The organism is Saccharopolyspora sp. ASAGF58, from assembly GCF_012277335.1.
GTDB lineage: Bacteria > Actinomycetota > Actinomycetes > Mycobacteriales > Pseudonocardiaceae > Saccharopolyspora > Saccharopolyspora hattusasensis.
The window spans coordinates 973,924-1,200,809 of record NZ_CP040605.1 but is presented as its reverse complement, the minus strand read 5'-3'; the positions used below and the strand labels follow the sequence as shown (position 1 = coordinate 1,200,809).

Annotated in this window: 219 protein-coding genes, 6 pseudogenes and 3 riboswitches (2 of these 228 only partly in view); of the genes and pseudogenes, 159 read left to right on the top strand and 66 right to left on the bottom strand. The window is 69.4% G+C overall.

The genetic code is table 11. From position 1 onward, the window contains the following. From kdpA to FDZ84_RS05385, 5 genes are all read left to right on the top strand, one after another. Positions 1-1,540, top strand: the 3' portion of a protein-coding gene (kdpA, locus tag FDZ84_RS05405; RefSeq protein WP_168584982.1) for a potassium-transporting ATPase subunit KdpA. 122 nt of this gene lie to the left of the window's left edge; the window shows 1,540 of its 1,662 coding nt (coding positions 123-1,662); the start codon falls outside the window, past its left edge; the stop codon is at positions 1,538-1,540. Further along, complete coding sequence (gene kdpB / locus FDZ84_RS05400; protein ID WP_168584981.1) at positions 1,537-3,606, top strand: potassium-transporting ATPase subunit KdpB; 2,070 nt, start codon at positions 1,537-1,539, stop codon at positions 3,604-3,606. Before kdpA ends, kdpB begins: the two co-directional genes overlap by 4 nt. A 181-nt stretch (positions 3,607-3,787) precedes the next feature. Then, entirely contained in the window at positions 3,788-4,474 is a 687-nt protein-coding gene (locus FDZ84_RS05395; RefSeq protein WP_246868819.1) for a potassium-transporting ATPase subunit C, read from the top strand. 137 nt (positions 4,475-4,611) lie between these two features. Then, the gene (locus FDZ84_RS05390; RefSeq protein WP_168584980.1) at positions 4,612-7,161 is read left to right on the top strand and encodes a sensor histidine kinase KdpD; all 2,550 of its coding nucleotides are present in this window, start codon (positions 4,612-4,614) and stop codon (positions 7,159-7,161) included. Then, the gene (locus tag FDZ84_RS05385; protein WP_168584979.1) at positions 7,158-7,838 is read left to right on the top strand and encodes a response regulator; all 681 of its coding nucleotides are present in this window, start codon (positions 7,158-7,160) and stop codon (positions 7,836-7,838) included. Before FDZ84_RS05390 ends, FDZ84_RS05385 begins: the two co-directional genes overlap by 4 nt. 44 nt (positions 7,839-7,882) lie before the next feature. Here FDZ84_RS05385 and FDZ84_RS05380 read toward each other — a convergent pair whose 3' ends face one another. Continuing rightward, on the bottom strand, positions 7,883-9,571 hold the full coding sequence (locus tag FDZ84_RS05380) for a PstS family phosphate ABC transporter substrate-binding protein (protein ID WP_246868818.1): 1,689 nt from the start codon (positions 9,569-9,571) through the stop codon (positions 7,883-7,885). 165 nt (positions 9,572-9,736) lie between these two features. Between FDZ84_RS05380 and FDZ84_RS05375 the strand changes: the two are divergent. The 7 genes and pseudogenes from FDZ84_RS05375 to FDZ84_RS05345 all read left to right on the top strand — a co-directional run. Further along, positions 9,737-9,922 (top strand): annotated as a pseudogene (locus FDZ84_RS05375) (Scr1 family TA system antitoxin-like transcriptional regulator); the annotation flags it as partial. A gap of 23 nt (positions 9,923-9,945) precedes the next feature. Next, on the top strand, positions 9,946-10,209 hold the full coding sequence (locus FDZ84_RS05370; RefSeq protein ID WP_168584976.1) for a DUF397 domain-containing protein: 264 nt from the start codon (positions 9,946-9,948) through the stop codon (positions 10,207-10,209). Between the two features lie 112 nt (positions 10,210-10,321). Continuing rightward, complete coding sequence (locus FDZ84_RS05365; protein WP_246868817.1) at positions 10,322-10,693, top strand: hypothetical protein; 372 nt, start codon at positions 10,322-10,324, stop codon at positions 10,691-10,693. A gap of 10 nt (positions 10,694-10,703) precedes the next feature. Continuing rightward, positions 10,704-11,309, top strand: coding sequence for a DUF3558 domain-containing protein (locus tag FDZ84_RS05360; RefSeq protein ID WP_168584975.1), 606 nt, complete (start codon positions 10,704-10,706; stop codon positions 11,307-11,309). 9 nt (positions 11,310-11,318) lie between these two features. Then, positions 11,319-12,566 carry a PPE domain-containing protein gene (locus FDZ84_RS05355; RefSeq protein ID WP_168584974.1) on the top strand — a complete coding sequence of 416 codons (1,248 nt, stop codon included), beginning with the start codon at positions 11,319-11,321 and terminating at the stop codon, positions 12,564-12,566. Positions 12,567-12,568: 2 nt separating this feature from the next. Next, positions 12,569-13,372 (top strand): ESX secretion-associated protein EspG, encoded by an 804-nt coding sequence (locus FDZ84_RS05350; protein ID WP_168584973.1) that lies wholly within the window; start codon positions 12,569-12,571, stop codon positions 13,370-13,372. A gap of 81 nt (positions 13,373-13,453) precedes the next feature. Continuing rightward, on the top strand, positions 13,454-14,077 hold the full coding sequence (locus FDZ84_RS05345; protein ID WP_168584972.1) for a nucleoside/nucleotide kinase family protein: 624 nt from the start codon (positions 13,454-13,456) through the stop codon (positions 14,075-14,077). A gap of 22 nt (positions 14,078-14,099) precedes the next feature. Here FDZ84_RS05345 and FDZ84_RS05340 read toward each other — a convergent pair whose 3' ends face one another. Next, a complete protein-coding gene (locus tag FDZ84_RS05340) occupies positions 14,100-14,288 on the bottom strand; it encodes a hypothetical protein (protein ID WP_168584971.1) in 189 nt (62 codons plus the stop codon). Beyond that, the gene (locus FDZ84_RS05335; RefSeq protein WP_168584970.1) at positions 14,288-14,773 is read right to left on the bottom strand and encodes a hypothetical protein; all 486 of its coding nucleotides are present in this window, start codon (positions 14,771-14,773) and stop codon (positions 14,288-14,290) included. Before FDZ84_RS05335 ends, FDZ84_RS05340 begins: the two co-directional genes overlap by 1 nt. Before the next feature lie 150 nt (positions 14,774-14,923). On the opposite strand from FDZ84_RS05335, the gene FDZ84_RS05330 reads away from it, so the two are divergent. Together FDZ84_RS05330 and smc are read left to right on the top strand one after the other, a co-directional pair. Next, a complete protein-coding gene (locus FDZ84_RS05330; RefSeq protein WP_168589828.1) occupies positions 14,924-15,217 on the top strand; it encodes an acylphosphatase in 294 nt (97 codons plus the stop codon). A gap of 117 nt (positions 15,218-15,334) precedes the next feature. Further along, a complete protein-coding gene (smc, locus tag FDZ84_RS05325; protein ID WP_246868816.1) occupies positions 15,335-19,069 on the top strand; it encodes a chromosome segregation protein SMC in 3,735 nt (1,244 codons plus the stop codon). Between the two features lie 21 nt (positions 19,070-19,090). Here the strand turns inward: smc and FDZ84_RS05320 are convergent, their stop codons facing one another. Continuing rightward, positions 19,091-19,390, bottom strand: coding sequence for a hypothetical protein (locus FDZ84_RS05320; protein ID WP_168584969.1), 300 nt, complete (start codon positions 19,388-19,390; stop codon positions 19,091-19,093). Positions 19,391-19,636: 246 nt separating this feature from the next. On the opposite strand from FDZ84_RS05320, the gene FDZ84_RS05315 reads away from it, so the two are divergent. Next, entirely contained in the window at positions 19,637-20,305 is a 669-nt protein-coding gene (locus FDZ84_RS05315; RefSeq protein WP_168584968.1) for a hypothetical protein, read from the top strand. 54 nt (positions 20,306-20,359) lie between these two features. Here the strand turns inward: FDZ84_RS05315 and FDZ84_RS05310 are convergent, their stop codons facing one another. Together FDZ84_RS05310 and FDZ84_RS05305 are read right to left on the bottom strand one after the other, a co-directional pair. Further along, a complete protein-coding gene (locus FDZ84_RS05310) occupies positions 20,360-21,871 on the bottom strand; it encodes a sodium:solute symporter (protein WP_168584967.1) in 1,512 nt (503 codons plus the stop codon). 9 nt (positions 21,872-21,880) lie between these two features. Then, complete coding sequence (locus FDZ84_RS05305; protein ID WP_246869125.1) at positions 21,881-23,020, bottom strand: anhydro-N-acetylmuramic acid kinase; 1,140 nt, start codon at positions 23,018-23,020, stop codon at positions 21,881-21,883. A gap of 232 nt (positions 23,021-23,252) precedes the next feature. Here FDZ84_RS05305 and ftsY point away from each other — a divergent pair, with 232 nt between their 5' ends. The 23 genes from ftsY to FDZ84_RS05190 all read left to right on the top strand — a co-directional run bounded on the left by ftsY (position 23,253) and on the right by FDZ84_RS05190 (position 45,659). Next, positions 23,253-24,668: a signal recognition particle-docking protein FtsY gene (gene ftsY / locus FDZ84_RS05300; RefSeq protein WP_371812787.1), complete on the top strand. Its 1,416-nt coding sequence runs from the start codon at positions 23,253-23,255 to the stop codon at positions 24,666-24,668. Positions 24,669-24,857: 189 nt separating this feature from the next. Then, entirely contained in the window at positions 24,858-25,547 is a 690-nt protein-coding gene (locus FDZ84_RS05295; protein ID WP_168584965.1) for a FadR/GntR family transcriptional regulator, read from the top strand. Continuing rightward, on the top strand, positions 25,544-26,764 hold the full coding sequence (locus tag FDZ84_RS05290) for an MFS transporter (RefSeq protein WP_168584964.1): 1,221 nt from the start codon (positions 25,544-25,546) through the stop codon (positions 26,762-26,764). Before FDZ84_RS05295 ends, FDZ84_RS05290 begins: the two co-directional genes overlap by 4 nt. A 122-nt stretch (positions 26,765-26,886) precedes the next feature. Next, on the top strand, positions 26,887-28,224 hold the full coding sequence (locus FDZ84_RS05285; protein WP_168584963.1) for an ammonium transporter: 1,338 nt from the start codon (positions 26,887-26,889) through the stop codon (positions 28,222-28,224). Further along, a complete protein-coding gene (locus FDZ84_RS05280) occupies positions 28,221-28,559 on the top strand; it encodes a P-II family nitrogen regulator (RefSeq protein WP_168584962.1) in 339 nt (112 codons plus the stop codon). Before FDZ84_RS05285 ends, FDZ84_RS05280 begins: the two co-directional genes overlap by 4 nt. A 593-nt stretch (positions 28,560-29,152) precedes the next feature. Beyond that, positions 29,153-29,737: an AAA family ATPase gene (locus FDZ84_RS05275; protein WP_246868815.1), complete on the top strand. Its 585-nt coding sequence runs from the start codon at positions 29,153-29,155 to the stop codon at positions 29,735-29,737. A 302-nt stretch (positions 29,738-30,039) separates the two neighbouring features. After that, positions 30,040-31,788, top strand: a complete 1,749-nt coding sequence (locus FDZ84_RS05270; protein WP_168584961.1) for a DEAD/DEAH box helicase — start codon at positions 30,040-30,042, stop codon at positions 31,786-31,788. 177 nt (positions 31,789-31,965) lie between these two features. Continuing rightward, positions 31,966-33,510, top strand: coding sequence for a signal recognition particle protein (gene ffh, locus FDZ84_RS05265; RefSeq protein ID WP_168584960.1), 1,545 nt, complete (start codon positions 31,966-31,968; stop codon positions 33,508-33,510). Continuing rightward, positions 33,507-34,583 carry an amidohydrolase family protein gene (locus FDZ84_RS05260; RefSeq protein WP_168584959.1) on the top strand — a complete coding sequence of 359 codons (1,077 nt, stop codon included), beginning with the start codon at positions 33,507-33,509 and terminating at the stop codon, positions 34,581-34,583. Before ffh ends, FDZ84_RS05260 begins: the two co-directional genes overlap by 4 nt. Positions 34,584-34,770: 187 nt before the next feature. Beyond that, the gene (locus FDZ84_RS05255; RefSeq protein WP_246868814.1) at positions 34,771-35,625 is read left to right on the top strand and encodes a CPBP family intramembrane glutamic endopeptidase; all 855 of its coding nucleotides are present in this window, start codon (positions 34,771-34,773) and stop codon (positions 35,623-35,625) included. Positions 35,626-35,734: 109 nt separating this feature from the next. Beyond that, on the top strand, positions 35,735-36,490 hold the full coding sequence (locus FDZ84_RS05250; RefSeq protein ID WP_168584958.1) for a CPBP family intramembrane glutamic endopeptidase: 756 nt from the start codon (positions 35,735-35,737) through the stop codon (positions 36,488-36,490). Positions 36,491-36,680: 190 nt separating this feature from the next. After that, complete coding sequence (rpsP, locus tag FDZ84_RS05245) at positions 36,681-37,133, top strand: 30S ribosomal protein S16 (RefSeq protein WP_168584957.1); 453 nt, start codon at positions 36,681-36,683, stop codon at positions 37,131-37,133. After that, positions 37,130-37,369 (top strand): RNA-binding protein, encoded by a 240-nt coding sequence (locus FDZ84_RS05240; protein ID WP_168584956.1) that lies wholly within the window; start codon positions 37,130-37,132, stop codon positions 37,367-37,369. The genes rpsP and FDZ84_RS05240 overlap by 4 nt, the downstream gene beginning before the upstream one ends. A gap of 8 nt (positions 37,370-37,377) precedes the next feature. Continuing rightward, a complete protein-coding gene (gene rimM / locus FDZ84_RS05235) occupies positions 37,378-37,917 on the top strand; it encodes a ribosome maturation factor RimM (RefSeq protein WP_210435437.1) in 540 nt (179 codons plus the stop codon). 325 nt (positions 37,918-38,242) lie between these two features. Then, the gene (gene trmD, locus FDZ84_RS05230) at positions 38,243-39,049 is read left to right on the top strand and encodes a tRNA (guanosine(37)-N1)-methyltransferase TrmD (protein ID WP_168584955.1); all 807 of its coding nucleotides are present in this window, start codon (positions 38,243-38,245) and stop codon (positions 39,047-39,049) included. Between the two features lie 193 nt (positions 39,050-39,242). Continuing rightward, positions 39,243-39,602, top strand: a complete 360-nt coding sequence (rplS, locus tag FDZ84_RS05225) for a 50S ribosomal protein L19 (RefSeq protein WP_168584954.1) — start codon at positions 39,243-39,245, stop codon at positions 39,600-39,602. A gap of 281 nt (positions 39,603-39,883) precedes the next feature. Next, complete coding sequence (lepB, locus tag FDZ84_RS05220) at positions 39,884-40,798, top strand: signal peptidase I (protein WP_210435436.1); 915 nt, start codon at positions 39,884-39,886, stop codon at positions 40,796-40,798. 7 nt (positions 40,799-40,805) lie between these two features. Next, positions 40,806-41,558 (top strand): ribonuclease HII, encoded by a 753-nt coding sequence (locus FDZ84_RS05215; RefSeq protein WP_210435435.1) that lies wholly within the window; start codon positions 40,806-40,808, stop codon positions 41,556-41,558. A 33-nt stretch (positions 41,559-41,591) separates the two neighbouring features. Next, on the top strand, positions 41,592-41,915 hold the full coding sequence (locus FDZ84_RS05210) for a DUF2469 domain-containing protein (RefSeq protein ID WP_010305976.1): 324 nt from the start codon (positions 41,592-41,594) through the stop codon (positions 41,913-41,915). 358 nt (positions 41,916-42,273) lie between these two features. Then, on the top strand, positions 42,274-42,675 hold the full coding sequence (locus tag FDZ84_RS05205) for a YraN family protein (protein ID WP_168584953.1): 402 nt from the start codon (positions 42,274-42,276) through the stop codon (positions 42,673-42,675). After that, on the top strand, positions 42,676-44,193 hold the full coding sequence (locus tag FDZ84_RS05200; RefSeq protein ID WP_168584952.1) for a YifB family Mg chelatase-like AAA ATPase: 1,518 nt from the start codon (positions 42,676-42,678) through the stop codon (positions 44,191-44,193). Then, on the top strand, positions 44,193-45,350 hold the full coding sequence (gene dprA, locus FDZ84_RS05195) for a DNA-processing protein DprA (protein ID WP_168584951.1): 1,158 nt from the start codon (positions 44,193-44,195) through the stop codon (positions 45,348-45,350). Before FDZ84_RS05200 ends, dprA begins: the two co-directional genes overlap by 1 nt. 12 nt (positions 45,351-45,362) lie before the next feature. Next, positions 45,363-45,659, top strand: coding sequence for a hypothetical protein (locus FDZ84_RS05190; protein WP_168584950.1), 297 nt, complete (start codon positions 45,363-45,365; stop codon positions 45,657-45,659). Between the two features lie 272 nt (positions 45,660-45,931). Here FDZ84_RS05190 and FDZ84_RS05185 read toward each other — a convergent pair whose 3' ends face one another. The 4 genes from FDZ84_RS05185 to FDZ84_RS05170 all read right to left on the bottom strand — a co-directional run bounded on the left by FDZ84_RS05185 (position 45,932) and on the right by FDZ84_RS05170 (position 48,201). Next, positions 45,932-46,393: an Imm1 family immunity protein gene (locus FDZ84_RS05185; RefSeq protein WP_168584949.1), complete on the bottom strand. Its 462-nt coding sequence runs from the start codon at positions 46,391-46,393 to the stop codon at positions 45,932-45,934. Then, positions 46,390-47,130 (bottom strand): DddA-like double-stranded DNA deaminase toxin, encoded by a 741-nt coding sequence (locus tag FDZ84_RS05180; RefSeq protein ID WP_210435434.1) that lies wholly within the window; start codon positions 47,128-47,130, stop codon positions 46,390-46,392. The genes FDZ84_RS05185 and FDZ84_RS05180 overlap by 4 nt, the downstream gene beginning before the upstream one ends. A 279-nt stretch (positions 47,131-47,409) precedes the next feature. After that, entirely contained in the window at positions 47,410-47,787 is a 378-nt protein-coding gene (locus FDZ84_RS05175) for a hypothetical protein (RefSeq protein ID WP_246868813.1), read from the bottom strand. A gap of 177 nt (positions 47,788-47,964) precedes the next feature. Then, positions 47,965-48,201, bottom strand: coding sequence for a zinc finger protein (locus FDZ84_RS05170; protein ID WP_210435433.1), 237 nt, complete (start codon positions 48,199-48,201; stop codon positions 47,965-47,967). Positions 48,202-48,389: 188 nt separating this feature from the next. On the opposite strand from FDZ84_RS05170, the gene FDZ84_RS05165 reads away from it, so the two are divergent. The 4 genes and pseudogenes from FDZ84_RS05165 to FDZ84_RS05150 all read left to right on the top strand — a co-directional run bounded on the left by FDZ84_RS05165 (position 48,390) and on the right by FDZ84_RS05150 (position 50,263). Further along, positions 48,390-49,256 (top strand): helix-turn-helix transcriptional regulator, encoded by an 867-nt coding sequence (locus tag FDZ84_RS05165; protein ID WP_210435432.1) that lies wholly within the window; start codon positions 48,390-48,392, stop codon positions 49,254-49,256. 12 nt (positions 49,257-49,268) lie between these two features. Continuing rightward, positions 49,269-49,469, top strand: a complete 201-nt coding sequence (locus tag FDZ84_RS05160; protein WP_168584947.1) for a DUF397 domain-containing protein — start codon at positions 49,269-49,271, stop codon at positions 49,467-49,469. Between the two features lie 60 nt (positions 49,470-49,529). Further along, positions 49,530-49,772: pseudogene (locus tag FDZ84_RS05155) on the top strand (ATP-binding protein); the annotation flags it as partial. Positions 49,773-49,810: 38 nt separating this feature from the next. Then, positions 49,811-50,263 (top strand): hypothetical protein, encoded by a 453-nt coding sequence (locus FDZ84_RS05150; RefSeq protein WP_246868812.1) that lies wholly within the window; start codon positions 49,811-49,813, stop codon positions 50,261-50,263. A 1,237-nt stretch (positions 50,264-51,500) separates the two neighbouring features. Here FDZ84_RS05150 and FDZ84_RS05145 read toward each other — a convergent pair. Next, positions 51,501-51,773 (bottom strand): hypothetical protein, encoded by a 273-nt coding sequence (locus FDZ84_RS05145; protein ID WP_168584946.1) that lies wholly within the window; start codon positions 51,771-51,773, stop codon positions 51,501-51,503. A 362-nt stretch (positions 51,774-52,135) separates the two neighbouring features. Between FDZ84_RS05145 and FDZ84_RS05140 the strand changes: the two genes are divergently transcribed. From FDZ84_RS05140 to FDZ84_RS05120, 5 genes are all read left to right on the top strand, one after another. Then, positions 52,136-52,762, top strand: coding sequence for a DUF5753 domain-containing protein (locus FDZ84_RS05140; protein ID WP_256413741.1), 627 nt, complete (start codon positions 52,136-52,138; stop codon positions 52,760-52,762). Continuing rightward, on the top strand, positions 52,759-52,962 hold the full coding sequence (locus FDZ84_RS05135; RefSeq protein ID WP_168584944.1) for a DUF397 domain-containing protein: 204 nt from the start codon (positions 52,759-52,761) through the stop codon (positions 52,960-52,962). The genes FDZ84_RS05140 and FDZ84_RS05135 overlap by 4 nt, the downstream gene beginning before the upstream one ends. 198 nt (positions 52,963-53,160) lie before the next feature. Beyond that, positions 53,161-53,457, top strand: a complete 297-nt coding sequence (locus FDZ84_RS05130) for a hypothetical protein (protein ID WP_246868811.1) — start codon at positions 53,161-53,163, stop codon at positions 53,455-53,457. A 123-nt stretch (positions 53,458-53,580) separates the two neighbouring features. After that, complete coding sequence (locus tag FDZ84_RS05125) at positions 53,581-54,555, top strand: tyrosine recombinase XerC (protein ID WP_168584943.1); 975 nt, start codon at positions 53,581-53,583, stop codon at positions 54,553-54,555. Then, entirely contained in the window at positions 54,530-55,582 is a 1,053-nt protein-coding gene (locus tag FDZ84_RS05120; protein WP_168584942.1) for a FliA/WhiG family RNA polymerase sigma factor, read from the top strand. Before FDZ84_RS05125 ends, FDZ84_RS05120 begins: the two co-directional genes overlap by 26 nt. 148 nt (positions 55,583-55,730) lie before the next feature. On the opposite strand, the gene FDZ84_RS40340 is transcribed toward FDZ84_RS05120, so the two are convergent. Then, on the bottom strand, positions 55,731-56,285 hold the full coding sequence (locus FDZ84_RS40340; protein ID WP_168584941.1) for a M23 family metallopeptidase: 555 nt from the start codon (positions 56,283-56,285) through the stop codon (positions 55,731-55,733). A gap of 407 nt (positions 56,286-56,692) precedes the next feature. Here FDZ84_RS40340 and rpsB point away from each other — a divergent pair, with 407 nt between their 5' ends. The 6 genes from rpsB to FDZ84_RS05085 all read left to right on the top strand — a co-directional run bounded on the left by rpsB (position 56,693) and on the right by FDZ84_RS05085 (position 61,929). Then, positions 56,693-57,538: a 30S ribosomal protein S2 gene (gene rpsB, locus FDZ84_RS05110; protein WP_168584940.1), complete on the top strand. Its 846-nt coding sequence runs from the start codon at positions 56,693-56,695 to the stop codon at positions 57,536-57,538. 189 nt (positions 57,539-57,727) lie between these two features. After that, positions 57,728-58,543, top strand: coding sequence for a translation elongation factor Ts (tsf, locus tag FDZ84_RS05105; protein WP_168584939.1), 816 nt, complete (start codon positions 57,728-57,730; stop codon positions 58,541-58,543). 212 nt (positions 58,544-58,755) lie between these two features. Beyond that, the gene (gene pyrH / locus FDZ84_RS05100; protein ID WP_168584938.1) at positions 58,756-59,502 is read left to right on the top strand and encodes a UMP kinase; all 747 of its coding nucleotides are present in this window, start codon (positions 58,756-58,758) and stop codon (positions 59,500-59,502) included. Positions 59,503-59,602: 100 nt separating this feature from the next. Further along, positions 59,603-60,160, top strand: coding sequence for a ribosome recycling factor (frr, locus tag FDZ84_RS05095; protein WP_010306009.1), 558 nt, complete (start codon positions 59,603-59,605; stop codon positions 60,158-60,160). A gap of 36 nt (positions 60,161-60,196) precedes the next feature. Beyond that, positions 60,197-61,042: a phosphatidate cytidylyltransferase gene (locus FDZ84_RS05090; RefSeq protein WP_168584937.1), complete on the top strand. Its 846-nt coding sequence runs from the start codon at positions 60,197-60,199 to the stop codon at positions 61,040-61,042. A gap of 155 nt (positions 61,043-61,197) precedes the next feature. Beyond that, complete coding sequence (locus FDZ84_RS05085; RefSeq protein WP_210435431.1) at positions 61,198-61,929, top strand: class I SAM-dependent methyltransferase; 732 nt, start codon at positions 61,198-61,200, stop codon at positions 61,927-61,929. Between the two features lie 258 nt (positions 61,930-62,187). On the opposite strand, the gene FDZ84_RS05080 is transcribed toward FDZ84_RS05085, so the two are convergent. Then, the gene (locus FDZ84_RS05080) at positions 62,188-62,952 is read right to left on the bottom strand and encodes a VOC family protein (RefSeq protein ID WP_168584936.1); all 765 of its coding nucleotides are present in this window, start codon (positions 62,950-62,952) and stop codon (positions 62,188-62,190) included. 274 nt (positions 62,953-63,226) lie between these two features. Between FDZ84_RS05080 and FDZ84_RS05075 the strand changes: the two genes are divergently transcribed. Then, entirely contained in the window at positions 63,227-63,691 is a 465-nt protein-coding gene (locus FDZ84_RS05075) for a hypothetical protein (protein WP_168584935.1), read from the top strand. 91 nt (positions 63,692-63,782) lie between these two features. Continuing rightward, on the top strand, positions 63,783-65,168 hold the full coding sequence (tnpB, locus tag FDZ84_RS05070; RefSeq protein ID WP_168584934.1) for an IS607 family element RNA-guided endonuclease TnpB: 1,386 nt from the start codon (positions 63,783-63,785) through the stop codon (positions 65,166-65,168). Positions 65,169-65,172: 4 nt separating this feature from the next. On the opposite strand, the gene FDZ84_RS05065 is transcribed toward tnpB, so the two are convergent. Beyond that, the gene (locus FDZ84_RS05065) at positions 65,173-65,850 is read right to left on the bottom strand and encodes a metal-dependent transcriptional regulator (RefSeq protein WP_371812785.1); all 678 of its coding nucleotides are present in this window, start codon (positions 65,848-65,850) and stop codon (positions 65,173-65,175) included. A gap of 123 nt (positions 65,851-65,973) precedes the next feature. Here FDZ84_RS05065 and rlmN point away from each other — a divergent pair, with 123 nt between their 5' ends. From rlmN to FDZ84_RS38565, 6 genes are all read left to right on the top strand, one after another. Continuing rightward, a complete protein-coding gene (gene rlmN, locus FDZ84_RS05060) occupies positions 65,974-67,086 on the top strand; it encodes a 23S rRNA (adenine(2503)-C(2))-methyltransferase RlmN (protein WP_168584932.1) in 1,113 nt (370 codons plus the stop codon). A gap of 101 nt (positions 67,087-67,187) precedes the next feature. Next, the gene (locus FDZ84_RS38570; RefSeq protein WP_246868809.1) at positions 67,188-67,394 is read left to right on the top strand and encodes a hypothetical protein; all 207 of its coding nucleotides are present in this window, start codon (positions 67,188-67,190) and stop codon (positions 67,392-67,394) included. Further along, positions 67,385-67,975: an NAD(P)-dependent oxidoreductase gene (locus FDZ84_RS05055; protein WP_371812784.1), complete on the top strand. Its 591-nt coding sequence runs from the start codon at positions 67,385-67,387 to the stop codon at positions 67,973-67,975. The genes FDZ84_RS38570 and FDZ84_RS05055 overlap by 10 nt, the downstream gene beginning before the upstream one ends. Further along, the gene (locus FDZ84_RS05050) at positions 67,972-68,766 is read left to right on the top strand and encodes a methyltransferase domain-containing protein (RefSeq protein ID WP_168584931.1); all 795 of its coding nucleotides are present in this window, start codon (positions 67,972-67,974) and stop codon (positions 68,764-68,766) included. Before FDZ84_RS05055 ends, FDZ84_RS05050 begins: the two co-directional genes overlap by 4 nt. Positions 68,767-68,780: 14 nt before the next feature. Continuing rightward, positions 68,781-69,494, top strand: a complete 714-nt coding sequence (locus FDZ84_RS05045) for a class I SAM-dependent methyltransferase (RefSeq protein ID WP_246868807.1) — start codon at positions 68,781-68,783, stop codon at positions 69,492-69,494. Further along, the gene (locus FDZ84_RS38565; RefSeq protein WP_246868806.1) at positions 69,449-70,171 is read left to right on the top strand and encodes a hypothetical protein; all 723 of its coding nucleotides are present in this window, start codon (positions 69,449-69,451) and stop codon (positions 70,169-70,171) included. The genes FDZ84_RS05045 and FDZ84_RS38565 overlap by 46 nt, the downstream gene beginning before the upstream one ends. A 59-nt stretch (positions 70,172-70,230) precedes the next feature. Here the strand turns inward: FDZ84_RS38565 and FDZ84_RS05035 are convergent, their stop codons facing one another. Next, a complete protein-coding gene (locus tag FDZ84_RS05035) occupies positions 70,231-71,412 on the bottom strand; it encodes a helix-turn-helix domain-containing protein (RefSeq protein WP_168584929.1) in 1,182 nt (393 codons plus the stop codon). 322 nt (positions 71,413-71,734) lie between these two features. Between FDZ84_RS05035 and FDZ84_RS05030 the strand changes: the two genes are divergently transcribed. From FDZ84_RS05030 to FDZ84_RS04985, 10 genes and pseudogenes are all read left to right on the top strand, one after another. After that, positions 71,735-71,950, top strand: coding sequence for a hypothetical protein (locus FDZ84_RS05030; RefSeq protein ID WP_168584928.1), 216 nt, complete (start codon positions 71,735-71,737; stop codon positions 71,948-71,950). After that, positions 71,937-72,284 (top strand): hypothetical protein, encoded by a 348-nt coding sequence (locus FDZ84_RS05025; protein WP_168584927.1) that lies wholly within the window; start codon positions 71,937-71,939, stop codon positions 72,282-72,284. Before FDZ84_RS05030 ends, FDZ84_RS05025 begins: the two co-directional genes overlap by 14 nt. A gap of 197 nt (positions 72,285-72,481) precedes the next feature. Next, complete coding sequence (locus FDZ84_RS05020; RefSeq protein WP_168584926.1) at positions 72,482-72,823, top strand: hypothetical protein; 342 nt, start codon at positions 72,482-72,484, stop codon at positions 72,821-72,823. A 459-nt stretch (positions 72,824-73,282) separates the two neighbouring features. Continuing rightward, positions 73,283-73,432, top strand: a complete 150-nt coding sequence (locus tag FDZ84_RS05015; protein WP_168584925.1) for a hypothetical protein — start codon at positions 73,283-73,285, stop codon at positions 73,430-73,432. Between the two features lie 12 nt (positions 73,433-73,444). Further along, positions 73,445-73,696, top strand: coding sequence for a hypothetical protein (locus FDZ84_RS05010; protein ID WP_168584924.1), 252 nt, complete (start codon positions 73,445-73,447; stop codon positions 73,694-73,696). Positions 73,697-73,950: 254 nt separating this feature from the next. After that, positions 73,951-74,238: an RNase adapter RapZ gene (locus FDZ84_RS05005; RefSeq protein WP_168584923.1), complete on the top strand. Its 288-nt coding sequence runs from the start codon at positions 73,951-73,953 to the stop codon at positions 74,236-74,238. A gap of 242 nt (positions 74,239-74,480) precedes the next feature. Further along, entirely contained in the window at positions 74,481-74,651 is a 171-nt protein-coding gene (locus FDZ84_RS05000) for an FxLD family lanthipeptide (protein ID WP_168584922.1), read from the top strand. A gap of 59 nt (positions 74,652-74,710) precedes the next feature. Continuing rightward, a complete protein-coding gene (locus FDZ84_RS04995) occupies positions 74,711-75,904 on the top strand; it encodes a lantibiotic dehydratase (protein WP_246868805.1) in 1,194 nt (397 codons plus the stop codon). Continuing rightward, positions 75,838-76,973, top strand: a pseudogene (fxlM, locus tag FDZ84_RS40510) (methyltransferase, FxLD system). The gene FDZ84_RS04995 and the pseudogene fxlM overlap by 67 nt, the downstream one beginning before the upstream one ends. A 589-nt stretch (positions 76,974-77,562) precedes the next feature. Further along, complete coding sequence (locus FDZ84_RS04985; protein ID WP_371812783.1) at positions 77,563-78,543, top strand: PHB depolymerase family esterase; 981 nt, start codon at positions 77,563-77,565, stop codon at positions 78,541-78,543. 213 nt (positions 78,544-78,756) lie between these two features. Here FDZ84_RS04985 and gabT read toward each other — a convergent pair whose 3' ends face one another. Beyond that, entirely contained in the window at positions 78,757-80,130 is a 1,374-nt protein-coding gene (gene gabT / locus FDZ84_RS04980) for a 4-aminobutyrate--2-oxoglutarate transaminase (RefSeq protein WP_168584920.1), read from the bottom strand. 198 nt (positions 80,131-80,328) lie between these two features. Here gabT and FDZ84_RS04975 point away from each other — a divergent pair, with 198 nt between their 5' ends. Together FDZ84_RS04975 and FDZ84_RS04970 are read left to right on the top strand one after the other, a co-directional pair. Further along, complete coding sequence (locus FDZ84_RS04975; RefSeq protein ID WP_168584919.1) at positions 80,329-81,789, top strand: PucR family transcriptional regulator; 1,461 nt, start codon at positions 80,329-80,331, stop codon at positions 81,787-81,789. Positions 81,790-82,076: 287 nt separating this feature from the next. After that, positions 82,077-83,510, top strand: a complete 1,434-nt coding sequence (locus FDZ84_RS04970; RefSeq protein WP_168584918.1) for an aldehyde dehydrogenase family protein — start codon at positions 82,077-82,079, stop codon at positions 83,508-83,510. A 283-nt stretch (positions 83,511-83,793) separates the two neighbouring features. Here FDZ84_RS04970 and FDZ84_RS04965 read toward each other — a convergent pair whose 3' ends face one another. Continuing rightward, on the bottom strand, positions 83,794-84,078 hold the full coding sequence (locus FDZ84_RS04965; RefSeq protein ID WP_168584917.1) for a DUF2631 domain-containing protein: 285 nt from the start codon (positions 84,076-84,078) through the stop codon (positions 83,794-83,796). A gap of 250 nt (positions 84,079-84,328) precedes the next feature. On the opposite strand from FDZ84_RS04965, the gene dxr reads away from it, so the two are divergent. From dxr to FDZ84_RS04915, 10 genes are all read left to right on the top strand, one after another. After that, positions 84,329-85,573, top strand: coding sequence for a 1-deoxy-D-xylulose-5-phosphate reductoisomerase (gene dxr, locus FDZ84_RS04960; RefSeq protein ID WP_210435429.1), 1,245 nt, complete (start codon positions 84,329-84,331; stop codon positions 85,571-85,573). A gap of 3 nt (positions 85,574-85,576) precedes the next feature. After that, positions 85,577-86,860: an RIP metalloprotease gene (locus tag FDZ84_RS04955; RefSeq protein WP_168584916.1), complete on the top strand. Its 1,284-nt coding sequence runs from the start codon at positions 85,577-85,579 to the stop codon at positions 86,858-86,860. A gap of 302 nt (positions 86,861-87,162) precedes the next feature. Then, positions 87,163-88,317, top strand: coding sequence for a flavodoxin-dependent (E)-4-hydroxy-3-methylbut-2-enyl-diphosphate synthase (gene ispG, locus FDZ84_RS04950; RefSeq protein ID WP_168584915.1), 1,155 nt, complete (start codon positions 87,163-87,165; stop codon positions 88,315-88,317). Between the two features lie 196 nt (positions 88,318-88,513). Further along, positions 88,514-89,350, top strand: a complete 837-nt coding sequence (locus FDZ84_RS04945; RefSeq protein WP_168589815.1) for a GNAT family N-acetyltransferase — start codon at positions 88,514-88,516, stop codon at positions 89,348-89,350. Between the two features lie 129 nt (positions 89,351-89,479). Further along, positions 89,480-91,267 (top strand): penicillin-binding transpeptidase domain-containing protein, encoded by a 1,788-nt coding sequence (locus FDZ84_RS04940; protein ID WP_371812873.1) that lies wholly within the window; start codon positions 89,480-89,482, stop codon positions 91,265-91,267. Between the two features lie 48 nt (positions 91,268-91,315). After that, positions 91,316-91,597: a type II toxin-antitoxin system Phd/YefM family antitoxin gene (locus tag FDZ84_RS04935; protein WP_246868803.1), complete on the top strand. Its 282-nt coding sequence runs from the start codon at positions 91,316-91,318 to the stop codon at positions 91,595-91,597. Next, entirely contained in the window at positions 91,594-91,989 is a 396-nt protein-coding gene (locus tag FDZ84_RS04930; protein WP_168584913.1) for a type II toxin-antitoxin system VapC family toxin, read from the top strand. Before FDZ84_RS04935 ends, FDZ84_RS04930 begins: the two co-directional genes overlap by 4 nt. 139 nt (positions 91,990-92,128) lie before the next feature. Beyond that, a complete protein-coding gene (map, locus tag FDZ84_RS04925) occupies positions 92,129-92,986 on the top strand; it encodes a type I methionyl aminopeptidase (RefSeq protein ID WP_168584912.1) in 858 nt (285 codons plus the stop codon). Positions 92,987-93,208: 222 nt separating this feature from the next. Then, positions 93,209-94,729: a cobyric acid synthase gene (locus FDZ84_RS04920; protein ID WP_168584911.1), complete on the top strand. Its 1,521-nt coding sequence runs from the start codon at positions 93,209-93,211 to the stop codon at positions 94,727-94,729. 98 nt (positions 94,730-94,827) lie between these two features. Then, positions 94,828-95,076 (top strand): type II toxin-antitoxin system Phd/YefM family antitoxin, encoded by a 249-nt coding sequence (locus FDZ84_RS04915; protein ID WP_168584910.1) that lies wholly within the window; start codon positions 94,828-94,830, stop codon positions 95,074-95,076. 24 nt (positions 95,077-95,100) lie between these two features. Here FDZ84_RS04915 and FDZ84_RS04910 read toward each other — a convergent pair whose 3' ends face one another. Continuing rightward, positions 95,101-95,796, bottom strand: coding sequence for a FadR/GntR family transcriptional regulator (locus FDZ84_RS04910; protein WP_246868802.1), 696 nt, complete (start codon positions 95,794-95,796; stop codon positions 95,101-95,103). Positions 95,797-95,845: 49 nt separating this feature from the next. Here FDZ84_RS04910 and FDZ84_RS04905 point away from each other — a divergent pair, with 49 nt between their 5' ends. After that, positions 95,846-97,150 (top strand): MFS transporter, encoded by a 1,305-nt coding sequence (locus FDZ84_RS04905; protein ID WP_246868801.1) that lies wholly within the window; start codon positions 95,846-95,848, stop codon positions 97,148-97,150. 146 nt (positions 97,151-97,296) lie between these two features. On the opposite strand, the gene gdhA is transcribed toward FDZ84_RS04905, so the two are convergent. From gdhA to FDZ84_RS04885, 4 genes are all read right to left on the bottom strand, one after another. Then, positions 97,297-98,637: an NADP-specific glutamate dehydrogenase gene (gdhA, locus tag FDZ84_RS04900; RefSeq protein ID WP_168584908.1), complete on the bottom strand. Its 1,341-nt coding sequence runs from the start codon at positions 98,635-98,637 to the stop codon at positions 97,297-97,299. Positions 98,638-98,810: 173 nt separating this feature from the next. After that, the gene (locus tag FDZ84_RS04895) at positions 98,811-100,208 is read right to left on the bottom strand and encodes a mycothione reductase (protein WP_168584907.1); all 1,398 of its coding nucleotides are present in this window, start codon (positions 100,206-100,208) and stop codon (positions 98,811-98,813) included. A 14-nt stretch (positions 100,209-100,222) separates the two neighbouring features. Further along, positions 100,223-101,248 (bottom strand): VanZ family protein, encoded by a 1,026-nt coding sequence (locus FDZ84_RS04890; protein ID WP_168584906.1) that lies wholly within the window; start codon positions 101,246-101,248, stop codon positions 100,223-100,225. Positions 101,249-101,416: 168 nt separating this feature from the next. Beyond that, complete coding sequence (locus FDZ84_RS04885; protein WP_168584905.1) at positions 101,417-101,962, bottom strand: YbhB/YbcL family Raf kinase inhibitor-like protein; 546 nt, start codon at positions 101,960-101,962, stop codon at positions 101,417-101,419. Between the two features lie 186 nt (positions 101,963-102,148). Between FDZ84_RS04885 and FDZ84_RS04880 the strand changes: the two genes are divergently transcribed. The 5 genes from FDZ84_RS04880 (at position 102,149) to FDZ84_RS04860 (ending at position 109,857) form a co-directional block, all read left to right on the top strand. Then, positions 102,149-103,138: a sugar kinase gene (locus FDZ84_RS04880; RefSeq protein WP_168584904.1), complete on the top strand. Its 990-nt coding sequence runs from the start codon at positions 102,149-102,151 to the stop codon at positions 103,136-103,138. 2 nt (positions 103,139-103,140) lie between these two features. Beyond that, a complete protein-coding gene (locus tag FDZ84_RS04875; protein ID WP_246868800.1) occupies positions 103,141-103,737 on the top strand; it encodes a bifunctional 4-hydroxy-2-oxoglutarate aldolase/2-dehydro-3-deoxy-phosphogluconate aldolase in 597 nt (198 codons plus the stop codon). A gap of 65 nt (positions 103,738-103,802) precedes the next feature. Then, a complete protein-coding gene (locus FDZ84_RS04870; RefSeq protein WP_168584903.1) occupies positions 103,803-104,714 on the top strand; it encodes a D-isomer specific 2-hydroxyacid dehydrogenase family protein in 912 nt (303 codons plus the stop codon). 237 nt (positions 104,715-104,951) lie between these two features. Beyond that, positions 104,952-105,070, top strand: a riboswitch (cobalamin riboswitch). Between the two features lie 47 nt (positions 105,071-105,117). After that, complete coding sequence (cobN, locus tag FDZ84_RS04865; RefSeq protein ID WP_210435428.1) at positions 105,118-108,795, top strand: cobaltochelatase subunit CobN; 3,678 nt, start codon at positions 105,118-105,120, stop codon at positions 108,793-108,795. A gap of 255 nt (positions 108,796-109,050) precedes the next feature. Beyond that, positions 109,051-109,857, top strand: coding sequence for a trypsin-like serine protease (locus tag FDZ84_RS04860; protein ID WP_168584902.1), 807 nt, complete (start codon positions 109,051-109,053; stop codon positions 109,855-109,857). Positions 109,858-110,317: 460 nt separating this feature from the next. Here FDZ84_RS04860 and FDZ84_RS04855 read toward each other — a convergent pair whose 3' ends face one another. Continuing rightward, complete coding sequence (locus tag FDZ84_RS04855; protein WP_246868799.1) at positions 110,318-110,467, bottom strand: hypothetical protein; 150 nt, start codon at positions 110,465-110,467, stop codon at positions 110,318-110,320. A gap of 286 nt (positions 110,468-110,753) precedes the next feature. Here FDZ84_RS04855 and FDZ84_RS04850 point away from each other — a divergent pair, with 286 nt between their 5' ends. Continuing rightward, positions 110,754-111,581 (top strand): trypsin-like serine protease, encoded by an 828-nt coding sequence (locus tag FDZ84_RS04850; protein WP_168584901.1) that lies wholly within the window; start codon positions 110,754-110,756, stop codon positions 111,579-111,581. Between the two features lie 158 nt (positions 111,582-111,739). On the opposite strand, the gene FDZ84_RS04845 is transcribed toward FDZ84_RS04850, so the two are convergent. Together FDZ84_RS04845 and FDZ84_RS04840 are read right to left on the bottom strand one after the other, a co-directional pair. After that, a complete protein-coding gene (locus tag FDZ84_RS04845) occupies positions 111,740-112,219 on the bottom strand; it encodes a hypothetical protein (protein WP_168584900.1) in 480 nt (159 codons plus the stop codon). Between the two features lie 12 nt (positions 112,220-112,231). Then, positions 112,232-114,946 carry an RHS repeat protein gene (locus tag FDZ84_RS04840; RefSeq protein WP_168584899.1) on the bottom strand — a complete coding sequence of 905 codons (2,715 nt, stop codon included), beginning with the start codon at positions 114,944-114,946 and terminating at the stop codon, positions 112,232-112,234. 266 nt (positions 114,947-115,212) lie between these two features. On the opposite strand from FDZ84_RS04840, the gene FDZ84_RS04835 reads away from it, so the two are divergent. Beyond that, the gene (locus FDZ84_RS04835; protein ID WP_168584898.1) at positions 115,213-115,560 is read left to right on the top strand and encodes a hypothetical protein; all 348 of its coding nucleotides are present in this window, start codon (positions 115,213-115,215) and stop codon (positions 115,558-115,560) included. Between the two features lie 493 nt (positions 115,561-116,053). On the opposite strand, the gene FDZ84_RS04830 is transcribed toward FDZ84_RS04835, so the two are convergent. Both FDZ84_RS04830 and FDZ84_RS04825 read right to left on the bottom strand, forming a co-directional pair. After that, entirely contained in the window at positions 116,054-116,260 is a 207-nt protein-coding gene (locus tag FDZ84_RS04830) for a type VII secretion target (RefSeq protein ID WP_168584897.1), read from the bottom strand. Between the two features lie 24 nt (positions 116,261-116,284). After that, positions 116,285-116,734 carry a YbaB/EbfC family nucleoid-associated protein gene (locus FDZ84_RS04825; RefSeq protein WP_168584896.1) on the bottom strand — a complete coding sequence of 150 codons (450 nt, stop codon included), beginning with the start codon at positions 116,732-116,734 and terminating at the stop codon, positions 116,285-116,287. A 222-nt stretch (positions 116,735-116,956) separates the two neighbouring features. Here FDZ84_RS04825 and FDZ84_RS04820 point away from each other — a divergent pair, with 222 nt between their 5' ends. Both FDZ84_RS04820 and FDZ84_RS04815 read left to right on the top strand, forming a co-directional pair. Next, entirely contained in the window at positions 116,957-117,424 is a 468-nt protein-coding gene (locus FDZ84_RS04820) for a GNAT family N-acetyltransferase (protein ID WP_168584895.1), read from the top strand. 694 nt (positions 117,425-118,118) lie between these two features. Beyond that, positions 118,119-118,245, top strand: a riboswitch (cobalamin riboswitch). Positions 118,246-118,300: 55 nt separating this feature from the next. Further along, positions 118,301-120,316 carry a putative cobaltochelatase gene (locus FDZ84_RS04815; protein ID WP_168584894.1) on the top strand — a complete coding sequence of 672 codons (2,016 nt, stop codon included), beginning with the start codon at positions 118,301-118,303 and terminating at the stop codon, positions 120,314-120,316. A gap of 188 nt (positions 120,317-120,504) precedes the next feature. On the opposite strand, the gene FDZ84_RS04810 is transcribed toward FDZ84_RS04815, so the two are convergent. Continuing rightward, on the bottom strand, positions 120,505-121,677 hold the full coding sequence (locus FDZ84_RS04810; protein ID WP_168584893.1) for an MFS transporter: 1,173 nt from the start codon (positions 121,675-121,677) through the stop codon (positions 120,505-120,507). Positions 121,678-121,893: 216 nt separating this feature from the next. On the opposite strand from FDZ84_RS04810, the gene FDZ84_RS04805 reads away from it, so the two are divergent. The 4 genes from FDZ84_RS04805 (at position 121,894) to FDZ84_RS04790 (ending at position 125,195) form a co-directional block, all read left to right on the top strand. Beyond that, a complete protein-coding gene (locus FDZ84_RS04805) occupies positions 121,894-122,295 on the top strand; it encodes a hypothetical protein (protein WP_168584892.1) in 402 nt (133 codons plus the stop codon). A 16-nt stretch (positions 122,296-122,311) separates the two neighbouring features. Next, positions 122,312-122,851, top strand: coding sequence for a DUF3558 family protein (locus tag FDZ84_RS04800; RefSeq protein WP_371812781.1), 540 nt, complete (start codon positions 122,312-122,314; stop codon positions 122,849-122,851). Between the two features lie 42 nt (positions 122,852-122,893). After that, a complete protein-coding gene (locus FDZ84_RS04795; protein WP_168584890.1) occupies positions 122,894-124,324 on the top strand; it encodes a PPE domain-containing protein in 1,431 nt (476 codons plus the stop codon). An 82-nt stretch (positions 124,325-124,406) separates the two neighbouring features. After that, complete coding sequence (locus tag FDZ84_RS04790; RefSeq protein ID WP_168584889.1) at positions 124,407-125,195, top strand: ESX secretion-associated protein EspG; 789 nt, start codon at positions 124,407-124,409, stop codon at positions 125,193-125,195. Positions 125,196-125,254: 59 nt separating this feature from the next. Here the strand turns inward: FDZ84_RS04790 and FDZ84_RS04785 are convergent, their stop codons facing one another. Then, positions 125,255-125,509 carry a hypothetical protein gene (locus FDZ84_RS04785; RefSeq protein ID WP_168584888.1) on the bottom strand — a complete coding sequence of 85 codons (255 nt, stop codon included), beginning with the start codon at positions 125,507-125,509 and terminating at the stop codon, positions 125,255-125,257. A gap of 168 nt (positions 125,510-125,677) precedes the next feature. Between FDZ84_RS04785 and FDZ84_RS04780 the strand changes: the two genes are divergently transcribed. The 12 genes from FDZ84_RS04780 (at position 125,678) to FDZ84_RS04730 (ending at position 137,183) form a co-directional block, all read left to right on the top strand. Further along, on the top strand, positions 125,678-126,544 hold the full coding sequence (locus FDZ84_RS04780) for a helix-turn-helix transcriptional regulator (RefSeq protein ID WP_168584887.1): 867 nt from the start codon (positions 125,678-125,680) through the stop codon (positions 126,542-126,544). Further along, entirely contained in the window at positions 126,541-126,753 is a 213-nt protein-coding gene (locus FDZ84_RS04775; protein ID WP_168584886.1) for a DUF397 domain-containing protein, read from the top strand. Before FDZ84_RS04780 ends, FDZ84_RS04775 begins: the two co-directional genes overlap by 4 nt. 71 nt (positions 126,754-126,824) lie before the next feature. Then, complete coding sequence (gene cobO / locus FDZ84_RS04770; protein WP_168584885.1) at positions 126,825-127,439, top strand: cob(I)yrinic acid a,c-diamide adenosyltransferase; 615 nt, start codon at positions 126,825-126,827, stop codon at positions 127,437-127,439. Further along, positions 127,433-128,809, top strand: coding sequence for a cobyrinate a,c-diamide synthase (locus FDZ84_RS04765; RefSeq protein ID WP_168584884.1), 1,377 nt, complete (start codon positions 127,433-127,435; stop codon positions 128,807-128,809). Before cobO ends, FDZ84_RS04765 begins: the two co-directional genes overlap by 7 nt. Next, positions 128,809-129,546: a precorrin-2 C(20)-methyltransferase gene (gene cobI / locus FDZ84_RS04760; protein ID WP_168584883.1), complete on the top strand. Its 738-nt coding sequence runs from the start codon at positions 128,809-128,811 to the stop codon at positions 129,544-129,546. The genes FDZ84_RS04765 and cobI overlap by 1 nt, the downstream gene beginning before the upstream one ends. Further along, positions 129,540-130,919, top strand: coding sequence for a precorrin-4 C(11)-methyltransferase (gene cobM, locus FDZ84_RS04755; RefSeq protein ID WP_168584882.1), 1,380 nt, complete (start codon positions 129,540-129,542; stop codon positions 130,917-130,919). The genes cobI and cobM overlap by 7 nt, the downstream gene beginning before the upstream one ends. Then, the gene (locus FDZ84_RS04750) at positions 130,903-132,069 is read left to right on the top strand and encodes a cobalt-precorrin-5B (C(1))-methyltransferase (protein ID WP_168584881.1); all 1,167 of its coding nucleotides are present in this window, start codon (positions 130,903-130,905) and stop codon (positions 132,067-132,069) included. The genes cobM and FDZ84_RS04750 overlap by 17 nt, the downstream gene beginning before the upstream one ends. Then, positions 132,054-133,268 carry a precorrin-6y C5,15-methyltransferase (decarboxylating) subunit CbiE gene (gene cbiE / locus FDZ84_RS04745; protein ID WP_168584880.1) on the top strand — a complete coding sequence of 405 codons (1,215 nt, stop codon included), beginning with the start codon at positions 132,054-132,056 and terminating at the stop codon, positions 133,266-133,268. Before FDZ84_RS04750 ends, cbiE begins: the two co-directional genes overlap by 16 nt. Positions 133,269-133,494: 226 nt before the next feature. Beyond that, positions 133,495-135,249 (top strand): precorrin-3B C(17)-methyltransferase, encoded by a 1,755-nt coding sequence (gene cobJ / locus FDZ84_RS04740; protein WP_168584879.1) that lies wholly within the window; start codon positions 133,495-133,497, stop codon positions 135,247-135,249. Further along, a complete protein-coding gene (locus FDZ84_RS04735) occupies positions 135,239-135,421 on the top strand; it encodes a DUF362 domain-containing protein (protein ID WP_168584878.1) in 183 nt (60 codons plus the stop codon). The genes cobJ and FDZ84_RS04735 overlap by 11 nt, the downstream gene beginning before the upstream one ends. Before the next feature lie 111 nt (positions 135,422-135,532). Next, a complete protein-coding gene (locus FDZ84_RS39925; RefSeq protein ID WP_256413658.1) occupies positions 135,533-135,658 on the top strand; it encodes a hypothetical protein in 126 nt (41 codons plus the stop codon). 94 nt (positions 135,659-135,752) lie between these two features. Continuing rightward, positions 135,753-137,183 carry a pyridoxal-dependent decarboxylase gene (locus FDZ84_RS04730; protein WP_168589810.1) on the top strand — a complete coding sequence of 477 codons (1,431 nt, stop codon included), beginning with the start codon at positions 135,753-135,755 and terminating at the stop codon, positions 137,181-137,183. A 144-nt stretch (positions 137,184-137,327) separates the two neighbouring features. Here the strand turns inward: FDZ84_RS04730 and FDZ84_RS04725 are convergent, their stop codons facing one another. Further along, complete coding sequence (locus tag FDZ84_RS04725; RefSeq protein WP_168584877.1) at positions 137,328-137,597, bottom strand: DUF1876 domain-containing protein; 270 nt, start codon at positions 137,595-137,597, stop codon at positions 137,328-137,330. Between the two features lie 459 nt (positions 137,598-138,056). Beyond that, a riboswitch (cobalamin riboswitch) is annotated at positions 138,057-138,181 on the top strand. A gap of 77 nt (positions 138,182-138,258) precedes the next feature. On the opposite strand from FDZ84_RS04725, the gene FDZ84_RS04720 reads away from it, so the two are divergent. From FDZ84_RS04720 to cobA, 4 genes are read left to right on the top strand one after another with little or no spacing between them, the layout of a single operon-like run. Continuing rightward, the gene (locus FDZ84_RS04720) at positions 138,259-139,311 is read left to right on the top strand and encodes a HoxN/HupN/NixA family nickel/cobalt transporter (protein WP_168584876.1); all 1,053 of its coding nucleotides are present in this window, start codon (positions 138,259-138,261) and stop codon (positions 139,309-139,311) included. After that, positions 139,308-139,988: a precorrin-8X methylmutase gene (locus tag FDZ84_RS04715; RefSeq protein ID WP_168584875.1), complete on the top strand. Its 681-nt coding sequence runs from the start codon at positions 139,308-139,310 to the stop codon at positions 139,986-139,988. The genes FDZ84_RS04720 and FDZ84_RS04715 overlap by 4 nt, the downstream gene beginning before the upstream one ends. Further along, positions 139,985-140,890, top strand: a complete 906-nt coding sequence (locus FDZ84_RS04710; RefSeq protein ID WP_168584874.1) for a sirohydrochlorin chelatase — start codon at positions 139,985-139,987, stop codon at positions 140,888-140,890. Before FDZ84_RS04715 ends, FDZ84_RS04710 begins: the two co-directional genes overlap by 4 nt. Further along, positions 140,871-142,079: a uroporphyrinogen-III C-methyltransferase gene (gene cobA, locus FDZ84_RS04705; protein ID WP_168584873.1), complete on the top strand. Its 1,209-nt coding sequence runs from the start codon at positions 140,871-140,873 to the stop codon at positions 142,077-142,079. The genes FDZ84_RS04710 and cobA overlap by 20 nt, the downstream gene beginning before the upstream one ends. A gap of 494 nt (positions 142,080-142,573) precedes the next feature. Here cobA and FDZ84_RS04700 read toward each other — a convergent pair whose 3' ends face one another. The 5 genes from FDZ84_RS04700 to FDZ84_RS04680 form a co-directional block, all read right to left on the bottom strand. Next, positions 142,574-144,262, bottom strand: a complete 1,689-nt coding sequence (locus tag FDZ84_RS04700) for a DEAD/DEAH box helicase (RefSeq protein WP_371812780.1) — start codon at positions 144,260-144,262, stop codon at positions 142,574-142,576. Positions 144,263-144,530: 268 nt separating this feature from the next. Further along, positions 144,531-144,752: an RIO1 family regulatory kinase/ATPase gene (locus FDZ84_RS04695; RefSeq protein WP_371812779.1), complete on the bottom strand. Its 222-nt coding sequence runs from the start codon at positions 144,750-144,752 to the stop codon at positions 144,531-144,533. A gap of 121 nt (positions 144,753-144,873) precedes the next feature. Beyond that, a complete protein-coding gene (gene yaaA / locus FDZ84_RS04690) occupies positions 144,874-145,617 on the bottom strand; it encodes a peroxide stress protein YaaA (RefSeq protein ID WP_168584872.1) in 744 nt (247 codons plus the stop codon). 65 nt (positions 145,618-145,682) lie between these two features. Beyond that, positions 145,683-146,612, bottom strand: a complete 930-nt coding sequence (locus FDZ84_RS04685) for an endonuclease domain-containing protein (RefSeq protein WP_168584871.1) — start codon at positions 146,610-146,612, stop codon at positions 145,683-145,685. Positions 146,613-146,877: 265 nt separating this feature from the next. Continuing rightward, positions 146,878-147,231, bottom strand: coding sequence for a VOC family protein (locus tag FDZ84_RS04680; protein ID WP_168584870.1), 354 nt, complete (start codon positions 147,229-147,231; stop codon positions 146,878-146,880). A 124-nt stretch (positions 147,232-147,355) separates the two neighbouring features. Between FDZ84_RS04680 and FDZ84_RS04675 the strand changes: the two genes are divergently transcribed. Beyond that, positions 147,356-149,101: a proline--tRNA ligase gene (locus FDZ84_RS04675; RefSeq protein ID WP_168584869.1), complete on the top strand. Its 1,746-nt coding sequence runs from the start codon at positions 147,356-147,358 to the stop codon at positions 149,099-149,101. A 183-nt stretch (positions 149,102-149,284) separates the two neighbouring features. On the opposite strand, the gene FDZ84_RS04670 is transcribed toward FDZ84_RS04675, so the two are convergent. From FDZ84_RS04670 to FDZ84_RS04660, 3 genes are all read right to left on the bottom strand, one after another. Continuing rightward, the gene (locus FDZ84_RS04670) at positions 149,285-149,971 is read right to left on the bottom strand and encodes an HAD hydrolase-like protein (RefSeq protein WP_168584868.1); all 687 of its coding nucleotides are present in this window, start codon (positions 149,969-149,971) and stop codon (positions 149,285-149,287) included. 46 nt (positions 149,972-150,017) lie between these two features. Next, positions 150,018-150,713 carry a hypothetical protein gene (locus FDZ84_RS04665; protein WP_246868798.1) on the bottom strand — a complete coding sequence of 232 codons (696 nt, stop codon included), beginning with the start codon at positions 150,711-150,713 and terminating at the stop codon, positions 150,018-150,020. 68 nt (positions 150,714-150,781) lie between these two features. Next, positions 150,782-151,192, bottom strand: coding sequence for a YjbQ family protein (locus FDZ84_RS04660; RefSeq protein ID WP_168584867.1), 411 nt, complete (start codon positions 151,190-151,192; stop codon positions 150,782-150,784). A 56-nt stretch (positions 151,193-151,248) separates the two neighbouring features. Between FDZ84_RS04660 and FDZ84_RS04655 the strand changes: the two genes are divergently transcribed. Beyond that, positions 151,249-152,274, top strand: a complete 1,026-nt coding sequence (locus FDZ84_RS04655; RefSeq protein WP_168584866.1) for an aminotransferase class V-fold PLP-dependent enzyme — start codon at positions 151,249-151,251, stop codon at positions 152,272-152,274. Between the two features lie 79 nt (positions 152,275-152,353). Beyond that, positions 152,354-153,220 (top strand): hypothetical protein, encoded by an 867-nt coding sequence (locus FDZ84_RS04650; protein WP_246868797.1) that lies wholly within the window; start codon positions 152,354-152,356, stop codon positions 153,218-153,220. 134 nt (positions 153,221-153,354) lie between these two features. On the opposite strand, the gene FDZ84_RS04645 is transcribed toward FDZ84_RS04650, so the two are convergent. Together FDZ84_RS04645 and FDZ84_RS04640 are read right to left on the bottom strand one after the other, a co-directional pair. Further along, a complete protein-coding gene (locus FDZ84_RS04645; RefSeq protein WP_168584865.1) occupies positions 153,355-153,801 on the bottom strand; it encodes a ferritin-like domain-containing protein in 447 nt (148 codons plus the stop codon). Next, positions 153,798-154,289: a hypothetical protein gene (locus FDZ84_RS04640; RefSeq protein WP_168584864.1), complete on the bottom strand. Its 492-nt coding sequence runs from the start codon at positions 154,287-154,289 to the stop codon at positions 153,798-153,800. The genes FDZ84_RS04645 and FDZ84_RS04640 overlap by 4 nt, the downstream gene beginning before the upstream one ends. 259 nt (positions 154,290-154,548) lie before the next feature. Here FDZ84_RS04640 and rimP point away from each other — a divergent pair, with 259 nt between their 5' ends. From rimP to FDZ84_RS04605, 7 genes are all read left to right on the top strand, one after another. After that, on the top strand, positions 154,549-155,106 hold the full coding sequence (gene rimP, locus FDZ84_RS04635) for a ribosome maturation factor RimP (RefSeq protein WP_168584863.1): 558 nt from the start codon (positions 154,549-154,551) through the stop codon (positions 155,104-155,106). Beyond that, complete coding sequence (nusA, locus tag FDZ84_RS04630; RefSeq protein WP_168584862.1) at positions 155,103-156,173, top strand: transcription termination factor NusA; 1,071 nt, start codon at positions 155,103-155,105, stop codon at positions 156,171-156,173. The genes rimP and nusA overlap by 4 nt, the downstream gene beginning before the upstream one ends. Continuing rightward, positions 156,079-156,600: a YlxR family protein gene (locus FDZ84_RS40505; RefSeq protein WP_371812777.1), complete on the top strand. Its 522-nt coding sequence runs from the start codon at positions 156,079-156,081 to the stop codon at positions 156,598-156,600. The genes nusA and FDZ84_RS40505 overlap by 95 nt, the downstream gene beginning before the upstream one ends. A 92-nt stretch (positions 156,601-156,692) precedes the next feature. After that, a complete protein-coding gene (gene infB / locus FDZ84_RS04620; protein WP_168584861.1) occupies positions 156,693-159,692 on the top strand; it encodes a translation initiation factor IF-2 in 3,000 nt (999 codons plus the stop codon). 73 nt (positions 159,693-159,765) lie between these two features. Then, positions 159,766-160,059 (top strand): DUF503 domain-containing protein, encoded by a 294-nt coding sequence (locus FDZ84_RS04615; protein WP_010306306.1) that lies wholly within the window; start codon positions 159,766-159,768, stop codon positions 160,057-160,059. Positions 160,060-160,210: 151 nt separating this feature from the next. Then, positions 160,211-160,711, top strand: a complete 501-nt coding sequence (gene rbfA, locus FDZ84_RS04610) for a 30S ribosome-binding factor RbfA (RefSeq protein WP_168584860.1) — start codon at positions 160,211-160,213, stop codon at positions 160,709-160,711. Between the two features lie 71 nt (positions 160,712-160,782). Further along, positions 160,783-161,832, top strand: coding sequence for a bifunctional oligoribonuclease/PAP phosphatase NrnA (locus FDZ84_RS04605; protein WP_246868795.1), 1,050 nt, complete (start codon positions 160,783-160,785; stop codon positions 161,830-161,832). A 155-nt stretch (positions 161,833-161,987) separates the two neighbouring features. Here the strand turns inward: FDZ84_RS04605 and FDZ84_RS04600 are convergent, their stop codons facing one another. After that, the gene (locus FDZ84_RS04600) at positions 161,988-162,515 is read right to left on the bottom strand and encodes a CGNR zinc finger domain-containing protein (protein ID WP_168584859.1); all 528 of its coding nucleotides are present in this window, start codon (positions 162,513-162,515) and stop codon (positions 161,988-161,990) included. 68 nt (positions 162,516-162,583) lie between these two features. On the opposite strand from FDZ84_RS04600, the gene FDZ84_RS04595 reads away from it, so the two are divergent. Beyond that, positions 162,584-163,909 carry an MATE family efflux transporter gene (locus FDZ84_RS04595; protein WP_168584858.1) on the top strand — a complete coding sequence of 442 codons (1,326 nt, stop codon included), beginning with the start codon at positions 162,584-162,586 and terminating at the stop codon, positions 163,907-163,909. A 43-nt stretch (positions 163,910-163,952) separates the two neighbouring features. Here the strand turns inward: FDZ84_RS04595 and FDZ84_RS04590 are convergent. Beyond that, positions 163,953-164,445: pseudogene (locus FDZ84_RS04590) on the bottom strand (peptide deformylase). 73 nt (positions 164,446-164,518) lie between these two features. Between FDZ84_RS04590 and truB the strand changes: the two are divergent. From truB to FDZ84_RS04545, 9 genes are all read left to right on the top strand, one after another. Beyond that, a complete protein-coding gene (gene truB, locus FDZ84_RS04585) occupies positions 164,519-165,427 on the top strand; it encodes a tRNA pseudouridine(55) synthase TruB (RefSeq protein ID WP_168584857.1) in 909 nt (302 codons plus the stop codon). Between the two features lie 425 nt (positions 165,428-165,852). Further along, positions 165,853-166,839 carry a bifunctional riboflavin kinase/FAD synthetase gene (locus FDZ84_RS04580; RefSeq protein WP_210435641.1) on the top strand — a complete coding sequence of 329 codons (987 nt, stop codon included), beginning with the start codon at positions 165,853-165,855 and terminating at the stop codon, positions 166,837-166,839. A gap of 170 nt (positions 166,840-167,009) precedes the next feature. Continuing rightward, on the top strand, positions 167,010-167,492 hold the full coding sequence (locus FDZ84_RS04575) for a helix-turn-helix domain-containing protein (protein WP_168584856.1): 483 nt from the start codon (positions 167,010-167,012) through the stop codon (positions 167,490-167,492). Positions 167,493-167,747: 255 nt separating this feature from the next. Further along, positions 167,748-168,317 (top strand): RNA 2',3'-cyclic phosphodiesterase, encoded by a 570-nt coding sequence (thpR, locus tag FDZ84_RS04570; protein WP_168584855.1) that lies wholly within the window; start codon positions 167,748-167,750, stop codon positions 168,315-168,317. 157 nt (positions 168,318-168,474) lie between these two features. Further along, a complete protein-coding gene (rpsO, locus tag FDZ84_RS04565; protein ID WP_168584854.1) occupies positions 168,475-168,744 on the top strand; it encodes a 30S ribosomal protein S15 in 270 nt (89 codons plus the stop codon). A gap of 249 nt (positions 168,745-168,993) precedes the next feature. After that, the gene (locus tag FDZ84_RS04560; protein WP_168584853.1) at positions 168,994-171,231 is read left to right on the top strand and encodes a polyribonucleotide nucleotidyltransferase; all 2,238 of its coding nucleotides are present in this window, start codon (positions 168,994-168,996) and stop codon (positions 171,229-171,231) included. 347 nt (positions 171,232-171,578) lie between these two features. Beyond that, positions 171,579-172,919 (top strand): pitrilysin family protein, encoded by a 1,341-nt coding sequence (locus FDZ84_RS04555; RefSeq protein WP_168584852.1) that lies wholly within the window; start codon positions 171,579-171,581, stop codon positions 172,917-172,919. A 152-nt stretch (positions 172,920-173,071) separates the two neighbouring features. Further along, positions 173,072-173,824, top strand: coding sequence for a 4-hydroxy-tetrahydrodipicolinate reductase (gene dapB / locus FDZ84_RS04550; protein WP_168584851.1), 753 nt, complete (start codon positions 173,072-173,074; stop codon positions 173,822-173,824). A 21-nt stretch (positions 173,825-173,845) separates the two neighbouring features. After that, positions 173,846-174,298 carry a hypothetical protein gene (locus FDZ84_RS04545; RefSeq protein WP_168589804.1) on the top strand — a complete coding sequence of 151 codons (453 nt, stop codon included), beginning with the start codon at positions 173,846-173,848 and terminating at the stop codon, positions 174,296-174,298. Positions 174,299-174,942: 644 nt separating this feature from the next. Here the strand turns inward: FDZ84_RS04545 and FDZ84_RS04540 are convergent. Both FDZ84_RS04540 and FDZ84_RS04535 read right to left on the bottom strand, forming a co-directional pair. Continuing rightward, entirely contained in the window at positions 174,943-175,434 is a 492-nt protein-coding gene (locus tag FDZ84_RS04540; RefSeq protein WP_210435426.1) for a VTT domain-containing protein, read from the bottom strand. An 84-nt stretch (positions 175,435-175,518) separates the two neighbouring features. Beyond that, positions 175,519-176,082, bottom strand: coding sequence for a GNAT family N-acetyltransferase (locus FDZ84_RS04535; protein ID WP_168584850.1), 564 nt, complete (start codon positions 176,080-176,082; stop codon positions 175,519-175,521). A 231-nt stretch (positions 176,083-176,313) separates the two neighbouring features. Here FDZ84_RS04535 and FDZ84_RS04530 point away from each other — a divergent pair, with 231 nt between their 5' ends. Both FDZ84_RS04530 and FDZ84_RS38555 read left to right on the top strand, forming a co-directional pair. Beyond that, positions 176,314-177,531: a winged helix-turn-helix domain-containing protein gene (locus tag FDZ84_RS04530; protein ID WP_168589802.1), complete on the top strand. Its 1,218-nt coding sequence runs from the start codon at positions 176,314-176,316 to the stop codon at positions 177,529-177,531. Between the two features lie 99 nt (positions 177,532-177,630). After that, a pseudogene (locus FDZ84_RS38555) lies at positions 177,631-177,774 on the top strand (NAD(P)-binding domain-containing protein); the annotation flags it as partial. Between the two features lie 519 nt (positions 177,775-178,293). On the opposite strand, the gene FDZ84_RS04520 reads toward FDZ84_RS38555, so the two are convergent. Continuing rightward, on the bottom strand, positions 178,294-179,295 hold the full coding sequence (locus FDZ84_RS04520; RefSeq protein WP_210435425.1) for a DUF4097 family beta strand repeat-containing protein: 1,002 nt from the start codon (positions 179,293-179,295) through the stop codon (positions 178,294-178,296). 14 nt (positions 179,296-179,309) lie between these two features. Then, entirely contained in the window at positions 179,310-179,873 is a 564-nt protein-coding gene (locus tag FDZ84_RS04515; RefSeq protein WP_168584849.1) for a toxin-antitoxin system HicB family antitoxin, read from the bottom strand. Positions 179,874-180,037: 164 nt separating this feature from the next. On the opposite strand from FDZ84_RS04515, the gene thyX reads away from it, so the two are divergent. From thyX to FDZ84_RS04485, 6 genes are all read left to right on the top strand, one after another. Further along, a complete protein-coding gene (gene thyX, locus FDZ84_RS04510; RefSeq protein WP_168584848.1) occupies positions 180,038-180,790 on the top strand; it encodes an FAD-dependent thymidylate synthase in 753 nt (250 codons plus the stop codon). 253 nt (positions 180,791-181,043) lie between these two features. Continuing rightward, positions 181,044-182,489, top strand: coding sequence for a serine/threonine-protein kinase (locus tag FDZ84_RS04505; protein WP_168584847.1), 1,446 nt, complete (start codon positions 181,044-181,046; stop codon positions 182,487-182,489). 44 nt (positions 182,490-182,533) lie between these two features. After that, complete coding sequence (locus FDZ84_RS04500) at positions 182,534-183,160, top strand: TIGR03085 family metal-binding protein (RefSeq protein WP_168584846.1); 627 nt, start codon at positions 182,534-182,536, stop codon at positions 183,158-183,160. Between the two features lie 157 nt (positions 183,161-183,317). Continuing rightward, positions 183,318-184,250 (top strand): 4-hydroxy-tetrahydrodipicolinate synthase, encoded by a 933-nt coding sequence (gene dapA / locus FDZ84_RS04495; RefSeq protein WP_168584845.1) that lies wholly within the window; start codon positions 183,318-183,320, stop codon positions 184,248-184,250. 7 nt (positions 184,251-184,257) lie between these two features. Beyond that, entirely contained in the window at positions 184,258-185,982 is a 1,725-nt protein-coding gene (locus FDZ84_RS04490; RefSeq protein WP_168584844.1) for a ribonuclease J, read from the top strand. A 226-nt stretch (positions 185,983-186,208) separates the two neighbouring features. Further along, positions 186,209-186,448, top strand: coding sequence for a hypothetical protein (locus FDZ84_RS04485; RefSeq protein ID WP_210435424.1), 240 nt, complete (start codon positions 186,209-186,211; stop codon positions 186,446-186,448). Positions 186,449-186,655: 207 nt separating this feature from the next. On the opposite strand, the gene FDZ84_RS04480 is transcribed toward FDZ84_RS04485, so the two are convergent. From FDZ84_RS04480 to FDZ84_RS04455, 6 genes and pseudogenes are all read right to left on the bottom strand, one after another. Then, complete coding sequence (locus tag FDZ84_RS04480; protein ID WP_168584843.1) at positions 186,656-186,859, bottom strand: DUF397 domain-containing protein; 204 nt, start codon at positions 186,857-186,859, stop codon at positions 186,656-186,658. Positions 186,860-186,874: 15 nt separating this feature from the next. Continuing rightward, on the bottom strand, positions 186,875-187,735 hold the full coding sequence (locus FDZ84_RS04475; RefSeq protein WP_168584842.1) for a helix-turn-helix transcriptional regulator: 861 nt from the start codon (positions 187,733-187,735) through the stop codon (positions 186,875-186,877). 373 nt (positions 187,736-188,108) lie between these two features. Continuing rightward, on the bottom strand, positions 188,109-188,900 hold the full coding sequence (locus tag FDZ84_RS04470; protein WP_246868794.1) for an ESX secretion-associated protein EspG: 792 nt from the start codon (positions 188,898-188,900) through the stop codon (positions 188,109-188,111). Further along, complete coding sequence (locus FDZ84_RS40335; RefSeq protein ID WP_210435423.1) at positions 188,897-190,171, bottom strand: hypothetical protein; 1,275 nt, start codon at positions 190,169-190,171, stop codon at positions 188,897-188,899. The genes FDZ84_RS04470 and FDZ84_RS40335 overlap by 4 nt, the downstream gene beginning before the upstream one ends. Positions 190,172-190,193: 22 nt before the next feature. Then, positions 190,194-190,664, bottom strand: a pseudogene (locus FDZ84_RS04460) (DUF3558 domain-containing protein); the annotation flags it as partial. A 135-nt stretch (positions 190,665-190,799) separates the two neighbouring features. Continuing rightward, positions 190,800-191,117, bottom strand: coding sequence for a hypothetical protein (locus tag FDZ84_RS04455; protein WP_168584841.1), 318 nt, complete (start codon positions 191,115-191,117; stop codon positions 190,800-190,802). A 49-nt stretch (positions 191,118-191,166) separates the two neighbouring features. Here FDZ84_RS04455 and FDZ84_RS04450 point away from each other — a divergent pair, with 49 nt between their 5' ends. Continuing rightward, entirely contained in the window at positions 191,167-192,642 is a 1,476-nt protein-coding gene (locus FDZ84_RS04450) for a class I SAM-dependent DNA methyltransferase (protein WP_246868793.1), read from the top strand. A 98-nt stretch (positions 192,643-192,740) separates the two neighbouring features. Here FDZ84_RS04450 and FDZ84_RS04445 read toward each other — a convergent pair whose 3' ends face one another. Together FDZ84_RS04445 and FDZ84_RS04440 are read right to left on the bottom strand one after the other, a co-directional pair. Beyond that, positions 192,741-194,321, bottom strand: a complete 1,581-nt coding sequence (locus FDZ84_RS04445; protein WP_246868792.1) for an alpha/beta hydrolase — start codon at positions 194,319-194,321, stop codon at positions 192,741-192,743. A gap of 401 nt (positions 194,322-194,722) precedes the next feature. Then, positions 194,723-195,559, bottom strand: a complete 837-nt coding sequence (locus tag FDZ84_RS04440; RefSeq protein ID WP_371812776.1) for a lysophospholipid acyltransferase family protein — start codon at positions 195,557-195,559, stop codon at positions 194,723-194,725. A 119-nt stretch (positions 195,560-195,678) separates the two neighbouring features. On the opposite strand from FDZ84_RS04440, the gene FDZ84_RS04435 reads away from it, so the two are divergent. Continuing rightward, entirely contained in the window at positions 195,679-198,171 is a 2,493-nt protein-coding gene (locus tag FDZ84_RS04435) for a DNA translocase FtsK (RefSeq protein ID WP_210435422.1), read from the top strand. A 367-nt stretch (positions 198,172-198,538) separates the two neighbouring features. Here the strand turns inward: FDZ84_RS04435 and FDZ84_RS04430 are convergent, their stop codons facing one another. The 3 genes from FDZ84_RS04430 to FDZ84_RS04420 form a co-directional block, all read right to left on the bottom strand. Beyond that, positions 198,539-199,753, bottom strand: coding sequence for an alpha-hydroxy acid oxidase (locus FDZ84_RS04430; RefSeq protein ID WP_168584839.1), 1,215 nt, complete (start codon positions 199,751-199,753; stop codon positions 198,539-198,541). Positions 199,754-199,886: 133 nt separating this feature from the next. Continuing rightward, positions 199,887-200,456, bottom strand: coding sequence for a phospholipase (locus FDZ84_RS04425; RefSeq protein WP_168584838.1), 570 nt, complete (start codon positions 200,454-200,456; stop codon positions 199,887-199,889). Between the two features lie 121 nt (positions 200,457-200,577). Then, positions 200,578-201,111 carry an amino-acid N-acetyltransferase gene (locus tag FDZ84_RS04420; RefSeq protein WP_168584837.1) on the bottom strand — a complete coding sequence of 178 codons (534 nt, stop codon included), beginning with the start codon at positions 201,109-201,111 and terminating at the stop codon, positions 200,578-200,580. 518 nt (positions 201,112-201,629) lie between these two features. On the opposite strand from FDZ84_RS04420, the gene rimO reads away from it, so the two are divergent. The 7 genes from rimO (at position 201,630) to FDZ84_RS04385 (ending at position 208,346) form a co-directional block, all read left to right on the top strand. Continuing rightward, a complete protein-coding gene (rimO, locus tag FDZ84_RS04415) occupies positions 201,630-203,066 on the top strand; it encodes a 30S ribosomal protein S12 methylthiotransferase RimO (RefSeq protein ID WP_168584836.1) in 1,437 nt (478 codons plus the stop codon). After that, a complete protein-coding gene (gene pgsA, locus FDZ84_RS04410; RefSeq protein ID WP_168584835.1) occupies positions 203,063-203,686 on the top strand; it encodes a CDP-diacylglycerol--glycerol-3-phosphate 3-phosphatidyltransferase in 624 nt (207 codons plus the stop codon). Before rimO ends, pgsA begins: the two co-directional genes overlap by 4 nt. After that, on the top strand, positions 203,683-204,174 hold the full coding sequence (locus FDZ84_RS04405; RefSeq protein WP_168584834.1) for a CinA family protein: 492 nt from the start codon (positions 203,683-203,685) through the stop codon (positions 204,172-204,174). The genes pgsA and FDZ84_RS04405 overlap by 4 nt, the downstream gene beginning before the upstream one ends. Positions 204,175-204,355: 181 nt before the next feature. Beyond that, entirely contained in the window at positions 204,356-204,829 is a 474-nt protein-coding gene (locus tag FDZ84_RS04400; RefSeq protein WP_168584833.1) for a helix-turn-helix domain-containing protein, read from the top strand. A 389-nt stretch (positions 204,830-205,218) separates the two neighbouring features. Next, positions 205,219-206,055 (top strand): PspA/IM30 family protein, encoded by an 837-nt coding sequence (locus FDZ84_RS04395; RefSeq protein WP_168584832.1) that lies wholly within the window; start codon positions 205,219-205,221, stop codon positions 206,053-206,055. A gap of 11 nt (positions 206,056-206,066) precedes the next feature. Beyond that, a complete protein-coding gene (locus tag FDZ84_RS04390) occupies positions 206,067-206,912 on the top strand; it encodes a hypothetical protein (protein ID WP_168584831.1) in 846 nt (281 codons plus the stop codon). A 108-nt stretch (positions 206,913-207,020) separates the two neighbouring features. Then, the gene (locus tag FDZ84_RS04385) at positions 207,021-208,346 is read left to right on the top strand and encodes a uracil-xanthine permease family protein (protein ID WP_371812775.1); all 1,326 of its coding nucleotides are present in this window, start codon (positions 207,021-207,023) and stop codon (positions 208,344-208,346) included. A gap of 191 nt (positions 208,347-208,537) precedes the next feature. On the opposite strand, the gene FDZ84_RS04380 is transcribed toward FDZ84_RS04385, so the two are convergent. From FDZ84_RS04380 to FDZ84_RS04370, 3 genes are read right to left on the bottom strand one after another with little or no spacing between them, the layout of a single operon-like run. Beyond that, complete coding sequence (locus FDZ84_RS04380; RefSeq protein WP_168589794.1) at positions 208,538-209,317, bottom strand: DNA-formamidopyrimidine glycosylase family protein; 780 nt, start codon at positions 209,315-209,317, stop codon at positions 208,538-208,540. Between the two features lie 7 nt (positions 209,318-209,324). After that, positions 209,325-209,963, bottom strand: a complete 639-nt coding sequence (locus FDZ84_RS04375; RefSeq protein ID WP_168584830.1) for a LysE family translocator — start codon at positions 209,961-209,963, stop codon at positions 209,325-209,327. Then, entirely contained in the window at positions 209,960-210,796 is an 837-nt protein-coding gene (locus tag FDZ84_RS04370) for a ParA family protein (protein ID WP_168584829.1), read from the bottom strand. Before FDZ84_RS04370 ends, FDZ84_RS04375 begins: the two co-directional genes overlap by 4 nt. Positions 210,797-210,998: 202 nt before the next feature. Between FDZ84_RS04370 and FDZ84_RS04365 the strand changes: the two genes are divergently transcribed. Next, on the top strand, positions 210,999-211,730 hold the full coding sequence (locus FDZ84_RS04365) for a bifunctional 2-polyprenyl-6-hydroxyphenol methylase/3-demethylubiquinol 3-O-methyltransferase UbiG (RefSeq protein ID WP_168584828.1): 732 nt from the start codon (positions 210,999-211,001) through the stop codon (positions 211,728-211,730). 310 nt (positions 211,731-212,040) lie between these two features. After that, positions 212,041-212,457 (top strand): DUF3040 domain-containing protein, encoded by a 417-nt coding sequence (locus FDZ84_RS04360; protein WP_168584827.1) that lies wholly within the window; start codon positions 212,041-212,043, stop codon positions 212,455-212,457. Between the two features lie 211 nt (positions 212,458-212,668). Here the strand turns inward: FDZ84_RS04360 and FDZ84_RS04355 are convergent, their stop codons facing one another. The 3 genes from FDZ84_RS04355 to FDZ84_RS04345 are packed head-to-tail and all read right to left on the bottom strand — an operon-like array spanning position 212,669 to position 217,184. Beyond that, a complete protein-coding gene (locus FDZ84_RS04355) occupies positions 212,669-214,918 on the bottom strand; it encodes a DUF3488 and transglutaminase-like domain-containing protein (RefSeq protein ID WP_168584826.1) in 2,250 nt (749 codons plus the stop codon). Continuing rightward, a complete protein-coding gene (locus tag FDZ84_RS04350) occupies positions 214,915-216,168 on the bottom strand; it encodes a DUF58 domain-containing protein (RefSeq protein ID WP_168584825.1) in 1,254 nt (417 codons plus the stop codon). The genes FDZ84_RS04355 and FDZ84_RS04350 overlap by 4 nt, the downstream gene beginning before the upstream one ends. 2 nt (positions 216,169-216,170) lie before the next feature. Beyond that, positions 216,171-217,184, bottom strand: coding sequence for a MoxR family ATPase (locus FDZ84_RS04345; protein WP_168584824.1), 1,014 nt, complete (start codon positions 217,182-217,184; stop codon positions 216,171-216,173). A 608-nt stretch (positions 217,185-217,792) separates the two neighbouring features. Here FDZ84_RS04345 and mraZ point away from each other — a divergent pair. The 4 genes from mraZ (at position 217,793) to FDZ84_RS04325 (ending at position 222,117) form a co-directional block, all read left to right on the top strand. Further along, positions 217,793-218,224 carry a division/cell wall cluster transcriptional repressor MraZ gene (mraZ, locus tag FDZ84_RS04340; RefSeq protein ID WP_168584823.1) on the top strand — a complete coding sequence of 144 codons (432 nt, stop codon included), beginning with the start codon at positions 217,793-217,795 and terminating at the stop codon, positions 218,222-218,224. Between the two features lie 218 nt (positions 218,225-218,442). Next, complete coding sequence (gene rsmH, locus FDZ84_RS04335) at positions 218,443-219,462, top strand: 16S rRNA (cytosine(1402)-N(4))-methyltransferase RsmH (RefSeq protein WP_371812774.1); 1,020 nt, start codon at positions 218,443-218,445, stop codon at positions 219,460-219,462. 22 nt (positions 219,463-219,484) lie between these two features. Beyond that, positions 219,485-220,264 (top strand): hypothetical protein, encoded by a 780-nt coding sequence (locus FDZ84_RS04330; RefSeq protein ID WP_168584821.1) that lies wholly within the window; start codon positions 219,485-219,487, stop codon positions 220,262-220,264. Then, positions 220,264-222,117: a penicillin-binding protein 2 gene (locus FDZ84_RS04325; RefSeq protein ID WP_168584820.1), complete on the top strand. Its 1,854-nt coding sequence runs from the start codon at positions 220,264-220,266 to the stop codon at positions 222,115-222,117. Before FDZ84_RS04330 ends, FDZ84_RS04325 begins: the two co-directional genes overlap by 1 nt. Before the next feature lie 266 nt (positions 222,118-222,383). Here the strand turns inward: FDZ84_RS04325 and FDZ84_RS04320 are convergent, their stop codons facing one another. Together FDZ84_RS04320 and FDZ84_RS04315 are read right to left on the bottom strand one after the other, a co-directional pair. After that, the gene (locus FDZ84_RS04320) at positions 222,384-222,572 is read right to left on the bottom strand and encodes a DUF397 domain-containing protein (RefSeq protein WP_371812773.1); all 189 of its coding nucleotides are present in this window, start codon (positions 222,570-222,572) and stop codon (positions 222,384-222,386) included. Beyond that, positions 222,529-223,410 carry a helix-turn-helix transcriptional regulator gene (locus FDZ84_RS04315; protein ID WP_168584818.1) on the bottom strand — a complete coding sequence of 294 codons (882 nt, stop codon included), beginning with the start codon at positions 223,408-223,410 and terminating at the stop codon, positions 222,529-222,531. Before FDZ84_RS04315 ends, FDZ84_RS04320 begins: the two co-directional genes overlap by 44 nt. 644 nt (positions 223,411-224,054) lie before the next feature. Between FDZ84_RS04315 and FDZ84_RS04310 the strand changes: the two genes are divergently transcribed. Next, entirely contained in the window at positions 224,055-224,312 is a 258-nt protein-coding gene (locus FDZ84_RS04310; RefSeq protein WP_168584817.1) for a hypothetical protein, read from the top strand. Between the two features lie 220 nt (positions 224,313-224,532). Here FDZ84_RS04310 and FDZ84_RS04305 read toward each other — a convergent pair whose 3' ends face one another. After that, the gene (locus FDZ84_RS04305; protein ID WP_168584816.1) at positions 224,533-224,715 is read right to left on the bottom strand and encodes a hypothetical protein; all 183 of its coding nucleotides are present in this window, start codon (positions 224,713-224,715) and stop codon (positions 224,533-224,535) included. A 91-nt stretch (positions 224,716-224,806) separates the two neighbouring features. On the opposite strand from FDZ84_RS04305, the gene FDZ84_RS04300 reads away from it, so the two are divergent. Beyond that, the gene (locus FDZ84_RS04300) at positions 224,807-226,375 is read left to right on the top strand and encodes a UDP-N-acetylmuramoyl-L-alanyl-D-glutamate--2,6-diaminopimelate ligase (RefSeq protein ID WP_168584815.1); all 1,569 of its coding nucleotides are present in this window, start codon (positions 224,807-224,809) and stop codon (positions 226,373-226,375) included. Then, positions 226,372-226,886: the 5' end (the start) of a UDP-N-acetylmuramoyl-tripeptide--D-alanyl-D-alanine ligase gene (gene murF, locus FDZ84_RS04295; protein WP_168584814.1), read on the top strand. 955 nt of this gene lie beyond the right edge of the window; only the first 515 of its 1,470 coding nucleotides appear in the window; the start codon lies at positions 226,372-226,374; the stop codon falls past the right edge of the window. The genes FDZ84_RS04300 and murF overlap by 4 nt, the downstream gene beginning before the upstream one ends.

Below are 226,886 nucleotides of genomic sequence, written 5' to 3'. Positions count from 1 at the left end.
CGAGAAGGCCGTGTACCGGCTGGTGCGCATCGATGGCGACGCCCAGCAGCGCTGGACCACCTACGCCGCCGGCGTCCTCGGCTTCTCGGCCATGTCCATCGCGCTGCTCTACCTGATGCAGCGGTTGCAGCCGCTGCTGCCGCTGAGCTTCGGCCGCGGCGCGGTCGAACCCGCGATGGCGTTCAACACCGCGGTCAGCTTCGTGACCAACACGAACTGGCAGTCCTACGTGCCGGAGCAGGTCCTCGGACACACCGTGCAGATGGCCGGGCTGACCGTGCAGAACTTCGTCTCGGCGGCCGTCGGCATGGCTGTCGCGATCGCCCTGGTCCGCGGGTTCGCCGCTGCGGGCACCGGCCGCATCGGCAACATCTGGGTGGACATCACCCGCGGGTGCACCCGTGTGCTGCTGCCGATCGCGGTCGTCGCGGCGGTGCTGCTGATCGCGCTCGGCGGGGCGATGAGCCTCGCCTCCGGCATCCACGTCGTCGGCCTGGACGGGCAGGCGCACACGATCGCCACGGCGCCGATCGCTAGCCAGGAGGTCATCAAGGAGCTCGGCACCAACGGCGGCGGGGTGCTCAACGCCAACTCGGCGCACCCGTTCTCCAACCCCGGCGGCATCAGCAACCTGCTCCAGATCTTCCTGATTCTGGTGATCCCGCTGGCCCTCACCCGCACCTTCGGCACGATGGTCGGCGACCGCCGCCAGGGCCGGGTGCTGCTGTCGGTGATGGTCGCCATCATGACCGTGATGACCGCGGCCGTCTGGTGGGCCGAGAGCCACCCGAACGGCCCGGCCACGCTGGCCGCCGGCGGTGCGCTGGAAGGCAAGGAGGCCCGCTTCGGCCTGTTCCTGTCCGGGCTGTTCGCGGTTGCCACGACTGGAACATCCACCGGTGCCGTCAACGCGATGCACGACAGCTTCACCGGGCTCGGGGGCCTGGTGCCGCTGCTGAACATGCTGCTCGGCGAGGTCGCGCCCGGCGGTGTCGGCGCGGGCCTGTACGGGATCCTCGTGCTGGCCGTGATCGCGGTGTTCCTGGCCGGTCTGATGGTCGGGCGGACGCCGGAGTACCTGGGCAAGAAGCTCGGGCGTCGGGAGGTCACCGCGGCGGCGATCTCGATCCTCGTGATGCCCACGATGGTTCTGCTCGGTGCCGGTACCGCGCTCGCGTTGCCGTCCACTGGGGACGCCCTGAACAACATCGGCGCGCACGGGCTGTCGGAGGTCCTCTACGCCTTCGCCTCGGCGGGCAACAACAACGGCAGCGCCTTCGCCGGGCTCACCGTGACCAGCGACTTCTTCCAGATCACGCTCGGTCTCGCGATGCTCTTCGGCCGGTTCGTGCCGATCCTCGCGGTGCTGATGCTCGCCGGCGCGGTGGCCCAGCAGCAGCGGGTGCCCGCCACCGCAGGCACGCTGCCCACCACCGGCCCGCTGTTCGCCGGGTTGCTCGGCGGCACCGTCGTCCTCGTCGCGGCGCTGACCTTCCTTCCGGCGCTCGCCCTCGGTCCGATCGCGGAGGCCCTCGCATGACCACCATCCTCGAGAAACCCCAGCAGGCCCAAGCGGAAACCGGCCCGCGGAAGATGTCCGCGGGCGCGTTCAGCCCGCGCCAGCTGTGGACGTCGCTGCCGGAAGCGCTGCGCAAGCTCAACCCGAAGCACCAGCTGGCCAACCCGGTCATGTTCGTGGTGTGGGCGGGCTCGGTGCTGACCACCGTCCTGGCCGTGACCGAACCGGACGTGTTCAGCATCGCGGTGGCCGGCTGGCTGTGGTTCACCGTGCTGTTCGCCAACCTCGCCGAAGCGGTCGCCGAAGGCCGCGGGCGGGCGCAGGCGGAATCGTTGCGCCGCACCAAGACCGAAGCCGTCGCGCGGCGGCTGGTCGACGGCGCCGAGGAGCGGGTGCCGGGCACGGCGCTGCGCATCGGCGACCGCGTCGTGGTCGAGGCCGGCGAGGTCATCCCCGGCGACGGCGACGTGGTGGAAGGCATCGCGACCGTCGACGAGTCGGCGATCACCGGCGAATCCGCCCCGGTGATCCGGGAGTCCGGCGGCGACCGCTCGGCGGTCACGGCGGGCACCACGGTGCTGTCCGACCGGATCGTCGTGCAGATCAGCACAAAACCCGGCGAAACCTTCGTCGACCGGATGATCGCGCTGGTCGAGGGCGCGCAGCGGCAGAAGACGCCGAACGAGATTGCGCTGACGATCCTGCTGTCCACGCTGACGATCATCTTCCTGCTCGCGGTGGTCGCGCTGCAGCCGATGGCCGGCTACTCCGGCTCGCTGCTGTCGGTGATTACGTTGACCGCGCTGCTGGTCTGCCTGATCCCGACCACGATCGGGGCGTTGCTGTCGGCGATCGGTATCGCGGGCATGGACCGGTTGGTGCAGCGCAACGTGCTCGCCAAGTCCGGTCGCGCCGTAGAAGCCGCCGGGGACGTGGACACGCTGCTGCTGGACAAGACCGGCACCATCACCTTCGGGAACCGGCGCTGCACCGAGCTGCTGCCCGTCGGCGGCGTGACGCTCGGCGAGCTGGCCGAGGTGGCCCGGCTTTCCAGCCTCGCCGACCAGACCCCCGAAGGCACCAGCATCGTGGCCTACTGCGCCGAGCAGTACGGGCTTCCGACGAAGCCGCAGGGCCCGGAACTGCACGCCGAAGAGGTCGCCTTCACCGCGCAGACCCGGATGAGCGGCATCGACATCGACGGCCGCGAGATCCGCAAGGGTGCCACCAGCGCGGTGCGCGGGTGGGCCGGCGGCATCTCATCCGAAGTGGAGGAACTGACCGGCAACATCGCCTCGCAGGGCGGCACGCCGCTGGTGGTGGCCGAGCGCAGCGGGGGGATCACCCGTGTGGTCGGCGTGATCCGACTGTCCGATGTGGTCAAACCGGGCATGAAGGAGCGGTTCGCCGAGCTGCGCGCGATGGGCATCCGCACCGTGATGGTCACCGGCGACAACGAGCTCACCGCCAAGGCCATCGCCGCCGAGGCTGGCGTCGACGACTACCTCGCCGAGGCCAAGCCGGAAGACAAGATGGCGCTCATCAAGGCCGAGCAGGAAGGCGGCCGACTGGTCGCGATGACTGGTGACGGCACCAACGACGCGCCCGCGCTCGCGCAGGCCGACGTCGGCGTCGCGATGAACACCGGCACCGCGGCGGCCAAAGAGGCCGGCAACATGGTCGACCTCGACTCCGACCCGACGAAGCTGATCGAGATCGTCGAGATCGGCAAGCAGCTGCTGATCACCCGCGGCGCGCTGACCACCTTCAGCATCGCCAACGACCTGGCCAAGTACTTCGCGATCCTGCCCGCGATGTTCGTGGCGATCTACCCGCAGCTGGACGCGCTGAACATCATGCGGCTGGCCACCCCGACCTCGGCGATCCTGTCCGCGGTGGTCTTCAACGCGCTGATCATCATTGCGCTGATCCCGCTGGCGCTGCGCGGGGTCCGCTACCGGCCGACCTCGGCGAGCGCGCTGCTGCGCCGGAACCTGCTGGTCTACGGCCTCGGCGGCATCGTCACGCCGTTCCTCGGCATCTGGCTGACCGACCTGGTCATCCGCTTCATCCCGGGCATCGGCTGAGGAGGTCCCAGACGTGCCGAGATCCCGTTGGTCCGCAATTTCAATGGAAGTTGCGGATCTCCGGCGTGTCAGGCCACGACACGCCGAAGGCTGTGGACAACTTCCGCAATTTCAATGGAAATCGGACCTTCGATTTCCATTGAAATTGCGGCCCCCGACCGACTGAACCCGAGAGGCACTGATGAAGAACACACTGCTGCGCCAGGCCCTGGCGGGGCTGCGGCTGCTGCTGGTGGCGACGGTCGTGCTGGGCGTGGCTTATCCGCTGGCGATCTGGGGCATCAGCCGGATCCCGGGGCTGCAGGCCAACGCCGAGGGCTCGCAGATCGTGGTGGACGGCCGGGTCGTCGGCTCATCGCTGATCGGCATCGACCCGGTCCCGGCCGACCCGGCCAACGACCCGTACTTCCACACCCGCCCGGCGGCTTCCGCCGAAGGCAACCTCGGCCCCGGCGACCCGGCCAGCACCGGCGGCTCCAACTACGGCGGAGCCAGCGCGGACCTGCTGGCGGCCGTGCAGGAGCGGCGCGGCGCGATCGCCGCCCGCGAGGGCGTCCGGCCCGAGCAGGTGCCGACCGACGCGGTCACGGCGTCGGCCAGCGGCGTCGACCCGGATATCAGCCCGGCCTACGCGGAGCTGCAGGTGCCTCGGGTGGCGCGCGTCACCGGCCTCCCGCTGGACGAGGTGCGGCGCCTGGTCGCCGAGCACACCAGCGGTGGGGTGATCGCCGAGCGCGTGGTGAACGTGACGACCCTCAACGTCGCCATCAACCGGGCCCGTCACCCGGTGGGTGCACAATTTCGCGAGAATTGTGCGGTCACCCGGGTGAACGTCAATTTCTCGCGAAATTGCGCCCCACCCGGGTGACGACGGAGCATTCGTGCAGCTCGTTGCGGAGTTGGCGGTTCGAACATGGTGGAGGTCTATTGATCACGGTGCGTGCCTTGCGGCAGCAGCGGATGGGACTGTCCGCTAATAACAGCGGGTCGTAGGAGGCTGAGAGCGTGGCGGAGAAGGGACCACGGCGCGGCGAGCTGCGGATCTACCTCGGTGCGGCACCAGGGGTCGGCAAGACCTACGCGATGCTCAACGAGGCGCACCGACGCCTGGAGCGCGGCACGGACGTGGTGGTCGGCTTCGTCGAGGACCACGGCCGTGCCAAGACCGCGGCGCTGCTCGACGGCTTGGAGGTCGTGCCGCGCCGGCGCGTCAGCCACCGCGGGGTCGAACTGACCGAGATGGACCTCGACGCGCTACTGGCCCGGAAACCGGAGGTAGCCGTCGTCGATGAGCTCGCGCACACCAACGTCCCCGGTTCCCGCAACGAGAAGCGCTGGCAGGACATCGACGAGCTGCTCGACGCCGGGATCAACGTGCTGTCCACCGTGAACGTGCAGCACCTGGAGAGCCTCAACGACGTGGTGGAGACGATCACCGGTGTGCGGCAGCAGGAAACCGTGCCGGACGAGGTGGTGCGCCGCGCCGGACAGATCGAACTCGCCGACATCACCCCCGAAGCACTGCGCCGCCGCCTGGCGCACGGCAACGTCTACGCGGCGGACAAGGTCGACGCCGCGCTGGGCAACTACTTCCGCACCGGCAACCTGACGGCGCTGCGCGAGCTCGCGCTCCTGTGGTTGGCAGACCAGGTCGATGTGGCGCTGCGCCGCTACCGCGCGGAGAAGAAGATCACAGCCACCTGGGAAGCCCGTGAACGGGTCGTGGTCGCCGTCACCGGAGGCAGCGAGAGCGAGACGCTGATCCGCCGGGCCCGCCGGATCGCGGCCCGCGCGGGCGCGGAACTGCAGGTCGTGCACGTGTTGCGCGGCGATGGGCTCGCGGGGGCGTCGCCGAGCGGCATCGCCCGCGCCCGGAAGCTGGCCGACGCCGTCGGCGCCAGCTTCCACACCGTAGTCGGCGACGACGTGCCCGAGGCGCTGCTGGAGTTCGCCCGCGCTGCGGACGCCACGCAGCTGGTGATCGGCACCTCGCGGCGCTCCCGCTGGGCCCGGCTGTTCGACGAGGGCATCGGGGCCGTCACGGTGCAGAAATCCGGCGCGATCGACGTGCACATGGTCACCCACCCCGAGGCCGGTGGGCGGCGTTTCCTCAAGAAGATCACCCGGAATCCGCTGTCGTCGGCCCGCCAGCTGTGGGGCTGGGTGCTGTCGGTGCTGCTGCCGAGCGCGGTCACGGCGGTGGCCTACTACTTCGGCGACGTCGCGCTGTCCACGGATGTCGTCGGCTACTTTTTGGTCACCGTTATAGTCGCGCTGGTCGGCGGGATGGCGCCGGCGATCGTCGCGGCGCTGCTCTCCGGCGGGCTGCTGAACTTCTTCCTTACCCCGCCGCTTTACACGTTGACCGTGGCCGAGCCGCAGAACCTCGTGACGGTGATCGCGATGATGATCGTCGGCATGCTGGTCGCGTTCATGGTCGACCGGGCGGCGAGGTTGGCAGAGCAGGCCACCAGCGCGCGCACCGAAGCGGCGCTGCTGACCTCCTATGCCCGCACCGTGCTAACCCACCCAGATCCGCTGGCGCGGCTGCTGGAGAAGGTGGTGGAGAACTTCGGCCTGACCTCGGCGGCGCTGCTGGAGCGAACCAAGGACGGCTGGCAGGTGGCGGCCTCCACGGGCAAGCAACCCTGCACGAAGCCCGAACAGTCCGATGTGGACATCGAGGTCAACCCGGACGTGCACCTGGTGTTCAAACGACCCGGCCGCAGGCCGCTGCCGGCGGCCGACCGCACGGTCCTGGAAGGCGCGGCCGGGCAGGCTCTGGTCGCGCTGCGCCAGCAACGGATGGCCGCGGACACGCAGGAAGCCCAGCGTCGCGCGGACGCGACCCAGCTGCGCACGGCGCTGCTTTCGGCGGTCGGCCACGACCTGCGCACCCCACTGGCGTCCATCAAGGCCTCGGTGAGCAGCCTGCGGGCACCCGACCTGCAGCTGTCCGAAGAGGACACCGCCGAGCTGCTCGGCGGGGTGGAGGAGTCCGCGGACCGGCTGACCGAACTGGTGGACAACCTGCTGGACTCCTCCCGGCTGGCGACCGGTGCGATCGCGCCGAGGCTGCGCCCGGTGAGCTACTACGAAGTGGTGGCGCGCGCGCTGGCCGGGCTGGACGGGCGGCAGCACATCGACGTCGACATCGACGAGAGCCTGCCGGCGGTGCTTGCCGACACCGGGCTGCTGGAGCGCGTGGTGGCCAACGTGGTGCAGAACGCCCTGAAGTACGGGCGGCCCGACGGGGCCCGGATCAGCGTGCGGGCCAGCGAGCATGCGGCGCGGGTCGAGCTGCGGGTCGTCGACCACGGGCCGGGGCTGCCGGAGGACGCGGCCGAATCCGTGTTCGCGCCGTTCGAGCGGCTCGGCGAGCACGGCGAGCGCGGCGACACCGGGGTCGCCGGCGTCGGGCTCGGGTTGAGCGTGGCACAAGGTTTCATGACGGCGATGCACGGCACGATCCGCGCCGAGGACACTCCCGGCGGCGGGTTGACGATCGTGCTCTCACTTTCGGCGGTCACCGCTGACGGGCAGGGGAAACGATGACGAGGGTGCTGGTTGTCGACGACGAGCCGCAGCTGCTGCGCGCATTGCGGATCAACCTGACGGCGCGCGGTTACGGGGTGCTGACGGCCGTGGACGGCTCGTCCGCCCTGCGCGCGGCCATCGATGGCAAACCCGACGTGGTGGTGCTCGACCTCGGGCTGCCGGACATGGACGGCAGCGAGGTGATCGCGGGCCTGCGCGGCTGGACGACGGTGCCGATTATCGTGCTGTCGGCGCGCACTGACTCCGCCGACAAGGTGCAGGCCCTCGACACGGGTGCGGACGACTACGTCACGAAGCCGTTCGGCATGGACGAGCTGCTGGCCCGCCTGCGCGCGGCGGTCCGGCGGGCGAACACCAGCGAAGCCGTCGACCAACCGGTGGTGGAGACGGCGACGTTCACGGTGGACCTGTCGGCGAAGAAGGTCCTGCGCGAGGGGATGGAGGTCCACCTGACGCCGACTGAGTGGGGAATGCTGGAGGTCCTGGCCCGCAACCAGGGCCGCCTGGTGGCGCAGAAGCAGCTCCTCAAGGAGGTCTGGGGCCCCCAGTACGCGAACGAAACCCACTACCTGCGCGTCTACCTGGCCCAACTCCGCCGCAAGCTGGAACTGGATCCCAGCCACCCCCGCCACCTGATCACGGAAGCAGGCATGGGCTACCGGTTCGAACCGTGAGCGTCGCGCTTCCCCTGACCGGCGTGCGGACGTCCATTGTGCACTCACGAGCCCCGGCAGAGGGGGTGGGGGAGGCCGGTGCGTTCGATGCACGGGGTGTAGCCCGCGTCGCGGAGCTCCGCTCGGGCCGTGTCGCTGCGCAGGTAGTCGATGAAGTGCTTGAGCACCGAGTCGTTCGCCGGGAAGCCCTTCGTGTAGAGGTATTCGACCGTCCAGAACCGGTAGCCCTGGTGGGCGCTGCTAACGTCCGGGTAGCGCCCGTCCAGCTGCGCGATCTTGACCGGTTTGCCTTGCGCCACGGCGATGTTCGCGGCCGGCGTGTCGGTGTAGCCGATCGCACCCGGCGTGGTGGCGATCTCGTCGACGACCTGCGCCGTCGAACTGCGTTCGCACCGCGTGGTCTGCGCCTGCGGTATTCGTTCGGGCGCTTCGCAGCTGTCCGAGGTGAGCAGCCCCTCGGAACCGTGCAGCACCCGCGTCTCGAAGACTTGCCTCGTGCCGGATTCCTGCCCGCGCCCCACGATGCGGATGGGCAGCGAGGCGCCGTCGCGGAGCTGGCTCCAGTCCCGGTACCGGCCCGCGAAGATGCCCTGGAGCTGCTCGGTGGTGAGCCGGTCGATGCCCGTCGAATCGTTGACGACCACGCCGTAGACGACCAGTGCCAGTGGCTGCGCGACGAGGTCCGGCGAGGGTTCCAGGGCCGGGCCGTCGGACAGCACCGCGAGGTCGTTCTGTGGCCCTGGCGCGGAAAGCGCCCGCACGCCGTCGAGGCTGCCGGTGGGTTGTGCGATGACGTTCGCGCCGCCGCAGGCCTGCGAGTACGCGGTGGCGACGTTGCTCATGATCGGGGCGAAGGCGCTGGAGCCCTCGATGCGCAGCGAGCCGCTGGCGCACGCGACGTCGCTGTCCTGCCGGAAGATCCCGGTGATCAACGTGGTGACCAGCGCTACGGTCAGCAGCGCCCCGATCCCGGTGACGGCCAGCGGCCAAGTGATCCGCCGCTGCTGCTTCTCGTCCTTGATGCGCCCGTTGGAGATCCGGCCCGCGAAGCCGATTTCCTTGCTGGTGGAGTCGTCGCCGGTCGCCGGTTCGTCGTCCGGTTCCCGCAGCACCACGACGAGCTTGAACTTCTGGCCGCGCTGCAGGCTGAGCTCCGAGAGCCGGACCCCGTGCCATTGCGGCCCGATCTCGACGGCCGCCGCGGGCTGCGCGGCGACCCAGTTGGCCAGCCGCTGGCCGAGCCGTTCCCGGAGGGTGCCGAGGCTCGGCGGATTCGGGGCGGAACCGGCATCCTGCTTGTCGGTGAAAAAGACCAGGTTGTTGCGGATCCGCTGCCGGATGGTCTTGGTCGGTGCCTCGGAGATCCGCGCGTCCCAGACGATCCGCTTGCCGAAGGTGAACGAGATGTCCTCGGCGAAGTCGTCGGCTTCGATGTCGAAGCTGCCGGTGTTGCGGACGCGGATGATCACGATGCTCATCCGGTCCACCAGCCGCGCGATCCTGATCAGCTGCGGATCGGCGGGCGGAACCTCGCCGTCGTGCAGCTCGATGGGGCTCAACCCGATCTTGGAGTTGTAGAGCACGCGGTAATGGATCCGTTTGCGCCGGATGACGAACCGGTCGACCACGGGAGCGGCGATGGTCGCGGCGGCCAGCACGCCGAGCACCCAACTGCTGACGTGCTCGCCGAACAAGGCGGCTAACGCCTGAACGGTCTCTCCCCAGCTGACCACCTGCAACGCCTCCCCGCGCCCACCGATGATCAAGGAGCGTAAGCGCGGAATCGAGCCCCGAAGGGCTCGATCACCCGCTGTTCACCACAGGTTCAACCTCGTCGTGAGTGCTGAAGCCGGTAAGAACCGGCTTCAGCACTCACGACCGAAGTTCACGACGCGCCTGGTCGCGTCGTGATCTTGGAGTACGGCTCCGAAGCGAGCTTGGTGCTGCTTGAGCACAAGACGGTCAACTTGTTCATGGACGAGGATGACCAGCTGGAGGTGTACTCCTCAGCGTGGGATGAGCTTGCCAGCAAGGCGAAAGAGCCGGATGACTCGATCAAGTTCATTCAAGCCCTCATCGCTTGATCGCCACGTGTCATCATGCAGATATGAGTCCCAGTGGCCTATCTGCTGCCGTCTGGCGAAAGTCGAGCCGTAGCACCGCGAGTTCCAACTGCGTGGAAGTCGCCTTTGTCGGGGACGCCTGGCGGAAGTCCGGTCGCAGTGTCTCCGGTTCCAACTGTGTCGAGGTCGCCAGGCGGGATGCTGTCGTCGGGGTTCGGGACTCGAAGGATCCCGGCGGGGGTGTGCTGGTGTTTTCCGCTGCGCGGTGGGCCGACTTCGTCGGTGGTCTCATGCGGGTTCGCGCATAGGCGCGTTGGGTTGGTGTGAAGTTTCCGCGAGTTGGTGCGTGGCGGGAAGGCGCGCTGCTAGGGTCGGCTTTCGACCGGGTGATCAGACGCCGCGACCTGGGGGTTTCCCGCGATGACGACGCCAGCACCACCTCCGGCTCCGGTTCCCGGCGGCGCCGGTCAAACCATCACCGTCAACAAGGACAACGTCCTTGAGGTGCGCAAAATCGTGCTCTCGGCGGCTGAGGACGCGCAGTTCAAGCTGTTCAGCCTCGCGCACAACCTGGCTGTAGGCGCTCCCGCCGACGATGAGATCAGCGCGACCGCTGCGGCGGTTTGGACGGCGAACCTGCTGGGCAACCCCGACTCTCATTACGCGCGTCTCATACAGTACGTGGACAACGTCTTTGAACTGGGAAGACAACTCGAAGAAGCCGCCAAGCAGTACGGCTTCGCAGACGATGAGATCGCTGCGTCGTTTCAGCTGCAGCAGAACCAGGTGTGAGGGGAGTCCCGTGCGGTTGCGCTTCGGGCATGGCTTGATCGGATTGGCTGCGGTCTTCACCCTTGCTGGTTGCACGGTGAACGGCCCGGACCCGGAGCCGACGAGTTCAGCTCCCGCTTCGGAGGCGGCGCCCTCTTCTTCGCTGGACCTTCCGCAGCGCCCGAAAGACCTAGCGATTGCGGGTAAGCAGGACGCGGAGATCTGCACTTGGTTGTCTCCTGAGCAGAAGGCGCCGCTCCAGGTGGGTGGCGGCCGCCCGGTGGTCAAAAACGGGAACAACTACAACGGGTGTTCTTTCGCTGGTGCCGCAGGAAAGGCCCAGTTCGGGATCTCGCTTCGGGTGGTGCCCGAGGGCCTGGACAGTTTCGCGCAGAAAATTTCGGCCGTGAAGGCGAAGACCGCGACGACGTATGAGGTCAACGGCTTCGGTGCCGTGCAAGGGCAGGTTCCGGGTGCCGAGAGCCTCGGTTGTGCGGTATTCGTCGACGCCGCCGAAGGGCAGACGCTCTACGTGGACCTGAGCCTTACCACCCCCGGCGGCATGAACAACGAGCAGCTGTGCGAGCGGGCGAAGCAGGCCGCCGAGGCGGCCGTGACGACCTTGCAGGGGAGCTAGGGGGAACTCGTGACCAGCATCGATCCGATCCGCGATATCCGGTTCGAGGGGATGGACATCCCCCAGCTACAGGAATGGATCACGCAGATCAAGCAGGGGCGCGGCGCGGAGTCGATGCAGGGCGCGGTGCGGGCGCTGGACGAGTGCGTGCAGGTGGTCGTCGACCTCGACGAGACGCTGCGCCGCGAGCTCGGGAAGCTGCAGATCGCCTGGGAGGGCAACGCCGGGAGCCTCGCGGCGGCCGCGGTGCAGCAGCAATCCGCCTTCATGGCCGACGCCCCGGATCCCCTGAAGACTTCGGCGGACAGCGTCGACGCGCAGGGGCGGGGCTACGAGTCGGCCCGCAACGGGCTGCCGAACAACGACGAGCTCAAGCACAAGCAGTCGGAGAACGTGCTCGAATGGGCCGGCGGAGCCTTCGGCTACGAGAGCGACTACGACAAAGAAGCCAGGCAGATCGAGGCGCAAAAGCAGGCCGCGCAGGCCGCTCTCGTCTCGTACCGCAACACTTCCGTCAACCAGGCGGATTCCTACCAGCCGTTGCCCGAGATGCCGCCGGCCACGGTGTCGGCGCAGTCGGCGTCAGGGACGGGCATGCCGGGAATCGGCGCGGGCGTGGGTTCGGTCGGCGGCTACTACGGCGGCGGCGCGAGCGATGCCGGTGTGCTGGGCGGGGTCGTCGGCGGGGGCAACGCCGTCGGCGGGACCCCGCGCGGTGACCGCACGGCGCCGCCGGTGCCTGGCGACCGGAGCGGCAGCGACCGGCACCCGGACGAGCGCGACACCGGCGGCGAGGCGGACCAGACGCCGGAGGCCGCCGGGACGAGCGGCGGCATCAACACCGGCACGGTGCTCGGCATCGCGGCCGGTGGCGCGGCGGTTGCCGGTGTCGGCGCCTACGCGGCGAGCCGAATGCTCGGCGGCCGCACCCCGGCCGGCGCGGGCGCCGGTGGCGGAACCACCGGGCTGGGCCGGGGCGGTTCGTCCGGCATCGGCGGCGGACCTGGCGACACGGTGGCCGGGCGGGCCGCAGGCAGCACCCCGGGCAGCCGTCCGGGCACCGGTTCGCTGATGGGTCCGGCGGCGACTCGCGGCGAGAAGCGCAGCGAGGATGCGGAGCACGAGAACAAGTACGTAGCCGAGGAAACCCCGTTCGACGACGAGCGGCTGGTCGCCCCGCCGGTGCTGGGGCACTTCGAGCCCGACACCGAATCCGACGAGGAATCCGACGACGACGAGCCGAAGAAGCGGGACTGACGTTGCGCCCTGGAGCAGAAGCCGACCCGATCGTGCTGTCCGCGCTGGAATTCGACGTGGTGTGCGAGGCGGAGAAACTCACGGAGCGCCGGCACATCATCCTCAACGTGCCGAGCCCGGGAACGACCTTCACCGAGCGCGCCCAGCTCGTCGCGGACGTGTGGGCCGGGCTTCGCCGGCGCCGCCTCGCCGAGACCAACCGCGACCGCGTCGACGTCGACGTCGCCGACCTGCTCGGCCTGCTGGACCGGCCGCAGCGCAGCATCGACGTGCGGATCTGGGCCGACCGGCCGATCCGCGCCCTGGCCTCGGCGAACGGCGCCGCCGGCCTGTTGACCATTGTGGACGGTGACATCGTCGAGCTCACCCCGGTCCGGGGGAGTTCGCTGGCGGCGGCGGCGGTGTCGGTGGCGGGCGAGGTCCCGCCCGGCCCGGGCCGCGCGGTGAGCCTGCCCAACGACATCCTCCGGGAAGCCAGCGACCACGCGGGCCCGAACAGGCCGCTGCTGTTCACCGACGAACTCCGAGCCCTGGGCATCGCCCCGGACGACGCCGCCGACGTCGCGAACATGGCCGACGGCATGGGAATCCGTGGCCAGTTCGGCGTGGAAGCCTGCCCGAACCGAGGCGGCAAACCGGAACGGGCCAACAGGGTCGTGGCGTTCCACGATACGGACCGGGGCCGCTACAGCCACGTGGTCCGGCCCAGCGGAGACGGCCGCCGCTGGAGCACGATAGCCCCGGCGGACAACGCGAGAATAGCGGAATACACCAGAGAGCTACTCGCGGAACTCTGGCAAGACTGAAGGCCGTGAGTACTTTTGGGTGCCAGAGCGCCCAGAAGTACTCACGGGCGGTTCGCCAGGCCCGTTGCGCGGAGGTGTGGGTTGGTCGGGTACGTGGAGCTGGTCAAGCGGGCTCGGCAGTTGGCCGCGAGTGGGCAGCGGAAGATCTTGGGGATCGCCGGGGCTCCCGGGGCCGGGAAGGGGACCGTGGCCGAGCGGGTTCTACGGGAGCTCGGCGGCTCCGCCGTTCTCGTGCCGATGGACGGGTTCCACCTGGCCAATGCCCAGTTGCGGCGGCTTGGGCGGGCGGACCGGAAGGGTGCTCCCGACACCTTCGACGCCGCCGGGTACGTCGCGCTGCTGCGGCGGATTCGGGAATGCGGCCCGGACAGCGTTTACGCCCCCGAATTCCGCCGGGAGATCGAGGAATCGTATGCGGGGGCGATTCCTATCGAGCCCGGTGTCCCGCTGGTGATCACCGAAGGCAACTACCTGCTGCTGGACATGCCGCCCTGGTCGGCGGTTCGGGATTTGCTCGACGAAGCCTGGTTCCTCGCGCCTGATGACGATGTCCGGGTGCAGCGGCTTATCGCGCGGCACATCAGTTATGGGCGGACGCCGGACGAGGCCGAGGAGTGGGTTTACCGGAGCGACGAGCGGAATGCCGCGGTCGTCGCGGCGAGTCGGGAGCGGGCCGATCTCGTTGTTGTCGGCGATCCGCAGTGATCGCCCGGTGAGGGTCTGCGCGTCAGCGTTCGGCGAGTTCCGCCCGCACGTCGTCGGGGATGCGGCCGGTGTGGTCGATGGGCGTCCACGGCTCGCTGCGGATCCACTGCGACCCGCAGCCGCGGCAGGCCAGCAACGGAAACCCGTTGAGCTGCTTGGGAGTCCGGTGCCACGAGCACAGCGACCGGCAGGAGTGCACGGCCAGCGTCATCAGTCGTCACCATCGAACGTCTGCGAGTCGGTGGGATCAGACGTAGTGGGCGGCTCAGTCGTCGGCGTGGGCGGTTTGGTCGGGGTCGTGGGCTCGATGATCGTCGGCGTCGGCCGCGGCGTAGGAGACGGCGTGGGGTGCGGCTCCGGCGGCATCGGCGCCGGGACATCCGTGGGGGTTTCGCTGCTGGGCACGGGAAACGTGGACGACGACGCGGACTTGCTCCTGCTCGTGGACGTCTCCGAAGCTTCGATGCTGCTCATCTCCGGCGGGGGCAGCAGCGGCGGCGTGGCGAACGTCTCCGCCGGCCGGGACGTGGCGGTCGGCTTCAGCGTGAAGTCCGGCGTCGCCGCGTCGTGCTGCTGCGCGCCGACGACCGCCGCGGCGGTCGTCGCGAAGACGGTGGCCACCGCAATGCCCGACACGGCCAGCATCACCAGGCGCTTCGGCCGGGCGTCCGGGTCTTCCAGCAACATCGGGTCCATGGGTCCCCACTCGTCTCGCCGGGCGGCCTGCCCCGAAACACCCGGCCGCCACCAGAATCGGGCGGATCATACCGGCGTCCCGGGCGGCCGTGGCGGTAGGCGCAAGCCGCCGGAGGTGGGCGGACGCGCGGTCGGTGGCCGTGCGGCATGATGCCAGGCGTGACGGATTCGCAGCAGGCGCGCCTGACCGCATGGGTGCACGGGCGGGTGCAGGGCGTCGGCTTCCGCTGGTGGACGCGTGCCCGGGCGCTGGAGCTGGGCCTGGTCGGCAGCGCCACGAACCGGCCCGGCAGCCGGGTCGAGGTGGTTGCCGAAGGTCCCCGGGAAGCCTGCGAGAAGCTGCTGGCCGCGCTGCGCTCTGGCGAGACCCCGGGCCACGTCGACCACGTCGCGGAGCAGTGGTCCGACCCCAAGGGCGGCCTGACCGGTTTCATGGAGCGCTGAACGCTTTCGTTTCCGCTCACCAGCGGTTCTGCGCGGTTGCGGACGGCCGCAGCGGTAGGCTCTGCCGGATGTGACCGCCGGTCAACCAGACGAACCACGGGAAGGTCGATCGTAGCCGTGCACCTGAAGAGCCTGACGCTGAAGGGGTTCAAGTCCTTCGCCTCGGCCACCACGCTGCGCTTCGAACCCGGCATCACCTGCGTCGTCGGCCCGAACGGCTCGGGCAAGTCCAACGTGCTCGACGCGCTGACCTGGGTGATGGGCGAGCAGGGTGCGAAGGCGCTGCGCGGCGGCAAGATGGAGGACGTGATCTTCGCGGGCACCGCGGGCCGCGCCCCGCTGGGCCGCGCCGAGGTCACGCTGACCATCGACAACTCCGACGGCGCGCTGCCGATCGAGTACACCGAGGTGTCCATCACCCGCCGGATGTTCCGCGACGGCGCCAGCGAGTACGAGATCAACGGCAACTCGTGCCGGCTGATGGACGTGCAGGAACTGCTGTCGGACTCCGGGATCGGCCGCGAGATGCACGTCATCGTCGGGCAGGGCCAGCTTGCCACGATCCTGCAGGCCAAGCCCGACGAGCACCGCAGGCTCATCGAAGAGGCCGCGGGCGTGCTGAAACACCGCAAGCGCAAAGAGAAAGCGCTGCGCAAGCTCGACGCGATGCAGGCCAACCTGACCCGGTTGACCGACCTGACCAGCGAGCTGCGCCGCCAGCTCAAGCCGCTCGGCAAGCAGGCCGAGATCGCGCGCAAGGCGCAGACCGTGCAGGCCGACCTGCGGGACGCCCGGCTGCGCCTCATCGCCGATGACCTGGTCACCGCCCGCGCCGACCTGGCCCGCGACGAGGCAGACCAGGAAGCCGCGCGGGCCAAGCGCACCGAGGTCGAGCGCGCGCTGCAATTCGCGCAGTCCGAGGAGAAAACCCTCGAAGAGCAGGTCGCTGCCGACGCGCCGCGGCTGTCCCGCGCGCAGGAGACCTGGTACCGGCTGTCCGCGCTGGAAGAACGCTTGCACGGCACGCTGCGGCTGGCCGCGGAACGCCACCGGCACCTCACCGCCCAGACCGAGGAGCACCGCCCGGGCCGCGACCCGGACCAGCTCGACGCCGAGGCCGAAGAGGCCGCCGAGCAGGAGATCGAGCTCCGCGAGCAGGTCGAAGAGGCCCGCGAGGCGCTCCACGAGGTGGTGCAGCGCCGGTCGGAGCTGGAATCCGCGCTGAAGCAGGCCGAGCACGCGCACCTGGCCGCGGTGCGGGCGATCGCCGACCGCCGCGAAGGTGCCGCCCGGTTGTCGGGGCAGGTCGAGTCGTTGCGCGGCAAGGTCAGCGACACCGCGGAGGAGATCGAGCGGCTGTCGGACTCGCTGGACGAAGCCACCGGGCGGGCCGAAGAAGCCGAGCGCGCGCTGGCCGACGCCGAAGAGGAGAGCGGCGGCTACGACTCCGACGACGCGGGGCTGCAGGAACGCCGCGAAGGCGCGGCCGAAGCGCGCGACGCCGCGCGGGCCCGCGTCGAGGAGTTGGTGAAGGCCGAGCGGACCGCGGAGCGCGAGATCGCGTCCTGGAAGGCGCGCGTCGAGGCGCTGTCGATGGGCTTGCAGCGCAAGGACGGCGCGGGCGCGCTCATGTCGGCCGGGGACCGGGTGCCGGGCCTGCTCGGCTCGGTGGCGGCGCTGCTCACCGTCGAACCCGGCGCAGAGGCCGCGCTCGCCGCGGCGCTGGGCGCCGTCGCCGACGCCGTCGCGGTTCGCGGCGTCACCGACGCTGTGACGGCCCTTGAACTGCTGAGGGCGGACGAAGCGGGCCGCGCGGGGCTGCTCATCGAATCCGCTGTGGATATGGATCGGTCGGGTTGGCCGCCGCTCGCTGGCTCGGCGCGCTGGGCTGCCGACCTGGTCAGCGCCCCGGGCGGGTTGCGCGGCGCCGTGGCGAAGGCGCTCGACAAGGTCGCGGTCGTGGACACGCTGGCCGACGCCCAGGAACTCGTGCGGCGGCACCCCGAAATCCGCGCCGTCACCACCAGCGGCGATGTCCTCGGCGCGCACTGGGCCGCCGGCGGCTCCGACGACCGGCAGAGCACCATCGAGGTGCAAGCCGCCGTCGACGAAGCCGAACGCGAGCTCGCCGCCGCCGGGCGACGCCTGGAACAGCACTCCGCGGCGCTGGAAGGCGCGCGAGCCGAAGAAGAAGCGCGGCGCGCCGAAGTCCGCGCCGTGCAGGAGCAGATCAACGACGCCAAGGTGCGGCGGGCCCGCAGCACCGAACGGCTGTCCAGCCTGCAACGCGCGGCCCGCGCCGCCACCGCCGAGGTCGACCGGATCCGGCAGCAGCGGGTGAAGATCGAGCAGTCCCGCGAACAATCCCTCGTCAAGCTCGCGGAACTCGAAGAACGCCTGAGCATCGTCAAAACCGAACAAGACGAAGCGGCGGAACCCGACACCGGCGAACGCGACCGGCTCAGCACCGAGCTGAACGCGGCGCGGCAACAGGAAATGGAAGCCCGCCTCACCCAGCGCACCGCCGAAGAGCGGGCGCGCGCGGTGCAGGGACGCGCCGATCAACTGCGCCGCGCGGCCCGCCACGAGCGCGAAGCGCGTTCCCGCGCGGAAGCGGCGCGCAAGGCGCGGGAACGCGCAGCGCGCGTGACGCAGGCCGTTGTCACCGGCTGCGAGACAGCGCTGGAGCGCATCGCGCTGTCGCTGAGCGCCGCGACGGAGGAGCGGGACGTCGCGCAGGCGAAGCAGAGCGAGCACGAGCAGGCGCTCGGCGCCGTGCGAGCGCGAGTGCGCGAGCTCAGCGGGGTGCTGGAGAAGCTGACCGATGCGGTGCACCGCGACGAAGTCGTGCGTGCGGAGCAGCGGTTGCGGATCGAGCAGCTGGAAACCAAGATCATCGAGGACTTCGGGATCGGGCTGGACGACCTGGTCGACGAATACGGCCCCACCGTGCCGATTCCGCCGGGACCCGCCGAGATCGCCGAGTACGAGGCCGCCAAGGAACGCGGCGAGGAGGTCAGCGCGCCGCCGCCGGTGCCGTTCGACCGGGCCACCCAGGAGCGCCGGGCCAAGCGCGCCGAGAGGGACCTCTCCCTGCTGGGCAAGGTGAACCCGCTGGCGCTGGAGGAGTTCGCCGCGCTGGAGGAGCGCTACAAGTTCCTGTCCACCCAGCTCGAAGACCTCAAGGACAGCCGCCGCGACCTGCTCAGCGTCGTCAAGGAGGTCGACGACAAGATCCTCGAGGTCTTCACCTCGGCCTTCCACGACGTGGCGAGGGAATTCGAGATGGTCTTCAAGGTCCTGTTCCCCGGCGGCGACGGGCGGCTGCTGCTCACCGACGAGAACGACCTGCTGACCACCGGCGTCGAGGTCGAGGCCCGGCCGCCGGGCAAGAAGGTCAAGCGCCTGTCGCTGCTGTCCGGTGGCGAGAAGTCGCTGACCGCGGTGGCCATGCTGGTGTCGATCTTCCGCGCCCGCCCGTCGCCGTTCTACGTGATGGACGAGGTCGAGGCGGCGCTCGACGACACCAACCTGCGGCGCCTGATCACGCTCCTCGACCAGCTGCGCACGACCTCCCAGCTGATCATCATCACGCACCAGAAGCCGACGATGGAGATCGCCGACGCCCTGTACGGCGTGACAATGCGCGGCGACGGCATTACGCAGGTGATTTCCCAACGCCTGCGCGGCAATTCCGGCAAGAAGCGCAAGGACGGCGCCCCAGACGAGCCCGCCGAAGGCGACGTCGCAGCGGTGCTGGACGCGCCGGATGCGACATCAGGTGGCACCGACGGCGGCGCTGTTGCGGCGCCGGAAAGTGCTGCGGGAGAACCGGATCCCGGCACGGAGTAGTCGTGCGCCGCCAGGAACCGGTCAGCCGGTGGTGCCGAGGGCGTAGCCGACGCCGAAGGCGACGAGCGCCGCGACCAGTGCGAGGCCGAACGCCACCGACCAGCCCGGCTGCGCCTGCGGCCGACGGTCCCGCGACGGCTTTGACGGTGAAATCCGCTGCGGCGCAGCGCGATTCCACAACTCCGGCCGCCCCAGCTCGGCCTGGCAGGGCGCGCACTCCCACAGATGGGTGCGCACCATGAGCCACTCGACGTCGCCTAACGCGTCCGCCGAATACGCGCCGAGCTTTGCCCGGAGATCCGCATGATCGATGTTCTGCACCGCAGCCCCCATCCGCAGCCACGCTGATCGTTTGGGTAGATCATCGACCTGGCGGGACTCCCGCTGAAGGCCAGGGCCGGGTATTAGTGTGGTCGGCCACCTCGGTTTCAACGCCCGGATCCGGATGCGGGACGATGTTTCCGCGGTCCGGCATCGATCCTCGGGGGCAGATGTCGGCCGGACACCGGGCGCGGATGTTCCCGCATCACCCCGAGTGCGGGGTCCCACCAGGTACAGGAGGCTTCCATGACCAACCCGTACGGCCCCCCGCCGGGGCAGCAGCCATATCCGCCGCAGGGCCAGCCGATGCCACAGCCCGGTGGCTACGGCCCGCCGTCCGGTCCGATGCCGCAGCCCGGTGGTTATGGCCCGCCGTCCGGTCCGATGCCGCAGCTGGGCGGCTACCCGCAGCCCCAGATGCAGCCGGGAATGCAGCAGCCCATGCCGCAGCAGGGCGGGTACCCGCCGCAGCCGTCGGCTCCGGCCGCGCCGCAGGGCCAACCGATGGCGCCGCCCCCGCCCGGCATGGGGCGCATCGTGATCGACTGCTCGTACTTCTGGCTCGCGTTCATGCTGATGTTCTTCAAGCCGCAGGTCACCATCAACGGGCAGCCAGGGCCGATCTTGACCTGGGGCAAGACGCCGGTCGACCTGCCGCCCGGCCAGTACCAGATCGGGATCCACGTCAACTACCTGTGGCGGGTCGGCGAGGCGACCGCGGTCATCCCGGTCAACGCCGGCCAGCAGGTCGACGTCCACTATGCGGCGCCGGTGATCGTCTTCATGAACGGTGCCATCGGCCCGACCCCGCAGAAGGCGCCGGGCGTGGGCCTGGCCCTGGGGGTCATGGGCGGCAGCCTGGCGCTGTGCTTCCTGATCACCCTGCTGTCGATCATCTCGATCGCGGCCAGCTGAGCCGAGCGGCTGACTGCCGTGAGTGTTTTTGGGTCCTATGACACCCAAAAACACTCACGGGCGTTCTTCGACCCGCTGCATGGCGGCTTCGGGCGCCGGCCGGGGGTGGCGCAGCGACAGGAGTCCGCCCACCACGAGCGTCACGATGACGCCGAGCGGCGTGTACCAGGGGAAGGCCAGCGCCTTCTCGCCGCCCTCGCCGTCGGGGAAGGTCACCCCGAGCACGAAGAACAGCACCACCACGATCGTCGCCACGAACGCGATCACCGCATCCGACTGCCGGGCCCGCTTCACCAGCAGCCCCAGCAGGAAAGCGCCCAGCAGCGCGCCGTAGGTGTAGCTGGCGATGCTCAGGCCGACCTCGACCACCGGGTTCTCGGTGCTGCTGAACATCGACGCGAACACCACGAACACCACGGCCCAGACGAGCGTCCAGCCCTTGCCCATCCGCAGGATCGTCGAGTCGTCGAGCTTGCGCTTCGAAATCCGCTGGTAGAGGTCGCTGACCGTGGAGGTGGACAGCGAGTTCAACGAGGATGCCAGGGTGCTCATCGCGGCGGCCAGGATGCCGGCGATCATCAGCCCGGAAAGCCCGGGCGGGAGATCGTTGACGATGAACTGCGGGAACAGCTCGTCCTTGCTGGCCATTCCGAGCTCGGCGGGCTTGGCACCGTTGAAGAACGACCACAGCATCGTGCCGATGAACAGGAACAGGGCGAACTGCAGGAACACCACGACGCCACTGGCGATCAGCGCTCGCTGGCTGTCCCGGAGGTTCCGGCAGGCGAGCAGCCGCTGCACCATCAGCTGGTCGGCGCCGTGCGAGGCCATCGCGAACACGGCCCCGCCGATCACGGCGGTGAAGAACGCGTACTGGTCCGTGATGATCGACGAGCCGAAGTCCAGGAGCTCGAACTTGCCCGAGGCGAACGCGGTCGACATCCAGTCCCCGGGCAACCGGCCGGCGAGCACCACTGCGGCGAGGACCGAGCCGCCGATGTAGACCGCCATCTGGATGGCGTCGACCCACACCACGGCCTTGATGCCGCCGAGGTAGGTGTAGATCACCGTCATCACCGACAGGATCAGCACGATCTGCCAGTACGCCATGTGCATGCCGAACGCGGCCAGCATCACCTTCACCGGGATCGCGGTGGCGAACAGCCGCAGCCCGTCGGCCAGCAGCCGGGTCACTAGGAACGTCACCGAGGCGGTGCCCTGCAAACCGGAACCGAACCGCCGACCGAGGAACTCGTAGGCGCTGACCAGGTTTCCGGCGTAGTACTTGGGCAGCAGCACGAACGCCACCACGATCCGGCCGATCAGGTACCCGATCGCGAGCTGCAGGTAGGTGAAGCTGCCGAGGTACGCCACCGTCGGAACGCTGATCACCGTCAGCGTCGAGGTCTCGGTGGCGACCACCGAGAAGCACACCGCCCACCAGGGCAGCTGGCGGCTGCCGATGAAGTAGTCCCGCGAGCTGCGCTGCCGCCCGCTGAGCAGCAACCCGAGTACCGGCATCGCGACCAGGTACAACCCGATCACGATGAGGTCGACAGATCGCATTGGAGCCTCCTAGGCGGTGTGGCCGGGCTGCAGTCGCAGCCGCCTCGGCTGCTGGATGGCGGGTTCGGGCAACCGCAGGGGACCGGAGCCCGGGGTGATGCTCCCCAGCAGCCGCGGTCCGGCGGCGCCGGTGGTGCCCGGCGTGTTGCCGGTGATGCCGTGCCAGGTCAGGAATCCGAGCAGCGCCGTCAGGTGCGCTTCCTTGCTGTCGGCGGGCAGCCCGAGGTCGTCGCTGACGACGAGCGGAGCGTCCAGCCGACGGCGCAAGGCGGCCAGCAGGACGGGATTGCGCACCCCGCCGCCGGACGCGACGACCTTCGCCGCGTGCTCGGTGCGGCAGGCGTCGGCGATGGTGCGCGCGGTGAGCTCGGTCAGCGTCGCCACCAGGTCGCCATCGCCGACCTCGGCGGGCAGCTTGTCCAGCGTCCGGGCCAGGTAATCGGCGTTGAAGTGCTCCTTGCCGGTGGACTTCGGTGCCGACCGCCGGTAGTAGCCGTCGGAGAGCAGCAGTTCGAGCAGTTCGGGGTGCACGGTGCCGGTGGCCGCGATGCGCCCGTCGGTGTCCTGCGGGGTACCGGTGATCTGCCCGGCCGCGAGGTCGATCAGCGCGTTGCCCGGGCCGGTGTCGTAGGCCAGCGGGCGCCGGCCGCCGACGACGGTGATGTTGGCGATGCCGCCGATGTTCAGGGCGATGGTCGTGCCGGGCTCGTCGGCCAGCCACAGCGCGTCGAACACGCCCGCCAGCGGGGCGCCCTGGCCGCCGGCGGCGACGTCCCGGGCGCGCAGGTCGGACACCACGGGCAACCCGGTGGCCTCGGAGATCCACGCTGGCTGCCCGATCTGCAAGGTGCCGTGGACCCGTCCGCTGCCTTGGACCCAGTGGTAGATCGTCTGGCCCAGCGACCCGACGAGGTCCGCGCGGCCTCCCGCGAGCTCCACCCCGAGGCGGGCCGCCGCCGCCAGCTGCTGGCCCACGTAGGTGTCGAGCCGACACAGGTCTTCGGCGCTGCAAGCGGCGGGCGGAAGCACGGCGAGCAACTTCTCGCGCAGGGCTTCCGGGTAGGGAACAACGGTGGCTCCCAGCGGGCGGAGCTCCACGGTGTCGCCGTCCAGCCGCAGTTCGGCAGCTGCCACGTCGACGCCGTCCATCGACGTGCCGGAGAGCAGTCCGATTACCCGCCACCAAGCCACGTATGTGGTGTATTCCACACCGGCCGGTAAACGCAAGCGTATCGCGGGCATTGTTGGTGAATTGCTCACTTAGTGTGCCGGAATTTTCCGGTGCCCGATTCCGCGCCCGGCGCGGTGGGCGGTGGCTGCGACGCGCCTCGTGCGCTGGGCGCGTTCAGGGGCCGGTATGACCAGGTGGGAGGATGGGTCCGTGACCACCTCAACCCTGATTCTGATCATCGTCGCCGTCGTGGTGGTGCTGGCGATCGCCGTGGTCGCCGGTGTCGTGCTCAACCGTCGGCGGCGGATCAGCCTGAGCGAACGGGACGAAAACGCCGGCCCGACCGAGGCCGTCAAGGGCGGCGGATATCGCGCCGACGGCGGAATCAGCCTGTCCAGCGGCGGCACCACCACGGCGGCTCCGCCGGAGCATCCTGCAGGCGAGCGCACCGAGATGGAGGGCCAGCCCGGCGTAGGCGACGACGCGGCGGTGCCCCGCGACAGCGAGCGCCGCGGCATCGTGGATGTGCAGCTGCCGGACGGCTCGACGGCGACCGAAGAGGCACCGGTCGAGGAGCCTCCGGCGAAGGAACCGCCGGTCGAGGTCCCGCCGGTCGAGGTCCCGGAGCAGGAACGCGTCGAGCCGGTGCCGGAGCCGGCGCCCGCGGTGCCCGAGGAGATCGAGGAGATCGAGCCGACCTCGGGGCGGCTGGAGCGGCTGCGCGGCCGGCTCTCCCGCTCCCGGTCGACCTTCGGCCAGGGCCTGCTGGGCCTGCTCGGCGCGGGCGACCTCGACGAGGACTCCTGGGAGGAGATCGAGGACACCCTCCTGCTGGCCGACCTGGGCGCGGCGACCACCACGGAGATCACCGAGCGGCTGCGCACCGAGATCGCCACGCGCGGCATCCGGACCCCGGACGAGGCGCGCGCACTGCTGCGCGAGGTCCTGGTGGACGCCCTCGGCCCGGACATGGAGCGCGCGGTCCAGGCGCTGCCGCACGGCAACCCGGCCGACGGCGGGAAACCGGCCGTGGTGCTGGTCGTCGGGGTCAACGGCACCGGCAAGACCACCACCACCGGCAAGCTGGCGCGGGTGCTGGTCGCGGACGGGCGGACGGTGCTGCTCGGCGCGGCCGACACGTTCCGCGCCGCGGCCGTCGAGCAGCTCGCCACCTGGGGGCACCGGGTGGGTGCCGAGGTGGTGCGCGGAAAGGAAGGCGCCGACCCGGCGAGCGTGGCGTTCGAGGCGGTCAGCCGCGGCAGCGACACCGCGGTGGACGCGGTCCTGGTCGACACCGCGGGCCGGCTGCACACGAAGACGGGCCTGATGGACGAGCTGGGCAAGGTCAAGCGCGTCGTGGAGAAGAAGGCCCAGGTCGACGAGGTGCTTCTGGTGCTGGACGCGACGACGGGCCAGAACGGCCTGACGCAGGCGCGGGTGTTCTCCGACGTCGTCGCCGTGACGGGCATCGTGCTGACCAAGCTGGACGGCACGGCCAAGGGCGGCATCGTCTTCCAGGTCCAGCGGGAGCTTGGTGTCCCGGTGAAGCTGGTGGGCCTCGGAGAAGGCCCGGACGACCTGGCGCCCTTCGAACCAGGAGCCTTCGTGGACGCCCTCCTGGGCTGACCCACCGACACCGCGGCCCCCGCACCACCTCTTCGGTGCGGGGGCCGTCTGCTGTCCGCAGTTCAGCCAGGCCTCTGTTTCCTGAGTTCCTGGCCGCCCTGCTCGTGCAGTGTCGGTGACCGGTTCCACTCTTCGGAATATTTGTCTGACGACTGACGTCTGGCATACGGTTCTGCCGGAGGTGTTGGCATGCGGATGGTTGGGCATCGGTCTTCCGTGGACGAGGTCATCGCCGCTCTCAACGAGCAGCTGGTCGGTGGTGCTTGGGCTCCCGGCGAGCGGATTCCGACCGAGCTGGAACTGGTCGCCGAGCTCGGGGTGAGCCGGACGGTGGTCCGGGAGGCCGTGCGGGCTCTGGTGCACCTCGGGCGGTTGGAGGCCCGGCAGGGCGCCGGCACCTTCGTCGTGTCCACCGCCGACCCGGCGCCGATGCTTCGGCAGTTGCGGCTGGCCGAGGTACGGGACGTCTTCGAGGTTCAGCTCGCCTACGACGTGCAGGCCGCGCGGCTGGCCGCCGTGCGTCGCGACGACGCCGACGTCCGTCGCCTGCGCGAGCTGCTCGACCTGCGCGACCGCGCGGACTCGCCCGACACCTTCGCCGCCGCCGATGTCGACTTCCACGTCGCGATCGTGGCGGCGGCGCGCAACCCGCTGCTCTCGGAGATGTACCGCTACCTGGGCGAACGCCTCCAGGAAAGCCTGAAGACGATCCGCGCGGACTCCGCGCTGACCGAAGGCGGGCCGATCACGCACCGGGCGCTGCTGGACGCGATCGTCGAGGGCGACCCGGAGGCCGCCGCGGCGGCCGCGCATGCCGTGATCCAGCCGAGCCTGACGTCCCTCGCGGGCGTTCTCGACGAGAGGGGAAACGAGCGGTGAGCACCCGAGTCCAGCAGCCGACGGCCACTCCGGTGGGCACCGCCGCGGCGGCCACCCTGGTCCTGGTCGTGCTGGTGGCGCTGGCGCTGCGACCGCCGTTCACCGCGGTCGCACCGCTGTTGGAGCAGATCCAGCAGGACCTGGGGGTGTCGAACACCTTCGGCGGCGTGCTGACCACGTTGCCCGTGGTGTGCCTGGGGGTGTTCGCGTTCGTCACGTCGAAGCTCCGGCAGCGGTTCGGCGACGAGAAGGTGCTGGTCGGCTGCCTGCTGGTGCTGCTGGTTGGCAACTCGCTGCGCGCGCTGGGGTCGATCTGGACGCTGCTGGCCGGCACGGTCGTGGTCGGGGCCGGGATCGCCGTGGCGAACGTGGCGCTGCCCGGCCTGATCAAGCGGGACTTCCCGCACAAGGTGCCCGTGATCACGGCGGTCTACACGATGTGCCTGACGCTGGGCGGCGCGATCGCGGCCAGCGTGGTCGTGCCGATCGGCGCCGCCATGGCCTCCGCCTGGCGCGCTCCGCTCGGATTGCTGGCCCTTCCCGTCCTGCTGGCCCTGGTGATCAGCTTCTTTGCGCTGCGGCGCAGCTCTGGCGCACCGCCGCTGCCGTCGAGCGGCCGCCGGTTGTGGCGCAACCCGCTGGCCTGGCAGGTCACCGTCTTCATGGGGGTGCAGTCGGCGATGGCCTACGTCACGTTCGGCTGGCTGCCGACGATGCTGCAGAGCCGGGGCATGAGCCCCGAGCTCGCCGGTCTGGCGCTGGGCATCCAGGCGGCGGTGCAGGCCATCGGATCGATGAGCGTGCCCGTGCTGTGCCACCGGCTCCGCGACCAGCGCTTGATCGCCGTGGTGCTGGCGGCGCTGCTCATGCTCGGCTTCACCGGCATCCTCGTCGGCCCGACCGCCGCGCTGTGGCCGGCGGTGGTCGTGCTCGGCCTGGCGCAGGGCGCGGCGTTCGGCTTGGCGCTGACGCTGTTCGGGCTGCGCTCGCCGGACAGCGACACCACCACGGCGCTGTCCGGGATGGCGCAGGGCGGCGGGTATCTCATCGCCGCGGCCGGCCCGCTCCTGATCGGGCTGCTGCACGACGTGACCGGTGGCTGGATCGCGCCGCTGGTGCTGCTGCTGGCCTGTTCGGCGGTCTGGCTCTGCATGGGCCTGCTGGCCGGGCGGCCGGTCCAGGTGCCTTCGGTGATCGGCGACGAAACACGGCGGTGATCTCACACCACGGCTGTAACGATAGGTGAGCCGGAATTCACGGCCGCGTTACAGCGAAACGGGTCCCCTGAAACAGGCGTGCCACAGGATGCGGGCCAACTCGGTCCGCATCGGGAGGCAATGTGAATTCAGGCGACACCGCATGGGTGCTCGTGAGCGCGGCGCTCGTCCTGCTCATGACCCCTGGTCTGGCGTTCTTCTACGGCGGCATGGTGCGTTCGCGCGGCGTGCTCAACATGCTGATGATGAGCCTCGGCAGCATCGGCGTGGTGGGCGTGCTGTGGGTGCTCATCGGCTACTCCACCGCGTTCGGCTCCGACATCGGCGGCGCCGGGCTGCTCGGCAACCCGGCGGAGTTCTTCGGGCTGAGCTCGCTGCTCGGCGAGGACCAGGTCTCCGGCACCATCCCGACGCTGGCGTTCGTCGGCTTCCAGGCAATGTTCGCGATCATCACCGTCGCGCTGATCTCCGGCGCGATCGCCGACCGGGCCCGCTTCGGCCCCTGGCTGCTGTTCGCCGGGCTGTGGGCCGTGGTCGTGTACTTCCCGGTCGCGCACTGGGTCTTCGCCTTCGACACGAAGGACGATGCGGGCAACGTGACCGCCGTCGGCGGCTGGATCGCCAACCGGTTGGCCGCGATCGACTTCGCGGGTGGCACCGCGGTGCACATCAACGCGGGTGCCGCCGCGCTGGCGCTGGCCCTGGTGCTCGGCAAGCGCCGGAGCTGGCCGAAGGACCCGGGCAAGCCGCACAACCTCCCGTTCGTGGTGCTCGGCGCGGGCCTGCTGTGGTTCGGCTGGTTCGGGTTCAATGCCGGATCGGCGCTGGCGGCCAACACCACCGCCGCGGTCACGCTGGTGAACACCCTGGTGGCGACCAGCGCCGCGATGCTCGGCTGGCTGCTCGCGGAACGCATCCGTGACGGTCACGCCACCACGCTCGGCGCCGCCTCCGGCATCGTCGCGGGCCTCGTGGCGATCACCCCGGCCTGTTCCTCGGTGACCCCGCTGGGCGCCATCGCCGTCGGCGCGATCACCGGCGTGGTGTGCGCGCTGGCCGTGAGCCTCAAGTACAAGTTCGGCTACGACGACTCGCTGGACGTCGTCGGCGTGCACCTGGTCGGCGGCCTGATGGGCACCCTGCTGGTCGGTCTGTTCGCCTCGTCGGCCGCCCCGGCCGGGGTCGACGGGCTGTTCTACGGCGGCGGGTTCGACCAGCTCTGGCGGCAGGCCGTCGGCGCGGTCGCGGTGCTCGCCTACTCCTTCGTGCTCAGCCTGGTGCTGGCGCTGCTGGTCAAGGCGGTCGTCGGGTTCCGGGTGAGCGCCGAGGACGAGGCCGTGGGCATCGACGAGACTGAGCACGCCGAGACCGCGTACCACTTCGGCGCCGAGCGTTCCGCGCGGCGCTCCGCGGTGCCGGCCGACGAGGTCGAACGCAAGCTGGAGGGCAGCCGCGCATGAAACTGGTGACCGCGATCGTTCAACCGTCCAAACTGGACGACGTGAAGGACGCGCTGGAGCGCCTCGGGGTGCTGGGCATGACCGTCAGCCAGACGCAGGGCTACGGCCGCCAGAAGGGCCACACGGAGGTGTACCGGGGCGCCGAGTACGCGGTGGACTTCATCGAGAAGCTGCGGGTCGAGGTCCTCGTCGACGAGTCCAACGTGGACAAGGTGGTCGACGGGATCGTTACCGCCGCGCGCACCGGCCGGGTCGGCGACGGCAAGGTCTGGGTGACCTCGGTGGACACCGTGGTCCGGGTGCGCACCGGAGAAACCGGGGTCGAGGCGATCTGACCCGTTCCGGGCCGAGTCGAGGGGCACCTCCGATCCAACCGATCGGCGGTGCCCTTCGCATTTCGCCTGTTCAAGGCCCTCAGGCGCCGCCTGACCTCCGGTGTCCCCGGTCTGTGCCGACCCGTGAGTGGTTTCCGGTGCTATGGCGCCCAGTAGCGCTCACGGGGCCTGAACAGGCCAAACGTCCGGTCCGTCGGCGTCGGGTGAGTGGATTTCGCGGATCGGGCGGTGGCGAGTGCGTAACACTACGCAGCCGCACTCAGGGGGCTTCACGGTCTCGCGGGGCCCCGCCAGGCGGCAGACTTCCAAGTGCGACGCGGTAGAGGAGAAAACCGGAGGGGGCCCCGCCCGTACTGGGGGTCGGGCGGAAAAACCGGGCTTCGCGGTCGCGTTGGGGTCGCGTGGGTGGCCGGGGGGACACGGTCGCCCACGCGGGCCGGGTGCGATATCCCGTAGCGCACCAGGGGGATGGTGATGGTGCGGGAGGCGGCTCGTCCGGGGGGAGCGGGCCGCCTCCCGCTTCTCCGCGTTCGGTGGCGTTGCGCACTCGGGCGGCCGCCCGAGATTGATCAACGCGTAACCTTGATGTCGTCGTGGACATACCGGACGTACTTCCTTCGCCCGCCAGCCCGCCGCCGACGGTGCGCGTCGGCCGCCGCTCGCTCGTCGTCCTGGCCGGCCTGCCGGGCGCGGGCAAAAGCACGGTGCTCCGGAAGCTGCACGGCGGCAAGGACATCTCGACGCTGGACTCCGACCAGGTCCGCGCTCGGCTGCGCAAGGTCCTCCCGGCCCGCCTGCCCTACCGCTACTACCGCCCGCTGGTGCATTTGGTGCACCGCAGTCGCATCGCCTGGAAGTGCCTGCGCGCGTCCGGTCCGGTCGTCGCGCACGAACCGGCCACCCGCGCCACGACCCGCGTGCTGCTGCTGATGTTCGGTTGGCTCACCGGTCGGCAGCGGGTGCTGGTGTGGCTGCACGCGGATGCGCGCGAGGCGTTGGCCGGGCAGCAGGCACGCGGACGGCTGATCCGCTCCAGGTCGTTCCAACGGCACGTGCTGCGGGCCGACCGGATGCACCATCGGCTGCGCGGCGGCGCTGCGCCGTACGGCTGGTACCGGGTGCACCTGTTCACCAGGAAGCAGGTCGAGGACGGCCTCCGGTTGGACGTCGTGGCGTGACCTACGTCCCGTTGGGCCGGGCCACCGCCGCGTGCCCAGATCCCGATCGCTAGGCTGGGTGTCTGGCGCTGCGGCAGGAGGTCGTCGCGCCAGGCTGAGAACGATCGAGCTGCGGGTGACTGGCAACAGGGTGTGCGTCCAGCTGAGCGCGCGGTTCGAAATGCGCAAGCGACGCCCCGCGGCGATCTGAGCTTCCGAGCCGACGCCTAGCCGATCCCCCGGACCTCCCGGGCGGGCAGTGCAGGGCCGTTTCCGCAATCCATCAGCCCTTGCCAAGTCCACCGAGGAGACCCGCGTTCAGCATGCCGAACTTCGACGAACTTGATCTCGACCCGCGCGTCTGCCAGACGCTGACCGAGATCGGCTACGAGAACCCGTCGCCGATCCAGGAGAAGACCATCCCGCTGCTGCTGGAGGGCCGCGACGTGCTCGGCCTGGCCCAGACCGGCACCGGCAAGACCGCCGCGTTCGCGCTGCCCATCCTGTCCCGCCTGGACCTGGACGCCACCGGCCCGCAGGCCCTGGTGCTCGCGCCCACCCGCGAGCTGGCCATCCAGGTCGCCGAGGCGTTCCAGCGCTACGCCGCGCACATCCCAGGCTTTCACGTGCTGCCGATCTACGGCGGCACCAGCTACGGCCCGCAGCTCGCTGGCCTGCGCCGCGGCGCGCACGTCGTCGTCGGCACCCCCGGTCGGCTGATCGACCACCTGGAGAAGGGCTCGCTCGACCTGACCGGGCTCAAGAACCTGGTGCTCGACGAGGCCGACGAGATGCTGCGGATGGGCTTCATCGAGGACGTGGAGAAGATCCTGCAGTCCGTGCCGGCCAGCCGGCAGGTGGCGCTGTTCTCCGCGACCATGCCCGGCGCGATCCGCAAGATCAGCCAGAACTACCTCAACGAGCCGGTCGAGATCTCGGTCAAGACCAAGACCAGCACCGCGACCAACATCAACCAGCGGCACGTGCCGGTGCGCGCGGCGAACAAGCTGGACGCGCTGACCCGGATCCTCGAAGTCGAGACCTTCGACGCGATGATCGTGTTCGTCCGCACCAAGCAGCTCACCGAGGAGCTCGCCGAGAAGCTGCAGGCCCGCGGCTTCAGCGCGGCCGCGATCAACGGCGACATCGCGCAAGCGCAGCGGGAGCGCACGATCGGCCACCTCCGGGACGGCAAGATCGACATCTTGGTGGCCACCGACGTCGCCGCCCGCGGCCTCGACGTCGAGCGCATCTCCCACGTACTCAACTACGACATCCCGCACGACACCGAGTCGTACGTGCACCGCGTCGGCCGCACCGGCCGGGCCGGACGCAGCGGGGAGGCGATCCTGTTCGTCTCGCCGCGGGAGCGCCACCTGCTGCGGTCCATCGAGCGGGCCACCCGCCAAAACATCCAGCAGATGGAGCTGCCCAGCATCGATGCGGTCAACGACCGGCGGCTGGCGAAGTTCGCCCAGAGCATCACCGACACCCTGGCCAGCGGCGGACTGGAGGTGTTCCAGGACCTGGTGTCAGAGTATGAGCGGACCCACGACGTGCCGGCCACGGAGATCGCCGCGGCGCTGGCCGCCATGGCGCAGGGCGACCGGCCGCTGCTGCTGGACCCGGAGCCCGCCGAGCCGCCGGCCCGCCGCGACGGCTCGTCCTTCGAGCCGACCAAGTCGGAGACCGAGACCTACCGGGTCGAGGTAGGCCGCCGCAACCGCGTCACCCCGCGGGCCCTGGTCGGGGCGCTGGCCAACGAGGGCGGCGTGCCCAGCAAGTACATCGGGCACATCGACATCCGCAACGAGCACACCCTGATCGAACTGCCCGCCGACCTGCCGGAAGAGCTGCTCAGCAAGCTGCGCACCACCCAGGTTGCCGGGCGTGGCCTGCGGATCAGCCGCGCCGACGGCGAGTTCATCAACCGCCGCCCGCGCCGCCCCGGCCGAGACCGGGACCGGGATCGGGATCGGGATCGGGACAAGCCGCGGCCGCACCGCAAGGGCCAGCGCTCGCCGCAGTCCCGCTCGACGGGCAAGCGCGATTTGAGGCACAGCGGCGCGTAAGCGCCACTCGGGAGCGGCGGAGGTGGCGATTTCGCGCGAAATCGCCACCCCGGCTGAGGCGGGCGCGGCGATTTCGCGCGAAATCGCCGCGCCCCGCCCACACCGGGCCACTGGCCCGGCCGGTTACCCTCGCATAGGTACCCAGGCACATCCATCGACTCTGGAGCCCGTGAACCCGTGTTCGACACTCTCTCCGACCGGCTCACCTCGGTCCTGACGAACTTGCGCGGCAAGGGGCGGCTGTCCGACGCGGACATCGACGCCACCGCGCGGGAGATCCGCATCGCCCTCCTCGAAGCCGACGTGGCGCTTCCCGTGGTGCGCGGTTTTATCAAGGGTGTCAAGGATCGCGCCAAGGGTGCCGACGTCTCGCAAGCGCTGAACCCGGCCCAGCAGGTCATCAAGATCGTCAACGAGGAACTGGTCACCATCCTCGGCGGCGAGACCCGTCGGCTGGAGTTCGCCAAGACGCCGCCGACCGTGATCATGCTGGCCGGTCTGCAGGGTTCCGGTAAGACCACGCTGGCCGGCAAGCTCGCCAAGTGGCTCGCCGGGCAGGGCCACACCCCGCTGCTCGTGGCCTGCGACCTGCAGCGCCCGAACGCGGTGAACCAGCTGCAGGTGGTCGGGGAGCGCGCCGGGGTACCGGTGTTCGCGCCGGAACCCGGCAACGGCGTCGGCGACCCCGTCGAGGTGTCCCGCCGCAGCATCGACGAGGCCCGCCGGGCGCAGCACGACATCGTCATCGTCGACACCGCCGGTCGGCTGGGCATCGACGAAGAGATGATGAAGCAGGCCGCCGACATCCGGGACGCGATCACCCCGGACGAGATCCTGTTCGTGCTGGACGCGATGATCGGTCAGGACGCGGTGAACACCGCCGAGGCCTTCCGCGACGGCGTCGGGTTCTCCGGCGTGGTGCTGACCAAACTCGACGGCGACGCCCGCGGTGGTGCCGCGCTGTCGGTCCGCGAGGTCACCGGGCAGCCGATCATGTTCGCCTCCAGCGGCGAGCAGTTGGCGGACTTCGACGTCTTCCACCCGGACCGGATGGCCAACCGGATCCTGGGCATGGGCGACCTGCTCACCCTCATCGAGCAGGCCGAGCAAGCATTCGACCAGGAGCAGGCCGAGCAGGCCGCGCAGAAGCTGGGCACCGGCCAGCTCACCCTGGAGGACTTCCTGGAGCAGATGCAGGCGATCCGCCGGATGGGCCCGCTGCAGAACCTGCTGGGCATGCTGCCGGGCGCGGGCCAGATGAAGGAGCAGCTGGCCAACTTCGACGAGAAGAGTCTGGACCGCATCCAGGCGATCATCCGCGGCATGACGCCCGCCGAGCGGGCCGACCCGAAGATCATCAACGCCTCCCGCCGGCAGCGCATCGCGCGTGGCTCCGGAGTGGCCATCAGCGAGATCAACGACCTGGTCAACCGCTTCTTCGAGGCCCGCAAGATGATGCAGCAAATGGCGGGCGGCTTCGGCTTCGGCGGCGGTGGCGGGAGCAAGAACCGCAAGGCCAAGAAGGGGAAGAAGGGCAAGAAGGGGCGCGGTCCGACGCAGCCCAAGGGCATGCGCGGCCTGCCCGGTGGCTTCCCCGGCCTGCCTCCGGGCGGCCTGGGCATGCCCGGCGCGGGCCCGGACCTGTCCAAGCTGGAAGGCGGCATGAACGACCTGCCGCCGGGCTTCGACCCGTCAAAGCTGAACTTCGGCAAGAAGAATTGACCGTCCTGCACCTGCGCGCCGTCGTGCTGCCCGACGGCGCGCACCGGGACCTTTGGGTGCAGGACGGGCTGATCAGCCTGGATCCGGTGCCCGGCGCCGAGACGGTGTTCGACGGCGGTTTCGTGCTGCCCGGCCTAGTCGACGCGCACTGCCACGTCGGCATAAGCACCCACGGCCCGGTGGAGCTCGACGAGGCCGCGGCGCAGGCGGAAGCGGACCGGGACACCGGGACGCTGCTGATCCGCGACTGCGGCGCGCCGATCGACACCCGGCCGCTGCAGGAACGCGAGGACCTGCCCAGGATCGTCCGCGCCGGCAGGCACCTGGCACGGCCCAAGCGCTACATCCCGTACCTGGCCGACCAGCTGGAGCACGAGGAGCAGCTGCCCGCCGCGGTCGCCGAGCAGGTCGCCTACGGCGACGGCTGGATCAAGCTCGTCGGCGACTGGATCGACCGGTCGGTGGGCGACCTCGCGCCGCTGTGGAGCGACGAGGTGCTGGCCGAGGCGATCTCGACGGCTCACCGGCTGGGTGCCCGGGTCACCGCGCACGTCTTCGGCGAGGCGGCGCTGCCCGGCCTGATCGAAGCCGGCATCGACTGCGTCGAGCACGGCACCGGGCTCACCGACGAGTCGGTCGAGCTGATGGCCCGGCACGGCACGGCGCTGGTGCCGACGCTGGTCAACGTCGAGAACTTCCCGTCCTTCGCGGCGGCCGCGACCAAGTACCCGACCTACGCGGCGCACATGACCGACCTCTACGAGCGGGCCGATCGAACGGTCGCGAAGGCGATCGAGGCGGGCATCCCGGTGTACGCGGGCACCGATGCCGGCGGCGGCATCGCGCACGGCATGCTGGCCGACGAGGTGCTCGCGCTGCACCGGGTCGGGATGTCCACCGAGCAGGCGCTGGGTGCGGCGTCGTGGGCCGCCCGCGAGTGGCTGGGCTGGTCCGGGCTGGAGCACGGCGCCCCGGCCGACCTGGTCTGCTACGACGAGGACCCGCGCAAGGACCTGACGGCCCTGCGCCACCCGAAGCGGATCGTCCTGCGCGGCAACATCGTCGGCACATGACCCCCTCGCCCAACGGGCGATTCTCAGTGAACGGCACCTTTGGCCGGCGTGGCCGGGCGAGGGTCCCCGTCATCCTTCACGCCAGCGGTTGCTTCCGGGTTCGATCTCCGATTCACCAGGTCATCGTGGAGTGCGCGGCGCAGCGCGTTCGTCGAGCACCTAGGGTGAAATCGTCGAGGGAGCCAATGTGGACGAGCTGCCCGAGCGGGAAGAGCGGGAGTTCCCGAAGCCGCCTAAGGAACCGACCCAGCCGCCGTCGACGCCGGCCGCGCGGCCGATGCCCCCGGCTGAGGACACCACCGACGCGGACCTGCACCCGCGGTTCTGGGAGGCGCAGCTGGAGGCTGCCCGCCGCGGCTCCCTGGCTTGGGGTTTCGCGGCGTTCTTCATTGGCTACGGCGGCTACTACCTGGTCGTGCTGATCCTCCACGCGATCCGGCCGTCGCGCGCCAACGGGTTCGACCCGACAGCGCCGCCCAACACCGGGCCGCTGCTGCTGCTGGCCTTCGCCCCGAACATCCTGCTCGGCCTGGTGCCCGCGGCGTTTTCCTGGTGGCGCGGCAACGGGCTGCGCTCGGACTTCGGCATCCTGCCGAAACGGCGCGATTTCAAGGTGGGGCTGGCCTGCGGGGCCATCGCGCTGGTCGGTTCCTGGGTGCTGGCAGTGGTGATAATCGCCATCTCCGGGCCGCCCCCGGAGACCGATCTGACCCGGCTGATGCAGGGCGAGCGGACCGTTTGGCTGTTCCTGTTCGCGCTGTTCGCCTTCCTCGGCGCCCCGCTGACCGAGGAGCTGCTCATGCGCGGTGCGCTCTGGGGCGCCCTGGAGCACTACCGCATCCCGAGATACGCGATCCTGGTGCTGACCTCGTTGATCTTCGCGCTTATTCACCAGGAAGTGTGGCGCACGCCGGTGCTGTTCGTTGGCGGCCTGGCAATCGGGGCCGCGCGGATGATCACCGGCCGGGTGGTGGCGAGCATGATCGCGCACGCCACGAACAACTTCCTGCCCGCCTTGCTGCTGTTCGCCGTCGCCGGCTGAAATTCGCTGCCGTCGGCGGTACCGGCGGGTATAGCCTGGCGACTCCGTCGGCGTCCGAACGCCGACATGATCAGGCAAGCGGCCGCCGATCGGCACCACGGAGGCTCCCGTGAACACACCGAAGCAGCCCGAGCCCGCTGCGAACGCATCGCTGCCGCCCACCCCGCCGGAGCCGGAGTCGGCTCGGACCCACCGGTGGGGGCTCGGAGCGTTCTTCTTCGCGCAGGCGATCTTCGTGCTGGTCTCGGTGACGCTCGCCGCCGCGCTGGGCAGCCCCGACAGCGTGACGCTGGTCGTGATGCTGGTGCTGCCGACGGTGCTGGCCGGGGCGGTGGCCGTGGTGATCACCGTGGTGCGCGGCAACGGCCCGCGCCTCGACTTCGGCCTCGAATGGCACTGGTCGGACGTCACCACCGGCCTGGCCATCGGGAGCGTCGGCCTGGTCACGACGACCATCGCCTCGATGCTGTGGATGAAGTGGATGGGCCCGGGCGAAGGGCAGTCCACGGTGAGCAGCCTGGTCGACGGGGTGCAGCTGCCACCGGCGCTGGCGGTGGTGATCTTCCTGCACATCTGGCTGGTGGCGCCGCTGTGCGAGGAGCTGCTCTACCGCGGGCTGCTCTGGGGCGCGATGGAACGGCTGCGTTGGAGCCAGCTGAACGTGTTCGTGCTCAGCACCGCGGTCTTCGCGATCGGCCACCTGGAGCCGGAGCGCACCGTGCTGCTGCTGGTGATCGCCATCCCGATCGGCGTGGCCCGGCTGGTCACCGGGCGGCTGACGGCGAGCGTGGTCGCGCACCAGGTGAACAACTTCCTGCCCGCGCTCGGCTTGCTGCTGATCTCCCTCGGCCTGCTCCCGGCCTAGCGGTGCCTGCTGGCCCCGGGTCCGTGGCAACGGCGGCCGCGGTATCTGGCACAATGGGATGCTGTTCGCCGCGAGGGGTCCCTCTCACCGCTTGTGGCCCATTGACGTACGAGCATTCCACTCCGCTGCCCCACGCGGCTTGGGCATGCTCACCGGAGCACGAACGAGAGTCTGAGGAGCACCAGCACCCGTGGCTGTGAAGATCAAGCTCGCGCGGATCGGCAAGATCCGCGAGCCGCACTACCGCATCGTCGTCGCCGACGCCCGGACCCGCCGCAACGGCCGGGCCATCGAGACGATCGGGCAGTACCACCCGAAGCAGAACCCCAGCGGCATCATCGTCAACTCGGAGCGGGTGCAGTACTGGCTAGGTGTCGGCGCGCAGCCGACCGAACCGGTGCAGAACATCCTGGAGATCACCGGCGACTGGCAGAAGTTCAAGGGCCTGCCGGGTGCCGAGGGTCGGCTGAAGGTCGCCGAGCCGAAGCCGAGCAAGCAGGCGCTGTTCGAGGCCGCACTGGCCGCCGCCGGCGAGGAGCCCACCACCGAGGCCACCACCCCGAAGAAGAAGGGTGCGAAGAAGGCCGAGGACAAGGCTGAGGACAAGGCCGAAGAGCAGAAGTCCGAGGAAGGTCAGGCGTGACGGTCCTCGCGGACGCGCTTGAACACCTGGTGCGCGGCATCGTCGACAACCCCGACGATGTCCACGTCCAGCTGCTCACGACCCGGCGCGGTCGCACCCTCGAGGTGCACGTGAACCCGGACGACCTGGGCAAGGTCATCGGTCGCGGTGGGCGCACCGCGACGGCGCTCCGGACCGTGATGTCCGGCATCGGCGGGCGCGGCATCCGGGTCGACGTGGTCGACACCGACCGCTGAGCACGACCATGAACGAGCCCGAGCTGGAAATCCTGGCCGTCGGCCGCGTCGTGCGACCGCACGGCATCCGGGGAGAACTCGTCGTCGAGGTGCTCACCGACAGTCCGAAGCTGCGGTTCGCTCCCGGCTCGGTGCTCGGGGTCCAGCGGCGCGGGGTGGTCCGCGCGCAGAACCTCACGGTGACAGCCGCCCGGCAGCACGCCGGGCGGCTGCTCGTGCGCGCGGAGGGTGTCGAGGGCCGGGATGCCGCCGAGGACCTGCGCGGTGTGCTGCTCACGGTCCGCTCCGACGTCCTCGAACCGACCGGTGATCCGGACGAGTTCCACGACCGCGAGCTGACCGGCCTGCGGGTCGAACTGGTCTCCGGCGACGAGGTGGGCGCGGTGAGCGAAGTGCTGCACACGCCCGCTGGCGAGCTGCTGGCCGTGCGCACCACCGACGGCCGGGAGGTCCTGGTGCCGTTCGTGGCCGAGATCGTGCCCGAGGTCGATCTCGCCACCGGTCGCCTCGTCGTAGACCCGCCGGAAGGCCTGCTCGACGCGGAGTGACGCCGCACCAGCAACAGCAAGGCAAAACCGCCCTCGCCGTCCGGTGGGGGTGTTTCAGGGCCCGCCTTTGAACGCGATCTGGTCTCGTCTCTTGAAGCGGCGCAGCCGCTTGGCCCGCCTACGCGACTCGCACCGCCGCAGGTTCGCAACAGTATCCTGCGGGGACACCCCGCACCCCGAGCTATCTCGCGAGGAAAGCCCAGCGCCGCGTATTTGGACATACGTAAGCCGGGGGACCCCGGAGTCGAGAAGGCGACGGTAACTCCCGCAGGGGGCCGCTGCCGGCACCGCTAGGCAAGACGAGTTCGGAGACAAGTACCGCCCCATGCGCATCGACGTCATCACGATCTTCCCCGACTACCTGGCCCCGCTGCGGGAAGCGCTGCTGGGCAAGGCCATCGAACGCGAGCGGATCGCGGTCGGCGTGCACGACCTGCGGGACTGGACGCACGACGTGCACCGGGCCGTGGACGACAGCCCCTACGGCGGCGGCCCCGGCATGGTGATGAAGCCGGACGTCTGGGGCAAAGCGCTGGACGGTGTTTGTGGCGCTGCTGCGGCATCCGCTGACTCCCCCGCGCCGCGGCTGGTGGTGCCGACCCCGGCCGGGCGGCCGTTCGACCAGCGCACCGCCATCCGCTGGTCCGCCGAGCCCTGGCTGGTGTTCGCCTGCGGTCGCTACGAGGGCATCGACCAGCGGGTGATCGACGACGCCGCCACCCGGATGCCGGTGGAGGAGGTCTCCATCGGCGACTACGTGCTGGTCGGCGGCGAGGTCGCCGCGCTGGTCATGATCGAGGCGGTGGCCCGGCTGCTGCCAGGCGTGCTGGGCAACCCCCTGTCGGCCGAGCAGGACTCGTTCTCCGACGGCCTGCTGGAAGGCCCCTGCTACACCCGCCCCGAGGTGTGGCGCGGGCACGCCGTGCCGGACGTGCTGCGTTCCGGTAACCACGCCGCGATTGCCCGCTGGCGGCGCGATCAGGCGCTGGCCCGGACCTACCGGCGGCGCCCGGATCTGCTGGCCGCGCTGCCGGCGGGGACCCTGGACGCGGCCGACCGCGAGCAACTCGATAAGCTGCGGGAGTCGGAGCATTCCGACGAGTCCCGGAATGCCGGAGACGCGCCGCGCTGACCCCCGCGTCGGTGGGGCCGGTTCAGACGCCGAAATGCGGATCTGGCACACTGGAACGGTTGATGCAGCCGAACGTCAGGTTCGGCGGGCTCACAAGCAAGTTCACCCCGTGTCAGGCGGTGCCCACCAGTAGGTCGGGTCATCGACATGCGAGAACACGGGTGCCTTCGACACGGATGAGGACGGACCACCGATGAACACCCTGGACGCGCTGGACGCCCAGTCGTTGCGTTCCGACATTCCGGCCTTCCGGCCTGGCGACACGCTGAAGGTCCACGTCCGCGTCATCGAGGGTTCGCGCGAGCGGATCCAGGTCTTCCAGGGCGTGGTCATCCGCCGGCACGGCGGTGGCGTCCGGGAGACCTTCACCGTGCGCAAGATTTCCTTCGGTGTCGGTGTGGAGCGGACGTTCCCGGTGCACACCCCGAACATCGCGCAGATCGAGGTCGTGGCGCGCGGTGACGTTCGGCGGGCGAAGCTGTACTACCTGCGCGAGCTGCGCGGCAAGAAGGCCAAGATCAAGGAGAAGCGCGAGACCGCGCCGGCTTCCTGATCGGCGTTCCACTCGGAACCACCGAACGGCCCAGGTGCAAGCACCTGGGCCGTTTCGCGTGCCGTGGATAGGCGTTTTGCCCGGTGGCGGTCGTGCACCGGTGGCGGTCGGGTGTTCCACCTTCGAGTGGTCACCGGCTGGTCCGCGTGGTGTCGTCCCGTTCCCTCGAATCGGATGTACCGGAAAAGCGCACGTCAAAGCCGTGCCGCTGGGCGTTCGAATCAGGTGCCCGAGGCGGGGGAGCACGTCGGCGGCCGCCGCGGTTCCAGTAGCCTGGCCCGGTGGCCGACGTCATGCGCAGCGGATCAGCGGAAGACCCCAACGGTGCGGAGCACCCCGGCGGTGCCCCGGACGAGCCGGGGGATGGTTCCCGCAGCCGCAAGCCCAAGGGCAAGAAGAAGGGCTCGTTCTGGCGCGAGCTGCCGATCCTGATCGTCACGGCACTCGTCCTGACGGTGCTCATCCAGGCGTTCCTGGCCAGGGTGTACGTGATCCCGTCGCAGTCGATGGAGCAGACCCTGCACGGGTGCACCGGCTGCAACAACGACCGGGTGCTGGTGGACAAGGTCACCTACCGGTTCAGCGATCCGGAACCTGGCGACGTGGTGGTGTTCCGCGGCCCGCAGCCCTGGGTGCAGAACGAGTTTGAGGCGGATGTGCCGTCCAATCCCGTCGCCGGCTTCTTCCAGGGCGCGGCGTCGCTGCTGGGCTTCGGCGCTCCGGATGAGAAGGACTTCGTCAAGCGGGTGATCGCCGTCGGCGGCCAGACCGTGGAGTGCTGCGACGCGCAGAACCGGATGCTGGTCGACGGCAAGCCGCTCAACGAGCCGTACCTGTACTGGGAGCCCGGACGCGGCGTCGGTCAGGACGAGTTCAAGCCGGTGACGGTGCCGCCGGGGCATCTGTGGGTGATGGGCGACAACCGCAACGACTCGGCGGACTCGCGGGTGCAGGGCGGTGGCGGTATCAACGGTGCCGTGCCGGTCGAGAATGTGATCGGCAAGGCCCAGCTGATCGTGCTGCCGCCGACCCGCTGGCAGAGCATCCCGGAACCGAACCCGCAGACCACCGCGCTGGGCGCACCGTCCTGGCAGACCGGGGTGCCGATGGGCGTCGGGTTCGCCGCGGCGTTCCCGACGCTGTGGCTGGGTCGTAGGCTCGTCGGTGTGGTGAACAAGAGACGATCGTCGGAGTGACGTCGACGTGACGGTGGCGGCGTTCCGGCCGCCGAGGTCGGTGATCCGGCGCAGCAGTGGTAACTGGGCTCTCCAGAGCGCGTTGGACCGCAGGGGCCTCGGGCCGGTGGCAGGAGTGGACGAGGCCGGGCGTGGCGCGTGCGCGGGTCCGCTCGTGGTGGCCGGGTGCGCGCTCCGCCCTGGGGACGCGCGGCGGTTCGACGGGCTGACGGACTCGAAGGTGCTCTCGGAGGCCGACCGGGAGCGCCTGTACGACCGCGTGACCGAGCGGGCGCTGAGCTGGTCCACCATTGTGATCCCGGCCGAGGACGTCGATGCGCTCGGCATCCACGTGGCGAACCTGGAGGGCATGCGGCGTGCGGTCGCTCAGTTGACCCCCCATCCGGGTTACGTGCTGACCGATGGCTTCCGCGTGCCGGGACTGGCGACGCCCAGCGTGGCCGTGGTGAAGGGCGATCTGGTCGCGGCCTGCGTGGCCGCGGCGTCGGTGCTGGCGAAGGTGACCCGGGACCGGTTGATGACTGCGCAGCTCCACGTCGAGTTCCCCGACTACGGGTTCGACGAGCACAAGGGGTACAGCACGCCCGTGCACTCGGCCCGGCTGACGCGGCTCGGCCCCTGCGCCGAGCACCGGTGGTCCTACGCGAACGTGGTGGCCGCGGCGCAGCGGCACGGGATGCGCTCGCCGCGCACCGTGACCAGCAAGCCCGGGTTGTTCGATGCTTCGGAGGGGGATGTGGTGGACAATGAGGCGTTGTAGTCCGAACGGCAATGCAGAAGGGCTCGTACAGCGATGAGCGCCGAGGATCTCGAGAAGTACGAGACCGAGATGGAGCTGCAGCTCTACAAGGAGTACCGCGACATCGTCGGGCAATTCACCTACGTCGTGGAGACGGAACGGCGCTTCTACCTGGCCAACGTCGTGGACGTCCAGGTGCGTAACTCCGACTCGGAGGTCTACTTCGAGGTGGCGATGTCGGACGCGTGGGTGTGGGACATGTACCGGCCGGCGCGGTTCGTGAAGAACGTGCGGGTGATCACGTTCAAGGACGTCAATGTCGAAGAGCTGGACAAACCGGACCTCCGGCTGCCGGAGAGCGGCCCGTTCGGTTCCTGATCCCGATCTCGCACAGCCCGGGTGGTCGAATCCGACCGCCCGGGCTTCTTCTTTCTGCAAGCCTTTGTGCAAATGCTGCGTGACCCCAATTCCCGTATCGGCGGATTCTGCAAATTTCGCAGTATGCGAAGCGATTTTTGCTTAAACGACAACTGTTCTCACTCCTCCGGGTAAGGAGAGTTGTCCACAGCAGACGGATTTATCCACAGATTTCGAAAATAACTGGAGATCGGTTCCGAATGCGGGCACCTTGGATACATCGACGTGCCCGAACCCCTTGGCGTACTTGGTGAAACTCGCTCATGTGCGCTTCCGGATACCGGCACGGAAACCCCGAACACGAATCGAGGAGGAAGCCGTGGACCGGAAGAAGGTCGTGGGTCAGCTGTCCGATGACGACACCAGGGGCCGCAGACATGCGTTGGGCGCCGAGGGCGAGCGGCTGGCGGCCGCGCTCCTGGAACGCCGCGGCCTGACCGTGCTGGACCGGAATTGGCAATGCCCGCAAGGAGAACTCGACATCGTCGCCACCGACGGCGACACCGTGGTGTGCTGCGAGGTCAAGGCGCGCTCCGGCACGGACTACGGCGGACCGAGCTACGCGATCGCGCCGGAGAAGATCAACCGGATCCGCAGCGTGGCGCAGTCCTGGCTGGCCGCGCGTGGCCTGGTGGGTTGCCGGGTGCGTTTCGACGTCGTCGCGGTGCTGTGGCCGCCGGGAAAGCGGCCGCGCATCAAGCACTTGGAAGGGGTGTTCTAGATGGCACTGCGACGGACCTGGGCGGTCGCGCTGTTCGGAGTGGACGGCGTGCTCGTCGAGGTAGAAGCCGACGTGCGCAAGGGTGGGTTGCCATCTGTGCAGCTCCTCGGCCTGCCCGACACGGCTCTGCAGGAGTCGAAGAACCGGGTGCGCGCGGCGATCCAGAACTGCAAGGAGGACTGGCCGGCGAGCTGCGTGACGTTGGCGCTGTCACCGGCCGCGCTGCCCAAGACCGGTACGTCGTACGACCTGGCGCTGGCCTGCGCGGTGCTGGCTGGGGCGGAACTGGTCCCGCCGCACCGGCTGGCGGGCACGGTGCTGTTCGGCGAGTTGGCCCTGGACGGGCGCATCCGGCCGGTCCGCGGCCTGCTGCCCGCGCTCCTGGCCGCTCGCCGGGCGGGCATGCGCCGCGCGGTGGTACCCGCCGAGGAACTGGCCGAGGCGCACCTGGTGGAAGACATCGAGGTGCTCGGCGCCGGACATCTGCGGGACGTCGTCGCCTGGCTGCGCGAACTCGGCGAGCTCGATCGCCGGCCGCCGCCGGTCGACCAGCCGCCGACCGAGGACGTGCCGGATCTCTCCGACGTGCTGGGGCAACCCGAGGCGAGGTGGGCCCTGGAGGTCGCCGCGGCGGGCGGCCACCACCTGTTGATGGTCGGGCCGCCGGGCACCGGCAAGACGATGTTGGCCAAGCGGCTGTGCGGGCTGTTGCCGAGCCTGACCGCGTCCGAGGCGCTGGAGGTCACGGCGATCCGCTCGGTGGCCGGCGACCTGCCGGGGGCGGCTGCGCTGATCCGGACTCCGCCGTTCGTAGCGCCGCATCCCACGCTGTCGATCCCGGCCCTGATCGGCGGCGGCACCGGGCTGGCGAGGCCGGGCGCGGTCAGCAGCGCTCATCGAGGGGTGTTGCTTCTGGATGAGGCTTGCGAGCTCGGGCCGAAACGATTGGAGGCCTTGCGAACGGCGTTGGAGGAAGGCGAGGTCCGGCTGGCCCGGCGCGACGGCACGCTGCGCTACCCGGCGCGGTTCCAGCTGGTCCTGGCGACGAATCCGTGTCCGTGCGCGCCGGCTCGCGACCTGGACTGTCAGTGCGCGCCGCAGGTCCGGCGGCGCTACCTCGGCAAGTTGTCCGGGCCGCTGCTGGATCGGGTCGACCTGCGGGTTCGGATGCGCCCGATCACCGCGATGACCGTGCGCGGCGGCGCCGAGCCGGAGGGCACCGCGGCGGTGCGCAAGCGGGTGGAGGACGCGCGGGCGGCGGCGCGGGAGCGGTGGTCTGCGCACGGGTGGCAGACCAACACCGAGGTCCCGGGGCCGGTGTTGCGGCGGGAGTTCACGTTGCCGGTCGAGGTGACGGGACTGCTGGACCGGGGGCTGGAGGTCGGCGCGATCACGGCGCGGGGCGCCGACCGGTGCTTGCGGGTGGCGTGGACGCTGGCGGATCTCGATGGGCGTGATCGACCGGATGCGGAGCACGTGGCGGCGGCCTTGGAGTTCCGGGACAGGAGGGCGGCGTGATGACGAGGTGGACCGCGATGGCGGAGAGGGCGAAGCGGGAGTTGCTGGCCGCCAGGGCTTTCCTGGCTGCCGTTGCCGAGCCGCCGGCCCCGGCGCTGGCGGGGTTCGTCGCGGAGCGCGGCCCGTGCCGGGCGGTCGGCTTGATCCGGCGGGAGAAGGCGCCGCCGGATGTCGTGGCGGAGGTCGAGGCGCGGCGATGGCACGTCTCGGGCGAACAGCTTTTGGTGGCCGCCGAGTCCGCGGGTGTTCGGCTGGTCGTGCCGGAGGACCCTGAATGGCCGCGTGAGGCGTTCGATGGTTTGTCCGGGGCGAGATCGGTTGACCTGCCGGGGATGGCCGAGCCGATCGCGTTGTGGGTCCGTGGCAAGGCGGTGCTGTCCGAAGTGGCGGAGCAGGCGGTGGCCGTGGTGGGTGCCAGAGCCGCATCCGGCTACGGCGAGCATGTGGCGGCGGAGTTCGGTCACGGGTTGGCGACCGCGGGGTTCACTGTGGTCTCCGGGGCTGCGTATGGCATCGACGGAGCCGCGCATCGAGGTGCGCTCGCGGCGGGAGGGTTGACGGTTGCGTTCCTCGCCTGCGGCGTCGATGTCGATTACCCGGCGGGGCACGGTAGGTTGCTGCGCGCCATCGCCGGTCAAGGTGTCGTCGTGAGCGAGTATCCGCTGGGTACTCCGCCTCGGAAGCATCGTTTTCTGGTCCGGAACAGGCTGATCGCGTCGGTGGGCCAGGCCACTGTCGTGGTCGAGGCCAGTGCCCGTAGTGGCGCGGCCAACACCGCGAACACTGCTGATGCGTTGGGACGGCCGGTGTTGGCTGTGCCTGGGCCTGTGACGTCGAAGAATTCGGTGGGTTGCCACGGGATGGTCCGGTCCGGTCAGGCTGTGCTGGTTACCTGTACCCAGGAGGTCCTGGAGGCGCTGAGCCCGCTCGGCGCGTTGTCGGCGGTCGAAATCCCTGCGCAGTACCGCCGTACCGATGGGCTGCATCCGGATGCGCGGCGCTTGCATGATGCTCTGACCGGTGTGGATTGCGCCAGCGCGGACGAGTTGGCGCGGGATTCGGGGCTGCCGTTGGGCAAGGTCCGGGCGCTGCTGCCGGAGTTGGAACTGGGCGGGTTCGTTGCCAGGTCGGAAGGGGGGTGGTCGGCGACGGAGTGATTACGTGATCACGTGCTGACAGCTGAATTTCTGCTGTGGTGCGAACGGCGCGCGTTGCGCGTAGCCGGATCCGAGGTCAAGCTCAGCATCGCAGACGCAGCCCTCAACGGCGACGCCTACGGGTTCCAGGCCCGTGCCCTGCTCGCCACGCAGGCCGAGACGATCCGCACGCTGGCCACCGCAATCACCGGAAGCGAATTCGACGCTGACGAGCTGATCGCGCGCATCAGCGAAACCGTACGCACCATCATTGCAGACGCCATTGTGCAGGTGGACGTGAACGTGGCGCGGAGGGACGCCAAGGTCTGACCAGTTCCGTTCGTGGCTGCGGACGGTGGTGCCCGGCGGCGTCTACGCCTCGCTGCGCTGGGCCGAACCACGGTTGCCCGCGCCGGTTGCGCGTGTGCTGCTGGGCTCGGCCACGCCGCCGACCTACATGGACTCGCGCTCAACCGTCAAGTAGCCTCGCCAATGCCCGGCCGCCACACCACCCCCTGGTCGCGGCCGGGAACCAAACACGATCGCCCCCGCATCCTTCCGGTTCACCGGTCGGGTGCGGGGGCGCGTTCGTCGTTTCCGGGTCAGGTCCATTTGCCCGGCTGCCACTGCACGCACGTCGGCCGCGCCCCGGTACGGCAGTACTCGGCGACTGCCTCGCGCACTTGGTCGAGCGGCAGCGCGGCGGATGCCGGGAAGTCGGCCCCGTCGGTGTCCAAGCACAGGACGGGTGCGCGCTCGCCGCTGTCAGGATTGAGCGAATCGACTACACGGCCGTCTGGTGTGCCGTGGTCCCAGTAGTTCATTGCGCCCCAACCGGTGGCGGGCGACGTCGAGACCCGTAGCCGACCGGTCGGGTATGCCGGACCGCCCGCCTCACGGAACGAAAGGCATGGGCGGTCCCACACATACACCGTGCAGACCAGCCCCGGAGGCTCCTCGACGATCATCCGCACAAGGCCGGCGACCTCGGCGGCGCTGCGCGCGTAGTAAAAGTCGGCGTTGAACACAACCGTGATCACGGTCGTGGTGTCCGTAGCTGTCATGGCCTCGCTGCACCCTTCAAAATGTGCGGCTGCGCCGCGCCCGGCTCCCACACTGCCAGTACCGACCCTTGCGGCAGAATCTCGGGCACTGCGTCACGGCACCCATCGCACATGAGCTTGTTGATGATCACGACGCCGTAAGTCTGCCCGGCCCGTCGCATCATCTGCGCATACTTCACCTCAACGTGCAACGTCACCGTCGGCGCTCCGCGATCGTCGGTCGGAAACGTCTCGGAATTGTGCAAGGTTAGCCGCGCTGGTTCGGACAGGGACAGGTCATATCCGCTGGTCATGCGGTGTTCGGTGCCGTCGTGGTCATAACCGAATCCGGTTGTCTGGTTTCCGTCCATCCACTTCGGCAACCGCTTACGCACCTGGTCGGCCCACGTCCGGTCACGGGCGGCGTCGGTCGGAATCCGGCCCACGGTCGAGGGGTGCGCCGCGCTGGGTGGGGTGGAGTCGACGGCTTGCTGGATTTCCAGACCTCGGCGGTAGGTGGTGATCAGCTCGATTACGCGGTGTGCCGCCTGGTAGGCGTGGATCAACTCGTCGCTTGTCGGCTCCACCGCCGCGAGGACTTCCAGTGCCGCCGGGTCGGTGGTGCCTTCCAGTGCGAACCCCAGGACTTCACCGGCTTCGTCGCAGGCGTCCTGTGCGGCGGTAAGAAGGCCGAGGGCGGCCGTGATCCGATCAACCACCTGCGCCAATGCCTGATCGAGATCACCGACCGCCGACACGCCGTCCCCCTCTTGAAGTTTGCCGCGCCGGATAGCGTGGCAGGTCCCCCGGCGCGGTGGGACCGGTTGCGGCGCACTGCCGCTCGTCGACGCCACCACGGCCGCCATGTCGGATCGGTCGGCCGTTCCGCGCCGGGGAACTGGAGTGGATGGTCAGACGACGCCGGGGGCTTCCGTCGCCTGACCATCCGTGTACCTGGCCGACGTGTAGGCGACGGCGCAGGCACGTGGTTGCGGTGGGAACACCGGTTTGGATCGGCTGCGGCATTCCCACCGGGTCTACAGGCTTTGCAACGCGGCGAGCAGCCGCCGCAGCATTCCGGGGTGCCGCGCCATCGCTTCCCGGTCGTCGACCGGCAAACCTGACTCGACCAGTGGCAGGTGCCGGGTTTCCTCGAGGGCGAGCGCATCGGCCAGATCGCCGCGCATTACGACCGGCTCGCGGAGCCGATGCCGGCCATGTCCGCGCACCTCGGCCTCCACCCGCGCGACCAGATAGGCAACCGTCAGCGCCCCCTCGCCGCTACCAGCGTGGCGCGCCGGGGCGTAGTAGAACGTCGCCCACAGCGCGAGCCCGCCAACGCCGAGCCGGGCATGGAGACGAGCGCGGCCGTCAGCGTTCGACCCGTTCCGAGTCGACCACCCGCGGCGGCACATAGGCCGCGCACCGGTCCCTTAGCATGTCGACCAGCTCGCACAACAACCGTTCGGTCTCCAGCAGATCCTCATCCGTCGCTCGTCCAAAGAGGACCGAATTGGATAGACTCTTTAGCAGGACGGCCGCGTTCGTTAACGAGTCGGCGAGTTTGACTGCCCGGTCGGCGTTCCTCGCGCTCATCGCGCACTTGCTACGGGCGGCATCGGCGTATTAGCGAGCGCGTGAGCCTTGTCGTTGCAGGTCGGGCACGTTTCCCAGAACCACGACAGCGTCGTGCTTTCCGCGGCCAGCTGGTAGCCGCACAGGGTGGCCACCACGAAGCCGGCCGGGTAGCCCTTGTGTGGTTTGGGGTCGGTGCTGGCGTGCCGCTTCCCGTCTGCAGGCACCCAGTGGAAGGGGTGCGGCATAGTCATCGCCTCTTCTCTGGCGGTTACTGCACCGGATGATTGATGAGTAGATAGCGTGTCCTGCGTCTCATGAACCGCACTGTAAACATAACTCGAAAGTTTCGAGTGATCGATACCGCAACTGGGTGAAGTCAGATCACCACCGCATGTGGTCTCATAGTTCGGCTCGATGACCACGGAGGAGGCATAGGAGTTTGGCGACCGACGATCCACAGGTCGTGCTGATCCAGCTCGGCATCATGCTGCGCAGGCTGCGAGAAGCAACCGGCTTGCCAGCCAGCGCGGCCGCGGCTCACCTCGGATGTTCACCGGCGAAGATCAGCAAGATGGAGAACGGCAAGCAGCGCATCCAGCCGGACGAAGTGAGTTCTCTGCTGGAGCTGTACGGCGCGGACGACTCCGCGACTGCCGAGGCGCTGCGCTTGGCTGCGGTTCCGAAGCCGCGTCGGCGCGGTACGTACCGTGATTCGGTACCGGATTGGTTTCGACGCTTCCTCGTGCTGGAGTCAGAGGCGACCGAGCTGCTGATCTACGAATACGAAGTCGTCACCGGCCTGCTCCAGACCAAGAACTACGCCCGCACTCTGCTGGAAGCGGGCAGCCCACTCGCGTCGCACCGCGAACTGGACCAACAGGTCGAAATGCGGATGAACCGCACGTCCATCCTGACCAAGGAGGGCGCGCTGGTCAGTGTCGTGTTGCACGAGGCTGCCCTTCACCGCGTCATCGGCGGTAACGACGTGATGCGCGAACAGCTTGACCACCTGCAGAAGCTCACCGAGCTGCCGAACCTGCAGCTGCACGTCCTGCCCTTCCGGCCAGCAGCCACACCGAACAAGGACGAGGCGTTCATTGCGAAGGCCGCATTCGTGCTGCTCAAGCTGGAGTCCACGGGAGCAGTGGTTTACGTCGAAGACGTAGCTGCGGCAAACTACCCAGAGGACGCGAACGTGATCCAGGCGTATGCAACCGCGTTCCAACGGCTGCGCACCGCGTCCCTACCTGTCGATGAGTCCGCCAAGCTCATAGGTAGGGTGGCCAAGCAATACAGCGAGAGATGAAAGGCTGCCGCCATGACCAGCGATGACCTGCGGCACCTCACCTGGCACACGTCGAGCTACAGCGGCAACAACGGGAACTGTGTCGAGGTCGCCGAACTACCGGACGGCACACGCTGCGTCCGGGACACCAAGGACCGCAGTGCCGGCTACTTCACCACTACCGCCGGCCGTTGGTCGGCATTCATCTCCGCGGTGAGGTCCGACCGGTTCTGAGAGTCACAACGAAGCGCCCCCGGCACTAGGGATGCCGGGGGCGCTTCTGTTCCTGGGCTACCGCCGGGTACCGGCAAGACGATGCTGGCCAAGCGGCTGTGCGGGCTGTTGCCGAACCTGACCGCGCCCGAGGCGCTGGAGGTCACCGCGATCCGCTCGGTGGCCGGCGACCTGCCAGGGACTGCGCTGATCCGGACCCCGCCGTTCGTGGCGCCGCACCCGACGCTGTCGATCCCGGCACTGATCGGCGGCGGCACCGGACTGGCGAAACCGGGCGCGGTGAACAGGGCGCATCGAGGGGTGAGGCGCGGCGATGGCACGTCTCGGGCGAACAGCTTTTGGTGGCCGCCGAGTCCGCGGGTGTTCGGCTGGTCGTGCCGGAGGACCCTGAATGGCCGCGTGAGGCGTTCGATGGTTTGTCCGGGGCGAGATCGGTTGACTTGCCGGGGATGGCCGAGCCGATCGCGTTGTGGGTCCGTGGCAAGGCGGTGCTGTCCGAAGTGGCGGTGGCGGCGGCTGTGCTGGTTACCTGTACCCAGGAGGTCCTGGAGGCGCTGAGCCCGCTCGGCGCGTTGCCGGCGGTCGAAATCCCTGCGCAGTACCGCCGTACCGATGGGCTGCATCCGGATGCGCGGCGCTTGCATGATGCTCTGACCGGTGTGGATTGCGCCGGCGCGGACGAGTTGGCGCGGGATTCGGGGCTGCCGTTGGGCAAGGTCCGGGCGCTGCTGCCGGAGTTGGAACTGGGCGGGTTCGTTGCCAGGTCGGAAGGGGGGTGGTCGGCGACGGAGTGATTACGTGATCACGTGGTGCCAGCTGAACTTCTGTGGCGCAAGCCGAATCGCGCACCATTTCACCTCGGGTCGCCCAGGCACGTGCCGAGCCGACACGATGCAGTGGATTGACGACCATGTCTTCGGTGGGTTCTTAGCAGGCTTCCGCCTGCTCATGCGTAATACCGGAAACTCCCGGAAAGATAATGTAGTGAAGCAAGAGCTGTTCGACCAGCACATCCGGCACAACTGCAGGGTCGAGTTCGTCTTAGACGACCGGAATCAGGTAGTCGAGATGTGGAGGTCTCTGGGCCTGACCTGCCTCCAGGTCGCTGAAGGAGATTTCTGAGATGACTTACCCCGTTCCGTACGGCCACGACCCGATGCCCGTAGAGCCTGTGGCGAATCCGCCGAAGCCGTGCAATCACCTGCTGCACTTCTTCCTTGGTTTCGTTACCTGTGGGATCTGGTGGCTGGTTTGGCCGATCCTGGCGATTATGGCGAACCAAGAAAGTCAGGCTTACCTTAAGTGGTATGCGGAAGCTAGGTGCCGATACCAAGTCAACCTGGTTGACTGGAAACGACGGAACGGGCTCGTGTAGACTGTCGGCGTTCTGGGACAGCACCAAGCATCACCGGTACATTCTAACTGTCAGAGAACACAAGAACCCGAAGAACCCCCTCCTGGCTTAGGCCGGGAGGGGGTCTTTTTTGTTTCTACGACTTCGTCTTTGGGCAAATGCAGAAGTTGTGGCCACACACCGGGCACCTAGGCGGTGTCTTGTGGCTGGGGGTGTTTGGCTGCATTAGGTCTCTCCTTATCGCGCGGGGCACTTAGGGTGCCCCATCGGTCCGTCTCGCTCGTACTCACAGATACACGTCTGACTCGGCCAAAGCGGTTCCCGCACTTCTGGAATTTGTTCAAGCCCGAAGCCGTCCGTGAGAACGCCCTTGCCCCCGCAGCGAACACATGTCCGATCCTCGAAGGTCTCGTCCCCGTCGTCGTCCCGGATCGATACCGCGATGACCTTGCGGCCGTTGCATATGTAGCACTTGCTCTCCGGGTACGTGATCACGGCCATGTGAACCTGCATACCTTGTTTGACGTTTTGGGGCAAGCGTCCGAAGGGGTGTAAACGATACTCCGCCACAGCCTCCAGGTTCATCTTAACCTGATCGGCCGTAGGTAAATCACCATTGGTTCCAAAGCCAATCAGGCGTCGGGAATTTCTCACTGTTGGTTTCCTCCTGGTCCTCATTACCCTTGTCGTCGGGCTCGTTGCGCTTCAATTTCGAACTTCCTCCTTTGGATTTCCTGGGTGGACTTCAGCTTTTTCAGCCATACGCGGGCCTGGTATCTGAGATCCTTGATATCCTTCCAGTCATCGGCGACTTTGAACGATGCGACTTTGTCGTCATAGTCGTGTGTTGCTCCGGCGTCGCCCTTGAGTACATCAATCTGATAATCATCACGGCCCCAGCGAAACGTGAAGCCATCAAGGTAGAGCCACTGACAGGGAAGTCTGGCCATCTTGTTTCCTTATGGAAAGCGGGCAGCCGATACGCCGAGGGGACGACATACCGACTGCCCGCACGATTCACTGCCGAAGGTCGGGACAACGGCAGTGAACCGGGTCTATAGATTTTCTAGGGCAGCAAGTACATGGCGTAGCGTCCACGGGTGCCGTGCCATCACGTCGCGGTCATCGAACGGCAATCCCGCTTCGGTGTGCGGCAGTAGCTGGGTCTCCATGTCGTCGGCCAGGTCGCCCTGGGAGGGGCAGTCTTCCGACGTCACCAAGTGTGGTAAACGGCGCACTCGGACTCAACGAGCGGGAGTTGTCAACACTCCTTGCGCACTACGGCGTGTACGGACCGGAGGCAGCGAAGGTGATGCGTCTCGGAGCAGAGGCGCGGAGACGGGCCGCGCCCGAGCGTGTCAACGACTGGGCAAAGCAGTACATCCCACTTGAACGGGCCGCAACGGAGATTCGCATGGTCTTCAACGAGATTCCGGGTCTGCTACAGACGCGGGCGGTCGCCAAGGCCCAGCTTTCACGGTCTCCCGTCGTGTTGGCCGCTGACATCGAGGGCATGGCGTCGGCACGTGAGGAACGAGGCAACCGCCTGTTTGAAGCCGGTGCACCACAGGTGTGGGTCGTGCTGGGGGAGGAAGCGTTGCTGCGACAGGTTGGTTCTCGTGACGTGATGGCCGCCCAGCTCAAGCGACTTCGGGAGATGGCCGACCTGCCGACCGTTTCGATTCGTGTCATTCCGCTCGACTGCGGCACGTACGCAGGGCTGAGCTGCCCGTTCACCTTGCTGTGGATCGAGAGAGCAAAAGCAACGATCGCGTATCTTGAGACCTTGACCGGTGCGGACTATGGAAGTCCACTGGGGCGTATAGCCTCACGTTTGATCAGGCGCAGAACGATGCGGTGTCAGAGGCAGACACGGTCGCTCTGCTTGATCGCTGCATCACCAACCTGCACTAACGCGGGATACAGGAGACGAGCATGACCGAGAACAACCGCCTCCAGTGGCGAAAGTCGAGCTACAGCGGTGGTGCCCAGACCTGCGTGGAAGTAGCGCGGTTTGACGTTGACCACGGTGCCCTCCGGGACTCAAAGCTCGGTGACGCTTCCCCGATCCTTGTTGTCGGAGTCGGGACGTTCACGAACTTCGTCACAGCTGTGAAGACCGGCCGCTTCGACGGCTGAGCTTCTAACAAGACGCCTGCCTCCGGGTGGGGGCGTTTTTGCTTCTCTCTACCTTCTCTACGCGCGCGAGGCGCGGAGTGATTTGTGTTGACACGATGAGGCTTGCGAGCTCGGGCCGAAACTGCTGATGCGTTGGGACGGCCCGTGTTGGCTGTGCCTGGGCCTGTGACGTCGAAGAATTCGGTGGGTTGCCACGGGATGGTCCGGTCCGGTCAGGCTGTGCTGGTTACCTGTACCCAGGAGGTCCTGGAGGCGCTGAGCCCGCTCGGCGCGTTGCCGGCGGTCGAAATCCCTGCGCAGTACCGCCGTACCGATGGGCTGCATCCGGATGCGCGGCGCTTGCATGATGCTCTGACCGGTGTGGATTGCGCCGGCGCGGACGAGTTGGCGCGGGATTCGGGGCTGCCGTTGGGCAAGGTCCGGGCGCTGCTGCCGGAGTTGGAACTGGGCGGGTTCGTTGCCAGGTCGGAAGGGGGGTGGTCGGCGACGGAGTGATTACGTGATCACGTGGTGATAGCTGAATTTCTGCGGCGCAAGCCGAATCGCGCACCATTCAAGTGATCACGATTCGGCGTGGCGATGCTTGACCGATGCCGGTGCGAGGGCCAGCTTCGAGGTATGGCCCGCTCACGTTCCGCCGAACCGCGAAGACCGGATCTACGGGTGGCTCGGGCGAAGCTGCCCGAGTCGCTCGGCGCCGTGGTCGACGGGTTCGAACGACATCTCGCTGCGGAACGTGGGTTGTCGGCGCACACCGTTCGTGGATACATCGGTGATGTTGTCTCGTTGCTGGCGTACCTGGCTGCCTCGGAGGACGGCGGAAGCCTTGCTGTGCTGGATATTTCCGTCCTGCGGGAATGGCTTTCTGGGCAGCACGCGCGTGGCGTGAGCCGGGCGACGCTCGCCCGGCGGACCGCCTCGGCCCGTACCTTCACTGTGTGGGCGTTCCGCGGCGGGCTGTTGCCGGTCGACCCGGGGCCGCGGCTGGCGGTGCCGTCGAAGCGGCGGAAGCTGCCCGCGGTGCTGCGCGTTGACCAAGCGGGTTCGGCGATGCAGGCTTCTGCGGTGGGCGCGGAACAGGGGGATCCGGTGGCATTGCGGGACCACGCGGTGCTCGAACTGCTGTATGCCACCGGGGTTCGCGTCGCCGAGCTCTGCGGACTGGACGTCGACGACGTCGACCGCGAGCACCGGCTGATCCGGGTGATCGGTAAAGGAGACAAAGAACGCGCCGTGCCCTTCGGCGTACCTGCGGATCAGTCGATCGGGCGCTGGCTTTCCGACGGCCGGCCGAAACTGGCCCGAGAATCGTCCGGTGCCGCATTGTTCCTGGGTGTCCGAGGTGGACGGCTCGACCCGCGAGCGGTGCGACGCACCGTGCACGACGCGGTTGGCGTGGTTTCCGGAGCGCCGGACGTCGGACCACATGGGCTGCGTCACTCGGCTGCGACCCATTTGCTGGAGGGCGGTGCTGACCTCCGTAGCGTTCAGGAGTTGCTTGGTCACGCTACGCTCGCAACGACCCAGCTTTACACCCACGTGACCGTTGAACGGCTGAAGGCGATCCATGACCGAACTCACCCCCGTTCCTGACCAAGCCGGGGGCGACGCCGACACGGTGGCCGCGAGATCGACCTCGGTATCGGTGACCGCCCGTGACCAAGGCGGCTCGACCAACGGCCATGTCGGCGACCGCGCATCGTGGCGGAGGCTGTCCGTGGCGACCGCTGAGCCCGCCGCATCCGCCGATCCCGCCGCGTCCGCCGATCCCGCCGCGCCCGCCGCGTCCGCCGCGCCCGCCGCATCCGCCGCATCCGCCGCGTCCGCCGGGCCAGCCACCGGCGGGGATCACCGCAGCGGCGACGAGGTCGAGGCCGGGATAGTCGCGTTGTGGCAGGCGTTCGGCCGGCGTCGCGACCAGGAACTGCGGGACCGGCTGGTGCTGCACTACGCCCCGTTGGTCAAGTACGTGGCCGGCCGGGTGGGCACCGGGCTGCCGTCGCACGTCGACGTCTCCGACCTGATCCAGTCCGGGATATTCGGGCTGGTCGACGCGATAGAGAAGTTCGAACCGGAACGCGGTCTGAAGTTCGAGACCTACGCGATGCAGCGCATCCGCGGCGCCATCCTCGACGACCTGCGCGCCCAGGACTGGGTTCCGAGGTCGGTGCGCAGCCGGGCCCGCGATGTGGAGCGGGCGCTGGAGCGCCTCGAGGCGAAGCTGCAGCGCACCGCGACCGATGCCGAGTTGGCCGGCGAGTTGGAGCTGTCCCTCGATGAGCTGCGGGAGCTGTTCGCGCAGCTGCAGATGACCAGCGTGATCGCGCTCGACGACCTGATCGGCGCGGGTCCGGCGCAGGCTTCGCTGGCCGAGACGCTGCCCGACGACCGGGCCGAGGACCCGGTGGCGGCGCTGGTGGACCGGGACAGCCGGCGCCAGCTGGCCGAGGCGGTGGAGCGGCTCAGCGAGCGGGACCGCGTGGTGGTCACCCTCTACTACTTCGAGAACCTGACCCTGGCCGAGATCGGCAAGGTGCTCGGCGTGACCGAATCGCGGGTCTGCCAGCTGCACACCCGCGCGGTCCTCCGCCTCCGCACCAAGCTCACCGAACAGGCCTGACCTGCTGCAGAGGCCGTTTTGGGGCTCGTTCTGCGCGGCGGTGCGGGTGGCGGGACATCAAGGTCACGTCTCACCGCAGCGGCTCCCCGGGTGATACCAGGGGAAAATCGACGTTTCGTCCTCCCCCGGAATCACCACGGATGCGACGTCACCGCCACGGTTTCAGCCGGACGTGGCCGAAGCCGAGCAGGCGTAGCGGGTCGAGGTAGTCCAGGCGCTGCCGGGCGCCCCAGTGCAGGCAGGCCCGGGGCGGTTCGGTGGTGCACCCCGGGTGGCCTGGCTCCAGATGCCCGATGGGCTGTCCCCGGGTGACCTGGTCGCCGACCGCGACCCCCGGCGCGACCGGCTCGTAAGTGGTGCGCAGGCCCCCGGCGTGCTCGATCGACACCAGGTTGCGATCCACCATCCAGCCCGCGTAGACGACCATGCCGTCCCCAGCCGCCAACACCGGCTGGCCGACCTCTCCTGCGAGGTCGACCCCCCGGTGACCTGGGCCGAAGGTGTGCTCCGGGGCCTCGAACGGTCGCGCGACGGCAGGCGGCGGTGCCAGCGGCCAGCCGAACCGCGCGGCTACCGGCGGCGCTGGCTCCGGCGCAGCACGCGGTCGTGCTGACACCGCGGGTGGCGGCTCGGCGAGCGTTGCGGTAAGGCCCAGGGGCCCGGCGGCACTGCAGCAGATGAGGGCGGAGATCAACAGACGCATGGTGCAACCGTGGCCGAGGGTGGCCCCGGTGAACAGGGGGAAATCAAGATCTGTGGATAAACCCGGCGGCTGTGGACAACTCGCAGTCCACGATCGGGTCAGCCGGGGCGTCCAGTACACTGTCAGCGCGGTTTCGTGTCCGCACGGACCGACTTCGCGTGCCCGCACGCCCAGCTTGCGCAGGTAGGCCGACTTCGGGTCGGCCACCGGTTGGAACAGCATCGAGTTCGACGCTTCGGACGCTGCTGCTCCCGGCAGGGTACCGGCGCCTTCGCGGTCCCGAGCTCTTCGACGAGCCCGGGCGGGGGAGGCCGGGCGGGTGCCAGGGCGACGGGCCACCCGGTCCGTCGCGGCAACCGAATCGCGCGCCGACCGGCGCGCCCGACTCAAGAGGTGCGAATCTGGCCATGGCCGTCGTCACCATGAAGCAGCTGCTCGATAGCGGCGTGCACTTCGGGCACCAGACCCGGCGCTGGAACCCGAAGATGAAGCGCTACATCTTCACCGAGCGCAACGGCATCTACATCATCGACCTGCAGCAGACGCTGACCTACATCGACGGGGCCTTCGACTTCGTCAAGCAGACGGTCGCGCACGGCGGGACGATCCTGTTCGTCGGCACCAAGAAGCAGGCGCAGGAAGCGATCGCCGAGCAGGCCCTGCGGGTCGGCATGCCGTTCGTCAACCAGCGTTGGCTGGGTGGCATGCTCACCAACTTCCAGACCGTCCACAAGCGTCTGCAGCGTCTCAAGGAACTCGAGACCATGGAGCAGACCGGGGGCTTCGAGGGTCGCACCAAGAAGGAAATCTTGATGCTGACCCGCGAGAAGGACAAGCTCGAGAAGACCCTCGGCGGTATCCGCGACATGAGCAAGGTGCCCAGCGCCGTGTGGATCGTGGACACCAAGAAGGAACACATCGCCGTCGGCGAGGCCCGGAAGCTGGGCATCCCGGTCGTCGCGATCCTGGACACCAACTGCGACCCGGACGAGGTCGACTACCCGATCCCGGGCAACGACGACGCGATCCGCTCCGCCGCCCTGCTGACCCGCGTGGTCGCCGACGGTGTCGCCCAGGGCCTGATGGCCCGCAGTGGCCGCACCAACGGTGCCCCGGAGGGCGAGGAGAAGCCGGCCGGTGGCGAGCCGCTGGCCGAGTGGGAGAAGGAACTGCTGGCCGGCTCCGGTCAGGCCACCGAGGCCACCGAGGCCACCGAGGCCACCGAGGGCGGCGAGCAGGCCGCGCAGTCCTGAGTCCGCTTGCCGCGCGCCGGTCACGCGGTCGGCGCGCGGCGCGGTCCGGCAACCCGCCAGGCAACCTGGTGGGTGCCATCCGGGCCGGGTTCGCATCCCCACTGAACTGGTTGAACGCCACGGGACGCGGCCCGGCCGATGTCTGCAAGACCTTCGAAGCTGCGTACTAAGAGGGACGGATAACGCACGATGGCGAACTTCAGTGCGGCCGACGTCAAGCGTCTTCGCGAGCTGACCGGCGCCGGCATGATGGACTGCAAGAAGGCTCTTGAGCAGGCCGACGGCGACTTCGACAAGGCCGTCGAGAGCCTGCGCATCAAGGGCGCCAAGGACGTGGGCAAGCGCGCCGAGCGCGCCACCGCCGAGGGCCTGGTCGCCGCCGACGGCGGCGTGCTGATCGAGCTGAACAGCGAGACCGACTTCGTCGCCAAGAACGACGAGTTCATCGAGCTGGCCAGCAAGGTAGTCGCCGCGGTCAAGGCCGCCGGTGCCGCCGACCTGGAAGCCGCCCTGGCGGCCCCGCTGGACGGCAAGACCGTCTCCGAGGTCATCCAGGAGCTGTCCGCCAAGATCGGCGAGAAGCTGGAGCTGCGCCGCGTCGCCAAGTTCGACGGCGAGGTGGCCACCTACCTGCACCGCCGGTCCGCGGACCTGCCCCCGGCGGTCGGCGTGCTGGTCGAGTACACCGGTGACAACGCCGACGCTGCGCGGGGTGCCGCGATGCAGATCGCCGCGCTCAAGCCGAAGTACCTCAGCCGCGACGACGTCCCGGAGGACATCGTCGCCAACGAGCGGCGCATCGCCGAGGAGACCGCGAAGGCCGAGGGCAAGCCGGAGAAGGCGCTGCCGAAGATCGTCGAGGGTCGCCTGAACGGGTTCTTCAAGGAGAACGCCCTGCTGGACCAGCCGTCCGTGCAGGAGAGCAAGAAGACCGTCAAGGCCCTGCTCGACGAGGCCGGCGTGACCGTCACCGGATTCGCCCGGTTCGAGGTCGGCCAGGCCTGACCGGTCGCTGTTCGGCGGCACGCCGGGCGGCATCGCAGGTTCATCGGCTGAGCTGAACCAGTCGCGGTCGCCAGCCACGGCACCAGCGCCCCGCCTTCGTTCGCAAGGCGGGGCGCTTTCGCAAGATCGCGGCGCCTAGCGCGGCGTCGTTGCCGGCGGGCCGACCAATCCGCGCAAACTTCAAGCCACATCGAACCTCGCGGGAGGAACCAGTGACCGACGGCCCAGCGAAGCGCGGCTACAGCCGGGTGCTGCTCAAATTGGGCGGCGAGATGTTCGGCGGGGGCAGCGTCGGGATCGACCCGGACGTCGTCGGCACGGTCGCCCGGCAGATCGCCGAGATCGTCGCCGACGGGGTCGAGGTGGCCATCGTGATCGGCGGCGGCAACTTCTTCCGCGGCGCCGAACTGCAGCAGCGCGGCATGGAACGCGCGCGCGGTGACTACATGGCGATGCTGGGCACCGTGATGAACTGCCTGGCGCTGCAGGACTTCCTGGAGCGCGAGCACGGCATCGACACCCGGGTGATGACCGCGATCACCATGGGGCAGGTCGCCGAGCCGTACATCCCGCGGCGCGCGATGCGGCACATGGAGAAGGGCCGCGTGGTCATCTTCGGTGCCGGCACCGGCATGCCGTACTTCTCCACCGACACCACCGCGGCGCAGCGGGCGCTGGAGATCGGCTGCGAGGTGGTGCTGATGGCCAAGGCGGTCGACGGCGTCTACACCGCCGACCCGAAGACCACCCCGGACGCGAAGCTGTTCGACAGCATCACGCACCGCGAGGTGCTGGAACGCGGGCTGAAGGTCGCCGACGCGACCGCCTTCAGCCTGTGCATGGACAACCACATGCCGATCCTGGTGTTCAACCTGCTGGAAGAAGGCAACATCGCCCGCGCTGTCGGCGGTGAGAAGATCGGCACGCTGGTCAGCACCCCGGACGCTCCGTCGGCCTGAGGGTGCTGGATCCTGATCTGCGGCGGGCCCGCACTGGGGCCACGCTGCGCAGCAGGCGACACTACGAATGTCCACCGGTCGGCAGACTTAAGGAGCAGCCGTGATCGACGAAGCTCTTCTCGAAGGCGAGGAGAAGATGCAAAAGGCGGTGGAGGTGGCCAAGGACGAGCTGGCCACCGTCCGCACCGGCCGCGCGAACCCCGCGATGTTCTCGGGCATCGTCGTCGACTACTACGGTTCGCCGACGCCGTTGAACCAGCTCGCCAGCGTCTCCGTGCCGGAGGCGCGGCTGGTGGTCATCAAGCCCTACGACGCCAGTCAGCTTGCGGCCATGGAGAAGGCCATCCGCGACTCCGACCTCGGCGTGAACCCGTCCAACGACGGCCAGCTCATCCGGGTGGCGATCCCGCAGATGACCGAGGAACGTCGCAAGGAGATGGTCAAGCTCGCCAAGCACAAGGGCGAGGAAGGCAAGATCACCCTGCGGGGCATCCGCCGCAAGGTGAAGGAAGAGATCGACCGGATTGTCAAGGACGGCGAGGCCGGCGAGGACGAGGGCACTCGCGGTGAGAAGGAGTTGGAGAACCTCACGCACCGCTATGTCGCCCAGATCGACGAGCTGGTCAAGCACAAGGAAGCAGAGCTGCTAGAGGTCTGAGTGGTGACGGCCGGCCAATGCGAAGGTGAGTCCGGAATGTCCGCTGGCAGCCCGGACCCGCCTTCGCGTCCTTCCCGGGCCGGACGCGATCTCCGTGCCGCCATCGGCGTCGGGGTAGTGCTCGGTGCCGCGATCATCCTTTCCCTGCTGATGGTGCGGTTCGTCTTCATCGGCATTGTGGCCGCCGCGGTGGCGGTGTCCACCGTCGAGTTGGCCAGCGCGCTCAAACGCGGGGCCGACATCCGCATCTCGCTTGTCCCGGTGCTGGTGGGTGGGCAGGCCATGCTGTGGCTGTCGTGGCCCTTCGGGCTACGCGGGACGCTGGTGGCATTCGTGATAACCGTGCTGGCATGCCTGGCGTGGCGGTTCCGGCACGGCGTGGACGGCTACGTGCGGGACGTGACCGCATCGGTGTTCACCGCGGCCTACGTACCGCTGTTCGCCGCGTTCGCGGCGATGCTGGTGCGGCCGGAGGATGGCGCGTTCCGGGCGTTGTGCTTCATGATCGGTGTCGTCGCTTCGGACACCGGCGGCTACGCGTTCGGCGTGCTGTTCGGCAAGCATCCGATGGCACCGAAGATCAGCCCGAAGAAGTCCTGGGAGGGCTTCGGCGGGTCGATGCTGGTCGGTGTAGTTGCCGGCGTCCTCTCGGTGACGTTGATGCTCGACGGTCAGTGGTGGCAGGGCGCGCTGTTCGGTGCTGCCCTGGTGTGCACTGCGACGCTGGGCGATCTGATGGAGTCGCTGATCAAGCGAGATCTCGGCATCAAGGACATGGGCAACCTCCTGCCCGGGCACGGCGGCCTGATGGACCGGATGGATTCCCTGCTGCCGTCGGCCGCGGCCGCCTGGATGATGCTCTTCTGGCTGATCCCCACCTGAGAAACCCGCTGCACGGCTCAGGGGTGCGCAATTTCAATGGAAATCGGACCTTCGATTTCCATTGAAATTGCGTGAACGCTCGGTGCCGGCTGCCTGGGGGCGGTGGGTTGCGCCGCTTCGAAGACGACGGACTAACCGGTTCAAGGACAGTAGTGATGCGAACCTGGCGGAAGCCGGCCCGGCCGCAGGTGAGGCCGAGCCCGAACATCTGGCATTGGCCGGAGCTCTTCGAGATCGAGAACCGAGCACAGGACTCCACCGGCGCGTTGTGGCGGGCGTTGCGGGAGCGCTGCGAGTGGGCCGGTCGCGACGTGGTCGACATCGGCTGCGGCGACGGCTTTCACCTGCCGCTGTTCGCGGCCACGGCCCGGACGGTGATCGGCGTCGAACCGCATCCGCCACTGGCCGAACGGGCCCGCGGCCGGCTGGCCGGAACTCCTGGTGTGGATGTCAGGGTCGCGCCCGCCCAGCAGTTGCCGCTCGCCGACGCCAGCGTCGACCTGGTGCACGCCCGCACCGCGTACTTCTTCGGTCCCGGCTGCGAGCCGGGCCTGGCGGAGGCGGAGCGGGTGCTCCGCCCGGGCGGGATCATCGCGATCGTCGATCTCGACGCGTCCCGCCCGCCGTACGGGGACTGGATGCGGGCGGATGCTCCGCAGATCGATCCCGCTGCGATCGAGTCGTTCTTCCAGCGCCACGACTTCGACAGCACCCCGGTGGACACCCTGTGGCGCTTCGACGACCGGCAAACCCTCGAAGCGGTGCTGGGCATCGAGTTCTCGGCGGAGGTCGCGGCCCGCGCCGCCCGCGAGACGCCCGGCCGAACGATCCCGGTCGGCTACCGCCTCCGCACCCGCCGCAAGCCGACGAGCCTATTGCGCGCCTGAGAGCCTGTCGGCGAAGCCGTCCGCGCCTTTGGAAGCGGCGTAGCCGCTTGCATTCACCTTGCCATGACGACCATCGGCGGGTTCTGAGAGGTTTTCTGGCGAGGACGGCCGCTCCGCCGCGTATTGGACATACATCAGGAGGGGCACCCGCAGTCCAGGGAACCTCTCAGGTTCCGCTAAGCGACCACCCAGACCATTCACCAACAGGCGCTGAGCGGTGGACTCGCGAGTTCGTGTCGATGTGAGCAGGCGCGTGGGTCACTCCCCGGTGCGCTGGGCGGTGTCCATGATGAAGAACGTGGCTCCCACGACGTCCTGGAGCAGGGCGAGCCGGCCGTACGGGGAATCGGACGGTTCGCGCAGCACCTTGCCGCCCAGCTCCACCGCTTTCGCCGCTGCGGTGTCGGTGTCGTTGTCGGGGTTGACCTGGAAGTACAGCTGCCAGTGCGCGGGCACGTCCGCGGGCAGTGCCGAGCTGGTCTCGAAGCGGCCCACGGTCGGCAGGTCGCCGACGTACCAGACCGTGTAGTCGAAGCCGTCGCCCGGCTCGCCGATCTGCTCCTGCCGGTAGCCCAGCAGTTCGGCGTAGAAGGGATCGGCGGTAGAACCGTCACGGGTGTGCAGCTCCGCCCAGCAGAGCATGCCCGCGTGGTCGCGGCCGAAGGTGCCGTTGGGCGGCGCTTCCCACAGTCCGATGGTCGCGCCGGATGGATCCTCGGCGACCAGGAACGTCTCGTCGGCGGGCGTTTCCGTCGGCGGGACCAGCACCTTTCCGCCGAGCGCGCGGATGCGCTCCACCGCGCGGCGCGCCGAGCCGCACTCCAGGTACAGCGTCCAGGCGGTCGGCTCATCGGTCTCCGGCAGCAGCAACCCGGCGACCGGCTTGTGTTCCTTCAGCGCGATGTTGTAGTCCGGGCGCTGGATCCAGTGCCAGCCGAGCAGGGCGGTGTAGAAGTCCCTGGTGTCGGCGACGTCGTGGGTGGCCAGATCCACCCAGGCAGGCTCACCCACTGCGATGGCCATCGCTGCTCCTTCGAAGCGCACGCCGCGGAGGCGGTCAATGGTCGGTTACCTCAGGGTGACCGTTGCGCCGGTCCGGAAAACCCGCGTGGCGGATCAAGCCGGTTCGGCCGCGCGGGGACGTTACTGTTCGGTGCCTTTTCCGCAATGCGAACACCCCCGAATGACGCCTTGATACTGGACGGTCCGCGTGATCGACTAATGGCGGTGACTCAGCGTGCGTAATCGCATGCCGGAGAACCCGATCGAAGCACGCACCAGGGTTACAGGAGCAGCCATGGCCAACCGCGCGGCGAAGCCGGTCACCGCGGGCCTGAGCCGGCTTGCGCAAATCGACCGCCACGAGCGGGCCCGCATCATCCAGCAGCTCTGCCACCAGTACCCGGCGTTCCGGTCGATGCTGAGGCAGGTGACCATCGCCCGCGGGGTGGCCTTCGCGTCCGGACTGATGCTCGCCCTCGCGGTGATGTTCCTGGTCCAGGGCGCTTCCGTGTGGTGGGTGTCCGGTCTCGTGTTCGCCGGTCTCGCCGGGTTCTGCTACGTCGCGGTGGCTCTCACCGACAGCCGGTTCGACCTGCTGCTGGCGGTGCTGGGCGCGCACCACACCGACGAGCTGCACGGCCGACTGGTGACCGAGCAGATCTACGGCGACGATCCGCCCGCGGATCCGCTGGAGCGGCCGGCGTCGCGAGCGGTCGCATCCCGCACGGTCGCCTCGCGGCTCACCACCGAGGGGTTGTGAACTGTTCGGTGGAATGTGTCAAAGCGTTGGGGAATGTGCTGGTTCGGTAGATCGCGGGGATTGTCGGTGCCCGCCGATACTGTGCCCGGTGATGAGCGTGGTGTTGCAGGCATACCGGTTCGCGTTGGACCCGAACCCTGTGCAAGAGGCCGGGTTGCGGTCGCATTGTGGTGCGCAGCGGTTCGCGTTCAACTGGGGGCTGGGCAAGGTAAAAGCCAACTCTGAGCAGCGGAAAGCTGAAGCCTCGTACGGCCTGGACGGTGACGAGTTGACGCCACCGGTGGGCTGGTCGGCCTACGGCCTGCGTAAAGACTGGAACCAGGCCAAGGACACGGTTGCGCCGTGGTGGCAGGAGAATTCGAAGGAAGCGTACTCGTCCGGGCTGTCGAACCTCGCGACGGCGCTGAAGAACTGGGGCGACTCGAAGAAGGGCAACCGCAAGGGCCGCAAGCTCGGGTTCCCGAGGTTCAAGGGCAAGCGCAGCGGGTTGTCGTGCCGGTTCACCACCGGCAGCTTCGGTCTCGCTGACCACGACCGGCGCCATGTGAAGCTGCCCCGCATCGGGGTGGTGCGCACCCACGAGTCCACCCGGAAACTCGCGCGGCGCGTCGACACGGGTGCCGCGCGGATCCGCTCGGCGACGGTGTCGTATCGGGCCGGACGGTGGTTTGTGTCGTTCTCGGTGGAGATCACCCGCAACGATCCCGCCCCCGCCCAGCCCGGTGTGACGGTGGGTGTGGATCTCGGGATCAAGTCCCTGGCCGTGCTCTCGACCGGTGAAGTGATCGACAACCCGAAACACCTCGAAGTCGCCCTGCGTGAGTTGCGGAGGTTGCAGCGGCAAGCCTCCCGGCGCATTGGCCCAGACCACCGTAGCGGACAGAAGCCGTCGAACCGGTGGCGCAAAACCCAAGCCCGCATCGCCACGCTGCACACCACAGTCGCCAATGCGCGCCGCGATGGGCTGCATAAGCTCACCACCTGGCTGGTGCGGACCTTCGGTGCGATCGTGCTGGAAGACCTCAACGTTGCGGGCATGACCCGCAACCGCCGCCTGGCGCGGCAGGTCGCGGGTGTCGGCATGGCCGAACTCCGACGCCAGGTCGAGTACAAAGCCTCCTGGGCCGGGCTGCGCGTGCACATCGCGTACCGGTGGGATCCCAGCTCTAAAACGTGCTCGGACTGTGGTGCGGTGAGAACCAAGCTGCACCTGTCCGACCGTATCTTCACCTGCCCGTCCTGCGGGATGAGCATGGATCGCGACCTCGACGCGGCCCAAAACCTCGCCAACCTGGTTGACGCCACGACGTCCTCCCCGAGTTGCGGGGCGACGGAAAACGAGCCCGATGGAAACCCACACAAGACCCGCACCACGCGGGCAGCGGATATCGCCACGGGAAGACCCGCACCGAACAGCGCGGGCCAACGTCGACACCGCAAGGTGCCGACTCACGACACGCTTTCACACGTTTCGTGAACGGTCACCGGTGCACGCTGATCGATAGCGCCGCCGCGATCTCGTTGCCCACGAAGTGGGTTTCGTCCTGCGGCGGCTCGCCGACGCGCACCACCAGCGGCCCGCCGAAGGGCTTGCGCTCCACGATCTCGATCCGCGAGCCCAGTGTCATGCTGTGTTCGGTGAGGTAGCGAAGCAGCTCCGAATCGGTGTCCCAAACCCGCGCGATGGTGCCGATCGTGCCGGGCTCGACCTGGTCCAGCAGCAGCGTCGCGGGTTTCTCCACGGTGCCTTCGGCAGTCGGGATCGGGTCGCCGTGCGGATCACGGGTGGGGTTGCCGAGCTTGGCGGCGATGTGCGCGACCAGTTCGTCGGACACCGCGTGCTCCAGCGCGTCGGCCTCCCGGTGCACCTCGTCCCAGCTGTAGTCGAGCTCCACGACCAGGAACAGCTCGATCAGCCGGTGCCGGCGCAGCACGTCGCAGGCCAGCCGGCGGCCCTCCGGGGTCAGCTCGACGCTGCGGTAGCGGACGTGGGTGACCAGGCCGAGCTGCGCCAGCTTGTTGATCATCCCGGACACCGACGAAGGGCTCAGGCCGAGCCGCTGGGTCAGGGTGGCGTTCGTGACGGGCACGCCCCGTTCGCTGAGCCCGTAGATCGCCCGCAGGTAGTCCTCGACGGACGGCGAGGGGCGCTCGGCCATACTCGTCATACTTTCACGATACGGGCGACCGCCAGCCGATGAACGAAGCGTGTGCCTCGCGTGTCCGCATGGCATCGCCCGGCCGCCAAGGTCGTTCCGCGCCGTGGGACACTGGTGGGCGCTATGTCTGCGACTTCCCTTCCGCTCGTCTTCGATGCCCCGCGCCGTGGCATGCCGCCGCGGCACCTCGCCGATCTCTCCGCCGACGAACGGCGCGCCGCGGTGACCGAGCTGGGGGAGAAGCCGTTCCGCGCCAAGCAGCTCGCGCACCACTACTTCGGCAGGCTCAACGCCGACGTCGAGTCGATGACCGACATCCCGGCGGCCAGCCGCGCGAAGCTCGCCGAGCACCTGCTGCCGCCGCTGCTGAACCCGGTCCGGCACCTGAACACCGATGACGGCACCACCCGCAAGACGCTCTGGCGCGCGCACGACGGCACGCTGCTGGAAAGCGTGCTGATGCGGTACCCGGACCGCGCGACCGTGTGCATTTCGAGCCAGGCCGGCTGCGGGATGGCGTGCCCGTTCTGCGCCACCGGGCAGGGCGGGCTGCAGCGCAACCTGTCGACCGCGGAGATCGTCGACCAGGTGCGTTCTGCCGCGGCGGCGATGCGCGACGGCGAGGTCCAGGGCGGGCCCGGTCGGCTGTCCAACGTCGTGTTCATGGGCATGGGTGAGCCGCTGGCCAACTACCGGCGGGTGATCAACGCGGTGCACCGGATCTGCGACCCGGCGCCGGAGGGACTGGGCCTCTCACAGCGGTCCGTCACCGTGTCCACGGTCGGGCTGGCGCCCGCCATCAAGAAGATGACCGCGGAGAACCTGCACGTCACGCTCGCGGTGTCGCTGCACACCCCGGACGACGAGCTGCGCGACACGCTGGTGCCGGTGAACAACCGCTGGAAGGTCGCGGAGGTGCTGGAGGCGGCCCGCGGCTACGCCGACCACACCGGGCGCCGGGTGTCGATCGAGTATGCGCTGATCCGCGACATCAACGACCAGCCGTGGCGCGCGGATCTCCTCGGCAAGCTGCTGCACCGCCACCTCGGGCCGTTCGCGCACGTCAACCTGATCCCGCTGAACCCGACGCCGGGCAGCAAGTGGGACGCCAGCCCGAAGCCGGTGGAGCGGGAGTTCGTCCGCCGGGTTCGTGAAGCGGGTGTCCCGTGCACGGTCCGGGACACCCGAGGCCAGGAGATCGCGGCGGCCTGCGGCCAACTCGCCGCCGAAGGCTGATTCTTCCGGGGTGAAGGGCACCTTTCACTCCAAACGGTCTCGTCACGTTTCGCTGCTGGTCAGGGCCGGTGTGGATGATCTTGTCGCGTAGCAACCCTGCCATGCTCTCCGCACTCATGGACAGCAAGATCTCGGCCTACAGCTACGAGTTCCTTGCCGAGCACGGTCGGTTCCCGCTGGCCGCCCCGGGCGGGCAGATCGCCGGGATCCAAGCCGCTCTACGCGGCGCGCAGGCGCTCCAGGAATTCAGCGGGCGCGGTGTCCTTCTCGCCGAGGTCGCAGGCGCCGTCCGGCCACGGTGGTCGTGATCGGCTCCGGCAACGTCGGCTCGGCCGCCGCACGCACCGCCGCCGCTTTAGGTGCCAGGGTGACCGTGCTGACTCGGTGCGAAGGATCGGCGGATGAATACCGGCCGCACGCCCCCACCGGGGTACGGGTAGCGGTCAACACCGCACGGATTCGCCGGGAACTGATCTCCCAGGCTGATCTGGTCATCGGCGCAATCCTGGTGTCCACTTTCGACACCCCGTCGATGATCAGCGAAGCGGACCTGCAGGACATGAAACCCGGCTCGGTCATCGTTGACGCCACCTGTGGTTACGGCGACGGCTACCTGCCGACCGCCGGAGGGGTGCAGGAGCCCGGTGAACCACCGCGCGTGGTCCACGGGGTGCTGCACATCAAACTCGACGCGCTCCCCGCGCTGGTGCCGGTGACCGCGACCCAGGCGTACACGACCAACGCTCTGCCCTACCTGGTACGTCTGGCCCGGGTCGTCCTTTTCGGTGACGCCGACCCCGCGGTGGCGACGGCGCGAATCGCCCACGACGGGGAGCTGGTGCACCCGGTCTGCCGCGAACACGCCGCGTACTTCGGAGTCGCCTCGTGACCACTACCGGCACCGGCACCGGCACCGAGGCCGTCATCGAGTCCTACCAGCGGCGAGCCGCGTTCGCCCGCGCCGAGACAGCGCACCTCGCACGCCCACGGCTGTTGCGCGGCTTGCTCCCAGCGGTCGATCATGTCGCGGAAATCCCATGTGGCGCTGGTCATTTCCTTGCCGACTACGCCCGGTCAGCACTGGCGGTGACCCTCGTGGATGCCAGTGCCGCGATGCTCGCCGCCGCCACGGAAAACGCCGTGCACAGTGGCCTATCTGATGAGAAAACACGCCGCCACCTGGCTTATGTCCAGCAGCCACCGGATCTGACCAGCGTGGGCCTGATCGTCGTCCCGAACGCCGCGCTCAACCAACTTGCGTGCCAAACCGCTCTTGTCGAGCTGCTCATGGTGTTACGGGCCGCTGTCGCGCCCTGGGCGGTGGTGCTGGCGCAGGTGGCCTGTGTCCACCCTGGCGGCGGAGTCGACACGGCGGGCTTCTACGACCCCGCCCGTCAGCACGGCGTGTGGTTCGCCGACCGGTGGTTTCACCCCGAGCAGGCCGGCGGGGCGGTGCTACGGCGCCGACGCCAGCACCGCCACGGCGAACGGCTGCAGATCCAGTTCGACTACCGCAGCCCGGCAGGGTCCAGCCTGCACGCCACGGCCATCGAGTTGGCGCTGTTCAACGCCGCCGACCTCCGCGATGCGTTTACCACTGCGGGATTCGGTCGTGTGCGATTCCTGCCCGGCCAGGACGGGATGTCCGAGGTTCTGGCTGCGGCCGGGGCTAAGCCGTGAACAGCGAAGGAACCGTGGCGGGAGCACAGGAGTACTGGCGGCGCTACTACGCCGAGCAGTTCCGCTTCGGCCTCGGCACCGAGGACATCCTCGCGGCATTGATGCAGATCCCGCCCGTGACGACATGGGCTGATCTCGGGTGCGGATCCGAATCGATGCTATGGGCCACCGCCCTGCGCGCCCAGCGCCTCGTCGCGGTCGACATCGACACACAGCGCCTGGAGATCCTCCGGCAGTTCGTTACCACCGCCCAGCCACGAGGTATCCACGTCACCGCACTGGAATTATGCGGACGCACCGACCCAGATGCCTTCGAAGCACGCTGCCGATCCCTGACCGCGCTCATCCAAGCCGACTTTCTCTCGAGCCTGCCACCGACGGACCCGAGGCTCATCGGACAGTCATTCAACCTGGTCACCCAGTTCGGCTTGCTCGGTTTGTGCCGCGACGCCAACCACTTCACAACCAGCTTCGCCCACATTCACCGCCTGCTGGCACCCGGCGGGTGGGTAGGTGGAGCGAACTGGGTCGCCCGCCACGCCCCGAGCCGAGTCGAGCTGACCAGGCAGCTCTACACCACCGCCGCTACCCGCGCTGGAGTGCACCTGCTGCTGCTCAAACGGATCCGGATCCCCGATCCCGATTTCACCGCCGTGTGGATCTACATCGGAAGGAAGACACCATGCCCGCGATCAGCACTACGAACCAGCCGACACCAAACGAACTGATTTTTGCTCCGGTGGGGATCGCGCACCTCACCCGTGACAACACCGACCTGCTGCGTTCTGCCGCCCGCGGGCGGCAGCGGCTACGGGTCACCACCGCGGCCCAGCTCAACGGCACACCTCACCTGGGCACCGTAGTCACAGTGCTCACCGTCTTCGCCCTCACCGCCCACGCCGCCGAGCAACTGAACCTTCCGGCCACCGTCATCTTCGACGCCTTGGAAAACGCCCCCGGCGAAACGGTGGAGATCGACGGCGAGACCTACACCCGTACCGTCGGCGATCTCATCGACTCCGGCCACCTCGACCGCGTCGAGCGCGTCTCCGGCTTCCAACGGCTGCTGGACTGGGCCGCGGCACGCTCCCACATCCGGTATGAGTTCCGGCCGTACTCGGTCTACCAAGGACTGAGGCCCGTGGGTCGCCCGGACCCGCCAGCGGTGACGGGTCGGGCTGCTTGTCAGATGGTGTGGACACGTGCACCAGGATCTCCGATCCCGCCCTCGGTCAGGAACCCCGCACTCACACGAGGTGTCTCACATCAGTCTGGCAAAGAGGGGATGACCCGCTGCCCTGACAGCACTCCTACGCTCCCCCTATGGCGATCATTCCGTAAGGGACCAAGAATCCCCGGTCTGGCCAAGTTGGACAGACCGGGGATTTTCTTTGTGCGCCAATGATGTGAGCTGTGCTTGCTGACCGTCACACCCGTTGCAGCGGGCACGTGTGGACAAGATGCCTACGCAGGGGTTCCAAGCCAACTGGTAAACGCGGTCAGGCTGTCGGTCCTCCGCCGCTCGGCCTCAGCGATCATGCGTACCGTCTCGCGCACCTGCGGGTGCCGTCGCGTCTGCTGGGGTGCCACCTTCCGCGCCATGTTCAGCGCTTGCAGCGATCGTGCCGGATCACCCGACAGCAGCCACGCCCGCGCCACGTCCTGCCAGTGGTGGGCAAGCCGCGGACTGGAGACGTCGGCCGGGAGCCGGGTCGACGAGCCGAGGCGTGCGGCCTGCTCTGGGTCGCCCGCCTCCAGCGCCACTGCGACCTCGTGGATGGTCACGTTCCCCGGTCCGAACTTTGTACCGTAGTGTGGCGACTCGTGCCCAACCCGCGCGCCGAGTTCGCGCGCCTCCCGAAGATGGGCCCGGGCGGTCGGCCGATCCCCGCCGCGCGCCGCGACGATCGCGGTGCATAGATGCGCCGAGCCTCGCGCCGCCAGGATCGGCTCGCTGTCCGGCAGCTCCGCCAGGCGTTCAGCGGACCGAGCGGCACGGCCGGAGTCGAACGTGCCGTAGTACATGAGCACCCGTGCCCGCTTCTGTGTGGCCTTTGCTGCGTACACCGGGTCGTCGGCGTGCTGGGCCACCGCGTCCAGTCGGTCCAGGCATGGCACCGAGAGAGTCAGTGCCCCGAACCGGCGACTCAACTGCTCGGCCTGAGCCCACCCGGCGGACAGCAGAGTGTAGGCCCGCCCCCTGTCGTGGACCGAGTTCGCCGCGTGCGCCGCGCCGTAGACCTGCCGTAGGAACGTTGGGATCGCCGCGAGCGACTTCGCGCCCTTGTCGTCCCAGTACCACTTCGAGATCTGCGCCAGGTCGGCTTCGAGTTCGCTCAGCGGTGCTGGTGGCGCGACGATCACTTCCGTCCCCTCGGCGATCAGCGCCCGCAGCTCGGGAAGTCCCTCCAGCGGCTTCTCGTTGTCGAAGTGGTACGGCTGCCCGGTCAGAAGCTCCGGCTCGATGCTCAACGCCTTGGCCGCCGAGGCGATAAACCGGGGGCTTGCTGGCTTCTTGCCCTGCTCAACGGCCTGCACCATCGCCTCGGAGTAATTCGCTTTCTCGGCGAGTTGGAACTGGGTCAGGCCAGCGAGCTTGCGCGCGGTGGCGATGCGCTGGCCGATGTCGGGGGTGGTCGCGCTCATGTTGTTCCCCTTCCACGGGGCTGATCTACATCAGGCCATCCCGAGTGTACGAGTACCAGTTCAGTACCAGTCACACCGTGTGATTGATCCATAACCTTGCGCTCAAGGGAAGCGCCGGAACTGACCAGTTAGGGGCGGATCTGAGCTTCCACGACCGCTCGGCTGGTGGTTCCGGTCGGACCTCACAGGGTGCCGAGGCGCAGCCGCCGGCCGAGCAGCCTCCCCGCGTCGTCTTCTGGTCCGTCGCGGCGCGGGAAGGTCCAAACCTCGGCCGGGGTGCCGTGCCCCGTCTGGCATCCCGGCCGTTTCCAGGGAGGAAAGCATGACAACGCTAACGACAGTGCCGTGTCGTGATCGAGCCTCGCGAGACTGCGACGTCGTGGTCAGTCACGCCTCAACGGCGGTGTGGCTGCGGGTCGGCCCAGAGGAGCGGTTGCTCGACGAGACCCAGGCGCAAAAGCTGTACCTCGCGCTCGGCGTGCACATCGCCGCCGTTCAAACCGCTCGTCACAAGGCGGGGCCGCGTGAGCATGCCTGAAAAGGCAAGCAGCACTCAAAGCGCGGTATGGCTCCGTGCGGGTGCCCAGGTCATCGGCTGGCCGCTGGTGCTGCTGGGAATCCTGGGCTGGGTCGAGGCCAGCAGGTTCGTTGGCGGTGCTTTGGACCGAATGAATCGCGGCGGCGCCGAACGGTTTGCGTTGGCGCTCACCGCAGCCGCCCTCGCGGTATACGGCATCACCGCCTCGGTCGGCGGATGCGTCATAGCCGCAGGGCTGCGGGGTCTGCTGAGAATTCTCGTCGCGTGGGCGTCCGGTGCTTTGCTTCTTTTTCATTTATGCGTGCTCTATTTCGCGCTCACGATGCGATTTTGAGCACTGCCCAGTGACCTTCCCCGCCCCTAGCACGGCAAAGCCGTCGGCCGGTGACGACGGCTTTGGGGGCGGGCACATGGGGCGGGCGGCGCAGCGTCGAGCACAACGGAGCTGGCGAGACTCCCAGGCTCCGCGCGCCGCCTGCCGCCCCTCAATCAGACCGAGGTAAGGCCGATGGCCCGAAACGAGGTGGGAACGTGATCGCGGCGTGGATCGCGGCTGGGCTGCTCTGTGTCGGCGCGTTGGCGCTGTCGGCGACGTTCTACTACGCGCCAGCACGGCACGCTGGTGGCGGTGAAGGTGCGCTGACGGTGGCGCACCTGGTTGCGCGGGTCGAGGCAGAGACCAGCGGCGGTCGGCACTGCTTGCGGGAGCCGCGGACGGTGCAGCTGCGCGGGGACTTGGCCGATGCGCTCGCTGTCGAGGAAACCCGGTTTCTGCCGGTGGTCGAGTCCGGTCTACCGGTCGGCGATCGCGAGGCGTTGGCCCGCCACCCCGGGATGCTTCGGCGGCTTCTTGACGCCCTGCAACGCCTGTAGACCCGGCTCGGTGTCGTGACCCCCGACCGGCACCGAGCCGTCCCCGTCCGGGATGGTGCGCCGCCCCTCGGTGCATCACCCCGGCGGGTTCCAACCCTCCGCCTCAACGACGCTGCGGGTCCAGTGACCACTGTGGACATCGAAAGGAGGCGACTGATGCCGGACAACCCCGAGCCCGAAACCGACGACCAGGAAGACAGCGGCGAGGACATGACGCCCTACTACGACTCGAACTGCGTGGCGCACTGGCCAGGGGTCGGGCCGCAACTGTAACCCGCTGGCAGGGCAGGTCGAGTGACGTTCCAACTGCCCGGCCAGCTCCCAGGGCCCCGGCGCGCGTCAGCCACCCGGCCGACTCACCTTTGGTGGCTGGTGAGGTTCGACGCGCGGCAGACGCGCCGCAACCGGACTCCGCGCGCCGGGGCACCGTCGGTCCGCACCACAACAGAAAGAAAACCGATGCCAGGAATGGAAGAGGTCCGTGCAAGAATTGCGCAGGCCAACAAGAAAATGCAGGAGGGCACCGCCCGTCAGCACACGAACCTGGTGTTCGACGAGGCGCAGCAGGCGCTGGTTTCCACTACCGAGAGCTACGCGGGCCGGATGTAGCACGTGTCGGCCGTGGGAGACATCCAGGCAGGTATCACCACCGCCGATCAACTGGCGCAGGACACCCAGCAAGCCCTGGCACAGGCCGCTGACCACCTTTCGGAAGCGCTGCACTCGCTGATCCAGACGACGCAGGGCAGCCAAAACGACGAAATCGGGTATGTGGCAACCACATACGAGGACATCATCGAGCAAATAAAGCGGCTTCACGGAAACATTTGGCCATGCCGCGAAAAATTGGATACGTACAAGAATATGCTGTAGGGGAACTGTGCGCGTCAAAACACTCGCTATTCTCATCACTGGGGTCTTACTTGCGATTCCGGTCGTGGAAGCACGAATGCGGTACGGAAGCATTGACCAGGCCGTTTACTACATGATGGCCGATTTCAACGGCTGGGTCTCCGGGGTCTGGCGGGTGATCGGATGACTGTGTTGCAGGTGCTCACGTGGGGCTTCAACCGCACGCCGGTCCCGCCGGCGAACCTCGCGGTTGATGTGCGGTGGATTCCCAATCCGTGCATCGTCCGGAACTGCACGACTTGTCCGGGCTGGACAAGCCGGTGCAGGACTGGGTGTTTGCGCAGGAGAATGTGCGGAGTTGGTTTGAAGACCTGCTCAATGTCCTCGGTCCGATGGTCACCGCCGCTGAGAAACAAGGCAATCCGTTGGTCACCGTCGCGCTAGGGTGCCAAGGAGGCCACGACCGCAGTGTGGCAATAGCGCTCGGGCTGGCTGAAGCGTTCGAGCTAGCCGGAACCCGCAGCCTAATCCGGCACCTGTCCTTCGTGCGAGGACCACGGTGATTTTCTCAGTCGCTGGCAAGATACTGATCCAAACGCTGATCGCGAGTTTTTGAGCTTCCAGTCGGCGCTTTCACGCGCCAACGTGCCTAGCGCTCCGGGAACCTGAGCCGATCGAGTGGCCCTCCAACGAGCAGGAGGACGAACTCACGGCATGAACCCCAGAGACCACCGGGCAAACCCGTACCATGCCCGGCGGAAACCAGTGAGACCAATTGTTGAATAGGAAGGAGGTAAAGCGAGCGATGACTGCCATTCTCGGCCCCCAGCAGGCTATTGGCGACACCTCGGAGGACGTCTTCGACCTTGATCTTCAGGTCGAGACGGAGCAGGTGCGACCGCAGGAAGCAGCGTGCCAGACCGACGACGGTTGTGGGCACACCTGCGAGATATCGGCTTGTCTCTCCCAGAGGTGACTCAGACCTGGGGCCGGGTACGAACCCGGCCCCAGGCTATATCCGTCGGAGGTGCGGGCATGCCTGCCCGAGAGGACTACCAACACCACGGGACCGGGCTGCTGAGGGCGGCAGCTGGGATTGCAGAACCCCACTGGTGGCCCAATCCGGCTGACGAGCAAGAGTGTCGGGAATGGCTGAGACAGACGTGGACTCTGCCTGGATTGGCTCCTGCAATCCGGCATGCGAGCCCCGTTCTTGCCGCTCAGACCGAGTCCATCCTTGCCGAAGAGAGCGTTTCGGCACGGAACGTTCAACGGGCGGCTCTGGCGGTGGTCCGCTACGCACTGCGATTCACAGGTCGGTCGACGCCGTTCGGGATGTTCGCCGGGGTCAGCACTGCCTCGGTGGGAGCAACGACGAAGGCGCAGTGGGGAGCGAGCCACAGGCCGGTAGCGCACGCGGATAACCGATGGCTGCACCAGGTGATCGAACGCCTCGAAGGCTGCGTGGAGCTGTTAGGACGACTCGATGTCATCTTCAACAGCTCGACTGAGTTGCGCGGCGCGCGGCTGGAGCTGCCTGGCCAAGACAAGATCAGCGTCCGCAAATCCGGCGCGGTGTTGAAGGTCCGGGACGCGGCCACTTCGCCGATCCGGTTCGATGTCCTGGCCGACAGACTTGTCCGCTCCTTTCCAGGTGCAGGAGATCCGCGTGGGATGCTCATCTCGTTGGTGCGGAACGGGTTTCTGCTTACCGCGTTGCGCGCTCCGTCCACGATCACAGACCCATTCGGGTACATCCTGGGCAAGCTGCGGGAGGTGAATGCCGAAACGTCCCCGGTTGCGCCGTTGGTCCGTGAGCTTGAGGAGATTCGTGGAGAGATCAGGGCGCACAACGACGCACCAACCGAGGAAGCACGCGAGCGCATCGTGGCCAGGATGCGGAACATCGCGGATTCGGTGCGTGTACCCCTGGCCATTGATCTTCGACTTGACGCCCACGTCGAAATCCCGGCACAGGTGGCAAAGGAAATGGAACGTGCGATTTGCTGGATTCCAGGGCCAGCTGGACCGCTTCTTCGCGGAACTCTGGCGAGTACTTGCTCGGTGGTGCCACTAGATCTTCCCTCGATTCCCTTGCAGGGTAACCCTATTGGGTCCCTGTCCGGGATCTTCGAGGCCCCTCAGAGCGCGTCCTGCGCGAAGTGCCGCGCCATGAGTTCGTCCCCGAAGCCGACATCGAGGACGCCTACCACCCCTGGAAAGCAGTGATCACACACCGCTTCGAGGACGGGACGTCGTTGTCCTGCGCATCCGCTCCGTTCGTCGTCGCGATGATGCTGGATCAGCTCGATGTCCGACCGGGTGACCGCGTGCTGGAGATCGGAGCAGGCACCGGCTACAACGCCGCGCTCCTGTCGGAGTTGACCGGCGCTGCCGAGAACGTGACGACGATTGACGTCGATGCGGACGTGACCGACCAGGCGTCGCGTGGATTGGAAGCCGCCGGATACGGCGGTGTCCGTGTCGTCACAGGGGATGGGGCGGCCGGTGTACCCGAGCACGCGCGCTATGACCGGCTCATCGCCACCGTGAGTCCGTGGGATATCCCAGAATCTTGGTGGATCAGCTCGCCCCAGGTGGGCGCATGGTGGTGCCGTTGCGGTGGCGCGGGCAGGCTCGCAGCGTTGCCTTCAGCTATCAGGACGGATGCCTCGTCTCGGACTCCGTGGAACTGTGCGGGTTCGTCTACCTTGTCGGCGATGACGAGGGGGAGCGAACCGCTCCCATCACGGAGGACAAGGCAGTCAGCTTGCATTGGGATCGTGATCAGTCTGTGGACCCAGAAGTGCTCCACGGGGTGCTCGACCAGCCACGAACGACAGCCTGGTCCGCGGTCACGATCGCTGGGGATGAGCCGCATGACGGAATCTGGCTGCGGCTCACCGTGACCGACGCACGTACGTGCCGAATCAACGCTCTCCCCGAGGTCTCACCCGAACGGTGCGACCCGATCGCCGCGCTGCGGTCCCCGGCACTGGTCGACGGTGAATCGCTGGCATACCTCACAACCCGACGCCAGAACACCGATCAAGGGACGCGTTGGGAACTGGGCGCGATCGGACACGGCCCAGCTGCCGCAGAGCTGGTTGAGCACCTGTGCGACGAGATCCGAGCCTGGTCCTCAGCGCGAGACCAGCGCCCTGTGGTGATCGCCTATCCAGTCGACACACCCGATGGCGACCTCATCGCTCCTGCCATCGACAAGACGCACAGCAGGCTCGTCCTGACATATGACCAGAATGCGGCGGATTCATGTCGAGTCTGGCCGCCATCGTGATCTTCCGCGCCTGATCGACCAGTGTCGGCGTCCGCGTCGAAACCCTCCGCAGCTGAACCCCGGCGCGCCCGCTTGCGCCGGGGGTTCTCGCTAATCAGGCGTCCATGTTCGTGATCTGGGCAAAGCCCTCACCAGCATAAATAGATTACCGATCAACCACCGGCCAAGTACTAGACTAAGCAGGGTCTAAAGACCCGCTGTGACCAGAACAAAAAGCGTCTGCGCAGCGTATGGCGGTGGGCTTTGAAGTGAAGGGCGCCTCTCCCCGCCCGTTTGAAACGCGCCGCAGCCGGGGCTGCCGGCGGGGGCGGGTCCGCTGCGCGGCTTCGTAGTTCGCGCGGGCTTGCTCGACCTTGCCCAGAATTCCCTCGAAGTCCCCCTCGGCATCCTGGGCGAGCCCGAAAGCCGCTGAGCAGCAGGTGAGTCCGGACGTCGAGCGGGTCTTCGCTCGCTGCCCGCATCTTCACCGAGTGGGCGGTGCGCAACGCCGCGCCCTTCGCGTGACGTGTGAACGCAATGTACGCAATGCTGACCGGCGGGCTTCGGAGGTCCATGATCCTTGCACCCGAGTTGATCGAGGTGGGAGGCAATGGTGCCTGGCCGCGCGAAGCGGGTGTTCGCCCGCCACTCGTCCCGTTTGATCCGAAGTGGACGGTTACTGGTCGCGGTCGGCGTGGCCATGACGCTGGGTGGCTTGCCCGCGCAGGCCGAACCGGCTCGCGTGACCGACCACCCCGTGCCGTCCACCGGCTGTGGTAAGGCGTCCGCGGTGGCGCCCGGCTACTCGCAGACCCGGACGATCGTCTCCGGTGGTATCACCCGCAGCTACCTGGTGCACGTGCCGGAGAACTACCGGCAGGCCACGCCGATCTCACTGGTGCTGTCCTTCCACGGCCACAAGCGGACCTCGGCGTACCAGGCGGAACTCTCCGAGTTCTCGGCCACCGACGCCATCGCGGTCTACCCGCAGGGGCTCGTCGGCACTGACGGCGAAACCGCTTGGCAGGGCGCGCCGTACTCGGCGGATGCCGACGACGTGCTGTTCACCGGCGATCTGCTCGACGAGTTGCAGCGGGACTTCTGCGTCGATCCCAAGCGGATCTACGCCGCCGGGAAGTCCAACGGCGGTGGCTTCACCGGTGTGCTCGCCTGCCGGATGAGCGGCCGCATCGCCGCGTTCGCGCCGGTGTCCGGCGCCTTCTACCCGCAGGGCGGCGCGTGCGAGCCGGAGCGCGCGGCGCCGATCCTGGACTTCCACGGGAACGCGGACGCGACGATCCCGTACCCCGGGAACCCGGACAAGGGCCTGCCGCCGATCCCCGAATGGCTGGCGGGCTGGGCCGACCGCAACGACTGCCACGACGGGCCGATCGTCCGAGACGAGGGCAACGGCGTGCAGGTCAGCCGGTGGGCCGGGTGCGGCCGCGGCGGCGACGTGGTGCATTACAAGATCGAGGAGCTTGGGCACGACTGGCCGAGCATGCATCCTAATCCGGACTCCGACGAGCCGGCGGTCATCGACGCGACGCCGATCATCATGCAGTTCTTCGCCCGGCACCAGCTGCGCTGAAAGACCCGGGCCGGGGCCGGATGAACCAGCCCCGACCCGTGCACGGCCCGGTGCGCGCCGCCCAACCCCCCCGAACGGCGCGCACCGGGCCGAGCTCCCCATGCGGTCGTGAGCGGTTGTGCTGGCTCCTGCCGGCTCCTGCCGGGACATTCGTCGGCTGGCGTTCCCGCTTCCGTCGCGTGGCCTGCGTGGAAGATGGGCCGCGGGCGGCTGTTACCCGGCAGACCGCCCCGGCCCGGCCGATCGCCGCGTGTGCTCGCGGATGGCTTCTTCCAGGACCGCCAGGCCTTCTTCGAGGAGGGCGTGGTCGATGACCAGCGGCGGCAGCAGCCGGATCACGTTGCCGTAGGTGCCGCAGGTGAGAATCACGACGCCCTGGGCGTGGCAGGCCTTCGCGATCTTCGCGGTCACCTCGGGGTCCGGATCGATGGTGCCCGGTTTGACGAACTCGATGCCGATCATGGCGCCCCGGCCGCGCACGTCGAGAATCGCGTCGGTGGTCTCGGCGAGCTCACGCAGGCGGGGAAACACCAGGTCGCCGATGTCACGCGCGGCCGTGGCCAGGTCCCGTTCGCGCATCGCGCGGATCGCGCCGAGCGCGGCCGCGCACGCGACCGGGTTGCCGCCGTAGGTGCCGCCCAGGCTGCTCGGCGGCATCGCGTCCATCAGCTCCGCGCGGCCCGTCACCGCGGCCAGCGGCAGGCCGCCGGCCATGCCCTTCGCCGTGGTGATCAGGTCGGGGACCACGTTCTCGTGGTCGCAGGCGAACCACGCGCCGGTGCGGCAGAAGCCGGTCTGGATTTCGTCGGCGATGAACAGCACGCCGTTGTCGGTGCACCACCGCGAGATCGCGGGCAGGAATCCGGCCGCTGGCTCGATGAATCCGCCTTCTCCCTGGATCGGTTCGATCAGCACGGCCGCGACGGAGTCGGCGCCGAGCTGCTTCTCGATCCGGTCGATCGCCTCCCGCGCCACCTGCTCGCCGGTGCGCGAATCCCGCGCCGGGTACGACATCGGTACCCGGTAGATCTCCGGCGCGAACGGGCCGAAACCGTGCTTGTACGGCACGGACTTCGCGGTCAGCGCCATGGTCAGGTTGGTGCGCCCGTGGTAGGCGTGGTCGAACACCACGATCGCCTGCCGCCCGGTGGCCCGCCGCGCGATCTTGACGGCGTTCTCCACCGCTTCCGAGCCCGAGTTGAACAGCGCGCTGCGCTTCTCGTGGTCGCCCGGGGTGAGCGCCGCGAGTTCCTCGCAGACCTGCAGGTAGTTCTCGTACGGCGTCACCATGAAGCAGGTGTGGGTGAACTCTCCGACCTGGCGGCGCACGGGCTCGGCGACCTCCGGCGCGGCGTTGCCGACGTTCGTGACGGCGATGCCCGAACCGAGGTCGATCAGCGAGTTTCCGTCGACGTCGTGCAGCACGCCGCCGGCCGCCTCGGCGATGAAGACCGGCAGCACGCTGGCCACTCCGGTCGACACCACCGCGGTTCGGCGCCGCTGGAGTTCGCGGGAGTTCGGGCCGGGGATTTCGGTGCGCAGCACGCGCGCCTGCGGCAGTGCCGCCTGGGCCGGGGAAACCGTCACGGTGGGGACCTCCTGAGAACCGTTTCGAAAGTGGCCTGCGTGAGATTGAGCCCCGCATCGCAAGCGGTTATCTCCGCTTGGAGCAGGCTCCGGTCGCATTCGTCCTGCGACCAGAGTCACCCCGGCACCCCGAACCGAACAGGGGACGATCTGGTTAACTCGGATTTCAGGATTCGACACAATGTCAGGAGGTGGCCGGTGCCGTTGACGGTGCGCGACCTGGTCGCCGCTGCCGAGCTGGGGCTTGCCGCGCGGGCCGGTGCACGGGAGCTCGACCGCCCGATCGCGTGGGTGCACACCAGCGAGCTGGCGGATCCGGCACCGTTCCTGGAGGGCGGCGAACTGCTGCTGACGACCGGTCTGGCGCTGCGCCCGGAGGACTGCGCGGGGTTGGTCGAGCGGCTCACCGCGGTCGGCGTCGCGGGGCTGGGTTTCGGTGTCGGGCTCAGCCACCGGGAGATCCCTGCCGAGCTCGTGAAAGCTGCGGAATCCGCCGGGCTGCCGCTGCTCGAAGTGCCCCGCCCGACGCCGTTCATCGCGATCAGTAAGGCCGTTTCGCGCGCCGTCGCGGCCGACGAGTACGCGAGCCTGCGCCGCACCAGCCGCGCCCAGCACGAACTCGCGCAGGCGGCCGGCACCACCAACGGCGTGGCCGCCCTGGTCCGCAAGCTCGCGACGCTCTTGGACGCGTGGGTGCTGCTGCTCGACGCCGGCGGCCGGCTCCTGCACAGCGCCCCGGCGGCGGCCGGTTCCCGGCTGCCGCAGCTGGAGCCGGAAGTGGCGAAGGTGCGCGCGAAGCGCGGCCTGGCCGCCGCCGGGTTCTCGCTCGGCGATCAGGAAGTGAGCATGCAGGCGCTGGGCGGCCGGGCGCGCGGCTTCCTGGCCGTCGGCCGCGGCGGGCCGTTCGCCACCACCGACCACCACGTGATCAACTCGGCCGCCTCGCTGCTGACCTTGGCGCTGGAACAGGTCGAGGCCCTCGCCACTGCCCGCCGTCGGCTGCGTGCCGGGTTCCTGGACCTGATGCTCCGCGGCGAGCCGGTGCAGGACGTGCTCCCCGATCTGCACGCCGAGCTGCCGCCCGAGCCGTTCCGGGTGGTGGCGCTGGCCGGTGCCCGCGACCGCGACGAGCTGCTGACCCGGCTGGCGGCGGTCCAGCCGAGCGCCCCCGCCTACCTGGCCGAACACGGAGACTCCGTGGTGGGGCTCGTCGATGGCGGCGCGCTCGATTGGCTCACCGGTCAGCCTGGCGTGGCCGTCGGCGTGTCCGAGCCGTGCGAGGTAGCCGGGCTCGCCGAAGGCCTCCGCCAGGCGCAGCAGGCGGCGCGTGCGGCGAAGCGCAGCGGCACCGCGGTGCGCTTCGGAGACCTCGCCGGATACGGCCTGCTGAACCTGGTGCCCGGCACCGATGCGCAGGCGTTTGCCGAGGCCCTGCTCGCCCCGCTGCGCGGGCACGACACGCTGATCGAGTCGTTGCAGACCTGGTTGGCGCACCACGGGCAGTGGGATCCGGCGGCCAACCGGCTGGGCGTGCACCGGCACACCCTGCGAAACCGGGTGCGCAAGGTGGAGGAGCTGCTCGGGCGCGGCCTGGACCAGCCCGGCGTGCGCGCCGAGCTTTGGCTGGCGCTGCAGGTCCTGGACCGGCCCGGCGAGTGACGGGGCCACCTCCCGGGCGGCGCCCGGGCCGGTGCTGGTCCACGACGAACGCCGGGGCAGCGACCTGCTGCCGTCCCGCCCAAGGCTCGTGAGTGCTGAGTCCGGTTCTTGCCGGAACGAGCACTCACGAGTCCCTTCGTGGTTTCCGCCGACGCTGCGCTAGCCGAGCGGGGTGGGATGACGGTTTGGACATGGTCGTGGGCGGCGGTGGACGGATTGGCAGTGCCGGTGGCTCGGGGCGCGGCCGTAGCGTCGCGGCGAGGACGAAAATCGACAGGAGGCAGCCGATGTCATCGGTCACCGGGTACTGGGTCGCTGGCGAGCGGGTCACCAGCGACGCGACCTTCGAGGTGCGTCATCCCTACGACGACGTGGCGGTCGCCACCACGTGCTACGCCACCGACGCCGATGTGGAGCGGGCCGTCGCCGCCGCGCACGCGGTCCGCCGCGAGTTCGCCGAACTGCCCGCGCACGCGCGCGCGGCGGCGCTGGACCACGTGAGCCGCCGCCTCACCGAGCGGGCCGAGGAGATCGCGCAGCTGATCACCGCCGAGAACGGCAAGCCGATCACCTGGGCGCGAGGCGAGGTCGCCCGCGCCGTCTCCACCTTCCGCTGGGGCGCGGAAGAAGCCCGCCGCTTCTCCGGCGAGCTGCAGCGGCTCGACACCGATGCGGGCGCGACGGGCCGGATGGCGCTGATCCGCCGGATCCCGCGCGGCCCGGTGCTCGGCATCTCGCCGTTCAACTTCCCGCTCAACCTGGTGGCACACAAGGTCGCCCCGGCGCTCGCCGTCGGCACCCCGATCGTGCTCAAGCCCGCACCGAAGACCCCGCTGTCCGCGCTGCTGCTCGGCGAGATCCTGGCCGAGACCGAACTGCCCGCCGGGTCCTGGTCGGTGGTGACGACCACCAACGAGAAGGCCGCCGAGCTCGTCGCGGACCCGCGGCTGCCGGTGGTGTCGTTCACCGGTTCCGGGCCGGTCGGCTGGGGCATCCGCGACTCGGCCCCGCGCAAGCACGTCACCCTCGAACTCGGCGGCAACGCCGCGGTGATCGTCAACTCGGACTGGGCGGACCTCGACTATGCCGCCGAGCGCATCGCCACCTTCGCGGTGTACCAGGGCGGCCAGTCCTGCATTTCGGTGCAGCGCGTCTACGCCCACCGCGACATCGTCGACGACCTGACCGCCCGCGTGGTCAAGGCCGTCGAGGCGCAGGGCACCGGGGACCCGAAGGACCCGGCTACCAAGGTCGGGCCGCTGATCGACCTGGCGGCCGCGGAGCGGGTCGAGCAGTGGGTCGGCGAAGCCGTCGCGGCGGGCGCCCGGGTGCTCACCGGCGGCACCCGCGAGGGCACGACCTACGCGCCGACGGTGCTGGCCGACGCGCCGGAGGACGCGAAGGTCTCCTGCGAGGAGGTCTTCGGGCCGGTGCTGGTCATCGCGCCGGTCGACTCGGTGGACGAGGCGTTCGAGAAGGTCAACGCCTCCCGCTACGGCCTGCAGGCCGGGGTGTTCACCCGCGACCTGCAGCTGGCCTTCCGCGCGTCGTCGGAGCTGGAAGTCGGCGGCGTGATCATCGGCGACGTGCCGAGCTTCCGCGCCGACCAGATGCCCTACGGCGGGGTGAAGGAGTCGGGCGTCGGCCGGGAAGGCGTGCGGGCCGCGATGACGGATCTCACCGAGGAGCACGTCACAGTCCTCACCGGCATCAACCCGTGAACCGCTGCTTCCAGGCTCCTTCTGCGCGGCGGTGCGGGTAGCGGAACCTCGGACGCCTGCTCGCTGCGGGTTCCTCGACGCAGGTGCGGACCCAACACGTGCGTCGGGGAAACCCAACGGGGTGGGCGCCGTCCCGCGGCGGTGCCGGTCGCGCGGGTGGGCTGAGCGGCTGCGCCGCTTCAGAACACCAGGAAACCTGATCGGGCTGGGTCGAGAACCAGCGCAGTAATGAAAGAACGCCGCCCCGGTCACCGGGGCGGCGTTCTTTCATGCTTTCGGCGCGTCAGCGGCGCCAGGCGGTCCGCTTCTTGCGCAGATCGATCAGCAGGCCGATGACCAGGACCGCCGCGATGAAGACCAGGTAGCCGTCCTCGGTCTTGAAGTGCTCGCCACCGCTGAAGATGCCCTGGTGGTTGCCGATCAGCATGGCCAGGCACGCGACGACCGAAAACCAGCCCATGAACTGGGTGCCCTTCGGGAAACCGCCGTGCCAGCCCCACTCGACCGACGGTTCCTCGGCCGGGTCGATGGCCTGGCTGGGCTTCTTCTCCAGCTCGGTGCTCGCCACGTTCCCCTCCTGTGCCACGCCGGCCGCGAGGCCGGAAGACATTGCTAGGTGCGCAGACCGCCGTCCGGCGATCCACATTGCCCCCATCCTCGCACACGCCCCCGGCGCCCGAGCGCGCACCTGCCCCCTGCGATCAGGGAAAAGGGTGTTGTGGAAGCGATTTCCGCAACACCCCAGGCGATGAGTGATCGTGAGCCCCGGAAGTGATTTGCGTACCGCGAGCGATGGGTGCTCACCTTCTTCGGGGACAATGACCGTGATGCACGCCGACACCCCGAATCAGAGCGCACCCGGCGACCCCCGCACCGTGCTGGTGCTCGGCTCGACCGGTTCGATCGGTACCCAGGCCCTGGACGTGATCCGGCACAACCCCGACCGGTTCCGGGTCGCCGGGCTGGCCGCGGGCGGCAGCGACCCGCAGGCGCTGGCGGAACAGGCGCTGGAGTTCGACGTCCCGGCCGTCGCGGTCGCCAAGGGCACCGCCGTCGAAGACGTCCAGCTCGCCCTCTACGCCGAGGCCCAGCAGCGCGGCTACGCGGCCGGTGAGTTCCGCCTCCCCAGGCTGCTGGCCGGGCCGGAGGCGGTCACCGATCTCATCGAGTCCACCCCCGCCGACGTGGTGCTCAACGGCGTCGACGGCTCGCGCGGTCTCAAGCCGACGCTGACCGCGCTGGCGACCGGCGCGCAGCTGGCGCTGGCCAACAAGGAGTCCCTGATCGCGGGTGGTGCGCTGGTGCTGGGCAGCGCCGCGCCCGGCCAGATCGTGCCGGTCGACTCCGAGCACTCCGCGCTGGCGCAGTGCCTGTTCGGGGGTCGTTCCGACGAGGTGGAACGGCTGGTGCTGACCGCCTCCGGCGGCCCGTTCCGGGGCCGCAAGCGCGACGAGCTCGTGGACGTCACGGTGCAGCAGGCGCTGGCCCACCCGACCTGGACGATGGGCAGCGTGGTCACCATCAACTCGGCCACGCTGGTCAACAAGGGTCTGGAGCTGATCGAGGCGCACCTGCTGTTCGGCATCGACTACGACCGCATCGACGTCGTGGTGCACCCGCAGTCGATCGTGCACTCGATGGTCACCTTCGTAGACGGCGCCACGATCGCCCAGGCCAGCCCACCGAACATGCGGATCCCGATCGCGATGAGCCTGGAATGGCCGCGCCGGGTGCCCAAGGCCGCCCCGGCGCTGACCTTCGAGCAGGCGCAGGAATGGACCTTCGAGCCGGTGGACAACGAGGCGTTCCCGGCCGTCGAGCTGGCCCGAGCTGCGGGCTCCGGCGGCGGCTGCCTGCCCGCGATCTACAACGCGGCGAACGAAGAAGCGCTCGCGGCCTTCGTCGATGGCCGGCTTCGCTTCACCGGAATCGTGCAAACTGTGGGTGAGGTGCTCGCCGGCGCAGATCAGTGGCGCAGCGATCCGGCGGGCTTGGACGAGGTCTTCGCGGCCGAGGACTGGGCGCGGACCCGGGCTCGCGAGCTCGCGGGGAAGGCGGAGTAGTAGATGCTGGTCGTCGTTGGCATCGTCATCTTCTTCCTCGGGTTGCTGTTCTCCATCGCGTGGCACGAGCTGGGGCACCTGGCGGCGGCGAAGCTGTTCGGGATCAAGGTCACCCAGTACATGGTCGGCTTCGGCCGCACCATCTGGTCGCGCAAGAAGGGCGACACCGAGTACGGCGTGAAGCTCATCCCATTCGGCGGCTACATCCGGATGATCGGCATGTTCCCGCCGAAGAAGGACGAGAAGTACGGGCGCACCGCGTCGTCCGCACCGTGGCGGGCCATGATCGAGGACGCCCGCCAGATGTCCGCCGAGGAGATCACCCCCGAGGACGCGCACCGGCAGTTCTACCAACGCAGCCCGTGGAAGCGCGTCATCGTGATGCTGGCCGGGCCGGTGATGAACCTGATCCTGGCGGTCGGCATCTTCGCGGCGATCCTGATGGGCCACGGCATCAACACGCCGACCACGACGGTGTCGTCGGTCAGCGCGTGCGTGCTCCCCGCCACCGCCCCGAACACCGAGCAGTGCCCGGCGGATGCGCCGCCGTCGCCGGCCGCGGCCGCCGGCTTCCGGCCCGGCGACCGGATTCTGGAGTTCAACGGCAAGCCCTACGCCTCGTGGGACGAGTTGCAACTGGCCATCCGCGGCTCCGCTGGCACCGTGCCGGTGGTCGTCGACCGCGGCGGCCAGCAGCTGACCCTGCAGGCGAACCTGATGCAGACCGACCGGCCGAAGCTGAACTCGACCAGCGAGTACGAGAAGGTCGGCTTCCTAGGACTGACCCCGACGTCGCAGCTGGTGAAGCAGGACTTCGGCGGCGTGGCGAAGACCATCGGCGGGTTCGTCAGCCTCACCGTGCAGAAGGTCGTCGAGTTGCCGCAGCGGGTGCCCGACCTGATCAACGCGATTTTTGGCGGTGAGCGGCACCAGGACTCGCCGGTGGGCATCGTCGGCGCGAGCCGGCTTGGCGGCGAGGTGCTGGCCTCGGACGACTTCGGCGTGGACGCCCGGATCATCATGATGTTCAACCTGCTCGCGGGCGTGAACCTGTCGTTGTTCGTGTTCAACATGCTGCCGATCCTGCCGCTGGACGGCGGCCACGTCGCCGGTGCGATCTGGGAGGGCATCCGCCGCGGGTTCGCCAGGCTGGTGCGGCGGCCGGACCCGGGCCCGTTCGACACGGCGCGGCTGATGCCGCTGGCGTACGCGGTGAGCCTGATCTTCATCGCGTACTCGCTGCTGGTCCTGGTCGCCGACGTCGTGAACCCGGTGAAGCTGTTCTAGCCGCGCGGCGGGGCCGAACGGCAAGAACGGCATCGGGTGTGAGTTTCACCTGCGTGGCCTAGCGGCGGCGGGATGCGTGTCGGCGGTGTTGAACGGGCTCCGACGCTCGCCACGGCGGTTAAGTGGATCGGGTGGTGACCGGCGCGCGACGGTGTTCCCAACGCGACGTGAACGGGCACTTATGATCACCGAACGTGATCCGGTCGACCCCACGACGTCCGGCCGGATGAACGTGCGCCGGTATCGTGGAGCGAGGCGACGCAAGTCGCCCGAAGAACACCAGAAGAGGTGGAGAGGAATCGATGACCGTCGATCTGGGCATGCCCGCGGCCCCGGCTCCGGTGCTCGCGGAACGGCGCAAGACTCGGCAGTTGCAGGTCGGAGCGGTCGGGGTGGGCAGTGAACACCCCATTTCCGTGCAGAGCATGACCACGACCGTCACTGCGGACATCAACAGCACGCTGCAGCAGATCGCGGAGCTGACCGCCGCGGGGTGCGACATCGTCCGGGTGGCGTGCCCCAGCGCGGACGACGCGGAGGCGCTGCCGGCCATCGCGCAGAAGTCGAAGATCCCGGTCATCGCCGACATCCACTTCCAGCCGAAGTACGTGTTCGCGGCGATCGAGGCCGGTTGCGCCGCGGTGCGCGTCAACCCGGGCAACATCAAGAAGTTCGACGACAAGGTCAAGGAGATCGCGCAGGCCGCCAAGGACCACGGCACGCCGATCCGGATCGGCGTCAACGCCGGTTCGCTGGACCCGCGGCTGATGCAGAAATACGGCAAGGCGACCCCGGAGGCCCTGGCCGAGTCGGCGCTGTGGGAGGCGAGCCTGTTCGCCGAACACGACTTCCACGACCTGAAGATCTCGGTGAAGCACAACGACCCGGTCGTAATGGTGCGCGCCTACGAGATCCTCGCCGAGCAGTGCGATTACCCGCTGCACCTCGGTGTCACCGAGGCCGGCCCGGCGTTCCAGGGCACGATCAAGTCCGCGGTCGCCTTCGGCGCGCTGCTGCGCCAGGGCATCGGGGACACGATCCGGGTGTCGCTGTCGGCGCCGCCGGTCGAGGAGATCAAGGTCGGCACCCAGATCCTGCAGTCGCTGAACCTGCGGCCGCGGAAGCTGGAGATCGTGTCGTGCCCGTCGTGCGGGCGGGCGCAGGTGGACGTGTACAAGCTCGCCGAGGAGGTCACCGCCGGCCTGGATGGCATGGAGGTGCCGTTGCGGGTCGCGGTCATGGGCTGCGTCGTCAACGGGCCGGGCGAGGCGCGGGAAGCCGACCTCGGCGTGGCCTCGGGCAACGGCAAGGGCCAGATCTTCGTCAAGGGCGAGGTGATCAAGACGGTGCCGGAGCACCAGATCGTCGAGACCCTGATCGAGGAGGCCATGCGCATCGCCGAGGACATGGAACCCGCGGACGCCGAGTCCGGAGCGCCGGTCGTAACCGTCAGCTGATCTCGCCGGGACCGGCCGTCCCCGATTCAGGGGGCGGCCGGTCTTCACGTTTCCGGGCGTCCGCACGGTTCGGTGCGCTGGATCGGCGGTGTTCCATCGATCAGGTTGCTCCGAACGGGTGAGTGCACGTTCGGGTGGGTGTGGTGCATTTTGGCCGGGGAGGCTCTTCGACCGGGGTTTCTGGCAGTCTTGGCAGGTGCTCAAGCTCGCCGGTGCACGGCTGTTGGAGGAACGCGACGCGCTGCTGGTCCGTTCCGTGTTGGATTCCGCCCCGGTCGCGGCCTGCATGGTGGCCGCGCGCGTCGAGGAAGTCGGCGTCCACCCGTTGCGTCTCGGCGGCGAACTGTGGGGCTACGGCAACAAGCTCACCGGGATGTGCTTCTCGGGCGCGAACCTGATCCCGCTGCGCGGCGGTCCCGCCGCGATGCGCGCCTTCGCCGACCGCGCGCTGCGCCGACGCCGCGTGTGCTCGTCGCTGGTCGGCCCGGCCGAGCAGGTGCTTGCGCTTTGGAACGAGGTGGCGGCGCAGTGGGGCCCGGCGCGGGAGGTGCGCGCCGACCAGCCGCTCATGGCGCTCTCCGAACCGCCGCGGGTGGCCCCGGACCCGCTGGTGCGCCCGGTGCGCCCGGACGAGCTGGACCGCTACCTGCCTGCGGCGATCGCGATGTTCACCGAGGAAGTCGGGGTGGACCCGTCCAGCGATGGCGGCGCGGCGAGCTACCGCGCGCGGGTCGCCGACCTGATCGCCGGTGGCCGGGCGTTCGCCCGCTTCGAGGGCAACGAGGTGGTGTTCAAGGCCGAGATCGGCGCGGTGTCCCGAACCGTGGGCCAGATCCAAGGCGTCTGGGTGCATCCGGACCGGCGCAGCACGGGACTGGGCACGGCGGGAACGGCTGCGGTGGCGGACCGGCTGGTGCGCGGCCTGGGCCGCACGGCGAGCCTGTACGTCAACGGCTACAACACCGCCGCCCGCCTGGCCTACCGGAAGGTCGGCTTCCAGCAGGTCGGATCCTTCGGCACCGTCCTCCTCTGATCGTCCACTGTGGAGGTTGATGGCCGTTTCAACTGAAACGTCCATCGGTTGGTTGGTGTGGCCCGAACGCGGGTGCCCCGCCGGAAAAGAGGTGTGGACGTTCCGGGGGGTTTCGGCATACTCACGGACATGGTTTCCTCGCGGATCTTGGCCGGCGCGGCGGCACTGCTGCTGTTGCCGTTGGCCGCTTGCAGCACCGGACCCTCTGAAGAGGACGTGGCCGTGTCCTTTGTGAACGCGGTGGCGGCAGGCGACGCAGCAGGTGCGGCGAACCAGACCGACGCGCCCGACCAGGCCCGGCAGGCGTTGGAGGCGGCTCGGCGGAACCTGTCGCCGACCGCCGCGCACGCGACGGTCCGGGAGGTGACCGAGGACGCCCAGGGGGTGCCCACCGCCCGGTTCGACATGTCCTGGGACTTCGGCGCGGGCAAGGTCTGGAACTACCCGAACGAGCTCAAGCTCGTCGAGCAGGATCAGGGCTGGAAGGTCCGCTGGGCACCAGCGGTGATCCACCCGCAACTCGCCGCCGGGCAGACCATCGCCTTCCGCGAACAACGGCCCGATCCGGCGCCGGTCCTGGACCGCGACGGCAAGCAGCTCATGGGCCCGGAGCAACTGATCACCGTGAGCCTCAGCCCGCAGGAAGCCGGTGACGTGCGGGCGGTCGCGTCTTCGCTGGCGAGCGCGCTGAGCGCCGTCGAGCCCGCGATCACCCAGCAGTCCATCCTGGACGGCGTGGCGAAAACGCCGCAGGGCCAGCCGTACGCGGTGGTCACGCTGCGGCAGAGCGACTACGACAAGGTCAAGGCGCAGATTTACGACCTGCCGGGCGTGCGCTTCCCGGCCCAGACGCGGCTGGTCACCACCGCGCGCGGGTACGGCACGCAGGTGCTCGCGGGCGTCGCGCGCAAGGTCGACGAGCAGGTCGAGGCGAACGCCGGGTGGCGCGTCGTCACGCTCGACGCTGCCGGTCAGGAGGCCGCGGCGCTGCACGACGTCGCCGAGAAGCCGGTCGCGCCGACCAACGTGACCCTCGGCGACCGCACGCAGCAGGCCGCCGAACAGGCGGTGGACCCGGTACCGCAGGCCGCGATGCTGGTCGCCATGCAGCCGTCCACCGGCGAGGTACTCGCCGTGGCGCAGAACGCCGCCGCCGACGCGCAGGGCCCGGTGGCGCTTTCCGGCCAGTACCCGCCGGGCTCGACGTTCAAGACGGTGACCGCGACCGCCGGGCTGGAGTCCGGCAAGGTCAACATCGACACCCAGGTCGAATGCCCGGGCAAGAAGGTGTTCGACGGCCGGGTGCTGCCGAACGACAAGGAGTTCGACCTCGGCCAGGTGCCGCTGCGGACGGCGTTCGCGCGTTCCTGCAACACGTCGTTCGCGCAGCTCGCGGTCGACCTGCCGGGGCAGGCGCTGACCGACGCGGGGCGGCAGCTGGGCCTCGGCGTGGACTTCGACATGGTAGGCGCGACGACGATCACCGGCAAGGTGACGCCGGCCGACAGCACGGTGCAGCGCGCCGAGAACGGCATCGGTCAGGGCACGGTGCTGGCCAGCCCGTTCGGCATGGCGCTGGTGACGTCCTCGATCGCCCAAGGACGGATGCCGGTGCCGTCGCTGGTCCGGGGCGTGCCGACGAAGGCCGACGCCGAACCGCAGCCGCCGTCGCCGCAGTCCCTCGACCAGCTCCGCGCGATGATGCGCGAGGTGGTCACCAGCGGGACCGCGACCTCGCTGAACGGCTCCGGTGACGTCCGGGGCAAGACCGGCACGGCGCAGTTCGGCGACGGGACCCACTCGCACGGCTGGTTCGTCGGCTACCGCGGCGACCTGGCCTTCGCGGTGCTGGTGACCGACGCGGGCTCGTCGGGCCCGGCCGTCGAGGCCGCGAAGCGCTTCCTCGCGGGCGCCTGATCGCTTCTCGTGTCCGGGGTGATCACCAGTGGTGATCATTGTGCTACCATGTTGCACATGGAGCGGATCGGCGTTCGTGAGCTGCGGCAGAACGCCAGTCGATACCTGAAGCGGGTCGCCGCCGGCGAATCGATCCTCGTGACCGATCGGGGGCGCACCGTCGCGGTGCTAAGTCCGCCCACGCGTGACCAAACCCTGTACGACGAACTCGTCGCAGCCGGAGAGCTCATCCCCGGCGAAGGCGGCGAGCTCCCCGAACCGTTGCCGGCAGCGCCGACCCCGAACGTCTCCGACCGGCTGCTGCGCAGGCGTGAACAGGAGCGGTTTTGATCTATTTCGATTCCTCCGCGCTGATCAAGTTGATCGCCCCCGAGCCGGAGAGCAAGGCGCTGAGCCAATGGATCCGCGAGCGCTGGGAACACCCCCGCGTGACCAGCGCGTTGTCGAAGGTCGACGTGCTGCGCACCTTCCGTGAGGTAGGGCCGGCCGCCGAAGACCTGGCGTCGATCATCGTGTCGAAGATCGACCAGCTGCCGGTGAAGCAGGACGTGCTCGACGTGGCCACCGAGCTGCGTGGCAACGTCGGCCCGGTGGACGCCATCCACCTGGCCTCCGCGTGCAAGATCAAGAACGGTCTGCATGCCTACGTCTCGTACGATCCGGCGCTACTGGCTGCGGCGGAAGAAGCAGGGCTGACCACGGCCTCACCAGGCGCGAACTGACGGGTACTACCGCAATTTCCATTGAAATTGGAGCTTCAATTTCAATGGAAATTGCGGTCCAACGGCGAGGGTGACGGGTGTGGTGCGTTCGTGGCCGCCACCCGGAGTGGGGGAGTGCAACGCGGTTACAGTGGGGGGCATGCCGGTTCGAGCTCCGTTGAAGCCAGGCGTGCAGACGCCGCGTCGCCCAGTCCCAGCGCACATCGAGCGCCCCGAGTACGTCGACAAGCCGGCTCCCAAGCGCAATAGCGACCCCTACGTGCAGCCGCCCGAGGTGATCGAGGCGATGCGGGTGGCGGGCAAGCTCGCCGCACAGGCCCTGGTCGAGGCCGGCAAGGCGGTGCAGCCCGGCGCGACCACCGACCAAGTCGACGCTGTGGTGCACGAGTTCTTCTGCGACCACGGTGTCTACCCTTCGACGCTGGGCTACCGGGGCTTCCCGAAGTCGTCCTGCACCTCGCTGAACGAGGTGATCTGCCACGGCATCCCGGACTCGACGGTGATCGAGGACGGCGACATCGTCAACGTCGACGTCACCGGCTTCATCGGCGGCGTGCACGGCGACACCAACGGGACGTTCCTGGCCGGCGAGGTCTCCGAGGACGCGCGGCTGCTGGTGGAGCGCACCCACGAGGCCCTGATGCGGGGTATCAAGGCCGCCAAACCTGGACGTCAGCTCAACGTGATCGGTCGGGTGATCGAGTCCTACGCCAAGCGGTTCGGCTACGGCGTGGTCCGCGACTTCACCGGGCACGGCATCGGCCGTTCTTTCCACAGCGGACTGGTGATCCTGCACTACGACGAGCCGTCTGTGCAGACCGTCCTGGAACCCGGCATGACCTTCACCATCGAGCCGATGATCACCCTCGGCACCCACGAGTACGACATGTGGGACGACGGCTGGACGGTGACGACGAAGGACAAGAGCTGGACGGCCCAGTTCGAGCACACCATCCTAATCACCGAAGAAGGCAACGAAATCCTGACTCTCCCCTGATTCCAGGCTCGTGTTGCGTAGCGGTGCGGGTCGCGGAAACCCAGAGGCGCTGCCGGTTGCGAAGGTGGCTAAGCGGCTTCGCCGCTTGCGGCGGATCGCGATGCGTCTTGGTCGGCCGGTGCATTTGTGCAGGTGGGTGGCCCGTGAGCGGTTTTCGGTGTTATAGCACCGGAAAACGCTCACGGGGCTTCGGGGGCCCGGTTTGATGGGTAGGAACTACGTGTGAATGCGGTGTTGGTTGCCGGGACCACCTCGGATGCCGGGAAGAGCGTGGTCACCGCCGGGATCTGTCGTTGGCTGGCGCGCGGCGGCGCTCGGGTTGCGCCCTTCAAGGCGCAGAACATGTCCAACAACTCCGTGGTCACGCCCGACGGCGGCGAGATCGGGCGCGCGCAGGCCGTGCAGGCCGCTGCGTGCGGCGTCGAGCCTTCGGTGCGGTTCAACCCCGTTCTGCTCAAGCCAGGCAGCGACCGCAGTTCGCAGGTCGTCGTGCTCGGGCAGGTGTCCGGCGAGGTGACCGCGATGTCCTACCGGGCCCGCAAGGCCACCCTGCTGGACACCGTCGTGTCCACATTGGAGGGATTGCGCGCGGAGTACGACTACGTCGTGTGCGAGGGCGCCGGATCACCGGCCGAGATCAACCTGCGGGCCAACGACATCGCCAACATGGGCCTCGCGCAGGCCGCCGGACTGCCCGTGCTGGTGGTCGGCGACATCGACCGCGGCGGCGTGTTCGCCCAGCTCTTCGGCACCCTCGCACTGCTGGACTCGGCGGACCAGGCGCTGGTCGCCGGATTCCTGATCAACAAGTTCCGCGGCGATCCGGCGCTGCTGGAGCCGGGGCTGGACCAATTGCGCGCGCTGACCGGCCGCCCGGTGCACGGCGTGCTGCCGTGGGCCGAGGAGCTGTGGCTGGACGCCGAGGATTCGTTGTCCTACGTGGCCGATGGAGTGATCGGGCGTCCCGCGCCGCCGAAGGGCGGTCAGTGGCTGCGGGTCGCGGTGCCGAGGCTGCCGCGAATCTCCAACGCCACCGACGTGGAGGCGCTGGCCGCGGAACCGGGCATCGCGGTCCGGTTCGTCACCGAACCTTCGCGACTGGCCGATGCGGACCTGGTCGTGCTGCCCGGATCCAAGTCGACGGTCGCCGACCTGGCCTGGTTGCGGAGCAGTGGGCTGGCCGAGGCGATCCGCGTGCACGCCCGCGCCGGACTGCCGGTGGTCGGGATCTGCGGCGGCTTCCAGATGCTGGCCCGCCGAATCGTCGACGAGGTCGAGTCCGGGGCCGGCGCGGTCGACGGACTCGGGCTGCTCGACCTGGAGATCGAGTTCGCGCCGCACAAGACGCTGGCCAGGCCGCGCGGCGAGGCCTTCGGCGAGCCTGTCGAGGGCTACGAGATCCACCATGGTGTCGCCGTGCGCCGCGGCGACCTGACGCCGCTGGTCACCCTGCCCGACGGACGGGCCGAAGGCGGTATCGCGGAATCCGTGCTCGGCACCCACTGGCACGGATTGTTCGAGAACAACGCGTTCCGGCGGGCCTTCCTGCGGTGGGCGGCGCGGCGCGCCGGGCGGGACGGTTTCGAACCGGCCGACGACACGGACTTCGCCGAGGTCCGCGCGGGGCAGCTGGATCTGCTGGGCGACCTGGTGGCAAAGCACCTGGACACCGATGCCCTGCGCCGCCTGCTCGACCACGGCGCGCCCGCCGGACTCCCGGCGGTGCACCACAGTTTCAAATGAAGCCGTGCCGGCGTCGGCACGTGCTCCGGTCGCGCGGGAGCCGCGAGCATCGGTGGAAGGTCGTCTCAAGGAGTTGTGACGCGGGTAACGTCGAGGACATGGCTGCCGAGTTCACCGTTGATGAAGCCCGCGAGCGGTTGGTGGAGCTGCTCGACCGCGCCGAATCGGGGGAGGAGATCGTGATCACCCGCTTCGGCGCGCCGTCGGTGTGGCTGCAACCCGCGCGCACCCGTTCCACCACGGGCGGTTTCGCCGCCGGGGTGATCGCGGCGTCCTGGGTGGTGCCGCCCGCTGGCGACGCGTTCGACGTCGGGACCGACTACTGGCCGGACTCGTCGGCCGGATAGCCGACGCGTTCGGCGTGGCGGCGATCAATCCAGCTTCTCCGCCGAGCTCTCCGAGCCGATCTGGCTCAGCAGTTCGTCGAGGAAGCCGCCCGCCTCTTCCGCGGCTCGGCGTGGGTCGCCGTCGCGCACCGCGGCCAGCAGTTCGGCGTGCGAGACCAGTTCCGCCTGGGTGTCCCGGTTGAAGGCGGTCGCGACGCTGGATGCCACCGTCTCGCGGATCCCTTCGTAGAGCGAGATCAGCACCGGGTTGTGCGAGGCCGCGACCAGCAGCCGGTGGAACTCGGCATCGGTGGCGACGACCTCCGCGCTGTCCTGGCGCCGCACCGCCTCGTCCCGGCTGGTCAGGCAGGCCTCCAGCCCGGTCAGGTCCCCGTCGGTCCGCGCCCCGGCGGCCAGCCGCGCGCCCTCGACCTCAAGCGCGCGGCGGACCTCCAGGACCTGGCGCAGCTCGGGGCCGCACAGCTTGCGAACCGCCCCGGAGATCTCGTTGGTGGCGCGCACGAACGTCCCGTCGCCCTGCCGCACTTCCAGCAGCCCGGCGTGCGAGAGCGCGCGCACCGCCTCGCGGACGGTGTTGCGGCCGACGCCGAGTGCGCTCACGAGCTCGGTCTCGGGTGGGATCTTCTCGCCGATCGGCCATTCCCCGGACGACACGAGCTCGCGGATCTGGGCGATGACCTGATCGACCAGCCCGGTCCGCTTGGTGGTGACCAAAGGCACTGACAGGTCCTTTCGTCCAAACATCCTATGTTTGACATACTAGGTTGCGATGTCTACGAAGTCACGACCCCATGTCCCCGAACACGTGGCTGACCAGGATGCCACCCGACTCGCCGCCCAGCACCACCCGGATGCCCTCGCCGTCGAGAACGAGGGTGCCGTCGAGGCGGTCTTCCCCAATCGGCACGCTGCCGTAGCCGGGGGAGGGCTGCTGCTGGCCGGTGTCGCGCTCGCGGCGGCGAACATGCGCCCGGCGGTCACCAGCCTGGCGTCGGTGCTCGGTGAGGTGCGTGACTCGCTCGGTGTTTCCAGCACGTGGGCGAGCGTCGTGACTTCGGTACCCACGCTCTGCTTCGGGGTCGCGGGCATCGGCGCTCCGCTGCTGGCCAGGCGGATGGGCATCAACAAGGTCATCGGCGCGTCGCTGGCGGTGCTGACCGCCGCGATGCTGCTGCGGGTCGTCGACGGACCGTCGACGGTGCTGGGTGGCACCGTGCTGGTCTGCGCCGCGATCGCGATGTGCAACGTGCTGATCCCGGTGGTGGTCAAGGAGTCCTTCCCGACCCGCGTCGGGATGGCGACTGCGCTCTACACCACCGCGATGGCGGCGGGCGGCTCGACCGGTTCGGCGCTGACGCCGTACCTGAACTCCTTGACCGGCAGCTGGCGGTTGGCGCTGGCGACCTGGGCGGCCGTGGCGCTGGCCGCGCTGTGCGTGTGGGTGCCCGCGATGGCTCGGCGCTCCCCGAGGCGTCAGGCTCCGGGCACCGCTTCGACGAGGCAGCGGCGTTCGCTGCTGCGCAGCCCGCTGGCATGGGTGATCACCGTCTACTTCGCGCTGCAGTCGCTGGTCGCCTACGTCGTGATGGGCTGGATGCCCGAGGTGTTCAAGGGCGCCGGGATGGACAGCACGACCGCAGGCATGTTGCTCGGGTTGTTGCTGCTGATCGGTGTGCCGATCAACATGATCCTGCCGCCGCTGGTGACCAAGACCCGCAGCCAGTCCTGGTGGGCCATCGGGCTCGCGGTGCTGACCCTCACCGGCCTGCTCGGACTGCTGCTGGCTCCGCTGGCCATGCCGGTGGTGTGGGCGCTCCTGATCGGCGTCGGCATGAGCGCGTTCCCGCTTGCGCTGGTCCTCATCTCGCTGCGCACCGCCAACGCCGCCGACACCGGGTCGTTGTCGGCGATGTCGCAGAGCATCGGCTATCTGATCTCGTCGTTCGGGCCGTTCCTGTTCGGAGTGCTGCACGACGTGACCGGCGGCTGGTCGGCTTCGTTGACGGCCATCGTGATGATCGTCGCGGTGCAGGCGGTGTTCGGCGTAATCGCGGGACGTCCCCGCACCATCTGACGCTTCTGGCAGGGGGAGCGAACGGCCTGTTCGCTCCGTCTCCTACTGGCGCGAACGGTCCGTTCGCTCCGCCTACTGGGGCGAACGGACCGTTCAACTCGCTTGATGGGGCAAGTTGGGTGGGCGTGACGGGGTTGATCGCCCGGTCAGACGAGGCCGAGGCGGAGCATCGCGTCGGCGACGTTCGTGAAGCCCGCGATGTTCGCGCCCGCGACGTAGTTGCCGGACATGCCGTACTCCGCGGCGGTGGCGTAGCAGCGGGCGTGTACGTCCTTCATGATCTCCTCGAGCCGCTTCTCGGTGAACTCGAAGCTCCAGCTGTCGCGGGATGCGTTCTGCTGCATCTCCAGCGCGGAGGTGGCCACGCCGCCGGCGTTGGCCGCCTTGCCCGGGCCGAACGCCACGCCGGCCTCCTGGAAACTGCGCACCGCATCCGGCGTCGTCGGCATGTTCGCGCCTTCGCCAACGGCGATGCAGCCGTTGGCGATCAGGGTGGCCGCATCGTCCGCGGTGAGCTCGTTCTGGGTCGCCGACGGCATCGCCACGTCGCACGGCACTTCCCAGACGCTGCGCCCCGCAACGAACTTCGCGCCCGGCCGGCGCCCGGCGTACGCGCTGATGCGGCCCCGCTCGATCTCCTTGATCTGCTTGATCAGCCCGACGTCGATGCCCTTCTCGTCGACGACGTAGCCGGAGGAGTCCGAACAGGCCACCACGGTTCCGCCTAGCTGGTGCACCTTCTCCATCGTGTAGATGGCCACGTTGCCCGATCCGGAGACCACGATCTGCTTGCCGTCGAACGACTCGCCGCGGGCGGACAGCATCTCCTGCACGAAGAACGCGCAGCCGAAGCCGGTGGCCTCGGTGCGCACGCGGGCGCCGCCGAAGGACAGGTGCTTGCCGGTCAGCACCCCGGATTCGTAGCGGTTGGTGATCCGCTTGTACTGGCCGAACAGGTAGCCGATCTCTCGGCCGCCGACGCCGATGTCACCGGCGGGCACGTCGGTGTACTCGCCGATGTGCCGGTGCAGTTCGGTCATGAAGCTCTGGCAGAACCGCATGACCTCCCGGTCGGAGCGGCCCTTCGGATCGAAGTCCGCGCCGCCCTTGCCGCCGCCGATGGGCAACCCGGTGAGGGCGTTCTTGAAGATCTGCTCGAAGCCGAGGAACTTGACGATGCCCTGGTAGACCGACGGGTGGAACCGCAGGCCGCCCTTGTACGGGCCGAGCGCGCTGTTGAACTCCACCCGGAAGCCGCGGTTGATCTGCACCTCGCCGCAGTCGTCCTCCCACGGCACCCGGAAGACGATCTGCCGCTCCGGCTCGCAGATCCGCTCGATGATCTTCTGCTCGGCGTACTCGGGGTGCTTGTCGATGACCGGACCGATGCTCTCCAGCACTTCTCGGACTGCCTGGTGGAACTCGTCTTCGCCGCGGTTGCGCTGGACCACGTTCTCGTAGACCGGTTCGAGGCGTTCGTGAAGCACAGTCAAACTCCTTTGTCCGTTGAGCGTTCCGGGCTGTCGCACGCCGTTTCACCGGGCAGCGGCGGGGTTTTCGGGCAGCCCCAATCCACCCAAATTGCCCAACTAACTGGAATTACTCAAGATGACGCATAACACATCTGCTGCCTGGTCCTGGGCGGCAGATGCCCGCGGGGTCACTTCAGCGGCAGGTTGAGCAGGGCGTTCTCGATCAGCTCCGGCATGCCCGGGTGGATCCAGTACTGGCCGCGGGCCATCATCCGGGCGTCCAGGCCGAACTGCATCGCCTGGATCAGCGGCTGCAGCAGCGTCGGAGCCTGCGGGCCGATGATGTGGGCGCCGAGGAGCTGACCGGTCTCCGGATCGGCGAGGAGCTTGGCGAAGCCGGTGGTGTCCCCCATCGCCCAGCCGTAGGCAATGCCCGCGTAGTCCTGGATCGAAGTCACGTAGTCGACTCCGCGCCGCTGTGCCTCCTGCTCGGTTAGGCCGACCGAGGCGATCTGCGGGGCGGAGAACACCGCGTGCGGCACGAACCGGTGGTCGGACTCGATCGGCTGGTCGGGGCGCAGCAGGTTGTGCTGGACGACGCGCATCTCGTGGTTGGCGACGTGCTTGAGCTCGTGGTCGGAGCTGATGTCGCCCAGCGCCCAAACGCCGTCCACCGAGGTCAGCTGGGTCGCGTCGGCCTTGACCTTGCCGTCGGCGGTGAGTTCGAGGCCGCCCGCGGCCGCCTCCAGCAGGTCGGCGTTGGGTACCCGGCCCACCGCGATGAGCAGCGCCTCGGCCTCCACGACCTCGGTGCCCTCCGGGCCTTCCAGGTGCAGACGGACGAGGTTGCCGTCGCGCTCGACCGCGGTCTCCTTGCGGTTCAGCCGCAGGTCCCAGCGCTGGGCGGCGAGCTCGGTGAACCTCGCGGAGATGTCGGTGTCTTCCGAGCGCAGCACCCGGCCGGACCGGCCGATCATGGTCACCTCGACGCCCAGCGTGGAGAACACGTGCGCGAACTCCGCGCCGACGAACCCGGTGCCCGTGATGATCATCCGGGCGGGCAGCTCATCGAGCCTCATCACGGTGTCGCTGGTGTAGTAGTCGACCTGGTCCAGGCCCGGGATGTCCGGGATCGCCGGACGGCCACCGGCGGCCACCACGAAGCGGTCCGCAGTGATCGTCTCCGGGCCTGCGGCGGTTTCCACGGTCAGCTGCTTGACGCCGGTGAACCGGGCGATGCCCTCGTAGAGGGTGACGTTCGGGTTGTCCTCGGCGCGGTAGCGGCGGCCACCGGCGGAGATCTCGTCGATGCGGCCGAAGATCCGGTCCCGGATGTCGCGCCACCGCACGTCGCGCAGTTCGAGGTCGACGCCGAGCTTCGCGCCGCCGGCCGGGGCGCTGGCCACGTCGGCGGTGTGCACGAACATCTTCGTCGGGATGCAGCCGACGTTGAGGCAGGTGCCGCCGTAGGCGTCGTTGGGTCCGACGCCCTTCTCGACCATCGCGACGTCCCAGTCGGCGAACCGGTCGTCGAGTATCGAGTTTCCGGAGCCGGAGCCGATGATGACTAGATCGAAGTGCCGCACTGGTCCATCCTGCCTCAAATCGAGCGCGCCGAGTACGGCGCACCTTGGCTTCGTCGGGCGTCGATCATCTGCAACCCGGCAGCGAGCCCGGTGATTCCGCGGTGATCTCGGGTGCTGGTCACACCCCAGGCGTGCGCGATGCACCACAACACGGCGAGCACAGCACTCGGTTCCCCGAACGAGCCCTCGACCACGCCTTGCGCCACGGCCAGTCCGCCGATGCCGACCGCCCAACGGCACAGCACGGCCGCCGGCGCGGGGCGCCCGTCGGGAGCTCTGGCGCGCAGCATCACCGCGTGCTGGCCGAGCGAGCTGCCGTGTCCGATCAGCATCGCGACCAGCAACAACGCGGCCGGTGCGAGCCACAGCGCGGCGGCCTCCCACCACCGCGTCGGGGCGGTTCGGGTCAGCCGGAGCGCGATGTCCACTGCCCGGGCGCAGGCCACGCCGAGGAGCCACAGCACCAGTGCGTCGCAACACATGCCCAGCAGTCGCCGGGCGGCGGTGACCGGGCGAGGTTCCGCCGCTGGCCGTCCGCTGGTGCCGGTCGGCAGGCGCCGCCGGAGTGGCGCGAGCAACCCGCCGAGTAGCGCGCCGGTGGTGTTCGCGAGGATGTCGTCCACGTCGAAAACCCGGTACGGGCAGGGAAAGGCGAACCAGAACCCGGTCAGTTGGGTCGACTCGACGAACACCGAGGTCACCAATCCGGCCAGCGCCGCAGTCGGCCAACCGCCCCGCACTAGCGCACCCAGCGGGACGAAGAGCGCGATGTTGCACGCGAACTGCCCCAGCATCGAGGGGTTGGTCAACCCGGCGAGCGGCCGCCACTGCGGCGCGAAGCAGGCCGCATCGGTCGGCAACGGCAGGAACACGTAGGAAACCAGCCCGAACGCGTAGAGCAGCACGGCGAAGCGCTGCACGGCGACGCCCACGCGCAGCTCGCCGTGCCTCCGGTGCTCGCTGGCGACGAAGGGCGCGAACAGCAGCGCGGCCACCCCGGCGGCGACCAGCGCGGCGAACGAACCTGGCAGCACGCTCATCCCGATCTCCTGACGTCCGAGAACCTCCCTGTTCTTAAAGAGGAGCGAGGGGCCGTTTCAGATACATCTCGATCGGGCGATCTTGGTGCGCGAAAGAGCCGCGCCGCTCCGGGAAAGCCCGGAGCGGCACGGCTCGCGAAAGGGTGTTGCAGTTGTCGGCTTGCGCCGTCAGCGCTGGTAGGTGGGGGTGATGACGGCGCGCGCGACGGTGTGGAAGGCCAGGTTGAAGCTGACTACCGCCGGGCTGGCGTTCTCATTCACGCCGAGCTTCTCGGTGTCCACCGCGTGGACCACGAAGTAGTAGCGGTGCGGCCGGTCGCCGGGCGGCGGGGCGGCGCCGCCGAAGGCGCGTTCGCCGAGGTCGTTGGCGACGTGGAAGGACCCGGCCGGGATGCCCTGCCCGTTGCGGTTGCCCGCGTCGGTGGCCAGCTCGGTCACGTCGGCCGGCACGTCCACCAGCACCCAGTGCCAGAAGCCGCCCGGGATCGGCGCGTCGGGGTCGAAGCAGGTCACCACGAAGCTCTTGGTGGTCTCCGGGAAACCGGTCCAGCGCAGGTGTGGCGAGTGGTTCTGGCCGTCGGCGCCCATGCCGTCGTAGGCGTGGGCCTGCGCCATCGGCTGACCGTCGGTCACGTCGTCGGAGGTGACCGTGAACGCCGGAACCGAGGGCAGCAGCGAGTACGGGTCCGGATCGATCGGGCGCTCCAAGCTCATTCGAGCAGCCTCCCTTTCATCGGGGTGTGCGTGATCACCGGATTCTCAGCCTAGAGGCCTGCCGTTCGCCACCACAGCGCACGCCGCAGCCACCTTGTTGCGAGGAGTGCAACGGGGATGTGCATTTCGCAGCGATGAATGGTTAAGCTGTCCGGCGACGGGTGCCGTGGGATCTAGGAGGCGAACGTGGCGGAGCCGAGCAGCACCCCCGAGGTGCTGTGCCTGGGGGAGACGATGTCGCTGGTCGCCCCGGCTGCCCCGGTGCCCCTGGAGCAGGCCGCGACGTTCACCCTCTCCGCAGGTGGCGCGGAGTCCAATGTGGCCATCCACCTCGCCGCGCTAGGGCACCGCGTCGGCTGGGCCAGCAGGGTCGGGGACGACCCGCTCGGGCGCCGCGTGGTCGCGGCCATCGCCGCCGCCGGGGTCGACACCGGCCTGGTTGAGGTGTGCCCGGACGCGCTGACCGGCGTCTACTTCAAGGACCCCGGTCCGTCCGGCACCAAGGTGCACTACTACCGGGCGGGCTCTGCGGCGTCCACAATGGACGAAAATTTCCTCGGCGACGAGCAGCTCGACGCGCCGCGGCTGCTGCACATCAGCGGCATCACCCCCGCGCTCTCCGCCAGCTGCGACCGGCTCGTCCGACGACTGCTGACCCGCGAACGCAGCGCCCGGATCACCTTCGACGTCAACTACCGCCCCTCGCTGTGGCCGGTCGAGCAGGCCGGACCGCGGCTGCGCGAACTCGCCCAGCTCGCCGACGTGGTGTTCGTCGGCCTGGACGAGGCGACCACCCTCTGGGGCGTCGAAACCCCCGAGGACGTGCGGAAACTCCTGGACCAGCCGAGCGTCGTCGTGGTCAAGGACGGCGCCGCCGCGGCCTACGCCCTGGGCGCCGAGACGGTGATCGTGCCCGCGCCGAAGGTCCAGGTGGTCGAGCCGGTGGGCGCCGGGGACGCGTTCGCCGCCGGATACCTCTCCGGCGTACTGCGCGGCGAAAACGGCGTCCGCTGCCTGCGGCTCGGGCACATCCTGGCCGCGCACAGCCTGCTCAGCACCGAGGACCACATGGCGCCGCCGGATCGCGGCGCGGTCGCCGAATGGTCGGGCTACGACGAGCAGCAGTGGTGCAGCCTCAGCTTCGGCGGCGGCGTTGCGTCCGGGAAAGGGGAGTGATCGTGGGCTTCTTCGACGAGCTCTTCGCCGGTCCGGTCATGGCGATCCTGCGCGGAATGGACCCGCAGCGGACCGTCGAACTGGCCGAACGGGCGTGGGACCTCGGCATCGAGGCGGTCGAGGTGCCGATCGAGACGCAGCGCGCCGAGCCGTCGCTGCGCGCGGCGGTGCAGGCGGGCGTGCTGCGGGGTCGGCCGGTGGGGGCCGGGACCGTGGTGAGCACGGAGCAGGTGCACACGGCCAAGGAACTGGGCGCGGCGTTCACCGTGGCGCCGGGGCTGGACCCCGAGGTGGTGCGGCTGAGCGCGGAACTCGGCGTGCCGCACCTGCCCGGCGTGGCCACGCCCAGCGAGATCCAGCAAGCCCACCGGCTCGGGCTGTCGTGGGTAAAGGCGTTCCCGGCCGCCGAACTGGGCGCCGGTTGGTTCAAGGCGATGCACGGGCCGTTCCCCGGCCTGCGGATAGTGGCCACCGGCGGGATGAACGCGCGCAACGCGCTGGAGTTTCTCGCGGCGGGGGCCGCCGTGGTGGCGGTCGGTTCGGCGTTGGAGGATGCCGAGCAGCTGCCCGAGTTGGCGAAGTTGGCCGAGACCTCGTGAGTGATCGTTCCGGTTCTTACCGGAACGATCACTCACGACCAGATCCGAGCCGAGATGGAGAAGTCGTGCAGGTCCACATTGGTCCAATCGCCCCGCCGGAGTTGACAGCGGCCGTCGCGGCGGCCGGTGCCGAGATCAGCCCGGCCGCGGAGGCCACCGCGCTGGTCTGGTACGGCGAAGGCCCCGAGCGGTTCGCCGAGTTCGACCACCCCGGCCTGGAATGGGTGCAGCTCCCATCGGCCGGTATCGAAGCGTGGGCCGCCGCCGACGCGCTGCGCGACGGGATCACCTTCACCTCCGCGGCGGGCACCTACGCCCAGACCGTCGCCGAGCACACGCTCGGACTGATGCTCGTCGGAGCGCGGCGGCTGCACGTGATGGCACGAGCGGAGAACTGGGCGCGACCGACGGGCATGCTCAGCCTCTTCGGCGCCACGGTCGGGATCATCGGCGCCGGGGGCATCGGCCGGGTGCTGATCGATTTGCTGCAGCCCTTCGGCGTCCGGGTGCTGGCGGTGAACCGGTCCGGGAAGCCGGTCGCCGGGGCGGCCTGGACCTGGCCGGCCGACGACGAAGCCGGGATGGACCGGCTGCTCGCGGAGTCGGACTTCGTCGTGGTCGCCGCGCCCGCGACGGCCGAGACGGCGAAGCTGATCGACGCCGACGCGCTGTCCCGGATGAAGGCCGGCGCGTGGCTGATCAACGTCGCCCGCGGATCGCTGGTCGACACCGAAGCGCTGGTCGAGGCGCTGGACGCGGAGCGCATCGGCGGCGCGGCGCTGGACGTGACGGACCCGGAGCCGCTGCCGGACGGGCACCCGCTGTTCCAGCACCCGCACGCGATCATCTCGCCGCACTCGGCGAACCCGAAGTCCTTGCTGGTCCCGGCGCTGGCGCGGCGGGTGGAGGACAACGTCCGCCGCCGCCTCGCGGGCCAACCGCTCCTCGGCGTCATCGACCGCACCGCGGGCTACTGACCCTGCACCGGGGATGTGGACAACTTCCGCAAGTTCCATTGAAATCGAACCTTCGATTTCAATGGAACTTGTAGTGGTTCGGCGTGTCGGGATCCGACACGCCGGAGACTGTGGACAACTTCCGCAATTTCAATGGAAATCAGAGCTCTGATTTCCATTGAAATTGCGGCTTGGCAGGTGTCTTGGCAGGTGCGTGGGGGCCGTTAGGATGGCGGCTAGCAAGACGGCGGTGTCGTGGAGGAACCCGGTGCGAATCCGGGGTGGTCGCGCCACTGTGACCGGGGAGCAGCCCCCACGTGCCACCGCCCGCGGGCGGGAAGGCGGGGGCCTGCGGCGATCCGGGAGCCAGGACACTCCGGCCGCCGTGACCCCACCGGGGCGCGCACCCCGAGAGAGGACGACCGTGAGCGAGCCTGCCCGCGAAACTACCCGTGTCCTGCTTCTGTCCACTGCGGACACCGACCTGCTGGCCGCCCGAGCCGCGGACGCCGGCTACCGGGTCGCCAACCCCGCCCGCGTCACCCCCGAAGAAGTCCCGGAGCTGCTCGCCGGCGTGGATGTCGTGGTGGTCCGCCTGCTGGGCGGCCGCCGGGCCTGGGATGGCCTCGACGCGGTCCTCGCCTCCGGCGTCCCCACCGTCGCGCTCGGCGGCGAGGCCACCCCGGACGCCGAGCTGATGGCCCTGTCCACCGTGCCCGCCGGGGTGACCACGCAGGCGCTGGCCTACCTCGTCGAAGGCGGGCCGAACAACCTCGCCCAGCTGGCCCAGTTCCTCTCCGACACGGTGCTGCTGACCGGAGAGGGCTTCGCCGCGCCGGAGAAGACGCCCGAGTTCGGCCGCCACGGCTCCCGGCCGCACGACCCGGCGCGGCCCACGGTGGGCATCGTCTTCTACCGGGCCCACGCCTTGGCGGGCAACACCGGTTTCGTGGATTCCCTGGCCGAGCAGGTGGAAAACGCCGGTGCCAACGCCGTGCCGGTGTTCTGCGGCTCGCTGCGCGGGCTGTCGGACGCGGCAGGCTTGCGCGAACTGCTCGAAGGCTGCGACGCCCTGGTCGCGACGGTGCTCGCCGCTGGCGGTGCCGTCGCGGCGGACGCGAGCGCGGGTGGCGACGAGGACTCCTGGGACGCAGGCGCGCTCGCCGAGCTCGGCATCCCGGTCCTGCAGGGCCTGTGCCTGACCACCAGTCGCGCGGTGTGGGCGGAAAGCGACGCGGCGCTCTCGCCGATGGACGCGGCGATGCAGGTCGCGGTGCCCGAGTTCGACGGTCGGCTGATCAGCGTCCCGTTTTCCTTCAAGGAAAGCGGCGAGGACGGCATCCCGGTCTACGTCGCCGATCCGGAGCGCGCGCGCCGCGTCGCGGGAACGGCGGTGTCGCTGGCCCGGTTGCGCCACGTCGGCAACAAGGACAAGCGGGTCGGCGTGGTCCTGTCGTCCTACCCGACGAAGCATTCCCGCGTCGGCAACGCCGTCGGCCTGGACACCCCAGCATCGGCCGTCGTGCTGCTGCGCGCGTTGGAGGCCGCGGGCTACGACCTCGGCGGGCTGGACGTGTCCGGTCTGGACGGTGACAGCCTCATCCACCGGCTGATCGCCGCGGGCGGGCACGACGTCGAGTGGCTGACCGAGGACCAGATGTCCGAGGCGGCGATCTTGGTGCCCGCCACTCGCTACCGCGAGTGGTTCGACGCGCTGCCGGAGTCGTTGCGGGCGGCCATGACGGAGCACTGGGGCGCCCCGCCCGGCAGCTTGTACGTCGACGACGAGGGCTCGATCTACGTCGCGGCGCTTCGCTTCGGCAACGTGGTGCTGATGATCCAGCCGCCGCGCGGCTTCGGGGAGAACCCGATCGCGATCTACCACGACCCGGATCTGCCGCCGTCGCACCAGTACTTGGCCGCCTACCGGTGGCTGGCCGAGGAGTTCGGCGCGCACGCGGTGATCCACCTGGGCAAGCACGGAACCCTGGAATGGCTGCCGGGCAAGGGCCTGGGACTGGCGGCGGACTGCGCGCCGGACGCGGTGCTGGGCGAGCTGCCGCTGATCTACCCGTTCATCGTCAACGACCCGGGCGAGGGCACCCAGGCCAAGCGCCGCGGGCACGCCGTCGTGGTCGACCACATGATCCCGCCGATGGCCCGGGCGGACAGCTACGGCGACATCGCCAAGCTGGAGCAGCTGCTGGACGAGTACGCGCTGGTCGCAGACTTGGACCCGGAGAAGAAACCCACGCTGCGCAACCAGATCTGGGAGCTGGTCACCGCCGCGGAGCTGCACCGCGACCTGCACCAGGAGGACCAGCCCGACGCGGAGTCCTTCGACGACTTCGTGATGCACATCGACGGGTACCTGTGCGAGATCAAGGACGTGCAGATCCGCGACGGCCTGCACATCCTGGGCCGAGCGCCGGTGGGCGAGGAGCTGGTCAACGACGTCCTCGCGATCCTGCGCGCCCGCCAGGTGTTCGGCGGCAAGGTCGGCGCGCTGCCCGGGCTGCGCTCCGCGCTGGCCGTCCACTTCGGACTCGACGAGCAGGTGCTGCTGGCCGAACCGGGTGCCGGGGCCGACGTGCCGAGCGCGCTGACGCAGCTGGTCGAAGGGCCTTCGGTATCGGCGTCGGACGCCGTGGACCTGCTGGAATCCTTGGCGCGCAAGCTGATCGTCGCGCTGGCCGAGGCGGGCTGGCAGGCCGCGGCGGCCGAGGAGGTCGTCGCCGGGGTTGTCGGCGCGCCGCTGGACTCGGTCGCGCAGGTGCTGCGCTTCGCCTGCACGGAGGTCGCGCCGCGGCTGGCGCGCACCACCGAGGAGGTCGAGCACGTTCTGCACGCGCTGGGCGGCGGCTTCGTCCCGGCCGGTCCGTCCGGATCGCCGACGCGCGGGCTGATCTCGGTGCTGCCCACCGGTCGCAACTTCTACTCCGTGGACCCGAAGGCCATCCCGTCCCGCAACGCCTTCGACGTCGGCTCCGCACTGGCCGATTCGCTGCTGGCGCGCCACCGCGAGGACACCGGTGAGTACCCGCGTTCGGTCGGGCTGACCGTGTGGGGCACCTCCGCGATGCGCACCCAGGGCGACGACCTCGGCGAAATCCTGTGGTTGCTGGGCTGCCGCCCGGTGTGGGACGACGCCTCGCGCCGGGTGACCGGCTTCGACGTGGTTCCGGTCGCGGAGCTGGGCCGGCCGCGCATCGACGTGGTGGTCCGCATCTCCGGCTTCTTCCGCGATGCCTTCCCGCACGTGGTGGCGCTGCTCGATGACGCGGTGCAGACGGTGGCCAAGCTCGACGAACCGGACGAGGACAACTACGTCGCCGCGCACTACCGCGCCGACCTTGCCGACCACGGCGACGACCGGCGCGCCTCGACGCGCATCTTCGGCTCCAAGCCGGGCGCCTACGGCGCGGGTCTGCTGCCGCTGATCGATGCCCGCAATTGGCGCAGCGACGCCGACCTCGCCGAGGTCTACGCGACTTGGGGCGGCTACGCCTACGGGCGCGGCCTGGACGGACGCGAGGCGCGCACCGACATGGAATCGGCGTTCCGCCGCATCCAGGTCGCGGCGAAGAACGTCGACACCCGCGAGCACGACATCGCCGACTCCGACGACTACTTCCAGTACCACGGCGGCATGGTGGCCATGGTGCGCGCGCTGTCCGGGCAGAACCCGGCCGCCTACGTCGGCGACTCGGCGGTGCCGCACGCGGTCAAGACGCGGACGCTGGGCGAGGAGACCAAGCGGGTCTTCCGGGCCCGCGTGGTCAACCCGAAGTGGATTTCGGCCATGCAGCGGCACGGCTACAAGGGCGCTTTCGAGCTCGCGGCCACAGTGGACTACTTGTTCGGCTTCGACGCGACCGCCGGTGTGGTCGACGACTGGATGTACACCAAGCTCGCCGAGTCGTACGTGTTCGACGAACAGGTGCAGCAGTTCCTGCGGCAGTCCAACCCGTGGGCGTTGCGCGGCATGACCGAACGCCTGTTGGAGGCGGCCGAGCGCGGCCTGTGGGCCGAGCCGGACGCGTCGGTGCTCGACGACCTCCGCGCGGTCTACCTGGAGCTGGAGGGGCAGTTGGAGGACTGAGCTCTCGGCAAGCGTGGAATTACTCTTTCCAGACAAGGGAATTGGCCATGTGGCCAAAGTCCTATTTGGACAGTCGTGTTAGTCCGTCCGGGTGGTAATAGTGCGCTTTTTCCACTCGATCGGGTTGCCCTGGCTAGCTCAGGTGTATCCAACAGCGGGTTCTGATCCTCTTTCTCATGGACACTCTTGGACGAGCCGGAGGCGGCAGGTCGAACGACGGCGTGCCGGATGGCTCCGGGGGAGGAGGCAACGGTGATGACAGACACGAAGCGCCGGATGTGGTCGATTGCCGGGCTGCTGGCGGCGGCGACCCTGTCGTCGGGCTTGCTGACAACGACGGCCAACGCGGCGGGTGGGGACACGTCGGAGGCCAAAGCACCGCCCATCGTGGGCGGCCAACCCGCCAAAATCGCCGAACACCCTTGGGTGGTGTACCTGACCGACCCGCAGGGCAACCAGTTCTGCGGCGGCACGGTCGCCAAGGCCAACAAGATCGTGACCGCCGCGCACTGCGTCTCGGGGGAGAAGCCGGAGTCGGTCCAGGTCGTCGCCGGGCGGGAGGACAAGAAGACCACCGAGGGCACGGTCGCCAAGGTGACCGGCATCTGGGTGCACCCGGGCTTCCAGAACGCCAACAGCGGCGCGGACGTCGCGGTGCTGACCCTGGACCAGGAGCTGCCGCACCAACCGCTCGCGCTGGCCGGCAGGGAGGACGGCTCGCTCTACGAAGCTGGGAGGATGTCCTCGGCGCTCGGCTGGGGCGCCACCGCTGAAGGTGGCCAGGCGTCGCAGACCCTGCAGAAGGCCGAAGTGCCGCTGGTCAGCGACCAGGAATGCCAGAAGGCGTACCCGCAGTACAAGTCCGACGCGATGATCTGCGCCGGTTTCCCGCAGGGCGGCGTGGACAGCTGCCAGGGTGACTCCGGTGGGCCGCTGGTGGTCGACAACAAGCTGGTCGGGATCGTCTCGACGGGCAACGGCTGCGCCCGGCCCAACGCGCCCGGCATCTACACCCGGGTGTCGGCGTACCACGACGACGTCCAAGCACAACTGGGTTCCTGACCCGGATCGGCGCGGCCGGGGGCGCACCTGGAGCGCCCCGGCCGCGTCATGTCGCGGTCAGGTCCCGCCGTGATGACATCGGCTTCGACGTCGACCGTGGCCGCTGGTATCTCGACGCCTCCTGGTCCACACCGACCATTGTGCTTCCCACACCGAGTGAGATCACCACTGGTGGGGGACGCCTGCTGAGCGTGGATCTCAGGCGCCGATCACCTCGCGGCCATCGTCGTGGACTCCTGCGGCAACCCGGCCGGACGCCCGCACACGATCCCTTTCGGCCTCACCGGACCACCCGGCAGGCGTGATGGCCGGTAGCGTGCCGCGATCACCAGGACGCCACCGACAATGGCCACTCACTCTAGGAACGGTAGCGCTGGAAGGTCTCGCACCGTCCACTTTGGTCAGTCCACCGCGGTGTTCTGGTCGATCGCCTACCTGGGCTTCGGCACGCCGCTCGCGGTCAGCCCATCCCGGCGAGCGCGAGCAGCCCGGCCCGGCGGCCGGCCGTCAGCGAGGTGCGAAGCAGCAGGAAGACGTCAACGCCCGGGGTGAGGATGACGACCGCGCTGGCCAGCAAGAACGCGGGCAACGGGGTCAGGTCCGCAAGCACGGCATCCTCCTTCGCGACAGCGCGCAGCACTGATCACTTGATCGTGTGGAATCGATCACCTGGTCGGGCACAGTTCACGGGCCCGGCGCGAGGCGTGCTTCGGGTCCGTGGTGGTTGGGGAAGGATGAGTGGCTGCCATCATCGACGCTCTCCGCAAAATTTCCCATCATAATCCATATTAACGAAATATTTTCCCGAGAACGTGTGAGTTGCGCCTCGTGAAGTTTCCGTATCGGAGTGACTACGGTGTGCCGTCGGCAAGATCCGCGACAGCTGGAGGCACGACGTGGGGTGTGGCAGTGAGCGCAGGACCGGAACGGCGCGCAAGGGGGCGCTGCTGCGGCTCGTGGTCACCGGCGCGGTGACGGCCCTGGCCGGACTTCACCCGGTGGCGGCCAGCGCGGCGGAGCAACCCGAGGCGCGCGTGCTCGGCGGCTCGGAAACCAGCACGGACGACGCCCCCTGGGCCGTGGCGGTGACCGACGACTACGGCCGCCAGTTCTGCGGCGGCACCCTGGTGAGCCCGATCAAGGTCATCACGGCGGCGCACTGCACGGTGGACCCGGCGACCGGCACCAGGCGGGCTCCGGAGGGACTGCGCGCGATCGCGGGACGCACCGATCTGCGCACGGAGCGCGGCGTGGTCGGGGAGATCCAGAGCATCTGGGTCCACCCCGGCTTCAAGGACTACACCCGTGGCGACGACGTCGCGGTGCTGACCCTGCGCGCCCCGATGCCGCAACGCCCGCTGAACGTCGTGGGCCCGGGTGAAGCCGCGCCGTACCAGCCGGGGGCGGTAGCGCGGGTTTACGGCTGGGGCCGCACCAGCGAATCCGGTCCGCCGTCGAACACCCTGCGCTCGGTTGACGTCCCGGTCACCACCGATGAAACCTGCCGGACCGCGTACCCGAACTACGACGCCCGGAGCATGTTCTGCGCCGGAGTCCCGGAGGGTGGCACGGACGCCTGCGCCGGGGACTCGGGTGGCCCGATCGTGGCGGACAACCGCCTGATCGGAGTGGTCTCCTACGGCACCGGTTGCGGCCGCCCCAACACCCCCGGCGTGTACACCCGGCTGAGCAGCTACGCCGCGGAGCTGTCGGCGGAGCTGTGACCGCAGCGAAATGGCTCGGCGGGGTCAAACGGTCGTAGTCCGTGTCTCCGAAAACCTGCAATTCGACGTTGTGGGAAATATTGAAAGCTGGATCTGGTCCGTTGTCGATTAGGCTAATGTCCTGGAGTTCGCGACCGATAAGGCTCTTGGAGTGGATTTCAACGCGGCCTGGTTCGGTCGTTGAAATCCAAGACGGCTCTCCGGAGGGCTCCTGCGACGATTGCATCCTCCGCCGAATCCAGGCCGAGGCCCTCCCGGTGTACGTGCAAGGATTTCGATTCGCTCTGGTTGGAGAGAAAATCATTGAAGGTGGTCATGGGGACGGCGAACATCGTGTAGAAGCGGTCTTCCAGCTGGCTCGGGTCTGCAACCTCGTCCCCAGGAGGAAATGGCAGGGTCGTGACGATTAGAGCCGGGAGTCCGTCGTTCCGGCTGTTTGGGAGAACTTGTGATACTCCGGGCTTCGGGGTTCCGCCGTACCGATCGTGTGCCAGGTAGAACTTGATCAAAATGGCATCGCAGCCGATCGCCGTGTCCTTGACTGCGCCCGTGCGGAACTCGATATTTGTGATATCGCCGAGTGTTGCTCTGAACCGGCTGGCTTTTTCGTCGGTTGTGGTAGCGAAGATCAAAAGCATGCTGTCTCGTTCCTAGATGGACGCGTGTGGAAGAACGCGAGGTCTGCTTAACTTGTCCAGCAGTTCGCTTGGCAGTGCCACGCCTGGAAGTCCGCCCTTGACGTCCGAGATATAAGGAAGGACGCTCTCGTCCGGAATCAAATCTCTCTGAATTGATGTTCGTACGATAGTATACGCGCCTTCATCGGGCCAGTTTCGGTACGCCTCCCTCGCGTAGGCTGCCGCGTCCTCGGCGCTTTGCGAGAAGTACTTGCTCTCGATGCCCTGAGGGTTCGAGAAGGCGCGGTTATCGAGGATGTCCTTCAACTCGTCTTCTTTTACCGCACGATAGAGCTCGACGTGGTCATCTTTGCAGGACCAAAGGCCGAACGGGTCCACCCAGGTGTACGGATTGTGCACGTAGCTGTGGGTCTGAAATCCGCCTTGCAACCCGAGCGGGTCGGCACTGCTGTAGCGGCCGGTCGCCGGGTCGTAGTGGCGAAAGTAGTTGTAGTTGAGGCCGGTTTCCTGGTCGTGGTACTGGCCGGGGAAGCGCAGCGGGGTGTAGGCGCCCGTGCGGCTTTGGTCCGTTGTGTTGCCCCACAGGGTTGTTCGGTGGAACCAGGCGATGCCGCCTTGGTCGTTGATGAGTTCCGTGGGGGAGCCGACGAGGTCCGTGACGATGGAATAGAACTGCTCGTCCACCCACTGCTGCGGGGCGTGGCGCAGCGGTGATCGTTCGGTTTGGGTGATCGGCCGGAAGGAACCGGGTTCGTAGTTCCAGACCGTGACGCGACGGTCGCCGAGTTGGGGACCGTTCGGCACGCCGTCGGTGTGCGCCTGTTCGGCGAGTACCGAGCCGTCCCAGATGAACTCGGTCTGCTCGACAACTCGCGTGCCGTCGGGGGTCAGGCGTTGCTTGGCGACGCGGCGGCCGAGGGGGTCGTAGCGGTATCGCCAGCGGGAGCCGTCCGGGGTGAGGACTTCGACCAACCGGTCGTCGGCGTCCCAGAAATACCGCCAGGTCTCGGGTTTCTGGGACAGGCGCTTGCGCTGGCGGAGCACGACCCGGCCCTGTGCGTCGTGTTCGTAGCGGACGTTTCCCGTGCGGCGCACGAGGGTTCCGCTGTAATCCCGCTCGCCTAGCGCTTCGGCATCAGGCGAGCCTTGCGGAACCGGCCAGGAGGCGTTCGCGATGTTGCCCGCCGAGTCGTAGGCGTAGCGTTCGGTCCAGCCCGCGCCCTGGACGACGGTCACCCGGCCCGCCTGGTCGAGTTCGAACGTGCGCGGGCCGGTGAGCTGGTCGTCGATTCCGGTCAGATAGCCGTCCGCGCGGTAGGTGTACGTCCGGTGCTGGATGGACCGGCCGCCGGGTCCGTTGAGTTCCTGCGAGAGCAGTTGGTGGTTGGCGTCCCATGCCTGGGACAGGACGGTGTTCGGGCCGAGGGCCCGTTGGATCTCGTGGCCTGCCGCGTCGTAGCCAAAACGGAGGGTGCGGCCGGAGATGTGCAGCGTAGTGGGGCGGCTGTTCGCGTCGTACTCCCAGATGCTTTCCGCGCCTGATGGCGTGCGGCGGTGGGTTCGCCTGCCCAGCGCGTCGTAGGCCGAGGCGACCGTTCGGCCGTTGATCGTTTCGGCTTGTACTCGTCCGAGCGGGTCTCGGTGGAAGGCGACCCGGGTGTCGGGGTTCAACGCTTCGACGAGCCGCCCCAGCTCGTCGTAGGTGTACGTCGTCGTCATCGAGCCGTTCCGGCGCTCGATGACGTTGCCCAGCGCGTCGCGTCCGAAGTAGGTGACCTCACCTGCGCCGTTGGTGCGTTGGAGGAGTTGGCCGGCCGCGTCGTGCCGGTAGGTGATCATCCGGCCGTTGAAGTCGGTCTCGCGGACCAGGTTTCCGGCCGGGTCGTAGTCGTAGCGCCAGACCAGCCCCTGCTCGTTGGTGACGCCGACCAGGCGCAGTTCGGTGTCGTAGGCGAATTCGAGGCGGGTTCCGTCCGGCTTGACCTCGGCCGACGGCAGGTCGAAGTGGGTGACCTCGGTGTGCGTCTCCTGCCCCCGGGCGTCCACGTGGGTGCGGAGGTTTCCCTCGCCGTCGTAGATCCACCGCTCGGTGGCCCCGTCCGGCAACGTGCGCCACGCAGGTTTCCCGTCGACGGTCCAGCCGAACCGGGTGGTTCCGCCCAGCGGGTCGGTGATGGCCATCACCCGCCCGAAGGCGTCGCGCTCGTATCGCACAGTGCTGCCCAACGGATCGGTCACCGACGCCGGCAGCCCGGCGGAATCTGTTTCGACCAACCGGGCGCTTCCGAGCGCGTCGGTCACGGCTGTTAGGCGGCCGTGCTCGTTGTAGCTGTAGTGCGTGACCGCGCCTAGCGGGTCGACCACGCTGGTCAGGTTGCCGCGTTCGTCGTACTCGCGGCGGGAGATCGAGCCGTCCGGGGTGATGACGATGATCGGTAGGCGGAGGTCGTTGTATTCGAAGCGGGTTTGGGCGCCGTCGGGGCGGGTTACCGCGACGAGGTTCTCGGCGTCGTCGTACGTGTACCGGACCGTGCGGCCGAGTGGGTCCGTTCGGGACAGGAGTCTGTCGTAGGCGTCCCACTCGGACACCGTTTCGCCGCCCAGCGGGTCGATTTCCCGGACCACCTGGCGCTTTTCGTTGAGGTGGAACGTCTTGACGTGGCCGAGGGAGTTGGTGAGGCGGGTGACCCCTCGCCGCTGGCGACGTCGATCGGGTCGTTCTCGCACTTCCGGTCGGTCGCGTCGCGGTTCGGGGTCTCCGGGTCGTCGGTCTTGTTCTGGAGGTTGCCGTCTTCGCTCTTGGAATTGGGGTTGTCCGGCGTGGAGCTGTCCGGGGTTGACGACGTTCCGTCCGGGGTCGTGCTCGACGGGGACGTGTCGGGGGAGTCGGGGTGGTGTCCGGGGCGTCTGGTTTGGGGGACGGCGCGTCCACGCTGGACGGCTTGGTGCTCGCTGGGCCGTCGGCCTTGCGGAGGCCTTTGAGGGCGTCCTTGATGCCTTCCCAGATCTCGTCGAGCTTCTTCAGCAGCGGTTGCAGCTTGTTCAGTGACCGGGTCAGCTTCAGGAGGACGTCGGAGATCTTGCTGACCCACTTGGCGATCATCCCGGCCGCTTCGGCCACCACCGCCGGGGTGCCGACGCCGAGGGTGCCGCCGATTTCCGCGATCCAGCGGGGGATTTTGGTGATCAGCGCCGCCACGCACTCCGCGACCAGGTCGCGCACCAGCTCGCGGACGACGCCGACCAGCACGCCGACGATCTCGACGACCGTGCTGATGGTGTTCGCCGCGCCGCCCGCCGCTTTGATCTGCTCGGCTTGCTTCGTGGTGGCGTTCTTGTAGGCGTCGGCCGCCGCACCGGTCCAGGTGCCGGTGATGTTGTTGACCTCGTTGGTGAAATCGGCCGCGACCTGCTCCACCGATTTCGCGACGTTGCCCCAGGTCTGGGCGTAGGCGGAGATCTGGTCCGGGTCGCCGGCCAGCCAGTCCAGGGCGTCCGACAGCGGCTTGACGTGCTCCATCAGCCAGGACACCGCGTACGAGACCAGCGTGCCGACCGGGTCCATGACCATCGACAGCGCTTCCAGCCCCATGCCGGCCGCGCCGAGCGCGATCTCCGACCAGGAACCCGATTCGATGCCGGACTGGAGGTCGCCGACGGACTCGAGGATGCCGATGCCGCTGACCCCGGTGGTCGAATCCTGCCGCGGCGCGACCAGCGGGTTGCCGGCCATCACACCTCCCAGCCGGAGAAGCTGTCGGCGTTCGCCTCGTCACCGGACTCGTAGGTCTGCGCGGTGTCCTTGACGTTGCCGGCCTGGTCGGTCATGGATTCTCACGCGGTGGACAGGGCGTCGACCCCGGGCTGCGAGACCGCCTGCACGATCGGCACGAAGAACGAGCAGATCACCCCGTAGGCCTCGGAGCCCATCGTGACCTGGTTGGCCGCGTCCAACGCGGTCTGCAGCTGGTCGGAGAGCGCGTCGAGCTTGCTGGCGTGCGACCGGAGCTCCTCCGGAGACACGCCGAATGCGTCCGTCATCGTCAACCCCCAGCCGACGCCTGGTCACCGCAGGTACGTGTCGCCGTTGAAGTCCTCGTCTGCGGGCGGCTGCTCGGCGCGTTCCTCGGCTTCGGGATCCGGGAAGCGCTCCTGGTACGCCGACAGGACCGCGTTGACGGTCTCGGGGTCGTCGCCGACAGTGGCCGACATGGCCTCGGCCACCTTGTCCCGGAGACCTGCCTGGGCCTGCCGCATGGTCGTCAGCACCGCTTCGGTGAGCCCCGCGCCGGACATCCGGCGCGCGTCGTCGGTGATCTGCAGGTCGGTGACCGCGCCGGCGCTGTCCACAGTCACCCGCACCACCCCGTCGCGGGACTCCGCGCTGGCACTGACCGCAGTCACCTGCTGCTGCATCTGCTGGTAGCGCTCGGCTTTCGCCTCGACGTTGGCCGCCCAGCGCCTGATGTTCTCCTCGGTGTGCGCGCCATCGCCGCCGAAGATCGGTTCGCTCACAAATCCCCCCAAGCCACTCGCCATGACTGATCGATCACTGATCACGCGCAGGCTAGTCGAGGGACCTGCGGAGGGTCAGCGCTTCGGCGCCAAACTGCCCCGAACAGCGGCGCCGAACTGCCCCGAACAGAGCAGCGGGAAAGGGTGTCGGCGAGTGGCGTTGACTACTCCCCGCGCTGGTGAATGAGGGTTTCGAGACCCGGCTGTGATATCCAGGTAAGAGTGACCCTCCAGCCGCTCGCGACCGCCGTCCACCGCGCCTACACCGCGGACCTGGACGCCGAGGACTTCTACCGGATGTTGCGCCTGCGCGTCGACGTGTTCGTCGTCGAGCAGGAATGCCCCTACCCGGAGCTGGACGGTCGCGACCTGGAGGAGACCACCCGGCACTTCTGGATCGACTCGGCCGACGGCTACGTGCTCGGCTATCTCCGGCTGCTGGAAGATCCCGACGGCACCTTCCGCATCGGGCGGGTCTGCACCGCCAAGGACGCGCGCGGCCTGGGCCTGGCCCGCAAGCTGATGCGCGCCGCGGTCGCCGAGGTGCAGCACTCGCCGGCCGTGCTGGCCGCGCAGACCTACGCCACGGACTTCTACCGCTCCTTCGGTTTCGTCGAGGACGGCGAGGAATACCTGGAGGACGGAATCCCGCACGTCGACATGCGCCGCGAGCCCCGCCGCCGCGCGTGATCGGCTACTGCGGGCTTGACCGCGATCGTTCGGGCTACCGCGCTCCCGGCGTCAACGCGGAGCGTTGCGCAGCGGCAACGGCTGCACCGAACGGCGTGATCGCCGCGGCGTGCTGCCCCCGCAGCCGCCGCCCTGCCCCCGGCGCTTCGCGGCCGGGTCGACCACGCGCACCGCTTCTGCCGGCGCCGCACCGGCCCGGACGCCGCCTGAGCCTGTTCCGGTCCAGGGGCGTGTTCGAGCGTGCCCTCGTCCGGCGAGCACCTGCTCGCGTATTTCAACCGCGTCCGGGACAGCCCGGCCATTCGGCGCGATCCCGGCTTGCACGTGCGTTCGCGCCGGCTGCTCCCGCTAGGACGTGTTTTATAAGCGGCGGCAGCCGCTTGCGGTGTGGGACTCAACTGGCACCGCCGCGGGTTCTCAGGGGTCCTTCTCGCGAGGACAGCCCCGAGGTGGTGAATTGGCATTCATGATGTCGGGGAACACGTGCGCGAGAAGGCCTCTGAGGTTCCGCTACCCGCACCCCTACGCAAACCACTTTCGAAACAGGCCTTAAATCGCCGACTCCCGGCACGCCGCGCGCCGGTGCGGAGAGCAAGGCGCTCTCCAGTGGTGCTGGTCTCCTCGGGGTGGTGGTCGGTTGGTCAGGCGGCCGGGTTCTGCGACGATGCACGGTGATCCGAATGCAAGGGGTGCGTCAGGAAGCCGGTGGGAATCCGGCACGGTCGGCGCCACTGTGACCGGGGAGCGGCCCTCCCCCCGCGAGCCACCGGGGCGACCTGGGAAGGCCGGAGGGGCGCGACGATCCGGGAGTCAGGACACTGCGGCCCCTTGTTCCCGCCACCGGGGCGTCCGCACCCCGAGGAAGGAACACCAGGCATGTCCGCTGTTCCGCGCTTTCCCTTCTCCGCCGTCGTCGGCCACGACGACCTCCGGCTGGCGCTGCTGCTCAACGCCGTTCACCCGCGCATCGGCGGGGTCCTCGTCCGAGGCGAGAAGGGCACCGCGAAGTCGACCGTGGTGCGTGCGCTGGCGTCGTTGCTGCCGCCGCTGGACGTGATCGCAGACTGCCGCTTCGGGTGCGATCCGCAGGCCGCGGACCCGCAGTGCCCGGACGGTCCGCACGGCTCCGCCGCGACGCAGCACCCCGCCCAGCTAGTTGAGCTCCCGGTGGGCGCCACCGAGGACCGGTTGATCGGCTCGCTCGACCTGGAACGTGCCCTGACGGAAGGCGTCCGCGCCTTCCAGCCCGGCCTGCTCGCCGCCGCGCACCGGGGCGTGCTTTACGTCGACGAGGTGAACCTGCTGCACGACCACCTCGTCGACCTGCTGCTGGATGCCGCGGCGATGGGGCGTGCGCACGTCGAGCGCGAAGGCGTCTCGGTCTCGCATGCGGCGTCGTTCCTGCTGGTGGGAACGATGAACCCGGAGGAAGGCGAGCTGCGCCCGCAGCTGCTGGACCGGTTCGGGCTCACCGTGCACGTCGCCGCTTCGCGCGAGGTGGCGACCCGGACCGAGGTGGTGCGCCGCCGCCTGGCGTTCGAAGCCGACCCGGCCGGGTTCGCCGCGCGGTGGGCCGACGCCGACGCCGAACTCGCCGCACGGATCTTGGCCGCCCGCGCCCGGGTGGACGCGGTGGTCCTCCCGGATACCGAGCTGCGCCGGATCGCCGCGCTGTGCGCGTCCTTCGACGTCGACGGCATGCGAGCCGACCTGGTGCTGGCGCGCACCGCCGTCGCGCACGCGGCCTGGCGCGGAGCCGAGGCGGTCGCCGAGTCGGACGTCGAAGCGGCGGCCAGGCTCGCGCTGCCGCACCGTCGCCGCCGCGACCCCTTCGACGAACCCGGCATGGCCGAAGACCAGCTCCAGCAGGCCCTGACGGAGGCGGCGGAGCACGCCGACGACGGCGGCGGCGACGAGCCGCCGGAAGGCCCGGACGGCGGCGGCCAGCCGCCGGAGGGGCCGACCGAGCCGGACGGCGGAGCCGGTGGCGGCTCGGAGGAGCGCAGCGACGGTCGGGCGCCCGCGGAGCGGCCGCCGGCAGCGCCGGCCGCGGCGTTCCGGGCGCGGCTGCTGGAGGTGCCGGGGCTCGGCGACGGGGCGCCGGGACGGCGGTCGCGGTCCCGGGCGCGCAGCGGCCGAGCCACCCGGTCGTCCACTGTGGAGGGACATGGCATCCACCTGGCGGCCACGCTGGCCGCCGCGGCGCCGCACCAGGTCGCCCGCGGCCGCCGCGGTCCCGGGCTGGTGCTGCGGTCCGACGATCTGCGGCGCGCAATCCGGGAGGGGCGCGAGGGGAACCTGGTGCTGTTCGCGGTGGATGCGTCGGGGTCGATGGCCGCCAGGGAGCGGATGTCGGCGGTCAGTGGCGCCGTTCTGTCGCTGCTGCGGGACGCCTACCAGCGGCGCGACAAGGTCGGCGTGGTGACCTTCCGCGGCGACTCCGCGGAGCTCGCGCTGCCGCCGACGTCCTCTGTGGACATCGCGGCCGCGCGGATGCGGGGACTGCGCACCGGCGGTCGCACGCCGCTGGCCGACGGGCTGCTGCGGGTTCGCCGCGTGGTGCAGACCGAGCGGATGCGGGACCCGAACCGGCGGACCCTGGTCGTGCTGCTGACCGACGGAAAAGCCACCGTGCCGGTGAACCGCGAGGACGGCGGGCGGCTTCGGGCGCAGCGCGCCGTCGACGACGCGCTGCGTTCGGCCGGACTGCTCGCCGAGGCGGGCGTGGCCTCCGTCGTGGTGGATTGCGAGAGCGGGCCGGTCCGACTCGGGTTGGCGGCCCGGCTCGCGGCCGCGCTGGACGGCCCCTGCCTGCGGTTGGAGGAGCTTTCGGCCGACAACGTCGCGGGCGTGGTCCGCGCGGTCCGGGACGAGCGGCCCCGCGCGGCTTGATCTCGTTTTGATTACGAGATTCGGCGTTCTGCCTTCTGGCCTAGCCGACTGATTGGTACGGTACTGCCGTCCACCTGACCCCCAGGGGTGGACCTCCAAGATGCCCCCGCGCTCCCAGCGACCCCCAGGCTGGTCGAGTGCGGGGGCTCTTTTCCCGGCCGTCCGGATTCGGCTCGTTCCGGCGAGCTTCACCCGGCCCGGCCAGCGCGTGCCGGTTCGTTCCGCTGCTGGTAGCGGTAGCGGCACGCGGACGCGGTGATCAGCAGCGGAACCGCGGTGGCGGCGGCGATTCCGAAGACCAGCGAGTACGAACCCCGCTCGACGAACGGACCCGCAGCAGCCGAAGCGACCGCGCTCCCGAGGAACAGCGCCGAGGCGAACAACGCCACGGCGGTGCCCCTGGCCTCCGGGACCACCGACGTCACCCAGGTCTGCAGCGACGAGTGCATGAACGACCAGCCGCCACCGAGCAGCAGCGCCGCGAGCACGACGGTCGCGATGTTGGCGTCGGCCGTCACGACCAGGTATCCGAGCGCCATCGCGGTGCCGCCGATCGCGATCAGCTGCCAGACCGCCAGCCGCCGCCCCAAGACCTTGACCAGCCTGGAGAACGACCACACGCCAAGGCCGTAGGTCGCGGTGGCGAGGCCGGCCACGGCGACGGCGACACCTCCCTGCACCAATGCCGAGGGGAGGAACGTCATGGTGCCCAACAGCACCGCGCCCTCGACGAACACCAGCCCGAAGACCAGCAGGGCCCAACGATTCCCCAGCACCGCCATCAGGTGGTTGCGCACGCCCTCGACCTGGGCGCGCTCCGGCTCCGGAAGCTTGCGGAGCCGGAATGCGCACAGAGCGGCGAACCCGGCCGGGACCGCGAAAACCGCGCGCCAGTCCAGGAAACCGGCCAACAGCCCGCCGACGGCGGTCGCCAGCGCGGTGCCCATCGCCGACGCCGCCATCAGGTCCGAAAGGGCGGCCTGGCGGTTCTTCTGCGGCACGGTGTCGCCGACGTAGGTCAGCGAACCCGGAACGACCGCGCCCATGCACGCGCCGGTGATGGCGCGCGCCACGACCAGTGCGGTCAGTTTCGGCGCCAGCGCGGAGACCACGCCCGCCGCAGCGGCACCGAGCAGCGTGCCGCGCATGACCGGAACGCGCCCGAACCGATCCGACAGCAATCCCCAAACCGGTTGGGAGAGGCCGTAAGCGAGGAAGTAGCCGCTCGCAGCGGCGACCGCCGCCCCCAGCGGCACCTGCAGGCCGAGCGCGATCAGCACCAGCATCGGCGTGACCGCGAAGCGGTCGAAGTTGGAGATCAGCGTAGCGGCGGACAAAACCAGCGGCGGCCTGGTCGGCATCGGGCGGCTCCTGCGGATTGGGACGCCCATTCATGTTCGCCGACCGCACCGTTCCAGAACCCCGTGACCTCGGCCACCATCGGGTCGGCGGCGCTAGGCCATTGGGGCGTGATCTAGGGCGGGGTATTGCGGATTTGTCTCGTATCGGCGTTCCGGGGTACGTCCAGGTGCTAGGTTCGGGCGCGCTGTGGGGCTAGACGAACTTGGGGAGAAGCGATGACGGGGCCGGTTGGGACAGCAGCTGGGCTCGCCGCCACGAACGACGCCATGCAGGGCATCATCAGCGCGGCCGGCAACGGGAGCTTCCGCGTAACACCCGAGGCGGGCGATGAGCTAATCAGGATCTTTCAGGATTTCCAGGACAACGCGTTGAATCAAATGCGATCAGACCTGTTTACCTTGACGGCGCAAACCCCGTTGGGAGACAGCCCAGCGGGGCTGGCAATCGCAGAATTCAACAAGCAGGTCGCAGCAGGTGGCGACGGTCGGTCGTACGGAGAGCTGATCATGCAGATGCAGGAACGATTGCCTCAAGTGATCGAAGCGATCAAGAAGGGCATCCAGGCCTACCAGGAAGTCGACGAGGGCAACGCTGGCAACGTTGGCGTGCGGGATTGAGAACGGGGACGCTTAGATGCGTAGGTCGTTGACGAAGTCTGTGATCGCTGGAGCACTCGCCCTATTGGCGATGGGTGTCGCGGGCTGTGGAGCGTCGGGCACTAGCGGAACTGGCAATGGATCTAGCGAAAGCAGTGAGAGCGCATCGCCGACGAGCAGCGCGGCTGGAACTGTCGATCCCTGCGAGACGCTGAAGTCGGCTGATACGGCCGAGCTGGGCGTTGAAGGCTCAGGCGTGGCCAAGCGGATCGCTGGTGCCCCTGCATGTGACTTCAAGCTTGCTGCAGGCGGGCTCATTTCCGTAGTGGCAAACAACAACAAGTCAGTGGATGAGCTGAACTTCGCAGATGGCAAGGTGGATTCGGTTTCCATTGGGGGAGTGGACGTCAAGCGCGTCCGCGAGCTCGTCGGACCCGGGGATTGCGGCGTTTTCTTCCCGCTCTCTTCTAATGCGTCGCTTCAGGTCAGCGCCGTTAAGTCTCTGGACACCGAAGCGGCGTGCCAGGTGGCGCAGGAGGCTGCGCCGTTGGTGCTGGCAAACGTACCGAAGAACTGAAGATCAGATCGCAGAATTGAAAAAGGTAATCGAGGGGAAGTCATGACGTCGCCGCCGGGTGGCGAGTACGAGTACATCGCCGACTACGAGCAGGATGCGTACCAGCAGGGGCAGCAGCAGTACTCCGGCCTGTCCAACGTGCCGCTCGTTGGCGATGCTCTGACCCAGGCGTTGGCGCGGGCCCAGGCTCACCAGGAGGCTGCGAAGTACGGGCAGCACCAGGCCCAGACGCTCTCGGTCGATCAAGAGCTTCGCGAGAAGCCCGGTGCGCTCGGCAACACCCACTACCTGTCTTTCGAGCACAAGGAGATGGACAGGTTCGTCAAGGAGAACTTCGACCCCACTGCAGTGCACGACATCGGCCGCGTCTATTTCGGCCACGGGGAGAAGTTCTTGGACTTCGCCGACCAGATCAAGCAGGCCGCGGCCAAGACCCAGGAGACCTGGCAGGGCGAGGCGGGCGACGCCATGCGGGCGCATGTCACGCAGCTTGCCGATCACATGTCGCACTCCGGCAGCGCCGCTCAGTTGACCGCCAACCAGGTTGGCATGCAGGCCGAGGCCGGGGAGCGGGCGCGGAATTCGATGCCCGAGGTCATCGAGTTCGACATGAAGCAGGAGTTGAAGAACTACTTCTCCGATCCGAACCCGTTCACGGCCATCAGCCGCGCCAACGACATCGTGGAGAAGCAGGAGAAGAGCCAGGCCGCGCACCAGGAAGCGGCCCAGGTCATGTCGACCATGGAGACCGATTTCGGGCAGGCCGCAGCGCAGACTCCCGCGTTCGTGCCCGCCCCGCGCGGGCCTGAGGAGCAAACGAACACTCCGCAACAGCAGCAGAACACGATCGGTTCCATCGACCCGTCGATCAGCACGTCGAGCAAGCCTTCGTCGACCCAATCGGCATGGGCAAGCCCACACACCGCGACGCCCCAGTACAGCCCGCCGAGCACCCCGTCGGTGCCGCCGAGCAGCACGACCCCGGTGTGGCAGCAGCCCACGGCGACGCCGTCGTCGGGCACGCGGTGGAATCCGCAGGCCGGCCAGTGGGAGCGCCAGAACCCCTACAACGGGCGTTGGGCTCCGCTGCCGCCGAATCAGCAGCGACCCGGGCCCGGTGGGGGTCGACCGGGCGTCGGTGGCGGTGGCCGTCCGGGTGGCATGGATGGTGCCGGTCGGGGCGGTGCCGGTCGGATCGGCGGCGTCGGTGGTGCCGGTGGCCAACTGGGCGCGGGTGGTCGTGCCGGTGTCGGCGGGCTTGGTGCCGCCGGAGGTGCCGGTGCTGGTGCTACCGGTGCGGCGGGTGCTCGTGGTGGTGCCGGGATGGCCGGTGGTGCCGGTGCCGCCGGGCGCGGTCAGGGCGGGAAGTCCGAAGAGGACAACGAGCACGAGAGCAAGTACGTGCTCGACACCGACGAGGCTTGGGAAGACCTCGGGTTGCCGAAGGTCGCGCCGCCGGTGTTCGGCGAGTAGCCGACCGGATTCGAAGTTTCGCGCTATTCCCAGAGAAGCACTGGTTTCTCGGGGAATAGTGGCATGCGCAAAGGGGAAAGAGATGATCGAATCGTTCACGCTTTCCGCGGAAGCGGCAGACATCCTCGGCGAGGACCTGCGGATCAACCTGCGGCAGTTCCCGTTCGAGATCCCGCACTTCGCCGCCACCGTCGATGAACGCGCACGGCTCCGCAAGGACGTCTGGGGAAGGCTGGAACAGCGCCGATTAGCCGATCGCGGCCGGGTCGAACCGGAGCTGGAGCAGGCGCTGAACCTGTTACATCGCCCGGCGGTCGCCGTGGCGGTGACCTCCTACGACGGGCCGTCGGACAACGTCTACCGGGCGCGCGTGGCGGTCGCCGGGCGGGCCGGAGTCGTCGCGGTTCAGGATAAGCAGGGCTTGCGGATCGAGTTCATCGACGTCCGTGGGCTCGCCCGTGTGTGCGTCGGGCTGCTGCCGGAAGTGTCGGCGGGAAAGCTCGAAGGGGGCACGATCGCAGATGGTGGTGAGCCGAAGCCACCGCGCGCGGCCGACGCCGAGCCGGATTCGTGGCTCGGGGCGGCGCAGCCGACCGCGTCCGGCCACGGTGGCGGTGACCTGCGCAAGGTGCAGAAGATCATGGCGCTACCGGTGCGGCGGGTCGGCTACTTCGTGGTGATCGGCCTGGACGCCAGCGGCCAGCAGGTCCGGCTTCCGGCGATCGGCTGGCGCGACACCGAGGAAGGCCGCTACAGCGTCACGACGAGGCGCAACAACGACGGCGAGCGCTGGAACACCTTCGGCCCGGCGGACAGAACGCGCCTGATCCGCTACCTCGACGAACAGCTCGCCACCTTCCGCCCGCGCTGAGGTCGTGAGTGCGTAGCCGGGCTCCAGCTCGGCTACGCACTCACGACACCTCAGGGCACCTAGACCAACTGCACCGGGTCCTTGCGGGAGAACAGTTCGAAAGCGCTCAGCGCCGACCGGAACGCTCCGCGAATCCCGCCCTCCACCGCCACGACCTCGGCGTGGTCGTGGAACTCCATTCCGCAAGCGACGACCTGCCCGTCCTTCCCGAGCTCGTCGTCGATCTCCGCGACGAGCGCGAAAACACGCGGAGCGGACACCCGCACCAACTCCTCCACCCACTCCGAGAACGGCCGCTCAACCCCACGTGCCACCGTGCTGGAACCTCCCGTGAAAATTGCTCTGATCTGCGGCGATGTACCGTGATTGAGACTTCGATCACTCTTGTTGACCATAAAATTTGACTTAACATCAAACAAGTCGCCTGATCGGGCAACATTGGCCTGCGCGAGACTTGAGCCGCACTTGCGAAGGAGGACCTGGTGGCAGAGACGTCGAGCCCCACGGTGTGGCGGCGCTGGCTCGCCTTCGAACTGACGCGCCTGCGCAAAGCGGCGAATCTGGAGCAGAAGGACGTGGCGAAAGCGCTGCGCTGCACCACGGCGAAGGTCTCCTATGTCGAAAACGCGGAGCGCCCAGTCATGCTCCGCGACCTCGAAGAGGTCCTGCTGCCGCTGTACGACGTCCCGGCGGAGAAGTGGCCGAAGTACCTTCAGGCAGCGCGGGATTCCCGCAAGAAGGGCTGGTGGGAGAGCTACGACACCGACGCCCTGCCGGACTGGTTCTCGCTGTTCGTGGGACTGGAACAGGGCGCTTCGCAACTGCGGGTCTACGAGGCGCAGCTGATCCCGGGTTTGCTTCAGACCTCCGACTACGCTGTCGAAGTTTCTCGTCGTAGCACGATGGAGCGCGCGCAGGAGCAAGTTGAGCGTCACGTAGAGGTCCGCCTCGGGCGCCAGGAAGTGCTGCGTCGTAGACAGAAACCGCTGCGTTTGTGGGCCGTGCTCGACGAGGCCGTATTGCGTCGTGTCGTTGGTGATGTCCGCGTGATGCTCGAGCAGTTGACGTACCTCCGCCAGGCAATGGAGCAGCCCAAGATCACAGTTCAGGTGATTCCGTTCAGAGGCGGGGCCCACCCCGGGATGGTTGGCAGGTTCCAGATTCTGGATTTCCCGTGGCCTGGCGACCCTGGCGTTGCTTACGTCGAGCATCGGGCTGGAGCTGTGTACCTGGAAGGGGCCGGTGAGATTGAGGCGCACATCGTTACGTTCGAACACCTTTGCGCGCTTGCTCTTTCGCCTGACGACTCCGCCAAAATGGTCGAGTCGATCGCGAAGGAGTATTCATGAACAGAGCTTTGCCGGCTTCCAACGCGCTGGTCTGGCGCAAGAGTACGTACAGCGGTGACCAGGGCACATGTGTCGAGGTGGCGTTCCCTGGAGGTGCGGTGGCGGCTCGGGATTCGAAGGATCCCGGGGGCGGGGCGTTGGTGTTCGGTCACCGGTCTTGGTCGGCGTTCCTTGCCGCCGCCGCGCGGGGTGTCTTCGACCTGCGGTGATGGGGTCGTGAGTGATTTTTCCGGCAAGAACCGGAACTATCGCTCACGAGCCGTTCCGTTAGGGTCGGGGCATGCCTCAGGGACAGCCTTCGACCGTGCCGAACGACGGGTTGACCACTCGCCAGCGCCGCAACAGGCCGCTGGTCGTGGTGCACACCGGCGAGATGAAGGGCAAGTCCACCGCCGCGTTCGGGCTCGCGCTCCGCGGCTGGAACCAGGGCTGGTCGATCGGCGTGTTCCAGTTCGTCAAGTCCGCGAAGTGGCGCGTCGGCGAGGAGTCGGCCTTCCGCGCACTGGGACGGTTGCACGACGAAACCGGTGAGGGCGGCCCCGTCGAGTGGCACAAGATGGGCGAGGGCTGGTCCTGGACCCGCAAGAAGGGCAGCGAGGACGACCACGCCGCCGCCGCGCTGGAGGGCTGGCGGGAGATCGCCCGCCGGATCGGCGAGCAGCACCACGGCCTCTACGTGCTGGACGAGTTCACCTATCCGCTGCACTGGGGCTGGGTCGACGTCACCGAGGTCGTCGAGACCCTGCGCGACCGACCCGGGCACCAGCACGTCGTGATCACCGGCCGCTATGCCCCGCAGGCGCTGATCGACGCCGCCGACCTCGTCATGGAGACCACCAAGGTCAAGCACCCGATGGACGCCGGCCAGAAGGGCCAGAAGGGCATCGAGTGGTGACCGGTGCGCTTCCGCTTGCTCGGTTGATCGTGGCGGCTCCCGCGTCGGGGCAGGGCAAGACGACGGTGGCGACCGGGTTGCTGGGCGCGCTGCGGCGCCGGGGCACCGCGGTCGCGGCGTTCAAGGTCGGACCGGATTACATCGACCCCGGGTACCACCGGCTGGCCGCCGGCCGCCCGGCCCGCAACCTCGATCCGGTGCTGGTCGGGGAGGACCGCATCGCGCCGCTGTTCCGGCACGGTGCCGCCGGGGCCGAGTTGTCCATTGTGGAGGGTGTGATGGGGCTGTTCGACGGCCGCATCGGGCCCGGGGAGGGCATCGCGGTCGGCTCCACCGCGCACGTCGCTCAACTGCTGAGCGCGCCGGTCGTGCTGGTCGTCGATGCCAAGGGGCAAAGCCACAGCCTCGCCGCGCTGCTGCACGGTTTCCGCAGCTACCGCCCGGAGGTCCGGGTCGCGGGCGTCATCCTCAACCGCGTCGGCTCGCCGCGGCACGAGGAGGTGCTCCGCGACGCCGCCGACAACGCGGGTCTCCCGGTGCTCGGCGCGATCCCCCGCACCGAGGACCTCGCCGTTCCGTCGCGCCATCTCGGTCTCGTCACGGCTGCCGAGCACGGCGGGGAGGCGGTCCGCGCGGTCGACGCGATGGCCGACGTCGTTGCCCGGTCGGTGGATCTCGACGCGGTGTGCGCGCTTGCGCGCTCGGCTCCCGAGCTGCCCGGCCCCGCCTGGGATCCGCGCGACGAGGTGAAACCGCAGGCGAGGCCGGTGGTCGCGGTCGCCGGTGGGCAGGCATTCACCTTCGCCTACGCCGAGCACGTCGAGCTGCTCGAAGCCGCCGGTGCCGAGGTCGTCGTCCTCGACCCGCTCAACGACGAGCGGCTGCCGGAACGCACCGCGGGCGTGGTGCTGCCGGGCGGTTTCCCCGAGCAGCACGCCGCCGAACTGTCGGCGAACACCGCTCTGCGCAAGGAAATCGCGGCGTTCGCCGCCACCGGCGCACCGATTCACGCCGAGTGCGGCGGGTTGCTGTACCTGGCAAGGGAGCTGGACGGCCACCCGCTGTGCGGGGTGCTCGACGCGCGGGCGCGGATGTCGCCGCGGCTGGTGCTCGGCTACCGCGACGCGGTGGCCGCCGCCGATTCAGTCGATTCAGTCCTATTCGCCGAAGGAGCACGAGTGAGCGGGCACGAATTCCACCGCACCGTCCTGGAACCCGGCAGCGGATCGCAACCCGCCTGGATCTGGCGCGGCGCGACCGGTGTCCAGCGGGAAGGCTTCGTGCAGGGCGGCGTGCACGCCTCCTACTTGCACACCCATCCGGCCGGGCAGCCTGGCGCGGTCCAACGGTTCGTGGCGAGGTGCGCGTGATGCGGCTGGTCGGTGTCGGGGTCGGCCCCGGGGATCCGGAAATGCTGACGCTTGCCGCGCTGCGCGAGATCCGGGCGGCTGGCACCGTGTTCGTCCCGGTGCTCTCCGCCGACGAGCAGGGCCGGGCGGAAGCCATCGTCCGCGCGCACCTGGGCGACGACGACCGGGTGCAGCGGCTGGTTTTCGCGTTGGCCGATCCGGTGGACGGCCCGCAGGACCGGCGACGCAGGCACTGGGACGAGGCCGCCACGGTCGTCGCGCAGCGGTTGCGTGATCAGGGCGGCACCGTGGCCTTCGCCACCCTCGGGGATCCCGCCGTGTATTCGACTTTCAGCTACCTCGCGGCCACCGTGGCCGAGCTGTTGCCCGAGGTCGAGGTGGCCACCGTGCCGGGGATCACCGCGATGCAGGCCACGGCCGCGCAAGCGGGCGTAGCGCTGACCGAAGGCGCCGAATCACTCACCGTGATACCGGTGATGCGTGACGTGACCGCGCTGCGGGAGGCGCTGCGGGCACGCGGTACGGTCGTTGCTTACAAAGGCGGCCGGCGGCTCGGCGAACTGCGCACGGCGATCGCCGAGAGCGGAGCCCTGGAGCGCGCGGTCTACGCCGAGCACCTGGGCACGCCGGACGCGCGGGTGCTGCCGTTGTCCGATGTGTCCGAAGTGGACGACGCGCCTTATCTGTCCACTGTGGTAGTACTTCCACCCCGAGGCGGAAGAGGAGAACAATGGTGACTGGCCGGATCTCGTTCATCGGTGCCGGACCGGGCGCGGCCGACCTGATCACGGTCCGCGGTGCCCGGCGGATCGCCGAGGCCGACATCGTGGTGTGGGCCGCGAGCCTGGTCGCGCCGGAATGCATCCAGGAGCACGCGCGCAGCGACGCGGAACTGGTCGACTCCTCCCGGCTGACCCACGAGCAGGCGCTGGAGATCTACCGCCGCGCCGAGCGCGACAAGCTCAACGTCGCCCGGGTGCACTCCGGCGATCCGTCGCTGTGGGGCGCGGTTCAGGAGCAGCACGACGCGTGCGCGCGGATGAACCTGGAAGTCGAGATCGTGCCGGGCGTTCCGGCGTTCTCCGCCGCCGCGGCCGCCATCGGGCGCGAGCTCACCGTGCCGGAAGTCGCCCAGTCGCTGGTGCTGACCCGCCTGGAGGGCGGCAAGACGCCGATGCCCGAAGGCGAGAAGGTGCGCGAGTTCGCCAAGCATGGCACCACGATGGCGCTGTTCCTCTCCGCCGCGCGCACCGGTCAGCTCGTCGAGGAACTGCGGGCCGGCGGCTACCCCGACGACACCCCGGTGCTGGTGGCCTACAAGGTCACCTGGCCCGACGAGCTGCTGCTGCGCACGAACCTCGCCGACCTGGAGAAGACCGTCAAGCAGCACAAGCTGTGGCGGCACACGCTGTTCATCGTCGGCAAGGGCCTCGCCAGCTCGGGAACCCGCTCGCACCTTTACCACGCGGGGCACTTCCACACCTACCGCCGAGCCGACCCGGCCGCGCGCCGCGCGCTGCGGGCCGAGCGCCCCACCGCTGCGCGCCGCCGCGCGGAGAGCGACTCGAAGCCCGGCCCGCGCGCCGAGGGCTCGGGGGAGCGGGTACGCGACTCCGACGTCGCCTGGTGGGCGGTGCGCGACTGGCAGGAGAGCGCCCGCGGCGCGGCGCGGGTCGCGGCGAACCGCGCGTCCCCGGCCCGTCGGGTCGACGCCGCGCAGTCCCAGCTGTTCACCGACGACGTGACGGCGGGCGAACGGCCTGTTGACGCCGTAGAGGTGAGTGAACAGTCCGTTCGCTCCGATGCGCGTGCTGGGGTGGTTGACAGCGAACGGCCTGTTGACGCCGTAGAGGTGAGTGAACAGTCCGTTCGCTCCGATGCGCCCGAGCCGAAGCCGCGCCAGACCTCGGCGGCCAGCACGACGGCTACCCGGGCGACGGCGAAGGCCGTTCCCGCGAAGCGCGGCGGAACGAAGTCCGGGGCGAAGAGCGCGGCGACGAAGTCCGCGGCGAAGCGGACGAAGTCCGCGACCACCACCACTGCAGCGGCGAAGGCGACGCCTGCCGCGCGGCGCAAGTCCCCGGCGAAGCCGGATGAGCAGGGCGAGTAACGAGGCGCAGCCGCCGCTGCGCGAGCCGGACCTGCCGCGCACCGCGAAGGTCCGGCCCAAGGCGCTGCGCACCGGGTTCACCACGGGTGCGTGTTCCGCGGCGGCGGCGCGTGCGGCGGCCCAACTGCTCGCCACCGGGCACCTCCCGGCCACCGTGGACGTCCCGTTCCCGGACGGCAGGTACCGGCGCTTCCAGGTGGATTCGGGGTCGATCGGGCCCGCGACCGCAGTGGTCGTCAAGGACGCGGGCGACGACCCCGACGTCACACACGGCGCTCGGATGACCGCGTCGGTCACAGCGCGCGATGACGGCGAGATCGTGCTGCACGGCGGCGAAGGCGTCGGCGTCGTGACCAAGCCGGGCCTCGGCCTGGAGGTCGGCGGTCCGGCGATCAACCCGGTGCCCCGCGAGATGATCACCAACGCGGTGCGCGAGGCGCTCGGCGAGCGCGGCGCGGACGTCACGATCACCGTGCCCGGTGGTGAGAAGATGGCCTACAAGACCACCAACCGGCGGTTGGGCATCTTCGGTGGCATCTCGATCCTCGGCACCACCGGCATCGTGCGGCCGTTCTCCACCGCGTCCTGGCGGTCCAGCGTCGAACAGGCGGTTTCCGTGCTCGCCGCACAGGGCGGCCGGGTTGCGGTGCTGTCCACCGGCGGTCGCACCGAGAAGGCCGCGATGCGGCTGCTGCCCGACGAGCCCGAGGTGGCGTTCATCGAGGTCGGCGACTTCACCGGTGCGGCGCTGCGTCGCGCCGTCGAGCACGGGCTGGACGAGGTCGTGTTCGTCGGCATGATCGGCAAGCTGACCAAGCTCGCCTCCGGCGTGGTGATGACGCACTACACGAGGTCCAAAGTGGACACAGCGTTGCTCGGTCGGCTGACCGGCGAGTTCGGTGGCGACCCCGAGCAGGTCGCCGAGATCGAGCAGGCCGCCACAGCCCGCCGGGCGTACGAGGTGTGGCAGCACAGCGGGCTGCTCTCGGCGTGTGCGCACCGGCTCTGCGGGCAGGTGGCAGGAGTATTGGAGCGGTTCAGCGAGGAATGCGGCCGTCGGCTGCGTGTTCGGGTCGCGATGGTGGACTTCCAGGGCGAACACGTGGTGGCGGCCACCGAGGCAAGGTGGGTGACGTGGCAGTCACGGTGATCGGGGTCGATGGTGGGGATCTGCCGAAGGGCGGTGCCGAAGCGCTGGAGTCGGCACGGCTCGTGGTCGGCGGCAGACGGCACCTCGAAGTGCACGCGCCGGAACACGCGCGCAAGCTCGAACTTGGGCCGCTGGATCCGGCGCTGAACGCCTTGTCGTCGCTGTCCGGTGACGAGCACGGCGTGGTGCTGGCCTCGGGTGATCCCGGCTTCTTCGGCGCGGTCCGAGCGCTGCGCGAACGCGGCATCCGGTGCACGGTGCTGCCCTCGACCTCCAGCGTGCAGCAGCTGATGGCGCGCGTCGGCCGCTCCTGGGACGACGTCGTGGTGGTCAGCGCGCACGGCCGCGACCTCCGCCAGGCGATCAACGTCTGCCGCGCGCGACCGGCGGTGGCGGTGCTGACCGCGCCGAAGGCCGGCCCGGCCCAGATCGCCTCCGGGCTGGCCGGTTGGCGCCGGACCATGGTCGTCGCCGAGGACCTTGGCGGGCCGAACGAGTCGGTGGTCACCATCGAACCGGCCGAGGCGGCCAAGCGCACCTGGTACGAGCCGAACATCGTGCTCTCCCTGGCGGATCTGGACGACGTGCCGCACCGGGGCTGGATCGCCGGCGGCGAGCCGGTACCGCCGGCGACCGGCTGGGCGCTGTCCGAGGACGAGTTCTCGCACCGCGACGGCATGATCACCAAGGCCGAGGTGCGGGCCGTGGCGCTGGCGAAGCTCGCGCCGAGGCCGGGGACGCTGGTCTGGGACGTCGGGGCGGGATCCGGTTCGGTGGCGGTGGAGTGCGCCCGGATGGGCGCGGCGACGATCGCGGTGGAGTCCAACGAGGCCCAGGTAGTGCGGTTGGTCACCAACGCGGCGAGCCACGGCGTGGACGTCCGGATCGAGGAGGGCGCGGCGCCGCAAGCGCTGCGTAACCTGCCGCGGCCCGACGCGATCTTCGTGGGCGGCGGCGGCACCGAGGTCGTCACGGCGTGCGCGCACGCCGGAGCGTCCCGCGTCGTGGTTGCGCTGGCGGCGCTGGACCGGGTCGGCCCGACCCGCGACGCGCTGCGGGCGGCGGACTACGAGGTGGAGGGCGTGCAGCTGTCGGCGGCAAGGCTGGCGGAACTGCCCGACGGCGCGTCCCGCCTGGAAGCGGCCAACCCGGTCGTGCTGATCTCCGGATACCGCCGTGAGTGCTTTTGGGCGCGATAGCCCCCAAAAGCACTCACGGCGGGCTTGGCCGCTCTGGCGCAGACGTCAGCACGAGGTCCGCAGCGCCGGCGCGGTTACCCCTAAACTGCCGGGCAGAACTGAACGCGGAACCCGAACGCGGCGAGAAGGTTCCCGGGAATCGGGATTCGGCCTGGCGCGACGCTGCCCGGACAACGGCGGCTGACGGCGTCCGCGCGAGGAACATCGACGAGGTAGGGGAGCAGCAGTGATCGGTCTGTTCGCGGTGACCGCGGCGGGACGGCGGGCGGCCGCCGAACTGGCCGGACGGCTGGGGCCGGACGCGGTCGTCGCCGACGGGCCGATCGGCCCCGCCGTGCGCCGGCTCTGGGACCACCTGGACGCGGCGGTGTTCTTCCTGGCCAGCGGCGCCGCAGTGCGGCTGGTCGCGCCGCTGCTGCGGGACAAGCACACCGATCCCGGTGTGGTCTGCGTCGACGAGGCGCGCCGCTTCGCCATCTCCCTGGCCGGTGGCCACGCCGGAGGCGCGAACGCGCTCGCCGAGCAGGTCGCCGATGTGCTCGGCTGCACCCCGGTGGTCACCACCGCCACCGACAGCATCGGCACCACCCCGCTGGACGAACTCGTCGACCAGCTCGACGCCAGCGTGGACGGTGACCTGGCGGCCTGCGGCGTCGCGATCCTGGATGGCTGGCCGGTACGCCTGGTCAACCCGCACGGCTTCCCGCTTCCCGCCCTGCCGCGCAACGTCGCCACCGACGCCGAAGCGCCACTGTGGACGGTCGTGATCGACGACCGGCGGCCGACGCAGGACGAGGAGCGGACGCTGCGGCTCATCCCGCGCACGCTGGTCGTCGGCATCGGGTCTGCGCGGGGCGTCTCGCGGACGGCGGTAACCGAGACGGTCGCCCGGCTGGACCGCGAGCACGGCCTGGACCCGAGGGCGATCCGTGCGGTGGCCAGCGTCGACCTGAAGGCCGACGAGGACGGCATCCTCGAAGCCGTGCAGGACCTGAGCTTCTGGCACTCCGCCGGCGGCGAGGAGCTGTCGCTGCTGACCTATCCGGCGGGCGCGCTGGCCGGTGTCGAGGTGCCCAACCCCAGCGAGGTGGTGCGCGCCGAGGTCGGCACGCCCTCCGTCGCGGAGGCATCCGCGCTGCACGCGGCCGCCCGGCTGGGCGCCGGGGCGCCCGTCGAGCTGGTGGTGCCGAAGATCAAGGGCGACAACGTGACCGTCGCCGCCGCCCGCATCCGGCCGCGCGGTCGACTGGCCATCATCGGCATCGGCCCGGGCGCGCCCGACCTGCGAGCCCCGCGCGCCGACGTCGAGCTGCGCCGCGCCTCCGTGGTCGTCGGTCTGGACCAGTACCTCGACCAGGTGCGGCACCTGCTGCGCCCCGGCACCGAGGTGCGCGCCACCGGGCTCGGCGCCGAGGAGGCCCGCGCCGCCGAGGCGGTGGAGCTGGCCCGGGCGGGGCGCGCGGTGGCGCTGATCGGCTCCGGTGACGCCGGGGTGTACGCGATGGCCAGCCCGGCGCTGGAGAAGGCCGGCGTCGACATCGAGGTCGTCGGCGTGCCGGGGGTGACGGCGGCGCTGGCGGCGTCCGCGCTGCTGGGCGCGCCGCTGGGCCACGACCACGCGCTGATCAGCCTGTCCGACCTGCACACGCCGTGGGAGATCATCGAGCGACGCGTCCGGGCGGCGGCCGAGGGCGACCTAGTGGTGTGCTTCTACAACCCGCGTTCGGGGCAGCGGCACTGGCAGCTCGGCCGGGCCCTGGAGATCCTGGCGGAGCACCGCCCGGTGACCACGCCGGTCGGCGCGGTCCGCCAGGCCAGCCGTGCCGGGCAGCGGGTGTGGTGCGCCCCGATCGGCGAATTCGACCCGGCCGAGGTGGACATGTTCACCACGGTGCTCGTCGGCTCCTCGCAGTCCAGCGTGGTCGGTGGTCGGATGGTGACGCCCCGGGGCTACCGGTGGATGGCGGCGGATGCCCGCTGACCCGCTGGTGATCTCGACGGCCTGCACGGCGTGCGGGGCCTGCCTCCTGACCTGCCCGGTGCACGCCCTCCGCCCGGCCCGGGGCCGCCCGGTGGTCCTGGCGGACCGCTGCACGGCCTGCGGGGAATGCGTCGAGATCTGCCCGGCGGATGCCATCGACCTGCTCCGCTGATCGCGTTCGTTGGTTCGTTTAGGCGAGATCGCTTTCGAACAGCCGGGCCGCCATCGCCGGATTCGGCTGGACGACCTGTTGGCGTACCGCGAGCGCGCTCGACGTGCCCGCGTGGCAGGGTTGGCTGAAGCGGCAGGGCTGGACGAAAAGGTCCGGGTGTCCGAGGCGGCGGGCCACTATGGCCTCCCGACCGACGCGCGTGTCGGGCGGTTGTCCGAATCGGAGCAGGAAGACTGAGCCAAGACGGATGATTCGCCCTCCTCTGCCGCGGCTTCTTCGTCCCTGGCTTCGGGTGCGGGGGCGTGCTTAGCTGGCTGTGATGAGTGGCCACATGTCGCCGGAGGAGTTCCGGGCGTTCGGTCGGCAGGTCGTCGACTGGATCGCCGACTACTACGCCGGTGTCGAGAAGCATCCGGTTCGGTCGCAGGTGCGGCCCGGTGAGGTCCGGTCGCAGCTCCCGGCGCATCCGCCCGAGCAGGGCGAGCCGTTCGAGCGGGTGCTGAGCGACCTCGACGCGGTGCTGATGCCGGGCGTGACGCACTGGCAGCACCCGAACTTCTTCGCCTACTTCCCGGCCAACGCCACCGGCCCGTCGATCCTCGGTGACCTGCTCTCCAGCGGGCTCGGCGTGCAGGGCATGGTCTGGGCGACCAGTCCCGCGTGCACCGAGCTGGAGACTGTGGTCGTGGACTGGATGGCCGAGCTGCTGGGCCTTCCCGAGCACTTCCGGACCGATGCCGTCGGCGGCGGGGTGATCCAGGACTCCGCCTCCAGCGCTGCGCTGGTCGCCTGCCTAGCGGCGTTGCAGCGGGTCAGCGACGGCCAGGTCGCGAGCCGGGGCATCACCCGGCGCCACATGCTCTATGTCTCCACGCACACCCATTCGTCCCTGGAGCGCGCGGCGCGGATGGTCGGCATCGGCGCGGACAACGTCCGGATCGTCGACGTCGACCCGGACTCGCTCGGCATGGACCCGAAGCACCTCGACGCCCTGATCGCCGAGGACCTCGCCGCCGGCGCGGTGCCCACACTCGTGTGCGCGACGATCGGCACCACCTCGACGACCGCGATCGATCCGGTCCGTGAGGTCGGCGACGTGTGCCGGGCGCGTGGGGTCTGGCTGCACGTGGACGCGGCGTACGCGGGTGTTGCCGCGGTGTGCCCGGAGCTGCGCTGGATCAACGACGGCGTCGCCGAGTTCGCCGATTCCTACTGCACCAACGCGCACAAGTGGCTGTTGACCAACTTCGACTGCAGCCTGCTGTGGATGGCCGACCGGCGGCCCATGATCGACGCGCTGTCGATCCTGCCCGAGTACCTGCGCAACCCGGCGACCGCGTCCGGTGAGGTGATCGACTACCGGGACTGGCAGGTGCCGCTGGGTCGCCGGTTCCGGGCGTTGAAGCTGTGGTCGGTGCTGCGCTGGTACGGCGCGGAAGGGCTGCGCGAGCACATCCGCACCACCGTCGGCCTCGCCCAGGAGTTCGCTGGCTGGGTCCGCGACGACCCACGCTTCGAGCTGCTGGAGCCGCACCCGCTGGGCCTGGTCTGCTTCCGGCCGCTGTTCCCCGAACTATCCACAGAGGACGCTGGTGATCGGGTCCACCGGCTGATGGAATCGCTGAACGAGTCGGGGGAGCTGTACCTGACCCACACCAAGGTGGGCGGCGGGACGCTGCTGCGGCTCGCGGTCGGTTCGCCGCAGACCGAGCGGCGTCACGTGCTGGCGGCCTGGAAGCGGATCCAGGAGGCGGTGGGCTGACCTGCCCGCGAGCAGCGCATAGCCGATCGGCACGAACACGTGCGTCGGCGCGGGCCAGCCACCCGCGATCGCGGCACTCGTGATCGCGCTGCGGACGACGTGAAGGGCGCCCCCGGACCGCCGAAGGTGCCCTTCACCTGTGCGTCAGGCGGGCAGGTGCACGCGGCGGTGCAGGCGGTCGCCGATGTCCTGCGCCGCGTTGTCCAGTAGCTTGTGCGCCAGCTCGAACAGGGCGCGGGCGATCGCGATCTCGTCGCCGATCTGCGGTACCTCCGGGTCGTCCGGGTGGCGCCGCGCCGTGCCGTGGCCGTGCAGCGCCTGACCGCCCGGAGTGGTGAAACCGACGTCGGCGGTGGTCTTCGCGCCCGCCTCCACGACCTGCAGGTTCAACGTGATGGTGTGGGTCTCGTTCATGGTCGCCTGCTTCCTACTCGTTGCTGTTACTTGTTCGAGCAGGACATTTCGCTCTCCGCCGTACCACTGGTGCACGGCTGGAGTCCAGGCTGGGCAGTCTCAGCCGATCGGCCATCGTTCCGCGAGCTGCGGTGATGGCTACGTCCCGATCTTTTGCCAGGGACCCCGAACGAACGGTTCACCAGCCTTGGCTGATACGTGTGATCCTTGGGTCCTGAACGGGCCGTTGCCGGGAGCATCCCGACGCCTGGCAGCCTACTCGATCTCTCCCGTTTTTGATCAGATAAGCCCAGGAAAACCGGGCTCTCAAGGTCGCCGTAGCCCAAGCATGCGCTGGCCGACCGGAACGGCGAAAGAGTCGAATTCACCCATTTGGGTATCCGCTGGCCGGATCGGTGATCGACCTCACGGGGTTTGACCTTGGGTGGTGGGCAAGGAAAGATACGGCCGCCGACAGTGCAGGAACCCGGTGCGAATCCGGGACGGTCCCGCCACTGTGACCGGGGAGTGGGCCCCACTCGTTGCCACGGCTGCCAGCAGCTGGAAGGCAGGGGAACCGCGTCGATCCGGGAGTCAGGAGACTGCGCGTCGGCCCCGCGTCGCGCCGCGACGCGCGGACACCGAGCCCCTCGGGCGGGAAACCCAGGAGGTCGGAGATCCCATGTCTTGGGATACCGAAGCGAGTCGGCCGCAGGCCGGTTGGGGCGCCGCCGAGCGCCGGAAAGCAGCGGTCGTACTGGCCGCCGTCGGAGTGCTCCACCTAGCGGGCTGGAGCGCCTACCTGTTGCAACAAGAATCGTTCAGCGCGGTCGGCGGGCTGGCCGCCGCCGGGACGACGGCGTACCTGCTCGGCCTGCGCCACGGGTTCGACGCGGATCACGTCGCGGTGATCGACGACGCGACGAGGCTGCTGATGCAGCGCGGCCGCCGACCGGTGTCGACCGGCATGTGGTTCGCGCTCGGGCACGCCAGCGTCGTGCTGTTCCTCGCCGCCGCGATCGCCTTCATTGCCGGACCCGCTGCGCAGCAGTGGGCCGAGCAGGCCGGAGTGCAGGTCGCCACCGTCGTGGACCTGATCGTGGTCGCCGTGCTGAGCTCGTTGGCGGTGCTCAACGCGCTGGTGCTGCGCGACGCCCTGCGGTTGCTGCGCCGCGCCCGCCGCGGCGCGGTCGACGAGGCCGAGGTCGAGCTGGTGCTGGGGCGGCGCGGCCTGCTCGCCCGGCTGCTGCGCGGGCGGATGCGCGGCGTCGGCCGCTCCTGGCACCTGTTCGGCATCGGGCTGTTGTTCGGGCTCGGCATGCAGACGGCCACCGAGATCACGGTGCTGGCCATGGTGTCGCCGACCGAACACCAGTCCGCCATCGCGGTGCTGAGCCTGCCGCTGCTGTTCGCCGCCGGAATGTGCACAGTGGACAGCGTGGACGGGATGCTGATGTCCCGCGCCTACACTTGGTCGCTGGCGCGGCCCCTGCGGCGGCTGTGGGTGAACGTGACCACCACGGCCCTGACCGTCGTGCTGGCCGCCGTGATCGCCTTCATCGTCCTCTGTGGACTGCTGGCGGAGCACGGGTTGTCGTTCCTGGACGGGATCGCGGCCGTGAGCGACCAGTTCGAACTGCTCGGCTACATCACGCTCGGGCTGTTCCTGGCGGTCTGGGGCGGGGCGGCGCTGTGGTGGCACCTCAAATCCCGGAAGGAGCCCGAAGTCGAATGAGCGGCGGTTTCGCACCAGCAGGGGAGAGCGGTGGCACTCCAGCCGGGGAGAGCGGTGGCACTCCAGCCGACCGCACCGTGCACCCGATCGAGACCGAGTCCTACCGGATCATGCGGTCCAGGGCCGATTTCGCCCACTTCCCGCCGCTGGCCAGGGCGGTCGTCGAGCGCGTCGTGCACACCACCGCCGACCCGAGCTGGACCGGCGAGGTCGTCGCCGGCGAAACTGCGTTGCGGGCCGGCCGCGCGGCGCTGCTCGACGGCGCGCCGCTGATCACCGACGTGCGCATGGTCGCGGCCGGGATCACCGCGCGCCCGGCCGAAATCGGCCTGGACCGCCCCGGTGTCGCCGAGTTCGCCGCGACCGCCGGCCTGACCCGATCCGCCGCGGGCATCCGGCTGGCCGCCGAAGAGCACCCCGACGGCGCGGTGTGGGCCATCGGCAACGCCCCGACCGCGCTGTTCGAGCTGATCCGCCTCGCCGAGACCGGCCGGCTCAGCCCGGCGCTCGTCGTCGGCGTCCCGGTCGGCTTCGTCGGCGCGGTCGACGCCAAGGCCGCGCTGCGGCGCAGCGGCCTACCGGCCGTGACCACCCTGACCGAACGCGGCGGTGCGGCCATCGCCGCCGCCGCGATCAATGCCCTCCTCTACTGGGCAGAACCTGGAGGTAACCGGTGACCGAACCGCTGCTGGTCGTGGGCCACGGCACGGTGGACGAAAGCGGTGTGACGGAGTTCCACGCCTTCCTCGACCGCCTGCGCACCCGGATGTCGGCCGCAGGCGTCGACATCGCAGGCGGGTTCATCGAGCTGTCCGCCCCCGCGGTCACCGAAGCCTGGAGCGAGCTCACCGCCCGCGGCCACCGCCGGATGGCCGCCGTGCCGCTCGTGCTCGTCGCCGCCGGGCACGGCAAGGGCGACATCCCGGCCGCGCTGGAACGCGAAGTCCGCCGCCACCCCGGCACGTCGTTCGTGTTCGGCCGCCCGCTCGGACCGCACCCGATCCTCCTGGAACTGCTCGCCGAACGGATCGAGGCCGTGGTGCCGCGCGCCGACTGGCCCGACACCGCCGTGGTGCTCGTCGGCCGCGGTTCCACCGACCCCGACGCCAACGCCGAAGTGTGCAAGGTCTCACGGCTCTTGCAGGAGACCTGCGGCTTCGACACGGTAGAAACCGCGTTCATCTCCCTGGCACCACCGGACGTCGCCGGTGGGCTGGAACGGGCTCGCAGGCTCGGGGCGAAGCGGATCGTGGTCGCCCCGTACTTCCTGTTCGACGGCGTGCTTCCGCAGCGCGTGGTCGACCAGGCACGCGAGTACGCGAGCTCCGCGCCGGACATCGACGTCCGCGTCGCCGGATACCTGGGAGACTGCGACGCCCTGGTAGATCTCGTCGTGGAGCGCTACCACGAGGCCCTGCACGGCGACATCCGGATGAACTGCGACACCTGCGCCTACCGGGTGCTGCTGCCGGGGTTCGAGGACAAATTGGGCGCACCGCAGACACCGCACCACCACCCCGACGATCCGACCGGACACGGTCACGGACACGGACACGCACATGGCCACACAACCCGATAAGCACTACCTCGCCGGACTCGACCTCACCGGGCGCCGAGTCGTCGTGATCGGCGCGGGCACCGTCGCGCAGCGGCGACTACCCCGGCTGATCAGCGCCGGAGCAACGGTCGAGGTGATCGCCCCGGGGGCGACCCCGGCGGTGGAGGCCCTGGCCGACGCCGGGGAGATCACCTGGAGCCGGCGCGGGTACCGCGACGGCGACCTCGACGGAGCCTGGTACGCGGTGGCAGCCGCGTCCGACGACGCGGTGAACGCCGCGGTCGGCGCGGAAGCGCAGCGGCGCCGCGTGTTCTGCGTGCGGTCGGACCGCGCGACCGAAGGGAGCGCGGTGACGCCCGCAGTGGCGGAGCACGACGGGCTGCTGCTCGGAGTGCTCGCCGGCGGCAAGCCGCGGCGGAGTGCGGCGGTGCGCGACGCGCTGCTGGAGGCGCTGCAGGCGGGAGTCGCCGACGAGCACGCCGAGCCGCCGGAGCCGGGCGTGGCGCTGGTCGGCGGCGGCCCGGGGGCGCCGGACCTGATCACGGTGCGCGGGCGCCGCCTGCTGGCCAAGGCGGACATGGTGATCACCGATCACCTCGCGCCGCGGGAGCTGCTGGAGGAGTTGGGTCCGCACGTCGAGGTCGTCGACGCCTCCAAGATCCCCTACGGCCGGGCCGCAAACCAGGAGGTCATCAACAGCACGTTGATCGACAACGCGCGGGCGGGCAAGTTCGTGGTGCGCCTGAAGGGCGGCGACCCGTACGTCTTCGGTCGCGGTTTCGAGGAACTGCTGGCGTGCGCCGAAGCCGGCGTGCCGGTCACGGTCGTGCCCGGTGTGACCAGCGCCTTCGCAGCCCCGGCGGTCGCCGACGTGCCGGTGACGCATCGGGGAGTCGCCCACGAGGTGGTGGTCGTCTCGGGGCACGTCGCGCCCGACGACGAACGTTGCCTGGTGGACTGGACGGCGCTGGCGCGGCTGCGCGGCACCCTCGTGCTGCTCATGGCGGTGCAGCGCATCGAGGCCTTCGCGGACGTCTTGATCAAGAACGGCCGCCCGGCGGACACCCCGGTGGCGGTGGTCCAGGAAGGCACGACCAGCACCCAGCGCTCCCTGCGAACCACCCTCGCAGCGGTCGCCGAAGAAGTCCGGGCCCACGACATCAAGCCCCCGGCGGTGGTCGTCATCGGCCCGGTCGCAGCCCTGAAATAGGGAGCTCTCGGATCGGGTGGAGGCGGGTAGTGGTGACCAGGTGAGCGGGACGTCGGTCAGCTGAGCACGACGACTCCTGCCTGGACGTTAGCTGCGCAGGTGCGCCCCGTGAGCCTCTTGGGCTGCTATGGCAACCAACAGGCTTACGGCACTTGGCCTGCGGAAACGGGAATGCGGCCCGCTGAAGCGCCCGTTCTGGTGGTCCAGGACCGGCATCCTCTGGTTCCTCAGTGGACGGACAGTCGCATAGGCAGCTGGCTGGTCCCGCGTTGCGACCGAGCTCTTGACCGGGCTTTCGGCCACCGGCCGTAGCCGCGATGCCGCGATCGCCCGGGAGATCGAGGTCTCGCTGGCAGTCGACGTTCATCCAGGTCTACGTGACGACGCCACTCCTGAAAGAGCACTTCAAGGGAGCATGGGCGCAATCCCTCGTGGAACTGCGCCCATGCTGCCGATGTCTTGAGGTCGGCGCGGTTTCGCAGCGGACTCGGCGCCTACGTGCGGTCGCGTCGCATTCCGCCGCGGTCGTTGCGGGCGCCGTGGCCTCCCCGCCCGCTCCGGCCCGACGGGCCGTGCGCGTTGCGGCCGCCTCCGCCGCTGCCGCGGCCTCCGGCTTCGCTGTGGCCTCCGGCCGCTGCGCGTCCGCCGTCGGCGCCGCCGCGGGGGTTCTGGCCGCCGAAGCCGCGCTCCGCACGGCGCGGCCCGCGCCCGCGGGGCTCGCCCCGGCGTTCGCCGGGCTCGTGGGACGAGCGCTGCGCTCTGCCCGCGTCGCGCCCGCGCGACGCTTCACCGTGCTTCGCGCCACGGCTACGCCGCGCTTCGCCTTGCTGCGCACCGCGCTCGCGCTGCTGCGCACCGCGGCTGCGCGGTGCTTCGCGTTTCGGGGTGGCGATGGCGACGCCGATGGGCTCGCGGGCACCGGTCAGGCGCGTCAGTTCGGCGTCTTCCGGGCTGACCGTGGTGGTCGTGGCCGTCACGCCGGCTTGGTTCGCCATGGTCCGGAAGGCCTGCTTCTGGTCGTCGGTGACCAGGGTGACGACAGTGCCGGTCGCGCCCGCTCGGGCCGTGCGGCCCGCTCGGTGCAGGTAGTCCTTGGGGTCGGTCGGGGGTTCGACGTGCACCACGAGGCTGACGTCGTCGACGTGGATGCCGCGCGCCGCGACGTTCGTCGCCACCAGGGTTTCGGTCTCGCCGCTCTTGAACTCGTCGAGGATGCGGGTTCGCGCGTTCTGGGCCTTGCCGCCGTGCAGTGCCCCGGCGCGGATTCCGGCCGCGCGCAGCTTCTTCGCCAGGCGGTCAGCATGGTGCTTGGTGCGCACGAACATGATCGTGCGGCCCTCGCGGGCCGCGATGCGGGCGAGCACAGCCTGCTTCTCGGCTGCGGACACCAGGAACTGGTGGTGCTCCATGCTGTCCACGCTCGCCGCCGGCGGCGCGAGCGAGTGCACCACCGGGTTGGTCATGTAGCGCTCGACCAGCTTGTCGACGTCGCCGTCCAGCGTCGCGGAGAACAGCAGGCGCTGGCCGTCGGCGGGGACCAGGTCGAGCAGTTCCCGGACCTGCGGCAGGAAGCCCATGTCCGCCATCTGGTCGGCCTCGTCGAGCGCGGTCCGCTCCACTTCGGACAGCACGCACGTGCCTTGGCGCACGTGGTCGGCCAGGCGGCCGGGCGTCGCGACGAGCACGTCCACGCCCCGGCGCAGCGTATCGACCTGCCGGGTGAACGACGTGCCGCCAACGACCTCGCGGACGTAGAGCCCGAGCGACTTGGCCAGCGGCTTGAGCGCGTCCGTGACCTGCGTGGCCAGTTCGCGGGTGGGCACCAGCACCAGCCCGCGCGGGTGCAGCGGGCGGGCGTTGCCCTGCTGCATCGCCAGCAGGGGCAGGCCGAAGGCGAGTGTCTTGCCGGACCCGGTCTGGCCCCGGCCGAGCACGTCGCGGCCGGTCAATGCGTCCGGGATGGTCGCCGCCTGGATCGGGAACGCCTCGACCATCCCGTTGTCCGCCAGGGCGCGCACCAGGCGGTTGGGCAGCCCGAGCTGGTCGAAGGGCGCCGGGTCGACGGCCGTGACGCCGACCTCGTCGAACAGGCTTCGCTTCGGCGTTGGCTGCTGCGCCTGCGGGCGGCGTCGGCGGGGTCGGCGGGACGAGCGCGCGGGCGTGGTGAACGAACTTGATGACACGAAGAAACTCCCGGAAGACGGCGCGTCACGGGGAGGCTTCGCGGGGGCCGCGTGCGATCTCAAGGACGAGCCCGGCGCGTTCGCGCCGATAGGTGGATTTCGAGTCCGTCGACTCGCGGATGGGCCGGTGGTTCTCCCGGCCGGTTCAGCGCTGAGTCTAGCCGATCGCGCACGGTCGCCGGTGGCTGGCGTGCGCGGTGGCTCGGACCCGGCCCTGAGACCGCGATCACATCAGATTTCCCGCTTTGGCAAGGAGAACCGCGAGTTCCTACGGGTCTGCCCGGTGCTCGTCGGTGCCGCGGGCGCGGAACCAGCCGGCGATGTTGTCCGCGTCACGTCGAAGGTAGGTGAGCCCCAGCGGATTCGCCGCTAGGTCGACCGCCTGCGGCAGGTCGATCAACATCAGCCGGCCGTCGTGCACCAGCACGTTGTACACAGACAGGTCGCCGTGGGTGAATCCCTGCTCGGCCAACGTCGCAACAACATCCACCAGATCACGCCGCAAACAGCACCGACACCGGTCCGGTCACGACGAGGATCGCAAAGTCATCCGCAGGGTTCTGCGCGTGCGAGGCGAGCGGTCCGACCATTGTGCTCCCGTCCTCCGGTGATCAGGCCCGGACGACGACGCAGAGCTTGCGGGTGCCTTCGCGCTCCACGCGCAGGCCGGCGTCGTTGACCACGTCGATGACGTCCTCGACCTCGGCGGGCTCGTCCGGCGACTGGGCGAGCGCCCGCGCCAGCTTCCCCTTGTGCGCCTTGTTGTGGTGGCTGACCACCTTGCGCTTGCCCGTCGCGTCCTCGGACAGCACGCGCACCTCCACGGCGCTGGGAACCCTGGCCAACGCGGCGTAAGCGCCGGACCTCAGGTCGACGACGAGGTCATCGGCCGCGGCCAGCACCGGCTCCAGCGCCGGCCGCCACGCGCTGCGCAACGTGCCCAGGCCGGGCAGCGAACTGCCACCGGAGAGCCGGTAGGCCGGAATCGAGTCCGTGCCGTGCACGATGCCGAACAGCGCCGAGGCGACGGCGAGCCGAGCATCGGCCTGCTTGCGTTCCACCGCCGACAGCGAACGCACGTCGAGGGCGTCGTAGAGCACCCCGGTGTAGCGCTCCAAGGCCGGCGCGGTGGGCGAATCCCAGAGCTCGGAGTTGCGCCGGACCTCGTCGCCCTGCCGCTCCGACAGCCCGAGCGCCTCCAGGCTGGCGGGCACGTCGTCGGCCAAAGTGGACAGTGCCTCGATCAGCTTCCGCCTGGTGGGAGTCAACTCCGGGTGCGACAGACCGTCCAGGTCCAGCGGCGAGCCCGACCCGCCGACCGACTTGGTCTCCGAAGGAGGAAGCAGAATCAACACCCCACCAGGGTAAGCGCCCCCAGTCCAACGCCAACGAGCCCCGTGCGCAGCGCCCCTCCCGAGGTTCACGCAATTTCCATTGAAATCGGACCTTCGATTTCAATGGAACTTGCGTACTGGTGGTTCAGTGCGGCTTCAATCTTCGCAACGACCTGGTCGAACCCCTCCAGGAGTTGGTCGTTCGTCACGACGATGACGACCCATCCGAGACACCTGAGACGGTTCCGCCGGATCTCGTCGCGCTTGATCTGCGCTGGGTCCGCATGCCATCCCCCGTCGTACTCGACCGCGACCCGGGCGGCTTCGAAGCCGAGGTCTACCCGCGCGACGAACCCGTCACCGTCGAATACCTCCAACTGCGGAACCGGGCGTAGGCCGCGTAGCACAAGTTCGACGCGAAGGATCGACTCCGGCACGGACTCCGCGCGGCCGTCGAGAAGTTCGAGCCGCATGCGCGCCCGGACGATCCCATGATCCTTCCTGCCTACCAGGAAACCCGCGATCTCCTCGATCGTGATGCATCCCGAGTGCAGCAGCGCGTCGCAGTACGCGACGGCTTGGGATATTGAGCGCTGCTTCAGCACGTCGAACGAAACGCGCGGGAATCCCGCCACCCCGATCCCGCGCCACGACGAATGCTCGAAGTCGAACGCTCGGACGGCGGTGCTTCGCAGACCTTGCCTGCGAAGCATCCCGTCCTTGCGCGGCACGATCACTTCGACCGGAGTCCTGAAGTCCGCGAGCGGAACGCCACGCAGCGTCGCCGCGGACCGGCCGGTGATCACCGAGCCGCTCGGCAAGGTCATGGCGGCTGCGGCACATTTCAGCTCGTGCGTCAGCCGGGTGTCGCTGGTGGTGTAAACACCGTGCAGCACCTTGCGGAACGCACTGCTCCGCAACTGCCAGTCGGTGATGCCCGCGGCGATGGCCTCGGAGCGGAGGAAGAGGTTGTGGGGGTTGTCGCCGATTTCGGGTGGGATCGATTGGGATGTCATATAGATGTAGAGGCGCGAGACCCCTGATCAGATACACCTCGTCGAAAATCTGTGGATAGATCGGGTCCCCTGTGGATAACTCCCGCAATTTCAATGGAAATCGGGGGTTCGATTTCCATTGAAATTGCGGGACCCCGAGTCTGGGAGGTGAGGGTGGAACCGGTGGGGTGGAGTGTGTGATGCGCGTGGGTCAGGGGTCAGGGGGGAGAGGGTTCGGTTGGTGGTTGCTGTTAGGGCGCGGCGGCTCGACGAGGGGCCAACCGGATCAGTGCCCGCTCGCGACGCAGAATTCGTTGCCCTCCGGGTCCGCGAGCACGGTCCACCGCAGGCCGTCGGGCCCGTCGTGCTCACCCAGTTCCGTCGCCCCCAGCTCGACGAGGCGGCGCACCTCGGCCCGCCGGTCGGTGGTGTCCAGGTCCACGTGCACCCGGTTCTTCCCGGCGCGCGGCTCGGGCACCCGCTGCAGCGCGAGCGCCACACCGCCCTCCTTGTTCGCGGCGAGCATCACGAACTTATCGTCGTCGAAGACGACCGAGGTGTCCAAGGCCTGCGTCCAGAACTCGGCCAGCTCCCGGGGTGATGCGCAGTCGATCGTCACCATGCCGATACTCAGTGCCATGGCGCCGAAGATATGCGCCGACCCCGACACCCGCCGGGTGACGTGGGTAATCCGCTGGTGGTGACCCCGGGGTGGGTCGCTACCCTGCCGTTGACGAATCAGGCCGGATGAGGAGCTAGTAGCCGTGATCACGAGGATGTCGACGTTGTTCCTGCGTACCCTGCGCGAGGATCCGGCCGACGCCGAGGTGCCGAGCCACAAGCTGCTCGTCCGCGCCGGCTACGTCCGCCGGATCGCGCCGGGCATCTACTCGTGGCTGCCGCTGGGCCTGCGGGTGCTGCGCAAGATCGAGGAGATCGTGCGCGAGGAAATGAACGCGATCGGTGCGCAGGAGATCCACTTCCCCGCGCTGCTGCCGAGGGAGCCCTACGAGGCCACCAACCGCTGGACCGAGTACGGCCCGAACCTTTTCCGGTTGAAGGACCGCAAGGGCGGCGACTACCTCCTCGGCCCGACGCACGAGGAGCTGTTCGCGCTCACGGTCAAGGGCGAATACAGCTCCTACAAGGACTACCCGGTCATGCTGTACCAGATCCAGACCAAGTACCGGGACGAGGAGCGGCCCCGCGCCGGCATCCTGCGCGGCCGCGAGTTCGTCATGAAGGACTCCTACTCCTTCGACCTGGACGACGAGGGGCTGGCCAACTCCTACCAGCTGCACCGCGACGCCTACATCCGGATTTTCGACCGGGTCGGGCTGCGCTACGTGATCGTCGCGGCCACCTCCGGCGCGATGGGCGGCTCGGCGTCCGAGGAGTTCCTCGCCGAGAGCGAGACCGGTGAGGACACCTTCGTCCGCAGCACCGGGTCGGGCTTCGCCGCCAACGTCGAGGCCGTGGTCACCCCCGCGCCGCCCGCCGAGCCGATCGAGGGCAAGGCGGCCGCCCAGGTCCACCACACCCCGAACACGCCGACCATCGAGACCTTGGTCGACTTCCTCAACGCCAACACCGAACGCAAGTTCACTGCGGCCGACACGCTGAAGAACGTGCTGGTCAAGACCCGGCAGCCGGGCTCGCAGGACTGGCAGCTGCTGGCCGTGGGCGTGCCTGGGGACCGCGAGGTCGACATGAAGCGGCTGGAGGCGTCACTGGAGCCCGCCGAGGTGGCGCTGCTGGAGGAGGCCGATTTCGCCGCCAACCCGTTCCTGGTCAAGGGCTACATCGGCCCGAAGGCGCTGCAGGACAACGGGGTTCGCTACCTGGTCGACCCGCGCGTGGTGACCGGGACGGCTTGGGTCACCGGCGCCGACAAGGCCGACCACCACGTGGTGGACCTGCTGTGCGGCCGAGACTTCACCCCGGACGGCACCATCGAGGCCGCCGAGGTCCGCGAGGGCGACCCGTCGCCGGACGGCCAGGGCACCCTGGTCGCCGCGCGGGGTATCGAGATCGGCCACATCTTCCAGCTCGGTCGCAAGTACGCCGACGCGTTCTCGCTGGACGCGCTCGGCCAGGACGGCAAGCCGAAGCGGATCACGATGGGCTCCTACGGCGTCGGGGTTTCGCGGTTGGTCGCCGCGATCGCCGAGCAGAGCCACGACGAGCAAGGCCTGGTGTGGCCGCGCGAGGTGGCGCCCGCCGACGTGCACGTGGTGATCGCGGGCAAGGACGAGAGCATCCGGGAGCGCGGCGAGGCCATCGCGGCCGAGCTCGATGCGTCCGGCGTGCAGGTGATCCTGGACGACCGGACGGTGTCGCCGGGCGTGAAGTTCGCCGACTCCGAGCTCCTCGGGGTGCCGACGGTCCTGGTGGTCGGCAAGGGCTTGACCAAGGGCGTCGTCGAGGTCCGCGACCGGCGTTCGGGCGAGCGCGCGGAGGTCGAGGCCGACAACGCCGTGCCGCACCTCATCGAGGTCATCCGCGGCTGACGATCTGGACTGCTCGGGCCCGTGAGCGTTTTTCGGTGCTATAGCGCCGAAAACCACTCACGGGCTGTTCGTGCTGGCAGTGGTCGAGGAAGCGTGAAGGCCACCGGTCTTCCTGATGGTCCACGCAGGTGGCGCAAGTCATCTGCTCACGGAACTTTTTGACACTTTTCGTGAACGGTGAGCTCACGACAGCGCGGCGAGCACCGCGTCGGTGTCGGCGAGGGTGGTCAGCACGGCGTGGGCACCGGCGGCGCGGAGGTCGTCCTCGCTGCTGGAACCGGTGGCCACGCCGACCGCGACGGCGCCGAAGCGCAGCGCGCCCGCGACGTCGTGCGGCGTGTCACCGACGACCACGACGGAGTCGGGGGAGATCGGCTTGCCGTGGCGGTCTTCGGTCTTGGCGACGGAGTCGGCGATCAGGTCGTGGCGGTGCACCGAGGCGGCGCCGAAACCGCCGATCTCGAAGTCGATGTGGTGGTGCAGGCCGAACGACTCGAGCTTGTGGAAGGCGACTTCCGCGAGGTTCCCGGTGACCAGCGTCTGGGTGAACCTCGGCTCGGCGGCCAGCGCCGTCAGCGCCCGCGCGGCTCCCGGCAGCGCGCTGCCACGATGCGACAGCTCGTCGCGCGTCTCGGCGACCGCGCTGGTCAGCGCCGCGAACATGGCCGCGACCGTGGGCTCGTCGGGGGTGCTGCCGTGGATCTCCAGCACGTCGGTGGTGATCGCCAGCTCGGTGCGGCCGGCGGTGTCCGGCATGCGGTGCAGCGCCTTGCCGGTCACGTCCGCGAGCGCGCGGCGGTACCAGCGGGAGCCGAAGCCCCGGGCGTCGATCAGCGTCAGGTCGATGTCCCACAGCACGAGTCGGGTCACCGCACCATCCTGCCAGCCGAACGCCCGGAGCGGGCCATCGCAGGTATCAGGACGCGAGGTCGCTGCGGGCCGTTTCCGTGACGATCGACATGCCCACCACCGTCAGCGCAAGGCAGCAGACGAGCATGATCGCCACCGGCATCGCCGAATGTGTCGCCCGCAGCAGCGCCGCGCCCGCCAGCGGCGCGGCGGCACCGGCGAACACCGTGGCGGCCTGATACCCCACCGAAACACCTGAATAGCGCACCGAAGTGCCGAAAAGCTCGGGTAGAAGGCGGATTGCGCCCCGGTCATCGTGCCGTGCAGCAGCAGGCCGACCGCCACCGCCAGGAACAACAGCACCGGGTCGTGGCTCGCGACCATCGGGAAGAAGATGATCGTCCACAGTGCACATCCGATGGCGGCGGTGACCGCCACCGGGCGGCGGCCGAGCCGGTCGGACAACGCCCCGCCGCCGAGCATCGCCAACGCCTGCACGCAGCAGCCGCTTGCGGCCGACGCGGTCGCCGAAGTGGCCGAACACCAGCCCGCCCAGCGGTCGGGCGGCGAACCCGACGGTATAGGTGACCAGCGCAAGCAGCACGGCGAGCAGCCCGTCCTGGTGCGGGAAGAAGACCGGTCCGAAGATGGTGGCCGTGGCGGCCCCATGGAGGAAGAAGTCGTAAAACTCGACGGTGGTTCCGACCACGCCCGCGGACACCACGCGGGCGAGTCGGCGGGTGCCACCAGTTGTTGTCGTCACGAACGCACAGATTGCGCGCCCGGGAACGCCCCGCACAAGATCTTCGCTCGAATTGGCGAGTTCCGAGCTCAGCCGGGTAGGAAGCTCAAGCGGACTCGGCGAACCGGATTGTCCACATTGGTGTCCACCAGGCACACCGACTGCCAGGTGCCCAGTGCGAGTTCGCCACCCAGTACCGGGATTGTCGCGTACGGCGGGACGAACGCGGGCAGCACGTGGTCCCGGCCGTGCCCCGGCGAACCGTGCCGGTGCCGCCAGCGGTCGTCCGCGGGCAGCAGGTCCCGCAGCGCGGCGAGCAGGTCGTCGTCGCTGCCCGCGCCGGTCTCGATGATCGCCAGCCCGGCGGTCGCGTGCGGCACCCAGACGTTGAGCAGCCCGTCGCGGGCCCCGGCCGAACGCAAGAACCGGTCGCACTCCGCGCCCAGGTCGTAGACGACCTCCACGGAGCCGGTCCGGACCTCGATTTCCTCGCTGTGCATGGGTTCTACACTAGGCAGCCGTACCGAATCGGCCCAGCCGGTGCGAGGATGCGGGCATGCGAGAGGCATTCGGTGCGACCTTCGACGTCCCGGACGGCTACCTGAACACCGCGAGCATCGGCATCCCGCCCGTCGACGCGGCCCGCGCGGTCGCCGATTCGGTGGCGCGCTGGGGAAGCGGCCTCGACGGACCGAAGGACTTCGACCCGGCCGTGGCCACCGCGCGGGCCGCGTTCGCCCGCCTGATCGGCACCACCGCGGAGCGGGTGGCGATCGGATCCACCGCCTCCCAACTCGTCGGCCTGGTCGCCGCGAGCCTGCCGGCCGGGGCCCGCGTGCTGGTCGCCGCGAACGAGTTCACCAGCGTGGTCTTCCCCTTCGCCGCACAGCGGGACAGGGGAGTGCGGGTGACCGAGGTCGAGCTGTCCGAGATCGCCGAGCACGCCGCCGATCACGACGTGGTCGCGGTCAGCGTCGTGCAGTCCAGCGACGGCCGGATCGCCGATCTCGACGGCCTGCGGCAGGTCGCCGCGGCGAACTCGACGCGGGTACTGCTCGACGTCACGCAAGCACTCGGTTGGCTGCCGTTGCAGCTCGATTGGGCCGACTGGGTCGTGGGCGCGGCCTACAAGTGGCTGCTGTCGCCGCGCGGCGCCGCCTGGCTGGCGGTCCACCCGGATGCGCCCGAGATCCGGCCGAGCAGTGCGAACTGGTACGCGGGCCAGGACCCGTGGAGCTCCACCTACGGCCTGCCCCTGCGGCTGGCGGACGGTGCCCGCGCGCTCGACCTCTCGCCCACGTGGTTGGCGCAGGTCGGCGCGGCCGCGGCGATGGACTGGCTGGCTGGGATCGACATGACCGCCGTCGCCAAGCACTGCGCCGGGCTGGCCGACGAGTTCCGGACGGCCCTGGACCTGCCCGCCGCAGGCTCGGCGATCGTCTCGGTGCAGGTGCCCGACGCGGTGTCGAAGCTGACCGCGGCCGGGGTCGCCTGCGCGGCGCGGGCGGGCCGGGCGAGGCTGTCGTTCCACCTCTACAACACCGGTGCCGACGTCGAGCGCGCGGTGCTCGCGTTGCGATGAACATCAGGGGTGTCCATCTTGTAATCCGCGCCCGCTACCGTTGGTGCTCGTGCCGGACCGACCAGGTGTGCCCGAAGAGATGACGGGAGCACAAGACAACACGCAGCGTGAAACCACGCCGCTGCGCCGCGACAATTCGCTGATCAGGCCTGATCGCGCGCCGGCGGTGCCACCGGAAGAGGCCACCCGCCCTGCGTTCGCCGCGCCGCCCCGCCAGGACCTGCCGCCCCACCCCGAACCGCCCCGCCCCGAACCGCCACGCCCCGAACCGCCACGCCCCGAACCGCCACGACCCGATGCGCCGCGACCGCAGATGCACCAGCCGACGAGTCGGCAGGCCGCCCAGGTGTCGCAACCGCGCCGCATCACATCGGCGAGCTGGCTGCTGCGAGGGCTCGGGTTGTTGGTGATCTCGGTGCTGTCCGGCCTGATCTGGCTGATGCTGAAGCCGGACAGCGGCGAGGAGGCCGCGCCGCCGCCGCCGGACCTGCCGCGCTACCAGTTCACGCCGATCCACCGCGAAGAGGCGTTCCAGGGCTGCCAGAACGTCTCCACCGCCAAGATCAAGAGTTTCTTCCAGAAGCAGGAGTGCACGCATCTCACGCGGGCGCTTTACAGCACCACGTTGCCCGACGGCACCCGTGTGCTGACCTCGCTGGTCACCGTCCTGATGCCGGACGCGGCGACCGCGCAGCAGCTGAACGACCTGACCACCAAGGACGGCACTGGCAACATCCGGGACCTGGTCGACGACGGCCGGGACGGCACCAAGGGCATGCCCGCGCTGGAAGACGACGCCTACGCCTCGGACCGCCAGTTCCGGCTCGTGGTGATCGGCGACTCGGCCTACTACGACAAGAACACGCCGAAGAAGGACCCGGCCCTGCTCGACGTGACCCGCGAAGTCCTGAAGCTCGGCTGGCCCCAGGAGCAGACCCCGCGCTGACACCCGGGCACCCCGGCAGGTCCCACACGCCCCGGTTCGCTCCCGGCAGTGCCGCGTTTCCGCTGGTCAGTTCGTGCGAGTCCGCAAAACCGCGCACGGGCCCACCCGCGAACCCGCGTCGGCGGCCGGGGAGGTCAGGGCTGGCCGGGGAAGAGTTGTGCGGCCGGTTGCCTGCCGATGGTGAGCCGCCAGCGGGTGGCCCGGACCGCTGAGGTGGTGAGGCCATCGAGCGCGATGCCGCGGAGCGCGGGGTCCTCGGTGTTCTCCAACACCGACCGCCAGCCGATCTCGCAGTCGTTCTCCGCCGTGACCAACAGCCCGATCGCCGCTTCCTGGCCGCTCACCGGCCCCCCGACGGAGTACGCCGGCTGAGCCGCCGGCGGCGTCTGCGCCGCGTCGCGGAGCGTCCGCTCCGCGGTGTCGCGCAGCCTCTGGTGCTGTTTCATCGCGTCGTCGATCGCGCCGCGCACGCGGGGTTCGCCCGCGAACGCGCTCGCCAGCCCGTACACCCACACGGCCGCGTGCTCCGCGCTCAATGCGCTGCGCAGCGCATTGCCCGCTTCCTCCGAAAGCTCCGTCATCCGAGCACCTCCCGCAGGCTCGCGCAGCTCGCCGAGACCGACCCCGCCAGCCCGGCCCGGTAGGGCGGCAGCCCCGGTACCAGCTTGGCCGCCGCGTCCTGCGCCCCGGTCAGCGCATCGCGCAGCGTCTTCGCCGCTGCGTTCGCCGATCCCGGGGCCTGCTTCGGTGCCGGTACGGGCACCGACGGCGGGTCTTTCGGATCGCGCGGGGCGAGCCGGTCGATCTCGCGCTGCATCGCGTCGGCGTGCGCGCTCCGCGCGGTGGCGATCTCGTTGGCGGCGTCGGCCAGTTCCGGATGCGACTGCGCGATCGCCTTCGCGAGCTGGGCGTCGGATTTCGCCGCCGCCGCCAGTGCCAACAACGGGTCGGGCTCGTCGGGTGCCGAGCTGCACGCCGCGGTCAACGCGGCGGCGGCCGGCACGGCCGCGAACAGCCGCAGCACGCTCCGCCGCCCCAGCACCGACCTGGCTCGCGAGGAGGATTCCACGCCGTCGTATCCTGCCAGGCGATCACCCGGCCGAACGCCCCGGCACCGCCGGTGGGGATCCGCATGGTCGCCGACTCGATCCGCCGATCGTTGGGGTCCCATGCCGCGCTCGGGTGTGGGTGGACGCGATACCCTGGTCGACCGCGGCCGGCACGGGCAGCATGGTCGTGTCGGCACCGCGGGCTGACCGGCCCCGCGACCGGTGCCGCGATGTTGCCAGGTCTGTACAGACCCCGATCGAAATTTAGGGAGTGCCAACGTGTCCAGCCCGCCGCGCGGTGCGATCACCGCGCAGCTGGAGCCCGTCGTAGCCGAGGCCGTGGCTCGAACGGGCTTCGACCTGGAGGAGTTCGACGTGCAGCAGGCCGGCCGCCGCCGGCTGATCAAGGTCGTCATCGACTCCGACGACGGGGTCGGGCTCGACGAGATCTCCGTCGTCAGCCGCGCGGTGTCGGAGGTGCTGGACGCGCACGAGCATGTGCTGGCCGGCTCCTACACGCTGGAGGTCACCTCGCCGGGCGTGGACCGGCCGCTGACCCGCGCGCGGCACTGGCGGCGGGCGCGCTACCGGCTGGTCAAGATCAGGTTCACCGGCGGCGAGAAGTTTGTGGCGCGGGTCGGGGAAGCCGATGATGAAGGCGTCACGGTGCTGGTCGGCGGCGAGCTGCGCCGGGTGGCCTACCGTGATGTCGAACGCGCGGTGGTCGAGGTGGAGTTCCAGCAGCCACCGGCGGAGGATTTGGTCAAGCTGGAGCGTGCTGCGGGCGGCGTTTCCCAAGCGGGGGACGACCAGGAAGACACGGAGGAGTCGAGGTGAACGTCGACATCGCGGCGCTGCGTGCGATCGAACGCGACAAGGACATCCCGTTCGAGACGGTCCTGGAAGCGATCGAATCGGCACTGCTCACCGCATACCGCCACACCGAAGGGCACCAGTCGCACGCGCGGGTGGAGGTGGACCGCAAGACCGGTGTCGTGCGGGTCATCGCGCACACCCTGGCCGCCGACGGCAGCGTGGAGGAGGAATGGGACGACACCCCGGAGGGCTTCGGGCGGATCGCGGCGACCACCGCGCGGCAGGTCATCCTGCAGCGCCTGCGCGATGCCGAGCACGAGCGGACCTTCGGCGAGTTCGCCACCAAGGAAGGTGAGATCCTCGGCGGTGTCATCCAGCGTGACGCCCGGGCCAACTCCCGCGGCATGGTCATCGTGCAGGTCGGGGACAGCGAAGGTGTGATTCCCGCCGCTGAGCAGGTGCCCGGCGAGAACTACGAGCACGGCACCCGGATCAAGTGCTACGTCGTCGGGGTTTCCCGGAGCGCGCGCGGACCGCAGATCACGCTGTCACGCACCCACCCGAACCTGGTGCGGCGGCTGTTCGCGCTGGAGGTGCCGGAGATCGCCGACGGCACCGTGGAGATCCCCGCGGTGGCGCGGGAGGCCGGGCACCGCTCCAAGATCGCGGTGCGCTCGACGGTCAGCGGCGTCAACGCCAAGGGCGCCTGCATCGGGCCGATGGGCTCCCGGGTGCGCAACGTGATGAGCGAGCTGGGTGGCGAGAAGATCGACATCATCGACTACTCGGACGACCCGGCCACCTTCGTCGGCAACGCCCTGTCGCCGGCCAAGGTAGTCTCGGTGGAGGTCGTCGACGAGCGGACCAAGACCGCTCGGGTGGTCGTGCCGGACTTCCAGCTCTCGCTGGCGATCGGCAAGGAAGGCCAGAACGCCCGGCTGGCGGCGCGGCTGACCGGCTGGCGGATCGACATCCGCAGCGACGTCGACCCCGGTGAACCCACCAGTGCGGCGGGCCAGCCTCCGGCGCAGGCGCCCGGGCTCGACCCCGCGGTGGAAGGTCTGCCGACCGTGGGTTCGGCCGAGTAACCTCGTCGGGTTAGAATCACAGGAGGTCGACGCGAGGGGAGCGACAATCCGCACATGTGTCTCCGGCGAACGCGGCGAGAGCCGTGGGCCGGTGCGTACTTGCGTGGGGTGCCGTGCCCGGACGTCGTCCTCGGAGCTGCTACGAGTGGTGGCTAAGGTCGGTCGGGCGGGTCCCGTCGCTGTTCCCGATCCACGACGTCGGCAACCGGGCCGGGGAGCATGGCTGCACCCTGATCCGGCGTGCCTTCGTCTGGCCGAGCGGCGCCGGGCTTTTCCGCGTGCACTGCGTGCGCCGGGAGCCCTGGACACCTCAGCCGTGCAGGCTCACCTGAGTGCCGGGCAACCGCCGCTGGCAGCTCAAGACATGACCGACGCGGGATCCGTCCCGCGCCAGGCAACTGAAGGAAAGCAGGTCGACCCGTCATGAATCAGCCGTGAAGCTGAAGCCATGAACGCGCATCGGCGATAGGACGAGGTCGAGCGGGACTGCCGCCCGGCCTCACCCAGATGAGGAGAGCAGTGGCAGGCAAGGCCCGCGTACATGAGCTCGCCAAAGAGCTCGGTGTTACCAGCAAGGAAGTTCTGAACAAGCTCGCCGAGCAGGGCGAGTACGTGAAGTCCGCGTCGTCCACCGTGGAAGCCCCGGTGGCGCGCAGACTCCGTGACGCGCTCGCCAAGCCCTCGGCGTCGAAGAAGAGCGACGCCAGCGGCGGCGGCAAGCCCGCTCCGGCAGAGCCCAGGCCGTCCCGCGCCGAAGCGGCGGCGCCGAAGCCTGGACCCAAGCCCGGTCCGCGCCCCGAGGGGCCGGCCGGTGAGCGTCCCAAGCCCGGCCCCAAGCCGGGCCCGAAGCCGATGCCCAAGCCCGAGCCGGAGTTCAAGCCGGTCGAGCAGGTCCCGGCCGCCAAGGCCGAGACCCGACCGGCGCCGGGCCCCAAGACCGAGCACAGGCCTGCATCGGGCCCGAAGCCCGGTCCGAAGCCGAGCCCTAAGCCCAGCCCGAAGCCGAGCCCGAAGTCGGGCGGCGACGGCGACGCCGGCGTGGTCCCGCCGCGCCCGAAGGCGCCGAAGCCAGGCCCGCGGCAGCCGCGCGTCGGCAACAACCCGTTCGGCGTCGGCAGCGGAGCGCCGCAGCAGCGGCCGCCGCGGCCGGGCCCGGGCGGCCGTCAGGGCGGCGGGCAGGGCCCCGGCCGCCAGCACGGTGGTCCCGGCGGCCAGCGCCAGGGCGGCGGTCAGGGTGCCGGCACGGCACCGGCCGCGGGCAACGCGCCGCGCGGTGACGGTGGCTCACGCCCGAACCCGGGCATGATGCCGCCCCGTCCGAACCCCGGCATGATGCCACCCCGACCGCAGCGCAGCGGCGGCGGTCCCGGCGGCGGCCGTGGTGGCGGCGGCGGTGGCGGCGGTCGTGGTGGACCGGGCGGCGGCGGTGGCGGTCGTCCCGGCGGTGGCGGCGGTCGTCCCGGTGGGGGCGGCGGCTTCCGCGGCGGTGGCGGTGGCGGCGGCGGTGCGCCCAGCGGCGCCCCGGCCGGCGGTGGCTTCCGCGGTCGTCCCGGCGGCGGCGGTGGCCGTCCGGGCGGTCCCGGTGGTCGCGGCGGTGCGGCCGGTGCGTTCGGTCGCCCCGGCGGTCCGGCCAAGCGCGGTCGCAAGTCGAAGCGGCAGAAGCGCCAGGAGTACATGGAGAACATGCAGGCGCCGTCGGTCGGCGGCGTCCGCCTCCCGCGCGGCAACGGCGAGACTGTTCGCCTGCGCCGCGGTGCTTCGCTGACCGACTTCGCCGAGAAGATCAACGCCAACCCGGCCTCGCTGGTACAGGCGATGTTCCACCTCGGTGAGATGGTCACCGCGACCCAGTCCGTCTCCGACGAGGTGCTGGAGCTCCTCGGCCAGGAGATGAACTACCAGATCGAGATGGTCAGTCCGGAGGACGAGGACCGGGAGCTGCTGGAGTCGTTCGACATCAGCTACGGCGACCCGGGCAGCTCCGAGGACGAGCTGGCGGCCCGTCCGCCGGTGGTGACCGTCATGGGTCACGTCGACCACGGTAAGACGCGACTGCTGGACACCATCCGGAAGACGAACGTGCAGGCCGGCGAGGCCGGTGGCATCACCCAGCACATCGGTGCCTACCAGGTCATCACCGAGCTGGAACGCAACAAGCGGCCGATCACGTTCATCGACACCCCCGGTCACGAGGCGTTCACAGCCATGCGTGCCCGTGGTGCCAAGTCGACCGACATCGCCGTGCTGGTGGTGGCCGCCGACGACGGCGTCATGCCGCAGACGGTGGAGGCGATCAACCACGCCCAGGCGGCCGGTGTGCCGATCGTGGTCGCGGTCAACAAGATCGACGTCGAGGGTGCGAACCCGGCCAAGATCCGTCAGCAACTGACCGAGTACAACCTGGTTGCCGAGGAGTACGGCGGCGACACCATGTTCGTCGACATCTCGGCGAAGCAGGGCACCAACATCGACAACCTTCTTGAGGCGATCCTGCTCACCGCGGATGCGGCGCTGGACCTGAGGGCCAACAGGAACATGCCCGCCCAGGGCGTGGCGATCGAGGCCCACCTCGACCGCGGCCGCGGTCCGGTGGCCACGGTGCTGGTGCAACGCGGCACGCTGCGGGTCGGCGACTCGGTGGTGGCCGGCGATGCATACGGTCGCGTCCGCCGGATGATCAACGAGAACGACGAGGACGTCTCCGAGGCGCTGCCGTCGCGGCCGGTGCAGGTCATCGGCTTCACGTCGGTGCCGGGTGCGGGCGACACCTTCCTGGTAGTCGACGAGGACCGGGTGGCCCGGCAGATCGCCGACCGCCGCGGGGCCCGCATCCGCGAGGCGCAGAACGCGGCCAAGCGCAAGCGGGTCAGCCTCGAGGACCTGGACAAGGTGCTCAAGGAGACCAACCAGCTGAACCTGATCATCAAGGGTGACAACTCGGGTACCGTCGAGGCGCTCGAAGAGTCCCTGATGAAGATCGAGGTCGGCGAAGAGGTCGAGCTCCGGGTGATTCACCGCGGCGTCGGTGGCATCAACGAGTCGGACATCAACCTCGCCACCGCGGAGAACACCATCGTCCTGGGCTTCAACGTCCGGGCCGAGGGCAAGGCGTCCGAGGTCGCCAACCGTGAGGGCGTGGAGATCCGGTACTACTCGGTGATCTACCGCGCGATCGAGGACATCGAGCAGGCCCTCAAGGGCATGCTCAAGCCCGAGTTCGAGGAAGTCGAACTGGGCAGGGCCGAGGTCCGCGAGGTCTTCAAGTCCTCCCGGGTCGGTTCCATCGCAGGTTGCATGGTCACCGAGGGCATCATCAAGCGCAACGCCAAGGCACGCCTGCTGCGGGACAACGTGGTGGTCGCCGAGAACCTCAGCATCAACTCGCTGAAGCGGTTCAAGGACGACGCGACCGAGGTCCGCGAAGGCTTCGAATGCGGTCTGACCCTGGGGTCGTACAACGACATCAAGGTCGGGGACGTCATCGAGCCCTACGAGATGCGCGAGAAGCCGCGCGACTGAGCCGGTACTGCGCAGGGGGTCGTCACTTCGGCGGCCCCCTGTGCAGCGGTTCGTACCCGCGTGAGGACCACCCATGTACGTTGGTGTGCTCGAACTGGACGTCCTGCTCGGCGATGTCCACTCCCTGAAGCAGAAGCGTGCTGTCGTCCGGCCCGTGGTGGCCGAGTTGCGGCGGCGCTTCGAGGTTGCCGTCGCCGAGGCCGGGAACCAGGACCTGCACCGCCGCGCGCTGTTCGGCGTAGCGGCGGTCTCCGGCGACGCCGCGCACGTGCGCGATGTGCTGGACGCGTGCGAGCGCCTGGTCGCCGCACGCCCCGAACTCGAATTGCTTTCGGCCCGGCAGCGCATGCTGGGACCGGAGGACTAGGAGCTTTTCGCGGTCGTTTTGCGTCGTGGTGCGGGTGCCGGCTCCTGCGGGAGTTACCGTCGCCCCCGCGGCGGTGCGAACGGAGTCCCACACCGCAAGCGGCTGGCACTGCTTGTCAGATGAACTGAACTTTCCCCGAAGGAGGTGCGCTGTGGCTGATACGGCGCGCGCCCGCAGGCTCGCCAAGCGCATCGCGCAGATCGTGGCATCCGGGCTGGAGCACGAGGTGAAGGACCCGCGGCTGGCGATGGTGACGGTCACCGACGCGCGGGTCACCCCCGACCTGCGGGACGCCACTGTGTACTACACCGTGTTCGGCGACGACGCCGACTACGCCTCGACCGCCGCGGCGCTGGCCAGCGCGACCGGGGTGCTGCGGTCCCGGGTGGGCCAGCAGACCGGCGTCCGGTTCACCCCGACGCTGACCTTCGTCGCGGACACCGTGCCGGACAACGCGCGGCGGATGGAGGAGCTGCTCGCCAAGGCCAAGGAGGCCGACGATGAGGTGGCCCGACTGGCTTCCGGCGCGATGCCCGCCGGTGACGCCGACCCGTACCGCACCAGCACCGACGATGACGAGTTCGCCACCGACGGTGCAGACCTGGAGTCGTTTTCCGACGCCGATGTGCGTCGTGGGCCACAGAGTGGTTGAGTCGCAGCGCAGCATCAGGTGCGTTGGACAGAGGTGGTCAGCAAGGCCGCCGATGTCGTGGAGGTGAACCTGTGCGCGGGCAATCCGAATCCGGCCGTTCCGGCGGCGGTCCGTCGGCCGGCGTCGACCCGGTCGCACCAGCCGTTGCCGAGGCCGCCCGCAAGCTGGCCGAAGCCTCGGACGTGACCCTGTTCGCGCACATCAACCCGGACGCCGACGCGCTCGGCAGCGCGTTGGCGCTGGGGAGGGTGCTGCGGCGGCGGGGCTGCACGGTCCGCGTGTCGTTCGGGAAACCCGAGCTGCCGCCGTTCTCGCTACGCGATTTGGACGGCGACGGGTTGGTGGTGCCCGCGGACGAGGTGCCTGCCGCGCCGCCGCTGCTGGTCGTCTGCGACACCGGGAGCCTGCAGCGGCTCGGTCGGCTCGCCGATCGGGTGCCTGCGACGATCGCCGCCGGCGGTGACGTCATCGTGATCGACCACCACGTTTCGAACACCCGCTACGGCACGCTGCACGTGGTTGACGAGCACGCCGAGGCGACGGTGATGATCGTGCTGCGGTTGCTCGACGAGCTCGGCGAGGAGCTCGATGTGCCTATCGCTCGGTGCCTCTACGCGGGCCTGGTCACCGACACCCGTTCGTTCCGGCACGCCAGCGCCTGGACGCACCGGGTGGCGGCGCGGCTGTTGGAGGCCGGGGTGGACCCGGAAGCGACGACGCGGCCGCTGCTGGACACGCATCCGTTCGGCTGGCTGAGCATGCTCTCCGGCGTGTTGGGCGAAGCCGAGCTGGAGTCGGCCGCGGCGCAGGGACTGGGGCTGGTGCACGCGACGGTCCGGCTGGCGCAATCCGACGGCCTGCGCAGCGAGGACGTGGACAGCGTCATCGACGTGGTTCGCACGACCAGCGAGGCAGAGGTCGCGGCGGTGCTCAAGGAGACCGCGCCGCAGCACTGGTCGGTGTCGCTGCGCGCCGACAGCCGCGTCGACGTCGGTCACGCTGCTGCTGCCTGCGGCGGTGGCGGGCACCGGCTCGCGTCCGGCTTCACGGCGCAGGGCCCGGCCGAGGACATCATCGCGGCGCTCCGCAAAGCCCTAGACGAAGCCCCACTCCTGGACTGACGCGTCCCCCTTCGGGAGCAATTTCCATTGAAATCGAAGCTTCGATTTCAATGGAAATTGCGGACTTCGGCGGTCTCCGGCGGTCTCCGGCGGGACTTCGGCAGGTAGGGGCCCGACTTGGCGACGGTTGTGGGTGGCTCCGGATCGGCGCCAGGTCAGGCTCGGCGGCGGGCTCGGAAGGCTGCGACGTGCATCCGGTTCGCGCAGCGGGGGCTGCAGAAGCGCTTGGCCTGGTTCGTCGAGGTGTCCAGGAAGTAGGTGCCGCAGCCCTCGGCTCCGCAGCGTCCCCAGCGCGTCGTGCCGTGCTGGACGACACCCTGCGCCAAGCCCCACGCGGCGGCCGCGGCGACCTCGTCGACCGCTGGTGCGTCCGGTCCGGCCACGTGGACGTGCCAGTTCGGGGTGCCGTCGCGGCCTCCGTGCCCGGACAGCCTGGGCCGGGGCGGGTGCGCCGACAGCAGCGCGTTGATCTCCGCGAGCACGGTCTCGCCGTCGTCGAACACCATCGCGTCCAGTGCCCGGCGCAGCCCGTCGGCCACGCCGCGCAGCACCGGCAGGTCGGGTTCGTGCAGCCGGTCGGCCCACCACGGCTCGTCGTGGAGTGCGGCGCGCACCGAGTCCAGGGTGCTCAGGTCGGCGCTGGCGAGCCTGAGCGCCACCGTAGCGTAATCAGCGTTGTCCATGTGCGGTCCTTACCGTACCCTGATGTGTCAGGGGTGAAACCGTCGATCACAGCTTACCGGGAGGCAGCGTGTCCGATCTGGGGGAGCGCGTAGCGCCGCGCAAACTGCTGGCGCTCGCGGTGCCGGCGCTGGGCGTGCTCGCCGCCGAACCGCTTTACGTGCTCGTCGACACCGCCGTCGTCGGACACCTCGGCGCGGTCCCGCTGGCCGGACTGGCGCTCGGCGGCACGCTGTTCACGCTGGTGTCGAGCCAGCTGACGTTCCTCACCTACGGCACGACGGCACGCACCGCGCGGCTGCACGGTGCCGGGCGCCGCAAGGACGCCGTCGCCGAAGGCGTGCAGGCGACGTGGTTGGGGATCTGCGTCGGCGTGGTGCTCCTGCTGCTCGCGCAGCTGGTGGCGGTCCCAGTGGCCGAACTGCTCGCCGGGCCCGGGCCGGTGGCCGACGCGGCCGGCACCTGGATGCGCATCGCGCTCTGCGGCGCGCCGATGGTGCTGATCACGATGGCGGGCAACGGCTGGATGCGCGGCGTGCAGGACACCGCACGTCCGCTGCGCTACGTGCTGGTCGGCAACGGTGTGTCGGCGGTGCTGTGCCCGCTGTTCGTCTACCCCTTCGGCTGGGGCCTGGAGGGTTCGGCGGTCGCAAACCTGATCGGCCAGACGATCGCCGCCGCGCTGTTCATGCGGGCGCTGGTCGTCGAGCGGGCGCCGCTGAGGCCGGATCCCGCGAAGATGCGCGCCCAGTTCGGGCTCGGCCGTGACCTGGTGCTGCGGACGCTGGCGTTCCAGGCGTGCTTCCTCTCGGCGACGTCGGTCGCGGCGCGGACCGGCGCGGAGAGCGCGGCCGCGCATCAGGTGGTGTGGCAGCTGTGGACATTCTTGGCGCTCGTGCTCGACTCGCTGGCGATCGCGGCTCAGGCCCTGGTCGGTGCGGCGCTCGGCGCCGGTTCCGCGCCGCGCGCCAAGGGGATCGCCAGGCAGGTCACCTGGTACGGCTTGGTGTTCGGCGCCGTGCTCGGGTTGGTGTTCACGGCGCTGTCCGGTCTGCTGCCGACGTTGTTCACCACCGACGGCGCGGTGTTGTCGGAAATCCCGCATGCGTGGTGGTTCTTCGTGTTCCTGCAGCCGGTCGCGGGCGTGGTGTTCGCGCTGGACGGGGTCTTCCTCGGCGCCGGCGACGCGGCCTACCTGCGCACCGCGACTTTGTTGAGCGCGGCCATCGGCTACCTGCCGCTGATCTGGCTGTCGCTGGCGTTTGGCTGGGGCCTGGCCGGGATCTGGACCGGCCTGAGCCTGTTCATGGTCCTGCGCCTGATCACGCTGCTGCTGCGGGCCCGCTCCGGCCGCTGGGCCGTAGTCGGCGCAACACCCGCACCGGCCACCGCGTAAGCGCAGGTCCGGGGCCAGCGGGAACGCTCAGGCCGCCGGATGGTCATTGCCAGAACCAGTCCTGCTCGCGGACCTGGCGGTAGGCCTCTCGGCGGTGCTCCGGGTCGAGGCGCTGGATGTAGACCACGCCGTCGAGGTGGTCGGTCTCGTGTTGCAGGCAGCGCGCCATCAGGCGCTGCCCGACACCGTGATCGGCTCGTGTCCACGTCGACGCCGCGCACGACGGCATGCTGGGCGCGGCGGGTCACGAAGCCGAGCCCGGGCGACAGGCACGCCTCGACGTCGTCCTGCACCTCGTCGGAGAGCTCCACGACCTCCGGATTGAGCACGTACCCGATCTCACCGTCGACGCGGTAGCTGAACGCCCGCACCCCGACGCCGATCTGCGGCGCGGCGACCCCGGCGTGCCCGGGCGCGTCCACGGTGTCCAGCAGGCCTGCGACGATCGTGCGCAGCCGCTGGTCGAAGACCGTGATCGGCTCGGCCGCCATGCGGAGCACCGGGTCGCCGAAGCGCCTGATCGTTCGGAACGCCACCGGGAAACCTCCTCGTCACGGCGCCGCCACCCTGGCGACGCGCCCCGTTCCGGGTCGGGGAAGATGGTGCCTCGTGTCCGAACGCTCCCGCAAAACGCGTCCCACCGTTCCGCCCGGCCTGCTGGTGATCGACAAACCGGCGGGGATGACCTCGCACGACGTAGTGTCGCGGGTCCGCCGCATCATGGGCACCCGTCGCGTCGGGCACGCCGGGACGCTGGACCCGATGGCCACCGGAGTGCTGGTTCTCGGCCTGGAGCGGGCCACCAAGCTGCTCGGCCACCTCGCCCTGGACACCAAGGCCTACCTCGCCACGATCCGGCTGGGTGCGGCCACCACCACCGACGACGCCGAGGGCGACGTGGTGTCCGAAGTGGACGCGTCCGCAGTGGATGAGGAGGCGATCCGGGCCGGGCTCGCGGAACTCACCGGCGACATCCAGCAGGTGCCCAGCACGGTCAGCGCGGTGAAGATCAACGGCCGGCGCGCCTACGAACTGGCGCGCAACGGCGAGAGCGTCGAGTTGGCCGCGCGTCCGGTCACGGTGTCGCGCTTCGATGTGCTGGCGCTGCGCCGCACCGAGCGGACGACCGATCTGGACGTGCTCGTCGAATGCTCGTCGGGCACCTACGTGCGCGCGCTGGCGCGGGACCTGGGCGCCGGGCTCGGTGTCGGCGGGCACCTCGCCGAACTGCGCCGCACCCGGGTCGGTCCGTTCGGGCTGGTCACGGCGCGCACCCTGGAGCAGTTGGAGTCCGAGCCCGGGCTGTCGATGAGCCTGGACCAGGCGGTCGAGGCCGCTTTTCCGCGCCGCAACGTGGATTCCACCGTCGCCAGGGCCCTCTCCTACGGCCAGGTCGTGCCTGCGGCCGGGGTCGAGGGCACCTACGGGATGTTCGATCCGGACGGTCGCGCGGTCGCCCTGGTCCGCGACCGCGGCCGGACCGCGAAGGCGGTGCTGGTGATCCTTCCAGCGAACTGATCGAACCCGGACGAATCCCCTTGATTCGCAGACGGTTACGGCGAGAAGGCGCGTGCGTCCTTCCTCATCCGCTGGATGACGTCGGGTGACGACGGCGGGTGCCACATGCCGGGAGCGGTCTCGGTCACCCTGCCCGGCGCCACGACTCCCTGGAGCAGCCGGTCAACGCGGGCGCGGACAACAGCATGCGGGTGTGCGCGAACCAGGAGTCGTGAGTGCGAGAACCGGTAAGAACCGGATCTCGCACTCACGACACCTGACCTGCGGCAACGGCACCCAGCACCGGCCGCACCGGAGTTCGAAGGCAAAACCCGCCCCCCGCGCCTCGGCGCAACCCGTCCCGGTCGACCGCCCGTGCCGCGTGATCTGCGGCACGGGCGGTGGCGTTCCAGCGACCGGGTGGCGGCGCAGTAGGCTTCCTGGTCGTGCAGCGATGGCGTGGTTTGGAGCAGATCCCCGGTGGCTGGGGCCGGTGCGTGGTCACCATCGGCGTCTTCGACGGGGTGCACCGCGGGCATCAGCAGTTGATCACGCACGCCGTGCAGCAGGCCCACCGCCGCAACGTGCCCTGCGTGCTGATGACCTTCGACCCGCACCCCTCCGAGGTGGTCCGCCCTGGTAGTCACCCGGCGCAGCTGACCACCCTGCGGCGGCGCGCCGAACTCGTCGAACAGCTCGGCGTGGATGTCTTCTGCGTGCTGCCGTTCACTCGCGAGGTCTCGCGCATCCCCGCCGAGGAATTCGTGCACGCGATGCTGGTGGAGCGGTTGCACGCGGCGGAGATCGTGGTCGGCGAGAACTTCACCTTCGGCCACAAGGCGGCCGGCAACATCGAGTTGCTGGCCAAGCTCGGCGAGCGGTTCGGTTTCGAGGTCGAGTCCGATGCGCTGGTCTCCGGGCCGGTGCAGCGCTCCGATGACGCGGACGGAACTTCGGTGACCTTCTCCTCGACCTACATCCGCTCCTGCATCGACGCCGGCGACGTCGTCGCGGCCGCCTCCGCGCTGGGCCGAAACCACCGGCTGGAGGGCATCGTGGTGCGCGGCGCCGGGCGCGGTGGCAAGGAACTCGGCTTCCCGACCGCCAACCTGTCCACCCCGCCGCACGCGGCGATCCCGGCCGACGGCGTGTACGCGGCGTGGTTCACGCACCGCCGACGCGGCTCGAAGGAGCAGGGGAAGACCCTGTCGGCGGCGGTGTCGGTTGGCAGCAATCCGACCTTCTCCGGCACCGAGCGCACCGTCGAGGCGTACGTGCTGGATGTCGACGCCGACTTCTACGGCGAGCACGTCGACCTGGACTTCGTGCAGCGCCTGCGGTCGATGGAGCGCTACGACACGGTCGACGCGCTGATAGATCAGATGCACCTGGACGTCGCCGAAACCCGGCGCATCCTGGAGGCGAACGGGTGAGATCCGGCAGTCCGGTCCCCCGAACGGGGCAGTCGCGTCGGCTGTCTGGCGCACCGCGAGCGGAACATATTTCGGATTCCCGTCCGTGCCGGGCCGGTGACCTGGCAGTATCCACAGCCGGATCAGCAGCCGTCCGCGGCCGGGCCGGCGCCGACACGGGGGGAGCGAAGGTGACGGAGAGCAGCAACGTCCAGCGGAACCTGGAGCTGCAGCGGCAGTGGTACGGCGAGCCGCTGGGGGACCGGGTGCGCCGCCTGGTGGTTGCGTTCCGCATCTCGCAGGCCCAGCTCGCCGAGGTCCTCGGGATCAGCGCACCGATGCTCAGCCAGGTGATGAGCGGGCGCCGCGCCAAGATCGGCAACCCGTCGGTGCTGGCCCGGCTCGTGATGCTGGAGCGCAAGGTGCTCATCCCCGGGGTCGCCGCGGGCGAGTCGGACGCGATCAAGCAGGCCCTGGAGGACGTCCGGCAGTCGCAACCGTCGGTGGGGCGCGACAACCTCCCGGTCATGCACGCTGCCAACGGCGAGGAAGCCGCCTGGCCGGTGCTGCGCGAGGTGGCCAAGCCCGGCGAACTGGAGGCGGCGGCGTCGCTGCTCGAAGGTCGCTACCCGGCGCTGGCGCAGCTGCTCCGCCGCGCCGCCGACGAAAACTGACCACTTCCCCGGGTGCGAATTCCATTATTGGGGTTCTTCATCCTGGTTGATCCGTAGCCGACCTGATCCGCAGCCGCGACGCCTGAAGTTCACGACGCGAGGTCGTCGCATGCGCCGAAGGCGCATGGCCCACCATCGCAGCTCACACCGCCGCTGAGGTTCCGTTACCCGCACCGCAACGCAAGAAGCAGCTGGAAAACGCTCATAGAAGTCGGCGGGTCGATTTCCATTTAAATCGCACGGACACTGGGGAGCATGCGTCTGTTCACCGCGGTGTGGCCGTCGGAAGAGGCGGTGCGGCACCTGGCGTCGACAGTCGACAGGCTCCGCCCGGACCTAGTGGCCGAGGCCACCGCTGGACTGCGCAAGTTCCGCTTCACGCCTTCGCAGCGCTGGCACCTGACGCTGCGCTTCCACGGCGACGACGCCGACCAGCAGCATGTGATCGAGAGACTGGACCACCGCGTCGCCCGCCTGCTGGCGGCCGACCCGGCGCCGCCGCAGCTCCGGCTGGCCGGTGCTGGAACTTTCCGCGGCGTGCTGTGGATCGGTGTCGAGCCGGGCACCGATTCCGACGACGCCGCGCTACGCGCGCTGGTGCGCGCGGCCGGGGGCGATCCGCGCGGTTACACAGCGCACCTCACCATCGCCCGATGGGCCGCCGGGCGCGCCGACCGGGAGCTGCTGCCCGGGCTGTTGGCCGGCTACGCCGGCCCCTGGTGGCAGTCGCGCGAGCTGGCCGTGGTGCGCAGTGACCTGCGGGAAGGCGGTCACGAGTACCGGACGGTGCACCGCGTCGCGGTGACGCGCGAGACGCCGGGCTAAGCGCGGGCTAACCCGGTAGTAGCAGTCCTCCCTGTTATCCTGGCCTGTGGAACGGCTGCAGTCCGTGGTGGCCGAATCCGGTCGACTGCGCGTCGACCCGCTACCCGACCGGCTGGTCTGGTTCAGCTGACACGGGACATCGAAGGAGAGTCAACTCGTGGCGTTGTCCACTGAAGACAAGAAGCAGATCCTAGCCGAGTACGGCCTGAAGGACGGCGACACCGGTTCGCCGGAGGCCCAGGTGGCCCTGCTGACCAAGCGGATCACCGGGCTGACCGAGCACCTCAAGCAGCACAAGCACGACCACCACTCGCGTCGTGGCCTGCTGCTGATGGTCGGCCGCCGCCGCCGGCTGCTCAACTACCTGACCAAGGTGGACATCGAACGCTACCGTTCGCTGATCCAGCGACTCGGTCTGCGTCGTTGACGAAAACCGGGGGGAGCGGCCAACGGGCCGCTCCCCCCGGTGCATGAAAGACGGACGGCGCCCGGCGCCGTCGCAACTGAAGAGCGCTCACGGTGGCACGCACCGGACAGGCGTCCGCCGGTCCTCGGTAGTGGCTGCCGGGCAAGTCGTCGCAACAGACGTTCCCGGGGGCTTCGATCGATGGCCGGCCTCGTCGGACCACGATCCGGATGCTCCTGCCGTGGGCCTCGTGAACCCGAGGAGTCAACCTTGACTGAACCCCAGATCGATGAGGGCGTGTACGAGGCGACCGCGGTGCTGGACAACGGCGCGTTCGGCACCCGGACCGTCCGGTTCGAGACTGGCCGACTGGCCAAGCAGGCCGCCGGCAGTGTCGTCGCCTACCTCGACGACGACACCATGCTGCTGTCCGCCACCACGGCCTCCAAGCAGCCGAAGGAGCACTTCGACTTCTTCCCGCTGACCGTCGACGTCGAAGAGCGGATGTACGCCGCGGGCCGCATCCCCGGCTCGTTCTTCCGCCGCGAGGGCCGCCCGTCCACCGATGCGATCCTGACCTGCCGGCTGATCGACCGGCCGCTGCGCCCGTCCTTCGTGGACGGCCTGCGCAACGAGGTCCAGGTCGTCGTCACGGTGATGAGCCTGGCGCCGGGCGACCTCTACGACGTGCTGGCGATCAACGCCGCGTCGGCGTCCACCCAGCTGTCCGGTCTGCCGTTCTCCGGCCCGATCGGCAGCACCCGGATGGCGCTGATCGACGGCCAGTGGGTGGCCTTCCCGACCCACGAACAGCTGGAGCGGGCCGTGTTCGACATGGTCGTCGCGGGCCGCATCGTCGGCGACGACGTGGCGATCATGATGGTCGAGGCCGAGGCCACCGATAAGACCGTCGCGCTGGTTGCCGGTGGTGCGCAGGCGCCGACCGAGGAGGTCGTCGCCGCCGGTCTGGAGGCCGCGAAGCCATTCATCCGGACCCTGTGCCAGGCGCAGCAGCAGCTCGCGCAGGCCGCGGCCAAGGCCATCCAGGAGTTCCCGGTGTTCCCGGCCTACGCCGAGGACGCCTTCACCGCCGTCGAGCAGGCCGTCTCCGGTGAGCTCGCCGAGGCGCTGAAGATCGCCGGCAAGCAGGAGCGGGAGAACCGCCTCGACGAGATCAAGGCCGCGGTGCTGGAGAAGGCCGGCACCGGCGAGGGCGGGCAGTTCGAGGGCCGCGAGAAGGAGATCGGCGCCGCGTTCCGGTCGCTGACCAAGAAGCTGGTGCGCCAGCGGATCATCCGCGACCAGGTCCGCATCGACGGCCGCGGGCTGACCGACATCCGCAGCCTGTCCGCCGAGGTCGGCGTGATCCCGCGGGCCCACGGCTCGGCGCTGTTCGAGCGCGGCGAGACCCAGATCCTGGGCGTCTCCACGCTGAACATGCTGCGTCTGGAGCAGACCATCGACTCGTTGTCCCCGGAGACGACGAAGCGGTACATGCACCACTACAACTTCCCGCCCTACTCGACCGGTGAGACCGGCCGGGTCGGCAGCCCGAAGCGGCGCGAGATCGGCCACGGTGCGCTGGCCGAGCGGGCGCTGATGCCGGTGCTGCCGTCGCGCGAGGAGTTCCCGTACGCGCTCCGGCAGGTCTCCGAGGCGCTGGGCTCCAACGGGTCCACCTCGATGGGCTCGGTTTGCGCCTCGACGCTGTCACTGCTCAACGCGGGCGTGCCGCTGAAGGCGCCGGTGGCCGGCATCGCGATGGGCCTGGTCTCCGACGAGGTCGACGGTCAGACCCACTACGTGGCGCTGACCGACATCCTCGGTGCCGAGGACGCCTTCGGCGACATGGACTTCAAGGTCGCCGGCACGAAGGACTTCGTGACCGCCCTGCAGTTGGACACCAAGCTCGACGGCATCCCGTCCGAGGTGCTGGCCCAGGCGCTCGGCCAGGCCCGCGACGCCCGGTTCACCATCCTCGAGGTGATGGCTGAGGCGATCGGCAAGCCCGACGAGATGAGCCCGCACGCCCCGCGGGTGACCTCCATCAGCATCCCGGTGGACAAGATCGGCGAGGTCATCGGCCCGAAGGGCAAGATGATCAACTCGATCACCGAGGAGACCGGCGCGGAGATCACCATCGAGGACGACGGCACGATCTACGTCGGCGCCGCCGACGGCCCGTCCGCGGAGGCCGCGATCGACAAGATCAACGCCATCGCGAACCCGCAGCTGCCGAAGGTCGGCGAGCGCTTCCTGGGCACCGTGGTCAAGACCGCGGCCTTCGGCGCGTTCGTCTCGCTGCTGCCGGGCAAGGACGGCCTGGTGCACATCTCCAAGCTGGGCAACGGCAAGCGCATCGGCAAGGTCGAGGACGTGGTGAACGTCGGCGACAAGCTGCGCGTGGAGATCGCCGACATCGACAGCCGCGGCAAGATCAGCCTGGTGCTGGTCAATGACGAGGCCGAGGGCGAGGCCAAGCCGGAGGCCGAGACCCCGGCGCAGTGATCTGAAAACGCACAGTTCGATGCGGCCCGTCCCGGACTCCCGGGGCGGGCCGTATCGTCTTGGGTGGTTTGGAACTCGTGCGGTTCAGGGGTGTGGCGACGTGTTCGACTTCGACGTTGGCGTCAGGCAAGCGGCGTCAGCCGCTTTCTGCCACGCACGCAACTGGCACCGCCGCGGGTTCTCAGGCTGTGCCCGCCCCGAAGGGCTCCGCTGGGAGGACCTGCCCCAGCGTGGCGTATTGGTCGGTCATGAGTCGGGGATTCCGGACCGAGGGGCGACGGTAACTCCCGCAGGGGCGCCGCTACCCGCACCGCTACGCAAAACGACCGCACACTTTTAAAAGGGACATGAAGCAGAAGCAGACACGCGCCGGGCACCTTCAGCGCCCCGGAACCACTCGAGTCCTCGGTCGAAACGGCGACGTCGCGGTGCGCCGCACGGTGCTGCCCGGCGGGCTGCGGGTCGTCACCGAACCCGTGCCGGGCGTGCGTTCGGCCTCCGTCGGGATCTGGGTCGCGGTGGGCTCGCGCGACGAGGGGCGGCCGCAGGCAGGCGCCGCGCACTACCTGGAGCACCTCCTGTTCAAGGGCACCGCCAAGCGCACTGCGGTGGACATCGCCCAGGAGATCGACGCGGTCGGCGGCGAGCTGAACGCGTTCACGTCCAAGGAGCACACCTGCTACTACGCGCACGTGCTGGACCGGGACCTGCCGCTGGCCATCGACATGCTCTGCGACGTGGTCTTCGACGCGCTGAACGCGAAGTCCGATGTGGACGTCGAGCGCAGCGTGGTCCTAGAGGAGATCGCGATGCGCGACGACGACCCCGAGGACCTGCTGCACGAACTGTTCACCTCGGCCGTGCTGGGCGACCACCCGCTAGGCCGCTCGGTGCTGGGCACCGAGGACTCAATCGCCAACATGACCCGGGCCCGGGTGCACGGCTTCTACCGGCGCAGCTACGAGATGCCGAAGATGGTCGTCGCCGCGGCCGGGAACGTCGACCACGGCCGCGTGCTGCGGCTGCTCCGCAAGGCGCTCGGCGACCGGCTGGACGGCGAGGTGCAGCCCGCTCCGCCGCGCATGGGCCGGGCCCGGTTGCCGAAGCAGCAGCCGCTGGCGCTGCAGACGGACGACACCGAGCAGGCGCATCTGCTGATGGGCTGCCGCGGCTTCAACCGCCATGACGAGCGCCGGTTCGCGCTCGGGGTGCTCAACGCGGCGCTGGGCGGCGGCATGAGCTCGCGGCTGTTCCAGGAGGTCCGCGAGCGACGGGGCCTGGCCTACTCGGTGTACTCGACCACCACCGCGTACTCCGACGCCGGGACGTTCTCGGTATACGCGGGCTGCACCCCGGACAGGCTCGGCGAGGTCGCGACGGTTATCCGCGGCGTGCTGGCCGGTGTCGCGGCCGACGGGTTGACCGAGGACGAGGTGGAGCGCGGCCGCGGGCAGCTGCGCGGCGGCCTGGTGCTCGGTCTGGAGGACAGCGCCTCGCGGATGAGCCGGATCGGCAAGACCGAGCTCAACTACGGCAGGCACTTCACGGTCGAGCAAACCCTGGAACGCATCGACGCGGTCACCGCGGCGGAGGTGGCGGAGCTGGCTGCCGAGCTCCTGCGGCGCCCGCTCACCACCACCATCGTCGGGCCGTACGACTCGCCGGCGGATCTGCCCGACGGGGTGTGACGTGGAGCGAACGGACCGTTTGCCTCGTCTAGCGGCGTGACCGGTCCGTTCGCTCCAGATCATCGGCGTGCGGTACCCGGACGCGGATTGTGCAGCTGAGCTGCATAGACTCCGAGGTGGCTTCGACGTCGAGGTGGGAAGGTAGTCGTCACGTGAACAGCCCGATCAAGGTCGGCGTGCTGGGGGCCCGCGGGCGGATGGGATCCGAGGCGGTTCGCGCCGTCGGAGAGGCCCTCGACACCGAGCTGGTTGCCGCGATCAACCGCGAGGACAGCCTGACCGGGCTGGTCAAGGGCGGCGCACAGGTCGCCGTCGATCTCACCCACCCCGACGCGGTCCTCGACAACATCCGGTTCTGCGTCGAGCACGGCATCCACGTGGTCGTCGGCACCAGCGGGCTCGGTGCCCCGGAACTGGACACCGTTCGCTCCTGGCTGGCCGACCGGCCGGAGGTCGGCGTGCTGGTCGCGCCGAACTTCGCGATCGGCGCGGTCCTGTCGATGCGGTTCGCCGAGCTGGCCGCGAAGTTCTTCGAGTCCGTGGAGATCGTTGAACTGCACCACCCGAAGAAGGCCGACGCCCCGTCGGGCACCGCCGCGCGCACCGCTGAGGTGATCGCGCAGGCGCGCGCCGAGGCGGGCCTGGGTGTGGCGCCGGATGCGACGACCAAGGAGCTCGACGGCGCCCGCGGCGCGGACGTCGACGGCGTCCGGGTGCACTCGGTGCGGATGACCGGTCTCGTCGCGCACCAGGAGGTGCTGTTCGGCACCGAGGGGGAGACCCTGACCATCAGACACGACTCCTACGACCGCCGCTCGTTCATGCCCGGGGTGCTGCTCTCCATCCGCGAGGTGGGCGCCCGGCCGGGCCTGACCGTCGGCCTCGACGCGCTGCTGGGGATCTGAGTGGCCGAGCGGCGCAAGCTGATGAACCCGCGGACGTCCGCGTTCGTGGTCGCGACCGTGCTGCTGGTGTACCTGGTGCTGATGGGCGGCCGCGCGGTCACCATGATCACCAGCGGGCAGCCGGTGTTCATCGCCCTCGGGGTGGCGGTTTTCGTGCTGCCGGTGCTCGGCGCCGTGCTGGTCGTCGACCAGTTGCGGTTCGGGGTGAGTACCGAGCGGCTTGCGCAGCGGCTCTACGATGAGGACGCCTTGCCGGACGTCTCGCACCTGCCGCGCCGCCCCTCCGGCCGCGTGGAGCGGGAGGCGGCCGACGCTTACTTCGACGAGAAGCAGGCTGAACTCGAAGCAGCGCCGCAGGATTGGCGCCGCTGGTTCGTACTGGCGCAGGCCTACGACCTGGCCGGTGACCGCAACCGCGGCCGCAAGGCGATGCGCCGCGCGATCGAACTCGAACGCGCGGAATCCGCCGAGTGACGCGGGTTTCGCTGCGCTGAAGGACTCGCGGGGCGTGCAGACCCCGCTACCCGGGTTCGCGCCCTCAGGCCGAAATGGACAAAGCGCTCGAACCTCTCTCGCTCGGTGTGGCATTTCTTTCTTCAGCGGAAGGTGGCTGGTCTCCGGAACGAAATGCGCGCAACGGCGGCAAAGTAGAGATGCCGTGTTAACCGCTCTACCGCTGTTCGGGTGAACGCGAACGCGTGCCGTGCTGCGCTTCCGACCGGGCCCAGCGAGCCAACACGGGTTCTCCCCGGTCCGATCGCAGACTGCCCACCGGCCTGGCCGCCGTTGCGCTGGCGGTCGGCGCGGTCACGCTAACCGTCCAGGATGCCTATGTGGATGTCGAAGTTTCGGGGCCAGTTTCGGCGCAATCCCGTGAAAGGCGCCGATGGCAAGGACTGCGCCGTCACCAACCGCGTGGTGAAAAGCGCGTAGGAGAAGTCGCAGTCCGACGGCAAGCGCAAGGAATGGCTGCTTGTCTGGGCCGGTGAGAGAACATCGCCGACACGGTGGTTCCGGACGTGCGGAACCTGCCGGGATCGTCGGGCGGTGGCCTCGGCAAGGTCGCGAATGCCGCGCCACGACCAGATTTCCCCGCGGTCATCGATCGGAGTCGGGGTTCACAGCCAACCGACGACGACGCCCGGAGCGATCGCGAGCGCGCCGAACCGGACGAAACGCCCGATGAAGCCCGTTATCACGAACATGGCCAGCGGGACCTTCGCCCAACCCGCGATCACCGCGATCGCGGCGAACGGCGGCAGGCTCGCGGCCGCGCTGATCAGCAACAGCGCGCCAGTCCACACCGGCCGCTGCTGGCAGTTCGACCGGAACTTCTCCAACCACTCGCGCCAGCGGCCCTTCTGCTCGCGCTCGCCGTCCTTGCGCCGGAACAGCCTGGGCAGCCGGATCGCGCCGCGCGCCGCGTAGAAGTGCAGCAGCTTTCCGGCGATCTGGCCAGCGGCGATGACCAGTGCCAACAGCCACCACGGGAGATCCGTGCCGTTGAGCACCAGCCCGATCGCGAACAGTTCGACGCTGATCAACGGGAGCAGCGCCGAGGCCACCGACACTCCGAAGGTGGTGGACAGCAAACCGATCACGGCCAGCACGATCGCTCCCAGCGCGCTTGAACCCCAGTTGGCGGAGAGACTAACAACCAGCGTTCGCCGGGAACGAGCGAGCGCCGCCCGAGTTCATCGATCCTCGAACTGCATTTCAATCGGGCCCGACAACCGCAACTCCCGCAACGGCCGTCCCCCGGCGTCCAACGTGCGTACCGTACCGTCCGGTGCCCAGCCCGCGCTGCGGAAGAACGCCATTGACGCGGTGTCGGCCTCCGGCACCCACGTGATGCCCCGCGTGGCACCGCCCTCGGCGAGCCGCTTCGCCATCGCGCCGAGCAGCCGCCCGGCGTGACCGCGTCGCCCCCAGCGCGGTTCCACCAGTAGCGCGCTGACCAGCGCGACCGTGGCCGCATCGGGCGGCGGAGTGCCGTTGGCCGCAGCCGCCTCGGCTTCCGGGGCGGGACCGGCCGCGCAGAACCCCACGATCCACTGGCCCTCCGTCGCGACCAGCACCGAGGCGGGCCCGCCAGTCAGGGTCTGGTGCCACTCCTGCTCGGTCGCCGCGCCGTCGAGCCCGTCCAGCACCTCCGCCGGCAACAACTCGCTGAAGGCGGTGCGCCACGTCGTCAGCTGGATACGAGCGATCTCCGCGGCATCGGACGGCACCGCTTCCCGCACGTCGGCATCGGCCATGGCGACAACCTAACGTGTCCGGCCGATCGCCCAACCGGCCGGTGGGACCCGTTCAGGAAGCCGCCCGCCTTCCGCAGGAGTTGCCGTGGTACGCCTCCGTGCCGGATCTGGGTGGGGCGAACGGCCTGTTCGATTCGATAGGGCGAGCGAATGGGCCGTTCGCTCCAACTACCGGGGCGTCGTTGCTCGGTGGTGATCCGGCTGTCGGGGATTGCTGGCACTATCTGCCGGATGCAGACCATGAGCCGCGACACCGCACGCCGACTCGCCGTCGCAGCCCAGGGCTTCGCCGACCCACCGCCGCGCGGCGAGGTGACACGCCGATACCTGCAGCGCGCTCTGGCCCGCACCAAACTGCTGCAGCTCGACTCGGTCAACGTGGCAGTCCGTGCCCACTACATGCCGCTGTTCAGCCGACTCGGCGGCTACGCACCGGAGCTCCTCGACGCGGCGGCCTGGTCGCACCGGGCGCGGCAACCGCGGCTGCTGGTCGAGTACTGGGCGCACGAAGCCTCGCTCATCCCGGTCGAGGACTGGCCGCTGCTGCGCTGGCGGATGCGGGACTTCGGCGGTGCCTGGCGGCAGCGGGGCCGCGAACTGCTGGAACGCTCGCCGCAGCTGGTCGACGACGTGCTGACCGCGGTCAAGGAACTCGGGCCGATCGGCGCGGGCAGCCTGGAACGCGAACTCGGCGGCGGTGAACGCCAGGGGCGCGGCCCCTGGTGGAACCGCACCGATACGAAACGGGCCTGTGAGCTGCTGTTCGCGATGGGCGAGCTGACCACCGGCACCCGGCGCGGCTTCGAACGGCTCTACGACCTACCCGAACGCGTGCTGCCCGCGCACGTGCTCGCGCACGAGCCGGAGGACGACGAAGCTATCCGCGCACTGGTGGAGCGTTCCGCGCACGCGCTCGGCGTCGCCACCGAACCGGAGCTGCGGGACTACTACCGGCTCTCGCCCGCGCAGTCCCAGCAGGCCGTGGCCGAGCTCGTCGAGGACGGCGTGCTGGAGCCGGTCGCGGTGCACGGCTGGCGGCAGCCCGCGTACCGCTACGCGGCGGCCCGCATCCCCAGGAAGATCACCGGCCGAGCGCTGCTCTGCCCGTTCGACCCGCTGATCTGGGAACGTTCCCGCGCCGAACGGCTTTTCGAGTTCCGCTACCGCATCGAGATCTACGTGCCCGAACCCAAACGGCAGTACGGCTACTACGTCTTCCCGTTCCTCCTAAACGGCGAACTGGTGGCCCGCGTCGACCTGAAGGCAGACCGGGCCACAGGCGTGCTCCGGGTACCCGGCGCGTTCCTCGAACCCGGCCGCGATGCGGGCGAGGTGGTGCCGGAACTGTCCGCCGCGCTGCGCGACATGGCGTCGTGGCTGGGCCTCGACGACGTTGCCATCGGCGGCAGGGGAGACCTGGCCAAGCCCCTCCGCGCGGCCAGCCGCTGACCGCGACCACGCTCGCGGCAGATCGATGACCGTGCGGGCGGCGGCCTCGTGAACGGTGCGTTCGGTACATAGTGGACGCGATCCGGTCACCAATTGTTGGTGAGCGGTCGCGGCCCGGCGAAGACGCGTGCGCTCGCGGAGCGGCTCGGGTCGTCGCCGCAGAGCGGAACCTTTGCGGAAGCCGTCGAGTTCGGCGATGTCGTCCTCGTCGCCGTGCTGCACTCAGCGGTCGCCGACGTCCTGTCCACCGCCGGAGCCGTGGACGAGGCCTTGCGCCGCAAGGTGTTGACCGACTGCACGAATGCGGTCGTTTCCGATCGCTTCGTCCTCGATCTTCCCGCTGGCACGTGGATGCCCGAACAGATCGCAGCCCAGGCAGTCGGGGCCCACGTCGTCAAGGCCTTCAACACCTGCCACGAGTCCGTTTGGCGTTTGACCTCACCGGCTTTCGACGGCCGACCGCTGATCGTTCCGCTGTGCGGGGACAACCCCGACGCGGTCGCAACCGTCCGGTCGTTGGCAACCGACATCGGCTGCGAACCCGCCGAGGGCGGTCGGCTTGAACGTGCGGCACTGCTGGGAAGCCACCACCGCGTTCCTGATCGGCCTGTGGTTCGGCGGCGTTCGACGCGCACGCGATGTTGCCTCCACACAAGTACGCCACCGGGGCCTGATCGGCCTCGATGCTCGGCCTCGCGGTGTCGCTGGGTCGGCTGGCTCCCGGCCGATCAAGCGACACCACTTCGGAGCAGACGCCCGGCCTCATGTAGCGGTTGTCAATACGGCATCACCTGTTCCTGTGCGGCCGAAGATCTGCAACTTCGGCTCCTTCTCGGGAGGTTCTTCGGACACCGCCAGGTCGCTGCTCGCGTTGCCGGTGGACGAGGTGAGGTCGACCTCCGCCGCGGTTCCGCGGTGAATCGACACCTGCAGCTCGCCGGAACCGGTGATCAGCTCGACCTGCCCGGCAGTTGCGTCCGCGACCGTCAGATCGCCGCTGCCCGAACGCACCATCACGTCGCCGGACACGGTGCCCAGCCAAACGTCGCCGCTGCCGGTGGCGACGGACGACGCCGCCTCGATCGCGCTGATCTCGACGTCGCCGCTGCCGCTGCGCGCGTGCACGCCGCCGGCCATCGTGCCGAGTCGTAGCTGGCCGGAACCGGTCCGGACCGTGGCCCGATCCGTGGCCCGCTCGACCCACACGGTGCCGGAACCGGCCTGGATACTGACCCGCCCGGCGGCGCCGGTCACGTGCACCTCGCCGGAGCTGGAATGCACACCCACCTCGGAGTCCAGCGGGGCGCGCACCTTGACCGCCAGCGGGATGCTGCGCAGCGGCGCGTTGGCCGGAGTTCGGACGGCGAGCCGGTTGCCGGTGAGGTCGATCCGCGTCCGCCGCACGGCCTCGGAGACCGGCTCCTGCGGCCCGCGACCGCGCTCGGCGTCGCCGCTGGTGCGGATCCCCGCCTCGCCGAACTGCTCGGTGACCCAGCTCAGCAGCCCGGTCAGGCCGCTGCGCCAGTCCGGCCCACTGGCGCCGGGATCATGCCGGACCTCGACGTGGGTGGTCGCGGTTTCGGCCAACTCGACCACGACAGGCCCCAGGCTGTTGCCGATGTCGATGCGGATCGGCCCGCCGGTGTCGAAGTCCTGGCTGCGCACCAGTTCGGCCAACCGCTCCTCGGCGCCCGGCCGCTCCCCGGCGCCCGCCCGGTCCTCGGGTTCTGCCGGGCCGTTGCCCGTTGTCTCGTCGTTCGCCATCGCGATACCTCCTCTCAGCCTTCAACCCATCCGCGCACTCGCGAGCCGGGTTCGCCGCGCCACCGCCCGCGCGGGCCGCCGCCGGGCGGTCCCCACGGTCGGCCGCGCCCGTGCCCGGGGTGGTCCCACGGGCCGCGCGGACGCCCGGTGTGCAGCGCGCCCTGGACCGCCTGGGCGACCCAGGTGTTCAGCGACACGCCCTGGCTCGATGCGGCCTGTTCGGCCTGCGTCTTTATCTCTTCCAGCAGGCGCAGCGTGATGCGGCTTATATCGCCGCTCTCGCCGCTCGGCGGGGGTGGCGGTGGCTCCGCTTCGTCGTCCATCGTGGGTGGCGTGGTGCCGCCGCTGACCACCACCCTGACGTCGCGGCCGTCGAGGCGGATGTCGACGACCTGGCCGTCCAGCTGGGTAGTCACCTCCGCTGCCAGGTCGGACAGTGCGTTCATGATCGCCAGCCGCGCGGCCGGCTCGATCGCGCCGGACAGCGCCGCCGCGGTCTGCCGGGTCTGCTCGTCGCCGGCGGAGGCCGCGGAGGTCAGGTCCTCGCGAAGCTGTTCGATGTAAGGGCTCAGATCCATGACACCACTATGACGGCATGGATGGCGTCATGCAATGACCCGATGGTGTCAACTGGCGTCATGGGATCTTGTCGGGTCCGCCGGTTACGCTCGATGCACACATTGGGGAGTCGTTCGCGGCAGTCGCCGACCGCCGTGCAGAGCAGGAAAGGGGCCCGCCCGTCGTGACCGAGATCGTGCGGCCGAAAGTGCAGCTGATCGGCAAGACCGAGTTCTTCCCGCCGGAGGACGTGGACTGGTCGACCGACGCCGACGGCGGGCAGGCGCTGGCCGAGTTCGCCGGTCGCGCGTGCTACCAGTCGTGGCGCAAGCCCAACCCGGCCACCGCCACCAACGCCGGCTACCTGCGGCACATCCTCGAGGTCGGACACCTGTCCGTGCTGGAGCACGGCTCCGTGTCCTTCTACCTGTCCGGGATGTCCCGCTCGCTGACCCACGAGCTGATCCGGCACCGGCACTTCTCCTACTCGCAGCTGTCCCAGCGGTACGTGCCGGAGCGCAACGCCGCGATGGTCGAGCCGGACGTCATCGCCCAGGACCCGGAGCTGCACGAGAAGTTTGTGGCGGCCGCCGAGGCCAGCGTCGCCGCCTACACCGATCTGCTCGCCGCGCTGGAGGAGAAGTTCGCCGACGAGCCGAAGGCGACGCTGCGCCGCAAGCAGGCGCGGCAGGCGGCCCGCGCGGTGCTGCCCAACGCAACCGAGACCCGGATCGTGGTGACTGGCAACTACCGGGCGTGGCGGCACTTCGTCGCGATGCGCGCGTCCGAGCAGGCCGACGTCGAGATCCGCGCCCTCGCCATCGAGTGCCTCCGCCAACTGCAGAAGGCCGTGCCGAACGTGTTCAGCGACTTCGAGATCACCACGCTGAAGGACGGCACCGAAGTCGCCTCCAGCCCGTTCGTCACCGAGGGCTGAAGCTGCGCGAACGCGGGCTTCCGCCGAACCCGGCCAAGGGTTCCGGAAGCCCGCGTTCTGCTGTCCGGGGCCGCGGCAGATCCGCGGGTGGCACCGCCACCCGGCCGGCTCGCACGGCTTCTCCGCGGCCGGGAACCGATCGTTCGGCAGCACAGTCCAAGGGCCGGTCGGAATCGTCTGATTGGATGATCGGCGATGTAGGGACGTGTGCGCTGCGTGGTTGCGCGCGGGGACTTCGGTGGAGGACGGCGCAGTGGTGGAGCAGGTCGGACCGCGGCAGCAGGCTCGGGTGATCGGTGGTCGCTACCAGGTCGTCCAAGAGCTCGGGCGCGGTGGCATGGGGATCGTGTGGCGGGCCTGGGACCAGGTTATCGGCCGAGAGGTGGCGATCAAGGAGCTGCACCTGCCCGACGGCGTGCCGCTGGCCGAACGGGAGGTCTTCGAGGCGCGCGTGCTCCGCGAGGCGCGCACCGCGGGGCGGCTGAACGACCCCGCGGTGGTCACGGTGCACGACGTGCTGGCCGAGTCCGGCACTACCTACATCGTGATGGAGCTCGTGCAGGCGGTCACGCTCAGCGACTACATCGTCCGGTGGGGTCCGCTGCGCCCCGAGCAGGCCGCGGACTTGGCGCGCAAGGTGCTGTCCGCGTTGGAGGCTGCGCACGCGGCGGGAATCGTGCACCGCGACGTCAAGCCCAGCAACATCATGGTGGCCGACGGGCGGGTCAAGCTGACCGACTTCGGGATCGCTCAAACCCTGGACGATCCGCGGCTGACCACCAGCGGCGCGATCGTCGGCTCGCCGTCGTTCATGGCGCCGGAGCGCATCAAGGGCGCCGACGCGTCCCCGGCCAGCGACCTGTGGTCGCTCGGCGCGACGCTGTTCTTCGCGGTCGAGGGCTGGGTGCCGTTCGAACGGCAGACGACAGCAGCCACGCTGCACGCGGTGCTCAACGAGATGCCCCAGCTGTCGCGCCCCCACGGCGTGATCGGTTCGGTGATCACCGGGCTGCTGATCGGCGACCCGCGGGCGCGGTTCACCGGCCCGCAGGTCCGGGCGCTGCTGGACAGCGCGCCCGCCAACGGTGCGCCGGAGCCGACCACCCACCCGGTCGGGCCGCCCACCCGGGTCGCCCAGGGGGCGTCGCAGCAGAAGCGGTCCAAGCGCCCGTGGCTCATCGCTGCGGCCGTCGTCGCTGTCGTGCTGTTCGTCGCCGGCGTCCTGATCGGACGGTTCGCGCTGGTCGGTGGCGGTACGCCGACCGCTATGGATTCGACCCTGGTGTTCGGCAAGGGCGGCGACGTCGACGAATTCGACCCGGACGGCAAGGACTGCGGCATCGGGAAGATCACCCCGGGCAAGGCTGTCAACAACACGACGTCCTGCTCCGACCCGCACGACTTCGAGTTCTACGCGTCGGGAGCGGCGTTCAGCTCCTCCAGCTACGACACGGCCTATCCCGGGGAGGCCGCGCTGACCGCATACGGCGAGGGCTACTGCTCGATGTACTTCGCGTCGGACAAGGTCGTCACGCCGGGCAAGCAGACCACGTTGCGCTACATCACGCTCGTCCCCTCGGCGCAGTCCTGGAACGCGCACCGGCAGGCTGAAGGCGACCGCAAGGTGGGTTCGCAGCAGATCTACTGCGCCCTTTACAGCGCGTCCGGCGACAAGCTGCAGGCGTCCGCGACGAAATGATCGGTTGCGTCACCGCGCCGATCGGCGGTGGCTAGAGTGGTCGTATGGGTGTGGCCAGCGATGAACGCCAGCAGTTGTGCGACCTGTTCGAGCAGGTCGGCCCCGACGCGCCGACGCTGTGCGAAGGGTGGACCACCAAGGACCTCGCGGTGCACCTCGTGGTGCGCGAGCGGCGTCCGGACGCGGTGGCAGGCAAGTTCGTGAAAGCGCTCGTCAATCGCAGCGAGCGGATCCAGAACGAACTGCGCGCGCTGTCCTGGCCGGAGCTGGTCGACCAGATCCGGCAGGGCCCGCCGAAGTGGAACCCGCTCAGCTTCGGCGGAGTGGACGAGGCGGTGAACGCCGCCGAGTACTACGTGCACCACGAGGACGTCCGCCGTGCGCAGCCGGGCTGGCAGCCGCGCCCGTCCGACCCGGTGCGCGAGGAAGGGCTCTGGAAGTCGCTGACCCGGGTGGCGAAGATGTTCTACGGGCGCAGCCCGGTGGGCGTGGTGCTGCGACGCCCGGACGGCACCGAGATCGCGGCCAAGCGCGGTCCGCGCACGGTGCGGTTCAGCGGCGAGCCCAGCGAGCTGATCCTGCACGCCTTCAGCCGCCGTGCGGCGAAGGTCACCGTCGAGGGCAACGAGGCCGACGTGCTCGCGGTCGAGGACTTGCGCCGTTCGTTCTAGGGATCTCTTAAGGGCGCGCCGGAAACTCGCTCGCGTGATGCTCGCACGCCAGGAAGAAACACGGCGTTCCGGGGCTTCGGACGCCGGGTTTCCGGGATCTGGTTCGAGGTCCGTCCGGTGGCTCTGAACGGAGAACTCACCAGGTAGCGTCAGGGCCATGACCGTCTGTCCCACCGCCATTCCGGGCCGCCCGTTCGGCCGCGTCCTGACCGCCATGGTCACGCCGTTCGACGAAGGCGGAAAGCTTGACCTGAAGCTGGCGCAGGAGCTCGCCACGTATTTGGTCGACAGCGTCGGCAATGATGGGTTGGTCGTCAACGGCACCACCGGTGAGAGCCCCACGACCAGCGACCACGAGAAGGAGCAGCTGCTGCACGCCGTGGTCGAGGCGGTGGGTGACCGCGCGACCGTGGTGGCCGGCGCGGGCACCAACAACACCGAGCACTCGGTCGAACTGGCCCAGGCCGCGGAGCGGGCCGGTGCGCACGGCCTGCTGGTCGTGACGCCGTACTACTCGCGCCCGCCGCAGGAGGGGCTGTTCCAGCACTTCTGGACGGTCGCCGACGCCACCGAGCTGCCGGTGATGCTCTACGACATCCCGCCGCGCTCCATCGTGCCGATCCAGGTCGACACCCTGAAGCGGCTGGCCGAGCACCCGCGGATCAAGGCGGTCAAGGACTCCAAGCACGACCTGCTCGCCGGCAGCGAGGTGCTGGCGAGCACGGACCTCGCGTACTACTCGGGCGAGGACCCGCTGAACCTGCCCTGGTTGTCGGTCGGCGCGGTCGGGTTCGTCAGCGTGATCGGCCACGTGGTGGGGGACCGGCTGCGCAAGATGCTGGACGCCTACGAGGCGGGCGACGTAGCGGGCGCCAAGGAGGTCCACAATGGACTCCTGCCGGTGTACCGGTCGATGAACTTCGTCGGCGGCGTCATCTTCTCCAAGACGGCGCTGCGGCTCTGCGGCTACGAGACCGGCCAGCCGCGGCTGCCGCTGCCGGCCGCCACCGAGGAGCAGGTTCGGTTGATCACCACCGACCTGTGGGATGCTGGCCTGGTACTGGTCAATCCGGACGCCGCACAGAGGTGAACCAGCGTTGAGCGCAAAGGCGACAGCCACTGAGTACCACCCGGTGACGCCGACATCATCGGCCCCACCCCCACCGTTGGCCGACGGTGGGCTGCGCGTCGTGGCGCTCGGCGGCATCGGCGAGGTCGGCCGGAACATGACCGTGTTCGAGCACGAGGGCCGGTTGCTGATCGTCGACTGCGGCGTGCTGTTCCCCGAGGACGACGCCCCCGGCGTGGACCTGATCCTGCCGGACTTCGCCGCGATCGAGAACCGGCTCGACGACATCGACGCGCTCGTGCTCACGCACGGGCACGAGGACCACATCGGGGCGGTGCCGTTCTTGCTGCGGCTGCGGCCGGACCTGCCGGTGGTGGGGTCGAAGTTCACCCTCGCCCTGCTCGCCGCGAAGTGCCGCGAACACCGGCTCGACCCGGTGCTGGTCGAAGTTTCCGAGGGGCAGCGCAGCCAGCACGGCGGCTTCGAGCTGGAGTTCTTCGCGGTCAACCACTCCATCCCGGACGCGCTGGCGGTCGCCATCCGAACCCCGGCCGGGATCGTGCTGCACACCGGTGACATCAAGCTCGACCAGCTGCCGCTGGACAACCGGCTCACCGACCTCGCCGGGTTCTCCCGGCTCGGCGACGAGGGCGTGGACCTGTTCCTGGTCGACTCCACGAACGCCGAGGTGCCCGGGTTCGTCACGCCCGAACGCGAGATTGGCCCGGTGCTGGACCGGGTCATCGGCAAGGCGACCCAGCGGGTGATCGTGGCCTGCTTCGCCAGCCACGTGCACCGCGTGCAGCAGGTGCTGGAGGTCGCCGAGACGCACGGCCGCAAGGTGTGCTTCGTCGGCCGGTCGATGGTGCGCAACATGGGCATCGCGACCGATCTGGGCATGCTGAACGTGCCCGACGGGCTGCTGGTGGACCTCGACGAGGCGCTGTCGATGCCGGAGCACATGGTCGCGTTCGTCTCCACCGGTTCGCAGGGCGAGCCGCTGTCGGCCCTGTCGCGGATGGCGCGCGGCGAGCACAAGCAGATCCGGATCCGAGCCGGAGACACCGTCGTGCTGGCGAGTTCGCTGATCCCCGGCAACGAGACCGCGGTTTTCAGCGTGGTCAACGGCCTGGTCCGGTTGGGTGCCAACGTGGTGCACCAGGGCCACGCGAAGGTGCACGTGTCCGGTCACGCCTCGGCCGGTGAGCTGCTGTACCTCTACAACGCGGTGCGGCCGAGCAACGTGATGCCGGTGCACGGCGAGTGGCGGCACCTGCGGGCGAACGCCGAGCTGGCGCGGCTGACCGGGGTCCCGGCGGATCGCGTGGTGATCGCCGAGGACGGGGTCGTGGTGGATCTGCTGGACGGTATCGCCTCGGTCGCCGGTCGAGTCGAGGTGGGGCACGTCTACGTGGACGGCCTGTCGGTCGGCGACGTGGGCGAGTCCACGCTCTCGGACCGGCTGGTGCTGGGCGAGGGCGGGTTCATCGCGATCACGGTCGCCGTCGAGGCGTCGACCGGCCGGGCGGTGTCCTCCCCGACGATCTCCGGTCGCGGTTTCTCCGACGACCCGAAGGCGCTGAACGATGTGGTGCCGCTGGTGGAGATGGAGCTGGCCCGCACCGAGGCGGAGGGCATCACCGACACTCACCGGATCGCCCAGGCCGTGCGCCGGGTGGTGGGTCGCTGGGTGGCCGAGACCTACCGGCGGCGGCCGATGATCGTGCCGAACGTGCTCCCGGTCGGGTCCTGATCTACCGCCCGCTCGGGTGGCTTGTTGGTCCGTTTTGCCGGGCACATTCGATCACTGTCAGGTGTCGTGATCTCCACGGGGTGATCTGAGAGACCCGTTGGGAGCACACGGCAGGCTTGATCGGGACCTCGCTGCAAGGGTTGGTGGCACCGGTCCGGAGCGCATCCACCCTGAAGGGGAGCCCTTCGGACCTGCGGAATCACCACACAGGAGATTGGGGTCAGAAGTGCGTACTTCCGCTCGACTCTTCGGCGCCGCCGCCGCTGCGGCCGCGATGCTGGCTGTCGGTTCCCCGGCGTTCGCCGACAGCTACGGCAACGACGGGATCAACGTCCTGAACGACAACAACACCAGCGTGTTGCCGATTCAGCTGTGCGGCAACAACATCGGCGTGCTCGCCATCGTGGCGCCGATCGCGTCCCCGCAGATCAACAACTGCGTCAACGCGCCGATCCTGGACCACTGACGGCGAAGACCTCACGTCAACTGCGAAGAAGGGCCGACCTCCCCTGGGAAGTCGGCCCTTCTGCTTGTTTCGCCCGGTAAGGGGTAGACGACGACGATTCGCAAAGTTCTTGGGAACGGGACTCAGGGGGCGTTGGAGCTGGGGCTGTGAGGTCGTGAGTGCGTAACCGGGCTCCAGTCCGGTTACGCACTCACGACCCTTGGGGCCTCAGCCGTGGTGTCCTGCCTTGACGTGGGTCAGGAACCCTGACCAGGCGGCGTTGCCGAAGACGAGCGTGCCGCCGTCCCTGTCCTTGGTGTCACGCACGCCAACGACGCCAGGAACCATTGCCACCTCGACACATTCGTTCTGTGTCGCGCTGTAGCTGCTCTTGGACCACGCCGCATTCGTCAGGACACGTCGTTCGATCATGGTGCGACCTCGCGTTCACTCCGAGTACTGCTTACGCACCGATCGTATGACGCTGAGGGACTTCTTTGGGGAGAGTGCGGCTGCCTGAAGCTGGTTCCACACCCTTGCGTAGGCTGACACGGCATCCTTGTCGTCCAGGTAGCGGGCATCGTCGAGGCATTCGACGTAGACGAACTCCAGGTCGGCCGCGATTCCGTTGGAAGGGATGCGCAGCATCGTGAAGTTGTAGGAAACCCCGCCAGGTGGTGTCTCGGCGTCGAACGGCAGGACTTGGAGATTGACGTTCTGCTGCACCGCAATCTCTGACAGGTGGTCGAGCTGCTCGCGCATGGTCCACACCGTGCCGACCTGCCGCCGCAAACAGGATTCCGACAGGATGAACGATGCCGTCGTCGGTTTCGCGCGGGTGAGGATGGCCTGTCGTTCCAGACGTGCTGCGACGTTGGCGTCGATGTCTTCGCTTTCGCGTCGGGCCGATGCCGTGTCCATGGCCCGGATGTACGCCTCGGTTTGGAGGATGCCCGGGATGATCTCGCCCTGCACCTGGCGGATGTCGTCGGCGTCGGTCTCAAGGTCGACGTACATGCGGAACCAATCGGGAAACACGGAGCGGTAGTTGCCCCAGCGTCCCCGGCTGCTACGGATTCGCGCCAACTCGAACATCCACTGCATCTCGCCCGGATCGACGTCGTAGAACTCCAGCAGTAGCTTCAGATCGCCCTTGCTGACTCCGCCCTGGCCGAGCTCCAGGCGACTGATTTTGCCGATGCCACAGTCCAAAGCCTCGGCGGCTTCGGCCTGCTCACGGCCTGTCTTCAGACGCAGGTGGCGCAGTTCGTTGCCGAGTTGAAGCCGTCGCACGGTGGGAGTTGTCATCGATCGCCTCCGGTTCGGGGTCCGTTGCCGTTAAGTGTTCCGCATCTCGCGCCCACAAGAACATCACCCGATTCGGCAATTCCATAATCTGCGATCGCAGGTTTAAGTTGAGATCACGATCAACTGGGAGATCGAGCATGGAAATGAGTTCACATTTCGAGCCACAGTCCGCCGTGTTGTTGGTGCTTATGGCGTTGGTGGCGGTGTTGCCTTGGGTGTTGGTCGCGAGGGAGCTTGCGGCGGTGCGGGCTTGGCCGACCCCGTCGCCGGTCACCCCTATGGTCTCGTGAGCGTTTTAAGGCGCGATGGCACCCAAAAACACTCACGGGCCCATCGCGTCAGACCCGGGCTGCGGTCCTGGTGAGCAACTTGATCATCTCGTCGATCGTGGCGACCAGCTTGCGCCCGTCGGCTGGGGCGAGGGTGTACCACTCGCGTCCGTCGCGGCCGGGCTTCGCTGGGCCAGGTAGCAGCCCGCTTCGGTGGTGAAGAACTGGAGGTTGAACGGCAGTGTGCGAGTCCGGCGGACCTGCTGGTCGTAGGCGCGGACGGTGAAAAGGCCGTCCATCGTCCGCTTCGCGGTGAAGGCATGGGCGAGCGTTTTGGCGTCGTTGCCGCGGATTCCGTTGAAACTCAAGGCCGACGACAGGCTCGTCTCGCCGGCGCCCATCCGCTTGCCGCGATCCAGTTGCTCGTACGGCACCGACACCGAGATGCCTTCGGCGGCGGCGACCCGGCCAAGCAGGTTGACCGCATTGCCCGCCGGGCCGCCGTGTTCATGGCGCTTAATGCGGATGTCCCGCAGGTCGTCCTGCGAATCGCCGTCGGCTTGATACGCCTGGACGGTGCTGCGGCCGTGTTCGACGAGCACCGCGTTGAAGCTTTCGCCGTCCTGGGAATTGACCGAGACTGCGACTGCCAGTGGTGGGCGGGCCAGCAGATGGATCGCGTCTTCCAGGAACGGGTGCAGGTCGTCGTCATCGAAAAGGCCCTGCCGGGCCAGTTGCCGCCGTCCGAGCTCGGCTGCTTCGCGGCGGTCCTGCGCGGTGGCTTTCGTTGGCAACCAGCCCACCCGCAGCAGTGGGTGCAGTTGCAGGTCGAAACGAGTGCACAGGTAGTTCGCCGCAGCGGGAGGCAGGCTGATCTCACGCCCAGCCACGGTCACCGTTCCTCGTTGGACCAGTCACCGAAGACAGGTGGCGCGGTCCGCTCCATGTCGTTGGTGAAGATGTCGTCGTCCTCCAGCAGCCAACTCGGGCGCTCGTGCTCCCGGTCCTCCTCGCCCTGCGGCTTCCCGTGGCCAGCGCCACCGGCACCCGGCGCGCCCGTACCGCCGCGCGCCCCGGCGCCTGCAGCAGCGGAGCCACCAGCACCTGTGCCAGAGCCGAGACCGCCGACACCCGCGCGTCCACCGGCGCCGAGCTGGCCGCCGACGCCTGGGCTGAGGGCGCGACCCATGCCACCACCGCGCATCCCGGCACCACCCGGGCCGCCGCCCGGCGACGGAGCCCAACGGCCGTTGTAGGGGTTCTGCCGCTCCCATGCGCCGGTCTGCGGATTCTGCCGGAACAGTGTGCCGTCCGGGCCGCGCATCACGCCGGGCGGCAGGGTGGAGGGCTGACCGGGCAGCGGCGTCGCCCACGACGGAGCGGTGCTCGCCGGCGGTGTGAACGGCGGAGACGACGGCGGAACGTAGGAAGGGGCGTGCGGCGTCGGCGTTGTCCACGACGACGAGGTGCCGGAGGGAGTGGCCGAAGTGGACAGTCCGCTGGTGTGGCTGCTGGGTGTGCTGTGGTTCGACGAGTACCCGCTCGGGGTCTGTGTTGGCGGCTGCTGGTCCTGCCGCGGGGGAGGCGGCGGCTGGTCGGCGGGCTGGAACTCCGGCATCCGCGCAATGACGCCCTCGGTCTGGGCGCTGTAGCGCTCCATGGCGGCGTTGGCCCGCTGGTTGGTGTCGATGTAGGCCTGCTGGCGGTCCTCGTAGTCGCTCATCCACCCGGTGATGGGGTTGGAGTCCAGGCCCCAGTCCTCAACCCACCCCTTCTGCGGCGGATCGAGAACCGCCTCCTGCCCACTCGGCAACCTGTCGCCCTGCCGGGGAAGCGACTGGAACGCCTCCCGCTGGTAGGTGATCTGCTCCTCCAGCGCGGTCTTCACGCCTCGCGACGTGTTGGCTGCGGCCTCGGCGAAGGGCTTGATCTCGGCGATCGATGCATTCGCCGCGTCGGCGGCCCGGCCGTGGTGCGCGGCTTCGGCCGCGCGCAGCGCGTCCTCGATTTCGGTGAGGACCTGGTCGAAGTCTTGGGCGACTTCGTCCCACTTGCCGATGCCGTGGTCGAGCGGTGCGCGCAGGTCGGCGGCTTCGGAATGGCCGCCCATCTGTTTGCGGTACTCCTTGGCCGTGCTGACGTAGCACGGCTCGAGCATGTCGCCCATGTGTCGTCTCCCCAGACTTCAGTCACTTCGCTGCGGGCAGGGTGGGAATGGATGCTTCGAGTGCCCTTTGGGCGAGGCCGCAGGCGTCGGCGTGGCTGGCGTCACGGCTGAAGGCACGGAGCATCGTGTTCTCGGACGTGGCTAGGTAGATATCGCACCAGCCGTCTTGCGCGGGGTCGCCTTGATTGGCTCGTGCTGCCGGGTAGCCCGCGATGGTCAGCTCCTGGAAGTCGCTGAACGTGGACCGGTTGTCGTAGATTTGCTGGATCGACATGCCCTTGGTCGGTTCCAGACTGACCGAGTTCTTGTCGTCCAGAGTCCGCCAAGCACAACCAGGGCCGTCTTTGGGATCGCCGGGTTTGCCTTCTGGCTTGAATCCGAGTGAGGTTGCGGCGTCTGCGGGCAGCAGGTTGCAGGGGGCGACGCCAAACGGGTCCTTGGGATTGTCGATCTTGGGTCCCGCAGCCTGTGTCGGCTGGGCACTCTGTGTTGCCGTTCCGGTGCTAGTGCTGTGCTAGTGCCGCCGTGGGAGCAGGCCGCGAGTGCCACGCTTGCCACGATGCCGGTCATGATCACTCCGCTGCGTTTGAACAGGTTCGTCTTTGTCATCACGCTTTGATCATGCCTCTCACTGGACCCGGCTTGCATCGCTGGCCGCGGTGTCATCGTTCCGCTGGTATTCCCTGATCGTCGCCTCGTAGGCGGCGATCTTCGCTCCGAGCTTGTCGTTGAGCTCGTCCGCGGCTATACGCAGGGATCCCTTGTCGCCTGTCGCGCGGTCCTGAAACGTCTGCCGGGCGTTGTTCGTGTAGGTGTCGTTCGCCGTCAGCTCGCCAGGCGATACCTTTGCGGCTCTTCTGACTATCGCTTCGACCCTTTCCCGGGCGCCCTTGAGCTTGTCGATCGCGGCTTGCAGCGCCTCAGGATCAACGCCGTACCCTGCCATGTCTACGGTCCCCCTCCTCGTGACACCCCATGGTTGTTGATCAATTTGCGTGATCACCGCGCGTGACTCCGGCATGTCCACCATCGACTACGTCGAGCAGCTGACCTTCCTGCTCTACCTCAAGATCGCCAACGAGAAGAAGAACGACCCGATCGCCCAGGAGCATCTGCTGCCGACTGGCTGGACGAACCGGGGCTGGGTCGAGCTGGTCGACCAGAAGAGCACGGAACTGAAGCGGCGGTACGAGCAGCTGCTCACCGACCTCGGCGAACAGCCCGCGAACACGGCGCACAACCTGATCTTCGGCAAGGCGCAGAACAAGATCCAGAACCCGGCGAACCTGTCCCGGTTGGTCAACGAACTGATCAATCGCGAGACCTGGTCGGTGCACGGCACCGATGTCAACGGCGACGCCTACGAGCAGCTGCTGTCCCGAGGTGCGGCCGACACCAAGTCGGGTGCGGGCCAGTACTTCACCCCGCGCCCACTGATCGACGCCATGGTGCGCTGCACCCAGCCGACCCCGGATGACACGATCACTGATCCCGCCTGCGGCAACGGAGGCTTCCTGCTCGCAGCGCACGCATACATCGTCGACCACTACGTAGGCCGCGATGAACGTGATCTGGACCGGGACAAACTCAACAAGATTGCCAAGAACATCTGGGGCACCGAGCTGGTGCAGGGAACCGCGCGCCTGGCGGCGATGAACCTGCTGCTGCACGGAATCGGTTCCTGGGACGAACAGCCGACGATCCTGATCAAGGACGCACTCGCCAACGACGGGCGCAAGGCGAGCCTGGTGCTGGCCAACCCCCCGTTCGGCAAGAAATCCTCGATCACCGTGGTCAACGAGGATGGCAAGGCCACCCGTGAGGACGTCGCGTACAAGCGCGCCAAATTCTGGGTCACCACCACTAATAAACAGTTCAACTTCGTCCAGCACATCGCCACCCAGCTCGACATTCCCGGGCGGGCCGCCGCTGTCGTACCGGACAACGTGCTTTTCGAAGGCGGTGCGGGCGAGACCGTTCGCCGGAACCTGCTGCGCGATTACGACGTGCACACCCTGCTGCGGTTGCCCACCGGGATCTTCTATGCGGGAGGCGTCAAAGCCAATGTGCTGTTCTTCGACGCCAAGCCTCCCGCCGGTGTCGATCAGGCATTGACCAGCAAGCTCGCCGTCTACGACTTCCGTACCAATCAGCACTTCACCCTCAAGACCAAGGCACTGCGTGCCGAGCACCTCGACGACTTCGTCGAGTGGTATCAGTCGGCGGAAAGGCCCGAAGACCGAAAGCTCAACGACCGCGTGCAACTCTTCGACTATGCGGAGCTGATCGCGCGGGACAAGGTCAACCTCGATCTGATCGGCTGGGTCAAGGACGAATCGGCCGACGACGCGGATTCACTGCTGCCACCCGAGGTCATCGCGGCGGAGATCGTCGAGGACCTGCAGGCCGCGCTCTCCGAATTCGCCGCCGTCGCCGAAGCTCTGGGTAGTGGAGAAAAGACGGAGAACTAGCACCGAGCCCAGCTCACCTGCGGAGCAGGCTGACCAACTGACCTCGGGCATGCGAAAGGGCCGGTCTCCTTGGGGGACCGGCCCTTTCGGTGGGTTGATCAGTGCTGGCTGGACTGCAGGGCTTTCTGCAGGACCGCGGGTTGTTGCGGGCGGACGCTCAGCGCGCCCACGCCCTCAGGGGTTGGCTGGGGGAGCGGTTCGCACTTGGTATCCGGGCCCTCGCCGGGCTGCCGCGCCGGCAGCTTGCCGGTGGCCAGGTAGTCGGCGATCTGGTCGTCGAGGCAGGCGTTGCCGCCGAGCGAACCCGAGTGCGTGGTGCCGCCGGGCAGGCTGATCAGGCTGGCGTTGGGGAAGCGCTTGCGTGCTTCCAGCGCGCCGGGGAACGGGGTCGCGGCGTCCAGTTCCTCGCTGATCAGCAGCGCGCTGGTGACCTTGCTGCCGTCGACGTTGACCGGCTTGCCCGGCTTCGCGGGCCAGTTCCGGCACGGCGCGTTGTACCAGGCGTTCGCCCAGGCCTCGAACGGCGCCTTCTCGTGGACGGCCCAGTTGTCCTTGCGCCACTGCTGCCAGCTCGCCGGCCACTTGACGTCCGTGCACTGGACCGCGAGGTAGACGGCGAAACCGTTGTCGTCGCCCGGTGTGTTGGCGTCGTCGTAGATCGCCTTGAGCGTCTGCCAGTCGCCGCCCCGCACCCAACCCGAGAACGCCTTGGCGCGGCGGTCCCAGGCGGACTGCGAATAGCCCGCCGCCAGGAACACGTCGGTCCACTCGTCGGAGCCGATCACGCCGCCCGCCGGCTGCTGGTCGAGCTTGGCGAGCTGCTCGTAGTACAGCTTCTCCACTTCAGCGCCGGTGGTGCCCAGGTGGTACGTGCCGTCGTACTTCGCGATCCAGTCGAAGAAGATCTTGATGTTGCGGTCGAAGGCCACGTCCTGGTTCAGGTTCGCGTCGTACCAGACGTCGCCTGCGTTCACCACGCCGTCCATCACGACCCGGCGCATCCGCTCGGGGTGCAGGGTGCCGTAGACCTGGCCCAGGTAGGTGCCGTACGAGAAGCCGTAGTAGTTGATCTGCTCGGCGCCCAGCGCCTTGCGGATGCTGTCCATGTCCTCGACGACGTCCGTCGTCTTGATGTGGTCGAGGAGCTTGCCGTTGTTCCCGCACGCCCGCGCGTAGCCCTCGGTCCGGTCCAGCCAGGCCTTCTCCAGCTCCGGCGTGGTCGGCACGTAGTGCGGGCGGTCGTAGGAGAAGTAGTTCGGGTCGCACGAAATCGCGGGCTCGCTGGCGCCCACTCCGCGCGGGTCGAAGCCGATCCAGTCGTAGGCCGCGCCGGCGTTCTTGGGCACGTAGGCGCCGAGCACCGACAGGGACAGGCCGGATCCGCCCGGGCCGCCCGGGTTGACCAGCATCACGCCCTGGTACTGGTCGTCGGGCACGGTGTGTTTGATCCGCGAAACCGCGAGCGAGACCTGCTCACCCGCTGGGTCGGCGTAGTCCAGCGGGACTTTCACCATCCCGCATTCCGCCCCGGCCTTCTGCAGGCCCTCGCCCTTGCACTGGCCCCATTGAACCGGTGTGGACTCGAAAACCGGTGCGGGCGCGGCGGTTGCGGCTCCGGCGGCCGGCGGCAGGCCTGCCAGCAGACCGACGGCCATCGCAGCAGTGACGACTTTTCTCACGATTGTCCCGTCTGTCCTGTTGGGCCCACCTTTCAGCGGCGAGCAATGTGGACAGTAAACGGGATGATCGCAGTTCCAGCGGCGCAGTTGGCGAGAATTGCTCTGCCCGGGCGACTTTCGTTCAGCGGATGCGGTCCCCCGGCTGGGATCACCTGTCTGGTTGCGGGCTCACTCTGCGCGATCGGCGTCAGGACGCGACCGATGCGATCGGCGTCAGGACGCGACCGGCCGGTGTAGCACGTTGACGAGGATATGTCACGCGTTTGCTCACTGCGTAACCGCCGCACTACCTGAAGTTCAACAACGGTGGTAAGAGCCGCGCCGACGTCCGATGTGGACTAGCGTGGCGCACTACGGCGTTCAGCCGCTCGCGTGCGGATGACCGGGCTAATCGGCCTCAGTCACGGGCGCCATGGGCTGGGTTTCCCGGTGGCCGGGCGGGTCGGGTCGAAGTGGCGGGGAGCACCGAGCTCGCCCGCTCGCAGCGGCACCATCCCGGCGGCTATGGCGCGCATGATGCGGTCGCGGGCCCTGGCGGCGTCGCCGACCCGGTCGGCGGACAGGTCGCTCAGGTCCACCGGCGCTCCGAAGTGGACTTTCAGCTTCGGCCTGCGGCGAACGGCCCGGAGCCACGACGCGAACAGGATCCACAGGTCGCCGAACCCCTCGACGCGGACCACGCCGTAGCACATCGCCTCGTGGGCACCCCACTGGCTGATCGGCACCACCGTGGCGCCGGACGCCAGCGCCATCCGGGCCACGCCGGTCTTCCCGCGCTCCGGCCACATGTCCGGTTCGAGGGTGATGCGACCCTCCGGGTACATCAGCACCGGGTGATGATCGCTGGTCAGCGCCGAGACGACCCGCCCCAGCGCCTCGCCCGCGGTGCTCTTGCCGCGGTCGGCGCGGACGTGTCGGCAGGCGCGGAGGACCTTGCCCAGCACCGGAGTGTCGAACAGCCCGCCGGTCGCGAGAAACCGCGGCGCGAGCTGCCGGGTCCGGCAGGCGGCGATCAGCACCAGCGCGTCGAGGTTGCCGATGTGGTTGGCGGCCAGCAGCAGCGGCCTGCCGCGCACCGAATCCGGCACGTCGCCGGTCACTTCCAGCCGCCCGGTGAGCCCGACGACCGCCCGGTCCACCCGCATCAGCACGCGCCACAGCAGCGGCGCGTCGCGGAACAGTTTCTCGCGGTCGGTTCGGCGTGTCGGCTCGTGCGGGCTGGAAGGTAAAGCAACCATGATGGTTGAGGATCTCACGCGCGGTGCCCCGGTTGGAGCGGATCGCCCGAAAAACGTCCGACCAGTGATCTTCCGTGGCTGGTGTGACGCGAGAGGCCGGTGAAGATACCGTGTGGGGCATGGCGAGCCGGACATCGAACGGGGGACGTGGCTCGTCGCGCGGCAAGAGCGCGACCAAGAGCCGCGGCTCCACTGCCAGGAGTGGTGGATCGGCCAGGTCGACCACCGCGCGGAAGAGCACCGGGAGCGCCAAGCCCCGCCCCGGATCGACGCACGCGCCCCGCAGGCCGGCGCCCAAGCGGTCCACCAAGACCCGTTCCAGGAGCGGAGGGAGCCTCGCGCGCGGCGTCGGGAGCGTGGTTCGGGCGGTCGGCAAGACCAAGACGCTCGACCCCGCGCACCGCCGCGACGGACTGGCGCTGATCTTCCTGGCGACCGCGGTGATCGCCGCCGCCGGTGTCTGGTGGCAGGCCGGTGGGCCGGTCGGGCACTGGTTCGACTGGGCCCTGCGGTCGGTCATCGGCATGGCCGCCGTGGTGCTGCCGGCGGTGCTGCTGGTCACGGCCGTCCTGCTGATGCGCACCGAGAACAGCGCGGAGGCACGGCCCCGGGTGGTGATCGGGTCGATGCTGCTGATCTTCACCACGCTCGGCGTCCTGCACATCGTGGCGGGTTCCCCGCTGAACCCCGAGGACTGGCCGAACGCCGGCGGGGCCCTGGGCTTCGTCGCCGGCGGGCCGCTCGCGCACGGCCTCACCGGCTGGGTCGCCGTGCCGGTGCTGGTGCTGATCGGGCTGTTCGGGCTGCTCGTACTCACCGGCACGCCGGTGCGCGAGGTCGCGGCGCGGTTGCGCGGACTCGGTCAGGAGGCCGAGGAGGCCCGGTCGGCGGCCGATACCAAGGGGATCGAGGGCGATACCGCCTCGGTCAAGCTGCGCCGCCCGTCGCGGCGTCGCCAGGCGGCGATGTCCGACGAGGACCGTCAGCTTTCGCTGGACGACGTGCCCGACGAACAGCCCAAGCCCGCCAGGCCGAAAGCCGCCGCGGTGCCGGCCAAGCCGGTCGCCGAAGCTGCCGAGGAGAAGCCGAAGAAAAGCAGCAAGCCGCAGATCAGCCGGAGCGTCGAAGGCGACTACCAGCTGCCGCCGCTGGACGTGCTCACCGACGGCGACCCGCCGAAGAGCCGCAGCCGGGCAAACGACAGCATGATCGAGGCGATCACTGCGGTGTTGGAGCAGTTCAACATCGACGCCCAGGTCACCGGCTTCACCCGGGGTCCGACCGTGACCCGCTACGAGGTGGAGCTCGGCCCCGGCGTGAAGGTCGAGAAGATCACCGCGCTGACCAAGAACATCGCCTACGCCGCGGCGACCGACAACGTCCGGCTGCTGGCGCCGATCCCCGGCAAGTCCGCGGTGGGCATCGAGGTCCCCAACAGCGACCGGGAGATGGTGCGGCTCGGCGACGTGCTGCGCTCCGCCGAGGCGGGCAAGGACAGCCATCCGCTGGTGATGGGGCTGGGCAAGGACATCGAAGGCCACATGGTCACCGCGAACCTGGCCAAGATGCCGCACCTGCTGGTGGCCGGTTCGACGGGGTCCGGTAAGTCCAGCTTCGTCAACTCGATGCTGGTGTCGTTGCTCGCGCGGGCCACCCCGCAGGAGGTCAGGATGATCCTGATCGACCCGAAGATGGTGGAACTGACCCCGTATGAGGGCATCCCGCACCTGATCACGCCCATCATCACCCAGCCGAAGAAGGCCGCCGGCGCGCTCGCCTGGCTGGTGGAGGAGATGGAGCAGCGCTACCAGGACATGCAGGCCAACCGGGTGCGCCACATCGACGACTTCAACCGGAAGGTCAAGTCGGGGGAGATCACCACCCCGCTGGGCAGCGAGCGCGAATACCGGCCGTACCCGTACATCCTGGCCATCGTCGACGAGCTCGCCGATTTGATGATGACCGCGCCGCGGGACGTCGAGGACGCCATTGTGCGGATCACCCAGAAGGCGCGGGCCGCCGGCATCCACCTGGTGCTGGCCACCCAGCGCCCGTCGGTGGACGTGGTGACGGGTCTGATCAAGACCAACGTGCCGTCCCGGCTGGCGTTCGCCACCTCGTCGCTGACCGACTCGCGGGTCATCCTGGACCAGCCGGGCGCGGAGAAGCTGATCGGGATGGGCGACGCGCTGTACCTGCCGATGGGCGCGTCGCGGCCGGTGCGCGTGCAGGGGGCGTTCGTCGGCGACGACGAGATCCACCGCATCGTCTCCTTCACCAAGGACCAGGCCGACCCGGAGTACACCGACGGCGTCACGGCGGCCAAGGCGGCCGAGAAGAAGGAGGTCGACTCCGACATCGGCGACGACCTCGACGTCCTGCTGCAGGCCACCGAGCTGGTCGTGACCAGCCAGTTCGGGTCTACCTCGATGCTGCAGCGCAAGCTGCGGGTCGGGTTCGCCAAGGCGGGTCGGCTGATGGACCTGCTGGAGTCGCGCGGCGTGGTCGGTCCGTCGGAGGGGTCGAAGGCCCGCGAGGTGCTGATCAAGCCGGACGAGCTGGAGAACACGCTGTACATGATCCGGGGCGGGCCGCCGCCGGACGCAGAATGACCCGGTGAACCCGACGTCCCCGTATATCCCCGGATGCGGGGACGTTGCCGTTTGCCGCAGTTTCACCAGGCGAGGTCAACATTCTCGCGGCGGGGCTGCTGCTGGCGTACCAGATGCCCGGCGGTGACAACGGCGGTGGGCGCCGGGCAACGGGCGCACGCTGATGGTCAACGACAACCCGTCCGACCTCGTCCGACCTGGCCGGGGGCTGGCGGGTCGGCCGCAATTTCAATGGAAATCAGATGTCCAATTTCCATTGAAATTGCACAAGTTGTCCGCAACCGTCGGCGTGTCGTGGTCCGACACGCCGACGGTCCGCAATTTCCATGGAAATCAGACCTTCGATTTCCATGGAAATTGCGGGGAGTCAGCGGCGGAGCGTGGCGTGGGTGGTGTTGAGGTCGCCGATGGAGTGGACGCCCAGCAGTTGGAGGGTCCGGACGATCTCGGCGCGGAGGATGTCCACCGCCTTCTGCACGCCCCGCTCGCCCCCGGCCATCAGCCCGTACAGGTAGGCGCGGCCGATCAGGCACGAATCCGCGCCCAGCGCGATCGCCGCGACGATGTCCGCGCCGCTGACGATCCCGGTGTCCAGCAGCACCTCGGCCCGGTCGCCGATGGCCTCGCGGACCGACGGCAGCAGCTCCAGCATCGTCGGGGCCCGGTCGAGCTGCCGACCGCCGTGGTTGGACAGCACCACGCCGTCGGCGCCCAGGTCGATCACGCGCCGGGCGTCGTCGGCGTTCTGGATGCCCTTGACGATCAGCGGCCCCTGCCACAGCTCCCGCAGCCACTCCAGGTCGGCGTAGTTCAGCGACGGGTCGAACATGGCGTTGACCAGGTCCTCCGCGGTGCCCGACCAGTGCTTGAAGGAGGCGAACGACAGCGGCTCGGTGGTGAGCAGGTTGAACCACCACGCCGGGTGCATCGCGCCGTCGGCGATGGTCTTGAACGTCAGTTCCGGGGGGATCGTCAGGCCGTTGCGGTTGTCGCGCAGGCGCGCGCCGCCGACCGGTGTGTCGACGGTGAGCAGCATTGCCTCGTAGCCGGAGTCCTGGGCTCGCTGCACCAGCTCGCGGCTGGCCGCGCGGTCGCGCCAGAGGTAGAGCTGGAACCACTTCCGGGAGTTCGGCGCGGCGGCGGCCACGTCCTCGATGGACGTGGTGCCCATTGTGGACAGCGCGTAGGGGATGCCCGCGCGTTGCGCGACGCGGGCCACCGCCGGTTCGCCCTCGTGGTTCATCATCCGGGTGAAACCGGTTGGGGCGAAGGAGAACGGCAGTTCGGACCGCTTGCCGAAAACCGTCGTGCTGGTGTCCACCTTGGACACGTCCTGCAGCACGGAGGGGCGGAACTCGACGTCGCGGAAGGACTGCCGGGCGCGGCTCAGGCTGATCTCGGCCTCGGCGGCGCCGTCGGTGTAATCGAACACGGCGCGCGGCGTCCGGCGGCGTGCGATGGCCCGCAGGTCGGCGATCGAGTGCGCGGCGGACAGGCGTCGCTCGGTGGGGTTGACCCGCGGGGGATTGACCCGCAGCAGCGGACGGAGTTCGGACCAGCGCGGAAATTGCCGCTTGACCATGCGTGTTCCCTTCTCGCCGTGCGCCGGGGCGCGAAGGGAATATTACCTTTCCACAGCGGCGAAAAACCCGGCCGAACGACGAAGGGCGCGCCCGCTCGGACGCGCCCTTCGCAGACCGTGGTCGGACCGGTGCTCAGCCGGTCGTGCCGAGCCGCACGAGCAGGCCTTCGGAGTTGACCGCGCGGAACTCCAGCAGCAACCCGTTGCCGGAGAGCACGGGCTTGACCTGCGCCTGGTCGACGGCATCGGCGGTGGAGCCGCTCGTCCCGCCGAACTCCCGCACCGCGTAGTAGTAGATGTTCGCGGTGCCCTTGCAGACCATGTCGGTGCCGCAGACCGAATACATGTCGGACTTGAACTTGTCGTCGATCTTCTTGCGGTTGTCCTCGCTGAACCGGTCCTGCTTCTTGTAGTTGCGATAACCGAAGTCGTGCCGTTCGCAGCTGGTGCGGAACTTGAAGCCCAGTGGTTTGTCCGGCGACATCGAACAGCCGTCGGTGGACCAGTCGAGCTGGCCCGCGTATGGCCGCTCGGCGCGGGTCGCGGTGAACGAGTCGAGGGAGGTCTCGAAGAGGTAATCGTCGGTCACCTTCCGCAGCTGGGTCTGGCTGAGGTCGGCGTGCGCGGTCCCGGCGGTGAGCAACAGGGCGCCGGCCGCGGCGGCGCCGGCGATGAAGCCGCGGTGAGCAGCGGAACGTTCCACGGGCTGGTCTCCTCGAAGCCGAAGGATCATTCTCCTGTGTTATAGCCGGTGCTGGTGATACCTGCGGGGCGGTTGAGCGTTCAACACGAAAACGGTGGCGGGGGATTCGACCGGACGGGTGCTAACTGTTCAGGTCGAGGAGCATCCGGGTGTTGCCGAGGGTGTTGGGCTTGATGTTGGCCAGGTCGAGGAACTCGGCTACGCCGGCGTCGGCCGAGCGGCGCATCTCCTCGAAGACCTCCGGGCTGACCGGGGCGCCGTTGATGGTGCGGAAGCCGTGGCGGCCGAAGAACTCGGTCTCGAAGGTCAGCACGAACACCCGGGACAGGCCCAGCTCGCGGGCCAGGCCGACGAGCTGGTGCACCAGGCGGTGGCCGATCCCCCGGCCCTTCACCACCGGGTCCACGGCGACGGTGCGGATCTCGGCGAGGTCTTCCCAGAGCACGTGCAGCGCGCCGCAGCCGACCACGCGGCCGGGCCGGTCGGGATCGGTCAGCTCGGCGACCCAGAACTCCTGGATGTCCTCGTAGAGCGTGACGAGTTCCTTGGCCAGCAGTACCTCTCCGGCATAGGTGTCTACCAGGGATTTGATCGTCCGTGCGTCGGCGATCCGAGCCCGCCGAATTATTATCGCCGAGGATGCATAGTCATTCATGCAAGCATCGTAACGCCGCGATCCGGCCGCAGCATGCGCATTCGCGGTGTGCGTCACGCGCCATGTCGATCGACGGTCAGCACGAAGATCCGCGACAGCCCCAGTTCGCCGGCGGTGGCGATCAGGCGCGCCATGAGAAGCGCGTGCCCGATGCGCGGCCCTTGGCGATCGGGTCGACCGCGACGGCGCGGATCCCGGCGAGGTCTTCCGAGGGCGCGTGCGGCGCGCCGCGGCCCGGCCTGCCTGCTCGGCGACCGAGAACTCCTGGGTGTCCTCGTAGAGCGTGACGAGTTCCTTGCCCAGCAACACTTTTCCCGCGTCGTGGTCGATCAACGCTTTGATCGCGCGGGCGCCGCGCACTCGGGGCGGTCGCACCGGGGCGAGCTCTTATCTTAGGCAAGCCTAACCAGCGATCGGCTCAGTTGGTCACCGGCCGGCCGCAATCTTGGCCACGGCGGGGGTTTTCGGCTGGTGGGCTCGTGCGCAGGGCGTGACGACGGGGACGTTACGCTCGTCGCATGTCAACCGAGCAAAATCACCGCCGAGTCGCCATGGTCACGCTCGGTTGCGCCCGCAATGAGGTCGATTCCGAAGAGCTCGCCGGCAACCTGCACGGCCGCGGCTGGGACCTCGTGGAGGCCGACCAGGCCGACGTCGTGGTGGTCAACACCTGCGGCTTCGTCGAATCCGCGAAGAAGGACTCCGTCGACACGCTGCTCGCCGCCGCCGACACCGGCGCGAAGGTCGTCGCGGTGGGCTGCATGGCCGAGCGCTACGGCGCCGAGCTCGCCGAACACCTGCCGGAGGCCGACGCGGTGCTCGGCTTCGACCACTACGCCAACCTCGCCGACCGGCTCGACGACGTCCTCGCCGGGCAAGCCATCCAGCCGCACCAGCCGCAGGACCGGCGCAAGATGCTGCCGATCAGCCCGGTCGCCCGCCCCGCCGCGGCCGCCGAGGTCGCGGTGCCCGGGCACGGCTGGGTCCCGGCAGCCCGCGCGGTGGCGCGCCGCCGGCTCGACGACTCGCCGGTCGCCGCGCTGAAGCTGGCCTCCGGCTGCGACCGGCGCTGCTCCTTCTGCGCCATCCCGTCGTTCCGCGGCTCCTTCCTGTCCCGGCCGCCGGAAGAGGTGCTGGGCGAGGCCGTCTGGCTGGCCGAGCACGGGGCCAAGGAGCTGTTCCTGGTCAGCGAGAACTCGACCTCCTACGGCAAGGACCTCTCCGACGCGCGGGCGCTGGAGGTGCTGCTGCCGAAGCTGGCCGCAGTCGAGGGCATCGACCGGGTGCGGGTGTCCTACCTGCAGCCCGCCGAGACCCGGCCCGGCCTGGTGCGGGCCATCGCCACCACGCCCGGCGTCGCGCGGTACTTTGACCTGTCGTTCCAGCACTCCAGCGAGCCGGTGCTGCGCCGGATGCGCCGCTTCGGCTCCACCGAGTCGTTCCTGGCGCTCATCGAGCAGATCCGCGAGCTCGCCCCCGAGGCGGGCATCCGCAGCAACGTCATCGTCGGCTTCCCCGGCGAGACCGAGGACGACTTCGCCGAACTGCAGGACTTCCTCACCCGCGCGCGGCTGGACGCCATCGGCGTGTTCGGCTACTCCGACGAGGACGGCACCGAGGCCGCCGGGTTCGACGACAAGATCGACCCGGACGTCGTCGACGAGCGCGTCGCGCAGCTCTCGGACCTGGTGGACGAGCTGATCGCGCAGCGCGCCGAGGACCGCATCGGCACCGAGGTGCGGGTGCTCGTCGAGCGCGTCAGCGACGAGGAGTGCGCCGGTCGTGCCGACCACCAGGGACCGGAGGTGGACGGGGAATGCCTCGTCGCTGATCCTGGAGAGGTCAACGTGGGCGATGTGCTGCACTGCCGGGTGGTGGATAGCGTTGGCGTGGACCTCGTGGTGCGCCCGATCGACAGCACGCCCGCACAGAAACGGTCCGGGGAGCAGCCATGACGGCCGATGGCGCGACATCCGATTCCGCAGCGGTGAACCCGACCGAGCCGCCGCCCGTGCCGCTGGTCAACATCGCCAACATCCTGACCGTCTCCCGGCTGGCGCTGGTACCGGTCTTCCTCGTCGCGCTGTTCTGGGACGGCGGGCACGACACGCTGTGGCGGTGGATCGCCACCGGGGTGTTCGCCATCGCTTCGATCACCGACCGCATCGACGGCGACCTGGCCCGAAAGCGCGGCCTGGTCACCGACTTCGGCAAGGTCGCGGACCCCATCGCGGACAAGGCGCTGACCGGCGCCGCGCTGGTCGGGCTCAGCCTGCTCGGCGACCTGGGCTGGTGGATCACCTGGGTGATCATCGGCCGCGAGGTAGCCGTCACGCTGCTCCGGTTCTGGGTGATCCGGCACGGCGTGATCCCGGCCAGCCACGGCGGCAAGGTCAAGACGCTGCTGCAGGCCCTCGCCATCGGCCTCTACCTCGTGCCGCTCGGCAGCTGGGCCGACATACCGCGCTGGATCGTGATGGGCGCGGCGCTGGTCGCCACCGTCGGGACCGGACTCGACTACGTCGTGCGCGCGGTGCGGCTGCGCGCCGCTGGCCGCGCCAAGGCCACGGCGTGATCCTCGATCAGATCGGGCTACCGTTGTCGCAGGTGGCGGACCTGCTCGCCGCGTTGCGGCGGCGCGGTGAAACGGTCGCGACCGCGGAGTCGCTGACCGCTGGGCTGGTATCCGTGGTGCTGACCGAGGTGCCGGGCGCCAGCGACGTCGTCCGGGGCGGGCTGGTCGTCTACGCGACCGATCTGAAGGCGGAGCTGGCCGGAGTCGATCGCGATCTCCTCGCGGCGCACGGCGCGGTGCACCCGCGGGTCGCGGAGATGCTCGCGGACGGCGCTCGGCAGCGCTGCGGGGCGGACTGGGGCATCGGGCTCACCGGGGTCGCCGGGCCCGATCCGCAAGACGGCGTGGCACCGGGCACCGTGCACCTCGGATTCGCGGGGCCGGGCGGCGCGACGGTGCACACGGTGCGCCTCGACGGCGATCGGTACGCCGTGCGGGCTGCGGCCGTTCGGGTGTCGCTGGAACACTTCGCGGGCCTCTTGCGTTGATGCGGCATGATGCTGTGCGCTGGCACAAGAGCGCGCGCGGTCGGCCCTGCCGACCGAGCACGGGACGTTCGCCCTTGGCGGACTTGTCGGCGATCGTTCTCGTTCGTGCCCTCGGATGAGTAACGTAGGTGGCGTTCACGCGTGGTGCACGCGGTAGGCGACGAAGGAAGGGAGGCGCGCGATGACCGTATTGTTGCGGGAGGCGGTCGGTGAACGGCTGCGCCGCGCCCGGACCGCACAGTCTCGGACCTTGCGGGACGTTTCGCGCGCTGCCCGGGTGAGCCTCGGATATCTCTCCGAGGTGGAACGGGGCCGCAAGGAGGCGTCCAGCGAGCTGCTCGCCTCGATTTGCGGCGCCCTGGACCTACCGCTGCCGGAACTCCTGGTGACCGTGGCCGGCGACCTCGACGAGACGCTGCTGGTGCCGTCGGTCGTCGAGCAGGCCACGTCGGCGGAGATCGACGGTGGCCGCCTGGTGCCCAGCCTGATCGGTACCGAGCTCTCCGACGCGGAACTGGCCCAGCAGCAGCTGGCCGGTGCCGAAGCCGGTGCGGACGCCGAGCCGCGCGCCTGCGCGGAGCGGCTGCAGCCGATGCTCAGCCAGCGGATCGGCGCGCCGGTGCGCAAGCCCGGAGGCGTCGTGGTGGCCGCGTGACGGCGACGGTTGGGAGCACTGTGTCTGCAGAAAGCGCAGCCCGGGGTCGCCGTCAGTGTTGATCGCGGGAGCCGAGCCCCCGCGGGCCCCCAGGTGCGGTGGTCGCATTCGGCGCTCCTCCCGCCGAACAGCGTTCCCGGCCTGCGCACTGACCGGCGGCCAGGTCTTGGGATGCCCGCTTTAGCATTCACGTCCGTTTCGGGGGTCGGTGGTCGGCGGGCCGCGGCGTTCTGGTTCGATCTTGGGTCGTGGCTCCGGGTAAATCCCGGGGATCTACCGTGTTTGGTGGAAGCCGACACGACTACCTGACACGATGGAACCAGCGGGCACGCCCGGTGTGGATGTGTCGGCATGGGGCAGCCAAGCACAGGAGAAGGCAGGCGGAGGAGATGGCCAATCCGTTCGTGAAGGCCTGGAAGTACCTGATGGCGTCGTTCTCGTCGAAGCTCGACGAGCACGCCGATCCGAAGGTGCAGATCCAGCAGGCCATCGAGGAAGCGCAGCGGCAGCACCAGAGCCTCTCCCAACAGGCCGCTTCCGTGATCGGTAACCAGCGGCAGCTGGAGATGAAGCTCAACCGCCAGCTCGGCGAGGTCGAGAAGCTGCAGGCCTCGGCCAAGCAGGCGCTTGTGATGGCGGACCAGGCGCGCGCCAACGGCGACGAGGCCACCGCCCAGAGGTACGAGGAGACCGCCACCCAGCTGGCCAGCCAGCTGGTCACCGCCGAGCAGGGTGTCGAGGATCTCAAGACCCTGCACGACCAGTCGCTGGGCGCCGCCGAGCAGGCGAAGCAGGCGGTGGAGCGCAATGCGCAGATCCTGCAGCAGAAGATCGCCGAGCGCACCAAGCTGCTCAGCCAGCTGGAGCAGGCGAAGATGCAGGAGCAGGTCTCCGCGTCGATGCGGCAGATGACCGAGATCGCCGCGCCCGGCAACACGCCCTCGCTGGAAGAGGTCCGGGACAAGATCGAGCGCCGCTACACCACCGCGCTGGGCGAGGCGGAACTGGCGCAGAACAGCGTCCAGGGCCGGATGCTCGAGGTGCAGCAGGCGTCCATCGACGCCGCCGGTGCCAACCGGCTCGCGCAGCTGCGCGCCTCGATGGGCGGCGGGCAGCAGCAGGTGACCGGCGGTCAGCAGCAGCAGATCGCGGGCGGTTCGGCCACTTCCGCTGAGCCGGCGACCAACCCACAGCAGCAGCAGAACCCGCAAGCCGGCCAAGCCTGAGCGAGCGAGGGGTGAAGTCCCGCAAGCAGGAGCTGGCGCAGTTGGGCGAGGCCGCGCTTGAGCAGTTGCGCGGCCCACTCCTCTCCGAGGTGCGGCGCAAGTTCGTCACCTGGCGCGATCCGCGGGCTCGGCTGCTCCGGCAGCGCAAGCGAGCCAAGCGGACCGCCGCGGGTAGCGCGGTCTCGACAGGGGTGTTCGGCGCTGGGTCGTTCGTCTCGGCGTCCACCCCGACGTTCTGGGGCATGTGGGGCGAATTGGGGTGGTTGTTCCAGGATGTGGCGACCGTCGGCCTCGGCGGGGTCGCCGTCGCTAGCGGCGTGGGCGCGGTCAGCGCGGGACTGAAGTACCGGCGACTTATGAAGACGCCGCTGCCCGAGCCGCTGCCGGAGCCCGCGGCGCTGCCCCCGCAGGGGTCCGCGGCGCGGGAACCGATGCAGCGGCTGCGCGATGCGGAGCAGAGCCTGCACCGCGCGTTGGCGCAGCTGACGTCGGAGGGCGCGGGCAGTGCCGCAGCCGACGCGCGGGGCACCGCGGCCAGCGCGGCAGCGGAGCTGCGGCGGGTCGGGGAGCGGCTGGTCGCCGTGGAGGCGGCGATCCCGCACTCGCCAGCGGCGCAGAAGTCCGCATTGCGGGCTGATGTGCAGCGGCTGCGCGAGGAGCTGGACGAAGGCCTCGACGGGTACGGCGCGCTGGTCGCCGCCGCGGGCCGGGCGGTCGCCGCCAGCGGCGCGTCGGAGCAGAAGTACCTGATGCAGGACGCGACCGATCGGTTGGCCGGGCTCGCGGCCGGGTTGCGGGAGATGTTCGGGCCCGGCGGGCCGGGATCCGATCCGCAGCACCGGTCCGATCCGGCCTGAGGCGACACGCCGCGCCGATATCACTGCTGGTAGTCGACGTATCGTCGACCTACCGGTGAGTTGGCTTGATTGTGTGATGCGAAATAGTAATCTTCCTCCAGTCATTACATGCCGTGGCAGGGCCTCGCCCGACCGGGCGGCTCGGGGGAGGACGATGTGGCGTTGTGGACCGTGCACGGCAACGGTCGACGCCTGGTGCGTGATGCCGTCGTGGCATCCGGGGAACGGCTGAGCTGGCCGCTGACCATCGGCTTCGGTCTGCAGCACCTCCTGGCGATGTTCGGCACCACGACGCTCGTGCCGCTGCTCACCGGCTTCCCCCTGACGACCACGCTGCTGCTGTCCGGTGTTGGCACGCTGCTGTTCCTGCTGCTCACCCGCAACCGGGTGCCCAGCTACCTGGGCGCGTCGGTGGCCTTCGTGGTGCCGCTGGGCGCGGCCGCGGACCAGGCCAGCGCGAGTCCGGCCGCGCTGCTCGGCGGGATCATGTCGGTCGGCCTGGTGGTGATGGCCGTCGGCGTCGCGGTCAAGGCGCTGGGCGTGCGACTGCTGGAGTCGGCGATGCCGCCGGTGGTCACCGGGGCGATCGTGCTGATGATCGGCTTGAGCCTCGCGCCGCAGTCGGTGTCCTCCTTCGGGCAGCAGCCGGTGCCCGCGGCGTTGACGCTGGGCACGGTCGTGTTGCTCACAGTCATCAGCCGGGGCATGGCCGGGCGGGCAGCGGTGCTGATCGGCGTGCTGGTCGGGTGGACCTACGCCGCGCTGGCCGGAGACCTGGTCCAGGAGCGGCTCGACGAACTGGCCGCCGCGCCCTGGGTCGGGTTTCCCCAGCTGATCGCCCCGCAGGTGCACATCTCGGTGATGCCGTTCGTGCTTCCGCTGGTGGTCGTGCTGGTCGCGGAGCACGTCGGGCATCTCAAGGCGGTCGCCGCGATGAGCGGCCGGAACCTCGACCCGTACGTCGGGGACGCGTTGATCGGCGGCGGGTTGGCCACCACGTTGGCCGGTTCGGCGGGTGGTTCCGCGCCTAGCAGCAACGCGGCGAACATCGGGGTCATGGCTGCGACGAGGGTGTATTCGACGGCGGCGTGCATGGTGGCCGCGCTGGCCGCGATCGTGCTGTCCTTCTCGCCGAAGCTCGGCGCCTTGATCAACACGGTCCCGCTCGGGGTGCTCGGCGGCGCGACGCTGGTGCTGTTCGGGCTGATCGCGCTGGTCGGGGCGCGGATCTGGCTGGACGCCAAGGTGGACTTGGCGGATCCGGTGAACCTGGTGGTGCTGGGCACCGCGGTGATCGCCGGGGTCGGCGACCTGACCTTGCGGTTGGGCGAGCTCCGGGTCACGGGCATGGTGTGGGGCTCGGTCGGCATCGTGCTGGTCTACCCGATCCTGCGGAGCCTCGCCGACGCCCGCAGCGCCGCCGCCGAGCACTGACGCCGGCCCGCCAGCCGGGGTTGGCGCAATTTCGCGAGAAATTGACCGTCACCCGGGTGAACGTCAATTTCTCGCGAAATTGCACCCCGCCTCACGGCACGGCGCGGGGTGATCACGGAATGTAGTGGGTCGCTTCATCAGGGGTCGGTGCGATTTCTCGCGAAATTGTCCGCACCTGCGGGCTGGGCGGATCAGGGTTGGCAGTTGGGGCAGTGGTATGCGACTCGGGCTTCGACGCCGTCGCCCTGGGTGCCGCGGCGGACCGGGCCTCCGCAGCGCAGGCAGGTGCGGCGGTCGTAGACCCAATGCTGGGTGCCGCGTCGCAGGCTGTTGGTGGTGGACTGTTCCGGGTGCCAGGCGTTGCGCAGCAGCAGTTCCCGGCACAGCCGCACCGTTCGGGCCGCGTCGACCTCCGCGACCGGCGTCCACGGCGACCGGCCGAGCAGGAAGCATACTTCCGTCTTGTAGAGGTTGCCGACCCCGGCCATGACGGTCTGGTCCAGCAACGCGAGGCCGAGTTCCCGGTCCGGGTCGGCGGTCAGCCGTCGGACCGCCTCGGCCGCGTGCTCGTCGCCCCACTCCGGGGCGAGCAGGTCCGGCCCCAGGTGGCCGACCAGCCGGGATTCCGCCGCGGTCGGCAGCCAGCGCAGGTCGTGCAGGTTGAACCCGACCGCGACCCGTTCGGCCGTGCTCAGCACCGTCCTGACCTGGTGCGCCGGTCGCCGCCACCGGGCGCCGGGGGAGTAGATATGCCAGGCGCCGTCCATGCGCAGGTGGTTGTGCAGGGTGTGGCCGTCGTCGAAGCGGATCAGCAGATGTTTGCCGACGGGCCGTACCTCGCGCACCCCGCGTCCCGCGAGGTCCAAGGTGGACAGTCGCGGATGCCGCAGCTCGCCGCGGGTCAGGACCTGCCCGGCCAGCGCCTCGTGCAACCGGTGGCAGGTGAGGAAGACCGTGTCGCCTTCGGGCAGGGCCGACTCACCGCCCCTCGACCGCCAGCTTCAGCCCCAGGCCGATCAGCACCGTCGCGGTGACCCGGTCCAGCCAGGCGCGCACCCGCTGCTTCTCGAACAGCGCGCGGGCCCGGCTGGCGACCCACACCAGCGCGGTGTCCCACAGCAGGCCGATGGAGACGTGCGTGGCGACCAGCAGCGGACCCCAGACGAACGCCGCCGGCCCGGCGGGCAGGAACTGCGGCAGCAAGCTGATGTAGAACACGCCCACCTTGGGATTGAGCAGGTTCGTTGTCATCCCGGCCCGCAGCGCCGTCCAACCGGTCAGCCGGACCGGTTCGGCAGGGACGTCTTCGGGCTGCTGAATCTTGTTGCGCGGCAAGGACTTCCAGATCGCCGAGCCGCCCAGCCACAGCAGGTAGGCCGCGCCCGCCACCCGCACGATGTCGTAGGTGATCTGGGAGGCGGTGAGCAGCGCGGTCAGCCCCGCGACGCTCGCGGTGCCCCAGATCACGCAGCCGAGGTTGATGCCGAGGAACGTCGCGACCCCGGCGCGGCGCCCGCCGAGCAGCGAATGCCGCAGGATCAGCATCGTGTCCAGCCCCGGCGTCATGATGCCGATCAGCGCCACGACGAGGAACGCGGAGTACGCCGCCGTGCTCATTCGGTGTCTTCCGGGAATTCGTCGTCGTCCGGCTCGAAGCGGCGCTGCCGACCGGCCCGCAGGGTGCGGGCGAGCACCAGGTTGAACGCCAGTGCGACCTCCCGCGCGCCCGGCGTGCCCCACTGGTGGATCGGCATGCACGCGCCTTGTGCTTGCTGCACGGCCAACCGATCGGGCAGCGCGACCGGCAGCACCAGCGGACCGAAGATGTCCCGCAGCTCGTCGATGCGGAACTGGTGCTCGTGGGAGCGCGGCCGGACCCGGTTGACGATGACGCCGAGAGGCTGCAGATCGGGGTTGTTCGACTGGCGCTCGGCCTGCACGGCCTCGAACGCCCGCTGCACGCCGGAGACCGCGAAGATCGTCGGCTCGGTGACCAGCAGCGCGCGGTCGGCGGCGACCAGCGCGGAGCGGGTCAGCCGCCCCAGGGACGGTGGGCAGTCCAGCAACACCAGCTGGTACGGCAGCTCGCCCTCGGCGATCAGACCGTCCAGTTCGGACAGTGCGTCGGTGAGGTGGGACAGGTGATCGCCGTCGGAGTGCTGGCCGTTGAGGCTCTCGGCGTCCTCGGAGCCCACCAGGACGTCGACCTCTTCGCCCCACGAGCTGCGGGCCACCGCCGCCCGCAGGACCTCCGGGCGCGGATCGGCCAGGACGTCGCTGAGGCCCTTGGTGGTCTTGTCCGGCTCCAGGCATGCGGTCGCGTTGCACTGCGGATCGAGGTCGACGACCAGCGTCCGAACCCCTCGGCGCATGGCGGCCGAGGCAAGCCCGAGCACCACGGTCGTCTTGCCCACGCCACCCTTGAGACTCAGCACTGCCACCGTCTGCACGGTCGTAGCCTACGGAACCGGCGGCCGCTCCAGAACTGCTGCCTGAAACTTGATCCGCTTGGCGGCGCGGGTGGCGGCCCCTTGCCGGAGCCGCTGTCGCCGTCTCGCTCCGCTCGAAGGCGGAACCCCAGAGCCGCCACCGGCCTCCGGGGTTCCGCACGCCGGTGAAACCCGCCCGCGACCCCGCATTACGCTGCTCACCATGAGATCCGACGCCGTCCACCAGGTGCTGGAAACCGAACTCGACGACGCTCGGCGTCGTCGCGGCGGGCGCCCGCCGCGGGTACTCGACGTCGGTGGCGGCAGCGGCGTGTGGGCCGTGCCGCTGGCATCGGCGGGATGCTCTGTGACGGTGGTCGATCCGAGCCCGAACGCGCTGGCGATGCTCCAGCGCCGGGCCGTCGACGCCGGGGTGGCCGACCAGATCACCCCATTGCAGGGCGACACCGACGCGCTGGCGGCGTTCAGCCCGGAAGGCGGCGCCGATCTCGTGCTCGCGCACGGCCTCCTGGAGGTCGTCGACGACGTCGAGGCCGCGGTTGCGGCGCTGGCGGCGGCCACCGCACCGGGCGGCGCCGTGTCGGTGCTGGTCGCCAACCGGTACGCGGCGGTCCTCGGATGGGCGCTTGCCGGGCGGGTCGCCGAGGCGCTGCAACTGATCCAGGACGCGGACGGCCGGCTCGACGCGGCCTCGGACACCTTGCAGCGGCGGTTCGACACCGACGGCCTGCAGCAACTCCTGGCAGGAGCCGGGCTCTCGGTGGAGTTGGTGCAGGGGCAGGCGGTGCTCGCCGACCTGGTGCCCGGATCGGTGCTGGACAACAACCCCAGGGCGGCCGACGCGATGGCCGAACTGGAGCGAGTGGCGGCGCTGCGCTCCCCGCTGCGCGACATCGCAACCCGACTGCACGCAATCGCCCGCAGGCCCGCCTGACGACTGCTTCCAAGCCGGCTGCGCCGCTTCGAAGGCGAGGGAGCGAAAAACGTCGAGGCGGGCCTTCGGCGACGCCCTTTCCGCTGGGTGGATGCCTGCGGCGGGGCGGAACGCTGATCGGTCACTGCCCCGAGGGGATGATGTCGGCAACCTCGCACAGTTCCGGTGCTGGGACCGGGTAGTCGTCCCGTCTCGGGAACCGTATCCTCGTGGGTGACGCCCCCAAGCGTTCGCCGGTCCCCAACCTGCGTGGGCAACCAGCCCACCGGGTCTCCGGCGCCACTGAGAAACCTGTGCCGGAGGAGGAGTCATGCCACTCTCCGAGCACGAGCAGCGACAGCTCGAACAAATCGAGCGCGCGCTCTATGCCGAGGACCCCAAGTTCGCCTCCACCGTGCGCGGAGGACGACTGCATCGCCCATCCAGACGTCGGCGGCTGCAGGGCATAGCCGTCTTCGTCCTGGGGTTGGCCCTGCTGGTAATCGGCGCGGTGATCCCGGCCCTCAGGCCGGCCGACATCCCCGTGTTGAGCGTGGTCGGCTTCCTCGTGATGTTCGGCGGAGCAGTGATCGTCCTGTCCGCGTTGCGCGGTGGCGGGGACGACATCGAATCGGGGCTGGCACACGGCGGTGGTGACCGGCCGAAGAGGGGCGCGAACCGCAGTGCTGGACGCAGTTCCTTCGCCCAGCGAATGGAGGAGCGCTTCCGCAAGCGCTTCGATCAATAGCGGCTGATGACCTGATGATCGCCGTCGGCTGCCAACGGGCAGACCGGCGGCGATCATCGCTGTGCGCAGGCTTCTGTCCCCAGGCTCGTTTCGGGTGGCGGTGGCGGGTAGCGCAACGTCGGACGCCGCCTTCGGTGCTTCAAACAGGCAGCTCAAAACCGCCTTCAGAGCAGCCTGCAAGCGCCTAAAAGCATCGCGGAATGCCTTGGCATCACCGGTTGGCGTGGCGGAGTTGCAGCACCGAGCGCGGGAACAGGCGCGAGCGCCAGTCCAGTGGCGCTGCGCGGCCCAAGCTGTCCAGCACACCGTGCAGCGTCTCGGGGAGCGTCGCCGCCGGCTCCTGCCCCGCTGGCGCGTACCACTCCCGCTCCACCGCCACCACCAGAGCCCGCATCGCCTTGGCACCGGATTCGTCGAGGCCATGATCGTCGATGAAGCCCGTCGCGACGCGTCGCGCGGTGTCGGTGGCCGCCGGTCGGGTCCCCCGGTCCTGGAACTCGTCCAGCACCTCTCGCCACGCGATCCCCGCAGCACCTTCCGCGCCTTCGGCGACCGCGCGTAGTCGCCGCCGCCTGCGCACCTCGCGCACCAGAGCGGGCGTCACCAGCAGCGCCAAGCCGAACACGAGGACGCCGATCGTGATCGGCCACGGGTTCGTGCCCGCCGTTTCGCGCGGCGTGCGCGCCGCGCCGACATCGGCGCCGTCCGGGTGCGCCGACCCGGGCTGCGAACCGGCGGTGGGCGGCGTGCCCGGCACCGGCTGACCCGGCGCCTGTGCTTGCGGCTGCGACGGGTTCAGCTCGCTGTTGAGGAACTCCGGCAGCGCGGTGCGGCCGTCACTCAGCGGCGTCGGGTCAAAGGTCTGCCAGCCCCAGCCCGGGAAGTACGCCTCGACCCAGGCGTGCGCGTCCTCGGTGGTGACCACCCGCTCGTCGCCGTCGCGGTACCCGGGGGTGAAGCCGATCGCCACCCGGGACGGGATGCCCACGGCGCGCAGCAGGACCGCCATCGACGAGGCGTACTGCTCGCAGAACCCGCGCTTGCCGCGGAACAGGAAGTCCGACAGGGCGTCGTTGCCGGTCGCCGGGGCGGTCTTCAGGTCGTAGCGGAAACCGTTCGACGGATCGGTGAAGTACCGGTTGAGCGCGACGGCCTTGTCGAAAGCGGTGGGCGCGTTAACGGTCAACCGCCTGGCCAGGTCGGCCACCTGGGGCGGGATTCCCGCGGTGTCCAGGTAGGACGAGGCGATCGGCATCGGGCCCTGGGCTTCGCGCAGCTGGTCCGGGGTCGGCCGCTGGACGAGGAACTGCTCGACGTAGGGGCGGCTTTCCTGGCTGGTCTGGGTGAACACGATCCCGGCGGCCGGGTCGTAACGCCAGTTGGTGCCCATCCCGGAGACGAACAGCGGGATGCCGAACACCGGCAGCCACGGGTCCCGATAGCCGATTGGCTGGATCTCGACCCGCTCGCTGTCGCCGAGCATGATGCCGGTGCCCTCCGGCAGCGCGAGCTTGGCGTTGGCGTCGACGCCCTGGGTGAGGCCCTCCAGCTCCCAGCCGCGTTCCGGGTCGAACTTCCGCAGCGTCATCGCCCGCAGGTAGGTGCCCTCCCGCAGGCCGCGAACCCGGAAAAGCTCGACGACGCGGTCCCGGTTGAGCTGGCCACGCAGCGACGTGAACGGTTGCAGCCCGATTCCGTCGGTGCCGCCGAACTCCTCCGGCACCGCTCCGGGCAGCCGGCCCTCGGTGCCGACCCCGGTGAACACCATGCCGGTGAGCAGCGCGATCACCCCGGCGGTGCCGGCGATCGCGCCCGTGGTGCGGCCGAACAGGGTCTGCGCGACCTGGCTGCGGTCTTCGTGCCGGCGCCACCTGCGATGCTGTCCGCCCGAGGCCAGCAGCATGGCGTAGCCCAGCGCACCGGCGACGAAGGACCACCACGGCAGCATGTCGTCGGCCAGCGACGCGGGGATGGCGAAGACGCACAGCAGCAGCAGCCCGGCCACCGCCGGGCTGCGGTAGGTCACCACGATGAGGTCGACGACCAGCGCGACCAGGCCCAGGCCGAGGCACACCATGGCCTGCAAGGCCGGTTCGGCGGGCACCGGCGGAACTCCGGTGCGCACCAGTTCGGAGGCGTCGCCGAGCAGCTTGCCGAGATCCGCGATCGCCGCCGGGCCCGGCAGCAACCCGAGGATCGCGCGCTCGGCGAACTGCGCGGTCAGGACCAGCAGCAGGCCGGCCAGCTGGATGATCACGGTGGCCGCGACCGGCCTGCGGAACCGTCGGCCCAACGTCCCGATCGCGGCGACGGCCACCACGGTGACCATCGCCGGGAAGACCCACCGGCCGTCGGCCAGCACGCCCGCGAACGCCGTCGACGCGCACAGCACGGACAGCGCACCGGCCGCGGTCGCCACCAACGACGTGTCGATGGCGGCGGTCGTCCGGTTCGCGGTCACGTCACGACCTCCGATTCGGGTGCCGTGGTCTCCCGGCAGAGCAGCTGCCAGACCTCGACGATCGAGGTCCGGGGGCCGCCCACGATGACCACGGTCCAGCCGGCCGCGCGCAGCCGCCGGGCGGTCTGCCGCGGGTCGAAACCGCCGCCGTTGTCCCCGTTCCAGGCCCCGACGTCGAGCAGCAGCGCGAGGCTCCGAGTCTCTTGTGGACGGAGCTTGGTCAGCTCGGTGACCGCCGCGGTGGTCGTTTCGCCGAGGACCGCGATGAGCTCGTGGCCGCCGCCCGGATCGCGGGTGGCCACCAGGTCGCGCTGCGGCGAGCTGCGCACCGCGGCCAGCGAGTCGAGCACCGCATCGTCGTCGTGCCCGCCGTCGGACGGCCCGGCGCCGCCCGCCAGCACGTGCCCGTCCTCGGTGACCAGCCGGACCTGCTGGCCGCTGCGGTGCAGGTGCAGGCAGATGCTGGCGACCGCGGAGATCGCCCACTCGACGCTGCTGCCCGCGCCGCTGCCCCGGTGCGCGGCCGACCGCCGGTCCAGCAGCACCGTGACGCCGCCGTGCCAGGGGCGTTCCTCGACGCGCACCATCAGCTCGTCGCGGCGCGCAGTGGACTTCCAGTGCACGCGCCGGATGTCGTCGCCATGCCGGTACTGCCGCACCATCGCGTCGTCCTCGCCGTGCCCGGAACGCAGGCGCGTAGTGCCGTCCTCGCCGGTGCCCAGCCCGGAACCGGCGGGCAGTCCGGTGAGCGGGAAGACCTTCGGCACGGCCACCAGGCGGCTGCGGTCGGCGAGTTCCCGCTCGAACTCGGAAAGCCCGAACGGATCGCCGATCCGGGTGCGCAGCGGCCCGATGTGGTGGATGCCGCGCAGCGTCGGCGTCACCGCGTACTCCAGGAGCGTGCCGCCGTGCCGGGGCACCGCGTCCAGCCGGAACCGCGGCCGCCCGCCGAGCGCGTGCGGGGTGTTGTCCTCCAGCACCAAACCGTCGACCGGGAGCCGTCCGCTGCCGGTGACGTGCAGCTGAACGGTGGCCTCGGAGCCGACCGGGATCCGCGGCGGCACCACTTGCCGGCGGGCGGCGATGCCGAACCGGATGCGGCTGGACAGCAGCAGCGCCAGCAGCGGCAGCGCGATCACGAACGCCGACACGCGCAGCAGATCCCGTTCGTCCAGCACGAGAGCGCAGATGCCGGCGGCCGCGCCCGCTGCCAACAGGCAGCGCCCGCGGATGGTCAGCCCGGAGAGCACGACTACCTGCGTTCGCTGTCGCTGTCGCCGCGCGGCACCGGGATCCGGTTGAGCAGCTGCCATACCAGGTCCGAGGCCGAGCGGCGCGCGGCGCGCGCCTCGCTGGTCAGCACCAGCCGGTGGGCCAGCACCGGGACGGCGATGGCCTGGACGTCGTCCGGGACGACGAATTCGCGTCCGGCCAGCGCGGCCTGCGCCCGGGCGGCGCGGACCAATTGCAGGGTCGACCGGGGCGAAGCGCCCAGCCGCAGCTCGGGCAGCTGGCGCGTCGCGGTGACGAGGCCGATCACGTAGCGCCGGATTTCGGTGGACAGGTGCACCCGGCGCACGGCCCGCAATAGGGCCTGCACCTCGCCGCCGTCGGCGACGGGGCGCAGGTCGCGCAGCGGATCGTGCCCGGCGTGCTCGTCCACCATCGCCAGCTCCGCCTTGGCGTCCGGATAGCCGATGGACACGCGGGTGGTGAAGCGGTCCCGCTGCGCCTCGGGCAGCGCGTAGGTGCCCTCCATCTCGATGGGGTTCTGGGTGGCGATAACCATGAACGGGGCGCTGAGCGGGTAGGTCTCGCCGTCGACGGTGACCTGGTTCTCCTCCATGCACTCCAGCAGCGCCGACTGGGTCTTCGGCGAGGCCCGGTTGATCTCGTCGCCGACGACGATGTTGGCGAACACCGGGCCGGGCCGGAATTCGAAGGACTCGGTCTGCCGGTTGTAGATGGACACGCCGGTGATATCGCTGGGCAGCAGGTCCGGGGTGAACTGGATCCGGCTGACCGTGCAGTCGATGGACCGGGCCAGCGCCTTGGCCAGCGAGGTCTTGCCGACGCCCGGCACGTCCTCGACCAGCAGGTGGCCCTCGGCGAGCATGGTGACCAGCGCGACCCGCACCACCTCGGGCTTGCCGACCAGCACCTGCTCGATGTTGGCGGCGATGCGCTGGATGGTGCTGTGCAGTTGGTCGATGCTCGGCGTCGCGGCGCCGGCCGCGGCGTCGGACAGCTGGGTTTTCGGCGTCACGCCACCTCCTGAGCGTTGCGGCGCGCGATCACCCGGTGCGGCGGCGTCGGCTCGCCGGAGCGGTCGCGCATGCAAACCTCCAAAGTCTGCGGCCGGTGGGTGGCTCTGGTGGTCCGCGCCGGCGTCCTCCGGCGAAGCGGCAGCGATCGCCTGATCGAGTCCGGCGTGCACGTGCAGTGTGCCAAACCCGGCGATGCCCGGTGGGACACCCGCATCGAACCTCGGCCGAACGCGGCGGACGGCCTCCCCACTTCGCCCCACCGCGACGGGCCGCCGGGCGCCGGGTCGGGCGGGTCACGAGCATAACCGCGCACCCCGACGGGTTGATCAAGGCTGGGCCAGCCGTTCCCCCACCTCGCCGCCACGCTGTGCTACCAGCGCAAACGGTGCCAATACTGCCGGGGGAACCGGGGCAACTCGTGTTGACGGTGGAGTGAAGTGGGGTACTGTGGGGGAAGGTGGGGCAAACGGGGGTCCTACCACTTCCAATGGCCACAGATGATCGCGTCCAGCGGAAGTACCGGCCCGGTCGTCGTTCAGGGATTGGACGCCACGGGGCGGGTCCGGGGCCGTCACGCAGGCGGCCTGGGCGGGGGAGGTGGACCGGAATGTTTCTCGGTACCCACCACCCGAAGCTCGACGACAAGGGGCGTCTGACGCTGCCGGCGAAGTTCCGGGAAGCATTGGCGGGGGGGTTGATGGTCACCAAGGGACAGGACCACTGCCTCTACGTCTTCCCGCGCGACGAGTTCGAGCAGATGGCGCGCAAGGTCGCCGAGGCACCGTTCACCAACGAGGCGGTCCGCGCCTACCAGCGGTACCTGTTCGCCGGCACCGACGAGCAGCAGCCCGACGGGCAGGGTCGGATCTCGATCGCGGCGGAGCTGCGGCGCTACGCGGGGCTGGCCAAGGAGTGCGTGGTCATCGGCGCGATCAACCGCCTGGAGATCTGGCACGCGGAGAGGTGGCAGAGCTACCTCGACGAACACGAGGAGAGCTATGCGAAGGCGCAGGAGGAGGTGCTGCCCGGCGTGTTCTGAGCGTTCCGCCGACCGGCGGGACGGGAGTTGACGGCAAGTGATCCGGGTTTCGTGAGGCCTCGGTCCGCTCGGCTATCGCATGCCTGGTGCATCTTCCCCGGCACCAGGACGCGACGGGCGGGCGGGGACCTGACGGGATCCGGACTACGAGGGGCTTACCGATGATCGCCACGCGTGGTTCCGCGCGTGGCGATCGAGGTATTCGATCGCGATGTTCAATGAGAACGGGCACGCGGGAGGGAGGGACCGCCGTGGCCGAACAGCGGCATGATCGGGGCGGATCCGCCCGCGACAAGCATGTGCCAGTACTGCTCGACCGCACGCTGGAGCTGCTCGCGCCGGCGTTGTCCCGCGAGGGCGCGGTGGTCGTCGACGCCACGCTCGGCATGGGCGGGCACTCGGAGGCGATGCTCGCCGCGCACTCAGGCCTGACCCTGGTCGGCCTGGACCGGGACCCAGACGCGCTGCGGCTGGCCGGTGAGCGCCTGGCGCCGTACGGCTCCCGGATTCACCTGGTGCACGCGGTGTATGACCAGTGGGCGGAGGTGCTCGACGACCTGGGTATGTCCGAAGTGGACGGCGCGCTGTTCGACCTCGGGGTGTCCTCGCTGCAGCTGGACGAGACCGGCCGCGGCTTCGCCTACGCGCACGACGCGCCGCTGGACATGCGGATGGACCCGGGGGCGCCGCGCACCGCCGCGGACGTGCTCAACACCTACAGCGCGGACGAGCTGGCGCGGGTGTTGCGCACCTATGGCGAGGAGAAGTTCGCGGGCAAGATCGCCGCCGCGATCGTCCGGGAACGCCAGAAGGAGCCCTTCGCCAACAGCGCCCGGCTGGTCCAGCTGCTCTACGACACGGTGCCGGCGGCGAGCCGGCGCACCGGCGGACACCCGGCCAAGCGCACGTTCCAGGCGCTGCGCATCGAGGTCAACGCAGAGCTCGACGTGCTGGACCGCGCGCTTCCGGCGGCACTGGATTCGCTGGCCGCCGGCGGTCGGATCGTCGTGATGTCCTACCACTCGCTGGAGGACCGGATGGTCAAGCGGGCCTTCACCGAGCGGGCGAAGTCGCGGACCCCGGTCGACCTGCCGGTGGAACTGCCGGGACACGGACCGGAATTCCGATTGCTCACCAGGGGCGCCGAGCTCGCCGGTGAGCAGGAGATCGAGGCCAACCCCCGGGCCGCGTCGGTGCGGCTGCGGGCCGCGGAGCGGATCGGTCGGGGGAACGCATGAGCTGCAAGGCGAGGGAGGCGAGATGACTGCACCTACACGCGTCGGCAAAGCCGCTTCGCGGACGGGTCAGGCCACCCAGAAGTCTGCGCAGAAGAGCAGCCAGAAGTCTGCGCAGAAAACCGGGCAGAAGTCTGTCCAGAAGACGACCCAGAAGTCCGGGCAGAAGACCGAGAAGCCACGGACGCGGTCGGCTGCGGCTGAGCGCGCGTACGCGCGCCGCGAGGAGCGGCGGGAGCGGTCGGCGCGGGAGCCCGCCGCCAGGCGGCCGCGCCAGGTGCGGCAAGGCGTGGAGGAACGGCGTCCGGCGGCGAAGCCGAAGCCGAAGGCGAAGCAGCTGCACGAGCGGGTTTCGCTCCAGCGGTTGCCGCTGGTGGTCGTCGTGATGTCGGTGCTGGCCACCGGCTTGGCGGCGACGTTGTGGCTGTCCATCGCGGCGGTCAGCGGCAGCTACCAGCTGCAGCAGGGCGAGGAAAGCCTCAACGCGCTGGGCGAGAGCAAGGAGCGGTTGCTGCGTGAGGTCAGCTCGATGAGCTCGACGCCGGAAATCCAGCGTCGCGCCGAGGAAGCCGGCTTGCGGCCGGCACCGTCTCCGGCGCGCCTCGTCCAGCAGCCGGACGGCTCGGTGATCGTCGTCGGCGAGCCCAGGAAGGTCACCGCTGCGCAACCTTCGGCGGACCAGCCGGCCGCCCCGCCCGCGCAGGGTCAGCAACCCCCGGCAGGGCAGCCTCCGGCGGAGAACCAGGCCCCGCAGCAGCCGCCGACGGGCCAGCAGCCGGACGCGGCCGCATTGGCGGGCCGCTGATGGCCCGTGGGGCGACCAGCGGCATCAGGAGGCGCACCGCGCGGACCAATGTAGCCGGTAGCAACCGGCGGCTGCTCGTCGGCCGGTTGCTGCTGGTGATCGCGCTCGTGCTGACCGCGGGCAAGCTGATCCAGGTGCAGGGGTTCGAGGCCAGTGCGCTGTCCGAGAAGGCGCAGCGGCAGCGGGCGGCCAGCCAGGTCATCCAGGCCGAGCGCGGGTCCTTCGTGGACCGCAGCGGGAACGTGCTGGCGTTCAGCGGTGAAGCGCGGCAGCTCTTCGCCAACCCGAGGCTGCTGACCAAGACCTTCGACGACGAGCACGCCAAGGATCCCTCGAAACCCACGGCGGAGCAGTACAAGAAGGAGGTCGCCCGCTACATCCCGCAGGTCACTCAGGGGAAGATCTCCGAGCAGGAAGTGCTCAACGCGCTCTTTAAAGACGTTCAGTTCACCTACTTCGGCCCGCCGATCGATCCGAGCCAGGCGCGGCTGATCACCGAGAAATACCCGCACATCGGGGCCGATTACCGAGGGACCCGCGAGTACCCGGCCGGGGACCTGGGCTCGAACATCATCGGTGCGGCGAACTGGCGGCCGGACGAGCAGAAGCTGAAGGGTCAGATGGGCCTGGAGGCCTCGTTGGATCCGCTGCTGGCCGGCACCGACGGGGCGAAGGTCGCCGACACCGCGATGGGGTCGAACCTCGTCATCCCCGGCACCGAGCGGGAGTTGAAAGCGGCGATCCCGGGCTCCGACGTGGAGTTGACGATCGACTCGGACCTGCAGTTCACGCTGCAGCGCGAACTCGCCGACTACGCCCGCCAGGCCAGGGCCCGGAGCGCGAGCGCGGTGGTGCTGGACGCCAAGACCGGCGAGATCTACGCGCTGGCCAACGACAAAACCTTCGATCCACGCGCGGGTTCGTGGGGGGAGAACCCCGGCGCCAACCCGGCAGTGACCACGCCCTACGAGCCGGGCTCGGTGAACAAGGTGATCACCGCGGCCGGGGCGATCGAGAACGGCATCGTCAAACCGGACACCGTGCTGCAGGTCCCGGGCTCCATCAAGGTCGCCGACCGGACCGTCGGGGACGCCTGGGACCACGGCCCGGTCCCGATGACCTTCACCGGCGTGCTGGGCAAGTCCTCCAACGTCGGCACCCTGATGGTCGCGCAACAGCTCGGCGAGCAGCGGTTCTACGACCTGGCCCGGAAGTTCGGGTTGGGCCAGCGGACCGGCAGCGGGCTGCCGGGGGAGAGTGCGGGCAGCCTGCCGCCACGCGAGTCCTGGTCCGGGTCGACGTTCGCGAACCTGCCGATCGGCCAAGGCCTTTCGATGACGGTGCTGCAGATGGCGGGCATGTACCAGGCGATCGCCAACGACGGGGTGCGGGTTCCACCGCGCATCATCGCCGCGGAGGTCCGGCCGGACGGCACGCGCGTGGAGCGTCCGCGCCCGGAGGGGGTGCAGGTGGTCAGCCCGGAGACGGCGCACACCGTGAAGGACATGCTGCGCGCGGTCGTGCAGAAGGCTCCGCAGCCCAACCGCGGCACCGGTCCGGATGCGGCGCTGCCGGGCTACCAGATCTCCGGCAAGACGGGAACGGCGCAGCAGATCGACCCGGACTGCCGCTGCTACAGCCAGTCGAAATACTGGATCACCTTCGCCGGGATAGTGCCCGCGGACAACCCGCGCTTCGTGGTGGGGCTGATGCTGGACCAGCCCGCGTACGGCAGCCCCGAGGGGTCTTCGGCGGCGCCGCTGTTCCACAACATCGGCGCGTTCCTCACCCAGCGCTACCAGATCCCGCTGTCCAAGGAGCAGGCCCCGTTCCAACTCCTCCAGGCCGGCTGACGAGCGGCTGGCGGGCGGCTGGCGGGCGGTCATCCGGCCTTGTTGACCACAATTTCAATGGAAATTGGACCTTCGATTTCCATTGAAATTGCGGAACCATGAGCGGCGGATGGCGGGCGGTCAGCGACATGCGGCTGTGAGCGGGTCGTTCTTCCTGTTTGATGACTGCGAAGAACCTTCAGGAAACTGCCATGCAGCCGGGTGGCTCGGCCACTGACGCCTGGGAGGCAATGAGGCCCCGGTACCACGTACCGGGGCATCATCATTCAGTGGTCAAAACGACCGTTCTTCACGGCGCGAACGAACGCAGGAACATCGACCTTAAGCGTGGGGCCGTTCGGGTCTTTCGAGTCCCGGATTCGGTCAAGAGTCGAGGTTAATTCGACACAGTCTCCGTTAGGGTTGCTGTGGCTACTTTTGCGCCAGCGTTGTTTGATCACTTGAACTCCAATCATCTGCAATAACTTGCGCGATAAATCGTTTCGAATCGGCAGGGCTCAGGGCGTGTCGACTGATCATCCTAATGGCCGTCCGATACGCCTCAATGTCATCGGAGTCGGTGACGAATGCGCCAGAGCTATAATGTTCAAAGTGCACGAACGGCGGCGCATCCGCGAACTCGTAAAGAACAAATGGGCCAGCGGAGCCGGGGTGCCAACCGACACCAAGAGGAATGACTCGAATCGTAATGTTAGGCTGATCGGCCATTGTAAGTAGGTGACGGAGTTGCTCGGTCATTACATCGGGTGAAGCCATAGGCTCCCGCAACGCTGCTTCGCTAACCAGCGCTTCCAGTCTTACGGGGTCTCTACCGGTGAGCACTTCGCGCCGGGCGATCCGAACTGTGACCCGGCGTTCGATCTCGTGCTTGGGCAATTCATTGGCTACCGCTAGAGCACGGACGAAATCGGTAATCTGGAGCAGTCCAGGCAGGGTCATGGGTGACCATACAACTATCGACTTTGCCTCGCGCTCGCTTTCCATCGCGCCTGCCAGTTGTTCGGGCAGGCCGGGTATGCCGACGGCGAGCCAGTTGGGCTCACTCGCCCTCCGAGCAAGCGCGAGAATCCTCTCGCACTCATCCGGCGTAGCTCCTAGAGCGCCCAAAATTCGGGCCGTAAGCTCTACGCTGGGAACTTTTTTGCAATTTTCGATCTTGGACAGGTTTGATTGGTCGAAGGACAACTTGCGGCCAAGTTCGCGAATACTCATGTTTCGTTCCTGGCGAGCTTGACGCAAAGCAGCGGCTAGCGCTCTGGCGCGCGGTCCGTTGGCTGTAGCCACGCGATCCATCCTTACGTGTGATCGGATGTTGATCGCCCGATTAGGGCAATTGCGAGGTTGTGGTTACCTCACCCACTCTCAAGCCAACGCAGGTCAACCGTTGCAAACCTAGCGTACTTGTTGGGTCAACACTCTTTGGAGGAATCATGCGGGGTGAGGGCATCTTGCCAGTGCCGGAATGCCGGAATGTGGAGGGGCCTCCGGCCACGGACGTAGTGCGAGCACTCCGTTACCCGCGTCATCTGGCTATCGCCGAAGCTTTTCCGGTCACGAGGGAATCCGGTATGCCCGCGCCCACAGTCCCGGCGTATTCAGTGTCCAGAGAGTGTCTCGACGTGGATCAGCGACGGCCGGGTGATGCTGGCGGCTCCATCCGCCGAGGTGACTTTTATGACGTCGGAAGCCGCCCGCAGGTTGGCCGACAACTTGCGTGACCACGCGGAGGCGATCGACGCCGAACGGACCGCTCTCGCGTTCGTCCGGCGCTGAGACCTGCCCGGTCCGTCTCGTGGCGTCCCGGCGGGACGGGCCGGGCACATGAGGCGGGCGGCGCCGTGTCGAGACCGAGCGGTGCCCCCGAAGCGCCGCACGCCCCCTCGGGCTCCGCGCGCCGCCCGCCACCCCACCTCGCCTCACACATCGAGAGGTAGATCATGGCAACACCGCACCCGAGCACGACACCGAACCAGCAGCGCTACTTCTGGCTGCCGGTACCAGACGAGTCCAGCGACTACGGCCTGGCACGCCACGCCTTTGCCGGTACACGCCTGGACGCGGGCGCAGCCGGTGAATCGTTCTGCGGCATCACCTTCGCCTTGGCCCAACCGTCCGAAATGGACTGGATTCACGCCAAAACCTGCCAGGACTGCAACACGTTGCTGAAGCAGATGAAGGGATGTCCGACGGGATAGCGCCTCAGCACTGGCCCGACGGCACCCCCGTCACCCCAGGACCGGACGGCAGCCTCACGGCCGAGGACCTCCTTGCCCGGGTCGCCTTCGTCGTGCGTGTCGGGCGAGGGCTGCGGGGCTCCCGGTTCAGCTCGGCGAGACTTGATCCGGCACCTGCGGTCTGGCGATTTCGCGCGAAATCGCCGGGGCTCCCCCCACCAGCGCTACACGGCGGGAAGAATCAGCCCTCGGCATCGGGCTCTTCGAATTTGATCGGGGTTGAGTGATCATCGGTGACGTTGTGGCACGGGTGGGTGATCACGGTGCGTGTTTTGCGTTCTTGATCGCCCGCAGCCGCGACGCGGATCGACCGCGACTGCGCTGAACGGCTCAGGTGTTGCCCGACCGAACAGGTGCCGACCATCGGGATGCTTCCTCAGGTGGTACCGGTAGCCTGTCGCGACGTGCCTTCCTCGGTTGCGACAGCTCCACCTCGCCCGGCCCACGTCGAGCCGGTGGAGATCGAGAAGCTCGCCGATGTCATCGGCGCGCATGTGCTTCGCGCCCCAGGTCACAGCGCTGCCGCAGCGCCGGTGACCGGGGCGACCCTGCGTGCTCAACACGTTCGCCCCGGCGACCTGTTCGCCGCACTGCCGGGCATCCGCGTGCACGGCGCCGACTTCGCGCAGCACGCGCTGGATTCCGGCGCCGTCGCCGTGCTGACCGACCAGGCCGGGATCGACCGGGCCGCGCTCATCGAGCACCCCGCCGTCCGCGAGGGCCGGGTGTCGCTGCTCGTGCACGACGATCCGCGGGGCGTGCTCGGCGCGGCCTCGGCGTTGATCTACGGCGACCCGTCGAGCCGGTTGAAGGTGCTCGGCGTGACCGGCACCTCGGGGAAGACCACCACCACCTACCTGCTGGAGTCCGCGCTGCAGGCCGCCGGGTTCGGCACCGGGCTCGTCGGCACCGTCGAGACCCGCATCGCCGGCGACCGGCTGGACAGCGCGTTCACCACGCCGGAGGCGCCGGACCTGCAGGCGCTGCTGGCCGTGATGGTCGAGCACCGGGTGACCTACGTGCCGATGGAGGTCTCCAGCCACGCGCTGGCGATGGGCCGGGTCTCCGGCACCAAGTTCGCCGTCGGCGCGTTCACCAACCTGTCCCAGGACCACCTGGACTTCCACCGCGGCCTGGAGGACTACTTCCAGGCCAAGGCACTGCTGTTCGACGGCCGCGCCGAGCACGAGGTCGTCTGCATCGACACCGAGTGGGGCGAACGGCTGGTCAAGCCGCACACCATCACGGTGTCCACCGCGGGCGACGCGACCTGGTCCGCCACCGACGTGCGGGCGTACCCCACCGGGGAGCAGACCTTCACCGCGCACGGGCCCGGGGACCTGGAGCTGCACGTCCGGCTGCGGCTGCCCGGGCCGTTCAACGTCGCAAACGCATTGCTCGCGATCGGGGTCCTGCACGCCGCTGGGGTGCCCACCTGGGCGATCGAGCGCGGGCTCGCGGAGGTCGACGTGCCGGGCCGCATGGAGCGTGTCGCGCTCGGGCAGGAATTCACCGCCGTGGTGGACTACTCGCACAAGCCCGGAGCGGTGGCCGCGGTGCTCGACGCGGCCCGCGCGCAGGTCGACGGCAAGGTGATCGTCGTCCTCGGTTGCGGAGGCGACCGGGACGTCGCGAAGCGGCCGTTGATGGGCGAGGCGGCCGCCCGCCGCGCCGAGCTGCTGATCGTCACCGACGACAATCCGCGCAGCGAGGACCCGGCCGGCATCCGGGCGGCCATGCTGGCCGGCGCGCAGGAGGTGCCGGCCGACCAGCGCGGCGAGGTGATCGAGATCGGCGACCGCCGTGCGGCCATCGCCGCCGCGGTCGAACGGGCCGAGCCGGGCGACATCGTCGTCGTCGCGGGCAAGGGCCACGAGACGGGGCAGGAGGTGGCGGGTGTGGTGCACCCCTTCTCCGACCGGGAGGAACTCGCCGCCGCGCTGCGTCTATGTTTGGGCCAAAGGTCCAGGGAGCCAGAGGAAACCGATGTTCGTCGGGGGCAGGGCGACGAGGAGGCAAGTTGATCCGGCTCAGCCTCGCCGACATCGCGGAAGCGGTGGTCGGCAGGCTTCATCGTGCGGAAAGCTCGGAGATCGTAAGCGCGGGTGTCGAGTTCGACTCGCGCAAGATCGAACCCGGCGGGCTGTTCGTGGCCGTGCCCGGGGAACAGGTCGACGGGCATGACTTCGCGGCGCAGGCCGTCGCGAATGGTGCGGTGGGCGTTCTCGCCGCGCGGGAGGTCGACGCCCCGGCAGTGATCGTGCCGCCGGTGAGCGGCGACGCGGCGGGCGCGCTGGCGCTGGCCGGTGACGTGGACGGCTCCGGCGCCGCGGTGCTGGCCGGGCTGGCGAAGCTGGCCCGCCACGTGGTCGACCGGCTGCCGCAGCTCACCGTGGTAGGCGTGACCGGCTCGTCGGGCAAGACGTCCACGAAGGACCTGATCGCGCAGCTGCTGGAACCGATGGGGCCGACGGTCGCGCCGCCCGGCTCGTTCAACAACGAGCTCGGCCACCCGTGGACCGTGCTGCGCGCCGA

Coding starts and splice junctions, on each gene's coding strand:
- rsmH (WP_371812774.1), top strand. CDS start 218,443: ATGAGAACGGGCACGCGGGAGGGAGGGACCGCCGTGGCCGAACAGCGG.
- FDZ84_RS05015 (WP_168584925.1), top strand. CDS start 73,283: ATGCCAGGAATGGAAGAGGTCCGTGCAAGAATTGCGCAGGCCAACAAG.
- FDZ84_RS04325 (WP_168584820.1), top strand. CDS start 220,264: ATGGCCCGTGGGGCGACCAGCGGCATCAGGAGGCGCACCGCGCGGACC.
- FDZ84_RS04475 (WP_168584842.1), bottom strand. CDS start 187,735: ATGACAACTCCCACCGTGCGACGGCTTCAACTCGGCAACGAACTGCGC.
- FDZ84_RS04375 (WP_168584830.1), bottom strand. CDS start 209,963: ATGAGCACGGCGGCGTACTCCGCGTTCCTCGTCGTGGCGCTGATCGGC.
- FDZ84_RS04660 (WP_168584867.1), bottom strand. CDS start 151,192: ATGCACAGCGAGGAAATCGAGGTCCGGACCGGCTCCGTGGAGGTCGTC.
- FDZ84_RS05365 (WP_246868817.1), top strand. CDS start 10,322: ATGACGACGCCAGCACCACCTCCGGCTCCGGTTCCCGGCGGCGCCGGT.
- kdpB (WP_168584981.1), top strand. CDS start 1,537: ATGACCACCATCCTCGAGAAACCCCAGCAGGCCCAAGCGGAAACCGGC.
- FDZ84_RS04775 (WP_168584886.1), top strand. CDS start 126,541: ATGAACAGAGCTTTGCCGGCTTCCAACGCGCTGGTCTGGCGCAAGAGT.
- FDZ84_RS05085 (WP_210435431.1), top strand. CDS start 61,198: ATGCGAACCTGGCGGAAGCCGGCCCGGCCGCAGGTGAGGCCGAGCCCG.
- trmD (WP_168584955.1), top strand. CDS start 38,243: ATGCGCATCGACGTCATCACGATCTTCCCCGACTACCTGGCCCCGCTG.
- FDZ84_RS05125 (WP_168584943.1), top strand. CDS start 53,581: ATGGCCCGCTCACGTTCCGCCGAACCGCGAAGACCGGATCTACGGGTG.
- FDZ84_RS05280 (WP_168584962.1), top strand. CDS start 28,221: ATGAAACTGGTGACCGCGATCGTTCAACCGTCCAAACTGGACGACGTG.
- FDZ84_RS04805 (WP_168584892.1), top strand. CDS start 121,894: ATGACGGGGCCGGTTGGGACAGCAGCTGGGCTCGCCGCCACGAACGAC.
- FDZ84_RS04430 (WP_168584839.1), bottom strand. CDS start 199,753: ATGGTCAAGCGGCAATTTCCGCGCTGGTCCGAACTCCGTCCGCTGCTG.
- FDZ84_RS05210 (WP_010305976.1), top strand. CDS start 41,592: ATGAGCGCCGAGGATCTCGAGAAGTACGAGACCGAGATGGAGCTGCAG.
- tsf (WP_168584939.1), top strand. CDS start 57,728: ATGGCGAACTTCAGTGCGGCCGACGTCAAGCGTCTTCGCGAGCTGACC.
- FDZ84_RS04835 (WP_168584898.1), top strand. CDS start 115,213: ATGCCTTCCCAGATCTCGTCGAGCTTCTTCAGCAGCGGTTGCAGCTTG.
- FDZ84_RS04530 (WP_168589802.1), top strand. CDS start 176,314: ATGCAGACCATGAGCCGCGACACCGCACGCCGACTCGCCGTCGCAGCC.
- FDZ84_RS05065 (WP_371812785.1), bottom strand. CDS start 65,850: ATGGCCGAGCGCCCCTCGCCGTCCGTCGAGGACTACCTGCGGGCGATC.
- FDZ84_RS04520 (WP_210435425.1), bottom strand. CDS start 179,295: ATGGCGAACGACGAGACAACGGGCAACGGCCCGGCAGAACCCGAGGAC.
- rplS (WP_168584954.1), top strand. CDS start 39,243: ATGAACACCCTGGACGCGCTGGACGCCCAGTCGTTGCGTTCCGACATT.
- FDZ84_RS04715 (WP_168584875.1), top strand. CDS start 139,308: ATGAGCGGCGGTTTCGCACCAGCAGGGGAGAGCGGTGGCACTCCAGCC.
- FDZ84_RS04535 (WP_168584850.1), bottom strand. CDS start 176,082: ATGGCCGATGCCGACGTGCGGGAAGCGGTGCCGTCCGATGCCGCGGAG.
- FDZ84_RS04725 (WP_168584877.1), bottom strand. CDS start 137,597: ATGAACGAGACCCACACCATCACGTTGAACCTGCAGGTCGTGGAGGCG.
- FDZ84_RS04600 (WP_168584859.1), bottom strand. CDS start 162,515: ATGGACAACGCTGATTACGCTACGGTGGCGCTCAGGCTCGCCAGCGCC.
- FDZ84_RS04500 (WP_168584846.1), top strand. CDS start 182,534: ATGGGTGTGGCCAGCGATGAACGCCAGCAGTTGTGCGACCTGTTCGAG.
- FDZ84_RS04810 (WP_168584893.1), bottom strand. CDS start 121,677: ATGCCGACCAGGCCGCCGCTGGTTTTGTCCGCCGCTACGCTGATCTCC.
- FDZ84_RS05340 (WP_168584971.1), bottom strand. CDS start 14,288: ATGACGCTGGCCGTGCACTCCTGCCGGTCGCTGTGCTCGTGGCACCGG.
- FDZ84_RS05075 (WP_168584935.1), top strand. CDS start 63,227: ATGGCCAACCGCGCGGCGAAGCCGGTCACCGCGGGCCTGAGCCGGCTT.
- FDZ84_RS04935 (WP_246868803.1), top strand. CDS start 91,316: ATGTTGCACATGGAGCGGATCGGCGTTCGTGAGCTGCGGCAGAACGCC.
- FDZ84_RS04915 (WP_168584910.1), top strand. CDS start 94,828: ATGGCTGCCGAGTTCACCGTTGATGAAGCCCGCGAGCGGTTGGTGGAG.
- rpsB (WP_168584940.1), top strand. CDS start 56,693: ATGGCCGTCGTCACCATGAAGCAGCTGCTCGATAGCGGCGTGCACTTC.
- FDZ84_RS05310 (WP_168584967.1), bottom strand. CDS start 21,871: ATGCGATCTGTCGACCTCATCGTGATCGGGTTGTACCTGGTCGCGATG.
- FDZ84_RS05185 (WP_168584949.1), bottom strand. CDS start 46,393: ATGACAGCTACGGACACCACGACCGTGATCACGGTTGTGTTCAACGCC.
- FDZ84_RS05135 (WP_168584944.1), top strand. CDS start 52,759: ATGACCGAGAACAACCGCCTCCAGTGGCGAAAGTCGAGCTACAGCGGT.
- FDZ84_RS04515 (WP_168584849.1), bottom strand. CDS start 179,873: ATGGATCTGAGCCCTTACATCGAACAGCTTCGCGAGGACCTGACCTCC.
- FDZ84_RS04830 (WP_168584897.1), bottom strand. CDS start 116,260: ATGACGGACGCATTCGGCGTGTCTCCGGAGGAGCTCCGGTCGCACGCC.
- FDZ84_RS05175 (WP_246868813.1), bottom strand. CDS start 47,787: ATGTGCCGCCGCGGGTGGTCGACTCGGAACGGGTCGAACGCTGACGGC.
- FDZ84_RS04720 (WP_168584876.1), top strand. CDS start 138,259: ATGTCTTGGGATACCGAAGCGAGTCGGCCGCAGGCCGGTTGGGGCGCC.
- FDZ84_RS04320 (WP_371812773.1), bottom strand. CDS start 222,572: ATGATTGGAGTTCAAGTGATCAAACAACGCTGGCGCAAAAGTAGCCAC.
- FDZ84_RS05200 (WP_168584952.1), top strand. CDS start 42,676: ATGGCACTGCGACGGACCTGGGCGGTCGCGCTGTTCGGAGTGGACGGC.
- FDZ84_RS05335 (WP_168584970.1), bottom strand. CDS start 14,773: ATGGACCCGATGTTGCTGGAAGACCCGGACGCCCGGCCGAAGCGCCTG.
- FDZ84_RS04330 (WP_168584821.1), top strand. CDS start 219,485: ATGACTGCACCTACACGCGTCGGCAAAGCCGCTTCGCGGACGGGTCAG.
- FDZ84_RS04420 (WP_168584837.1), bottom strand. CDS start 201,111: ATGAATGACTATGCATCCTCGGCGATAATAATTCGGCGGGCTCGGATC.
- cobM (WP_168584882.1), top strand. CDS start 129,540: ATGGTGACTGGCCGGATCTCGTTCATCGGTGCCGGACCGGGCGCGGCC.
- FDZ84_RS04315 (WP_168584818.1), bottom strand. CDS start 223,410: ATGGATCGCGTGGCTACAGCCAACGGACCGCGCGCCAGAGCGCTAGCC.
- FDZ84_RS05330 (WP_168589828.1), top strand. CDS start 14,924: ATGCCAGGCGTGACGGATTCGCAGCAGGCGCGCCTGACCGCATGGGTG.
- FDZ84_RS05035 (WP_168584929.1), bottom strand. CDS start 71,412: ATGAGCGCGACCACCCCCGACATCGGCCAGCGCATCGCCACCGCGCGC.
- FDZ84_RS04365 (WP_168584828.1), top strand. CDS start 210,999: ATGAGATCCGACGCCGTCCACCAGGTGCTGGAAACCGAACTCGACGAC.
- FDZ84_RS04845 (WP_168584900.1), bottom strand. CDS start 112,219: ATGCTTTTGATCTTCGCTACCACAACCGACGAAAAAGCCAGCCGGTTC.
- tnpB (WP_168584934.1), top strand. CDS start 63,783: ATGAGCGTGGTGTTGCAGGCATACCGGTTCGCGTTGGACCCGAACCCT.
- dxr (WP_210435429.1), top strand. CDS start 84,329: ATGACCGTGATGCACGCCGACACCCCGAATCAGAGCGCACCCGGCGAC.
- FDZ84_RS04615 (WP_010306306.1), top strand. CDS start 159,766: ATGTACGTTGGTGTGCTCGAACTGGACGTCCTGCTCGGCGATGTCCAC.
- FDZ84_RS04400 (WP_168584833.1), top strand. CDS start 204,356: ATGACCGTATTGTTGCGGGAGGCGGTCGGTGAACGGCTGCGCCGCGCC.
- FDZ84_RS04655 (WP_168584866.1), top strand. CDS start 151,249: ATGCGAGAGGCATTCGGTGCGACCTTCGACGTCCCGGACGGCTACCTG.
- FDZ84_RS04905 (WP_246868801.1), top strand. CDS start 95,846: ATGTCTACGAAGTCACGACCCCATGTCCCCGAACACGTGGCTGACCAG.
- FDZ84_RS05315 (WP_168584968.1), top strand. CDS start 19,637: ATGACCAACCCGTACGGCCCCCCGCCGGGGCAGCAGCCATATCCGCCG.
- FDZ84_RS04680 (WP_168584870.1), bottom strand. CDS start 147,231: ATGGCACTGAGTATCGGCATGGTGACGATCGACTGCGCATCACCCCGG.
- FDZ84_RS04545 (WP_168589804.1), top strand. CDS start 173,846: ATGAACCCGCGGACGTCCGCGTTCGTGGTCGCGACCGTGCTGCTGGTG.
- FDZ84_RS05385 (WP_168584979.1), top strand. CDS start 7,158: ATGACGAGGGTGCTGGTTGTCGACGACGAGCCGCAGCTGCTGCGCGCA.
- dapA (WP_168584845.1), top strand. CDS start 183,318: ATGACCGTCTGTCCCACCGCCATTCCGGGCCGCCCGTTCGGCCGCGTC.
- FDZ84_RS05295 (WP_168584965.1), top strand. CDS start 24,858: ATGCGGATGGTTGGGCATCGGTCTTCCGTGGACGAGGTCATCGCCGCT.
- FDZ84_RS04480 (WP_168584843.1), bottom strand. CDS start 186,859: ATGATCGAACGACGTGTCCTGACGAATGCGGCGTGGTCCAAGAGCAGC.
- FDZ84_RS05305 (WP_246869125.1), bottom strand. CDS start 23,020: ATGGACGGCGTCGACGTGGCAGCTGCCGAACTGCGGCTGGACGGCGAC.
- FDZ84_RS05000 (WP_168584922.1), top strand. CDS start 74,481: ATGACTGCCATTCTCGGCCCCCAGCAGGCTATTGGCGACACCTCGGAG.
- rlmN (WP_168584932.1), top strand. CDS start 65,974: ATGTCTGCGACTTCCCTTCCGCTCGTCTTCGATGCCCCGCGCCGTGGC.
- FDZ84_RS05130 (WP_246868811.1), top strand. CDS start 53,161: ATGGTCCGGTCCGGTCAGGCTGTGCTGGTTACCTGTACCCAGGAGGTC.
- FDZ84_RS04940 (WP_371812873.1), top strand. CDS start 89,480: ATGGTTTCCTCGCGGATCTTGGCCGGCGCGGCGGCACTGCTGCTGTTG.
- cobO (WP_168584885.1), top strand. CDS start 126,825: ATGCCTCAGGGACAGCCTTCGACCGTGCCGAACGACGGGTTGACCACT.
- FDZ84_RS04555 (WP_168584852.1), top strand. CDS start 171,579: ATGAAGCAGAAGCAGACACGCGCCGGGCACCTTCAGCGCCCCGGAACC.
- FDZ84_RS05090 (WP_168584937.1), top strand. CDS start 60,197: ATGTCCGCTGGCAGCCCGGACCCGCCTTCGCGTCCTTCCCGGGCCGGA.
- FDZ84_RS05140 (WP_256413741.1), top strand. CDS start 52,136: ATGCGTCTCGGAGCAGAGGCGCGGAGACGGGCCGCGCCCGAGCGTGTC.
- FDZ84_RS04645 (WP_168584865.1), bottom strand. CDS start 153,801: ATGACGGAGCTTTCGGAGGAAGCGGGCAATGCGCTGCGCAGCGCATTG.
- FDZ84_RS04970 (WP_168584918.1), top strand. CDS start 82,077: ATGTCATCGGTCACCGGGTACTGGGTCGCTGGCGAGCGGGTCACCAGC.
- cobA (WP_168584873.1), top strand. CDS start 140,871: ATGGCCACACAACCCGATAAGCACTACCTCGCCGGACTCGACCTCACC.
- rimM (WP_210435437.1), top strand. CDS start 37,378: ATGAACGAGCCCGAGCTGGAAATCCTGGCCGTCGGCCGCGTCGTGCGA.
- FDZ84_RS05080 (WP_168584936.1), bottom strand. CDS start 62,952: ATGGCCATCGCAGTGGGTGAGCCTGCCTGGGTGGATCTGGCCACCCAC.
- FDZ84_RS05170 (WP_210435433.1), bottom strand. CDS start 48,201: ATGACTATGCCGCACCCCTTCCACTGGGTGCCTGCAGACGGGAAGCGG.
- FDZ84_RS04795 (WP_168584890.1), top strand. CDS start 122,894: ATGACGTCGCCGCCGGGTGGCGAGTACGAGTACATCGCCGACTACGAG.
- mraZ (WP_168584823.1), top strand. CDS start 217,793: ATGTTTCTCGGTACCCACCACCCGAAGCTCGACGACAAGGGGCGTCTG.
- FDZ84_RS04395 (WP_168584832.1), top strand. CDS start 205,219: ATGGCCAATCCGTTCGTGAAGGCCTGGAAGTACCTGATGGCGTCGTTC.
- FDZ84_RS04360 (WP_168584827.1), top strand. CDS start 212,041: ATGCCACTCTCCGAGCACGAGCAGCGACAGCTCGAACAAATCGAGCGC.
- FDZ84_RS04890 (WP_168584906.1), bottom strand. CDS start 101,248: ATGAGCGTGCTGCCAGGTTCGTTCGCCGCGCTGGTCGCCGCCGGGGTG.
- FDZ84_RS04310 (WP_168584817.1), top strand. CDS start 224,055: ATGGCAACACCGCACCCGAGCACGACACCGAACCAGCAGCGCTACTTC.
- FDZ84_RS05160 (WP_168584947.1), top strand. CDS start 49,269: ATGACCAGCGATGACCTGCGGCACCTCACCTGGCACACGTCGAGCTAC.
- cobI (WP_168584883.1), top strand. CDS start 128,809: ATGCGGCTGGTCGGTGTCGGGGTCGGCCCCGGGGATCCGGAAATGCTG.
- FDZ84_RS05270 (WP_168584961.1), top strand. CDS start 30,040: ATGCCGAACTTCGACGAACTTGATCTCGACCCGCGCGTCTGCCAGACG.
- FDZ84_RS05395 (WP_246868819.1), top strand. CDS start 3,788: ATGAAGAACACACTGCTGCGCCAGGCCCTGGCGGGGCTGCGGCTGCTG.
- map (WP_168584912.1), top strand. CDS start 92,129: ATGCCGGTTCGAGCTCCGTTGAAGCCAGGCGTGCAGACGCCGCGTCGC.
- FDZ84_RS05030 (WP_168584928.1), top strand. CDS start 71,735: ATGACAACGCTAACGACAGTGCCGTGTCGTGATCGAGCCTCGCGAGAC.
- FDZ84_RS04735 (WP_168584878.1), top strand. CDS start 135,239: ATGCCCGCTGACCCGCTGGTGATCTCGACGGCCTGCACGGCGTGCGGG.
- FDZ84_RS04650 (WP_246868797.1), top strand. CDS start 152,354: ATGACGGGAGCACAAGACAACACGCAGCGTGAAACCACGCCGCTGCGC.
- FDZ84_RS04730 (WP_168589810.1), top strand. CDS start 135,753: ATGTCGCCGGAGGAGTTCCGGGCGTTCGGTCGGCAGGTCGTCGACTGG.
- FDZ84_RS04685 (WP_168584871.1), bottom strand. CDS start 146,612: ATGACATCCCAATCGATCCCACCCGAAATCGGCGACAACCCCCACAAC.
- thpR (WP_168584855.1), top strand. CDS start 167,748: ATGCGTCTGTTCACCGCGGTGTGGCCGTCGGAAGAGGCGGTGCGGCAC.
- FDZ84_RS04790 (WP_168584889.1), top strand. CDS start 124,407: ATGATCGAATCGTTCACGCTTTCCGCGGAAGCGGCAGACATCCTCGGC.
- FDZ84_RS04860 (WP_168584902.1), top strand. CDS start 109,051: ATGACAGACACGAAGCGCCGGATGTGGTCGATTGCCGGGCTGCTGGCG.
- dprA (WP_168584951.1), top strand. CDS start 44,193: ATGACGAGGTGGACCGCGATGGCGGAGAGGGCGAAGCGGGAGTTGCTG.
- FDZ84_RS05370 (WP_168584976.1), top strand. CDS start 9,946: ATGAGTCCCAGTGGCCTATCTGCTGCCGTCTGGCGAAAGTCGAGCCGT.
- pgsA (WP_168584835.1), top strand. CDS start 203,063: ATGACGGCCGATGGCGCGACATCCGATTCCGCAGCGGTGAACCCGACC.
- ispG (WP_168584915.1), top strand. CDS start 87,163: ATGACCGTCGATCTGGGCATGCCCGCGGCCCCGGCTCCGGTGCTCGCG.
- FDZ84_RS05145 (WP_168584946.1), bottom strand. CDS start 51,773: ATGGCCAGACTTCCCTGTCAGTGGCTCTACCTTGATGGCTTCACGTTT.
- FDZ84_RS04955 (WP_168584916.1), top strand. CDS start 85,577: ATGCTGGTCGTCGTTGGCATCGTCATCTTCTTCCTCGGGTTGCTGTTC.
- FDZ84_RS04435 (WP_210435422.1), top strand. CDS start 195,679: ATGGCGAGCCGGACATCGAACGGGGGACGTGGCTCGTCGCGCGGCAAG.
- FDZ84_RS38565 (WP_246868806.1), top strand. CDS start 69,449: ATGCCCGCGATCAGCACTACGAACCAGCCGACACCAAACGAACTGATT.
- FDZ84_RS04985 (WP_371812783.1), top strand. CDS start 77,563: ATGGTGCCTGGCCGCGCGAAGCGGGTGTTCGCCCGCCACTCGTCCCGT.
- FDZ84_RS38570 (WP_246868809.1), top strand. CDS start 67,188: ATGCTCTCCGCACTCATGGACAGCAAGATCTCGGCCTACAGCTACGAG.
- FDZ84_RS04385 (WP_371812775.1), top strand. CDS start 207,021: ATGCCGTGGCAGGGCCTCGCCCGACCGGGCGGCTCGGGGGAGGACGAT.
- rimO (WP_168584836.1), top strand. CDS start 201,630: ATGTCAACCGAGCAAAATCACCGCCGAGTCGCCATGGTCACGCTCGGT.
- FDZ84_RS04885 (WP_168584905.1), bottom strand. CDS start 101,962: ATGAGCTTGGAGCGCCCGATCGATCCGGACCCGTACTCGCTGCTGCCC.
- FDZ84_RS04750 (WP_168584881.1), top strand. CDS start 130,903: ATGAGCAGGGCGAGTAACGAGGCGCAGCCGCCGCTGCGCGAGCCGGAC.
- FDZ84_RS05120 (WP_168584942.1), top strand. CDS start 54,530: ATGACCGAACTCACCCCCGTTCCTGACCAAGCCGGGGGCGACGCCGAC.
- FDZ84_RS04995 (WP_246868805.1), top strand. CDS start 74,711: ATGCCTGCCCGAGAGGACTACCAACACCACGGGACCGGGCTGCTGAGG.
- FDZ84_RS04440 (WP_371812776.1), bottom strand. CDS start 195,559: ATGGTTGCTTTACCTTCCAGCCCGCACGAGCCGACACGCCGAACCGAC.
- FDZ84_RS40340 (WP_168584941.1), bottom strand. CDS start 56,285: ATGCGTCTGTTGATCTCCGCCCTCATCTGCTGCAGTGCCGCCGGGCCC.
- FDZ84_RS04815 (WP_168584894.1), top strand. CDS start 118,301: ATGTCCGCTGTTCCGCGCTTTCCCTTCTCCGCCGTCGTCGGCCACGAC.
- FDZ84_RS40335 (WP_210435423.1), bottom strand. CDS start 190,171: ATGGGCGACATGCTCGAGCCGTGCTACGTCAGCACGGCCAAGGAGTAC.
- FDZ84_RS04455 (WP_168584841.1), bottom strand. CDS start 191,117: ATGGCAGGGTACGGCGTTGATCCTGAGGCGCTGCAAGCCGCGATCGAC.
- FDZ84_RS04305 (WP_168584816.1), bottom strand. CDS start 224,715: ATGGTCGGCACCTGTTCGGTCGGGCAACACCTGAGCCGTTCAGCGCAG.
- FDZ84_RS04800 (WP_371812781.1), top strand. CDS start 122,312: ATGCGTAGGTCGTTGACGAAGTCTGTGATCGCTGGAGCACTCGCCCTA.